General features: G+C 41.2%; 201 protein-coding genes, 18 pseudogenes and 4 CRISPR repeat arrays (2 of these 223 cut by a window edge). Of the genes and pseudogenes, 124 read left to right on the top strand and 95 right to left on the bottom strand.

Annotated features, from left to right (window positions below; all coding sequences use genetic code 11):
- The 4 genes and pseudogenes from WKK05_RS14185 to WKK05_RS14170 form a co-directional block, all read left to right on the top strand.
- On the top strand, nt 1-1,034 hold the 3' portion of the coding sequence (locus WKK05_RS14185) for an alpha/beta hydrolase (RefSeq protein WP_341530290.1). Its footprint begins 19 nt before the window's first position; 1,034 of the gene's 1,053 nt are visible here — the last part of the coding sequence; its start codon lies off the left edge, out of view; its stop codon occupies nt 1,032-1,034.
- A 32-nt stretch (nt 1,035-1,066) separates the two neighbouring features.
- Nucleotides 1,067-2,464 (top strand): epoxide hydrolase family protein, encoded by a 1,398-nt coding sequence (locus tag WKK05_RS14180; RefSeq protein WP_341530289.1) that lies wholly within the window; start codon nt 1,067-1,069, stop codon nt 2,462-2,464.
- Nucleotides 2,465-2,529: 65 nt separating this feature from the next.
- A complete protein-coding gene (locus WKK05_RS14175) occupies nt 2,530-2,760 on the top strand; it encodes an FAD-dependent oxidoreductase (RefSeq protein ID WP_341530288.1) in 231 nt (76 codons plus the stop codon).
- Nucleotides 2,761-2,788: 28 nt separating this feature from the next.
- Nucleotides 2,789-4,139 (top strand): annotated as a pseudogene (locus tag WKK05_RS14170) (IS1634 family transposase).
- A gap of 41 nt (nt 4,140-4,180) precedes the next feature.
- Here WKK05_RS14170 and WKK05_RS14165 read toward each other — a convergent pair.
- Nucleotides 4,181-4,798 (bottom strand): Uma2 family endonuclease, encoded by a 618-nt coding sequence (locus WKK05_RS14165; protein ID WP_341530287.1) that lies wholly within the window; start codon nt 4,796-4,798, stop codon nt 4,181-4,183.
- Between the two features lie 348 nt (nt 4,799-5,146).
- Between WKK05_RS14165 and WKK05_RS14160 the strand changes: the two genes are divergently transcribed.
- On the top strand, nt 5,147-5,344 hold the full coding sequence (locus WKK05_RS14160; RefSeq protein ID WP_341530286.1) for a hypothetical protein: 198 nt from the start codon (nt 5,147-5,149) through the stop codon (nt 5,342-5,344).
- Between the two features lie 166 nt (nt 5,345-5,510).
- Here WKK05_RS14160 and WKK05_RS14155 read toward each other — a convergent pair whose 3' ends face one another.
- A complete protein-coding gene (locus WKK05_RS14155; protein ID WP_341530285.1) occupies nt 5,511-5,834 on the bottom strand; it encodes a helix-turn-helix transcriptional regulator in 324 nt (107 codons plus the stop codon).
- Between the two features lie 207 nt (nt 5,835-6,041).
- Between WKK05_RS14155 and WKK05_RS14150 the strand changes: the two genes are divergently transcribed.
- The gene (locus tag WKK05_RS14150) at nt 6,042-7,388 is read left to right on the top strand and encodes an MATE family efflux transporter (RefSeq protein WP_341530284.1); all 1,347 of its coding nucleotides are present in this window, start codon (nt 6,042-6,044) and stop codon (nt 7,386-7,388) included.
- 303 nt (nt 7,389-7,691) lie between these two features.
- Here WKK05_RS14150 and WKK05_RS14145 read toward each other — a convergent pair whose 3' ends face one another.
- A complete protein-coding gene (locus WKK05_RS14145) occupies nt 7,692-8,579 on the bottom strand; it encodes a pirin family protein (RefSeq protein WP_341530283.1) in 888 nt (295 codons plus the stop codon).
- A gap of 134 nt (nt 8,580-8,713) precedes the next feature.
- A pseudogene (locus WKK05_RS14140) lies at nt 8,714-8,890 on the bottom strand (IS4 family transposase); the annotation flags it as partial.
- A 27-nt stretch (nt 8,891-8,917) separates the two neighbouring features.
- On the opposite strand from WKK05_RS14140, the gene WKK05_RS14135 reads away from it, so the two are divergent.
- Together WKK05_RS14135 and WKK05_RS14130 are read left to right on the top strand one after the other, a co-directional pair.
- Complete coding sequence (locus tag WKK05_RS14135; RefSeq protein ID WP_341530282.1) at nt 8,918-9,244, top strand: hypothetical protein; 327 nt, start codon at nt 8,918-8,920, stop codon at nt 9,242-9,244.
- 20 nt (nt 9,245-9,264) lie between these two features.
- Complete coding sequence (locus WKK05_RS14130; protein WP_341530281.1) at nt 9,265-9,591, top strand: hypothetical protein; 327 nt, start codon at nt 9,265-9,267, stop codon at nt 9,589-9,591.
- A 212-nt stretch (nt 9,592-9,803) separates the two neighbouring features.
- On the opposite strand, the gene WKK05_RS14125 is transcribed toward WKK05_RS14130, so the two are convergent.
- Nucleotides 9,804-10,697 (bottom strand): transposase family protein, encoded by an 894-nt coding sequence (locus WKK05_RS14125; protein WP_341525207.1) that lies wholly within the window; start codon nt 10,695-10,697, stop codon nt 9,804-9,806.
- 316 nt (nt 10,698-11,013) lie between these two features.
- Here WKK05_RS14125 and WKK05_RS14120 point away from each other — a divergent pair, with 316 nt between their 5' ends.
- Entirely contained in the window at nt 11,014-11,526 is a 513-nt protein-coding gene (locus WKK05_RS14120) for a hypothetical protein (protein WP_341530280.1), read from the top strand.
- Nucleotides 11,527-11,748: 222 nt separating this feature from the next.
- Here WKK05_RS14120 and WKK05_RS14115 read toward each other — a convergent pair.
- Nucleotides 11,749-12,532, bottom strand: a pseudogene (locus WKK05_RS14115) (ISKra4 family transposase); the annotation flags it as partial.
- Nucleotides 12,533-12,605: 73 nt separating this feature from the next.
- Here WKK05_RS14115 and WKK05_RS14110 point away from each other — a divergent pair.
- The 6 genes and pseudogenes from WKK05_RS14110 to WKK05_RS14085 form a co-directional block, all read left to right on the top strand.
- Nucleotides 12,606-12,872: pseudogene (locus WKK05_RS14110) on the top strand (transposase); the annotation flags it as partial.
- A 577-nt stretch (nt 12,873-13,449) separates the two neighbouring features.
- Entirely contained in the window at nt 13,450-13,704 is a 255-nt protein-coding gene (locus WKK05_RS14105) for a hypothetical protein (protein WP_341530279.1), read from the top strand.
- Between the two features lie 348 nt (nt 13,705-14,052).
- Entirely contained in the window at nt 14,053-14,946 is an 894-nt protein-coding gene (locus WKK05_RS14100) for a transposase family protein (RefSeq protein ID WP_341525207.1), read from the top strand.
- A gap of 500 nt (nt 14,947-15,446) precedes the next feature.
- The gene (locus WKK05_RS14095) at nt 15,447-15,950 is read left to right on the top strand and encodes a GNAT family N-acetyltransferase (protein WP_341530278.1); all 504 of its coding nucleotides are present in this window, start codon (nt 15,447-15,449) and stop codon (nt 15,948-15,950) included.
- Nucleotides 15,951-16,158: 208 nt separating this feature from the next.
- Nucleotides 16,159-16,578, top strand: a complete 420-nt coding sequence (locus WKK05_RS14090) for an HAD family phosphatase (protein WP_341530277.1) — start codon at nt 16,159-16,161, stop codon at nt 16,576-16,578.
- Nucleotides 16,572-16,745, top strand: coding sequence for an HAD-IA family hydrolase (locus WKK05_RS14085; RefSeq protein ID WP_341531088.1), 174 nt, complete (start codon nt 16,572-16,574; stop codon nt 16,743-16,745). The genes WKK05_RS14090 and WKK05_RS14085 overlap by 7 nt, the downstream gene beginning before the upstream one ends.
- Before the next feature lie 495 nt (nt 16,746-17,240).
- Here WKK05_RS14085 and WKK05_RS14080 read toward each other — a convergent pair whose 3' ends face one another.
- Entirely contained in the window at nt 17,241-18,617 is a 1,377-nt protein-coding gene (locus tag WKK05_RS14080) for a choice-of-anchor Q domain-containing protein (RefSeq protein WP_341530276.1), read from the bottom strand.
- An 814-nt stretch (nt 18,618-19,431) separates the two neighbouring features.
- Here WKK05_RS14080 and WKK05_RS14075 point away from each other — a divergent pair.
- The 6 genes and pseudogenes from WKK05_RS14075 (at nt 19,432) to WKK05_RS14050 (ending at nt 22,256) form a co-directional block, all read left to right on the top strand.
- Nucleotides 19,432-19,668, top strand: a complete 237-nt coding sequence (locus tag WKK05_RS14075) for a hypothetical protein (RefSeq protein ID WP_341530275.1) — start codon at nt 19,432-19,434, stop codon at nt 19,666-19,668.
- 415 nt (nt 19,669-20,083) lie between these two features.
- Nucleotides 20,084-20,395: a hypothetical protein gene (locus tag WKK05_RS14070; RefSeq protein ID WP_341530274.1), complete on the top strand. Its 312-nt coding sequence runs from the start codon at nt 20,084-20,086 to the stop codon at nt 20,393-20,395.
- A 164-nt stretch (nt 20,396-20,559) separates the two neighbouring features.
- Nucleotides 20,560-20,724, top strand: a pseudogene (locus WKK05_RS14065) (IS701 family transposase); the annotation flags it as partial.
- Nucleotides 20,725-20,767: 43 nt separating this feature from the next.
- Nucleotides 20,768-21,467: pseudogene (locus WKK05_RS14060) on the top strand (ATP-binding protein); the annotation flags it as partial.
- Between the two features lie 180 nt (nt 21,468-21,647).
- Nucleotides 21,648-21,944: a hypothetical protein gene (locus WKK05_RS14055; RefSeq protein WP_341530273.1), complete on the top strand. Its 297-nt coding sequence runs from the start codon at nt 21,648-21,650 to the stop codon at nt 21,942-21,944.
- A gap of 24 nt (nt 21,945-21,968) precedes the next feature.
- Complete coding sequence (locus tag WKK05_RS14050; RefSeq protein ID WP_341531087.1) at nt 21,969-22,256, top strand: transposase; 288 nt, start codon at nt 21,969-21,971, stop codon at nt 22,254-22,256.
- A gap of 363 nt (nt 22,257-22,619) precedes the next feature.
- On the opposite strand, the gene WKK05_RS14045 is transcribed toward WKK05_RS14050, so the two are convergent.
- The 3 genes from WKK05_RS14045 to galK all read right to left on the bottom strand — a co-directional run bounded on the left by WKK05_RS14045 (nt 22,620) and on the right by galK (nt 25,393).
- Nucleotides 22,620-23,429, bottom strand: a complete 810-nt coding sequence (locus WKK05_RS14045; protein WP_341530272.1) for a phytanoyl-CoA dioxygenase family protein — start codon at nt 23,427-23,429, stop codon at nt 22,620-22,622.
- Nucleotides 23,430-23,943: 514 nt separating this feature from the next.
- On the bottom strand, nt 23,944-24,321 hold the full coding sequence (locus tag WKK05_RS14040; RefSeq protein ID WP_341530271.1) for a signal peptidase I: 378 nt from the start codon (nt 24,319-24,321) through the stop codon (nt 23,944-23,946).
- The gene (galK, locus tag WKK05_RS14035) at nt 24,308-25,393 is read right to left on the bottom strand and encodes a galactokinase (protein WP_341530270.1); all 1,086 of its coding nucleotides are present in this window, start codon (nt 25,391-25,393) and stop codon (nt 24,308-24,310) included. The genes WKK05_RS14040 and galK overlap by 14 nt, the downstream gene beginning before the upstream one ends.
- A gap of 398 nt (nt 25,394-25,791) precedes the next feature.
- Here galK and WKK05_RS14030 point away from each other — a divergent pair, with 398 nt between their 5' ends.
- Nucleotides 25,792-26,061: a hypothetical protein gene (locus WKK05_RS14030; protein WP_341530269.1), complete on the top strand. Its 270-nt coding sequence runs from the start codon at nt 25,792-25,794 to the stop codon at nt 26,059-26,061.
- A gap of 475 nt (nt 26,062-26,536) precedes the next feature.
- Nucleotides 26,537-28,765 (top strand): photosystem I core protein PsaB, encoded by a 2,229-nt coding sequence (gene psaB, locus WKK05_RS14025; protein ID WP_341530268.1) that lies wholly within the window; start codon nt 26,537-26,539, stop codon nt 28,763-28,765.
- Nucleotides 28,766-28,989: 224 nt separating this feature from the next.
- Here psaB and WKK05_RS14020 read toward each other — a convergent pair whose 3' ends face one another.
- The 3 genes from WKK05_RS14020 to WKK05_RS14010 form a co-directional block, all read right to left on the bottom strand.
- A complete protein-coding gene (locus tag WKK05_RS14020) occupies nt 28,990-30,075 on the bottom strand; it encodes a M24 family metallopeptidase (protein ID WP_341530267.1) in 1,086 nt (361 codons plus the stop codon).
- Nucleotides 30,076-30,165: 90 nt separating this feature from the next.
- On the bottom strand, nt 30,166-31,266 hold the full coding sequence (gene galT, locus WKK05_RS14015) for a galactose-1-phosphate uridylyltransferase (RefSeq protein ID WP_341530266.1): 1,101 nt from the start codon (nt 31,264-31,266) through the stop codon (nt 30,166-30,168).
- Nucleotides 31,245-33,104 carry a glycoside hydrolase family 2 TIM barrel-domain containing protein gene (locus WKK05_RS14010; protein WP_341530265.1) on the bottom strand — a complete coding sequence of 620 codons (1,860 nt, stop codon included), beginning with the start codon at nt 33,102-33,104 and terminating at the stop codon, nt 31,245-31,247. The genes galT and WKK05_RS14010 overlap by 22 nt, the downstream gene beginning before the upstream one ends.
- Before the next feature lie 1,456 nt (nt 33,105-34,560).
- On the opposite strand from WKK05_RS14010, the gene glf reads away from it, so the two are divergent.
- Both glf and WKK05_RS14000 read left to right on the top strand, forming a co-directional pair.
- Nucleotides 34,561-37,002: a UDP-galactopyranose mutase gene (glf, locus tag WKK05_RS14005; protein WP_341530264.1), complete on the top strand. Its 2,442-nt coding sequence runs from the start codon at nt 34,561-34,563 to the stop codon at nt 37,000-37,002.
- A 306-nt stretch (nt 37,003-37,308) separates the two neighbouring features.
- Complete coding sequence (locus WKK05_RS14000) at nt 37,309-39,528, top strand: family 1 glycosylhydrolase (RefSeq protein ID WP_341530263.1); 2,220 nt, start codon at nt 37,309-37,311, stop codon at nt 39,526-39,528.
- On the opposite strand, the gene WKK05_RS13995 is transcribed toward WKK05_RS14000, so the two are convergent.
- Nucleotides 39,497-39,850, bottom strand: a complete 354-nt coding sequence (locus WKK05_RS13995; RefSeq protein ID WP_341530262.1) for a hypothetical protein — start codon at nt 39,848-39,850, stop codon at nt 39,497-39,499. The two genes, WKK05_RS14000 and WKK05_RS13995, sit on opposite strands and share 32 nt — an antisense overlap.
- A gap of 541 nt (nt 39,851-40,391) precedes the next feature.
- Here WKK05_RS13995 and WKK05_RS13990 point away from each other — a divergent pair.
- Nucleotides 40,392-41,318: an alpha/beta fold hydrolase gene (locus WKK05_RS13990; protein ID WP_341530261.1), complete on the top strand. Its 927-nt coding sequence runs from the start codon at nt 40,392-40,394 to the stop codon at nt 41,316-41,318.
- Nucleotides 41,319-42,135: 817 nt separating this feature from the next.
- Here the strand turns inward: WKK05_RS13990 and WKK05_RS13985 are convergent.
- From WKK05_RS13985 to WKK05_RS13940, 10 genes are all read right to left on the bottom strand, one after another.
- Nucleotides 42,136-42,354: a hypothetical protein gene (locus WKK05_RS13985; RefSeq protein ID WP_341530260.1), complete on the bottom strand. Its 219-nt coding sequence runs from the start codon at nt 42,352-42,354 to the stop codon at nt 42,136-42,138.
- A 570-nt stretch (nt 42,355-42,924) separates the two neighbouring features.
- Nucleotides 42,925-43,107 carry a hypothetical protein gene (locus WKK05_RS13980; RefSeq protein WP_341530259.1) on the bottom strand — a complete coding sequence of 61 codons (183 nt, stop codon included), beginning with the start codon at nt 43,105-43,107 and terminating at the stop codon, nt 42,925-42,927.
- A 398-nt stretch (nt 43,108-43,505) separates the two neighbouring features.
- On the bottom strand, nt 43,506-43,697 hold the full coding sequence (locus WKK05_RS13975) for a hypothetical protein (RefSeq protein WP_341530258.1): 192 nt from the start codon (nt 43,695-43,697) through the stop codon (nt 43,506-43,508).
- 547 nt (nt 43,698-44,244) lie between these two features.
- Complete coding sequence (locus tag WKK05_RS13970) at nt 44,245-44,409, bottom strand: hypothetical protein (RefSeq protein ID WP_341530257.1); 165 nt, start codon at nt 44,407-44,409, stop codon at nt 44,245-44,247.
- A 562-nt stretch (nt 44,410-44,971) separates the two neighbouring features.
- Nucleotides 44,972-45,181 carry a hypothetical protein gene (locus WKK05_RS13965; RefSeq protein WP_341530256.1) on the bottom strand — a complete coding sequence of 70 codons (210 nt, stop codon included), beginning with the start codon at nt 45,179-45,181 and terminating at the stop codon, nt 44,972-44,974.
- Nucleotides 45,182-45,641: 460 nt separating this feature from the next.
- Nucleotides 45,642-45,959 carry a hypothetical protein gene (locus WKK05_RS13960; protein ID WP_341530255.1) on the bottom strand — a complete coding sequence of 106 codons (318 nt, stop codon included), beginning with the start codon at nt 45,957-45,959 and terminating at the stop codon, nt 45,642-45,644.
- Nucleotides 45,960-45,975: 16 nt separating this feature from the next.
- Nucleotides 45,976-48,144, bottom strand: a complete 2,169-nt coding sequence (locus WKK05_RS13955; RefSeq protein WP_341530254.1) for a peptidase domain-containing ABC transporter — start codon at nt 48,142-48,144, stop codon at nt 45,976-45,978.
- Between the two features lie 150 nt (nt 48,145-48,294).
- Nucleotides 48,295-50,115: an HlyD family efflux transporter periplasmic adaptor subunit gene (locus tag WKK05_RS13950; RefSeq protein ID WP_341530253.1), complete on the bottom strand. Its 1,821-nt coding sequence runs from the start codon at nt 50,113-50,115 to the stop codon at nt 48,295-48,297.
- 603 nt (nt 50,116-50,718) lie between these two features.
- On the bottom strand, nt 50,719-51,033 hold the full coding sequence (locus tag WKK05_RS13945; protein ID WP_341530252.1) for a CTB family bacteriocin: 315 nt from the start codon (nt 51,031-51,033) through the stop codon (nt 50,719-50,721).
- Nucleotides 51,034-51,979: 946 nt separating this feature from the next.
- Nucleotides 51,980-52,279: a CTB family bacteriocin gene (locus WKK05_RS13940; RefSeq protein ID WP_341530251.1), complete on the bottom strand. Its 300-nt coding sequence runs from the start codon at nt 52,277-52,279 to the stop codon at nt 51,980-51,982.
- Between the two features lie 987 nt (nt 52,280-53,266).
- On the opposite strand from WKK05_RS13940, the gene WKK05_RS13935 reads away from it, so the two are divergent.
- Entirely contained in the window at nt 53,267-53,740 is a 474-nt protein-coding gene (locus WKK05_RS13935; protein WP_341530250.1) for a hypothetical protein, read from the top strand.
- A gap of 71 nt (nt 53,741-53,811) precedes the next feature.
- Here the strand turns inward: WKK05_RS13935 and WKK05_RS13930 are convergent, their stop codons facing one another.
- The gene (locus WKK05_RS13930; RefSeq protein ID WP_341530249.1) at nt 53,812-54,522 is read right to left on the bottom strand and encodes a diacylglycerol/polyprenol kinase family protein; all 711 of its coding nucleotides are present in this window, start codon (nt 54,520-54,522) and stop codon (nt 53,812-53,814) included.
- 58 nt (nt 54,523-54,580) lie between these two features.
- Between WKK05_RS13930 and yidD the strand changes: the two genes are divergently transcribed.
- The 3 genes from yidD to WKK05_RS13915 all read left to right on the top strand — a co-directional run bounded on the left by yidD (nt 54,581) and on the right by WKK05_RS13915 (nt 56,920).
- Nucleotides 54,581-54,817 carry a membrane protein insertion efficiency factor YidD gene (gene yidD, locus WKK05_RS13925; protein ID WP_341530248.1) on the top strand — a complete coding sequence of 79 codons (237 nt, stop codon included), beginning with the start codon at nt 54,581-54,583 and terminating at the stop codon, nt 54,815-54,817.
- Nucleotides 54,818-55,177: 360 nt separating this feature from the next.
- Nucleotides 55,178-56,125 carry a DUF1350 family protein gene (locus tag WKK05_RS13920; protein WP_341530247.1) on the top strand — a complete coding sequence of 316 codons (948 nt, stop codon included), beginning with the start codon at nt 55,178-55,180 and terminating at the stop codon, nt 56,123-56,125.
- Nucleotides 56,126-56,212: 87 nt separating this feature from the next.
- Complete coding sequence (locus tag WKK05_RS13915; RefSeq protein ID WP_341531086.1) at nt 56,213-56,920, top strand: M15 family metallopeptidase; 708 nt, start codon at nt 56,213-56,215, stop codon at nt 56,918-56,920.
- Nucleotides 56,921-57,050: 130 nt separating this feature from the next.
- Here the strand turns inward: WKK05_RS13915 and WKK05_RS13910 are convergent, their stop codons facing one another.
- The 5 genes from WKK05_RS13910 to WKK05_RS13890 form a co-directional block, all read right to left on the bottom strand.
- Nucleotides 57,051-57,524 carry a TspO/MBR family protein gene (locus WKK05_RS13910; protein WP_341530246.1) on the bottom strand — a complete coding sequence of 158 codons (474 nt, stop codon included), beginning with the start codon at nt 57,522-57,524 and terminating at the stop codon, nt 57,051-57,053.
- Nucleotides 57,525-57,613: 89 nt separating this feature from the next.
- On the bottom strand, nt 57,614-58,087 hold the full coding sequence (locus WKK05_RS13905; protein WP_341530245.1) for a TspO/MBR family protein: 474 nt from the start codon (nt 58,085-58,087) through the stop codon (nt 57,614-57,616).
- 360 nt (nt 58,088-58,447) lie between these two features.
- Nucleotides 58,448-59,470 (bottom strand): NADP-dependent oxidoreductase, encoded by a 1,023-nt coding sequence (locus tag WKK05_RS13900; RefSeq protein WP_341530244.1) that lies wholly within the window; start codon nt 59,468-59,470, stop codon nt 58,448-58,450.
- 112 nt (nt 59,471-59,582) lie between these two features.
- Complete coding sequence (locus tag WKK05_RS13895; protein WP_341530243.1) at nt 59,583-60,089, bottom strand: GNAT family protein; 507 nt, start codon at nt 60,087-60,089, stop codon at nt 59,583-59,585.
- 381 nt (nt 60,090-60,470) lie between these two features.
- A complete protein-coding gene (locus WKK05_RS13890; RefSeq protein ID WP_341530242.1) occupies nt 60,471-60,905 on the bottom strand; it encodes a VOC family protein in 435 nt (144 codons plus the stop codon).
- A gap of 237 nt (nt 60,906-61,142) precedes the next feature.
- On the opposite strand from WKK05_RS13890, the gene WKK05_RS13885 reads away from it, so the two are divergent.
- Nucleotides 61,143-61,898 carry a dienelactone hydrolase family protein gene (locus WKK05_RS13885; protein WP_341530241.1) on the top strand — a complete coding sequence of 252 codons (756 nt, stop codon included), beginning with the start codon at nt 61,143-61,145 and terminating at the stop codon, nt 61,896-61,898.
- 357 nt (nt 61,899-62,255) lie between these two features.
- Here WKK05_RS13885 and WKK05_RS13880 read toward each other — a convergent pair whose 3' ends face one another.
- Both WKK05_RS13880 and WKK05_RS13875 read right to left on the bottom strand, forming a co-directional pair.
- Nucleotides 62,256-62,519 (bottom strand): hypothetical protein, encoded by a 264-nt coding sequence (locus tag WKK05_RS13880; RefSeq protein WP_341530240.1) that lies wholly within the window; start codon nt 62,517-62,519, stop codon nt 62,256-62,258.
- A 4-nt stretch (nt 62,520-62,523) separates the two neighbouring features.
- Nucleotides 62,524-63,813 (bottom strand): RNA polymerase sigma factor, encoded by a 1,290-nt coding sequence (locus tag WKK05_RS13875; RefSeq protein WP_341530239.1) that lies wholly within the window; start codon nt 63,811-63,813, stop codon nt 62,524-62,526.
- A gap of 187 nt (nt 63,814-64,000) precedes the next feature.
- On the opposite strand from WKK05_RS13875, the gene WKK05_RS13870 reads away from it, so the two are divergent.
- From WKK05_RS13870 to WKK05_RS13855, 4 genes are all read left to right on the top strand, one after another.
- Nucleotides 64,001-64,357, top strand: a complete 357-nt coding sequence (locus tag WKK05_RS13870) for a YciI family protein (protein ID WP_341530238.1) — start codon at nt 64,001-64,003, stop codon at nt 64,355-64,357.
- A gap of 69 nt (nt 64,358-64,426) precedes the next feature.
- The gene (locus WKK05_RS13865; RefSeq protein WP_341530237.1) at nt 64,427-64,792 is read left to right on the top strand and encodes a nuclear transport factor 2 family protein; all 366 of its coding nucleotides are present in this window, start codon (nt 64,427-64,429) and stop codon (nt 64,790-64,792) included.
- A gap of 133 nt (nt 64,793-64,925) precedes the next feature.
- Nucleotides 64,926-65,336 (top strand): VOC family protein, encoded by a 411-nt coding sequence (locus WKK05_RS13860; RefSeq protein ID WP_341530236.1) that lies wholly within the window; start codon nt 64,926-64,928, stop codon nt 65,334-65,336.
- A 300-nt stretch (nt 65,337-65,636) separates the two neighbouring features.
- Nucleotides 65,637-66,152: a DUF1579 domain-containing protein gene (locus WKK05_RS13855; RefSeq protein ID WP_341530235.1), complete on the top strand. Its 516-nt coding sequence runs from the start codon at nt 65,637-65,639 to the stop codon at nt 66,150-66,152.
- A gap of 423 nt (nt 66,153-66,575) precedes the next feature.
- On the opposite strand, the gene WKK05_RS13850 is transcribed toward WKK05_RS13855, so the two are convergent.
- The 4 genes and pseudogenes from WKK05_RS13850 to WKK05_RS13835 all read right to left on the bottom strand — a co-directional run bounded on the left by WKK05_RS13850 (nt 66,576) and on the right by WKK05_RS13835 (nt 69,197).
- A complete protein-coding gene (locus tag WKK05_RS13850; RefSeq protein WP_341531303.1) occupies nt 66,576-66,734 on the bottom strand; it encodes a hypothetical protein in 159 nt (52 codons plus the stop codon).
- Nucleotides 66,735-66,755: 21 nt separating this feature from the next.
- A pseudogene (locus WKK05_RS13845) lies at nt 66,756-66,929 on the bottom strand (GFA family protein); the annotation flags it as partial.
- Between the two features lie 291 nt (nt 66,930-67,220).
- Complete coding sequence (locus tag WKK05_RS13840) at nt 67,221-68,123, bottom strand: aminoglycoside phosphotransferase family protein (protein ID WP_341530234.1); 903 nt, start codon at nt 68,121-68,123, stop codon at nt 67,221-67,223.
- A gap of 51 nt (nt 68,124-68,174) precedes the next feature.
- The gene (locus WKK05_RS13835) at nt 68,175-69,197 is read right to left on the bottom strand and encodes an alanine--tRNA ligase-related protein (protein ID WP_341531085.1); all 1,023 of its coding nucleotides are present in this window, start codon (nt 69,195-69,197) and stop codon (nt 68,175-68,177) included.
- A 195-nt stretch (nt 69,198-69,392) separates the two neighbouring features.
- On the opposite strand from WKK05_RS13835, the gene WKK05_RS13830 reads away from it, so the two are divergent.
- Nucleotides 69,393-69,950, top strand: coding sequence for a dihydrofolate reductase family protein (locus WKK05_RS13830; RefSeq protein ID WP_341530233.1), 558 nt, complete (start codon nt 69,393-69,395; stop codon nt 69,948-69,950).
- Nucleotides 69,951-70,377: 427 nt separating this feature from the next.
- Here WKK05_RS13830 and WKK05_RS13825 read toward each other — a convergent pair whose 3' ends face one another.
- From WKK05_RS13825 to WKK05_RS13810, 4 genes and pseudogenes are all read right to left on the bottom strand, one after another.
- Nucleotides 70,378-70,980 (bottom strand): hypothetical protein, encoded by a 603-nt coding sequence (locus tag WKK05_RS13825; RefSeq protein WP_341530232.1) that lies wholly within the window; start codon nt 70,978-70,980, stop codon nt 70,378-70,380.
- A gap of 258 nt (nt 70,981-71,238) precedes the next feature.
- Nucleotides 71,239-72,192: pseudogene (locus tag WKK05_RS13820) on the bottom strand (IS630 family transposase).
- A 99-nt stretch (nt 72,193-72,291) separates the two neighbouring features.
- Nucleotides 72,292-76,749: a caspase family protein gene (locus WKK05_RS13815; RefSeq protein WP_341530231.1), complete on the bottom strand. Its 4,458-nt coding sequence runs from the start codon at nt 76,747-76,749 to the stop codon at nt 72,292-72,294.
- Between the two features lie 28 nt (nt 76,750-76,777).
- A complete protein-coding gene (locus tag WKK05_RS13810) occupies nt 76,778-80,605 on the bottom strand; it encodes a caspase family protein (protein WP_341530230.1) in 3,828 nt (1,275 codons plus the stop codon).
- An 833-nt stretch (nt 80,606-81,438) separates the two neighbouring features.
- Here WKK05_RS13810 and WKK05_RS13805 point away from each other — a divergent pair.
- From WKK05_RS13805 to WKK05_RS13750, 12 genes are all read left to right on the top strand, one after another.
- The gene (locus tag WKK05_RS13805; RefSeq protein ID WP_341530229.1) at nt 81,439-83,454 is read left to right on the top strand and encodes an N-acyl-D-glucosamine 2-epimerase; all 2,016 of its coding nucleotides are present in this window, start codon (nt 81,439-81,441) and stop codon (nt 83,452-83,454) included.
- Between the two features lie 10 nt (nt 83,455-83,464).
- On the top strand, nt 83,465-84,130 hold the full coding sequence (locus WKK05_RS13800; RefSeq protein ID WP_341530228.1) for a DJ-1/PfpI family protein: 666 nt from the start codon (nt 83,465-83,467) through the stop codon (nt 84,128-84,130).
- A 21-nt stretch (nt 84,131-84,151) separates the two neighbouring features.
- Nucleotides 84,152-85,003, top strand: a complete 852-nt coding sequence (locus tag WKK05_RS13795; protein WP_341530227.1) for a type 1 glutamine amidotransferase domain-containing protein — start codon at nt 84,152-84,154, stop codon at nt 85,001-85,003.
- 75 nt (nt 85,004-85,078) lie between these two features.
- Nucleotides 85,079-86,785: a thiamine pyrophosphate-binding protein gene (locus WKK05_RS13790; protein ID WP_341530226.1), complete on the top strand. Its 1,707-nt coding sequence runs from the start codon at nt 85,079-85,081 to the stop codon at nt 86,783-86,785.
- A 49-nt stretch (nt 86,786-86,834) separates the two neighbouring features.
- Nucleotides 86,835-87,287: a hypothetical protein gene (locus WKK05_RS13785; protein ID WP_341530225.1), complete on the top strand. Its 453-nt coding sequence runs from the start codon at nt 86,835-86,837 to the stop codon at nt 87,285-87,287.
- A gap of 44 nt (nt 87,288-87,331) precedes the next feature.
- Nucleotides 87,332-88,228, top strand: a complete 897-nt coding sequence (locus tag WKK05_RS13780) for an ester cyclase (RefSeq protein ID WP_341530224.1) — start codon at nt 87,332-87,334, stop codon at nt 88,226-88,228.
- 48 nt (nt 88,229-88,276) lie between these two features.
- Nucleotides 88,277-89,560, top strand: coding sequence for an alpha/beta hydrolase (locus WKK05_RS13775; protein ID WP_341530223.1), 1,284 nt, complete (start codon nt 88,277-88,279; stop codon nt 89,558-89,560).
- 70 nt (nt 89,561-89,630) lie between these two features.
- Entirely contained in the window at nt 89,631-90,137 is a 507-nt protein-coding gene (locus WKK05_RS13770) for a cupin domain-containing protein (protein WP_341530222.1), read from the top strand.
- A gap of 310 nt (nt 90,138-90,447) precedes the next feature.
- A complete protein-coding gene (locus tag WKK05_RS13765) occupies nt 90,448-90,828 on the top strand; it encodes a nuclear transport factor 2 family protein (protein WP_341530221.1) in 381 nt (126 codons plus the stop codon).
- Nucleotides 90,829-90,855: 27 nt separating this feature from the next.
- Nucleotides 90,856-92,388, top strand: coding sequence for a GMC family oxidoreductase N-terminal domain-containing protein (locus WKK05_RS13760; protein ID WP_341530220.1), 1,533 nt, complete (start codon nt 90,856-90,858; stop codon nt 92,386-92,388).
- A gap of 86 nt (nt 92,389-92,474) precedes the next feature.
- On the top strand, nt 92,475-92,945 hold the full coding sequence (locus WKK05_RS13755) for a VOC family protein (protein WP_341530219.1): 471 nt from the start codon (nt 92,475-92,477) through the stop codon (nt 92,943-92,945).
- A 62-nt stretch (nt 92,946-93,007) separates the two neighbouring features.
- On the top strand, nt 93,008-95,527 hold the full coding sequence (locus tag WKK05_RS13750; RefSeq protein ID WP_341530218.1) for an alpha-amylase family glycosyl hydrolase: 2,520 nt from the start codon (nt 93,008-93,010) through the stop codon (nt 95,525-95,527).
- A 630-nt stretch (nt 95,528-96,157) separates the two neighbouring features.
- On the opposite strand, the gene WKK05_RS13745 is transcribed toward WKK05_RS13750, so the two are convergent.
- Nucleotides 96,158-96,796, bottom strand: coding sequence for a hypothetical protein (locus tag WKK05_RS13745; RefSeq protein ID WP_341530217.1), 639 nt, complete (start codon nt 96,794-96,796; stop codon nt 96,158-96,160).
- A 54-nt stretch (nt 96,797-96,850) separates the two neighbouring features.
- On the opposite strand from WKK05_RS13745, the gene WKK05_RS13740 reads away from it, so the two are divergent.
- The 4 genes and pseudogenes from WKK05_RS13740 to WKK05_RS13725 all read left to right on the top strand — a co-directional run bounded on the left by WKK05_RS13740 (nt 96,851) and on the right by WKK05_RS13725 (nt 100,853).
- Entirely contained in the window at nt 96,851-97,237 is a 387-nt protein-coding gene (locus WKK05_RS13740) for an IS630 transposase-related protein (protein ID WP_341530055.1), read from the top strand.
- 99 nt (nt 97,238-97,336) lie between these two features.
- A complete protein-coding gene (locus tag WKK05_RS13735; RefSeq protein ID WP_341530054.1) occupies nt 97,337-97,798 on the top strand; it encodes a transposase in 462 nt (153 codons plus the stop codon).
- Nucleotides 97,799-98,202: 404 nt separating this feature from the next.
- Nucleotides 98,203-99,603 carry an NAD(P)/FAD-dependent oxidoreductase gene (locus WKK05_RS13730; RefSeq protein WP_341530216.1) on the top strand — a complete coding sequence of 467 codons (1,401 nt, stop codon included), beginning with the start codon at nt 98,203-98,205 and terminating at the stop codon, nt 99,601-99,603.
- 217 nt (nt 99,604-99,820) lie between these two features.
- Nucleotides 99,821-100,853: pseudogene (locus tag WKK05_RS13725) on the top strand (transposase).
- A gap of 609 nt (nt 100,854-101,462) precedes the next feature.
- Here the strand turns inward: WKK05_RS13725 and WKK05_RS13720 are convergent.
- Nucleotides 101,463-102,320 (bottom strand): AraC family transcriptional regulator, encoded by an 858-nt coding sequence (locus tag WKK05_RS13720; RefSeq protein WP_341530215.1) that lies wholly within the window; start codon nt 102,318-102,320, stop codon nt 101,463-101,465.
- Between the two features lie 381 nt (nt 102,321-102,701).
- On the opposite strand from WKK05_RS13720, the gene WKK05_RS13715 reads away from it, so the two are divergent.
- The 3 genes from WKK05_RS13715 (at nt 102,702) to WKK05_RS13705 (ending at nt 104,590) form a co-directional block, all read left to right on the top strand.
- Nucleotides 102,702-103,532, top strand: a complete 831-nt coding sequence (locus WKK05_RS13715) for an oxidoreductase (protein ID WP_341530214.1) — start codon at nt 102,702-102,704, stop codon at nt 103,530-103,532.
- A gap of 56 nt (nt 103,533-103,588) precedes the next feature.
- Nucleotides 103,589-103,729: a hypothetical protein gene (locus WKK05_RS13710; protein WP_341530213.1), complete on the top strand. Its 141-nt coding sequence runs from the start codon at nt 103,589-103,591 to the stop codon at nt 103,727-103,729.
- Between the two features lie 618 nt (nt 103,730-104,347).
- Entirely contained in the window at nt 104,348-104,590 is a 243-nt protein-coding gene (locus tag WKK05_RS13705; RefSeq protein WP_341530212.1) for a hypothetical protein, read from the top strand.
- A 445-nt stretch (nt 104,591-105,035) separates the two neighbouring features.
- On the opposite strand, the gene WKK05_RS13700 is transcribed toward WKK05_RS13705, so the two are convergent.
- Together WKK05_RS13700 and WKK05_RS13695 are read right to left on the bottom strand one after the other, a co-directional pair.
- Entirely contained in the window at nt 105,036-106,160 is a 1,125-nt protein-coding gene (locus WKK05_RS13700) for a DUF3466 family protein (protein WP_341530211.1), read from the bottom strand.
- Between the two features lie 600 nt (nt 106,161-106,760).
- Nucleotides 106,761-107,594: pseudogene (locus WKK05_RS13695) on the bottom strand (AIPR family protein); the annotation flags it as partial.
- A 654-nt stretch (nt 107,595-108,248) separates the two neighbouring features.
- On the opposite strand from WKK05_RS13695, the gene WKK05_RS13690 reads away from it, so the two are divergent.
- Nucleotides 108,249-109,262, top strand: a complete 1,014-nt coding sequence (locus tag WKK05_RS13690) for an alpha/beta fold hydrolase (RefSeq protein ID WP_341530210.1) — start codon at nt 108,249-108,251, stop codon at nt 109,260-109,262.
- A 234-nt stretch (nt 109,263-109,496) separates the two neighbouring features.
- Nucleotides 109,497-110,021 carry an anthrone oxygenase family protein gene (locus tag WKK05_RS13685; RefSeq protein ID WP_341530209.1) on the top strand — a complete coding sequence of 175 codons (525 nt, stop codon included), beginning with the start codon at nt 109,497-109,499 and terminating at the stop codon, nt 110,019-110,021.
- Between the two features lie 146 nt (nt 110,022-110,167).
- Here the strand turns inward: WKK05_RS13685 and WKK05_RS13680 are convergent, their stop codons facing one another.
- Nucleotides 110,168-110,443 (bottom strand): HU family DNA-binding protein, encoded by a 276-nt coding sequence (locus WKK05_RS13680; RefSeq protein WP_341530208.1) that lies wholly within the window; start codon nt 110,441-110,443, stop codon nt 110,168-110,170.
- A gap of 552 nt (nt 110,444-110,995) precedes the next feature.
- Here WKK05_RS13680 and WKK05_RS13675 point away from each other — a divergent pair.
- Nucleotides 110,996-111,112, top strand: a pseudogene (locus tag WKK05_RS13675) (IS630 family transposase); the annotation flags it as partial.
- On the opposite strand, the gene WKK05_RS13670 reads toward WKK05_RS13675, so the two are convergent.
- The 15 genes from WKK05_RS13670 to WKK05_RS13600 form a co-directional block, all read right to left on the bottom strand.
- The gene (locus WKK05_RS13670) at nt 111,105-112,619 is read right to left on the bottom strand and encodes a GMC family oxidoreductase N-terminal domain-containing protein (protein WP_341530207.1); all 1,515 of its coding nucleotides are present in this window, start codon (nt 112,617-112,619) and stop codon (nt 111,105-111,107) included. The pseudogene WKK05_RS13675 and the gene WKK05_RS13670 sit on opposite strands and share 8 nt — an antisense overlap.
- Nucleotides 112,620-112,644: 25 nt before the next feature.
- Nucleotides 112,645-112,965 carry a cupin domain-containing protein gene (locus tag WKK05_RS13665; RefSeq protein WP_341530206.1) on the bottom strand — a complete coding sequence of 107 codons (321 nt, stop codon included), beginning with the start codon at nt 112,963-112,965 and terminating at the stop codon, nt 112,645-112,647.
- Between the two features lie 28 nt (nt 112,966-112,993).
- Nucleotides 112,994-113,773 (bottom strand): class I SAM-dependent methyltransferase, encoded by a 780-nt coding sequence (locus tag WKK05_RS13660; RefSeq protein WP_341530205.1) that lies wholly within the window; start codon nt 113,771-113,773, stop codon nt 112,994-112,996.
- A gap of 351 nt (nt 113,774-114,124) precedes the next feature.
- Entirely contained in the window at nt 114,125-114,607 is a 483-nt protein-coding gene (locus WKK05_RS13655) for a hypothetical protein (protein ID WP_341530204.1), read from the bottom strand.
- Between the two features lie 241 nt (nt 114,608-114,848).
- On the bottom strand, nt 114,849-115,538 hold the full coding sequence (locus tag WKK05_RS13650; RefSeq protein WP_341530203.1) for an alternative oxidase: 690 nt from the start codon (nt 115,536-115,538) through the stop codon (nt 114,849-114,851).
- Between the two features lie 91 nt (nt 115,539-115,629).
- A complete protein-coding gene (locus WKK05_RS13645; RefSeq protein ID WP_341530202.1) occupies nt 115,630-115,896 on the bottom strand; it encodes a hexameric tyrosine-coordinated heme protein in 267 nt (88 codons plus the stop codon).
- A 129-nt stretch (nt 115,897-116,025) separates the two neighbouring features.
- Entirely contained in the window at nt 116,026-116,553 is a 528-nt protein-coding gene (locus WKK05_RS13640) for a universal stress protein (RefSeq protein WP_341530201.1), read from the bottom strand.
- Between the two features lie 295 nt (nt 116,554-116,848).
- Nucleotides 116,849-117,496 carry a nitroreductase gene (locus WKK05_RS13635; RefSeq protein WP_341530200.1) on the bottom strand — a complete coding sequence of 216 codons (648 nt, stop codon included), beginning with the start codon at nt 117,494-117,496 and terminating at the stop codon, nt 116,849-116,851.
- A 77-nt stretch (nt 117,497-117,573) separates the two neighbouring features.
- Nucleotides 117,574-118,317 (bottom strand): SDR family oxidoreductase, encoded by a 744-nt coding sequence (locus tag WKK05_RS13630; protein WP_341530199.1) that lies wholly within the window; start codon nt 118,315-118,317, stop codon nt 117,574-117,576.
- 88 nt (nt 118,318-118,405) lie between these two features.
- A complete protein-coding gene (locus WKK05_RS13625) occupies nt 118,406-118,813 on the bottom strand; it encodes a hypothetical protein (protein WP_341530198.1) in 408 nt (135 codons plus the stop codon).
- A 21-nt stretch (nt 118,814-118,834) separates the two neighbouring features.
- The gene (locus tag WKK05_RS13620) at nt 118,835-119,773 is read right to left on the bottom strand and encodes an NAD(P)-dependent oxidoreductase (RefSeq protein ID WP_341530197.1); all 939 of its coding nucleotides are present in this window, start codon (nt 119,771-119,773) and stop codon (nt 118,835-118,837) included.
- A gap of 62 nt (nt 119,774-119,835) precedes the next feature.
- On the bottom strand, nt 119,836-120,222 hold the full coding sequence (locus WKK05_RS13615) for a nuclear transport factor 2 family protein (RefSeq protein WP_341530196.1): 387 nt from the start codon (nt 120,220-120,222) through the stop codon (nt 119,836-119,838).
- Between the two features lie 132 nt (nt 120,223-120,354).
- Complete coding sequence (locus tag WKK05_RS13610; RefSeq protein WP_341530195.1) at nt 120,355-120,903, bottom strand: DsbA family protein; 549 nt, start codon at nt 120,901-120,903, stop codon at nt 120,355-120,357.
- 207 nt (nt 120,904-121,110) lie between these two features.
- Nucleotides 121,111-121,761 (bottom strand): response regulator transcription factor, encoded by a 651-nt coding sequence (locus tag WKK05_RS13605; RefSeq protein ID WP_341530194.1) that lies wholly within the window; start codon nt 121,759-121,761, stop codon nt 121,111-121,113.
- Complete coding sequence (locus tag WKK05_RS13600) at nt 121,758-127,697, bottom strand: AAA family ATPase (protein WP_341530193.1); 5,940 nt, start codon at nt 127,695-127,697, stop codon at nt 121,758-121,760. The genes WKK05_RS13605 and WKK05_RS13600 overlap by 4 nt, the downstream gene beginning before the upstream one ends.
- Nucleotides 127,698-127,830: 133 nt before the next feature.
- Between WKK05_RS13600 and WKK05_RS13595 the strand changes: the two are divergent.
- Both WKK05_RS13595 and WKK05_RS13590 read left to right on the top strand, forming a co-directional pair.
- Nucleotides 127,831-127,998: pseudogene (locus WKK05_RS13595) on the top strand (IS4 family transposase); the annotation flags it as partial.
- Nucleotides 127,982-128,557 carry a hypothetical protein gene (locus WKK05_RS13590; protein WP_341530192.1) on the top strand — a complete coding sequence of 192 codons (576 nt, stop codon included), beginning with the start codon at nt 127,982-127,984 and terminating at the stop codon, nt 128,555-128,557. The pseudogene WKK05_RS13595 and the gene WKK05_RS13590, both read left to right, overlap by 17 nt.
- 18 nt (nt 128,558-128,575) lie before the next feature.
- Here WKK05_RS13590 and WKK05_RS13585 read toward each other — a convergent pair whose 3' ends face one another.
- The gene (locus WKK05_RS13585; protein ID WP_341530191.1) at nt 128,576-132,229 is read right to left on the bottom strand and encodes an NB-ARC domain-containing protein; all 3,654 of its coding nucleotides are present in this window, start codon (nt 132,227-132,229) and stop codon (nt 128,576-128,578) included.
- A gap of 265 nt (nt 132,230-132,494) precedes the next feature.
- Between WKK05_RS13585 and WKK05_RS13580 the strand changes: the two genes are divergently transcribed.
- From WKK05_RS13580 to WKK05_RS13565, 4 genes are all read left to right on the top strand, one after another.
- Nucleotides 132,495-132,674 carry a DUF2808 domain-containing protein gene (locus WKK05_RS13580; RefSeq protein WP_341531084.1) on the top strand — a complete coding sequence of 60 codons (180 nt, stop codon included), beginning with the start codon at nt 132,495-132,497 and terminating at the stop codon, nt 132,672-132,674.
- Nucleotides 132,675-132,777: 103 nt separating this feature from the next.
- Nucleotides 132,778-133,773 carry a hypothetical protein gene (locus WKK05_RS13575; RefSeq protein ID WP_341530190.1) on the top strand — a complete coding sequence of 332 codons (996 nt, stop codon included), beginning with the start codon at nt 132,778-132,780 and terminating at the stop codon, nt 133,771-133,773.
- A 177-nt stretch (nt 133,774-133,950) separates the two neighbouring features.
- A complete protein-coding gene (locus WKK05_RS13570) occupies nt 133,951-134,409 on the top strand; it encodes a hypothetical protein (RefSeq protein ID WP_341530189.1) in 459 nt (152 codons plus the stop codon).
- A gap of 76 nt (nt 134,410-134,485) precedes the next feature.
- A complete protein-coding gene (locus WKK05_RS13565) occupies nt 134,486-134,743 on the top strand; it encodes a hypothetical protein (protein WP_341530188.1) in 258 nt (85 codons plus the stop codon).
- A 652-nt stretch (nt 134,744-135,395) separates the two neighbouring features.
- On the opposite strand, the pseudogene WKK05_RS13560 reads toward WKK05_RS13565, so the two are convergent.
- Nucleotides 135,396-135,660: pseudogene (locus WKK05_RS13560) on the bottom strand (transposase); the annotation flags it as partial.
- A 1,083-nt stretch (nt 135,661-136,743) separates the two neighbouring features.
- Here WKK05_RS13560 and WKK05_RS13555 point away from each other — a divergent pair.
- From WKK05_RS13555 to WKK05_RS13490, 14 genes and pseudogenes are all read left to right on the top strand, one after another.
- Nucleotides 136,744-137,073 (top strand): annotated as a pseudogene (locus tag WKK05_RS13555) (ISKra4 family transposase); the annotation flags it as partial.
- A 260-nt stretch (nt 137,074-137,333) separates the two neighbouring features.
- Nucleotides 137,334-139,364, top strand: coding sequence for a nucleoside-diphosphate sugar epimerase/dehydratase (locus WKK05_RS13550; protein WP_341530187.1), 2,031 nt, complete (start codon nt 137,334-137,336; stop codon nt 139,362-139,364).
- A 164-nt stretch (nt 139,365-139,528) separates the two neighbouring features.
- The gene (locus WKK05_RS13545) at nt 139,529-140,770 is read left to right on the top strand and encodes an oligosaccharide flippase family protein (RefSeq protein ID WP_341530186.1); all 1,242 of its coding nucleotides are present in this window, start codon (nt 139,529-139,531) and stop codon (nt 140,768-140,770) included.
- Between the two features lie 4 nt (nt 140,771-140,774).
- A complete protein-coding gene (locus tag WKK05_RS13540; RefSeq protein ID WP_341530185.1) occupies nt 140,775-141,938 on the top strand; it encodes a glycosyltransferase family 1 protein in 1,164 nt (387 codons plus the stop codon).
- 46 nt (nt 141,939-141,984) lie between these two features.
- Complete coding sequence (locus WKK05_RS13535) at nt 141,985-143,370, top strand: O-antigen ligase family protein (RefSeq protein WP_341530184.1); 1,386 nt, start codon at nt 141,985-141,987, stop codon at nt 143,368-143,370.
- 128 nt (nt 143,371-143,498) lie between these two features.
- On the top strand, nt 143,499-144,686 hold the full coding sequence (locus WKK05_RS13530; protein WP_341530183.1) for a glycosyltransferase family 4 protein: 1,188 nt from the start codon (nt 143,499-143,501) through the stop codon (nt 144,684-144,686).
- A gap of 35 nt (nt 144,687-144,721) precedes the next feature.
- Complete coding sequence (asnB, locus tag WKK05_RS13525; protein WP_341530182.1) at nt 144,722-146,263, top strand: asparagine synthase (glutamine-hydrolyzing); 1,542 nt, start codon at nt 144,722-144,724, stop codon at nt 146,261-146,263.
- 77 nt (nt 146,264-146,340) lie between these two features.
- Nucleotides 146,341-147,351 carry an NAD-dependent epimerase gene (locus tag WKK05_RS13520; protein WP_341530181.1) on the top strand — a complete coding sequence of 337 codons (1,011 nt, stop codon included), beginning with the start codon at nt 146,341-146,343 and terminating at the stop codon, nt 147,349-147,351.
- Nucleotides 147,352-147,405: 54 nt separating this feature from the next.
- Entirely contained in the window at nt 147,406-148,566 is a 1,161-nt protein-coding gene (locus WKK05_RS13515; protein ID WP_341530180.1) for a glycosyltransferase family 4 protein, read from the top strand.
- 420 nt (nt 148,567-148,986) lie between these two features.
- Nucleotides 148,987-149,664, top strand: coding sequence for a sugar transferase (locus WKK05_RS13510; RefSeq protein WP_341530179.1), 678 nt, complete (start codon nt 148,987-148,989; stop codon nt 149,662-149,664).
- A gap of 22 nt (nt 149,665-149,686) precedes the next feature.
- Nucleotides 149,687-151,024 carry a hypothetical protein gene (locus WKK05_RS13505; protein WP_341530178.1) on the top strand — a complete coding sequence of 446 codons (1,338 nt, stop codon included), beginning with the start codon at nt 149,687-149,689 and terminating at the stop codon, nt 151,022-151,024.
- A gap of 79 nt (nt 151,025-151,103) precedes the next feature.
- Complete coding sequence (locus tag WKK05_RS13500; protein WP_341530177.1) at nt 151,104-152,117, top strand: ATP-grasp domain-containing protein; 1,014 nt, start codon at nt 151,104-151,106, stop codon at nt 152,115-152,117.
- 13 nt (nt 152,118-152,130) lie between these two features.
- Nucleotides 152,131-153,291, top strand: a complete 1,161-nt coding sequence (locus WKK05_RS13495; protein ID WP_341530176.1) for a DegT/DnrJ/EryC1/StrS family aminotransferase — start codon at nt 152,131-152,133, stop codon at nt 153,289-153,291.
- Between the two features lie 58 nt (nt 153,292-153,349).
- Nucleotides 153,350-155,545 carry a polysaccharide biosynthesis tyrosine autokinase gene (locus WKK05_RS13490; protein WP_341530175.1) on the top strand — a complete coding sequence of 732 codons (2,196 nt, stop codon included), beginning with the start codon at nt 153,350-153,352 and terminating at the stop codon, nt 155,543-155,545.
- A gap of 113 nt (nt 155,546-155,658) precedes the next feature.
- Here the strand turns inward: WKK05_RS13490 and WKK05_RS13485 are convergent.
- The 5 genes and pseudogenes from WKK05_RS13485 to WKK05_RS13465 all read right to left on the bottom strand — a co-directional run.
- Nucleotides 155,659-155,856, bottom strand: a pseudogene (locus WKK05_RS13485) (IS701 family transposase); the annotation flags it as partial.
- A gap of 390 nt (nt 155,857-156,246) precedes the next feature.
- Nucleotides 156,247-156,447 carry a hypothetical protein gene (locus WKK05_RS13480; protein WP_341530174.1) on the bottom strand — a complete coding sequence of 67 codons (201 nt, stop codon included), beginning with the start codon at nt 156,445-156,447 and terminating at the stop codon, nt 156,247-156,249.
- A 204-nt stretch (nt 156,448-156,651) separates the two neighbouring features.
- Nucleotides 156,652-157,392 carry a hypothetical protein gene (locus WKK05_RS13475; RefSeq protein ID WP_341530173.1) on the bottom strand — a complete coding sequence of 247 codons (741 nt, stop codon included), beginning with the start codon at nt 157,390-157,392 and terminating at the stop codon, nt 156,652-156,654.
- 728 nt (nt 157,393-158,120) lie between these two features.
- A complete protein-coding gene (locus WKK05_RS13470) occupies nt 158,121-158,798 on the bottom strand; it encodes a response regulator transcription factor (protein ID WP_341530172.1) in 678 nt (225 codons plus the stop codon).
- Nucleotides 158,795-159,865, bottom strand: coding sequence for a response regulator (locus WKK05_RS13465; protein WP_341531083.1), 1,071 nt, complete (start codon nt 159,863-159,865; stop codon nt 158,795-158,797). The genes WKK05_RS13470 and WKK05_RS13465 overlap by 4 nt, the downstream gene beginning before the upstream one ends.
- A 138-nt stretch (nt 159,866-160,003) precedes the next feature.
- On the opposite strand from WKK05_RS13465, the gene WKK05_RS13460 reads away from it, so the two are divergent.
- Both WKK05_RS13460 and WKK05_RS13455 read left to right on the top strand, forming a co-directional pair.
- Complete coding sequence (locus WKK05_RS13460) at nt 160,004-160,897, top strand: transposase family protein (protein ID WP_341525207.1); 894 nt, start codon at nt 160,004-160,006, stop codon at nt 160,895-160,897.
- Nucleotides 160,898-161,519: 622 nt separating this feature from the next.
- Nucleotides 161,520-161,897, top strand: a complete 378-nt coding sequence (locus WKK05_RS13455; protein WP_341530171.1) for a hypothetical protein — start codon at nt 161,520-161,522, stop codon at nt 161,895-161,897.
- Between the two features lie 86 nt (nt 161,898-161,983).
- Here WKK05_RS13455 and WKK05_RS13450 read toward each other — a convergent pair whose 3' ends face one another.
- A complete protein-coding gene (locus tag WKK05_RS13450) occupies nt 161,984-162,877 on the bottom strand; it encodes a transposase family protein (protein WP_341525207.1) in 894 nt (297 codons plus the stop codon).
- Between the two features lie 91 nt (nt 162,878-162,968).
- On the opposite strand from WKK05_RS13450, the gene WKK05_RS13445 reads away from it, so the two are divergent.
- The 4 genes from WKK05_RS13445 (at nt 162,969) to WKK05_RS13430 (ending at nt 169,545) form a co-directional block, all read left to right on the top strand.
- Nucleotides 162,969-166,709 carry a serine/threonine-protein kinase PknK gene (locus tag WKK05_RS13445; protein ID WP_341530170.1) on the top strand — a complete coding sequence of 1,247 codons (3,741 nt, stop codon included), beginning with the start codon at nt 162,969-162,971 and terminating at the stop codon, nt 166,707-166,709.
- 67 nt (nt 166,710-166,776) lie between these two features.
- Nucleotides 166,777-167,831 (top strand): IS630 family transposase gene (locus WKK05_RS13440; protein ID WP_341525019.1). Its coding sequence is split into 2 segments (ribosomal slippage): nt 166,777-167,169 and nt 167,172-167,831, totalling 1,053 coding nucleotides; the frame shifts between segments, so codons are not numbered across the junction.
- Nucleotides 167,832-167,858: 27 nt separating this feature from the next.
- Entirely contained in the window at nt 167,859-168,830 is a 972-nt protein-coding gene (locus WKK05_RS13435; RefSeq protein ID WP_341530169.1) for a response regulator, read from the top strand.
- 541 nt (nt 168,831-169,371) lie between these two features.
- Nucleotides 169,372-169,545, top strand: coding sequence for a hypothetical protein (locus tag WKK05_RS13430; RefSeq protein ID WP_341530168.1), 174 nt, complete (start codon nt 169,372-169,374; stop codon nt 169,543-169,545).
- A 240-nt stretch (nt 169,546-169,785) separates the two neighbouring features.
- On the opposite strand, the gene WKK05_RS13425 is transcribed toward WKK05_RS13430, so the two are convergent.
- Together WKK05_RS13425 and WKK05_RS13420 are read right to left on the bottom strand one after the other, a co-directional pair.
- Nucleotides 169,786-170,757, bottom strand: a complete 972-nt coding sequence (locus WKK05_RS13425) for a fatty acid desaturase (RefSeq protein ID WP_341530167.1) — start codon at nt 170,755-170,757, stop codon at nt 169,786-169,788.
- Nucleotides 170,758-170,764: 7 nt separating this feature from the next.
- The gene (locus WKK05_RS13420; RefSeq protein ID WP_341530166.1) at nt 170,765-171,541 is read right to left on the bottom strand and encodes a hypothetical protein; all 777 of its coding nucleotides are present in this window, start codon (nt 171,539-171,541) and stop codon (nt 170,765-170,767) included.
- Nucleotides 171,542-171,953: 412 nt separating this feature from the next.
- On the opposite strand from WKK05_RS13420, the gene WKK05_RS13415 reads away from it, so the two are divergent.
- The gene (locus tag WKK05_RS13415) at nt 171,954-172,205 is read left to right on the top strand and encodes a hypothetical protein (RefSeq protein ID WP_341530165.1); all 252 of its coding nucleotides are present in this window, start codon (nt 171,954-171,956) and stop codon (nt 172,203-172,205) included.
- A gap of 191 nt (nt 172,206-172,396) precedes the next feature.
- Here the strand turns inward: WKK05_RS13415 and WKK05_RS13410 are convergent, their stop codons facing one another.
- The 3 genes from WKK05_RS13410 to WKK05_RS13400 all read right to left on the bottom strand — a co-directional run bounded on the left by WKK05_RS13410 (nt 172,397) and on the right by WKK05_RS13400 (nt 174,178).
- A complete protein-coding gene (locus tag WKK05_RS13410; protein WP_341530164.1) occupies nt 172,397-172,621 on the bottom strand; it encodes a hypothetical protein in 225 nt (74 codons plus the stop codon).
- A gap of 436 nt (nt 172,622-173,057) precedes the next feature.
- Nucleotides 173,058-173,300, bottom strand: coding sequence for a hypothetical protein (locus WKK05_RS13405; protein ID WP_341530163.1), 243 nt, complete (start codon nt 173,298-173,300; stop codon nt 173,058-173,060).
- A complete protein-coding gene (locus WKK05_RS13400; protein WP_341530162.1) occupies nt 173,294-174,178 on the bottom strand; it encodes a hypothetical protein in 885 nt (294 codons plus the stop codon). Before WKK05_RS13400 ends, WKK05_RS13405 begins: the two co-directional genes overlap by 7 nt.
- A 287-nt stretch (nt 174,179-174,465) precedes the next feature.
- Between WKK05_RS13400 and WKK05_RS13395 the strand changes: the two genes are divergently transcribed.
- On the top strand, nt 174,466-174,684 hold the full coding sequence (locus WKK05_RS13395; RefSeq protein ID WP_341530161.1) for a hypothetical protein: 219 nt from the start codon (nt 174,466-174,468) through the stop codon (nt 174,682-174,684).
- A 100-nt stretch (nt 174,685-174,784) separates the two neighbouring features.
- Here the strand turns inward: WKK05_RS13395 and WKK05_RS13390 are convergent, their stop codons facing one another.
- From WKK05_RS13390 to WKK05_RS13325, 14 genes are all read right to left on the bottom strand, one after another.
- Complete coding sequence (locus WKK05_RS13390) at nt 174,785-176,788, bottom strand: plasmid replication protein, CyRepA1 family (RefSeq protein WP_341531082.1); 2,004 nt, start codon at nt 176,786-176,788, stop codon at nt 174,785-174,787.
- On the bottom strand, nt 176,679-178,295 hold the full coding sequence (locus WKK05_RS13385) for a DUF3854 domain-containing protein (RefSeq protein ID WP_341530160.1): 1,617 nt from the start codon (nt 178,293-178,295) through the stop codon (nt 176,679-176,681). The genes WKK05_RS13390 and WKK05_RS13385 overlap by 110 nt, the downstream gene beginning before the upstream one ends.
- A gap of 151 nt (nt 178,296-178,446) precedes the next feature.
- Nucleotides 178,447-178,965: a hypothetical protein gene (locus tag WKK05_RS13380; RefSeq protein WP_341530159.1), complete on the bottom strand. Its 519-nt coding sequence runs from the start codon at nt 178,963-178,965 to the stop codon at nt 178,447-178,449.
- A gap of 177 nt (nt 178,966-179,142) precedes the next feature.
- Nucleotides 179,143-179,739, bottom strand: a complete 597-nt coding sequence (locus tag WKK05_RS13375) for an alpha-ketoglutarate-dependent dioxygenase AlkB (RefSeq protein WP_341530158.1) — start codon at nt 179,737-179,739, stop codon at nt 179,143-179,145.
- Between the two features lie 145 nt (nt 179,740-179,884).
- Nucleotides 179,885-180,643, bottom strand: coding sequence for a hypothetical protein (locus WKK05_RS13370; RefSeq protein WP_341530157.1), 759 nt, complete (start codon nt 180,641-180,643; stop codon nt 179,885-179,887).
- A gap of 94 nt (nt 180,644-180,737) precedes the next feature.
- The gene (locus tag WKK05_RS13365) at nt 180,738-180,977 is read right to left on the bottom strand and encodes a hypothetical protein (RefSeq protein ID WP_341530156.1); all 240 of its coding nucleotides are present in this window, start codon (nt 180,975-180,977) and stop codon (nt 180,738-180,740) included.
- Between the two features lie 35 nt (nt 180,978-181,012).
- On the bottom strand, nt 181,013-181,471 hold the full coding sequence (locus WKK05_RS13360; protein ID WP_341530155.1) for a DUF1392 family protein: 459 nt from the start codon (nt 181,469-181,471) through the stop codon (nt 181,013-181,015).
- Nucleotides 181,468-181,866, bottom strand: coding sequence for a helix-turn-helix domain-containing protein (locus WKK05_RS13355; protein ID WP_341530154.1), 399 nt, complete (start codon nt 181,864-181,866; stop codon nt 181,468-181,470). Before WKK05_RS13355 ends, WKK05_RS13360 begins: the two co-directional genes overlap by 4 nt.
- A gap of 18 nt (nt 181,867-181,884) precedes the next feature.
- Nucleotides 181,885-182,100 carry a hypothetical protein gene (locus WKK05_RS13350; protein WP_341530153.1) on the bottom strand — a complete coding sequence of 72 codons (216 nt, stop codon included), beginning with the start codon at nt 182,098-182,100 and terminating at the stop codon, nt 181,885-181,887.
- An 83-nt stretch (nt 182,101-182,183) separates the two neighbouring features.
- Nucleotides 182,184-183,014, bottom strand: coding sequence for a hypothetical protein (locus WKK05_RS13345; RefSeq protein WP_341530152.1), 831 nt, complete (start codon nt 183,012-183,014; stop codon nt 182,184-182,186).
- A 96-nt stretch (nt 183,015-183,110) separates the two neighbouring features.
- Nucleotides 183,111-183,299 carry a hypothetical protein gene (locus tag WKK05_RS13340; protein ID WP_341530151.1) on the bottom strand — a complete coding sequence of 63 codons (189 nt, stop codon included), beginning with the start codon at nt 183,297-183,299 and terminating at the stop codon, nt 183,111-183,113.
- 30 nt (nt 183,300-183,329) lie between these two features.
- Entirely contained in the window at nt 183,330-183,527 is a 198-nt protein-coding gene (locus tag WKK05_RS13335) for a hypothetical protein (RefSeq protein ID WP_341530150.1), read from the bottom strand.
- On the bottom strand, nt 183,520-183,846 hold the full coding sequence (locus tag WKK05_RS13330; protein WP_341530149.1) for a hypothetical protein: 327 nt from the start codon (nt 183,844-183,846) through the stop codon (nt 183,520-183,522). Before WKK05_RS13330 ends, WKK05_RS13335 begins: the two co-directional genes overlap by 8 nt.
- 138 nt (nt 183,847-183,984) lie before the next feature.
- Nucleotides 183,985-185,154: a hypothetical protein gene (locus WKK05_RS13325; RefSeq protein ID WP_341530148.1), complete on the bottom strand. Its 1,170-nt coding sequence runs from the start codon at nt 185,152-185,154 to the stop codon at nt 183,985-183,987.
- Between the two features lie 165 nt (nt 185,155-185,319).
- Between WKK05_RS13325 and WKK05_RS13320 the strand changes: the two genes are divergently transcribed.
- The 5 genes and pseudogenes from WKK05_RS13320 to WKK05_RS13300 all read left to right on the top strand — a co-directional run bounded on the left by WKK05_RS13320 (nt 185,320) and on the right by WKK05_RS13300 (nt 189,634).
- Nucleotides 185,320-185,574 (top strand): helix-turn-helix transcriptional regulator, encoded by a 255-nt coding sequence (locus WKK05_RS13320; protein ID WP_341530147.1) that lies wholly within the window; start codon nt 185,320-185,322, stop codon nt 185,572-185,574.
- 146 nt (nt 185,575-185,720) lie between these two features.
- Entirely contained in the window at nt 185,721-186,623 is a 903-nt protein-coding gene (locus tag WKK05_RS13315; protein WP_341530146.1) for a hypothetical protein, read from the top strand.
- 266 nt (nt 186,624-186,889) lie between these two features.
- Nucleotides 186,890-187,593: a CRISPR direct-repeat array (repeat unit 37 nt; unit sequence GTTTCCACAGACCAAATCCCCTCACGGGGACTGAAAC).
- A gap of 132 nt (nt 187,594-187,725) precedes the next feature.
- Nucleotides 187,726-187,971 (top strand): annotated as a pseudogene (locus WKK05_RS13310) (EVE domain-containing protein); the annotation flags it as partial.
- A 73-nt stretch (nt 187,972-188,044) separates the two neighbouring features.
- Nucleotides 188,045-189,373 (top strand): IS701 family transposase, encoded by a 1,329-nt coding sequence (locus WKK05_RS13305; RefSeq protein WP_341530145.1) that lies wholly within the window; start codon nt 188,045-188,047, stop codon nt 189,371-189,373.
- Between the two features lie 33 nt (nt 189,374-189,406).
- Entirely contained in the window at nt 189,407-189,634 is a 228-nt protein-coding gene (locus WKK05_RS13300; protein ID WP_341530144.1) for an EVE domain-containing protein, read from the top strand.
- A 294-nt stretch (nt 189,635-189,928) separates the two neighbouring features.
- Nucleotides 189,929-192,191: direct repeats of the CRISPR family, unit length 37 nt; unit sequence GTTTCCACTAACCATTACCCCGTAAGGGGACTGAAAC.
- A gap of 61 nt (nt 192,192-192,252) precedes the next feature.
- Here WKK05_RS13300 and WKK05_RS13295 read toward each other — a convergent pair.
- The gene (locus WKK05_RS13295) at nt 192,253-192,825 is read right to left on the bottom strand and encodes an HD domain-containing protein (protein WP_341530143.1); all 573 of its coding nucleotides are present in this window, start codon (nt 192,823-192,825) and stop codon (nt 192,253-192,255) included.
- Nucleotides 192,826-192,833: 8 nt separating this feature from the next.
- Nucleotides 192,834-194,186, bottom strand: coding sequence for a TIGR03985 family CRISPR-associated protein (locus tag WKK05_RS13290; RefSeq protein ID WP_341530142.1), 1,353 nt, complete (start codon nt 194,184-194,186; stop codon nt 192,834-192,836).
- 94 nt (nt 194,187-194,280) lie between these two features.
- Between WKK05_RS13290 and WKK05_RS13285 the strand changes: the two genes are divergently transcribed.
- The 10 genes and pseudogenes from WKK05_RS13285 to WKK05_RS13240 all read left to right on the top strand — a co-directional run bounded on the left by WKK05_RS13285 (nt 194,281) and on the right by WKK05_RS13240 (nt 206,052).
- The gene (locus WKK05_RS13285) at nt 194,281-194,595 is read left to right on the top strand and encodes a CRISPR-associated protein Csx3 (RefSeq protein WP_341530141.1); all 315 of its coding nucleotides are present in this window, start codon (nt 194,281-194,283) and stop codon (nt 194,593-194,595) included.
- Nucleotides 194,595-195,566: a CRISPR-associated protein Csx3 gene (locus tag WKK05_RS13280; RefSeq protein ID WP_341530140.1), complete on the top strand. Its 972-nt coding sequence runs from the start codon at nt 194,595-194,597 to the stop codon at nt 195,564-195,566. Before WKK05_RS13285 ends, WKK05_RS13280 begins: the two co-directional genes overlap by 1 nt.
- 62 nt (nt 195,567-195,628) lie before the next feature.
- Nucleotides 195,629-197,368 (top strand): hypothetical protein, encoded by a 1,740-nt coding sequence (locus WKK05_RS13275; RefSeq protein WP_341530139.1) that lies wholly within the window; start codon nt 195,629-195,631, stop codon nt 197,366-197,368.
- Nucleotides 197,352-199,859, top strand: a complete 2,508-nt coding sequence (locus WKK05_RS13270; protein WP_341530138.1) for an RAMP superfamily CRISPR-associated protein — start codon at nt 197,352-197,354, stop codon at nt 199,857-199,859. The genes WKK05_RS13275 and WKK05_RS13270 overlap by 17 nt, the downstream gene beginning before the upstream one ends.
- On the top strand, nt 199,849-201,351 hold the full coding sequence (locus WKK05_RS13265) for an RAMP superfamily CRISPR-associated protein (RefSeq protein WP_341530137.1): 1,503 nt from the start codon (nt 199,849-199,851) through the stop codon (nt 201,349-201,351). Before WKK05_RS13270 ends, WKK05_RS13265 begins: the two co-directional genes overlap by 11 nt.
- The gene (gene csx19, locus WKK05_RS13260; protein ID WP_341530136.1) at nt 201,348-201,905 is read left to right on the top strand and encodes a CRISPR-associated protein Csx19; all 558 of its coding nucleotides are present in this window, start codon (nt 201,348-201,350) and stop codon (nt 201,903-201,905) included. Before WKK05_RS13265 ends, csx19 begins: the two co-directional genes overlap by 4 nt.
- Entirely contained in the window at nt 201,905-204,385 is a 2,481-nt protein-coding gene (locus WKK05_RS13255) for a TIGR03986 family CRISPR-associated RAMP protein (protein ID WP_341530135.1), read from the top strand. The genes csx19 and WKK05_RS13255 overlap by 1 nt, the downstream gene beginning before the upstream one ends.
- Nucleotides 204,386-204,635: 250 nt before the next feature.
- Nucleotides 204,636-204,917: pseudogene (locus tag WKK05_RS13250) on the top strand (TM1812 family CRISPR-associated protein); the annotation flags it as partial.
- 1 nt (nt 204,918) lies between these two features.
- Nucleotides 204,919-205,572, top strand: a complete 654-nt coding sequence (locus tag WKK05_RS13245) for a putative CRISPR-associated protein (RefSeq protein WP_341530134.1) — start codon at nt 204,919-204,921, stop codon at nt 205,570-205,572.
- Nucleotides 205,573-205,626: 54 nt separating this feature from the next.
- On the top strand, nt 205,627-206,052 hold the full coding sequence (locus tag WKK05_RS13240; RefSeq protein WP_341531081.1) for a hypothetical protein: 426 nt from the start codon (nt 205,627-205,629) through the stop codon (nt 206,050-206,052).
- An 18-nt stretch (nt 206,053-206,070) separates the two neighbouring features.
- Here the strand turns inward: WKK05_RS13240 and WKK05_RS13235 are convergent, their stop codons facing one another.
- On the bottom strand, nt 206,071-206,709 hold the full coding sequence (locus WKK05_RS13235; protein WP_341530133.1) for a Uma2 family endonuclease: 639 nt from the start codon (nt 206,707-206,709) through the stop codon (nt 206,071-206,073).
- 127 nt (nt 206,710-206,836) lie between these two features.
- Between WKK05_RS13235 and WKK05_RS13230 the strand changes: the two genes are divergently transcribed.
- The 3 genes from WKK05_RS13230 to WKK05_RS13220 all read left to right on the top strand — a co-directional run bounded on the left by WKK05_RS13230 (nt 206,837) and on the right by WKK05_RS13220 (nt 210,636).
- A complete protein-coding gene (locus tag WKK05_RS13230; RefSeq protein ID WP_341530132.1) occupies nt 206,837-207,445 on the top strand; it encodes a DEAD/DEAH box helicase family protein in 609 nt (202 codons plus the stop codon).
- A gap of 2 nt (nt 207,446-207,447) precedes the next feature.
- Complete coding sequence (gene cas3, locus WKK05_RS13225; protein WP_341530131.1) at nt 207,448-209,487, top strand: CRISPR-associated helicase Cas3'; 2,040 nt, start codon at nt 207,448-207,450, stop codon at nt 209,485-209,487.
- 108 nt (nt 209,488-209,595) lie between these two features.
- Nucleotides 209,596-210,636 (top strand): hypothetical protein, encoded by a 1,041-nt coding sequence (locus WKK05_RS13220; RefSeq protein WP_341530130.1) that lies wholly within the window; start codon nt 209,596-209,598, stop codon nt 210,634-210,636.
- Nucleotides 210,637-210,722: 86 nt separating this feature from the next.
- Here the strand turns inward: WKK05_RS13220 and WKK05_RS13215 are convergent, their stop codons facing one another.
- Complete coding sequence (locus WKK05_RS13215; protein WP_341525207.1) at nt 210,723-211,616, bottom strand: transposase family protein; 894 nt, start codon at nt 211,614-211,616, stop codon at nt 210,723-210,725.
- Nucleotides 211,617-211,815: 199 nt separating this feature from the next.
- Between WKK05_RS13215 and WKK05_RS13210 the strand changes: the two genes are divergently transcribed.
- From WKK05_RS13210 to WKK05_RS13165, 10 genes are all read left to right on the top strand, one after another.
- Entirely contained in the window at nt 211,816-212,778 is a 963-nt protein-coding gene (locus tag WKK05_RS13210; protein WP_341530129.1) for a DevR family CRISPR-associated autoregulator, read from the top strand.
- Nucleotides 212,759-213,517, top strand: a complete 759-nt coding sequence (locus tag WKK05_RS13205; RefSeq protein WP_341530128.1) for a hypothetical protein — start codon at nt 212,759-212,761, stop codon at nt 213,515-213,517. Before WKK05_RS13210 ends, WKK05_RS13205 begins: the two co-directional genes overlap by 20 nt.
- Nucleotides 213,495-214,544, top strand: a complete 1,050-nt coding sequence (gene cas6 / locus WKK05_RS13200; protein WP_341530127.1) for a CRISPR system precrRNA processing endoribonuclease RAMP protein Cas6 — start codon at nt 213,495-213,497, stop codon at nt 214,542-214,544. The genes WKK05_RS13205 and cas6 (WKK05_RS13200) overlap by 23 nt, the downstream gene beginning before the upstream one ends.
- Before the next feature lie 16 nt (nt 214,545-214,560).
- Nucleotides 214,561-215,160 carry a CRISPR-associated protein Cas4 gene (gene cas4 / locus WKK05_RS13195; RefSeq protein WP_341530126.1) on the top strand — a complete coding sequence of 200 codons (600 nt, stop codon included), beginning with the start codon at nt 214,561-214,563 and terminating at the stop codon, nt 215,158-215,160.
- 59 nt (nt 215,161-215,219) lie between these two features.
- On the top strand, nt 215,220-216,197 hold the full coding sequence (cas1d, locus tag WKK05_RS13190) for a type I-D CRISPR-associated endonuclease Cas1d (RefSeq protein ID WP_341530125.1): 978 nt from the start codon (nt 215,220-215,222) through the stop codon (nt 216,195-216,197).
- 25 nt (nt 216,198-216,222) lie between these two features.
- Nucleotides 216,223-216,516 (top strand): CRISPR-associated endonuclease Cas2, encoded by a 294-nt coding sequence (gene cas2 / locus WKK05_RS13185; protein ID WP_152592228.1) that lies wholly within the window; start codon nt 216,223-216,225, stop codon nt 216,514-216,516.
- A gap of 219 nt (nt 216,517-216,735) precedes the next feature.
- Nucleotides 216,736-218,321: a CRISPR direct-repeat array (repeat unit 36 nt; unit sequence GTTTCCAAAACCTATTACCCCGCAAGGGGACTGAAA).
- Nucleotides 218,322-218,427: 106 nt separating this feature from the next.
- Entirely contained in the window at nt 218,428-219,579 is a 1,152-nt protein-coding gene (gene cas6, locus WKK05_RS13180) for a CRISPR-associated endoribonuclease Cas6 (protein ID WP_341530124.1), read from the top strand.
- 261 nt (nt 219,580-219,840) lie between these two features.
- A CRISPR array of direct repeats spans nt 219,841-220,764; the repeat unit is 27 nt; unit sequence GTTTCCAAATTCAATTACCCCGCAAGG.
- A gap of 18 nt (nt 220,765-220,782) precedes the next feature.
- Nucleotides 220,783-220,938: a hypothetical protein gene (locus tag WKK05_RS13175; RefSeq protein ID WP_341530123.1), complete on the top strand. Its 156-nt coding sequence runs from the start codon at nt 220,783-220,785 to the stop codon at nt 220,936-220,938.
- Between the two features lie 42 nt (nt 220,939-220,980).
- On the top strand, nt 220,981-221,142 hold the full coding sequence (locus WKK05_RS13170; protein WP_341530122.1) for a hypothetical protein: 162 nt from the start codon (nt 220,981-220,983) through the stop codon (nt 221,140-221,142).
- Nucleotides 221,143-221,264: 122 nt separating this feature from the next.
- Nucleotides 221,265-221,540 (top strand): HU family DNA-binding protein, encoded by a 276-nt coding sequence (locus tag WKK05_RS13165; protein WP_341530121.1) that lies wholly within the window; start codon nt 221,265-221,267, stop codon nt 221,538-221,540.
- A gap of 29 nt (nt 221,541-221,569) precedes the next feature.
- Here WKK05_RS13165 and WKK05_RS13160 read toward each other — a convergent pair whose 3' ends face one another.
- Nucleotides 221,570-221,755, bottom strand: a complete 186-nt coding sequence (locus WKK05_RS13160; RefSeq protein WP_341530120.1) for a hypothetical protein — start codon at nt 221,753-221,755, stop codon at nt 221,570-221,572.
- Nucleotides 221,756-222,080: 325 nt separating this feature from the next.
- On the opposite strand from WKK05_RS13160, the gene WKK05_RS13155 reads away from it, so the two are divergent.
- Complete coding sequence (locus WKK05_RS13155) at nt 222,081-222,356, top strand: UBP-type zinc finger domain-containing protein (protein WP_341530119.1); 276 nt, start codon at nt 222,081-222,083, stop codon at nt 222,354-222,356.
- 81 nt (nt 222,357-222,437) lie between these two features.
- On the opposite strand, the gene ampC is transcribed toward WKK05_RS13155, so the two are convergent.
- Complete coding sequence (gene ampC, locus WKK05_RS13150) at nt 222,438-223,628, bottom strand: class C beta-lactamase (RefSeq protein WP_341530118.1); 1,191 nt, start codon at nt 223,626-223,628, stop codon at nt 222,438-222,440.
- 327 nt (nt 223,629-223,955) lie between these two features.
- On the opposite strand from ampC, the gene WKK05_RS13145 reads away from it, so the two are divergent.
- Nucleotides 223,956-224,231, top strand: coding sequence for an HU family DNA-binding protein (locus WKK05_RS13145; protein WP_341530117.1), 276 nt, complete (start codon nt 223,956-223,958; stop codon nt 224,229-224,231).
- 530 nt (nt 224,232-224,761) lie between these two features.
- On the opposite strand, the gene WKK05_RS13140 is transcribed toward WKK05_RS13145, so the two are convergent.
- Nucleotides 224,762-225,172, bottom strand: a complete 411-nt coding sequence (locus WKK05_RS13140; protein ID WP_341530116.1) for a hypothetical protein — start codon at nt 225,170-225,172, stop codon at nt 224,762-224,764.
- Between the two features lie 51 nt (nt 225,173-225,223).
- Between WKK05_RS13140 and WKK05_RS13135 the strand changes: the two genes are divergently transcribed.
- The 6 genes and pseudogenes from WKK05_RS13135 (at nt 225,224) to WKK05_RS13110 (ending at nt 229,171) form a co-directional block, all read left to right on the top strand.
- Nucleotides 225,224-226,087: a GNAT family N-acetyltransferase gene (locus WKK05_RS13135; protein WP_341530115.1), complete on the top strand. Its 864-nt coding sequence runs from the start codon at nt 225,224-225,226 to the stop codon at nt 226,085-226,087.
- A gap of 224 nt (nt 226,088-226,311) precedes the next feature.
- The gene (locus WKK05_RS13130) at nt 226,312-226,977 is read left to right on the top strand and encodes a glutathione S-transferase family protein (RefSeq protein ID WP_341530114.1); all 666 of its coding nucleotides are present in this window, start codon (nt 226,312-226,314) and stop codon (nt 226,975-226,977) included.
- A gap of 208 nt (nt 226,978-227,185) precedes the next feature.
- Nucleotides 227,186-227,339, top strand: a pseudogene (locus tag WKK05_RS13125) (HU family DNA-binding protein); the annotation flags it as partial.
- Between the two features lie 11 nt (nt 227,340-227,350).
- Nucleotides 227,351-227,548: a hypothetical protein gene (locus WKK05_RS13120; protein WP_341530113.1), complete on the top strand. Its 198-nt coding sequence runs from the start codon at nt 227,351-227,353 to the stop codon at nt 227,546-227,548.
- 62 nt (nt 227,549-227,610) lie between these two features.
- Nucleotides 227,611-228,180 (top strand): YbhN family protein, encoded by a 570-nt coding sequence (locus tag WKK05_RS13115; protein ID WP_341530112.1) that lies wholly within the window; start codon nt 227,611-227,613, stop codon nt 228,178-228,180.
- Nucleotides 228,181-228,280: 100 nt separating this feature from the next.
- Nucleotides 228,281-229,171: a transposase gene (locus WKK05_RS13110; RefSeq protein WP_341530111.1), complete on the top strand. Its 891-nt coding sequence runs from the start codon at nt 228,281-228,283 to the stop codon at nt 229,169-229,171.
- Between the two features lie 292 nt (nt 229,172-229,463).
- Here WKK05_RS13110 and WKK05_RS13105 read toward each other — a convergent pair whose 3' ends face one another.
- A complete protein-coding gene (locus WKK05_RS13105; protein ID WP_341530110.1) occupies nt 229,464-229,688 on the bottom strand; it encodes a hypothetical protein in 225 nt (74 codons plus the stop codon).
- Nucleotides 229,689-229,822: 134 nt separating this feature from the next.
- Here WKK05_RS13105 and WKK05_RS13100 point away from each other — a divergent pair, with 134 nt between their 5' ends.
- Together WKK05_RS13100 and WKK05_RS13095 are read left to right on the top strand one after the other, a co-directional pair.
- A complete protein-coding gene (locus tag WKK05_RS13100) occupies nt 229,823-230,437 on the top strand; it encodes a transposase (RefSeq protein WP_341530109.1) in 615 nt (204 codons plus the stop codon).
- An 87-nt stretch (nt 230,438-230,524) separates the two neighbouring features.
- A protein-coding gene (locus WKK05_RS13095) for a hypothetical protein (RefSeq protein ID WP_341530108.1) crosses the window boundary here: on the top strand, nt 230,525-230,686 show its 5' portion. Its footprint extends 51 nt past the window's final position; the window shows 162 of its 213 coding nt (coding positions 1-162); the start codon lies at nt 230,525-230,527; the stop codon falls past the right edge of the window.

Below are 230,686 nucleotides of genomic sequence, written 5' to 3'. Positions count from 1 at the left end.
ATCAGCGCCGCCGCTTTTTGGGCACTGCGGCTATGACCATTGCTACTACACAGCTAAGTATATTTGCTTCTGCGATCGCACAGTCGATCAAAATAAAACCAGCAGTTCTGGCCATGAATGAGCCGGGGACAAACACATCGTTTGGCTCACTCAAGCAGATCGATGCTGGTGTGCTGAATATCGGATACGCTGAAGCTGGTAGCGCGAATGGCCATCCAATAATGCTCCTGCACGGATGGCCCTACGACATTCATAGCTATGTCGATGTTGCTCCTTTGTTAGCATCGGCGGGGTACCGAGCGATCGTCCCATATCTGCGTGGCTTTGGCACGACGCGCTTTCTTTCGAGCGAGACGTTCCGCAATGGGCAACAGTCGGCGATCGCTGTCGATATTATCGCACTGATGGATGCGCTCAAGATTGAGAAGGCGATTCTCGCCGGTTTTGATTGGGGGGCGCGCACCGCCAACATTATCGCGGCGCTCTGGCCCGAACGCTGCAAGGCGCTCGTCTCCGTGAGTGGTTATTTGATCGGCAGCCCTGAAGCCAATAAGACACCGCTGCCGCCGCAGTCCGAACTCCAATGGTGGTATCAATTTTATTTTTCGACGGAGCGGGGCCGCGCCGGCTACGAAAAATATCGGCATGACTTTAACAAGCTCATCTGGCAGCTTGCTTCGCCGCAATGGCACTTCGATGACGCTACATTTGAACGTAGCGCCCCATCCTTTAACAATCCGGATCACGTCGGTATCGTCATCCATAACTACCGCTGGCGGCTCGGCCTAGCCAAAGGCGAGTCTAAGTATGACGAGATTGAGAAGCGGCTCGCCGCAGCCCCCGTGATCGCCGTACCCACCATCACTCTTGAAGGTGATGCCAACGGTGCACCGCACCCAGATGCCAGTACCTACGCAAGAAAATTCTCCGGCAAATACGCACACCGGATCGTCAAGGGCGGTGTCGGTCACAACCTGCCGCAAGAAGCACCGCGGGAGTTTGCCAAGGCCGTCGTCGAAGTTGACGGTTACTGATTGGGTTTAGCCCGAGCCGTGAAACGGACAATTTGCAGCAAAAAGAAAACACCATGACCAAACTAAAAAAAGTACATTACAAAACCAAAGCCCGCACCGCAGGTGCCTTCGTCCTGTCGCGACTCCTCGTCGCGCTCTTGGCGGCAACGGTGTTTCTGGCACCGCCCGCTCGCCTGCTAGCACAGCAATTCGCCCAGATCGGCGCACAAACCCAAGTCGCGGGCAAGGCGATCGCGACCGAAGACAACGCCATCCGTCCCTTCCGCGTCCACGTCCCGCAAGAGGCGATCGTCGATCTCCGCAGGCGTATTGCGGCGACTCGCTGGCCTGACAAGGAGACTGTCGCCGACCAGTCGCAGGGCGTGCAACTAGCGACAATGAAGGAACTCGTCCGTTACTGGGGAACAAAGTACGACTGGCGGAAAGCCGAGGCGAAGTTGAATGCCTTACCGCAGTTTGTAACGAACATCGACGGACTGGACATTCACTTTATCCACGTCCGCTCCAAAAATCCTCACGCTTTGCCGTTGATCGTCACGCACGGATGGCCCGGATCGGTATTTGAACAGCTAAAGATCATCGGCCCGCTGACCAACCCGACGGCCTACGGGGGGCGCCCGGAGGATGCCTTCGACCTGGTTATCCCGTCAATTCCCGGCTTCGGCTTCTCCGGCAAACCGACGGGTACGGGGTGGGGTTCCGACCGCATTGCGCGAGCCTGGGCGGAGCTGATGAAGCGCCTTGGGTACACCCGCTACGTTGCCCAGGGCGGCGACTGGGGGTCACCTATTTCCAGCGCGATGGCGCGCCAGGCACCAGCAGGATTACTCGGCATCCACATCAACTTGCCGGCGACGATCCCGCCAGAGGTGGCCGCGGTGCTCGCCGGCGGCGGACCCGCGCCAGCGGGACTCTCCGAGAAGGAACGCGCGGCTTTCGACTCACTCGACACCTTAAATAAGAAGAAACGGGCCTACGCCGTGGTGATGGGCACGCGGCCGCAGACGGTCGGGTATGGACTGACGGACTCGCCGACCGGACTCGCGGCGTGGATACTCGGGCATCCAGGCTTCGCGCAGTGGACAAGCAGCAGCAGCGATTCCGAAAAGTCCCCGACGAAAGACGAGGTGCTGGACAACATCACGCTGTACTGGCTGACGAACAGCGCGGTCTCGGCAGCTCGGCTGTACTGGGAGAACAACACCAGCATCTTGAACGCGGCCGCGCAGAAGACCGCCGAGATATCACTCCCGGTGGCCATCACGGTATTTCCGGAGGAGCAATATCGAGCTCCAGAGACGTGGGCCCGGCGCGCCTATCGCAACCTGAACTACTTCCATGAGGTCGACAAGGGCGGTCACTTCGCGGCGTGGGAGCAGCCACAGCTTTTTTCTGAGGAGATCCGTGCGGCGTTCGGGTCACTACGTTAGTTGAAGATCAATCGATTCACGCGACAAACAGCAGACAAAATGACCAACTATCAACAGAGATAACAATGGAAACAGCAGATGTAATTGTGATTGGAAGCGGTCAGGGCGGAGTTCCACTCGCAGCTGACTTTGGCAAAGCAGGTCGAAACGTCGTTCTATTTGAGCGCGATGAGTTGGGTGGCAGTTGCATCAACTATGGTTGCACACCTTCTAAAGCCTTTCTAGCCGCTGTTCATGCCGCAGGTCGCGCTCGGCAAGCCGCGAAGCTAGGCACACACCCCACATTCCGCAGGTAAGAGAGGAGATCAATGGTATTTTTGGTGAATGACACCATCAGCATCAGAAATAAGAGTACAAGATATTGACCACTGTGGGATAGTGGCAGGCATCATCGACCAAATGTGTAAGGCAAGAGCAAATCAACCAAATACTAGGAACACATCACCAAGAAATAGTCAGCGCAGGTCAAGCAGTCAAAGCAATGATTATCAATGGCTTGGGTTTAGTGAGTGCGCCATTGTACCTGTTTGAAAAGTTTTTGTCGGCAAAGCCACAGAACATCTATTAGGAGAGGGCATCAGCCCAGAACATCTCAATGATGACCGTTTGGGCAGAGTCTTGGACAAACTGTATGAGGCAGGGTTAACACAAGTATTTGTGAGTGTAGCATTGGCAGCAGCCAAGAAGTTTGGGGTGGAAAAGGACAGTTTACACTTGGACTCAAGTTCGTTTCATGTACACGGAGAATATGCCAACAACTCAACGGTTGTCGAGATTCCCAGCGACACTGACGACTGCCCAATTGCTATTGGAGAATATAAGTCAGGAAGCGTTCGTGGCTAGTGTAGTTGCAGGCTACCGAATAGCTGAGTGTTGCTGCGATTACGGTGGAGTGAAACAGCGTTGGCTAGTAGTGGAAAGTGAAGCTCGTACTGAATCGGATTTAAAGCAATTGGAAAAACGTCTGACCAAGCAACTCGAACAAGCACAATCTCAACTGCGACAGTTATCACAACAAGAATTTGCTTGTGCGGCAGATGCGATACAAGCAGCAAAATACTTTGAAACTCAGCAACGCTTTCATCAACTGGCTGAGTTGGAAGTTATGGAACACAAACGCCACACCAGATCAGGCAGACCACGTAAAGACGCTCAACCATAACCGTGTTACTATCAAGTTCGCGCCATTGTTGTACCTGACGAGGTAGCAATCGCTACCGAAAAACAACGGGCTGGACGGTTTATTTTGGCTACTAATGTCCTCGATGCTCACCAATTGAGCAATGATGATTTACTCAGAGAATACAAAGTCCAACAATCGACTGAGCGTGGTTTTCGTTTTCTCAAAGACCCTTTGTTTTTTACCAGTAGTGTTTTCCTTAACTCTCCAGAACGAGTTGCAGCCTTAGCAAGGGTTATGGGTCTGTGCTTGTTAGTTTACAGTTTGGGGCAAAGGGCTTTACGCCAAGCTCTTAATCAAGCAAAACAGACCATCAACAATCAGTTGGGTAAGCCTACTGCCTCTCCTACGATGCGGTGGGTGTTTCAATGTTTCATGTCAATTCATCTGGTAACGATCGCCGGCTTGAAGCACATTGCTAATCTTACTGATGAACGACGATTGATTCTACAGTTTCTTGGTGCGCCTTGCAGAAAATATTATCTTCTCAACTGATAGACCTGCGGAATGTGGGTTTTAAAAGTATGCATTTTTGATTAGGATTCTCCCAAAGCAGCTTGAAAAACTTGTTCAGCAGTCAAGTTTAATTCTGGAAAAGTTGCTGATTGAATGCGGTCATTTCCTCGAAACTGAGTTAGTTGATATTCACCTTCAACTATATTATAAACTGATATTGTCGGTTGTTTAGGATTTCCAATAAATCGCCTGCCACCCAAAGCAGCGTAATCAACAATCCAATATTCGGGAATACCAATTTCCTCATATTCACCAAATTTAAGGAAGTAATCATCTCTCCAGTTTGTACTGACAACTTCTGCTATTAATGGAATTGACTCTGCTTGAGTAACTATTGATGATTTTTTCCAAAGTGGTTCATTGACCAAGTTAGGGAGATTCAATATTAGTACATCTGAAATATAACCAGATTTCTTATCAATGGATTTCACTAATGCTTGACCAGGAATCGTATAAGCTAGATTATAAGAGCGAATTTCAAAATTAAGTTCTCTAATCAAAAATGCCCTGACTAGCTCATGTTCTCCTGTTGGCTGCATTTCTACTATTGCTCCTTTACGTAATTCATATCTACCATTTTCTGGTTTCCACTCTAGAAATTCTTCAAAAGTAACTGGTTCTGGTACAGCTTGAAACATCGTATTATCTCTTCAATCTTTGAACTAATACTGAGAGAATGTTTTACCATGCAAACATTTCAGAATTGCTTCTATCTTTACAACTAAATAAAGGATATCGGTTTTGAAATCTGAAAGTGGACAGTTTTTCTAATTTCTCCTAGCCACTGTTCAGCCTTCTTTAATTTTACGCCGCCAACTCCCGACTATCGAACGGCACAACCACAGCCCTCACACGTAAGAGCGCCTCAACAGCCTCCCTCACGCTCCAGTACTATCGCAGACTGTCCAAGGTGCGCGATTGCCTCTATTTTTGTGTCAGCTTGTTGTGCAAGCACAACACTCTCAATCTAGAATTGGCGAAGCCTCATGAGAATATTCCAGGGTGAAGCATATCAACTGATGTCAAAACACCAGACATCATTAAGCTGTAGAGAAGATATTGGGATGTTACCGTGTCCTCTGTGTGGCCATGTGGTATTCATTGAAAAGGCGATCGCTACTCCTCAGTCAGCGATCGCCTTCTGTAATCTTGATTTTTTTTTGACCAGTTTTCAGACTTGGTAGGTCATCGGAATCTCTCCGGTGACTTCAGCATTAGAAGTTTACTTCCGGCCACTCCGGATTAGCTCCGGCTACTTTCCCCGGCGGCACTTCAGTTTTAATTTAGTTGCTCTAGGATTTCGTGCTTGAGGAAAGCAGGTTGCTCTCTTTGAGCATTATTATGCAACCTTTAGTTGCAGTTGTCAATCCCTAATTGCACAATTTTGGTTGATTTCAAACATAGTAATTCGGCTAAAGTACAGCCAAATACTTTACACAAAGCAGTGATGAGTTCTGGAGAAGCGTTTTTGACATCTGTATTTGTCTCCATCCTGTTCAAGTACTGGCGGGAAATATCTACTTCAAATTCAGCAAGCCTTTTAGATAAAGCCATTAACGGTATATCGCCCCGCAGCTCACGCACTTTCTGCCCACGCGCAGTTGTCCATCTTATAGAACCTACTTCAGTTAGTGGTAACATTACAATCTCTTCTACTTCTTCTTGACTAGTCATATTATGCAACTTTTAGTTTACAGATATAAGCGATTATTGCAACTATTAGTAGCATAAATTGAGCCAAGGCGATTGCTTGCTATATAATCCATATTTCACTCTTTACGCACATGGCAGGTACAGCAAAGGCTTTAGTTCAAAAGAGCAACATTTCCCAAATCAGGATTACATTTTTCAAAAACCCTCTGTTCTCCCCATCGGGTTATTATGTTTTCTGAAATAAAGAAATGCCTCTTGTTAGCCATACCTCTCTCCTTGGCACAACTGGCTCAGGGAGCGACTGGTTTTGTGGATACGGTAATGATGGGTTGGCTAGGAAGTCAGACCATTGCATCTGGAGGTTTAGGAGCTAGTATCTTTGGCTTTTGTCTGCTGCTCTTTACTGGTATTGTTTCTGCTGTTAGTCCCTTAGCTGCCCAAGCATACGGAGCTGGAAATCAAGAGAAAGTCGGGACAATTGTACGGCTGGGACTAGAGATATCTCTGATACTAGCAATACCGATTACTTTACTGTTTTGCAATGGAGGTAGTTTACTTCTGCAACTAGGGCAGGATGCTAACACAGCAGCATTAGCACAGACTTATTTAAGAGCGATCGCACTGGGTTTCATTCCTGCTTTAGGCTTTGCGGTACTTAAAAGTTTTCTTTCTGCTCTGTTGCAACCGCAATTAGTGATGGTGACTGTAGTTTTGGGTACTTTGCTCAACATTGCTGCTAACTATGTGCTGATGTTTGGCAAGCTGGGTTTTCCAGCAATGGGTTTAGCTGGTATCGGTTTGGCAAGCACACTCTCACTTTGGAGTATGTTTGTTGCTTTGACAATTTATGTATGTAATCAACCTCAATTTGCAGTATATGGTATTTTTCAACCCTCATTTTACAAAGCTTTTACCTTAGAACATCGCCATATCATTGGCGAGATTTTTCAGGTTGGGCTGCCCATCGGCGGACTGATTGCAGTAGAAGTAGGACTGTTCACTGTCGTCACTTTCTTGATTGGGCAATTAGGAACAAATGCCCTTGCTGCTCATCAAATTGCTTTACAAACTATTTCTATGTCGTTCCAGATTGCGCTGGGCGTTTCTATTGCGACAACAATTCGTGTTGGGCAGTTAGCCGGACAAAATAACCTCGCTGGCACTCGTCTGGCTGGATATGTAGGCATTGCCATTGCAGCTTTATCTATGGCTGTAGCAGCCATTGCATTTTGGCTTGTGCCAAAGTCGATTATTTCTCTTTACATTGACATTAACAACCAGAACAATGCACAGGTGGTTGCCCTGGCAGTGAAATTGCTCGGAGTCGCGGCGATTTTTCAAATAGTTGACGGTGTGCAAGTTACTGCGGCAGGAGCATTACGTGGACTCAAAGACACTCGAATCCCTATGTTGATTGGAATTTTTGCTTATTGGTGTGTTGGCTTATTCACTGGTTATACTTTTGGAATCACGTCGGCCTATGGAGCTATTGGTCTTTGGTGGGGATTGGCTATTGGTTTAGCCCTCGCTGCAATAATCTTGACTTGGCGCTTTAGCACCAGAACAACTAATTAGTGAGAGACACAGATGAATTGTCTGTAGCTGTTGGTAAACTCACGGCTGCATATCACTTGTAAATTTGAACGACGTTGTGAGAGTGGCAAACTACTTTAATCGCATGATCATTTTGGTTCAGCCGAACAGCTACAAGATTGAAAAAGAATTCAGAATTTAGAACAAAAACGTGAGGAATTTAGGCCTGCTACTAGTACTCTGCTCTCGTAAACTTTGCATGGCGGTTAGCAGAGGGGCAGGCTTCTCCCCTGCTCCCCTGCTCCTTTGCCTGCCCTCACCTAACAATTTTGGGCTGGTGAACTACTAGGAGAAGGGATTAGCTTCTGTTACCACTTCTGGTAATGGAATAAACTCTGTTTCATCTGGTAAGCTTGCAAAGCGGCGATCGCGCCAATCAGCTTTAGCTTGCTCTATTCGCTCTGCTCGGCTAGAGACAAAATTCCACCATTTGTAACGTGTACCCAATGGCTCACCACCAATAATAATGCATCGAGCAGCAGCGACAGCAGAAACCTTTATCTCATTATCTGGCTCTAAAATGGCGAACCGATATGGCTCTAGCGGTTCATCATTAATGTTTAACCCTTCTGTGACACTGTATACTGCCCTCTCAGAATAACCATCGGGGACAGTGAAGTGAGCATTGGCAGACAGCACCACATCTAAATAAAGAATGGGTGAGAAAACTTTCACAGGTGAAGTATGGCCAAGTGTTTGTCCAACAATGAGTTTGATGATAGCGCCATTCTCTTCCCAGGTCGGAAGAGTTTCAGCAGGATAGTGAGTAAACTTTGGATCTGTTTCTTCATATTCTACAGGCAGGGCAACCCAGGTTTGAATTCCATGAATGCTGGCTTCGTTATGTCGGTCAGAATCGGGAGATCGTTCTGAATGTACAATCCCCTTCCCCGCCGTCATCCAGTTCACTGCACCCGGTTGGATTGACTGCACAGTACCCAAACTATCGCGGTGCATCAAAGCACCATCAAACAAATAAGTTACCGTTGCAAGATTGATATGAGGATGTGGTCGCACATCAATACCTCTGTTGGGGGGCAAAACGGACGGGCCAAGATGATCAAAAAAGATAAATGGCCCGACCATTTGGCGATTAAGATATGGCAAACTGCGGCGGGCAGTAAACCCACCTAAATCTTTAACTTCGGGTTCAATCAGTTGAAGTATTGCCATGACTGATAAATGCAGGTTATGAATGCTGCAATCATTATAAGTATATTCATTTGAAAAACAGCCTTAGTTATCTATTTGTCTTAAAGACTCACAGTATCCCAAGTCAAGTTCTCAAAGTGCAATTAAATCATAAGATTTTCCATAAAATTAACCCAGTTAGACCCATATAACCCAATATAAAAACTGCTATGACGACGAATTGTCCTTAAGAATTCTTTAATTCGCCCGACATATTTTTGAACACCCATACGTTTAATTTTTTGACCAGATATAGTTGCAGCGGTATAGGCAAGTGAGATTAATAATCCTAATATTTCACAACGAGACTTGTTAATAAAATGATGGCAAAAATTACGCCTTCTCTTCAATTTGCCGAGCTGGATAATTCCCCAGAGAAAATTCTTCTACCTCCTACAGATCCGAATGCAGAGATCATCCAAATTCTTGGCTACAGACTCGTTTACGTGAATGGAGCTTGCCCCAGGAATTACCGCGTATACAAAGCTCACTCCATGCTGGGTGTAATCTTTCAACACATTAGCCACTGGTCAAATGCTGTAGATCAGATTCGGTACACCAACCCGGAAGATGCAGCTATCGGATTGGATGACTTTATGAAAGTAGCCGGGAAATCCAGAGCAGCAGATAAACCTCTAGCAGCATAGTCAACTTCATGATTACAGACATGGAACCAACAATATCAATACCAAAGGGCTGGAAATACCCACACTTTACCTTGGGACAGCGTACAGACGAAGGACTGATCATTGGTATCAAATATTATCCTCAAGGTAGTCTTTTAGCCCATCAATACGGTGACGATTGGCGTTATGTAGTTATGCCTGGTAACAATTCCAAAAACGAACAATCCCACACAGAGAACGAACTTCAACTACTAACCCCACAGGAATTAAAAACGCTTCTAGAAGCAGAGATTAAGAAACGATTGTATCAAATTGAACTGCTGACCTACGAGTTAAAAGCAATTTATCCAAATATCGTCAACAGCTAACTCTACAACACAAACCCAACAATTCACGCAATCATGGAAACCATCAAAATAGACTTGTCCGAAAATTCCAAAGCCAGACTGTTCAAAGCTTTGGGGCAAAACTTTGATATCTTCGTAAATACGTAATTATAAGGCTTTGAGATAGTTAGTGATAATTTAGAGGCATAAAAATTAACTCCTAATTTCTAAAAATTTATGATTTTTGCTACTAGCTAAGTTGGCAGAACTAAGCTACCAATTCTTAACCTAACTAATCCGCAAACTGTTAAAATAATCTGCTCATACGTCTCAAGCTTTAAGCGAAATCTTTGTGAGGCTATGCGGAATATTTTAAGTAATCGAATCAAATGTTCAATGAATATCCGATTACTAGATAAAGCCTTATTTTCATCTTTTTGCTGTTGAGTTAATTCTCGTTTTGGTTTCTTTTTATGAGGAGTAGTGATATTCTCACCTCCTTGAAAGCCTTTATCACCTGAAAAGGGTTGAGATTTATCAAATTTATTTTGAGATTGACGAAACAATTTTATATCTGCTGTTGGCCCAGGAACACCTACTTCTACCTCTACAATATCTTTGCCTTCTGGTATGCCAATTATCAGACTTTTTAATGTATGTTGTCTCTTCTTTCCAGAAAAATATTTCTGTTGCTCTTTTTGGTCAGAATCCCTATATATTGGCTGTTCTAAGCTATCGACTAATAGCCTAAAATTTGTTAATACTTCTTGAACAAATAGTAAATCACTTTCATTATTTGATACTTGTTCTAATAAACTAGCAGGTAATATATCACGAAGAATTGGTATCCAGTCGTGAAATGTATCATTAGCTTCGGTTTTGGAAACACCAAATAGCATTCCTAATACTTGGAATGTTGGCATCTGTCTTAGATAAAATAGACATAAACATACTTGTTCTTCGGTTGATAACTTTTCGGGACGACCACCACCAGCCGCATTAATTCTAATTTTATGACTCTCTTGTTTAGCTTTGATGTATCGATTTCGTTTTAAGGCGCAATTTAGCAGTGATTGCAATTGTTCGTAACTAATCCCTAAAATCTGTTTTGTTCGTAGTGGATACTTTTGTATATAATCTAAAATCATAACTAATTGTGGAAAATGGTAGACGCCCAATCTAACGTTTTACCATTTTTCTTTTCCTAAGTTAATATTTCGGACAAGTTTAATTAACAACAGCATCTTTCTCATCCCTCCCAGCCAGCCAAAACTGCAAGCTAATTGTGCTCAAGAATACGGGCAATTCTTACTCGATTGTTCCCCGAAACTCACAATTCTACAGGCACAAGCAGGCGGTTATCTCAAAGGCAATAAAGCAGACTTCGCTATTGCAATCTCTCGTCCAGACCGTTTATTCACAATCAACGAAAACTTTACCAACGAGCCGTTTACTGAACTGTGGGTGATTCCGGTAGCGGGTGAACTCAAAGACCAGTTTAAGGGGCCAGTCTCAATGCTGCTTTGTTTTTTAATGCACCGTCGCAGTAAAGACTCATTCGCCGCACTGTACAATCACTTCGCCCATCGTGCCTTCCAAAAGTGGTGTGAAGAAGGGATGCCAGGAGATCCGAAGGAGTTTTGCTATGCGGCGATCGCATCTGTCCTCAAAAACTACATCTTCTGTGCCGAGTTCCAGAAAGTGGAAGGAGCGCTTGGAACGTACTGGTTCATTCAGTGGAGTTACCGCAACCCGGAATCTGATTTTGAAAGGGATGCATTAGAAGCAGCAGAGATGATTCGCAGTGGCGCTGAAGATGGGACAACTCTGCATTGGGTGACCAACGAAACTTACGAACGCTGGGCAGATAACGCAAACAAGACTGTACCAGCATTACCCGCAGTTTCGAAAGCAGAAGCGAGGGCATCTCTGCAACCACAGAATCAACAGGTATTGCCACAGGGCAAGAAGCGTTAACACAAGGTTGTCCAGCTAATGGGGCGGGTGTTGGACTGCAAAAGTAAAACCCCGTCCCAAGTGCAGGCGAGGTTAGATAATATCTCATTAATGCGACTCTACAGCAAACAACAGCTTAAGCTATGTCTCGCTGAATACAATGAGCACTTATTTTTCAGGTGCTAAATAATACTCATCAGCAATTAATCCACAGCATACAAACAAAAAATAGATTTAATTGCAAAGTAAGCCTTGTGCCTGTTTCAAGCGTTTTTGTGAACCTCCAATTTTGTAAAGGTTTTCTATTAAATAAAACCAATTCAGTACTTCTCGAGGTTGTACATCACGTGCTAATTGGTCAATAATATTCCAAATGCCGTCATGTCCATCACCAATACAAGTGACTGTACTATCCAGTTGTTGGCGATTAACCCAATCAATTACAACCTGATTATTTTGAAAAGACGTTCCCACGGTTTCATGGTGATGTAAGCTAATCGCTTTATAGCCCAGCCATGCGCTTATTTCACCTGATTGAGTGCGGACACAAATATTTCCACCATCAACGCTTAATTCTTCAACTTTGTCTTCTTGCTTCGGTAAATCGAAGTTTTGGCGGTGTACCAATCGCTGTTGACTGCTGTGAGAAACTCGCACACCTGTGAAATATTCAATATCTGATGCTGCATCTTCATAGCTGACATTGGCACTCACGCGTAGACAACAAATTTGCAGATACCGGCTCAGTTGATTGCTAGAAGGGACTTCCAATTTCTGCGCTTTTACTTGTGATTGACAATTCTCCCAAAATACTTTTCATTCGTCGTCGATACCCTGCACTTGTGCCTGTAACCGTTTCGATAAAAAAACCCCTACTTCTGGCATTACGTGATCAAAGCATTTGACTCCGCACTGCTTGTTCTATTCCTGCAAGACTGGTTAGCCTTTCTGGTGACGTGTCTTCGTACAATATTTTAGCGATCGCTTGAATATGTTCTTGGAGGGCTTGCTTTTGTTCTGGGGTCATCGGTAGGTAAATACACTCATCTTAATTATCCTGACTGATTTTCGCCCTCTTTGCAAAAAACTGGGATGCTCCCCATCATTTTTTAACTGAATCCCCGTGGGAGATTAAAGCCTTGAGGGAGAGGAGATTGTCTATAACATTATCAATGTTGAAAGGAGAATCATTTATTTTAGTAATAGATGAAACCGGAGACAAGAAAAAAGGACACAGTACAGATTACGTATCGAGACAATACATAGGAAATTTGGGTAAAGTAGAAAATGGTCTAGTATCAGTTAATGCTTATGGAGTATTAGAAACAATAGTTTTCCCGTTAACTTTTAAAATATTCAAGCCAAAGAGTGGCGATGATGTGAGGTGATACTGCGAAGATTTTGAGCCGGGAAATAAATTTATAGCACCATCGCACCGTCAATAATTCAAGGTGCAATTTTGTCTTCTGGTGGCGGGATTAGTTCTATTTTCTTACGAACTGGTTTTTCAATTTTTTTGAGGTGTCGGCGCATTTCTAGAGTATTCATTCGGGTTACACAGGGTAGGATATCCCACAATACAGTAAATTAGAACCAAATCCTCGCACATCTTGCCGTTTGTTGTATGGGTGCAGACTGCTTGGAGGAGAACGTATAAGCGTAGCCTGTTGTAGATATAGCTTTAACTATAGGTATGAAGTTGTCTATTCTTAAAGACAAAAATTCCGGTATTATGTCTAAAAAGATAGATTTGAACATTAATTTTAATTAATTATTCTTGATCTAATTTTAAAAATATTTTTTAATCCAAAAGTAATATATTTAAATATATTATTTCTGACTCAAGAATCATTAAATTTCTGAAAAATATATCTATAAATAAAAGCGTAGGTCTTACGTATTTGTACATTTGTACAACACTTATGTACAAAATTGAGGTAAACAATGATATCAGTTAAAGTGATCCAATCCGAATTCCTTATAGATTTATCTACTGAAGAACAGAAGCTTCAAACTGGCGGCGAATTTTTTAGTAGCTATAGCTTTGACTCTGGTAGTCTTGGTTTTGGTGGTGGCTACGATGGTGGTTATGGTAGCTTTGACTTTGGTAGCCTCAATTTTGGTGGTGGCTACGGTCGTGGCTATGGTAGCTTTGACTTTAGTAGCCTTAATTTGAGTGGGGGCTACAGCGGCTACTAAGTTGAACAAGCCCAGAAGCTTGATTATTCTGTGATTCTAGTGATTGCTGCTCTCTTTGCACTACGAACAGAGCAATTGCTTTTCAAAATAAAGATTGATTGTACTTATCAGTTCAGAGACGCTTTGTGTGAGTTGCTGACTACTTGTGCGCTCCTTCAGGTATGGAGCAATCACCTATGGTGGGCGGGTACGCCATCGCACTCGTCCCTGTATGGAGTTATTCGGGGTGATGATCTTATGCCGCTTCAGTGGCGAATGTAAACCATTAAACTTGTCCGAAATATTAACTTAGGAAAAGAAAAATGGTAAAACGTTAGATTGGGCGTCTACCATTTTCCACAATTAGTTATGATTTTAGATTATATACAAAAGTATCCACTACGAACAAAACAGATTTTAGGGATTAGTTACGAACAATTGCAATCACTGCTAAATTGCGCCTTAAAACGAAATCGATACATCAAAGCTAAACAAGAGAGTCATAAAATTAGAATTAATGCGGCTGGTGGTGGTCGTCCCGAAAAGTTATCAACCGAAGAACAAGTATGTTTATGTCTATTTTATCTAAGACAGATGCCAACATTCCAAGTATTAGGAATGCTATTTGGTGTTTCCAAAACCGAAGCTAATGATACATTTCACGACTGGATACCAATTCTTCGTGATATATTACCTGCTAGTTTATTAGAACAAGTATCAAATAATGAAAGTGATTTACTATTTGTTCAAGAAGTATTAACAAATTTTAGGCTATTAGTCGATAGCTTAGAACAGCCAATATATAGGGATTCTGACCAAAAAGAGCAACAGAAATATTTTTCTGGAAAGAAGAGACAACATACATTAAAAAGTCTGATAATTGGCATACCAGAAGGCAAAGATATTGTAGAGGTAGAAGTAGGTGTTCCTGGGCCAACAGCAGATATAAAATTGTTTCGTCAATCTCAAAATAAATTTGATAAATCTCAACCCTTTTCAGGTGATAAAGGCTTTCAAGGAGGTGAGAATATCACTACTCCTCATAAAAAGAAACCAAAACGAGAATTAACTCAACAGCAAAAAGATGAAAATAAGGCTTTATCTAGTAATCGGATATTCATTGAACATTTGATTCGATTACTTAAAATATTCCGCATAGCCTCACAAAGATTTCGCTTAAAGCTTGAGACGTATGAGCAGATTATTTTAACAGTTTGCGGATTAGTTAGGTTAAGAATTGGTAGCTTAGTTCTGCCAACTTAGCTAGTAGCAAAAATCATAAATTTTTAGAAATTAGGAGTTAATTTTTATGCCTCTAAATTATCACTAACTATCTCAAAGCCTTATAATTACGTATTTACGAAGATATCAAAGTTTTGCCCCAAAGCTTTGAACAGTCTGGCTTTGGAATTTTCGGACAAGTCTTAAGAAAAGGTAAATGGTCGAGGTACTTAGGGAGCAGGGGGAGATTGTCCAATTGTGCTGTGTTTGACTTGGAAAGAAAGTTGTAATATTCTTTGCTTGGTGTTTTGTAAGGAACGTGGGTATCAGTTAAGCCGTTACCCTTATTTTGTCCACAAATTGTGGGCATTTGATTAGCTGTTGCAACTTCCCCACCCCATATTTGAGGGAGCGATCGCTCGGATGACGTGCTATGTAATGAGGATATGGAGTAGTACGTTGATAAAATTCATTAGCTCCTTAACAACTGTTGTGATATTTTCTCCAGAGAGAACCTATTTTACACGCACACGGAGTTTGCGATGATTCGACCGACCATGCCCAATGATACGACCGCGCTGATTGCCTTAGCCGATGCAACAGGACTGTTCCAACCGAACCAACTTGAGGAGCTTGGCGAAATGCTGTCCGAGTACTTCAGTTGTAGCAGCGACAGCGATTCTCTACCAGACGACAAAACCGAACGCTTTTGGATTACCGACGATGACAACGGGGTGGTGGGGATCGCTTACTGTGAGATGGAACGGATGACTGATCAAACGTGGAATCTACAGTTGATTGCTATCCGACCCGACCGCCAAGGACAAGGACGTGGTACGACCCTGCTACGCTACGTTGAGCAAACATTGATGGCACGCGGCGGGCGTGTACTGCTGATAGAAACGTCGGGGACCCAGGACTTTGAGCGCACGCGAGCTTTCTACCGCAATTGCGGTTATGAGGAGGAAGCACGGATACGCGACTTCTATCAAGCGGGCGCTGACAAAATCGTTTATCGCAAGGCGCTGTCTGCTCAAGAGCAGTAAGCGCCCGCTTGATGCGGCTCAGGCTTTTGGCTTAGAACTCATCCCTATTTCTAACGCTACCGAATGTATTTCTTAAGAGCCTCCACCTAGCAACTTTTTCGATGACATTGCTTTCAAAAGTTGTGTTTCACGCAACGATTGTATCTGTGTTTAATCTACAGTAATCAAAGTAGACGTTAGCATTTAGGTGTATCTAAAGCATTGAATTATGGCTCCACACTTAATTGCACCAATTCCACCTTATAAAGCATTGATTTTTGATTGTGATGGTACTCTAGCAGATACTTTACCTGTTCACTTTCAAACATGGTCTGCATCATTACAAGCGGTTGGAGCTGATATTTATCAGGATTGGTATTATAAGTACTGTGGTACATCTGCACAGGAGATGCTGGAAATACTCAAAGCCAGTTTTGGCTATGAGTTTAATTCCGAATTAGTAATAGCTTCAAGGCAAAGGTATTACCAATCCTTAATCAATACAGTTAAGGAAATTCAAGCTGTTGCAGAAATTGTTCGCGAGCATTACGGTTTAATTCCAATGGCGGTTGCTTCAGGTGGAGAGAGGGTTGTACTTGAAGCAACACTCAGTAATATTAAACTACACGAGTTTTTTAATATATTGTAAGTATTGATGATGTAGAAAAAGGGAAACCAGAACCAAACATTTTCTTATTTGCATCTGAAAGATTAGGTGTTGCTCCTGAAGATTGTATTGTTTACGAAGATAGCGATGGTGGTTTAGAAGCAGCTCGTCGTGCTGGTATGTGTTTTATAGATGTACGTGTTCTGTAGTCAACGCAAACTTAAGAAAGCACAGCCGAATGGCACGCTTGAAAAGCGTAAATCCCTGGTATTCTTGGATAAAAGGGTGTGGGGTTGCAGGTTCGGGTGTAGGGAATTAAGAAGATGTTGAACTCCTTGACGCACTCGCATTCAATTATCTAGAACACTACACCCAACACCCAATACCTCTACACCCCCAGGGCAAACGTATCATGTCAACAAGATTCTTAAATTGTCAACAAAGCTGAAAAATATTTGCATTAATCGTTGCTGATTGACAGGAATTTAGGCGTAGGCGTAGCCCGTTGCAGACTTTAAAAAAAAACTCTACTAGTTCACCAACCCAAAATTGCTGTGTAGGGGGAGCAGGGGGAGAAGAATTAATGAACGGTAACTCTTTTTCCTCCGTTGCCTCCCCTACTTCCCTTGTTGACCACAACGCAAAGTTGTCTTGGCAGACTACTACCCAATATAGGGTAGAGTATTCTGTGTTCTGACTCCTTCTCATACAGTTTCAAACGCACCAATGTCTACTGTTCCATTAGAAATGCGGTTAAAGCTGAACCCACGCTCGTCAAAGGGTATGGTCTCAGTAGTATTGCCGTCATTATCTAAGTCTGTAAAATCAGTAAGCACATCTGCATTTAACCCAGTGTTGATAGCTTTACTCCCAGTAACAAGGGCATGAGTTTTCACGCTACCACCGTTAATTTGTAAGCTGGGATCTAGCACCTGTTTGATGTCAACGTTGAGTTGTTCGGTGGCATCAAAACCTCTAGTGCCATTTAAGTTGCCTATGAGGTTATAGTTATTGCTGCTGAAGCTACCTACTACGTCAGGGTTAGTAGTATTAGTTGAATCGTTGTCTGGTGTGTCAAAGTTTCCGGCAATTATGCTGTTTTTGACTACCGCAGTGCCATTTTCCGAATTATCAATCCCACCAGCGCTGCCACTGTCATAGTAGTTGTAAGCAGTATTGAGCGTGATAGTGCTGTTATTCAGTGCTAGTTTCCCTTGATTGTAGATTCCACCACCAGCTTCTGCCAAGTTACTGCTGATAGTACTATTGCCAACTGTGAGAGTGCCAGAGTTATAGATTCCACCACCACCGTTATTAACTGTGATTTGGTTGTCACTAATGGTAGTGTCAAGAACGCTAAAAATTCCAGAGTTGTATACCCCAGCACCGGAGTAAGATGAATGATTACCACTAATAGTGCTGTTAATTACTATTGCAGTGCCACCAGAATTTTCGATGCCACCTGCTTCCCCATTAACTACTACGTTGTCGCTGATAGTACTACCCTTGACTGTGAGAGTGCCGGAGTTATAGATGCCGCCAGCACTACCGTCAGATTGAGTGTAATTCTTGCTGACAGTACTGTCTTGGACTGTGAGAGTGCCGGAATTATAGACACCACTCCCTTTGTATCCCAAGTTCTCGTTGATACTACTATCCAATAGCGTCAGAGAACCAGAGTTATAAATCCCACTACCGAAATAACCAAAATTATTATTGATGGCACTATTTAATAACGTTAAAGTGCCATTATTAACGATGCCACCGCTGAGATTAGAACTATAGCCATTGGTAACAGTCAGCCCGGCAATTTCAACACTCAAGCCGTTACTGACTTCAAAAACACTACTTGTATGATCTCCGTTAATAGTTAGTAAGTCTGCGCCTGTGCCTTGAATACTCAGATCATCTGTGATTTGCAAACTACTACCAGAAAGGGTTATAGTATCAGCTATCTTGTCTGCGAACACTCCATCAAAGTTGATGATGTCAAGTCCAGTCGATGCATTAGCATCTGAGATTGCTTGCCGTAGAGAACCTGTACCACTATCTTTGGTATTAGTGACGCTAAATGCCAACATTGATGTGAGCCTCCTATTTCTTCAATAAGGATAAACATGACTGCTTAAAGCAGTGCAAACATATCGGGCCTAGTATTTCACCGCCTTTTCTAGTTAAGGTTGTATTTATTTTTAGATACAAACCAATTAAAGAGCGCTTTCGGCTCTTTACAGTACAAGTTAACAAGGTAAGATATTAGGTATACTAAACTACTCAACCCAAAGTAGTAAAAGCTCGTCTTCTTTTCCTATCTATAGGAGTAGATCGAACAATTTCCTGTCTTCAAAAAATAGCAATATTAGCGTTAAACGCCAGAATTCTCTTGCTTATATTGTCTGTGACTCATAGCAATGCGATTGACTCGGTTGTAGTAGAGGTGTAATATTTAACCAGTTGTATCAATATAGTTTAGGGTATCGGTTAATCCGTTACCCTTATTTATTTAGGCAATAATTAAGGGCTAAAACACATACTATGTGTGGGTTTGGGAAATGGCTACATCTTCAAATGTTATTCTTTTCCTTACACCCTAGAGAACAATCATACCAAGGTTTTGTAGTTCTCAAGCGTGCCATTGAGCTAGCCCCTTACTTGGCTAAAATGAAAAAGTTTAGTTATCCCAGAAATTTAAAATCATATTTAATTATTTCTTAATATTTTCCTGGGTTGATATTCTTAAACCTTTACAGTCCTCTTGCTGCTCTAACACAGATTAGATATTTACAGGCAACTATCTCCAGAGAGAAGTTATAAATTTATAAAAATCGTAGGATTTGAAACGGAAATTTATTTTCATTGATGTAGTTTCAAAATAAGTCTTACATACTTTGAGCAATGTCAAGTAATTACTCTACATCGATAGAAGAAAGAGAAAAAATATTTTGCACAGAACTGGTTAAGTACGGTGTTGAGTATCATAAAGCAGTTATAGCAGCCAAGATTATAGCGTCTGGACAAGGGGATGAGCTTTTAACTTCAGAAGAGATAAAAATCGTTCAAGATGCTTGCCAAAAGTGGTCACAAGAGAATCAGCGTTATAAACGATTAAAAGCTCTTATAAATGAGGTTTAGTTTAAAAAAGCATCTATTCAGCATTTGATAATTATTTATTGCTGTTAACTGATGGTTTTTAGATAGCAAAATGGTACTGTTCCTAATGCTAGTGCTTTCTCCTTCTTTATCTACCTTTTTACACTCGCAATTTCATTACCATGTTAATTGACAGTCATAGATACTAGTAATCTTAATTACGCTTGGTTTCTCTGTTTTCAAGCCATGTCTGAAATTGTTTAATAGGCTAGCCTTTTGCTTGTTCTTTAAGGGCTATATAACTACTTAAAATACTCCTCTAGATAGAAGACAGTATACTTTTGAGAGAGTGCTTGTCTTTAATGTTTCTCTCTTAAGAGATAATTATGGAATTTGTCTAAGTAAGATATTTTAATAAAAATTGATTTGGTCTATAGTTATTCATGTGTTTCCAAAAGTGACTCGGCTTACAGAATACATTTGTCAGAATGGCTGTAAGTGGGGGATAAGTGCGAAAAGTCGGGCCAGTCGCCTGGGCGGGTTTCCTGGCTTGGGCTTGACTGGTGTCGGTGCGCTGGGTAAAGGCGTTCTGAACTTTTCAAGACTTATACTACAACCTCTTCTGGTAAAGGTAGCAGTAGTGGTCTGGGCAAGGCGTTCGCCTGACATAGAAAAGAAGATTGCTTTCCTTTGTCGCTCACAAGGTACAAATACGGTGGTTTATAGCATGGCGCTTGCTCTGACCACTCGGCAGGATAATTTTCGTTAATTTATGAGTTTATTTATACTACTTTAGGCTACGTGCTGCTGTCTTAAGTTGAACTGACGCCAAACAACCGGATTTTGGAGCAGGCGATAAGCTCTCGCTTAAGCCTTCTCCTTCTCCCACTCGTGAGAGGCTACGTCAATGGAGACGAAGACAGCGAACGGCTATGGAAGAATACTTTAAATAATCTGCGTCTCATTATCCAACCACTTTTACTATTTTGGTTAATTTATCCCTGGTTAAGTATTTTCCCTAATTCACATTTGTTACTGGGATTCAATCATTTAATTGCCACAATGAATCAATTGAAACTCTGTTATGCTTCTAGATAATTTAGCTTCTTTACTACTTGCTTATTACGGAGAGTGACAGAAGAGGGGTATTATTGGCAAGCTGAAGTAGAAAATTACATTTTTCAAGGCGAACGAACCGACCTGCACCCTGTTTACTGGTCATATCGGGTGCGGGAAATCGACAGAATTGGTAAGGCTAGAGGTAGAACTCGAAGCGCTGGAATTCCATGTAGTGTATTTTGAATCCAGCGAAGACTTGGAAATGACTGATGTGGACATTGCAGATGTGCTACTCGCGATCGCCGAAGGCTTAAGCTTCGCTTATCGCCCATCGTGTAAGCCAAAGCTTGGAGAAAATCACGCTCTCTGAACCGAACAAATTCCATGAACTGCTGCAAGGGGCATTGAGGGTGCTCGACTCCGAGGTGACGGGGTTTAAAGTAAAAACACCAGTTGGTGATGTTGGTTTCTCTGGGGGGAAAGAAAAATTCTCCCTCGCTCTAGGTAACGGAGAAATCACGGCGAAGACGAAAAGCAACCCGATGCTGCGGGAGAAACTCAACCAGTACCTGGGGTCACAAAAAACCAGACTACTGGAAGCGATTAATCGAGAATTACTAGAACCAGCGATCGCCAAACTAAAGCAGCAAGGGAAAAAAGGACTGGTGGTGATAGTCGATAACCTCGACCGGATAGATAACCGAATTAAGCCTTGGGGTCGTCCACAACAGGAATATATGTTTGTGGATCAGGGGGAGTTTTTGACAAAGCTGAATTGCCACGGGAGCAACGCGATTTTCTAAAGTCGAACTAGTAATTCAATTACAAGCCGCTTTGTTACCCGTGGCATTAATTAATCCACGCCTTGGCAGAGATTTTGCTAAAGCGACAGGGAAGCTTGCCAAAACGGATGCTATTGATCACAAATTTTGGCACACTTTGGGGAAGCAATGAAACCCTAAGTGTTAGCAATTGAATCAGAAACAGCACGTCAACTGAGTGAATTAATTAGTCGTAGAAGACAATTAGTTGAAATGCAGACAGCAGAAAAAAATCGCCGCTCACGTTCTTGTGGTAAAGCATTGGCAGATATTGAGGCTGATATTGAATATCTTGAAGGTAGTCTCAAACAACTCAATCAAGAAATTCAGGAATTGACTCAAAACAATACTCAATGGATTGATCAAGTTAATTTACTCAAAACTACTCCTGGTATTGGTCAAGTTATTTCTACAACCCTAGTTTCTGACTTACCATAACTAGGGAAGCTAACCGCCAAACAAATCTCTCGTTTAGTTGGTGTCGCACCAATTAATCATGATAGCGGGCAACACAAAGGTAAGCGGATGATTAATGGTGTTCGCGCCACTCTTTATATGGGTGCTGTTGTTGCTATGCGTCATAATCCGGTTATCAAAGCTTTTTATGAGCGCCTTGTTGAGCGTGGTAAATCAAAAAAATTGGCTCTGACTGCTTACGTTCATAAAATGTTAATCATTTTAAATGCAATGGTTAGAGATAATCTACTTTGGTGCATTTCTAACTATAAACAACCAATTGTTAACGCTTAGTGACCTCATCATTTTTATACTTTTAATTAGTCTCACTCGTGAACGATCGCATTCCTTGGGTCAATTTATTCTGCTGTTTTACCTACACCAGAGATCCAGCAATTAAGGAAGATTCGGCGGCGCAGCGGATTGTCTGGTGCGGGCTTTGACTATTTAGACTACAAGCCACAAGTCTTATAGACCGTACCAAACACCGTCGAATCTAGCGCTGCGTTCCTCAGTTGCGTCAATCCTCCTACCCTCGCTTTTTTGTTAATGAGCGCTTGACAATCAAGACAGTCGCTACTGGCTACTGGCGTGACCGGATTAAAATAGTGGATTAATAAACCGCAGCGTTTTACTTTTTTTAAGTAATAACAAGTCCTAGTATTTGAAATTTACGTAAGTTTCAACTTTTTCTTTAGGCAAGCGCTCCACCACCTGACATCGGAGCATCTGCCTTAACTTCTCTGGCAGGCTCTCATAATAGTCTTGTTGGAGAGTCAAATCTACTTTTGGCGTGTGTAACCAATGCATAGCGTAGCCCATGACTACCATTGGCCTTGGCTGGTTTGTCCGATTTGGCGAACCCCGATGCAGTGCTAAAGGTGAGCGAATAATCGCATCACCTGGCTGCATATAGAAAGATTCTATGGGAATTTCACCAGTAGCAATCTTCCTTAGTCCCTCTTCACGCGGTAAAAGATGTGTACCACGCGCCATTTGAAACGGCCCGTTCTCTGAAGTTACTTCCACAAGGGGGAAGTTGACTGCTAGAGCGTAAAGTGGCGTTACAATCTGGTCGCTGAACAGTGGGCGAAAGTCCCGATGAGTTTCTTGATAATCGGAACCCTGTACCGGGAGATCAACTCCCAACTGCACCATCACGTATTCTTGGAAAAACACGCGCTCTATAACTGCCATAATCACTGGGTTAGCAAAAACCAACTCATTCGCAAACGGGGTAACCCAAGGTAACGTCAGATAATAGCGGGCAACTTCACGGGGAGCCAGTCCGCCGGGTTGATTTTGACGCTCTCGAAATAACTTTTCAAAAGCTTGCGCCCACTCGTCAATTAATTTTTGCTCAAAAAGTCCGCGAATTATACAAATTCCATCTCGCTTGAGTTCTTCTGCAAATCGATCTAGGTCGGTAGCTGAGTAGCTAGCTATACCGCCTATACTTTGAACCATTGTTGTTATCCTCTCCAATTTATGATTTCAGAGTCGAATTTCAATCAGACTCTAACAGCAAATTTTTGCGATCGCTTGTCGATAATAGCGCAGCATATTCAAAATTGGCTTGTCAATTTTTATAGCAAAATTGTTTGAGGAATCTAGTAAATACAGCAATGTCAAATAATTTTGTCAGATATGAATATTCATAATTATTAACCGGGCTATAACTAATAGAGCGGAAAACCACGGTAAGCGATCGCAAAACTTAAAACTTAAATTGGCTGACTTTTTATACTGAGTAAATCTAACATTTACTCGTACCCATAACTATAACTAGAAGCAACTATCAGTTTTATTTTTCAGTTAGGAAAAGATAAAAAGATAAAATCAGCGACATTTGCAGTTAGATGCCGTTAAAGCCCTAAAAGAAGAGAAATATAATAATCTACTAACTATTTGCGATGCCCGTACTCTGAAAATACAAAGTACAAACTATAAGTTTGTCAGAGTACAGATTTTGCTTACTATCTTACAATGGCAAAGCTACGCTATCGCTTGGCTTTGAGGGCCATCTAACAGTAAGAATAGTACAGTCGGACTCAGCCACCCAACAGTGTGGCTCACCTGGACACCAAAGAACGTAGTCACCCTCACGAGATAAAATAATCTCCCTATCCTCAAATTTAAGGCAAAATTTTCCACTGATCAGGATGGAAATGGTAGTAGCTTCGTTATTTACTGCCCATTCAGTTCTTTGATCTCCTGCTTTGTGGACACCCCATTTTACTTCTAGGACTGCCGTTGACCGCGGGTCGTCATCTGGACTGATAAAATGACCCATAAACCAACCCCAGCGATTGGCCCCTTCAACTGCGGCATTACCATAAATAACTTTAGGCTGCATCATTCAATCCCAAAGAAGGAACTAAAACGCGTCCGGTGTAACCTGATTGGCTGTATTGCTCAAGAACATGAGCTGCAAACCTCGCATCCACCTTACCTGATGCCACTAAAGCAACACAAGCCCCGCCAAAACCTGCACCTGTTAGCCTTGCGCCAAACACACCTGCTGTGTTCTGCAAAATTTCTACTAATGTATCTAGTGCTGGCACCGAAACTTCATAATCGTCTCGCAAACTTGCATGGGATGCATTCATTAACTGACCAAAACGCTCAGGTGTTACTCCCTGCAAAACTTCCAAGACGCGGTTATTTTCTGTAACCACATGGCGAGCGCGACGGTTTAGTGGTTCGGGTAATGTTTCTGTTAGCTTGACATCAGTTACATCTCGCAGTGCCTTGACTCCCAATAATCGTGCAGCCTCTTCACACTCAGCACGACGCTGGTTATAACCGCTACTTGCAAGGGTACGTGGCACACCGCTATCCATGACTATAATTTCTGCTCCAGTTGGTAAAGGCATTACACGCCGTTCTAGAGTACGGGTATCTAAAAATAGGATATGTTCGGTGTCAGCAAGGCTAGAAGCCATTTGATCCATGATGCCGCATTGTACGCCAGCATAGTGAATTTCTGCTTGCTGCGAAAGTTGGGCAATTTCAACATCATCAATAGGGAGATTGAGGAGTTGGCGAATTGCTCTAAGGCTTGCTACTTCTAAAGCTGCACTGCTAGATAAACCCGAACCCATAGGAACGGAAGAATTGACATATAAAGCAAGCGGTGGAATTGTGTATCCTGCTTTTTTCAAAACTTCAATACAGCCAAAAATATAACTTGCAAATCCAGAGGGTGGATGCTCAACGTCTAAAATGCTAATTTGCTCTTGGAGATTTTCCGAATAAATGTGATGCTTGTCATCACTGCTAAAACCTAGCTGTACTGTAGTGTTTTGAGGAATCGCTGTTGGGAGAACAAAGCCATCGTTGTAGTCGGTATGTTCACCAAGTAAATTTACTCTTCCTGGCGCACTAGCTTGAGTTTCAGGTGGTTTACCGAATATTTGTTGAAAAGTCATATATGCAGAACTTCTATTTAATTAAAAGGTTAAGCTGACTGAAAGCTTGCTGAATAAGATTTTGCCTCTCAATATTCCTAGCAAGATTAAGGCGGATTCCTAAACAATTCTATCTAAGTTGTGAAAATTATTCTTGGTTAATGGAGACGCGACGTCATCTTTCATCTGGGTTTCCAAATTTCCATTTGTAGGTTTATTTTAAGTAAGGAGTTTAAGCATAAAGTATAACTCTGTTAACTTTATATTAAAACTTAAAAATCAAAGTTGATGCCTTTGTCTAAAAAAAAGTATTTATCATTACAAATAAAATTCACATCAAATAAACCTTATAACAGGACTACTCGTACACTCAAGGTAATTCTCAAGAACGATGTAGTTATTTGCCAATATCTGGAAATATGACAGCATATGAGCCACAAAAACATATGCAATCACAAGAAAGTCAAACAAGGAACCCAGAAAATAATGTTCCATTGGGAAAAAACACACCTGAATATATGAATCCAAAAAAACCAAGTAAATCTGAGTCTAAGACTCAAGTACAAAAGGATAGTGTAATCACTAGTCAAGATTTACCTGACCCCCGTTTACGTTATGGCTTTACGCTGGTTATATTGACGATTTTCTTATTTATTATCGCTATCTACTACGGAATTATCAATCCTTAAGTCATTAGCCACAGCCAGTCCCATAAAAAATTTAAATTGTAGGCATCAGAACTTACCAACTTCTCTATAAAAAGCAGCTTAATCTTTGGTAAACATTTTTCAAAATATTTAAAATTGATATAGTCTTTGCTAAATATGAAGCTGTCTTGATCGCTAATTAGTTGACATAATCTGCGCCATTTAAAATGTGTTGAAGGCTACAAGCTCGTTTTATAGTTAAATCCGCCCTAAGTTAGATGGAAGTAATAGTAAGAAACTTGTTTATTACTTCAATAGGAATGAATTGCATCATACTGCCTAACCAAGGATGTAAGTCCAAGAATTAAGCGTGTTTTATCGTAATACTCGCCAGTTTTTGTTATTAGATTAACCTCCAATTTAAGGCTAAAAGGCAGTTGATTTAATTGCAAGAAATTGCTGGCTCAGTATGAGTAGCAATTTGCATAAGCGTTTAAGGAGGATGTGACTAAAATACATGGCCACAAAATATCCTAAATTTAACCAGGATCTTGCACAAGATCCGACTACACGTCGAATCTGGTACGCGATCGCTACGGGAAATGATTTTGAAAGCCATGATGGTATGACCGAAGAAAATCTTTACCAAAAGATTTTCGCTACCCACTTCGGTCACGTGGCAATTATTTTCCTGTGGGCATCTAGCCTATTGTTCCACGTAGCCTGGCAAGGTAACTTTGAACAGTGGATTAAAGATCCGCTGCATATTCGCCCAATTGCTCATGCAATTTGGGATCCTCACTTTGGTAAACCAGCAATAGAAGCGTTTACTCAAGGTGGTGCTAACAACCCGGTCAACATTGCTTACTCTGGTGTTTACCATTGGTGGTACACCATTGGGATGCGGACAAACACTGACCTCTATCAGGGTTCAGTATTCTTGTTGTTATTAGCTGCATTGTTTCTATTCGCTGGTTGGCTGCATTTGCAACCTAAGTACCGTCCTAGCTTGGCTTGGTTTAAGAGTGCTGAACCCCGTCTGAATCACCATTTGGCAGGTTTGTTTGGTGTCAGCGCATTGGCTTGGACTGGTCACTTGATTCATGTTGCTATCCCTGAATCTCGTGGAATTCATGTTCGTTGGAATAATTTCCTCACCACCTTACCTCACCCAGAAGGGTTGACACCCTTCTTTACAGGGAACTGGGGTGTCTATGCCCAAGATCCAGATACGGCTGGTCATGTGTTTGGAACATCCCAAGGTGCAGGGACGGCAATTCTGACTTTTCTGGGTGGCTTCCATCCGCAAACAGAATCGCTGTGGCTGACGGATATGGCGCATCACCATTTGGCGATCGCAGTCATCTTCATCATCGCCGGTCATATGTACCGCACTAACTTCGGTATTGGTCATAGCATCAAAGAGATGCTCAACGCCAGGAATTTCTTTGGTATCCAAACCGAAGGTCAGTTCAACCTACCGCACCAAGGACTGTACGACACCTATAACAACTCGCTGCATTTCCAGTTGTCCATACACTTGGCAGCACTGGGTACTGCACTGTCGTTGGTGGCGCAGCATATGTATTCGCTGCCTCCTTACGCTTTCATAGCTAAGGACTACACAACCCAAGCGGCGTTGTACACCCATCACCAGTATATTGCTGGTTTCTTGATGATTGGTGCATTCGCCCATGCTGGCATTTTTTGGGTACGAGACTATGACCCAGAGCAAAACAAAGGTAACGTCCTCGAACGCGTACTCAAGCACAAAGAAGCGATTATTTCCCACCTGAGCTGGGTGTCGCTATTCTTGGGCTTCCATACCCTTGGGCTATACGTCCATAACGATGTTGTAGTTGCCTTTGGTACTCCTGAGAAGCAAATTTTGATTGAGCCAGTGTTTGCTCAATTTATCCAATCTGCTCATGGGAAATTGCTGTATGGCATGGATACCTTACTATCTAATCCAGATAGTATTGCCTACACAGCTTGGCCAAACTACGGCAACGTCTGGTTACCAAACTGGGTGGATGCGATTAACTCTGGGACTAACTCCCTATTCTTAACGATTGGGCCAGGCGATTTCTTGGTTCATCATGCGATCGCTCTGGGTTTGCACACAACTACCCTGATTTGCGTCAAAGGTGCGTTGGATGCCCGTGGTACTAAACTGATGCCCGATAAGAAGGACTTCGGCTACACCTTCCCCTGCGATGGGCCTGGTCGTGGTGGTACTTGCCAAACTTCCTCTTGGGAACAGTCTTTCTTCCTCGCTATGTTCTGGATGCTGAATCTCCTTGGTTGGGTAACCTTTTATTGGCATTGGAAGCATCTAGGTATTTGGCAAGGTAACGTAGCTCAGTTCAACGAAAACTCTACATACCTCATGGGTTGGTTCCGTGACTACCTCTGGGCTAATTCCGCTCAGTTAATTAACGGTTACAACCCCTACGGCACAAGTAATCTATCTGTCTGGGCTTGGATGTTCCTCTTTGGACACCTAGTTTGGGCAACTGGTTTCATGTTCTTAATTAGCTGGCGTGGCTATTGGCAAGAGTTAATTGAAACTCTTGTCTGGGCGCACGAACGCACTCCGTTAGCTAACTTAGTTCGTTGGAAAGATAAGCCTGTTGCTCTGTCTATTGTCCAAGGTTGGTTAGTTGGTGTTGCTCATTTCACCGTTGGCTACATCCTTACGTATGCAGCATTCCTCATAGCTTCAACCGCTGGTAAATTTGGTTGAAATCTATAAAAATCCTCTGGCCTTAGCCATCATTCCTCCCTATCCCATGAGGTTAGAGGGGAATTTCTCTATGTTCAAAGCCCTCGATACTGCAAAGACTCATTTAATCTCGACCGTTTCCTAATTTGCAGATGGAAATATCCTAGTATTCTGTCAAGTTTGATTTTATAGGTTCGTAGTTGCGCTGTCTTCAAAGACAGCGCAACTACAGACAGAGTAGTAGATTAAATTTCTAAAGGTACTGCACGCAATCTTCCTTCTACCTCAACGCTAGGAAAGTTAGGATCATAAGTTAGGTTTTCCAGCTTTCCATCCTTGAGGATGACAAAAGTATCTTCAATCTTTGCACCTACTAAACTTGGATTCCAAGCCATAGCCATGTTTTCTGCCAAAGTATCTGTTGTGTGTGGATTTGCCACAACTTCTCGCGCTAGATATCCAGTAGTTCCTCCCTGGTGATGTTCGCGGATAGCATTAGCAAAACCGTGCTGTTCATAAGTTTGAGCTAGTCCATGATAAATAGCATTCAGAGGAGTTCCAGGTTTACACAAAGATAGGGCTTGGGCTTCTATTTCCCGGACATGACGATGCAATTGCGCGGATTCTTCTGGGAGTGCGCCAAAACAAACAAATCGAGTCAGGTTCGCAAACAAACCATATCCTCTAGCGCAAAATACCAGCATCGCTTGCCGTCCAAGTTGTTCTCCTGTTGCGGTAGCATGACGATACAGCGGTAAGCGTCTCTCGCCAGCCACTAGTGTTAGCGCTGGATGCAAACCTCTTGTCCACAATGCTTCTGCACCTGCACCCGCTAACTGATATTCTGTCCAAGTAGGTTTGGCGGCTTGTAGTACCTCTGTCATGGCTGTGCTAGCTTTTTGCCCTACTTGGCGATATCGTTCTAGCTCGCTTGACATTAAGACTCGTTTATGGGCTTGTAAAGATGATGGTAGTGGCTGCTCTAGATCAGAAGTAGGGCGATCGCTTAAAACTTCTCTTCCAGCAGTAGCATCACGAACAAAATCTTCGCGGACAGCATCTGCCCAAGGGTTGATATATAGCTGAAAATTACTTGGCAGTTCTTCATCTTTGAGGCGTTGGGCTTCAATTTCATCCGTTAATACCCACGCATCTTTGGCAGTTACTAATACTTCTGCTACACCAGTTTCAGTAGTCAGCAGCACAGTATTAGAAGCACCAGCAGTCGCCCAAGCAAACCAGTCTGTACCACGTAGGCGTAAACCCTCTGCTTTTGTTTCAGATAGGGTTTGCCTGATTAACTCCAGTTTCTTGGAGACTTCTTCGCTCATAGTTTATGAGAAAAAATAAACACAGATCATTATCAAATTGATCTGCGTTCATTTGCGTCCATCTGCGGTTCTACATTCAAAATTAGGTTTTCATACTGAAATCGGCATTTCAATATTTACACTTACCGCTTGTAATTCCTTTGCTTTCTCCTCCGGTAAAGCATCATTGGCAAACATCCCTGCTGCCAATTCTGTTCCTGCTAAATACTTCAGCCTTTCACTTGTGCGATATGGTGGATAAAACTCGGCGTGTAAATGTGCTTCGGGATGTGCTTGTCCGTCAGTTGGTGCGCCAAACCAAGCCATTAAATAAGGAAACGGGCGATTCCACAAGCCGTCATATTTGAGAGTGACAGTTTTTAATGCCTTAGCAAGTCCCCTACGCTGTTCTGGGCTAAGATCCGTAAAAGTGCCAACTGCTTTTATCGGAGCAATCCATACTTCGTAAGGGTAACGCGCCCACGCTGGAACGAAGGCGATCGCATACTCATCTTGATAAATAATCCGCTGATTGTCTGCAATCTCTTTTTGAATTAAATCTTCCAGTAACCCCCGCTGATGTTCTTGATAATACTGCTGCTGCATTTCTAACATCCGTGCAGGAACAGGTGGGATAAAGGGATAGGCGTAAATCTGCCCGTGGGGATGGTGCAAAGTTACACCTACTTCTATACCCTTGTTTTCAAACGGCAGCACGTATTGAATTTGCGGATTATCTCCCAGTTCGCGGGTGCGATCGCCCCATACCGACAACAGCAAATCGAGATGTTCTACTTCTAGGGAACTGAGAGAAGCACGTGCATCTTGCGTAAAAACCACTACTTCACACGCTCCATTAGCAGGTAACGTTTCCACGATGCTATCAGGTGGGTTGTTTGCCGTAAGAGCCATCGAAGGAAAGCGGTTATCGAACACCGCTACGTCATACTTACCTTGAGGTAGTTCTGTAGGAAACTCCGGGTTGCTGGTAGGTGCGAGGGGGTTATATTCTGGGGGCGGCATGAATGTCCGCCCTTGCCGATGACTAGCGTAAGCTACCCATTCGCCGCGCAGGGGATGCCAGCGCAGGTGCGGGTTTGCTTGCACTGGCTCGTTACTAGGGCTAGTAGCTTGTAGCTGACTAGAAATTGGGTAGCGACTATATAATGTCAGCTTGCGTCCATCGGGCTTTAACAGCTTGTGGGAGTACATAATCCTTGTCCTGAAAGGGTTGCAGCCCGAATTGCCTCAATGGGAAATTTGGGTGTGCGATCGGCGTATAATAAACCGTTAGCTTCTTGAAAGGTATCTGTAAGCTGGGTGTAACAAAATCCGCTAAACAGCTCGGTATTATTGATGGTTTCGAGTAGCTGGGCGTATTTCATTTCTAGTTCGGAGATATTGAAGCAACGCTCATATCCCCAAGCTTTATCAGCATCTGGTGTATCAGTAGGGGCATAGGCAATACCGCCAAACTCAGTCAGCATCACTGGTTGCCCTTGATGTGGATAGTTATCGAGGGTGAGAATGCGTCCTCCAGGACGGCTACGTGACAATAAATCCGATAGCTGGACATCAGCTCTATAGCGATGTGCTAATCGTTGCGGATTAGTTTCATAGTCGTGGATAGCAAGAATATCTGTATCTATACTTTCCCAACCATCATTACCAATGACTGGACGAGTCGGATCTAGTGTTTTGGTCAAGTGATACATTGCCAATACGTAGTTACGATGAGCTGCCGTCTCAACTAAATTTGGCACTCCCCAAGATTCATTGAACGGAACCCATGCCACAATACATGGATGGCTGGAATCACGTTTGATCACCTCAGTCCACTCATGTGCCATGCGTTCTACCGCTTTCGGTGTGAAGCGATAGGCACTGGGCATCTCTTCCCATACTAACAGCCCTAAAACATCTGCCCAATATAAAAAGCGAGGATCTTCAATTTTTTGGTGTTTGCGGACTCCGTTAAAACCCATTGCTTTAACTAGTTCTACATCGCGTCGCAATGCCTCGTCGCTGGGTGCTGTCATCAATGTATCTGGCCAGTAGCCTTGGTCTAGCACTAGCCGCAAATAGTAAGGGCGACCATTGAGCATAAAGCGATCGCGCTGTATAGTAACGGTTCGCATCGCTGTATAAGATTTTACTTCATCCAGTAGTTGGTCTTTGCACCACAACTGAATTTCAGCATCAATTAACGTCGGTTTTTCTGGACTCCAGAGTAATTCATTACGACAGTCATCAATTCCCGGATCGCTGAGGGAAATGCGGCGACCAATTTCCCCATTGAACACTTCATAGGTATCGTTTACCAACACCTTATGGCCAACGCTCAGTTTCACTTTGATTTGTAAGCCAGAAGCAGGTACATCCCCAGCAAGTGCAGCGTAACAACCAATTTCCCACCGTTCAAAGTCAGGTGTCCACTGAATATGATCTATATAAGTCGCACCTACACGCTCCAGCCAAACAGTTTGCCAAATGCCGCTGGTACGAGGATACCAAATACTGTGTGCCTCCAACTGCCAATCTTGCTTGCCACGAGGTTTAGCGAGGTCTTGCGGATCGTCTTGCGCCCACACTGTGACTTTTGTTATGCCACTGTCATTCAAGGCATGAGTAATATCGAAGCAAAAAGAGGTATGTCCACCTTCATGCTCACCTATGTATTCACCGTTAACCCACACACGAGCGCGATAATCTACAGCACCGAAATGCAACAGTAATTTACCTTTTCCTGGATCTGTCTGAAATTCTCGCTCGTACCAGCAGTTTGGGTGAAATCCAGTATCACCAATACCACTTTTGGTAGATTCGGGAGCATAGGGAATTTCTATATGATTAAACCACTGCTTAAAATCACCGGGTCTAAAGCACTTTCCCTGGTCGTCAAACGCGAACTTCCACTGACCATTTAAGCTTTGCCAGTGCGATCGCTGTAATAAAGGACGCGGATGTGCTGTTGTTTTTGAATCCAAAACTTTATTAGCAGGACTTGAGGCTAGTTCAACCTCAGCATTTTCCAAATTCAATAATCTCATTAACATTCCTCCCTAGCTGCAACTCAACAATTGTGTCTATAGGTTATGTCAACATACCAAGAATTTTTCTCGGCAAACTCTACTGTCGAGTCAAGCTAGTGCCGCGACTGACAATAAAAATAGATTTTTTCGTAGCAACATTCATACCTCTCTCACCTTAAGCGTTGAGGAGGTATGAAAATAATTATTACTCCTGGCTCGTGACATTATGGCACATACACCCCCATTTTTTGCCAGGTCATTTAAAAAAATGCCTTGAATTATAGTTGGTAATAATTAGCCTAAGCTTACCCTTCTATCTATTATATAAAGTCTTTATAGAGAAAGTTTATTTGTAAATTATTTAACTAAATCAATTTTTAAAATTGAGTAAAACGCAATAAAAACTAGCAAGATTCATAAAACTGACGAAAAATGGTTTTTATTCCAGGTAATACAAGGTTAATGCATTTTTAGACGAAATTGATGCATTTATCCTTAGTTGCTTAATTATCATTGGCTACTGATGCAATTATTACCCTGATTTATGTAACAATTAGGACGATAATACTGACGGTAACCACTATGCTCGCTGCATACAGCAGAAGTCAAAAGCCAAAAGCAAAAATCGGGAATTAAAACAGTTTTTATGCTTGGTTTTGAGACCTAATTTTTATACTTCATCAGCTTGAAATACGCTGTGGTATTAATTTGTTTCCTTGGTTTGTAACTCTTTATAGAATTTTAAGTATATCTGATTATTTTTTAACGAGCTTCAATTGCCCACTAATTTAGATTTTGAATTCTGATTTCTAACTGCTTCAAGGCTGACGCTAAATTATGAAAAAACGAACTACAAAGGATACATAGACACGTTTTTGCAGCGTCAGCTATAAGCTTAGTCACTTCTTATTAGCCGTTAAGAGTTCTCAAAGGGTAGGTTAAAAATCAGAGATCCAAAGATTCTTGTATAAGTCCTATTCTTGCTTAGTTAAGTTTTAGCTGCTATGTACGAAAAAGAACAGACTAAATGACTCCTTTGTGCATATTTCATATTGAAAATCTTATATATTTTAATACCATTTATTAAAGCATTAATTGTGGTATACTCGTTATTTATAGTATCTAAATATTATAAATTTCTAAAAGTCAGATTAAGACATATAGTCTGTCTATCTATTTTAGATGAGTTAAAAATCAAATTTTTATTTAACAATTTATCTTAAGACTGATATTATCAACTGAATTTTGTATTCTTGTTGGTAGATGAAAAAATTTAAATAAACAAGTATTTATAAAAATGGGTTTAGAAAATGAAAATATTGGTTTTACCAATTCGATATGAAGATTTACCAAACGATAGTTCGTATATCCATGTGGGCAGAGAACTATCTCGTGTCATAGAGTTTGGTACAAGCTTATAAAGAAAAGGTATTAACAATTGTTTAATCAAAAATACTAGAGATCGAGAGCATATATGACAAGTGAGAAAGCGAAAATAAAAAGCAACAGTGTTAGCAATATAGTTTCGTCTAAGCAGCGTAAAACAAAGCGATCGCAGCTAGTAGACGAAACGCAAGCATCAGGTAAATCACTGTTGAATTTAAATTCGTCAAATAAAAATGTTCAACCAACAGAAACCTTTAATGATACGCCTGATGTAGTTTGCTTATCTCATTTGCGTTGGAATTTTGTCTACCAAAGACCACAACATTTATTAAGTCGCTGCGCTCAAGGAAAGCGGGTATTCTTTATTGAAGAGCCAATTTTTACCCAAGAACCATTAGGACGATTAGATGTTAGTCAAGATGAAAGTGGGGTAGTGGTTGTTGTACCACATTTACCACAAGGTTTGAATGAGGAAGCGATCAATGCAGACTTGCAAATGCTAATTGATGTTTTATTTGCAGAGCAAAGCATCAATAAGTATATCTGTTGGTATTACACACCAATGGCGATCGCTTTTACCCAGCACTTAAAACCAGAAGCAATTATCTACGATTGCATGGATGAATTATCTGCATTCAAAGGAGCATCACCCACTTTAAAGAAATACGAGGCTGAACTATTCCGCCGTGCAGACTTGGTATTTACAGGAGGACAAAGCCTTTACGAAAGTAAAGTCAACCAACACCCCAACGTCTATGGATTTCCCAGCAGCGTAGATGTAGCCCACTTTGCCCAAGCAAGAAATCTTGAAGAAGCAGCAGATCAAGCAAATATTCCTCATCCTCGCCTGGGATTCTTTGGCGTCATTGATGAACGCATGGATATAGAACTGCTTGCTGGTATAGCCGAGGCACGTCCGGATTGGCATTTAGTGATGATTGGGCCAGTTGTGAAAATTGATCTGGCAACTCTACCACAGCATGAGAATATTCATTATCTCGGTGGAAAAGACTATAAACAACTACCCACTTACTTGGCTGGGTGGGACTTGGCGATGCTGCCGTTTGCGCGTAATGAGTCAACACGCTTTATTAGTCCTACTAAAACTCCAGAGTATCTTGCCGCAGGTAGACCTGTGGTTTCTACTAGCATTCGAGATGTAGTGCGGCCTTATGGAGATTTAAAACTGGTACGAATTGCAGACACAGTTTCTGAATTCGTCGCCGCCGCCGAACAAGCAATGCAAGAAGACATAAGAACATCAGAATGGTTGAATCGGGTAGATACCTTTTTAGAAAAGATTTCTTGGGATCGGACTTGGGCATCGATGATGAAGCTTATAGACTCTGCCATTGCTGCCCGCGATAATGAAGACAAAGTTAACTCCACAGGTGCGACTGGTAAACAAGCACCAAATATTATTACCAGAAAATTTGTCTTTGATTACTTGGTTGTCGGCGCGGGTTTTTCTGGTAGCGTGATTGCTGAACGTTTAGCAACTCAGTCTGGTAAAAAAGTGCTGGTTGTAGACAAGCGCAATCACATTGGTGGCAATGCTTACGATCATTACGACGATCATGGCATTCTTGTACACAAATACGGCCCACACATCTTTCACACCAACTCCCGCGAAGTCTTTGAATACCTCTCACGCTTTACTCAGTGGCGGTCTTACGAACATCGTGTCCTTGCTAGTGTAGATGGGCAACTTGTTCCTATTCCGATCAACCTCGATACCATCAACAAGCTGTATGGCATGAATCTCAATTCATTTGAGGTCGAGGAGTTTTACAAATCACTTGCTGAACCCGTAGAATATATCCGCACTAGTGAAGATGTGGTAGTCAGCAAAGTTGGTCGAGTACTGTATGAAAAGTTTTTCCGGAATTATACGCGTAAGCAATGGGGACTCGACCCATCGGAACTGGACAAATCAGTAATTGCCAGAATTCCGACTCGTACTAATCGTGACGATCGCTATTTTACCGATAGCTACCAAGCGATGCCACTGCACGGCTTTACCAGGATGTTCGACAATATGCTAAATCATCCGAACATCAAGGTAATGTTAAATACTGATTATCAGGAAATCCAGAAGGCGATACCTTGCCGCGAGATGGTTTACACTGGCCCAGTTGACGAATTCTTTGATTATCGCTACGGAAAACTACCGTATCGCTCACTTGAGTTCAAGCATGAAACGCATAACACCTCAGTGTTTCAATCAGCGCCAGTAATTAACTATCCCAATGAACAGCTTTATACTCGTGTAACTGAGTTTAAATACCTGACTGGTCAAGAACATTCGAAAACTAGCATTGTTTACGAGTTTCCTCAAGCTGAGGGAGACCCTTATTATCCTGTACCGCGCCCAGAAAATAACGAAATGTACAAGCAGTACAAGGCGCTGTCTGATACAACACCAGGAGTATATTTTGTCGGACGACTAGCGACATACAAGTACTACAACATGGATCAATGTGTTGCTCAAGCCCTTTCTGTATACAACCAAATCGCGGTTAAGGCTTAAGTAATTCGTAATACTCGCCAAAAGCGAGAAGCAAGCTACGTAATTCGTAATTCGTAATTAGAAGTACTAACTACGAATTATGAATTATCAATTGCGAACTACTAAGTTAAAACAAGAAAACTAAACTATCTATGAATTAGCAATGTAGGGTGCGTTGTCGCCAAGCGCCGCACCATCAACAATTTAAGGTGCGTTAGCCTACGGCATAACACGCCACTACTGGCATGGCACAGATTTTCAACTTCTCTGAACTTTATTGCATTTAGTTTAACTTTTTTAATTACGAATTACGAATTGGTGTAATTTATGGCTTTTGCTTTCAACTCGACACTCAACACACCTAAATCAAAACTTCCTTTAGAAGTTTGGGCTGGTGTAGAGTGTACGGTTAATCGTGTGGGTGAAGAGTATTTTGACCAGTTAGAACGCAATGGTCATGCAACACGCTTGGATGACCTAGACTTATTTGCCCAACTAGGTATAGATGCGATTCGCTATCCCATCCTTTGGGAGAAGATAGCGCCCAATGGTTTGGAGAATGCTGACTGGTTGTGGGCAGATGAGCGACTGGAACGGTTGCGCGAACTCGGCATTCGTCCGATTGTGGGATTAGTGCATCATGGTAGTGGCCCGCGTGATACCAGCTTGGTAGATCCAGAATTTCCCGAAAAACTAGCGGTATTTGCCCGTGCGGTTGCCGAACGCTATCCTTGGGTAACGCATTACACACCAGTAAATGAACCACTGACAACAGCGCGATTCAGTGGGATGTACGGTCACTGGTATCCTCACGGTCGGGATGATTTAACTTTTGCTCGTGCTTTGTTGGGAGAGTGTCGAGCGATCGCCCTTTCGATGCAAGCAATCCGCCAAGTCAACCCTAATGCTCAACTAGTGCAAACTGAAGATTTAGGGAAGATTTACAGTACATCAAAGCTGGCATATCAAGCAGAATTTGAAAACGAGCGCCGCTGGTTGAGTTTTGATTTATTGTGCGGTCGAATCAGCCCAACTCATCCAATGTGGGGTTACCTTCAAGACTGCGGTATTAGTGGTGCTGAACTTGAGGGATTTTTGCAAAATACTTGTCCACCTGACATCATCGGTATTAATCATTACCTGACAAGCGAACGCTTTTTGGATGAAAATCTAGAAAACTATCCAGTTGGGACGCATGGAGGTAATGGACGAGACAAGTATGCAGATGTAGAAGCGGTGAGAGTTTGTGCTGAGGGTTTGGCAGGGCCGCGAACTTTACTCAAAGAAACATGGGAACGCTATAATCTGCCACTTGCGGTTACGGAAGCTCATATCAGCTGCACCCGCGAGGAACAACTACGCTGGTTATATGAAGTGTGGAATGCCGCACAGGAATTACAAGGTGAGGGGGTGGATATCCGCGCTGTCACTGCTTGGGCGCTCCTTGGTAGCTACGATTGGAATAGTTTAGTCACAAAATCTCACGGCTACTACGAGTCAGGCGTGTTTGATTTGCGGTCGCCACATCCTCGACCAACAGCGATCGCAAAAATGGTGCAGGATTTAGCAAATGGGCATAAACCAGATCATCCGCTACTTGAGACCCCTGGCTGGTGGCATCGGCAAGAGCGCCTGTTATACCCTGCACTAAGTTGCAGTGCAGTGATCGGGGAAACCTCTGTGATTAATCGCGCTTCTACTCCTACCTCCCCGCGTCCCTTGGCGATCATCGGAGCCACAGGAACTTTAGGGAAGGCTTTTGCTCGCTTGTGTGAAATACGCGGGATCACATATCACCTGCTAACACGCCAAGAGATGGACATTACTAATCCCGCCTCTGTGAATGCAGTGCTTACCCAGTTGAAACCGTGGGCAGTTGTAAACGCTGCGGGCTATGTGCGGGTGGACGATGCAGAACGCGAACCCCATATTTGCCTGCAAGTCAATGCTGAAGGCCCAGCGATTTTAGCTGCTGCTTGCGCTCAACATCATGTGGCGCTGTTAACTTTCTCATCAGATTTAGTATTTGACGGTGCTGAGTCTAATCCTTATGTGGAAAGTGATACGGTTGGGCCTCTCAATGTATATGGGTGTAGTAAAGTTTTAGCAGAAAAGCTGGTATTGCAGGCTTATCCCACATCGTTAGTGATTCGCACCAGTGCATTTTTTGGCCCTTGGGATGAATACAACTTCGTCACAATCGCCCTGCGGCAATTATCTGCTGGTAATACTTTCGTTGCTGCCAAAGATGCGATCGTCTCGCCAACTTATGTACCTGATCTTGTTCATGCCAGCCTTGATTTGCTGATTGATGGTGAGAACGGTTTGTGGCATTTGGCTAACAAGGGTGCTGTCGCATGGTCTGATTTGGCACTGTTAGCAGCTAAAAAGGCTGGCGTAAGTGCCAGTAGTTTAATTTCTCTGCCTACGCAAGAATTGGGTTTCATCGCTCCTCGCCCAGCTTACAGCGTTCTCGGTAGCAGTCGAGGTGAATTAATGCCACACCTTGATAATGCTATTTCTCGCTACTTAGAAGAAATAGGCTAGGAGAAGAGGCAGGGAGTGGGGAGTAGGGATTTTGTACCTCGTTAAATACACCTTCAACACGCTCGCGTAGGCTATTTAATAAACCCTCAAAAGCTTTTGGCTGTGGTTGAAGTTGGTTGGCTCGTTTGGGAGTGAAAATTTGATTGCCTGTGGTTTGGGAAATACCTTTTCGCCATTCGCCGCCAATAAATCCTTTATCGACCAAGATGCGACAGCCACGAACGCATTCTAAAACAGATTCTGCCGCTAGACGTTCATCAGTACTAGCTGGCACTAATACTAATTCACGAAAATCTTGATAATAAATTTCTCGTAGGGACACGGCAATGCCGTGTCCCTACCAAAGTATTTGTATCATTTTTAAAATGAAATGGTATAAGGAGTAAACTAGGGGTATACCGTTGAGGGTACTGATGAGTACCAATTTGTAGCTAAAGTAATTCATTTTCCGACTAGCACACCAACCATAATCAGCACTTCCAGTAAAATCAATGAAGGCGTTTGTCACGTTTGTAGCCAACTACTGACACTTGTTTTGTATATAACAGTAAGGTGCGCTCAAAGATTGCCCCCAACTCAAGAACCCAGAAACGTCTTAATTCTTCCAGCATTCCCTCCAAGCGTCTAGCACGCCGATTGAACTGGCTTTGAGCTAACAGTTTTGGAAACAGGCTTGAGTAGTTTGCCCTGACAAACTCATATAAGCCGTTATATAGCCTTAATAATATTTTTTTGTCTTCTCAGTATTAATACTGTATTTTTAAGTTGTAAAAAGCACAAAATAGTCCCTATGAATTAACTTGTATACTGTTTCTTGGGTGTCTTTACTTTATGTTCATAAGATTATATTTACAAAATTTACCATGACAAACTCTAGTTCAAAAACAACACTTACCCCCACAAAAACCTGGATTTGGCAAGATTATCCTATCTGCTATCAAGCCGAAGGAGATACTGGGCCGGCTGTTGTTTTAGTGCATGGTTTTGGGGCTTCTTGGTGGCACTGGCGGAAAAATATCCCTGCATTAGCAGAAAATTGCCGTGTTTATACTATAGATTTGATTGGTTTTGGGGCTTCAGCGAAACCTCAACCAGGTGAACAAATGCACTACACATTGGAAACTTGGGGACAGCAAGTAGCAGATTTTTGCCGGGAAGTGGTTGGTGAACCAGCTTTTTTAGTGGGAAATTCTATTGGCTGTATTGTCGTCATGCAAGCAGCGGTAAGCAACCCGGATATTGCTTTAGGAGTTGCCTTGCTTAATTGTTCACTCCGACTATTACACGATCGCAAACGTGCAACTTTACCTTGGACTCGTCGTGTCGGAGCGCCTGTGTTACAACGCCTGCTATCTATTAAACCGCTCGGCCAGTTCTTTTTCAATCAAGTTGCTAAACCAAAAACAGTGCGGAAGATTTTGCTGCAAGCTTATGCGAATGCTGAGGTGGTGACAGATGAGTTAGTAGATATTCTGACTGCGCCCGCAAGTGATCCAGGTGCTGTAGCCGTATTTCTGGCTTTTACTAGTTATTCTACAGGGCCTCTACCTGAAGACCTTTTACCACAATTGCCCTGCCCTGCAATTATTTTGTGGGGAACGGCTGATCCCTGGGAACCAATTGAATTGGGGAGAGAATTAGGCAACTTCCCCCAAGTACTAAAGTTTATTCCTTTGGAAGGGGTGGGGCATTGTCCTCAAGATGAAGCTCCTGAGTTAGTAAATCCGATTTTACAAGACTGGATTTCGGAGCGATCGATAGTAATAAACTCGGCAAAATTGGAGGCGTAATTTACACTAAGTAACTATCTTGAATTTGGTAAGACAAAAAGAAAAAGGCAGGCGTTATTCTTAGCACCTACCTTTCTCATCTCTAGCCTGTCGATTGAATGCTTTGAGAAAATAAACAAGAGTGTACTAAATTTTCTCAAAACTGATTTATATCAATCGAGTTATGCTGATTCATCTGTTAGTGGACTTTGCCGATTAGCTTACCAGCCGCCTCGTCTCCAGCCGCCGCCCCAGTGGCCTCGTCTCCAGCCGCCGCCCCAGTGGCCTCGTCTCCAGCCGCCGCCCCAGCGGCCTCCAGATAGAAGTTGCTGTTCTTCGTTGGGTAATTCCACAAGTAAATCAGATTGATTCTCTTGATTTGCCATAATTATTTACCTCACTTTTTTAAAGAGGTATTACACACATATGTACAAAAAATATTTGTGTAATACCTATATTTTTATTTCTAAATATATTTTACAAAGATTAAATTATCCTAAAGTTAGAAATAAAAATACTAATTTTATTCCTTTTAGCTCATGAAAAGTTTATTGGAGAATAGATTCATGATTTTTAGGATAGCCAGCAAAAAATTTCACCCATATTAATTGGATAATGTTAAATTTTTTTGTTTTTTAATTTTAGCGATCGCTTTCTTTAATATTTATAATTATGCATGCTCACTTAATTTGGTATTAGGTTGCGAGGAAAGAAAAGACTACTTAAACTCTCAGAAAGCTTGTTTGATTTATCTAAAGCGAGTTATATAAATCTTTTCTCTCCCCAGTAATTGTAACCTTTGACCTAGCTAATTACTGAGCCAATAGACTTTATAAACTTAGTAGAAGCCAGGACCATAAAAGCCGCGACCGTAGCCACCACCATAGAAACCACGGCCGTAGCCACCACCATAAAAACCACGGCCGTAGCCACCACCATAGAAACCATCGCCGTAGCCGCCATAGGGGTAACAACCGCCATAGCCGCCAGCTTGTAGCTCCTGTTCTTTGGCTGATAATTCTACAAGTAAATCAGAATGGTTGTCTTGATTTGACATAATTGGTTACCTCAATTTTGTATAGACGTGTTACACACATATTTGCAAAAAATAAATGTGTGTAATACTTTTCTTTTTATTTCTATACAGATTTTACAAAGATTAAATTATCCTAAAGTTAGAAATAAAAGTAATAAACTTATTACTATTGAAATAGACTAAGCTTAGTAACTGTAAATAAAATAAAAGCTTTATTAAATACAAAGCTCGGACTAATTAAAGTTATTTAAATAAAGTCAGACATTTTTAACTTTTTATATTAAATATCACTTTAAACTTTAAAAAATTTTATTGTTAATTTAAGATAAATTCAGATAAGTATGTAGTTTGATGTTTAATGTAATTAATTCATTAAAGAATAATAATTTTTACATTGTACAAAGATAGTTGCTATTAATAGCAACTATCTTTTTGTTTTGAGTTTGTTGATTATATGCCTGAAGAGAAGAGAATAGACTGCTCATATTCTTGCAAAGTTTAATTAATATTAAGCAAATTATGTCAGTTTTTTTCTCCTCTTATTGGCAAAGTTCCAACTACGAAACTACTAAGCTTGCGTGGTTTCACAACTTAGTATTCACAGACACGCTTGCATCGTGTATAACATCTTTTACCTCTGCCATGATCGTGATCGTGATCGTGGTCGTAGTCGTCGTAATCATCATCGTAGTCACGTCGTCCACCAGCTAAGAGCTGCTGGTCTTCAGTAGATAACTCTACAAACAAATCAGATGTCTTAATTGAATCAGACATAATTCATTACCTCCATTTACTAATAGGTGTTACACACATCTGTATAAGATATATAAGGCATAACACCTATACTTTTATTTCTAAACATATTTTTTAGAGATTAAATTACCCTAAAGTTAGAAATAAAAAAGCTTAAAATATTGCTTTTGGATTAGGTAATGTTTTACCTAGTATTCTTATTTGAATTAAACTTTTTTGCCAAATTTAATAAAGGGGGTGATTAGAAAAGATATAGCTATTTCTAGTATATACTTTTCTTGCCTCTAGCAATTGTTTTAATATCTTTAGAGAACATTTGAGACTGCTTAAACTCGTTCAAAATCAGATTTATTTTGAGCGGCTTATATGAGTCTTCTCACCCCATGAATGTTTAACCTAGTGAATTGGCTAGATAAGGATTACTGATCGAGCCTAAAACCTAAAATTCGAATAGGAAATTGATCGCCTTGAGAAGTGGTAAGATTACCCGTGACTATAATATCGGGATTATTTTGTGGTCGTCGTGGAAAAAACTGTCCACCAGACAACAGTTGTTGCTGATCTGTGGATAAATCCACCAATAAGTCAGATTCTATGATTTGAACTGTCATAATGAATTGCCTCACTTACTTACATAGGTATCTAATACCTATATTCTTATTTATAGCTCTGTTTTTTATAATTAAACTATCCAAAAGTAATAAATAAAAAAAATAAATTTCTAATCTTTGTTTAACGGTGAGTTTAGTATCTATTTTAACAATGATTACCATAGAGTTTTAAACTTTTATGTTGCGATCGCTTCCCATTTTATTAATCAATCAATTATATTTGATTGATATATTCATCTGGCTCTAATAGATTTTTTAATGTTCAGAAGTAGGTAATCTTCCTACTCTTGATCAGAAAATATCTTAATGATTAAACTTGTAATATTAAAGCTAAACGCTTTAATATCAAAAAAATTGCCCCATCATCAAAACTACTTATATTCATAACAATTCTAAAATAGAAAGGTAAGGGCTATTGATAGTACATACCTTTCTATATATCTTTATTTAAGAATTTTGCAGGTATAAACTACCCAAGTTCATCTCAATATTTGATTGAAATTGAGCTAATTACCTGAGTTGGTTTACCTTGTTAGTTATTTGCTTTTTAGGTAAATTTTAAACGTATTTTAATGGTAGCAGGATAAACTGCACCCCTATATATAAAATTACCAATTGCATTAATCTTGCCTTTTTCGCCTCTAGTTAGAAGCTGTTGTTCATCTATAGATAGCTCGATAAGTAGATTAGATGAAATGGTTTTGTTTGACATAATCCTTTGCCTCACTTACTTGTATAGATATTACATATATATGTACTAAGAGCATAAACCTATAATATCTATACTTCTATTTATAGAAGTCTGTACTAGGCGTTAACCTATCTAGAGTTAGATATTATTATAATTATGTCTGATATGTAAAAAATATATTACAAATAATTTAATTTTTATTAATTGTGTTAAATTGTTGCATTTTTGAGATAAAGTATATTGTCCCGAGTGCTTATTAATTTATCTATTTTAGATTGAGAAAATAACAATGCTTATAAATAAGCAAGCACCCATAATGGATTCATACCTAAATGGGTGCAAAATGACGGCTATAAAATTTGAGTTTCAACGTCAAATAATATAAGCGTCAACTATTTAAAACTATTTGCATTTAGTACCAGGGGCGTAGAAATTGAACTACTCAAGTTAGCACTTGATATTTGTGCTTTGAGCAGCTAAATTCGTACTTTGACAAACAGAGTATACTGTCAAAACTCGCTCTAAAACTTGTTGCTTCAGAGTGAATTGTATGAGTCTTATCTTCCCCTGGCAATTGCAAAATTTAACTTATTCTACGGACGGTAACGAGGCTGGAACTGTTAATTCTGTAACGGCGTGGGCGACCGATACCCTTATCTGTAGATACAGATTCTTCTGTGCCAGAACCTGTTTCATCAGAATCATCCTCGGATTGTTGTCCTCCAGCTAGAAGCTGTTGTTGTTCTGTAGATAGCTCTACAAGCAGATCAGACATGATGAATTGAGTTGACATAAATTCTTTACCTCACTTACTTAATGTAGGTGTTATTTACCTACCTTTTTATTATTAATAATTAGCTGAAATTTTGAACTATTCTAAAGTTAGATATTAATAGATATAGTCTATTACTTTTGATTTAGTCTAAGCTACAAATCACTGGTTTCCTGTTTGCAACTTAGGTTAAATAATGTAAATTTATTAATCAAATAATATTATTTTTAATATTATATTTTTTACCAAACTAATAGTTTCAAAAATTACTTTTCTTTCAGTATACTATTGCAATTTTTATAAATAGACAATACCCTATACAAGTTAAAAATCTGATTTCTGCACTTTAGATATTACCCATACTATAGTTTTTAAAAATAGTGCAAAATACGAGAATATTAGTATTTATGAAAAATTATGGAGACAGAATTAATCATGCCTCCATAACTAGTAATTTTTGCTAAAAAAGCTAAAGCAAGGTTTATGAAACTAAGCCATTTAATAATTTGCCAATAAAACTGCTTGCACTATTTTCAACTAGCTTAAAATCTGGTAATCCAAATTTAATGGAGGCACCTAATGTAATCTGGGATAAGGTGTATTTGGTTTTTTGTAAAGAAATATCACCATTTTTGAGATTTAATATGTTCTCTGCCTGGGTTTCTAAGTTAGTTTTTTGTAAGAATAAGTTACCCTTATTTTCTAGATTTGAGCTTTGACCAGCAGCTAAAATTTCCTGTTCTTGCTCAGACATATCTCTGAGCAATTCTAAGTTTTGGAGTTTGCTATTGTCATACATAACTATTTCCTTACTTTTATAGTGATAGAAACTTTAAATGCTCTCCTTGCTGAGAGAGAAAAGTATCCAGCGTACCTTGTAGCTGTACTTGACCTTTATCTAGTAATACGATCCAATCAGCGCGATTGATTACACTGGGGCGGTGAGTAATCAAAATTGTGGTTCTGCCTTTTCGGTATTCCAACAGCCGATTTAATACATGAGATTCGCTGATTGGATCAAGTCCAGCGGTTGCTTCATCTAAAACCAGTACAGGTGGATTGGTGAGGATACCTCTGGCGATCGCTAATCGCTGTCTCTGTCCACCAGAGAGATTTGCCCCAAATTCTCCTAAAACAGTTTGATATTTGTTAGGAAGCTGGCTGATAAAGCCTTCTGCATCAGCAATTTCGCAAGCTTTGACAACTTCCTCAAAAGAAATGTATGGCGTTCCCAACCGGAAATTATCTAAAATCGAGCGACTCCAGAAATGCGGCTCTTGCGGTACATAAACTACTTGTTGTCGTAGACACTCAAGGGAAAGGTCTTGAATGTTATAAAAACCAATTCTGATATTGCCAGAGTTTGGCTCATATAAACCTGCCATCAGTTTGGCTAAAGTACTTTTGCCACAGCCTGACTGACCAATTAAAGCAATTACTTTCCCTCCAGGTAGCTTCAGAGAAAAATCTTCTAATAAGTCAACTCTGCCAGCGTGGTGAAATTGAATATGGGAAAAACGAATGTCTGCATCCTCAGAAATTTTTGCAACTGGTTTTGGGCTACCTCCAATTACTTCTGGTGTCGCATCGATAACTTCTAAAAGACGAGAAATTGCTGTTTGAGAGCGAACATAGTCATCTGCTAAACTAACTAACGAATCAATAAAATTCAAAACATTGACCTGTAAGGTATTAAAAGCGAGCATTTGACCTATGGTTATTTCTCCTTGAATCACCAAAACACTGCCCAATCCAAGTAGAATTACGCCGCCAAGGGTAGCTAAGAGTTTGGCAATAGTACCATTGATAATTCCGATTTGAATGGTGCTGAAAGTTAAATTTGCGAAGCGACCAAATCGACTTTGGAATTCATCCCAAAATTGTGGAGCGGCATTTGTGGTTTTGATTACCTGTGCGCCTTTAAACGTTTCTACTAAAACGCCTTGATTTTCCGACCCCAATACCAACAGACTACGAGTCTTTTGTTGAAGAATGGGTAAAAAAGGTAGGGTAGATAGGGTCATCAAAACAGCAAACAGAATGACTGCTAATGTTAGTTTCCAGCTATAAAACAGCATCAAGCAGAAAGAAACTACCGCAATAAAAAACTGACTGGGTAAAAGAACTACAATCTGCGATACTAACTGGTTAATTTCATTAATATCTCTCAACCGGCTAGTAATTTCGCCACTACGCCGAGCTTCGTAGTAACTTAAGGGCAGTTGAAGAATTTTTCGCCCAAATTCTAAGACTAGCCCCAATTGCAACCGTTGACCAAAATGAGCAATCATGATGGCTTGCAATACTTGCAGACTACTGCTGAACAAACTCATCACAATAACAGCTGTAATCACAACTGTAAGTAGCTGAGTATCTCCACGTACCAAGACATCATCTGTGAGCAGTTGTATCAATACGGGAGTGCCTAGAGCGAGTAGACCCAAGACAACATTGATCATCAAAACCTGAGTTAGTAGTCCACGATAGGGCAAGATACGGGCTAAAAAACGCCCTAAGCCACCTTTAGCTTGTTCTTCGGGCTGGTTAGTAAAGCGTTCTGTATCTGGCTCTAGTAAGAGCATTACCCCATTCCAAGCCGTTGTTAACTCTTCTCGGCTGACATAGCGGATACCTACAGATGGGTCGGCAATTACGTACTTACTGCCACGCTTGTCGTATAAAACAACCCAGTGGTAGCCATGCCAATGAATAATCGCAGGTAAGGTTATTTCTTTAATTCTGTCTATGATCGCTGGTGCAGCTTTGACTGCTCTAGCATTAAAACCTAGCGTCTCACATCCACGTTTGAGACCTAGTAAAGTTGTTCCTAGTTGCCCAGTACCTACTGCTTCTCGGCTTTTAGTGATGCTTAAAAAACGTCCGTAATACTTGGAAATCGAAGCTAGACAAGCTGCCCCGCAGTCTTCCTCACTTAACTGCGAAACACACTGATAATTCTTTCGGGGTTTGAATACATCAAACATGGTTGATAAACCTATTCTGGGTACTAGGGACTGGGGATTGGGTATGAGGGAGAAAAATACTAATTCCTAACTCTTGTACAGACGCGTAGACGCTCGAAGAGCGGCTTCTCGCAAGAGTATAATCGCGTCTCTACTCTATGCCCCAACTAATTAAGAATCCGCAATTAATCTGGCTTTTCTGAGAATGAACTGAAGTACGGTTTCTCGACGGGAAATAATATCAGCTCTACCCTCCATGCCAGATTGAAGATGACACTGGCGATCGCCTCTACCCACATACGAAGTTTGCGGCTCAATAATTACCCCATAGGCTGCTACTTGTGGAACACTTTGAGCTTGGGTATTTTTTTCAACTGGTACGGCATCTGGTGAAACTGTTTTGACAGTGCCGTGAAGTGTGCCAAAGTCTGGATAGGGGCAAGCAGAAACCTGCATCTGCACTTGTTGACCGGATTTTACCTTATCAATGTCTTTAGCTGGCACTTGCGCTTTAATCACAACTGGGGCGTTGAGGGGAGCAATTTGAGCAATAGCTTCCCCAGGTTGCACTACCTGTCCAGGATTACGAAGATTCAGTTGCAGTAAAGTACCTGCGATTGGCGATCGCATCACACTTTGATTCAGGTCACTTTCTACTTGTTGTAGTTCTTTACGAGTGTGATCGAGTTGCTTTTGAAATTCTAAGCGTTGCTGGAGCAGAGTCTCTCTTTCTTTTTTCAAAGCAGCTAAGGTAGCTTCACCTTGTGCTTGTTCTTGCTTAATCTTTTCTAAAGCTACAGTCACAGGAGCATTACTAGGATTAATAGCGGTTTTTGCCTTTTCTAGGTTAGTTTCTGCAACTGTCAGGGCTTGGTTTTTCTCATCCTGAAGATTTTTAGCGTTGGCTTTGGCTTCTTCTAGTTTCGCCTCAGCAGCTTTCACCGCTTGTTCTTTTTCCTCTTGGAGATTTTTAGCATTGGCTTTAGCTTGTTCTAGCTTGGCTTCAGCAGCTTTCACCGCTTGTTCTTTTTCCTCCTGGAGATTTTTAGCGTTGGCTTTCGCTTCTTCTAACCTTGCTTCAGCAGATTTTACTGCTTGTTCTTTTTCCTCAAAGAAATTTTGAGAAATTGCTCCCATTGCCACTATGGGCTGCAATCTGTCTCGCTGCACCTTGGCTAAAGTCAAGGCTGCTGCTGCTTCTTGGACACCTGCTGTTAAGACTTTTTCTCGCTGCAATCTGTCTCGTTGCACCCTGGCTAACGCCAAAGCTGCTTCTGCTTCTTGTAAAGTTGTTGTTAATAATTTTTCGCGTTGTAATCTGTCTCGTTGCACCCTGGCTAACGCCAAAGCTGCTTCTGTTTCCTCTACAGTTGCTTTTAATAGTTTTTCACGCTGTAATCTGTCTCGTTGCACCTTAGCTAAAGTCAAAGCTGCTTGTGCTTGCATCATATCAGCCGTAGCTTTAATTTGCTGATCTTGATAGTTGCGTTGGCTACCACCTAACTCCGCTTGTGCAGCTACGATTGTGCGTTGAATTAAGTTCGTCTGAGCTGCGATTTGGGTATCTATTTCACCAAGCTGGGCTTGAATTGGACTGAGTTGTAATTGACTCTGGCGAATAGTATTTTCTAGTTGACTCTTTTGTGTTTTGAGACGGGAATCATCAACCTGAGCAATTGGTTGTCCCTGCGTTACTAACTGATTTTCCTGAACATCAATCCTTTGTACACTTCCGCTCATTGCAGATTGAACAAGCCGTAGTTCTCCTACAGGTCGGATAGTTGCAGGCACTTTAACAGTAACGTTGTACTTAAGAACAGATGTCAGAGTCAATCCTGCCACAAAGATAGTAATTAGAACTCCCCCGCCGATGCTAGTCCATTTACTGATATGGGGGAGAAACTCATTAGCTTCAACTAAATGGAGCTGCTCTGGATTTGGTTCATTAGACCTATTCCAAAAATGATTTTCTTCTCTGTGTAGGGAGTCCACGGTATTCTACCTTCTGTTTTTAATTGATACATCAACAATCTTAGGGTTATGCGATTAAAGAGGAGAAAAGAATTAGGGACTTCCAGAAAATAAATTATTCAATGGGTGGGAGCAAATATCATTTTAGATTCTTCCCCTGCCTTCCCTACTCACCAAAGCGATTGTATATTTTTTTAGTTGGAAGTCCCTTATTATGCTCGTCCCCACTCTTCCACTCCTCTACTCCTCCACTCCGCCACTTCACTACTAAAAAGCAAAACGGTAACATACGCTGCTAACAGTGGCATACATAGGCTTTATAATTAGCTATAATCAGTCAAGGGGGAAGAAAAAGGTATGCGCGATCGCGCTGGAATTACCTTTTTCATCTAGATAACGTGGGCAACGCGTTAGAAAAACAGAGGAGAACGCTCAAACTCCCTCAAAGTCCTCACTTACGTTGAGCGAGTCATAACTATCTCCTCTCCCCCTTTTTGTCTTCAGAAAAGAACTTTATAAGTTGACTCGCAGGCTAGATTTTATCAGAAACACTCAGCTAGATGATTATGAGTGCAAAGATAAATATGTAAGGAAAGTTCTGGAATTAGCAATGATTGTGCTGGCTTACCCTCGGTTGGTATTATTGATGAATGAGGTAACTGGGGTGTCAATGGCTCTAGAAGCTAAACCTGTGACACCTAAAGGAAATACTCTAGTTGGGCTTAAAAAATCTTGTGCAGAGCTACTGATGTCATTTTGCTGGAAAGTAGAGCTACTACTATCTCCTTGGGGACTAGAACTGCTGCTTTTGCGTACATTAGCAGTCTCTTGAACAAACTCGGTATTACTCAAATCAAAGTCTGCACCACCAGCTAAAAGCTCCTGTTGTTGATCAGATAAGTCTACAAAAAATTCAGATGTAATCATTTGACCATACATAATTGTTAGCCTCGCTTACGTAAGCCTATACGAGAAATCAGGATTCCAGAGACTGATACCAATTCACGAAAAACTTGATACATATAGATTTCTCGTAGGGACGCGGCAATGCCGTGTCCCTACCAAAGTATTTGTATCATTCTTAAAGTGAAATGGTGTGACTTGCAATTGCAGTTTTGCCTGACGTATTTAGCTAAAAGACAGAAAATTACTAGAATGTGCGATTGGCTTTGCCACTGCGTGCAGTGCAATCACCACAAGCGTTACTAAGGTTCGCCCAATCGCTCCTACACACCAAATGAGAAGAAACTTTGAGCGTTTACAACATTGCAGATATTGGGTTGAGAAAGAAGGAAGAATAAGCCTCATCTAACAGTTTATTTTGATTGTTGATGCTTAACTGTTTAAAAACCTCTAGTTGCCATCCATTCCTTACTTTAATATGCGAGACATTTTTTAAGAGATACTCATTGCACATTAGCTGTAATAAAGGCTAAAAAATAGGCTTGGTGGGTAAAATTATTATGTTTGCTCATTGTTGCTTTAGAAATAACTCGTTGATGCAGTTTTTCTTCAAGCATTGAGTCAGATGGTCAGGTTATACAAAAGAGAAAATAACAAAAAAGCTGTAAAATTTGTGGCTTGTTCAGGCACTCAAGAAAGGAAACCTTGAGTGCCTAGATTTTTCAGCGTCACCACTTCAATGGTGTTTAAGGTATCGGATTGAGAAACTCAATAGATGACCCTTGCAATATTAGCTATTCAATTCAAAGTCGCAAATTATCGGTAGGGGGAATGGACTAGGATGGTGAGAAGGAAAAACAGCTTATTCCTCATTATGTACTGTTTGTTAACCCCCACTAACCATATCCCTACTTAAATATGCGAAGCGCTCTATTGTGACAGCTAATGTTTCCGGGTCACCTATGGGATATGGTTAATCTTCTTACTCAGTTTCTGTAGCCGTTCCAGGAGCCATTCTAGGGCGACCTGGAGTAGATACACGACCAGGGGTATTTATACCCAAGCCTAATAAATCTTTTGCCGAAGTCCTTAAGGTAGTACTATTTCCTTGAGAGTTAGCGGAGCTACCTTGTGGGCCAGAAAAGGTTGTGCCTTGTAAAAATATCTGTTTCTGCTTGAATTTGGTATTACTTAGCTCAACATCGGTTCCACCAGCTAAAAGCTCCTGTTGCTCATCAGATAACTCAACAAACAACTTGGATGCAATGATTGGATGTGACATGATTGTTAGCCTCACTTACGTAATCGGGTGGTTGTCCACCTAAATAACCAACTATAAGCATTGTTTGTCAGGATTGCATAAATCCAAAGATAGAAATCAAGCTTATATTTTTACTTCTAAAAGTAGAGATAAAATCTTTCATTTTCTTTAGATATCCCCCTATCCCAAGAGTAGGAATTGCCAATATTCGATGTTTTTAAAAGTATTTAAACTATTTCAACAGATATCCACAGATTTTAGAGATATAAAACCACAACTTTTACTGATTGCACGATTGTACTATTCATCACTCGTAATACTAATTTATTCTTATATAGTGTTAACGATAACCTAATTCATACATAGTCACAGCGAAACTCAGCTAACATTAATAAGCAGAAAAACATCAAAAAATCAGTGATGAGAAACTGCCAATTATTAATATAAGGCAAGATAAAAATACTTAGTATGATAAGTATAGTTGTAAAAATGAACGTGCGCGATCGCTTCCGGCAGGATCTTACGGTATCGTATTTTCAAATCAGTACATAGATAGCTAGCTGTATTTAATCCTAACAACAATGTCCACAGATGTATTAATATTTAACTTTGACCAAAAAAAGTACTTAAATCGGTTAATACCTATACAACAACTTTAATCAATATTTAAGTTTTAAATTGTCAATTACTATTTAAGTATTATTAAAATTATGCCACCGTTTAACTAGCTCTATCTTGATTGATGAATTAAACAAAGTTTATATCTCAATTTGTAAACATATAGTAATAAAAAGTTAAGTTTTACAGAGAATTCGATGAGCGATCGCCAATAAGTCTCTTTACCATCTTCCGTATGGTAAATAATATATATAGGCTCTACTATGCCTTGAGTAAAATCATTGTCAATTTTGTTTGTTTCACTGCGTAAATCCTATTTCAGCCCAAGTTCAATTCAAATTAGGCATTCTTTAGCTTTGCTAGAGAACGAGAAATTAGGAGAGTGAAGCAATGTTTTGGAAATTTGTAATCAGTGTTTTATTATTGCCTAGTTGCCTTGGACTTGAGATAGCCACAGCATCCCCAACAAATGAATCTCAGATGCTACTCAAGTCTGAAGAATTGTCATCAGTTGGCCAGACACAGGCAAATCAGGATGTGGTCAAGTCATTACCGCTTATAGTTGCAGAATCAAACCCAACTCAGGAGGATTTGGAAACTGAGAGAGAAAAATTAAAAAATAAACAATACCGCCACTATTACAAAAACCACCGTCGTTACTATCGTTGTCATCGGTCGCATCATCGAAGATACAGGTATTACCATCACAGAGGTTACTATCCCCGATATCATCATCGAAGACGGTATTATCATCGATCCAGATATTACCAGCAAGGGATTTACGATCCTCTATACATTCATTACCGTAGGTACTATCAAAATCGTTACAGATATGACCGTCACCACCGCTATTACGACTATTAAGTAGAGGATATGCGTGTAGAGATGTTGCAATGCAACGTCTCTACTAAACGTATTGTCGTTCAGACAAGCGATTAAAACGTATTAATCATTAGCTTAACTAATGCAAAAGCCAGTGCAGCACTGCCTACAGGAACTGTAAAATTATCAATACCTAGAGATGAAAAAGCTTCTAAACCAGTAGCAATAAATGCCACCACCATTGATATTACCCAAGTTTGCCAAATGTTGCCTTGCGTTGCCAGTAAAATCAAACTACTGACGACAAAACTAGCAAGCATCATAGTTAGAGAACCTTCCCAACTTTTTTGCGTATCAAAAACTTTATACTTATGTTTACCAAAGCGCTGTCCAATCAAAGCTGCTAGTCCATCACCCCAAGTCATTACTAAAATTCCTAATGCTGCGTACTGGGGTTGTTGCAAGTACCAGAACCAGGCGACTAAAATACCGAAACTGACAGAGTAAAAAAATGTTCCCAAACTTTGGCGTCCGACGCTATTAATACCAGGAAGCAGGGGAAATCGGTAGGATAATAAAGTGATTACACTCGCTAAAATTGAAGCTGTAATCCCCAGACTTGCAGGAGTATCTAACCACCAAGCAAGCAAAATCACATTGCCAGTGCCAATATGAACTATCTTCCTAACGATTTCTGAATCGCCATTGGTGAAGCGGTCTACACCCCATGCGATTAGGAGTATGAGTAAAACCCAAACTGCAATAATGGCAATTTGTAGCCATAAGGGGGGAATTAATTCTAAACCGGGAAATATACTCAACAAAGATGCTACTGAGAAATTTTGACCTTTGTTACTACTTTATTAGATTTTTGTTACTGCAATGAAAGTATTATTTATTTGGTTGATTCGGGGCTACCGAATGTTTATTTCACCGTTGTATCCTCCAACTTGCCGCTTTCAACCAACTTGTTCGATGTATGCAATTCAAGCAATTGAAAGATTTGGAGTCTGGCGTGGCGGATGGATGGGAATTCGACGTATTTTCCGTTGTCATCCTTTTCATCCAGGTGGTTATGACCCAGTACCAGAGGTGGTAGAAAAAATAACAAAGCAGTAATGTAATACAAATCAGTTCCTTTCAACAAGGAGACAGATAAGTAATCTTTACAGCAATTTTTTTTGATTTATGGAAATCGAAAGGCTTAGATTCCCGACTTGTTAAATAAGTCGGGAATTTTGTTCTTACCGAAGAATTTAGAATTGCGATGCCAAACTCTAATAAATTAAAGATTTAAAAAAATATCTCTTGGTGTTATCCGGAATGTTGCGATTTGATTTTGTAGCTTCCGTTATTCAACAAAAGTAAAATTTACCCGAGCCAACGTTCTCTAAGATATACAAATGCTGTATACCTGTGAACGTGAGTATGAGGTAATTCTAAACTATAAATATTTATTGAACGCCGAGGAACATTTATATGAATGCAGAATTTAGATTTCGACCCGTTTCCTTCAGTTGGGTTACTATTCATCCCAACCCAAAGGGCGTAGTACAGTTTATTGGAGGCGCTTTCTTTGGTAGTTTCCCAACTTTATTTTATCGGTATTTTTTCAGACAAATATTTGAGCAAGGTTATACAATAGTTGCTCTACCATTCAGGTTTAGTTTTCGTCACTGGCCTATTGCTATTAGTTTATTTCAAGAGCAGAATATCATAGCAGAGGAGCTTACTAAAATAGCTAAACAATTAAATTATAAATCAGATATATATCAGGATAAAAATAAATATTTATGGATTGGTCACAGTTTAGGTTGTAAATATATTACTCTATTAGAATTTTTAAGCGGAGAAGACAGCAAAAATATTTTAGACGAGTGTACTAAAAACAGTGAGATTCAGTTAAAAAGTATAGAAGATAGTCTCCAAAAAATTCAGCATGAAAAGTTATCTATTAAAGGTCAAGGGTCTTTATTGATAGCACCAGATATTAGTGATACCCAAAGTGCTATACCTAAACCTCTAGCTTTTGTAGCGCACTTCCTTGACAGAGTAGGACTTGGAGTACTGCCTACTAGAAAACAGACTCAGTGCTTTATCAAAAACAGTGATTTATTTAATTTAACAGCGCTCATCTCATTTAATAAGGATACAATCGCTGGTAGTGAAAAAGATATATACAAAGATGAAAAAACAAGAGAAAATAGCGATGTAGCCTGGCTAATTACTCATTTAAATAATAAAAAATTCGGGCTGATTCACAAAGAAATTCCAGGAAAACATTTAGAACCGCTTGGAATTCAAATAGGTAATTATATAGTTGATTTAAATCCTTTAGATAAATTTATAGAACCTATTGCATCTAGAAAGCTAGAAGACTTGACAATTAGCTTTTTATCTGAATTAGAAAATAGGCGGGAACAGTAAAGCAGCATAGTCTTAAAGTAGAGTCTGATGATACATACAAAATCGTGTGTTTTCGTTAAAATGCGTGAGTCCTCTGCTGCTGAGAAGATGAGACCCTATCATCAGATACCAATATTTGAGTGTGGTGAACCGTTGATGGAGATTCCTTTAGAATTGTTTGCAGTGGAATCTCCCCATCCTTATAAAAAATTAGGTGCGCCTTATGGAGAACATTCTCCCTATTATCTTCGCCAGAGTGTTATTAAAAATTTGATTCAAGCGCAGAATTATCTCAATTTTCTGCATCCTAACTGGCGTATCCAAATTTTTGATGGTTATCGCCCAGTAGGTGTACAGCAGTTCATGGTGGATTATAGCTTTGCCCAAGCAGTGCAGGAAAGAGGACTGAGTGAGGCGGTGTTATCACCAAATCAACGCCAAGCAATTTGGGAAGCGGTTTACGAAATTTGGGCTGTACCAAGTTTGGATAAAAAAACTCCTCCTCCCCATAGTACGGGTGCAGCAGTGGATGTGACGCTGGTAGATGATGTAGGGCAAATCGTGAATATGGGTGCACCGATTGATGAAATGTCAGAGCGATCGCATCCCGATTACTATGCCAATAGTAACCACACTAATGCACAACACTATCATCTTCACCGTCAGTTACTCCGAGATGTGATGTTAAAAGCTGGGTTTCAGCGCAATCCTAAAGAATGGTGGCATTTTTCCCTTGGAGATCAAATGTGGGCTTGGCTAAATAATCAATCCAATCCAGCCAATATTGTCACAGCACGCTATGGGCGTTTTGTTTAGGTGCGTTGCAGGGAGGAACTGAGGGAGATGAGAGAAAAATAACTAACTCTTGTAGAGACGCGTAGACGCAGGGAGTGCGGCTTCTCGTAAGAGTATAATCGCGTCTCTACTCCCCATGCCCCATGCTCTACTATGCATCTTGAGGATTTAAGTCTTTTAATTCGTCGGTGGTGTAAGTACCAATTGGACTCCAAACTAGATAAGGAATGAGTAACCCCGTCGCCAGTGGAGAAATTGGTAATACGGAGATTGCCAGGACAATGCCTAAAATTAGACCTACTAGCCCGATAATTTCTCCAGTTTTGAGACTGCGAAACCTCAGCATTAGAGGTATGTAGGCAATGGTGATAATTTCCAATAGAAGGTACAAACCCATTAGTAGCCAAGTAATTATGCTGCCTGGATTTTTTTGCCAGACAATATTAGCTGAAGCTGCACCGCAAATAAAAATCACAGTCCAAATGAGTGGAATCAGCGGCTCAAAAACAAGCCAGCGAGGACGACTTAACTGTGCAAACCATTTGACATCGCGTGGTGTGATAAAGAAACTACCAAGTGCGACTACGAAAGTTACAGCTCCAATAACCATCCAAGATTTAATCATCTTTACCCTATGCCTGTATGTTTTTTCGACTCATATTTTGCAAGTCTGACAATTTAGAGCAAGAGTTAAATCATTCGTTGGTTTGAATATCAAGCATCTTGAGGATTGAGGCTTATCATCTGCCAAGTGGTATAAGTACCAATAGGACTCCACAGTAAATAGGGAACTAATAATAGTGCTGCCCAACCAGAAATAGGCAAAACAGCAAGTGTTAATAAAAGACCGATTACAAAACCTGTGCCACCAAGAATTGTACCTACCTTAAGACTCCGGAGCCTGAACATTACAGGTGTATAGGCAATGGTGACAATTTCCAGTAGTAGATATAAACCCATCATTAACCAGGTTGTATTGCTTCCTGGGTCATTTTCCCAAACAATGTAAGCTGACCAAGCACCGCAAATAAATATTACAGTCCAAATAATTGGAATTGCTGCCTCAAAAGTTAGCCATCTAGGTCGCTGCAAGCGTTTGAACCATTGGCGATCGCTTGGCGTAATGAAGTTAGCCGCTAGAGCAACTACAAAAGCGACGGCCCCAATCACCATCCAAGATTTAATCATGCCCCTTATCCTTTGCGATAATCGCTGCCTATCGCTTAAATATCACTCTTTATAGAGTAATTTTGTCAATTTAAATGCTAAAAGCTCATCATCCCAGAGTTTGATAACTTAGCATCGTTTGGCAGGATTATTAGGAGGCAGGGGAGCAAGGGGGGGGACAAGGGGGACAAATAGGATAAATACTAATTCTTGACTCTTGTAGAGACGCGATTAATCGCGTCTCTACTTTCAATGCCCCATGCTGCCTAATAATTGAGATTTTATTTCTCAGGGTGTTGGGGTGTTTCTGTCTGGAGTTAGCTACAGTTTTCAGAGGAACTAACCTTTTGAATTTACTCCCCAGCCCCCAGTCCCTAGTCCCTAGTCCCCATTCTCTTCTGTACTCACCTTAACAATCAGCTTGCCAAAGTTCTCGCCTCGCAGCAAACCGATAAAAGCACGCGGTGCATTCTCCAAACTAAGAACCACATCTTCTTTATACTTAATTTCACCTGAGTGCAGCCATCCAGAAACATCACGCAAAAAATCATCAAAGCGATGTTGGTAATCGCTAACTAGAAACCCTTTAATTAAAGCCCGCTTGATTAGCAAAGGCATTAAGTTTGGCCCTGGAGGAGAAGATGTAGCATTGTATTGCGAAATCAAACCTACTAATGGAATTCTTGCCCCAAGGTTGATCTGCTGCAATACCGTTTCTAAAATCACCCCTGCGGTATTGTCGAAGTAAACATCAATGCCATTAGGAGCAGCTTCTTTGAGTGCTGGATAAAGTTCTTGAGTTTTGCGGTTAATACCAGCATTAAAACCTAATTCCTTAACTATATAGTCCCGCTTCTCGTCGCTCCCAACAATTCCTACTACTCTTGCACCTTTAATTTTGGCAATTTGACCTGCTACTGCGCCAACAGCACCTGAAGCTGCTGAAACCACAACAGTTTCACCTTCTTTAGGTTGACCTACATCCAAAAGAGCAGCATAAGCAGTGAAACCAGGCATACCCAGTACACCTAGACTATAAGATAAAGGAGCCTGACTTGGATCAATTTTACGCAGCGTTTCGCCCTTGGAGACACCATAAGTTTGCCAACCATTACTGTTAAGAACAAAATCTCCTACTTGAAACTGAGGATGATTTGATTTAATTACTTGGCTAACTGTTCCACCTACAATAACTGAGTTCAACTCGACTGATGCAGCATAAGACTCACCTGCACTGATGCGACCACGCATATAAGGGTCGAGAGATAAATAAACAGTACGGCTCAGTATTTCGCCTTCACTCGGTTCTGGAGTTGGCGTTTCTACTAATACGAAATCACTCTCTTTTGGCTCACCAACTGGGCGGGTTTTAAGTAAAATTTGTTTATTAATTAAATCTGCCATAACTTAATTTACCTCTATATCAGCCTAATTTTTGTAAACAATTTATAGATAGATTTTACTACTTAATAAATTTTACAACTAATTTAGAATTACTCTGTTTAATGTTAATATTTTAAGTAAATTTATTATTAAAAAATTTCCTATTTTCCCACTCGCTACGTAAAATGCTGTAAATATAATCATCCCATAACTTTCCGTTTAACTCGTGATGCTCTCTCAAAATTCCGTCTCTACAAAAACACAACTTTTCGAGTAGCCTAACTGAGGCAATGTTGAAAGCAGCAGTCTGACAATATAATTTATTGATTTCTGTTGTTGAAAATATTTGATTTATAGCAGTAATCAACATCTTCGTCCCCATACCCTGCTTTCTATATATTGGGTTGACTGTATATCCGAATTCTGCCGAACGATTACGGGGATTAATATCAAAATATCTGAATCTACCCACAGGTTCTTCTAATCCATCAGCTAAAAATGCAAAAACTATTGCTTCATGACTTGCGGGAATTCTTTTACCGTCAATAATAGGACGACAGGTTTTTATTTCGAGGCGATCGCATTTACCCCATTCGTCAAAGGCTCTCTGATGTTCCGCAGATGCAGCTTCAATCCACATAATTTTGGTATTAATTAAAGTCCACGCACATAGCAAACTGCAAAATGCGTAGATTGTTCATATGTCTACAGCGTATTTCAAAGAAGTGAAGTACATAATATATGTCTTATGGTTACTGAGCATACTTGTACTGAGCGCAGCCGAAGTAGTCGAAGTAAAGTTAGGTAAAAAGCCTGTTTTACTTCTGAATTCTGTAGAGACGCGTAGACGCTCGAAGAGCGGCTTGTCGTAAGAGTATAATCGCGTCTCTACTCTTGAATTCTGACTCCTGACTCACCTCGGCTACTTTGGCTATGCTCAGCACAAGTGCGCTCGGTGGTCGCCGAGCGCAGGTGCGACCACCTGAATTCTACTGGACATTGTTTAATCGGAAAGTTTCATTTAACTTACTACTACTGATGGTTTGTCAAATGACAACTCATCTGCTATTAGTTTTACAGTTGAACCTTTGATTAACTCTGCAATCTCTATACGATTACCACCAGGATCGCGCAGGAAAAACCGAATGTATCCTGGAAGTGGCCGTTGATCTGGAATAATTTCTACTCCATGTGCTTTTAGGTGTTCTTTAAAAGTATTCAAGTTATCGACTTGGAAACAAAAATGTCGTCTAGATGTTTGGTTATTGGTGTTTTTCTCTGTACTAACGTGTATTTCTATGTCTCCCAGTAAGTACCACGCTCCTGATTCATTTTTGATTACATCCGGTCTAGGAATTTCAGTTAATCCTAACACTTTGCTGTAAAAAAACAGCATTGCATTCTCCACCTCAAGAGGGTATGTCACTTGTACATGATGAACTGCCTTCAGCGCCATTTTCATTCTCCCATTGATATAGATCAGAATTTAGGGGACAGGCCACAGAGAACAGAAAAAAGAACTATCCCATATAACCTGTAACCTGTTCCCTTCTTAAATAAGGACTTGCCTTTGCACATTGTTTGTGAAATACTACTCCTTAAACTACGGTATATCGGTAAGGTTTAAGTAGTTTTTACAAAACTTACCATACAAAATCCAGTTTTCAAAGCAATTGCGAGCTAATTCCTAACAATGACAAACACAGAAATTCGCACTAGTCAAGTTAAAGTTCCTAACGGTGATTTGCAAATTGACGCTTACTTAGCTGAACCTGCAAAAGAGGGAAAGTTTCCTGCTGTGATTGTGATTCAGGAAATTTTTGGGGTAAATATTCACATTCGGGAAGTCGCTGAAAAGTTTGCCAAAGATGGATATGTGGCGATCGCACCGACTCTCTTTCAACGCATTGCTCCTGGTTTCGAGGCTGGATATAATCCTGAAGATATTCAAAAAGGCAGAGGATATAAGGAGCAGACGAAAGCAGATGAAATATTAAGTGATATTAAGGCAGCGATCGCCTATCTCAGAACTTTACCAAATGTGCAACCAGATGCGATCGGCTCCATTGGTTTCTGCTTCGGTGGTCATGTTGTTTACCTTGCTGCTACTTTATCAGATATCAAAGTTACAGCTTCCTTCTATGGTGGCGGCATTACTAACTCAACTCCTGGCGGTGGAGAACCTACCATCACTCGCACTCCAGAGATTAAAAATCCGATTTACGCCTTCTTTGGTCTTGATGACCAAGGAATTCCCTTAGAACATACAGAGCAGATTGAAGCTGAATTAAAGAAATATCAAATTCCTCATGCTATCTTCCGCTATCCCGGAGCAGGGCATGGGTTTTTCTGCAACCACCGTGCTAGTTACAATGCCGAAGCTGCTGCTGATGCTTGGAAAAACGTTCAAGAAATATTCAAAAATAACCTTCAACTTCAGAAAGTCTAAAACTCATTATTACAAGATGAAATAGCCATATAAAATTGTGGTTTTAAATCTTCGTGCCTTAGTGCCTTTGTGGTTAAACGAATATTTTGGAACCACAAAGGCACAAAGATAATTGTGCCGTCAAAATTGAAATAAGATATTAGCAGCATTATTGCTTCGCTTAGACAACCGAAACTAAACCTATTTCAGCGTTTTTCGTTATTAGGGACTTCAAGTTTAAAAAACATCCTATCGTAGGGGCGCAAGGCCTTGCGCCCCTACTACAAATGTACAAATAATTTTGGATAATTTATTTTTTGGAAGTCCCTTATTAGTACCAGTGCCTAATTGTTTTACTATAAATAGCTACATCCTTCATTATGTAGTCATTTTAGGATATCCTGTCTCCTGGCAAGGTTTTTGTGCTGACCTTGCAGGTGAAATCGTCAATTGAAATTGCAGACTGAAGTAATAAGTGTGTGGTTCTTCAGTAATAACCTTATCACCCTTGTGTTGTTCGAGTTTCTGCATCACCAAGTCGTAGAATGTCTCTCCAAAAATCAGATACTGAGAGAGATAAATGTGGTCGATTCTTTTTAGAATTGTGTGGGGTAGTTTACTCCATGCCTGCACAAGATCCACATAGTCAATAATTTGTACCTGTGTCCGGCGATGCTGGACATTGGAACTGAACTTCGCGCAGCCGACGCTCCAAAAAGCGACGTTCGCTGTTATTCGTGACCAGCGCGAGGGCTAGCGTGTAGCTCTGTGCGGCTTCTTGGTAGGCTCCAATACGGCGTAGTAGCTCGGCACGCGCAGCGTAAAATAAATGGTAGCCATCAAGCTGGGAGGCAAGCCCATCGATGAGTCCAAGCGCCGTCTGAGGACTGTCTACCATTGAGATTGCCACCGCGCGGTTGAGCGATATGATTGGTGAGGGCTGTAAGCGTTCGAGCAAATCGTAGAGGCGGACAATCTGCAACCAGTCTGTTTCTTGTGCCCGTGTTGCCTGACAATGTAGTGCTACGATCGCCGCTTGCACTGCAAATGGGCCAGTTCCGCCCCGCAGTGCCTCCTCGACCATTGGTAGTGCCTCAGAAATTTGCTCTTGGTTCCAGCGACTACGATCTTGATCTTCGAGCAAGACAAGATCGCCAGCTTCATCAAGACGGGCATCGCGCCGCGAGTCGTGCAGTAACATCAGCGCAAGAAGTGCAGTTACTTCTGCTGGCGGCTGCGGTGCCATCAATATGCTTACGAGGCGACCTAGGCGAATAGCTTCTGTACAAAGGTCATCTCTCACCATTATCTCGCCTCTTGTTGCTGCGTAGCCTTCGTTGAAAATAAGATAGATCACCGTCAGCACTGCGTCTACCCGTGCAGACAGCTCGGCCATGTCTGGCACTTTATAGGGAATACCTGCATCACGGATCTTGCGCTTGGCACGCACCAGCCGTTGCGCCATCGTTGCCGTGGGTACGAGAAACGCTCGTGCAATTTCATCCGTCTCAAGTCCGCCTAACATTCGCAGTGTCAGAGCAACCTGAGCATCGAGCGCCAGCGCTGGGTGGCAGCAAGTGAAGATCAACCGCAGTCGATCATCTGGAATTTCATCGGTGTCGTAGGTTGGCTCCTCGCTTGTCGGGATTAACCCAGATGCAGTGTACCATTCTAATTTTTCTGTTAGCCGCGTCCGGCGTCGGAGACGATCAATGGCTTTGTATCGAGCTGCTTTAATAATCCACGCACAGGGGAGATCGGGAATACCTGTAGACTGCCACTGATTCACCGCAGCACTAAAAGCTTCTTGTGCCGCCTCTTCAGCCACATCGAAATCCCCAACCAGCCCCATGAGCGTGGCAACAATCCGACCCCACTCGGCGCGATAAATGGAGGTGATCGCGATTGTTACATCTGATTGTGCGTTTGAGGTCATAGCTGACGCCGGAAAAAATTTTACCAGAGGTGTCGATTTCAGCAATTGCCGTTCGACTTACTCACAAAAGGAAAGAACACAGATAAAGCTCGATTGTATCTAACTGATCAAAAAATTTTAAGAGAGGTGTCGATTTGAGCAATTGTCGTTCGACTTAATTACAAAGGCAAACAACGGAGGCAATTCAATGAAATATGTACTGCTGATTTACCTGGAAGAAAATGCCCTGAGCCAAACCGAGCGGGAGGACTGTTATGTGAAATCCGCGCAGCTCGCACAGCAACTCAATTCAAAAGGGCAATATCTAGCCACTGCCCCGCTTCACTCTGTAGCGACTGCAACCAGCATCCGAGTGCGCGATGGCAAACCGCTAGTAACCGACGGGCCGTTTGCAGAAACACGCGAACAATTGGGCGGATTCTTTCTAATCGATGCCCAGGATCTTGACGAAGCGATCGCGATCGCCGCCCAGATTCCAGCAGCGCAAGTCGGCACTGTCGAAATCCGCCCTGTGATTGAAGTCGCAGGCTTGCCTGAAAATTAGTATCTGCCACGTGCGGAAGCAATTACAAAGGGAAAGATACCAACTGATGAATTTTCAAAAAGAGAAAATATGATTACCAAAATGACACAGGAAACCACCAATACACAAGACGAAGCTCAGATTCGACAACTAATCACCGAGCAACAAAGTGCCATTTGTGCCAAAGATGTAGACCGAATAATGGCTTACTACAGTACAGATGTCATTTTCTTCGATTGTAAACCGCCATTCCAAACCCGAAGTGCAAATGACTTCCGCCGCATTTGGGAGGAGTGTTTGCCTTACTTTCCAAGCTCCTTCGGGATACAGACGCGGGATCTCAACATCTTTGTAAGCGGCGACCTGGCTTTTGCCCACTGGCTCTTACGCTTCACAGACATGGCTTCGGATCATCCGGCGATGCAGACTTGGCTGCGGTTCACTGCTGGCTACTAACGCAATCAAGGTGAATGGCAGATTGTGCATGAGCATTGTTCCGTCCCTTTCGAGCCACAGACTTCTCAAGCCGTCCTCACGCTTAACCCATAGTTAGGTTAACTCAATCATCAACCAATTCAAACAATACATCATGAAAATCAATTCTTATCTCAACTTTAACGGCAACTGTGAAACGGCATTCAAGTTCTACGAACAATGTCTAGGCGGCAAAATCGTGATGATGCTCACTCATGGGGATGCTCCTACAGCAGAACATATACCTGCCGATTGGCATGACAAAATCATGCACGTCTGCCTTGATCTGGGCGATCGCCTCTTGATGGGGTCTGACAGCCCGCCTGGGTATTTTGAAACACCCCAGGGCTTCTATGTACAAATCAGCGTTGACGACCCAGCAGAAGCAGAACGTGTCTTCCATGTCCTGGCAGAAAAAGGAAAAGTGAAGATGCCGATTGCTCAAACCTTCTGGTCTGTCCGCTTTGGGATGTTGGTTGATCAATTTGGTATTCCCTGGATGATCAACTGCCAGGAGACTGGCTGACTTGTTATTCGTAGGAAATATCTACAAGTATCTCCCATCATTTCCATCACCAGCGGCTTCTCGCTAATTCTTCGCTCTGCAATCAACTTCAAAAGAAGAAATCATGGATACCAAAGTTTTTGTCCCCCCGTAAGTCAACAATCTCAATCAGCCGTTCCAGGATGATAGTGCTGATGTACTAATTAAGTCTTGAATTTCTATTATTTAACGCGGTTCTAGCCCTTTAGAGTGCCTTCGCCTACGAAGTTGGGCTTCGCACTAATCACATCCCTCAATGATTCATCAAAAGGAGCTAAAGCAATGAAGACAAGCAAAACACAACAGGAGCCGACAATGAATACTAAGCCACAAAAAGAACATCAGTGGTTACATAAACTTGTTGGTGAGTGGACTTATGAAACAGAGGCAATGATGAGTCCAGAGCAGCCGCCTGAAAGAGCAACAGGAACGGAAAGCGTGCGAACGCTCGGTGAGGTCTGGGTTCTAGCTGAAGCACAGGGGGAAATGCCCGGTTGTGGTGCAGTAACAATGGTAATAACCCTCGGATATGACCCGCACAAACAACGCTATGTCGGTACCTGGATTGGGTCAATGATGACTTATCTGTGGTTTTACGAGGGTGAATTGGACGCAGATGAAAACATACTAAGGCTTAATTCTCAAGGCCCCGCGATGACGGGCGATGACAAGATAGCAAACTACAGAGATGTAATTGAGTTCAAGAGTGATAATCATCGGGTGATGACATCTCATGTGCTGGGCGATGACGGGCAATGGCATCAGTTTATGACTGTAAACTATCAACGGAAGCAGTAGCTCAATCCCAAGCGATGACGCATGAGCCAGGATGTAGAATAATTGCCCCAGTCGGTGCAGATTCTTAGTAGCTCTCTTTCCCCCTTATCCGAATGTCACGCTTGAAAACGTGAAACCTCGCGCTTGGCTATCTTGTTGGGAGTAGGGTTGCTCCCTTCGTGTTTAAGACAATTAAACTTTAGTTGCGTCAAGGAGTTCAACATTTTCTTGATTTCCCACACCCTCTCATCCAGTTATATAAAGGGTTTACGCTTAACAAGCGTACCATTCCCCCCTTATCCCGTTCTACAGCAAGATTTGGCGGTAGAACTTCCCTGCCGCCCAAGCGTTAGCAAAGGGTGGAAATAGGACATTCGCACGCTATCGCAACAGAACTTGGTGCCAAGAACGGAGTCGAAGATTGGGGAAGCTTTCAAGTTAGAGTCATGGTGCAGGTTTCGACGCTTGCTTGGCGTATTCTTCTATCAGGGGAGCATAATCTTCTTCTCTGGGCAGGGTCTCGAAGCTATGAACCGCAGAAGTTATGGCCCATGTCAGCTTTTCCCTTGTCCAAGTTTCGATGAAAGGCGTGAACCATGACACATCATCCAGCATTGTCGCACGAAGGTTAACGAACTCGTCCATTCCTTCTGGGCGAGTAAATATCCAACTCATGCAGTGTGGGCAGAAGTAATGGCGAGTCGCGCCATGCAAACCGCCGACGGTCGGCTGACCTTTGAGTATTGAGAACCCAGCGCTTGGAATCGCAACGCTTAAAGAAAAAGCGCTGGCAGTCATTCGCTGGCAACCTGTGCAGTGGCAAGCCATCGTCAGCAGAGGCGGGGCATTCACCTGAAACTGTATCTGTCCGCAACGGCAGGAGCCTGACCAAGGCAAATTCCAGTCGTTCATGACGTGCTGCTCCGTTCTTTATTCATCTTCATTCTTAACTAACAATAATATTTTATGAATTATCTGCAAATACAAAAAAAGAAAGAGAAAGCAACAGAAATCGAATACTTGATCGCAAATCCTGTCCAAAATTGGGGAGTATTTTCCAGCAAACCGAGGGGCAATTTTTGGTGCTTGTTAGGCAACTCCACAGGCAGAAAACAAGGCTTGACGGTGCTGTTCCTCTTGAATCCTGATCAGGTGTAATTGGGCGATCGCCGCCGCAAATTCGTCATTACTACGTAAGAGTGAACCAACTGCCCAATCAATCGCCGCAATTAAATAGTGTTGATAGACGCGGTGTAATAATGAAATTAGCTCTTGTCTGGGATATCCGTTTAGCAGACGCGACAGAAAATCTAAGCCATAGTCCTCGTAGATGAAGACAAGATCCCATGCCGGATCACCAATCATCATATCTCCAAAATCAATGATGGCGGTCACTGACTTTGACCCCTGATCAAAAAGGACGTGATCAGGACTGAGATCGCCGTGCAGCAATACTGGATGAAACGCCTGTGTGTTAGCAGATTCCAAATATTTGCTGATCGCTTGCTCAATAAAATGTCTCTCTGGTTTATTAAGGATTGGATACAACTCTGCCCGTGATCGTGATAACAGGTCAGAATACTGCTCGGCATAGTTCTGAACGGGTATACTACAGGTGTTTGCGGTCAACAGATTACTGGCGTGAAGTTGGGTCAGGAACGTCGCAACCTGTTGGGCGCAGTGTGTACGACTGGTTGCATCGAGGCTAAGGTATCGTTCTTGTGATAATGAGACACCTGGCACAAAAGGGTAGACGGTGAATCGCAGTTCCCCCTGATCATCCATGCCTGCAATCTGTGGTGACGGAATTTTGAGCGTAAATTGACCTGCCAGACTAGGGAGTAGACAGTATTCACGACGGAGGCTTTGACGCGCAGCATCATGTTTCGCTAAGCGGCAGACCCACCCATCATTGATAAGATATGCCCAACAGAAGTCTCCTTCATCAAGATAGCGGATTGATTTAACTTTCCATTTTGGACAAGCGAGCAAAATAGCCTTCACTACTTCTTTTTGATTCATTGACCCTGCTGTATAGGATTTTTAAATTATCTTTTTGTTATTAATAATCTGTTGACTAATTTCAATAGGTATACCAAAAGTTTGGTAAAGAATTAATAAATCACTTTCGCTGGGGTTAGCAATTTTGCTTAACTTTTGCTTACCAAGCGATAAGACTTTTTGGTATTTTTCATATTCTTCTATGAAAATCAAATTATCATTTGGCTTATATCCAAGATGAAACATTCTTCTCATTAATTTGCGGAGGATATAACCATGCTTAGAATTGCTAGGCGTTATACCTTCACTCATAATCCAACTACAGGTTCGGTAGTGGTCTGTTAAAATAGGATTATCAAAAGTTTGGCAGAAGCAATCTATCTCATAAATACTTTTTTTCTTGCTTAATACATAAGTTAAGCGTTCTAATCCTAAACCAGAGTCAATACATCTAATAGGGGTGGGAGCTATATTGCCATTAATGTCAACTTGAGAATCAACAAAAACAATATTGTAAAACTCCAAAAATCGGTCTGAATCTAGGTCAATGCTATCTAGTTTTTTGTGCGGTTCAAAATCGTAAAAGAACTCTGTACACTGTCCTAAAATTCCAGGTTGTCCTGAACTCCAAATGTTTTCATAAGTTAAGACAATACGCTCTTGCGGCAAATATTTAGACCAGATTTCTTGAGTTTCTTGATCATCTGGGTGAACTGTAATAATCAAATTATTGGAATTGATACCATAAATTTTAGTTACTAATTTATAACCTAAACAAATGCTTTCCTGTTTGAAGTAATCTCCAAAACTAAAATGTCCTAACATTGTAAATCCCGTTAGGTGTCTTTTAGACTTACCTACCGAGTCAATGTCATTGGTACGAATACATTTTTGAGATGTTACAACTCGTTTATGTATAGGCTGTTGATGCCCTTCAAACATGGGCTTAAATGGTATCATCCCAGCAATTGTGTAGAGTAAATCCTTATCTTGCGAGATTAAGGAATGTTCTGGTAAATGATAATGCCCGTGTTCTTTATAAAATTTAATAAATTGTTGTTCGATTTGGCGACTTAATTTAAAGCCGCCGTTTATGCGTCCTGCATTTTCATTTTTTGCCTCTGGTATTTATGTATATCGCCTATTGTAACACATATAATACAAATGAGATATATTAACCTGAGATAACACTGTGCGATTTGTCTCTTGCACTTATCAGCACTGTATTTAGTTTAATGTTGGTCGAGTTGGAATTTTGTCATGAAAACTCAGTATTACACTGCCAGCAGCTTAGATGGCTTCATTGCTGATGAAGAAAATTCTCTCTCTTGGCTATTGCAATTTGGCGAACTTGAAGATAGCAGCTATTCTGGCTTCATCAGCTCTGTTGGGGCAATAGCAATGGGTTCGACAACCTATGAATGGATTCTCACTCATCAGATCAATGAACAAGCACAGCATCAGCAACGATGGGTTTATGAGCAACCAACTTGGGTATTTACTACTCGCGTTTTGCCTACTGTGGAAGGAGCGGATATTAGATTTGTTAAAGGGGATGTCCGGAGTGTTCATCAAGAGATGATTGAGGTGGTAGGCAATAAGAATATCTGGTTGATGGGCGGTGGAGACTTAGTTGGTCAATTTCATGATCATGGGTTACTTGATGAGGTAATTGTTCAGATTGCGTCAGTCACACTGGGGAGTGGAGCATCATTGCTACCACGTAAAATTGTTACACCTCCGTTAAAACTTTTATCTGCAAAGGTATATGGCAATGCCTTTGCGGAACTTCATTATGAAGTTTCCCGCTCACGCTGATTACGTAATCGTCAAATCTGTTGTTACAAATTAATCAGAATGAGCTTTGTGAAGGCATGGTCTAAACCACCGCCAACCAATCGCAAACAACAGATTTACACCTGTCCCCAAAGTTAACAGCCACTTGCCACTGCCCCAAATATCCATTCGGTGAACAGCTCACTATCAGCAGTCCCAACAGCCTTACCGAATGAGGAAACAAACTCTAATGTAGAACTGACCAGCTCGCATCTTGCCCCTGCGCCGAATCTCCGGCTTGTTAAGCCTAAAGGTAGACAGCGTAAGGCTTGCAGAGGGACTTTTGAGGCAGGGGGACAAGGGAGAAAGAAGAATTATTGCTCAATAACTCTTTCTCTTGCAACTTCTTCACCCTCCTTGCTCAAGAAAGCCCTCCAAGTACCTCGACCATTTACCTTTTCAACTGATTTTAAAAATCATTATCAGTAAAAGGAACTAGGGACGGTAAAAACCTTTTCACAGATGGGTGAAATTCTAACCTTGCTGGATAATCATCTGTTTGTGAAACTTCTAATTCAATTGTTTCCTGATTTTTTTCATCAAAAAGCAACTGAATTTGATAATCTGAAAAGAATTGTTCACCAAGCTCATCTTCTAAATCGAAAAGCTGTTCTTCATCACCCCAGATATCAGACCAAAGGACTATCCGATGAGCGCGAAAATGATTTTGACCTTTGACATCTCCAATTACAAAATATACTTCGACATTTAAATTTAAGCCAAATTCATCAACCTCTGCCTCTTTTATCCCACAGTTAACTACAATTAGACTATCAGGGTTAAGGTTGACTAGCTGCTGTTGACGCTGCAATAGTTCTTGAAGGACATAATCAGGTACTAACTTTGAAGTCCCTTCGAGTACAAGTTTTTGAGTTTCTGGTGAGTAACGAGTTTTTAATTCTTGGGTTATTAGATTTAAGATATCACCTGTAGCTAAATTGACGACTATCTTTTTATTCGTGGAATTGAGTAAACAACCGTGATTAAGTAAATTATGTTTTTTGCTTGCCATAATTTTATCAAACTTTTATTTGTTCAATAGATATTTTAACTTACTAAATAACAGTTAGTTAAATAATATTAAAAGCTTATTTTAATAATAATTTAAAAGTTAATAAGAATACTGCTAAATAATTGTATATGGTTATCAATATTTAATAATTATATTATAAATTCACAGAGGATAACTAACGGGAAAGAAATATTTTCTCATTATGTGTTAAGAACTGGTGTTGTTATATATTATTAGTGTCTAACACTATAGCATTTCTTAGTCTAGTGAAGTACAGTAGCAACAATGGGTAAACCAATTATAAATATCATTTAATGTGACTTGACTAAAAGCAGTTTCAATCGCTTTTGCTAAATCTGGATAACTCTTAGAACCAATAGAACGTAATAGATTTTTAATTTTTGACCAACAATTTTCAATAGGGGAAAAATCAGGAGAATATGGTGGTGAATAAATCAACTTAGCTCCAGCAGACTGGATTATCTTTTCAATCTCTGCACCTTTATGAATTGAACAATTGTCGATGATTACATAAGCACCTTCCCAAAGTTTTGGAACTAATTTTTGAGAGATATAAGCCTCAAATGTGAGTCCATCAGTTGCACCTAAAATGCTATATTGGCTAATCACCCCTTTCAGAGCGATGGCACCAATTATAGAGACATTTTTACAACGTTTTTGAGGTCGTGAACCATGCGCCATGAGTACCTTTTTTAGAGCGAGCCGAGTGTCTTATTAAAGATAGATTAGCTCCTGCTTCGTCAATAAATATGAGGTTTTTAGCTGGTATACCCTGAAGTTGGAGCCAGATTGTACTCTTAATGATTGAACTCTTTCAGTTTCTTTTTACGAGGCGTGTAATGTTTTTTTAAGGCTGATTTCCATCTTCTGTAACATTCTATCTACTGTAGAAATACCAATTATGACTCCTGTTTTTTCTGCCAAAATTGAGCGAATTTCTGATAAAGTAGCATCATTATTGGCTTCTACTATTTCTTTGAGAATATTAAATTGTTCAGAGTTGAGTTTTGGTGGTGTTTGTTCCGTCCTGACTTTAGGTGCGATACTACCTGTTTCTCTATACTGTTTTAGTAATTTCTCGATAAAACTTAAAGTTACACAAAATCTTTTGGCTAATTGACGTTGTGATATTCCCCCTTGTAAATATGTATCAAGAATTTTTTGGCGTAAATCGAGGGAATATGCTTTCATTTTTACCTTTCACTAGGATACGCACCTTTATTTGATTAAGTGTACTTCATTAGATAGATAAACGCTATATTAGTAAAGCCTACTACTGAAAGATTTAGGTTATATGTGGCACAGATGATGATCACTTTCTGGCAACTGAGAGTGATTCTGCAAATAGTCTTGGACTTCATTGCAAGTCTGCTTCATCAACTCATCGTATGATTGAATCGGCCACAACTTGGCAATGCTATCATCTCCGGCGCTAGCCAGCATCTTACCGTCTTTGCTAAAACTGACATTTCTGACCTCGCCTTGATGTGCTTTCCAGGCAGCAAACTGCTCCCTATTCTGCCAATCCCACAACTGCACATTGCCTTTTTGATCCCCACTGGCAATCATCTTGCCATCAGAGCTGAATGCTACAGAATTTACTGCCGCACCAAAATTTACTGCTGCCACAAATTCCTGGAATGGTTTATTACCCTGCAAGTTCCATAAGCGAATAGTGCCATCATCTCCAGCGCTAACTAGTCGCTGGCTATCGGGACTGAATGCCACACTAGAGACAGGGCCTAGATGACCCGAAACGTTTGTGATCAATTGCTGTTTGTGCCAGTTCCACACACGAGTAATGCCGTCATTTCCGGTGCTAGCCAGCAGCTTGCCATCTGGGCTAAAACTGACTTTGCAAAAGTGCTTTTCACGGGGGAATTTTACCATAGAGAACTTTGCTAACTGCCACCGCTTTTGCCAGTCCCACACAATAACAATACCGTTCTCTCCCACACTAGCTACTAGTTTACTATCCGGGCTAAAACTGACATCGCATATATGCTTTGGATAACTGAGGGATTCTGCCATTAATAAGGCTGTCAACTGTTGACCATGCAAGTTCCATAGGCGGACAGTACTATCATCTCCGGCACTACCCATCAACTGACCATCCGGGCTAAAACTGATACTGTGGATTCGTTTACCTTGATGTGCTGTCCATCCTAGCAACTGTTGACCCTGTAAGTTCCAAACGCGAATGATGCCATCATCTCCCCCTGTCGTGACTCGTTGACCATCCGAGCTAAAATTAATGCTGAGAACTCGTTTTTGATGACCTGATAATTCTGTTACTTGCTGACTATGCAAGTTCCACACACGGACAGTTTTATCATCTCCGCCGCTAGTTAGTAGTTGACCATCTGGGCTAAACCTGACACTTCTAACTGGGCCTTGATGCCCAGCAAATCTCTGCAACTCCTGACCCTGCAAGTTCCACAGGCGAACAGTGCCATCTCCGGCTGCACTAACTACTTGTTGACCATCTGGACTCCACATTGCACACCAGATTCGGCCTTGATGCCCTGTAAAAGCTTTCCCCAACTGCTGACCCTGCAAGTTCCACAGGCGAATAGTTTTGTCCTGTCCACCACTGACCAGTAACTGACCATCTGGGCTAAAACTGATACTACTGACAGGCTGTTGATGTCCTGTAAAAGGTTTCCCTAATAGCTTACCCTGCAAGTTCCACAGGCTGATAGTACTGTTTTTTCCGGCTGTAGCCAGTAGCTGTCCATTGGGGCTAAAACTGACGCTATTGACCGAGTTTTGATTTGCTTTCCATCCTCGCAACTGCTGACCTTGTAAGTTCCAAATGCGGATTGTATCGTCATCGCTGCCGCTAGCAATTAGCTGGCCATTGGGGCTAAAACGGATGCTCCTTACCCGACTTTGATGCCCTTTCAATTCTGCTAATAGTTGACCCTGTAAGTTCCATAAGCGACCAATGCCGTCCTCTGTGCCTGTAACGAGTAGCTGCCCATCCGGGCTAAAATCGACGTATCTGACCAGATTTGTCTTCCATACAACCTGCGCCTGACCTTGTAAGTTCCACAACCGAACAATGCCGTCCTCTCCAGCGCTTGCTATTAACTGCCCATCTGGGCTAAAACTGCTTCTGACCGTGCCTTGATGACCTTCCAAGCGGTTGCGTTCTTTGACTGTATAAACTGCTTTTTGCAGTGTTCCTTGCACTTGATTTTGTAGCTTTTCTGGCTTAAATAACTGCACTAGAGGTTGATTGAGCATTGTTCCGGCTCGTAAACTTGCGATCGCCCCATCTAAGGCTGGCGTTCCCAAGTCTACTTCTGCATTTTCTCTAAAAGCACTAGCTTGACCTATTTGTGCGTTTCTTAAATTAAATAGAGCGTAAAGAGTTAATCCACTTAACCCCAGGATGACAGCGATCGCAATACGCGATCGCCAAGCAATATTCTTGCGTTTCTGCACAACGCTACGCTGTACAAACTCCGCTTCTAACTGGTTGAACCAATTTTCATTGGACTTAAGTTTTTCATTCAAGACATCGAGATAAGGATTAGCATTCCAAAGAAACTGTACCTGTTTTTCTCGGTGTTGCTGTTGCTGACTTTGTGTTCGTCGCCACAGGCGCAACAGTTGAGCGTTGATTTTGTCAAATGAGTTTTCCACAACATAGCAACTGCTATCCAACCAATCCAAAACAGGTTCTACCTTGGCTTGCCAACCTGATGGTATTTCCCTACTTTTAACGCTTTGCCACTCAAAAGCAGCTGGTGTAAGTTGTCGTTGTAAAATTAAACTTTCTGCCTCATCTTGTTGCCACGCCAGCAGCTTTGGCCATCCCCGCACTAAGGCATCATGGGCAGGCTCTACATAAGCTTGACCCTCAGTATCTTGTCCTTGAACTAGCAGACGTGCTGCCGAAAAGCGCCGAATTACCTCTTTTACGCGCCCGTTTTCTGGTTCTGGGTACTCCATCTCAAATAAAGGTACTCGTCTACGCGCCAACTCTCCTCCACCCACAGCCACCATTCTCAGCATGACATGACGAATAGTTTGCTCGTAGGCTTGATTGTCGTTGACTAACTCCTCATATTCAGAGTTGGCTCTTTGGGTAAGACTTTGGATCACTCCACCCAGTTGTTCATAATCTGCTTGCGTAATCGCTCGGTTATTCCTTTTACCCTGACGGACAGCCTTTAAATACTTGAGGTAAAGTTCACTTAAGGTAAAGGAAAGTAGCGGTAACGCTCCTGGCATTTGTGCTACTTCATCTATTAACGTATCTACCAGATTGTGCGGCTCAAAATATATCACCCTTTTGGATGCTGGTTCTTCAATGCAGGCGCGTAATTCCTCCCGCGTCATTGCCGGTACGATAAACCGCGCACTTTGCCAATATGGTTCTAAGGCGGAATTTCGCAACTGAGGTTCAAAATCCGAGCGTAAAGTTAGTACGAGGCGAAAATTATCTGAATATTTAACTACTGCTTGCGCCAATAAATTTAAAAATTTCTGCCGTTCTTGCTCGTCTTGGCAGAGGGTGATAAGTTCTTCTATCTGGTCAATTACTAATAGCAACTTTGACTGAGGATAAACCTGACTCCAAGTTGCTAAACTGGCGCTCAGACTTTCCCGCAATAGTATGTTATTTAAAGCCTTCACCGGAGATTCCCCAGGACGTATAGTTCCTAGAATTTGCCACTGAGGCTGACTTCGCAAGTATGGGATCAATCCTGCTTTTACCAAGCTCGATTTCCCGGTTCCAGAAGCCCCAAGTACTACAGTTAACGGCTGACTACTGACAAATTCATGTAACTTTTCAGTCAAACCTTGTCTACCAAAAAACAGTTGGCTATGTTCTTCTTCAAAGGATTCTAAGCCGCGATAAGGGTTTTTTGATTCATCGAGTGGTGGTGCTGGAGGTAAATTTAATACATGTCCAGGAGTCAGAAAGATATACTCACCCTTGTCGTGCTTCTTCAGCGGCCAAATACCAGGGGTTTGCCGATGATGATCTTTGACAGTGGAAGGCTCAATGCGATCGCGCAAATTAAGGTAAAGTTTAGTAGCAGTAATTACTCCATCTCCTGAAGGCTGACCATAAGCAGCAGGATATAAATCAACTCCATTTGTCAGTGCTTCCAAGAGGGCGCTAGCAAAGGGTGAATGATCCCCAATTTGACCACGGTAATCTGCATCGAGTGCATTAGCATCTAAAGCTTTTTGGTCATAGGCAGCAGAGGTAATCACCTGCCATGCTGGATCAGAGATAAAGCGATCGTAGCGTTCTTGGTGAATCACTTCTGGCACAGTTAACAATTCTCTGGTGCTAGACCAGCGAAAGGCTCCGGCAAAACAGCAATCAAGGAATCCCAGAAAATGACGGCAAGGCAATTTCTCCAAAGCTTCCTGCAACTGAGTCATCGGTAAGTAGGTTTGAACCTCTCCAAGGATGGCATCTTGGGGAATTAAATAACCCTTTGGCCCATCATCAGCATTCAGAGCAATTCCATGACCTGCAAAGTAAAACAGCAAACGATCATCTGAATGTACTTGTTCTGGCAGAGTTTTCCAAAGTAGTTCATTCAGATTGGAGAGATTTGCCACTTCATCCAAACACAACCACACCTGATATCCGTGCTGTTTGCGCAAAACCTGCACTAATTGTTTAGCATCATTAACAGCATTTTGGAGTGGGGAAATTCCTTTGCCGTAATTGTTAATTCCAATCACAAGTGCCAGGTTGTGCGAAAACTCGGACATGGTATTAATCCTTTTTTGTCCTAATCAATCACATTTGTAGAGACTGATTAAATTGACTTTGATTTTTGGGTTCTGTGTATTTGAATTGTTGATATTGCCATAATGCCATCATCGCTATTGCTGCTAATACAGCAATCAATACACTAATTAACTGTTGATGTCTTCTGCTCTGGATTGAATCATGGTTAGTAGTGGTATGAAAAGCGCTGACAGTAGAAGGATTATCGGCTTTTTGTGGAAGTAAACTCACTGTCTGATTAGGAAGTAAATTGTCTATAACAGCCATGTCAACCGAGGAGGGTAGAGGTGTGTGAGAAAGCTCTTCTCGATCCGGGTGAGTAGTTAAATAATTCTTTGAATTGAAAGAATTACTCATCGCCGCCTCTAAATGATGGCGCTGAACGTACAACATACAAGTATTTGCTAATGCTGCTAACCCTTCAGGATAAGTGAAATAAACAAAATGATCACAGTCAATTTCTTTAACTTGAGGTGGAGGCTGACGTTCTTGACTGACACTTTTGATGCTGTGTACAGTTGCAGCAAGGTCGTTTGGTTGATCAAAAAACGCTAATGCTGCTGTCTTATAAAACAGCTTTTGCATTAGTCGCTCTAAAGGACTGGACTGCTGATTAGCTTCTGGTTGGAGAGCGGCGGGAATAATTGATGTATTACCAGCAATGATTGTGTAAGGAATCCCAGGATCAGGACTGGCTGCCAATTTTTGCAAAAATTGAGAGCCAGGACGCATTTCATCTAAGGAAACATCGATAGTTTTAATTACCTCGACAGATTTGTTCATTGCCTTAAGCAACATTCCCAAAACTGGTACAGGCCAAGTAATTGTTGACAGACCATTTAGCCCAATACTCAAGGTAGTTAGCGCCCAATCTTCGATAGTAGACCAAGGAGAGCCAGCATTTGGTGTACCCAGCATAATTAAGTTCTGCACGACGCGATCGCCTGCTTCTGTTTCAATAAACCAACGAGAAACCAGGCCTCCCATTGAATGAGCGACAATGTGCAAGGCTTTACCGTGATTTTCTCCTAAACCAACTGCTGCGAGTTTTTGCTTCAGGAGTTTGGCATTATCTTCAATGGAAGTGTTGAGGCTTTCATAGTCAAAGCTGAGAACTAGATCATATAAGTCAGTAAGTTTTGCCCTTTGTATACTCCCAACCATGTTTTGACTATCGCCAATGATACCGTGGATGAAAAGAACAATTCGCTTGGCTTGGGCAACTCTTTGCTTAACTTGCTCGATGGCACCAATGTAATTAACTACACCATCTGGACTAACATCTGCTACCGCTAAAATTGGGTAATCAAACTGCCATCCTAAATTTTGAGACATTATTTTTTGGAACAAAATCCGAATAGAACCCCCAAGGCTGCGTTTTCCTTCACTCACAGGTTCGGTTAAACGCTCCAAGACAATTTCTGTTGTACCATCCACAGTACTGTGAGCGCGTCCTAAAGGTATGAAAAACTCGCCATCATAACTGATTGGTAAGAGATACTCGTCTGGTTCTAAGGAGGAATCAACAACTAGCTTTAAAGGATGATCTGGCGTGACAACAGATGAGTCTTCTACCTGATTAAATTCCAATACACTCAACCCTGGATCAGTTCCACGACTGGTAGTGAATTGAAAGGGTCGAATTCCCGAATGATCTGCCCGCAAAAGAGGCGGTAGTAAATGATTACCTAAATCCCTGGAAGATTGGGAGACTGTTGTCAGCCGAACATTAGCTTTTAAACTGGGATGCGATCGCAATTTCACACCAGATCCCAGAGAAACACTTTCTTGTCCTCTAGGAATCGATGTGGTGTTTTGTGGATGAATAGTTGTAATGATGATTTGACTAGTTACCCAGTCGTCGCACATTTCTTCTTCTGGTTTAGCTCTAAGGTCGCGCGATGGAATCCTGTTCATCAAACGGTTCAGTGTCCCTTGACCTCGACGAGGTGTTGGTGTGGAACGAGAAGGTAAATCAAGCTCATCTTGTGTGAGCAAGGTTGCGTCAAATTCCGCAGTGCTGACAATTAATTTGAGAATATCTTTAACTTCAGTAATTCCCTGTCCCTGCCATAGTTTTTCGGGAACTTGGGCATAAATTGAATTACCGCCTAAAGCCCAAGCTTCATCTCCTACTTGTCCACTTGGGCGCAGCCAAATTCCTCCTGTTTCAAACAAATCAGCACTAACTGCAAAACGATCTGTTAGATTCAGGAGGGCGCAATATACTGGTTCATTACTCGTATTTTTTAACTTAATTTTGAAATTAGGTTGCTTCCATTTACCATTTTCTTGTTGATACTCCAGGCGCATTTGGATATCTTGCCGCTCTTGTCCATCTTGATAGATAAGTATTTGTACTGCGTCTGGTGGAATTCTGGTACTGGTAGGGCTAGAAAGTTCGTAAATATTTGTCCAACGGGCAATATGTTCTAATCGTTGTATTGCCTGCGAGGCAGTCGCCTGTGTATAACCTTGAATTTGAGCGACTAAAGGACGGTCATCGGCGGGTCGTGTAATCAAATATTCATCATTACGAGCCAGCAATTTAAACTCAGCAGTTTCAGGTGTAGTTACTTCTCGCAGGTATAAGGATTGTTGATTCTGTGGCCCAGATGTCAGCAGTGTAGTACGTGCTAATTTTACTCCCACATCCTCACCAGTAATCAATACTCCTTTAGGTGGTAAAGGTAGACTAGTGACAACTGCCTTAAAAATCATCTCAGTATTTAAGTCTCTGATACCGCTAATTTGAATTTTGCTCAACTGCGGCATGACTTCAAGCACTTGAGCTTCACCTATTGCCCTTGATAATTGATGTAGCTGTTCAGAGGGGGTATCAAAAGGAAATAATGCCAGTAAAGTTGTTTCATCACCAGAAGGTTCAGGAATTCCATGAACAGCACCACCATCAATTACCCATGTATGGTTTTTGTGATAACTAACTGTAAAGTAGGGAGTGTGTGAAGCGATCGCTCCTCCTAAAAATAGTTGGTTTAAATCACCCTGAACTGTGGCTTCTATTTGAGGAGACTGAGCCGCAACTTTACTACAAACTAGAGCATTAGTGCGTTTGAATAAATCTCTATAAGTGAGGCTACCATTGGCTTTTATTAAGGTATCAAGTAAAAAGTAAGAGAATGCCCCTCGGATTTGCCCATCTGCCATGTACTCTTTAGCTTCCTCGTAATCTTGGCAAGCCGCAAAAAATATATGTTTTCCTTGAGGTAAAGTCCAACCAGCAGCATTTTTGGCCAAACTGCGGGAATTTGAGAGTTGTTTGGCTTCTACTAAAGAGAAAATGAAGCTGTCTAAAGGTCGCTGACGGTGATCAATGGGTGCTTTACGAACAGCAGTTTCTAGTTCTAAATCGCCGCGAATGCCTGAACCTGAATGGCAACAGTCCATTATAATCACGATATGAGGGTTTTTCTCGGCTACCTCAGCAATTAGCTTCCCTAATTCTTTATCTGTTAAATCCCAACACCCAGGATTCCGACTGTCATAACAAACGAGAGTTTCATCTAGCCGATCTGGCTCTAAAGTCCAAAACTCTTCAGGTGTTGCTTGTTGGCTACCATGACCTGAATAGTAAAAAAAGACAATATCTTCATTACTAGCTTGACATAAATGTTGTCGAAAACCATTAATTATTGCCTGACGAGTGGCATCTTGGTTTAAAAGTATGTGTAAATTTAGCTTATGTTGATTGGGAGAAACCCGCCCTAACAAATACTCTTTTACAGCCAAAATATCGTTTATGCAGCCCTTGAGAGGAGGGACAGAATTAAGGTAATTATCAATACCAACCAGCAATGCATAGATATTACGAGTCATTCTGAATCTCTCTTATTAAATTTGATAAAGTGTGGCGATTTTTAACAAGTTAAGCAATTTTAAATTTAGTTAAGTTTGCAATTACAAGTCCCAAGTCAAGTTTTTAAGTTTTGTAAAAACATTAGCAACATCTTCTTGCTTAACAAAACGATGATATTGCTTTATTTACATATTTCTTTATTAAGCAACAAACCTAATAGTGGGAGCTATTCCTAAAGTTAGATTGTTATTATTTATTTGGGTAGATAATAACAATATGTCTTTTATAAACCTAAATTTAATTACTTTTTTGCTCACCATTTTTGTGAGTAAGTCTTAAAAAGCTTGAGTAACAAAGCTCATCTCATACTTTCGCTCTTGAGCTTGTCTCTATTTCTCAAGATAAGTGAAATACTCTATTCTTTTTCACTCTTGCTATATAAGCTTTGTATAAAGTGTTGCTTCAAATAAGGTTATTTATATCTTATATCTAACGATTCATCTTTCTCTAACCATAGATAGAGAATTAGTGCCAATTGACTCAACTATAGTCGGAGCAAATCAAGGTAAATTTTAACAGGATTGTTTTTAAAAACTTTTTGATTTTCACTCCAAAAACAAGTATAGCAATCCTCTATGAGTTGTAAAAATTAATGAACTGGCTTCTAATGTTTTACAAAGCTCTCTTTAATTAATCATTGACGAGGCTTTTTTCAAATACCTGATTGCAAGTTTATGATAATTCTTAAAAATAAGATTTTTCTTTAGATATATCGTTACGAATAGTTAGCTGCGATATTTCTATGCAGTAATAAGAAGTATTTGGTTGAGATAAGAATGAAAGGATAATAAACATGAAGAAATTCACTGTGAACACAACCATAATGGGCAAAGTTACAGATATTGCAGAGGAGCAAGGAAAATTTAGTATTAAATGCCGTAGTGGAGATGAATTCCAGGTTGCAGTTGGTAGGGAAACACGATTTCAATTTCTACAAAATTTGGATGGTGTAAACCGCGATCGCGTCCCAACTCCTGAAAATTTTCATCAGTCATCGCCAGCAGATTCAGTGAGAAAATACATCCAGTCTGATAGCTTAGTAGTTTTACAAGGGGTGTATATAGAAAATAATGGTAACTGCCAATATAACGCTCGCATTATTAGCTTACTAAATTCATATAAAGGACAAGGTGAATATCTTTTTGAGCAAACTCACTGGTGGCTGACGCAAATTGCTCGTTTAGCAGATAGTTGGTTAGGCAATTTATTTCCAAATAAACAAACCTATGAAATTGATGATTTTGCTCTTTACCGAACTAACTTGAACATCATCGGTTTACCAACAGATGATGATATCCAGGAATGTGCAACTCTTTCCAGGCTGATCTATGGTCTTTCCTCTGCTTACTTGCTAACTGGAGGCGAACGCTACCTTTCAGCTGCTCGTGCTGGAGTTCAATACCAACGAGAAACTTTTCGCACTTTAACATCTGATGGCAAACATTGTTTTTGGGCTTTTGGCAAGCGCAAGACGAAGTACAGTTATGAGTTGTATTTACGCTCTCTCAACGAGGATGATAGAGATACAATCCCACTTTACGAACAAATTTATGCCTTAGCTGGATTAGCTCAGTACTATCGAATCACTCTAGATTGGGAAGTACTTGATGATATCAAGCGGACTGTTCGTGTCTTTAATGATTTCTTCGCCGATCCTGAATCAGAGTACGGCAAACATGCTTATGGTGATTATTTTTCACACCTTGATTATGTGACGTTAAATTGGGATAGTCCGGCTCTTGGTGATAACCAAGCTAGAAAAAATTGGAATTCAATTGGGGATCATATACCGGCTTATTTAATTAACGTGATTTTGGCATTAGAACCTTTGCCATTAACTGATCATGGTTACGAAGAAATCGGGAAATTTTTAGACACTTGCAAGAAGATTCTCAAAACAACTTCCACAATCATTGTCGATAGATTTCCTGATCCCGATCCCAACGTTCCATTTGTGAATGAGCGATTTTTGCGAGATTGGAAACCAGACCATAATTGGCGGTGGCAACAAAATCGTGCCGTTGTGGGACACAATTTGAAGATAGCCTGGAACCTGACTCGTGTGGCTAACTATCATTACTCCTTAGCTGCTCAATCTGCTGTTGATAACGCGCAAGAAGCCGAAGAATCACAACGTTTAGCCGATAAGTTGATGAAGCTAGCAGATAATTTAGGCATGAAGATGGCAGAGATTGGCGTAGACCTATTTAGGGGTGGAATCTTTGATACTTTAGAACGTAATCCGCAAAATGGAACGCCATTAGAATTTCCTTGGTTCAACACTAAAGACTTCTGGCAACAAGAACAATCCCTATTAGCCTACTTAATTCTTCATGGTTGCAGTAATGAAAATCATGACCAAAAACAAGAGTATTTACGGTTAGCACGAGAAACAGCCGCATTTTGGAATCTATTCTTTCTTGATCAAGACAATAAAGGTATTTTCTTTCGAGTCAGTGAGAGTGGTGATGCAATTACTTCAGGACAGTATGCACAAAAAGGTGGCCATGCAATTTCTGGATACCATGCCTTTGAGCTAAATTATTTGGCTCATATTTATATCAGTAGCTATGTGACAAAAGAACCCTTCTGTTTGTATTTCAAACCTAATCTTGATTGTCGCCAGCGCTCTATCAATGTTTTACCTGATTTTGTTAGACCCAATACTCTGGAAATCAGCAGAGTCAGCATTGATGGTAGCGATCGCACCTCAATCGATCCTGATAATTTTCAAATTGAACTGGGAGAGAAAGAATTTCAACTTGGTTCAGAAGCAGAAATCATTGTGGAATTTACCCCCAAGACTTAGGAGAGAAGTTATGACTACCCGAATGCTAGAAGGAAAGAAAATTGCCATTCTCGTAGAAACAGAGTTCATTCCTGAGGAAATTGCAGCTTATCGGCAACACTTTCAGGAACTTGGAGCAACTGTGCATTTCATGTCTCGGCTTTGGGGAAATGAAAGTGTCCGATTTGTCAGTGATGTAGATGAAGTTGGTAAATCTCTGCAATATCTAGATGTCAACATTGACTTTCAGAAAGTAAATATCAATGAATACGCGGCTGTAATTATGGCAGCTAATTACACCAGTGTACGTCTGCGCTACTTTGAACCACCACCAGGACAGCAAATTAGGCCAGAACTGACACGTACTGCACCAGCAGTTCAGTTTTTTGCTCAAGCAATGGCAAATCGTCGAATTATCAAAGGCTTACTCTGTCATGGATTGTGGTTACTGACCCCAATGCCAGAAATACTCCGAGGACGAAGGGTAATCTGTCATGAAGTAGTGCTGGCAGATATTACTAATGCTGGTGCTGTTTACGTACCGCCACCTGTAAATTCTCAACCAAATGATCCGGGAAATATTGTGGTTGATAGAGACCTAGTAACAGGACGAGCCGGACATGATGTGTATGCCTTTATTGATGCGATCGCTCAGCAAATTGTATCTCAAAGTCAAGAGTTAGCAGGAGTTACTTAAAAACACACAGGAGATCATGCGATGACAAAGATTTTGATTGTGCTATCCGAGTGGGGTTACTGGGGAGAAGAACTAGTAGGCCCCCTAGAAACCTTTGATGCAGCTAGATATCAAGTTGACTTCGCCACCCCAAATGGTAAAAGACCCGTAGCACTAGGGGTAAGCATGGATCCAACTTTTGTTGACCCACCATTAGGCAGACCAGTCACTACCCAAGATATGTCCGATAAGGTCAGACAGCTAGATAATACAAACAATCCACGGTTAAACAACCCGAAAAATCTTAGAGAGTGGCTACCAGAAAGACCTTACTGGAGTTCACCAAAATTCTTACGGGAAATGGAGGAATATTACAGAAAGCTAGAGGAAGTGCAACAAAGAGATTTGCAAACATACGATGCCATTCTCATTGTCGGTGGTAGTGGCCCGATGGTTGATTTAGCTGACAACCAGAGGGTACACGATCTCATCCTGAGCTTTTACCAAATGGGTAAGCCAGTGGCCGCAGAATGTTACGGCGTTGCATGTCTGGCATTTGCCCGTGATATTGGCGATCGCAAAAGCATTATTTGGGGTAAGCACGTCACAGGGCATTGCCTGGAATATGACTATAAAGATGGTACTGGATTTAACGGTACTAACATCGACCCATGTCTGAACAATATTAACTTTGGCACGCCATTCTATCCTCTAGAATACATACTCCGTGATGCCACAGGCCCAGATGGACAGTACCACGGCAATGTCGGTAGATCAACATCAGTGATTGTTGACTATCCGTTTATTACGGGGCGCTCTACACCAGACTCTTATTTGACTGGTCAGAAGGTGGTGGAAGTCCTCGAAAAAGGACTGAAGCGCTATGGCTGGTAAAGCTGGATTTTAAATCTCCGGATGGTACTGCACGATAACGCTGTATGCAATTGATGATTGCAGAAGGTAGAATCCATGACTAACAAAACAGGCCGCTTTGCCATTCTGGAACAATTTTTGGCAGATGGCATCCATTATATGTTCGGTAATCCCGGCACATCAGAAGAAGGATTCTTGGATGCTATTCGGGAATATCCAGACCTGAAATACATCTTGACATTGCAAGAATCCGTTGCTGTGATGGCAGCAGATGGTTACGCTAGAGCAACGAAAAAGCCTGCTCTGGTACAAATTCATAGTACTCCAGGTTTAGGAAATGCGATCGGCGCACTTTATCAGGCATACCGAGGTCACTCACCACTGGTAGTCATCGGTGGTGATGCAGGTATTAAATACCAAGCAATGGACGCTCAAATGGCAGGCGATTTAGTGGCTTTTGCTCAACCCGTTACCAAGTGGTCAACAATGGTAATAGAGCCATCTTCATTGCTGCGAGTTTTGCGTCGAGCAATTAAAATTGCTGCCACCCCGCCAATGGGGCCTGTCTATGTTTGTCTACCAGTAGATATTTTGGATGCTCCCGTAGTTGAAGAAGTCAGACCAACTTCTATCCCATCCACCAAAGTTTTGCCAGATGAAGCGTTGCTCAAAACAGCCGCAACCATGTTGGCATCTGCTCACAAGCCAATGATTTTTGTCGGCGATGGAGTTGCTTATTCTGGCGCACAAGATGAATTGACCCGTGTTGCTGAACTCTTGGGTGCAGAAGTCTGGGAAACTGATGCTGGTGAATTGAACATGAGTCACGCTCATCCTCTGTATCAAGGTATGACGGGGCATATGTTTGGCTATCAAAGCCGACCCATCACCTCTAGAGGCGATGTCAACTTAGTTTGTGGCACATACCTTTTGCCGGAGGTGTTCCCGGAACTGGGCAATATCTTTGCACCAGGAGCTAAGGTTATTCATATTGATTTAAATGCATATGAGATTGCGAAAAATCACTCAGTTGATTTAGGACTAGTTAGCGATCCAAAACTAACGCTTGCTCATCTGGCAAAAATTTTGTCAGCAATTATGACACCAGAGCAGAAAAAAACTGCTAAGGTGCGAACTGCTGATATTGCTCAAGCTAAAGAAGAGAACCATAAACGTGAGTTGCAAGCTGATCGAGAAAATTGGGATTCTGTCCCCTTGCACTTTTCTCGCTTTGCAGCAGAATTAGCAGATCAATTACCAGAAGATGTAATTATCTTCGATGAAGCTCTCACGAGTTCTCCCGATCTGACACGTTATTTAATCCCTACCAAACCAGGGCATTATTTTCTTTCTCGTGGTGGTTCTCTAGGGGTGGGAATTCCAGGAACGATTGGAGCTAAACTTGCTAATCCTGACAAAACGGTAATTGGGTTTACTGGTGATGGCGCTGCTATGTACACAATTCAGGCACTTTGGTCAGCTGCTCGTCACAATATAGATGCCAAGTTTGTTATCTGTAATAATCGCTCCTACAGATTGCTACAAGTGAATATTCAAGCTTACTGGCAAGAACGGGGTATATCACAGCATGACTATCCCCTGAGTTTTGATTTATCTAAGCCAGAGATTAATTTTGTCGAAATGGCGCGTTCGATGGGAGTTGAGGGTGTGCGCATCGAGAAGCCGCAAGAGATAGCCCCAGCTCTTGAACAGGCATTAGCCCACAAGGGCCCATTTCTTATCGATGTGGTTTTGGAAGCAAATGTTCACCCGGAAATGATAGACATTAGCTGCGGACAGTAGTTTAAGGAAATTTCAGTAACATCTTCACTGATTCCCTGGTCGAAAAATAATGGTAGTAAATAATCTAGCACCCCTAACGGATTTGGAAATTCAGCAACTGGCAACGAATTGGTATATGAAACTCGACGCTCACGTTCCAGTTGAAGAATATGTTCCCTTGCTAGCTGAAGAAGATTTAGAAATGCGCTTTCCTGAGGGCACAGTCTATGGCTTTGATGGCTTTAAGGGTTGGTATGAGCGTGTAACTGGTATTTTCTTTGATGAAGTACACACTCTCAAAAAAGTAGCGTCTACATCGACTGGCAATGACCATACAGAAGTTAAAGTTATTGTCAACTGGCAAGCCAGCACTTGGGAGCCACCAACAGCTAAAAGTCAACGAATTGTTGCCGATGCGAATCAGACCTGGATGGTGAAGCGATCGCCAAAAACCCAAAAGCCAGTGATTTCACTTTACATTGTGGACTTACTAGATTATGCCGAAGGCTCTGCCAGACTTTGAGATTTCCCAGAATTGAATCAACTTTACTCAACGGAGTATCACCTATGTCTACAGATGCAAACAAGGCGATCGTCCGCCGTTATTTCTATGAAGTCTTCAATGAAGGGAACATAACCACCCTAGAGGAGATTTGTGGACCTGATTTTATTTTTACACTTCCCACTCACGCCGAACCATTTCGCGGTGTTGAAGGATACAAGGGTCTGGTTAATATGCTCATCGGCTCTTTTCCTGGTATTCATTTTGCTATGGAAGATGTGTTGGCTGAAGGAGATATGGTCTTGACTCGTTGGACAGCAAGGGGGAATCATACTGGTAAGCCATTTCCTACAGCCATAGGGGACATTCCTGCCCAGGGCAAATCATTCCTACTCGAGGGCATGAGTTGGCATCGCATCGTTAATGGCAAAATTGCCGAAGTCATAGCTAATGAGGACTCTTTGGGGCTGCTCCAACAGATCGGTCAAGGTATTTTCCCAAGACAAACAGCCCCAACACCACCAGAACAAACCTCACCAGAAGTCAACAAAGAAACTGTTAGTCGTTACTTTGATGAGGTGATGAATCAAGGAAAACTGGAGGCCATAGATGAAATTATGGCTGCCAACTTCGCTTTTAGAATTCCTACCTTACCAGACCCAGTTCGTGGACATAACGGGATGAAGCAATTTGTCACTGGACTGCGTAACGCTTTCCCTGATGTCCAATTCACAGTTGAGCGTCAGATTGTTGAGGGCCAAAAGATAGGATGTCGTTACTGGCTGACCGGCACTCATAAAGGGGAGTTTCTCGGTATTGCCCCGACTGGCAAATCGGTGAAAGATGTAGGGAATGACCTTTTCCATCTTACTGGTGGTCAAATTGAAGAAATATGGGTCAGCGAGGATTCCTTAGGTTTGATACAACAGCTTGGTGCGATCGCTGCTTCAGCTACTGCTTAAGATGGGTTGGACGCAAAAAGGTCCACATTTAATGCACAGGAGATCATCATGCCAGTAATGTCAAATAAAGTGGAAAACCGGATAAAGCGTTTCCAAGAACAACGCTGGATTCTAGATAATATCATCAGAACTGTAGGCGTGACTTGGGATCAGGGGGATATTGATTTTGCCCTATTTCCATGTGGAATCGGAGCACTTGGCGATTTTATCCGGGTTGAACAGAATGTCAAAAAGTACAACGACATCGCCCGTGAGTACGGTGCTGCTGCTGTTCATCGGCAAACACAGGCCGAGAAACTAGAGAAGTTGGAACATACAGTTGCAGCGCGGGAAAATTACTTTATTGCCGCGATTTTGTATGGACAGGCCCAGTGGCCGATTTTTGAACCAACAAAACAAAATCTTGAGTACGAGAAGCGTAAAAACTACTGCTATGCCAAATATGCTGATTATGCTGATCATGTAGTGCGTAAGGCGGAAATTCCCTACGAAGGCAAGTCGATACCAGGCTGGCTACACTTACCACCCAACTATCAACTGGGTGACCGCGTGCCATATGTGATTACAGTTGGTGGAATGGACAGCACAAAAGAAATTTCCGTTGCACTCTATGGCGATCAATTTCTCAGTCGCGGCATCGCAGTCTTCATGTTTGATGGACCAGGGCAATTTAGCAGCGCCCTCCGCGAAATTTTTGTCACAGAAACGGGATTCTACGAGGCAGGGAAAGCAGTGCTGGTTTGGTTGCGTCAGCAAAATGAGCTAGACCACGACCGGATTGCAGTGCGAGGCGTAAGTATGGGCTCGATTTGGGGAACGCAAATTGCCGTGAGTGACCCCGCCATTAAAGCTTGTGCTGTTGCTTACCCCAGCTACGAAAGGGGCGAAAAAACAGCCTTCAATATGTATTCACCCTCATTCAAGCTTCGTTTTATGTATATGTCAGGTTATACGGATGAAGAAAAGTTTGACAAATTTATCCAGGATATCAATGCTGAAGGATTGGGAGCAAAAGTGAAGTGCCCCTATCTCGTTATCGCAGGGGAGGATGATGATTTTGCCGCGATCGAATCTGTTTTTGATGTCTTAAACGAAATTACTACACCGAAGGAGTTGCTGCTCTACAAAGGTGAGGGACATACGCTTCACAGTAGACCTTCAAGCGCCCTAGGCCCAAGCGAATGGGCTTATATTGCAGATTGGATTGCTGATCGTTTCCAAGGCAAGCCCATCGAGTCAACGTTCTCAGTAGTCAATTCGCAAGGTCTCATTCATCGTGAAACCTGGGGCGAACACCGATTTTATGATTATGGACTTCCTGATATTCCGTAAGTCAGGAAGAGGAATTTAAGGATTTGGGTATTTAGAAAAAGTTTAGTAATGCCTTAAGAGGAAAATCACAATGACGCTTAATCAAGCCACTTTATGGTTGCAAGATGGTCAAGGTCAAGATCCAAAGTACTGGGTGTTTTTTGGTGATTTGTGTACCATAAAGGCAGTAGGTAAAGATACTGGGGAAACCTATGCGCTCGTAGAGTTCGTGGTTAGACCACAAAACGGGCCGCCTCCCCACAGACATACTCACGAAAACGAATCATTTTTTGTTAGAGATGGAGAAGTTGAGTTCCATCTTGACGACGAGAACATTGTTGCCACTGCTGGAACATTCATCCACTCTCCCAAAGGTCAGCGTCACAGTTTTATCAACCGAGGCTCTACGCCAGCAAGAATGCTTGTTTGGGTGACACCAGCAGGGTTAGAAAAATTTTTTGCAGAAGCGGGTGTCCCAGCAGAAGGTGAGTTTACTCTCTCTCCTCCTGTCAGACCCGACGAGCTGGAACAAATTTTAGCGATCTCTCCAAAGTACGGAGTAGAAATCATTCCTCCATCTTCGCAAGCTTCTAATTAGAGTAAATGTTTAGCTGTTTTCTAGCCTAAACTCAAGTTTCCCTAGATTAAGTGTACTTAGAGCCTTCAAAAAATCTTTGAAATCCTTTACATAACACCAATTCAGTAATTTTAATTGTGGGGAAAACCCCCAGTTTTTATTTCTGGAAAGACCTCAATTTCCTCAGCTTAACTTGAATAAGCCTAGTTTTTAGTATTAGTGAATCGGTATTTTAGGTTAAGCATGAACGTTTTTTATCTATATCAACTTCAGGCTAAATAATACCTAATTTAATGAACTAAAACACGAAGAAAGCTCAAGAAGAAAATAAATGAACACTAGAGACATCATTAACAAATACTACGAAGTTGTCAATGCTGGTGATTGGGATACTTGGCTAACGCTGTTTGATGACAATGTGGTTGTAGATGAACAGCTAGCAGGTCATATTGAGGGGGTCGGTGTTTTACAGGGTGCTGTCGGCGGTATAAAGAAGGGTTATTCCAAATTCCAAAACCTGCCAAAACAAATAGTCATTAATGGCCACGAGGCTTGCGTCGTCTCTCACATTTCAGCCGCCAACGCTACTGGTGTACTAATTGAGGCAAACGTCGCCAACTATTTTCGTCTTAAGAACGGCAAAATTACTTACATGGCTAACTTCCATGATACCAGACCATTTGACCCTTTTGTTAATCAAAGGTTGAACTAAAACCCTATCAGTTTGAGAAGGGGCTATATGAGTGAATTTGATTTCATTGTTGTCGGGGCTGGTTCAGCAGGATCAGTTCTTGCCAATCGTCTCAGCGAAAATCCAGCAGTTAAGGTGCTGGTTTTAGAAGCTGGCGGGGCCAATATTCCCCCAACTGTCGATAACCCCTCAATATGGCCTACGTTGCTTGGCTCAGAAATAGACTGGGATTATACCAGTGTTCCACAACCCAGTTTGGAGGGGCGTATCACCCATGAACCAAGGGGTAAGATACCAGGCGGCAGCAGTAATTTATATATTATGATGCATATCCGGGGGCATACATCCGATTACGATAATTGGGCTTACAATGGCTGTCCCGGTTGGGCCTATCAGGATGTTTTGCCCTACTTCCAGAAGTTGGAAAACCAAGAAGACGACTCTAGTCCGTGGGCTGGTAAAGGTGGCCCACTTAATGTCATCAATGCTAAACTGCACAACCCGAATCCAACCTCTGAAGTATTTATTAATGCTTGTTTGGAGTTAGGCTACCCCTATACACCAGATTTTAACGGCCCCAAGATGGAAGGGGTAGGCTGGCATCATATCAACATCAAGGACGGTAAGCGTCATAGTATGGCAGATGCCTATCTCAATCCGGTTTTGAAGCGACCTAATCTCACTCTCAGTACGGACTCCCAAGCTACCAGGTTGCTGTTTGTAGGTAAGCGCTGTAACGGCGTGGAGTACACACAGAATGATGAAATTAAAACTGCCTATGCCAATTATGAGGTGATTGTCTGCGCTGGTGCGATTGAGTCTCCTAAACTTTTGTTACTTTCTGGTATCGGTAATCCTAGTCAGTTGCAGGAGTTCGGTATTGCTGTCATAGCCGATGTACCTGGTGTAGGCGAAAACTTTCATAATCATGTCCTGACTGGTGTGATTTATGAAACAACAAAAGCCATACCACCACCGAACTTGAATCTGTCAGAAAGTGCTTTATTTTGTCAATCAGAACCAGGTTGGATTGGCCCAGATTTGCAACTGGGTTTTGTTCACGTCCCTTTTGACATTATTATTGGTCAAAATTATCCTAATGCTGTCAGTATCTTACCTGGTGTTGTTCGCCCAACGTCGCGCGGTTGGATTAGGTTGGCTAGTAGTAACCCGCTAGATAAGCCGCTTGTTAACCCCAATTATCTTAGTACTCAAGCTGACCTTGAGCGCTTAATCCAAAGTGTGAAAATAGCCCGGGACATATTTGCTACAAAAGCTTTCTCTAGTTGGGTGAAACAAGAAGTGATGCCAGGGCCAGATGTGCAGAATCACGAACAACTACGAGCATTTGTCAAACAAAGAGCAGACTCTTATCATCATCAAGTTGGGTCATGCAAAATGGGTCTAGATAATATGGCAGTAGTAGATCCTCATTTGCACGTCTATGATGTGGAGGGACTTAGGGTAGCTGATGCTAGTGTGATGCCTGTAGTACCTTCGGGAAACTGCCATACAGGTATTGTGATGATTGCTGAGAAAGTTTCTGACCTCATCAAAGATGAGTATAGTTTACACGTTTGATAACTAGATGGAGGCAGAGAAATGATATCTACCTACTTACTGGGAGTCTTTAATGCGTAAATCCAAATTATATCGGGGGAGCGGTAATGGGTTTTTTAGTCTTTTCTCATATGGCAATCAGCTGTCAAGACCCGATCGCAACAGAAAAGTTTTACACTAAATATTTCGGCTTTGTGCGCGCACGGGTTGTATCACTTGGCGACCAGCAAATAGTATTTATTAAATTGGGTGAAATGTACCTAGAAATTTTCCAAGCACAAGGAGAATCTCCTGTTTTACCCACTGATAGAGATGGGCCACAATATCCCGCATGGCGACATTTTGCTTTTCAAGTTGATGATATTTCCGCTAAGTTGGCAGAGATGGGCAATGATGCAAAAATCACCCTGGGGCCGCTTAACTTTGATGATTATATCCCAGGATGGCGATCGGTTTGGATTGCTGACCCAGACGGCAGAATTGTGGAGATTAGCCAAGGCTTTATTGATCAAGATAATCCACCGCTTTTAGAGACAGATTTAACAGGTGGGAAAACTCAGCCTGCACATATTGCGTAACTTGCAAAAAGTGGTGGTGATCAAGCAGAAAACTATAATCTAATTACCTGAAGGATGCCATCATGGCTAAAATTCCTGTTCAGTTTACCTATTTCACAGGTTTTAAAAGAGCAATTTTTAACAATCCCCGTTTAATTGGGAGTTGGGATGAAAACGGTCGCTATTCTCAACAATGGCGATCGCAACAAATGCAGCAAATGATTGGAGAAGATGGCTGTCCCTGCTTCCAGACTACGGTTGAACTTGATGATTCCCAAATTGGCTGGTTATTTCGCTGGGGTGTAATGGTAGATAGTCCAGCAGGTAATAATCTTTGGGGAATCCCAACTGAGATTAACGATAGTAATTCTAGCGATCGCTATCGTAGTTTTACCTTACAATCTCCTGACAACAGTCAGTCTCTACAACAAATATATTATCTAGTTCACAGCCGCAGAGTAGGGGCGCAACCATATTATATTCCTGGTCAATCTCAACCTGCGCTGCGGTTTGCTGTCTGGTCGCCAAATGCCCGTAATGTAGAAGTTGTGTTTGGTAACCGTAGTAGTGGCTATATTGCAGATGATGTTTTTCGCAATGATCCTGATTTTGGCATGAATCCCAACCTGGGGCCATTTCCTCTGTTGCGGACAGATGAGGGTATTTGGCAAACAGATGTCACAGTATCACCAGAACTTGCTGATTTCTCCCGCTTTGACCATATTCCTTATATGTTTAGAATTGTCAATGAAGGGGGACGGGTAGTTTATCGCACTGATTTATATTCTCGCTGCCAAATTGGGAAAGGCAACATCAATCCTGACGGTAAACCTTTTTCTAATCGATATAGAGATACAGAGGACAGACCTTTTTCGGGAAATTATCAAGATTTGGATGGTACTAAAAGCTGCTCTGTAATTGTAAATCCTGATACAGTGACTAGAAATTTTCAAGAACCAGTCTGGCCAGAACTGGAATTTATCCCAGAGGAGGAGTTCTGGAGTAATGAGTTTTCACTGGAACGTCCTGTTCCCCAGCGTGTCGAGGATCTAGTAATTTACGAACTCCACGTAGGGGCTTTAGGGTATGGCCAAAACAGACCAGGAGATTTTCAGGATGCAATAAATTTACTACCCTACTTAGTAGAATTGGGAGTTAACGCTGTTGAACTCTTACCGATGTCAGAATTTCGAGACGAAGTTAATTGGGGCTATGAAACATCTCACTATTTTGCTCTCGAATACAGTGCTGGTGGTAGAGACCAACTGAAACATTTTGTTAGAGAATGCCATCGTTATGGAATTGCGGTGATTTTAGATGTGGTGTACAACCACTTCAATCCTGATGGAGAACGGGCAGAATGGGCATACGACTCGGATATTCCCGAACACAATAGCTATTACTGGTATGAGGGTAACTCTAGCGATTATTTCTACCCAGACGGCAGAAGTTTCCCCGAAGGTGGCTATCTTGATAACTTGTCTACAGGTTTTGCACCTCGGTTTTATGAAGAGATAGTGCGGAAAATGTTCATCAGTAGTGCAGTAACTTTAATGGAGGAATTTCATGTAGATGGGTTCCGGGTTGATCAAACGACTTCGATGCATTCATACAACCAATTGCACGCTGATGGTAGACCTGTAAGTAATGCCAATATTTTTGGTGCTAAATTCCTCAGAGAATGGACAAGGACAATGAAGTTAATCCAATCGAATGCTCTTCTCATAGCAGAGGATCATTCTGATTGGGAGCCAGTTACTGAATCACCTGATGTTGGCGGGTTGGGCTTTGATGCAGCTTGGTATGCCAACTTCTATCACCATCTAATTGGTGATGCTAGACAAGGAACGGAATATGCCAAATTAATTCCTACGGCTGGATACGGTACAAATGAACCCCTAGCTCTGGATAGATTTGCAGGGGCGTTGGGATGGTCTGGCCATAGAAAGGTTGTCTATCATGAATCTCATGATGAAGCAGGCAACTCATATTATGAACAAGGAGGCCTTAGAGTTGAGTCTCGGCGCACAATTGTTTCGGCTGCAAACTCAGCTCCACTGATTGGAGAAACCCGACGTTATGCTGAAGCACGTTGTCACTTTGCTGTGGGAATGTCAATTTTGTCGGCTGGGACTCCGATGTTTTTAATGGGTGAGGAGATTGGCGCACAAAAACCCTACAGATACAGCGACTTCATGGCTAACCGAGAGGATTTGCTAGGCGATCGCCAAACTATTGGTCAGAGATTGTTCCGATTTTACCAAGACCTGATTCAGTTGCGCCGCAACCATTCAGGAATGCGATCGCATTTGATTGATATTCTCTATGTCCACAATGCCAATCGAGTTATTGCTTTCAGACGTTGGGATATCAGTGAAGAATTTTTAGTGGTTGCTAGTTTAAATAATCAACCCTTCTCTTCAGGGTACACCATTAATAATTCTCGAATTGGAGATGGTCAGTGGCACGAGATATTTAATAGTGATGCTGCACTCTATGGAGGAAATAGTATAGGCAACTTTGGCGCTGATATCTCTGCAACTAACGGATATATTCATCCCATAGTTCCAGCCAATGGATTTGTTGTGTTCCAGCGCCATTAGATTGATCTATGGATTAATCCAAAATGACTTTCAGCCAAAGAAAAGACGTAAGGATTCAGGTCTAATATTGCGGAAGCAAAGAAGGACGAGACAAATAATTATTAGAGTCAGCCAGTAAAGCTTGTGCAAAAAAATCAATTACCGACCTTGACGGCGACAAGTCTGCTCAACCTCCATACCATCAGCGATCGCTACCTTTCTCTATTTCTTAGTATATTTATACTATATTTTAGAACACCTAACACAAAAGTTAGGCTTAGCTGCATAGTATCAATTTTAGGAAGATTTCGTCATTCAATAATTTAGAGAGCCAAGAGCATTTACTCTTTATTATGTCCTTCTTCTATTAGGCATCGTAGGTGAACGGTATCTTCTCCAAAAACGCCTCCAAATTAACAACAGTAAAATAGCAATAATAAATCCGCCTAGAGTATATATCCCTTTAGTAGCTGGCATTAACCACCAGGGTTCTTGTGTAGTTGTTGGTGGTAGCGTATCCAGTTTCAAGTTAGATAACTTGATCAGGATAGACCTAACGGGGTTATCGTTCTTTTCGGCTAATCCTGGTAGTGCTGCAACAAACGAGCCAAAAGCCCATCCTCCCGCTAGGAGAGTAACGAAATTTTGAAATTAGCGATCTCGTTCGGCTTTTTCTACTTCCACTCGACTACAAACAGCGTTAATAGTATCTGATTGGAATTTTAAAAATCGCTCTGAAATTTCTGAATCTTTCGTTATTTTTAAGCGATATTTATCCTTCACTAATCTACTAAATTCTGTAAAAAATTTTAAATCTGTTATTGAATTTTCTTGAATGCGGGTAGTTTTTTGTTTGATTATTCCTAAACGTTTTTCATAGTTACTTAAATTAATATCAATCGTAGCAATTTGTAAATCAAAAAGAGTTAACTGTTTTGTATACTCATTGAGTGTATTTTGAATATTTACTAACATTTGGTTTAGAGTGTTTAACTCACTGTATTTATTTCTTGTTTGCTCAATATAATCATTGCCAACTTTAATTGTACGAAAATAAGTTTGCAAAGAAAGTTTTACTTGACGACTTTGATTATAAGCCCAAAGTATCTTGTGACGATAGTAAAATAACCGCATCCAATCAGCATAAAATTTCCCAGATAGATTTAAGGTGTTTTCGTCAGGATATATGATAATAATAAAGTGTTGATGAGCTTGGATCAACTCAAAAATATTCGCTCCCAAAAAATACCCTTGTCCTTCTAAATACTCTTCCCAATCTAAACCATGCATACAGCACTTGCGTCTATTATGAGGTACACTAGATAAAAATATAAATACTTTTAAATGAAGTCCTACTCTGTCGATCTACGAGAAAAAATAGTTGCAGCACATCTTGAGAAAAACATTTCAATCAGGAAAGTGGCTGACATTTTTTCAGTCTCAAAGAGTTTAGTACAAAAGCTTGTAAAACAACAAAAACTTGAAGGAAATTTGCAATCCAAGCCGCGAGGAAAGCCCCAATTTAGTCATTTAACAAATGCTGACACAGAGTTGAGAGAATTAGTTGAATCATATCCAGATGCAACATTGATAGAGTTGTGTGAATTATTTGCAGACAAGACTGGTAATTGGGTAGGTCAAAGTGCAATGTGTCGTGCGTTACAGAAATTAGGATTAAATCGGAAAAAAAAACAAAGCGGAGTACCCAAGCAGGGACGGAGAGAGTCCTAAATTTAAGACTAAATTTTTGGGATAAGGTCAAACATATAGAGCCAGAAAACTTAGTATTTTTGGATGAAACTGGTGCTCTACTTGGGTTAACTAGGACTCATGCGCGTTCACAAATGGGAACAAGAGCTTACTCTATTAACCCCTTCTACAGAGGCTCACTCATTTACGATAATTGGAGCAATTAGTATTAAAGAAGTAGTTGCATTAATGACAATAAATGGTTCAATGGATGGCATTGCATTTGAATTATTTATTGAAAAGTTTTTAGTGCCAAATTTATGGTCAGGAGCAGTGGTAGTAAGGGATAATTTATCCGCGCATAAACTAGATTCAATTGTGCCAATGATTGAAGCTGTCGGTGCAAAAGTTATATGTTTATCACCATACTCCCCCGATTTTAATCCAATTGAATTATGGTGGTCACAACTTAAATCTTTTTTACGTACTTTTGCTCCAACTACAACAGAAATGGTTGATCAACTAATCTCAGTTGCACTCGATTTAATAAATCCTCAACATTTAAGAAACTGGTTTGCTAGTTGCTGCTACTGTACCTCATAACAGCCGTAAATGCTGTAAACAACTTCAGTTAAGGGGAAATTTATTTCTAGCCAGCTTTTGATAATTGGAAACCAAATTTCTTCAACATTGATGTAATTTAAAGATAAAAACCGCTGAATTTTCTTCCTTCTACTTTCAAACAGTATTAGGTATTGGTAAGGCAGTAGCTAAGGGAGCATCCCAGTTTTTTGCAAAGAGGGCGAAAATCAGTCAGAATAATTAAGATGAGTGTATTTACCTACCGATGACCCCAGAACAAAAGCAAGCCCTCCAAGAACATATTCAAGCGATCGCTAATGTTTATTAACATAGACGACTATGTTAATAGTATTTTTATACTAGCTTCATCATAAACCGTCTTAAGTTTCCTGTTAATCAAGTATTCCTACTTTGATGTGTCTTTTATGAAAATATTTGATGTTGTGATAATTGGTGCTGGGCCCATTGGTTTAGCAACTGCTCTTGGCTTAAATAAGCGTGGTATTACAAATGTTCTTGTCCTGGATCAGACTCGTGCTTTTCGTCAAGTGGGACAAATTGTGGACATTTTACCAAATGGCTTGAAAGTTCTCAAGTCATTAGTACCTGATGCTTACGATGAAGTAAAGGCAATAGGTTTGAAATCAGTCAATCCTAATTTATCTCCTAAATGGGTTTATAGAGATTTACAAGGAGAGTTAATCCGCTCGATTCCTCTTGAATTTGAAGTGTGGTCTAAAGCTTACGGAGAGGGACGAGTAGCAATAACTTGGTACGAACTACAAACAACTTTTAGAAATTTACTTCCCCAAGAGCAGGTAAAAGCTAATCATCGTTGTGTAAATGTTGTTGAAGAACCATTTGATGGGTGTGTGCGAGTAGATTGCATATCTCAGGAAGAGAATAATCCTTATGCATATTGGGAGCAAAAACCTTATGAGCCACAAATTCAGATTTTGGATGCTACCTATACACAATCAGAAATTAAATCGTTTCGAGCCAAGCTAGTTGTTGCCGCAGATGGGATTAATTCTACAATTCGCAAGGTACTTTATAAAGATAGTCCTTATTATAATTTTTCTACTCCTCGATACTCAGGATTTGCGGGAATACTTTGCACAAAAACAGAGGTAGGAGACAAACTGAAAACAGAGATTGAAGAAAAATTTCTTCAGAACTCACTAATTGTAACAGTTAGTAATAATAATTCTGCCACAGGCATCAGGTTTATCTTGTTTCATAATCAAAACAGTTATAGATACATGATACAAATGCCTTTGCATTATAATTCTCTAGAAAATAAGACTGGAAGTGCTTTAATTGATTTAGCAGAACAAGAGTTAGAAAAAGCTGATTTTCCGTCTTATTTAAAGCAATTAGTACATTTATCTTCTCCGACTGAAATTCAACAGCGCCTTTATCATATTCATCACGCTGCGATTACAGAACAGATTTCTATTTCTAACGGAAGTAACTCGAATACTGAAGGTCATACTGGAGAAATTCAACCGTTTTGGAGTAAAGGGCGAGTTGTATTAGTTGGAGATGCAGCACATGGGATGCCTCCTTTCATGGGTCAAGGAGTAAATCAAGGACTTGAAGATGCACTTTCTATTACAACACTTATCGCTCAAATTGCACAAGAAAATAACTGGGATAACGAGCAAGTTATAAATGCAGCTTTTGAAAAATATCAAAACTTCCGTCGTCCATTAATTAAATATATTCAAAAAGCTACTTTAACAAGGTTTCCATTTTATTCAGAAAAGAATTTTCAAGATTACACCGAGCAAGTTTATTGCCGTAATTTCGAACAAGTATTATAAATTTAAACAGTTCTTCCAGTACTTTTATGGTGATTACTAAATTTTAGTAAATTTTAGTAACTACATTTTAATGATGCTCATCCTTAAAATATTAGAATTTACGCATTGACAATAAAGCCAAGAAATGCGTAAAAAAAGACAGAACAAACAAGCGAACGCTTGTTACCAGAGGCGTGAAAAATAGATAATTTACCTATCTGTATTTAGGGTTCGGACGATTAGAGCGATTACAAAACCATCAACTGCTAAATGTGACTTGGATACTTATACGTTGTTTCTGCTGGCAGAATCGAAATATCCAGGCTGCACCCGTTTGGCAGAAATCATGAAAAATTTTTCGCATTATAGTGTCAATAGATTTTTGTTACGTGAGCGGTATGAACCCTCTTGTTTTATTTGAACAAATAAAGCCAAACATCAATCTAATGGGAGGCACTTTAAGTGGAGATGATACAGTAATTGACAAGCCTCATAGCGACCCAAAAATAACAGAGCTAATCGGCTATTACTATTCAGGTAGACATCATCGTGCCGTCAAGTGAATTCAGTTAATCACCTTGTATTACACGGATTTGTCAGGTAAATCTGTGTCTGTAAATTACCGCATTTATAACAAACAAGACTAGAAGACTAAAAATGATTATTTACGAGAAATGATTACTGAAGTAATGGATTGGGGTTTAAAGCCTAAAAGAGTGACTACTGACGCTTGGTATTCCAGCAAAGAAAACCTGAAGTTACTGAAAAACAAGGGATTAGGGTTTTTAACTGGTGTGGCTAAAAATCGCTCATGCTCGGTTGGTGGTAAAAATTTTACCCAAGTTCAAAATTTATAAATCCCCGAATCTGGTTTAATAGTGTATCTCAAAAATTTTGGTCAGGTAAAGGTATTTCGGAGAAGTTTCAAAAACGAAACTTACAGATATTACATTATGTATACCCCTGAAAAAGATGCACTCTCTTCAATTTCTAGAGTAGAATTAAAAGAATTACATTCAATACATTGGGGAATTGAGTGTTACCACAGAGCGATTAAAAAAGTCTGTGGTATTGCTCAATTTATGGTTAGAACAACTGAGGCAATCAGAACTCATTTTTCTAGCGCTATTCGAGCTTTTACACAATTAGAATTAATACGGGCAGAAGAGTTAATTGAAAACTGGTATGAACTCCAAAGAAATTTATCTCTTCAAGTAGCTCGTGACTTTATTTTAGAACAACTAACACAGAAGCTATGCTTGGTTGCATAGTCTTAATTTTCTGTCAATGCGTAAGTTCTAAATATATCAAATGTAGTGAGCGCTTGCTTTAAACTGACAATTGCATCAACGTGCTACTGTTGCTCTAGCTGTAGCTGGGATAACTTTTCTAGTTCGTAGCTTTTGCGTTTAAGAGTCTTTAAGTCATTAGGGCTAAATTCGAGTGCAATGTTATACTTAGGGATCTCTTGAATGTAAGCCTCTATTGTTTCTTGTTGCTGCTCCCATCAGACTGTTCTGTTTTCTGGTGTTGAAGTTTAACCTTTATCCTTTGAGCGTTAACTCTTGTCGCTTACTGGCGTTGACCATCTAACCAAGTGTTGATTAAGATAACTTTGCGCCGAGACGTAGAGGTTCTCCTAAACTTCATGATTGCGGCTGATTTTCGCCCCGACGGTATTACCTGCTATTTTCTCTGCGATTAAATACTTGCGAACTCTGACCAAAGCGCCAACTTGTGAACAATAGACTGATAACTCGATTAAACTGTTACATTGTGCACTCGCTCAACTGACAAATTCAAGTTTAGGTTCTTGACGCACCTATTCCACGTATTAGCCCAGAAGTGTAATGTCTGCTATTTATAGTGAACTGCAATGTTCAGGCGATTCGTAAACGTTCAATATCCTTCATGGGTGGGGTACCAAATAAGCGGGAATATTCACGACTGAACTGTGAAGGACTCTCATAACCAACCTGATAAGCCGCCTGGGTTGCATCAGCGTTTTCAGCCAGCATCAGACGACGTGCTTCCAATAATCTCAACTGTTTTTGATATTGCAATGGACTCATTGAGGTGACTGCCTTAAAATGGCGATGGAATGATGCAGGAGACATACTCGCTTGCTGAGCCAAATCATCAACGCGCAATGATTTTTTAAAATCAGCTTTGATCCGTTTAATTACCTCTGCCACGCGCTGCATATTGCTACCGGATGTCGCAATCTGGCGAACTGCTTCGTCTTGTTCGCCAATTAAAAGGCGGTAATAGATTTCGCGAATAATCATCGGTGCCAAGAATGGAATATCCTGGGGCGTATCCAGAAGCTGTGTTAGTCTGGTGGCACAATTAATCAACGATGCATTAGCATCACTGACGAACAAGCCTCTAACCGAAGTTTCTTTTTTATCTGGGCTGCGCTGAATTTGGTCAATAATATTCCAAAGTTGAGTTGCGTCCAGGCTCAGCTTAAATCCTAGATACGGTTTGTCTGCTGTCGCTTCGACAATGTTTCCACTGAGCGGTAAATCCACTGTGACAACGATATATTGAGCCGCACCATACTGATAGGTTTCCTTTCCCAGTAAAGTTTCTTTTTTGCCTTGAAGAATAATGCAAAGAGTCGGTTCATATACAGCACAGAGTGCTGTCGGAGCAGCAGATTCCCGCATAAATTCTAACTGATTGATTGCGGTTGAATGGATACCATTACCCAAGTCATTCGTATGGCGGGTCACTAATTCTACCAGTTCTTGACAAGCATGAATCGCCATCTCGCGTTTCAAGGGTTCAATTGCCATAGCAGTTTCTCGATCACTCCGATCATTTTGCTGCGCTTATTATAGAGGATTCTTTTGAGTACTATTTGAATGCTTGAGAGGATCAGGCAATAATCTGCGAGGTTTATGTATTTATAACCCTTCTGCTTAAGCTTATGATAATCCTATCCCAGAAAGGCAATGAAAGAATAAGGCAATAAAACAGGGTACAACAAGCAAATCCAAATCGCTTTGATTACAAAATCGAGGTGAGAACGGAGCAAGAATACCGCTTTTACAACTGCCCAAAAAGGACAAGAATCTAGCTGTGTTACTAACTTAATCTAAGGAGATTTACAGATGACTCAGAGAACATGGTTTATTACAGGTGCTTCCCGTGGAATTGGAGCCGAAATCGCGAAAGCAGTTTTGGCAGCAGATAACCAATTAATTGCAACCGCCCGCGACAAAGCTGATTTGCATCAGTTTGAGTCCAGTCAAAATGTGTTGACGCTCAGCCTAGATATTACTGACGAGGCTCAAGTGAAAGCAGCAGTTGCAGCAGGACTGGAACGCTTTGGGCAGATCGATGTGTTAGTCAACAATGCGGGATTCGGTTTGCTCGGAGGCATTGAAGAAACCAGTGCTCAAGAGGTTGAGCGAGTATACCGCACGAACGTCTTCGGGCTGTTGAATGTGATCCGTGCCGTGTTGCCCAGTATGCGTCAGCGCCGCTTTGGACACATCATTAACCTATCGTCGCTCGGTGGCTATCGTTCCTCTTCAGGGTGGGGCATCTATTGCTCAACCAAATTTGCTGTTGAAGGCATTACTGAAGCGCTGCACGATGAGCTAGCTCCTTTGGGAATCCATGCTACCGTTGTCGAACCGGGATACTTTCGTACCAATTTTCTCGATGGCAGTTCGCTTCAAAAAACTGTAACGCAAATTCCTGATTATGACCAGACCGTCGGTAAAACCCGTAACCTCGCATCTGAACATAACTATCAACAACTGGGAGATCCCACTAAACTTGCCCAGGCGATCCTTGAGATCGCCAACGCAGATACCCCACCTCTGCGGTTGCCTCTAGGGACAGACACCCTTCAGGTAATTGCTGAGAAAAACGCTTACGTCGAGCAAGAAACGGCAAAATGGCGAACTCTGGCTGAATCCACTGATTACAGATAAGGAGTTGGAAGACTCAGCCATGAAAAGGCAGCCTGATCTCTGGTGTTTTTGATTGCATGAGAAATACTAATAGATGGGGTGAAATGAGCATCCGTTCCGAAACTTACGCTAAGGACTTGATGAGCTACTTTCAATACTGCGATGGCGTATCCGCCCGCCGTAGGCGATCGCCAGGATTAAAAGGCGTTGCTGAGTGAGAATATGAATTTGTTTCACGCAGAGATGCAGATAGCAAGAATTGAGAGTACCCGATTTTTGCATTTCATATCTAAATTCAGCAACGCCGATTAAAACTTTACCAATTGAAGTCTCTGAAATTTAGGAGCTTCAAACCCAAGATGAGCCGTATTAAATTGTTGCACCAAATAATCTATAGGTTGATTGGTAAATTGAGAATTGCCAAAAATATCGATTGTTAGAATGCTTATACATCAAGGGTTACAGCCGAATGGCAATAAGAAAAGGTAAAACCTCGTCAGGGCAGGGTGTTGGGGGTAGGGTGCAGGGTGTAGTGTTTAAGACAATTAAACTTTAGTTGCGTCAAGGAGTTCAACATTTTCTTGATTCCCCAATACCTGCAACCCCACACGCCACACCCTCTCATCCAGTTATATCAAGGGTTTACGCTTAACTTAGTGCCATTCGGTTACAGCCTTAGCGCAACTATCTGTACCGTTGCTCATTTACCCCCAGATTGTACAATCTAATGAGAGCCAGAATAAAGAGATAGTACGCGAAGGCTTTGCCAAATAGGCAAATGGCACTGGTCGTTTCTTCGATCTGTAGAGGAAGCGATCGCGCCAATTAACGAGCGATTGAGCGTAAGAATAGTACCTAGTATCCGGAGTATTTATGCCGAGGGCGACACAGTAATTGCCTTATGGGATAGAACAGCAAAAGCCAAAGACGGCAAACCATACACCAACACCTATTCCTGGTATATGACTATGAAAAATGGGCGTATTGTCAAGGTAGTGGCGTTTTTCGATACTATTGAACTTATCGACCTGTGGAAACGTATTTCTGTGAGTGGAAACAATAAGCAGTGGATAAACTGAATAAATTGCCCTTTGAACTCCTGAGAAATATTAACAGGAATGGGCTGGCATTTAATAATGATTCGTAAGGAAATCTTGCCGCCCAGGTCGTGAAGTCAATATTACCCCAGCCTAAAAGAATTGCACCATCGGGGGTATCCGGGAATGAGATTCTTGTAAAAGAGCGGCTCAAGCAGCAAGAGATACTCTCTCAAAAGCAACAGGGGGCGGTTTTAGCCCGTGACTAAGGTGTTGAGCCTTTTTGCCAAGAACAGGATTTAAAATTGCGAACTAAATATCTCATTTGTAGTTGAGATGTAGTGCAACGGTAGTAAAAGTTGATTACTGTTAAAGATTTGTATAAATAAAACTGTGGTTTCAATATATCTCATTTGTAGTTGAGATGTAGTGCAACGGTAGTAAAAGTTGATTACTGTTAAAGATTTGTATAAATAAAACTGTGGTTTCAATTCTGTCTTGATTGTAGTTTTAAGTGTTTATGTTTACAGTGCGCTACACCTAAAGCAGCAAACGCTAGTGTACCCAGCACAGAATTACTTTCAGGGATAGGTTTTGAATTGGGAATAGGTGACAAAAGAACTGCACGCACTTTCCCATCCAGAGAACCAGTTCCCACTATCTGACCGACATTATTAATTCCTCTAGCTTCAAATACAGTCCAGCCAGAATCAGGAGAAAGCAAATTGTTTAGATCAAACATTGTACCCTTTTCCCATACAAAGGCGTGCTGTGTTGCACCAGCATTACTGATGTTGAATATAGAATTACCAACCACCTGACCTGCGTTGTTAATGGCATAAGAATAGCTATAGCTGTTGTCAGCGCCAAGTGTGCCAAGATTAATCATGCCTGTACTTTCGCTCCAAAGGAAGGCGCGAGTTGGAACATCAGTAGAATCTGAATCACCAACTACCTGACCGACATCGTTGATGCCAGTAGCGAAGCTGTAGTAACCGAGAGTGCCAAGGTTTTTCAGCCCTTTACTTTCAGTCCAAAGAAAGGCGCGAGTTTGCTCATTAGCAGTGTTCGCAAAACCAACCACCTGTCCAGCGTTGTTAATATCAAAAGCAGCACTGCGGATGTTGCCGCCCAAAGTGCCAAGGTTTTGTGTTCCTCCGCTCTCAGTCCAGAGGAAAGCACGACTTTGCCCATTAGTGGGATCAAATAAGTCACCAACTACTTGACCAGCATCGTTAATGCCCCAAGCTTCACTGCCGATACTTGGAGTGCCAAGGTCACGTATCGGTGTACTCTCAGTCCAAAGGAAGGCACGGCTTACCCCACTATTAATGTATGAAGAACCAACTACCTGGCCGATATTATTAATGTTTAAGGCAGCACAGTTATATCCATTATCGAGAACACCAAGGTTTCGCATACCTATACCTTCGCTCCAAACAAAAGCGCGAGGTTCTCCATTAGTAATACTGGATTGACCAACCACTTGACCTTTATCATTAATTCCGTAAGCACCACTAACTTCTCCGCCAAGAGTGCCAAGGTTGGTGATGGAATATAACGTTACAGCTGCTGCTGACTGATAGGTTGCAAGTCCAACTCCAGCTGTCATTATCAGTGTAAGACTGATTTTGCGGGTACTGCGTAACTTCACGCTCACTTCCTTTTAGAAAACTAAAAACAATAACTTACGTATTTACAACATTATTTGCTATTTTTCCTACACCTTAAGGTAGATACCTAAGCAGCAGGTTACTGCATGATTTTCTCCATCTGCTGTGAGGAGATGAGCGCCTCCATTACTGCGTAGAGTATGCAATCATGTCAAACCTTACCACTGTCTCAAAGTCATATAGTTAAAAAATAAGTATAAATAAGAACTAAATAAGCAGGTTACAGTTTAGTTGACCCCGTGTGTATAAAACCCTTGTTCTACAAGGGCTAAATCAGGTTACACTTTCTGCAAAATATACGGTTAAAACGACAGTAACACGTGCTATAACGTAGTCACTAAGAGATGCCAGAATAGTTTGGCGCTCTGAGATTCAAGAAATCTCAAAATCAAGAATTTTACATATATCGCCACAATAAATTGAAGTAATCTTGTATCCGGCTATATTCAGAGACTACTATCGCTCCTTCTGTTCTGTTGGTAACTCTAGCTGGCAACCATCTAATGTCTAGCAATAGCTCAACCTACCTCTAACCATTTTTAGTTAGGAGTGAGCGTTAATTCTTCACGCTTGCTAGAGTTAACAATTTTGACCAAACGCCCATTAAGATAACTTTGGGCCGAGACGTAGAGGTTCTCCCAAACCTCATGATTACGGCAGATTTTCGCCCCCACGGTATTACTTGCTATTTTTTCTGAAATTAAATACTTGCGGAAGTAATTTCTCCACAGATGTTGAAAAAAATCTTCTGCGAATTCATCAAATGGTAAAATCCAGTTGTAATCTTTGTCTAGGAACACTCTATACGCTACAACTATCGGCAACGCTAGTTCTGCTGGCACTCCAAAACCAAATGAGTACTTAGTGTCTGGTAACAGGGTAGTTTTCCTGGTATCAATTGAAGCTAAATCATTGACACCTTTTCTTCTTGGGCTAGTGATGTGTTCGTGGATAATTTCGTACAGCCTCTGCTCTATCCATAGCCCTTGGGAAAGGAGTGGCAGTAAAGTTGTGAACCTTTCTCGCTCCTTGTCTGTAATCACAGAAGGGGTGTTGCTGACTGGCGGGTGTTTGGTTCTTGTTCTACCATCCGGGTTGTATTTGTTTCTATCCAAGCAGTTGAGCAGTTTAAATAAATGGGTAACATTACACTGACCATTTTTGGGAGCGCCGCTTTGGTTCTGGTAATAGGTGATGCGGAATTTTCTATGTTGCTCCCGCTCCAAATGAGCTAAGTACTGCTTGATAAATTTGTAATCACCTAGAGCGTTGACTTTGGAATGTGAATCAACTGGAAAAGTCGTGTTTGATGCCAGCGCTATGTCTTTGGCTTCTTCTTCGCCTAGCCCTATATGAATCGTAACTTTTACTCTCGTTATTGATGAATACGAAATACTTGATAAAAACGGTAATTTTTTGTATTTAACGTTGTTAGAAACACGAGACTATCTTCAGAATTTAGTTGCAGATTCAATTTAAGTAAGTTGTCAACAGAAACATCCTCTCTAAGCTACACCTAATTCTTCATCTACTGGCTGTTGTTGCTTCTTTACAGCACCCAGTTCTTTAATAAAAGCGTCGATTGCCTTGGCTGCTGACTGCCTACCTGTTTCCAATTTTCCAAGGACTTTTTCGCGGATTGCTGAATAATCTGGTAGGATTTGCTGCTCAACAGAACTGTCTTCTTGTATAGGTAGGGCAACTCCATCCGAAGTATAAACAACTGATCAACGACCCAATTATTAAACTTTGCCCTGTGGGCAACTTTTACCCTTGATTCTTTAATCTAGCTTCAAATCAATCAAGTTGCCATTACTTCAATTGTAACGCACACTTACCTGATATCCATATTAAAAATGAGGGCAGATGTCCCCTATTTAAACTTTTGACTTTTAAATGTTGTCCTACCTCCAATACCTCGGAGTTTCACATTCAATAGGCTAAATAATAATATATCCTCTGTTAGATACTGAAAAAATGTTAATTTAATAAAATACGCTAATGTGCGTAAATCCGACGATTAATCAATGAAAGTTGGCATTCAAAAAACAGCAGAAATCCTGGAGCAAGTTCACCACCTAGAATCCACCTTGGGTCTCAAGAATGAAGCCTGTCGCTCTAAATTTTTGATTCACCCTGACTTGAGAGCAAAAGTTTTTTTGTTTTTGCATGGTTTTACAGCAGGCCCTTACCAGTTTGAGCCACTTGGTAAAGCCTTATTTAATAAGGGATATAATGTCTTGATACCTTTACAGCCTGGTCATGGACGCTCAGGCAACTGGAACCGTCAAAATCCACCACCACTACCTACAGATATTCAGATATATCAACAATTTCTGCTCAAATGGTTGCAGATTGCCAAAACGCTAGGTCAACAAGTTGTAATTGGTGGATTGTCAACAGGTGGAACTTTGGCTGCTTGGTTAGCTTTAGAACATCCACAGGAGATTGACCGCGCTTTATTGTTCACTCCTTACTTGGCTAGCCGTTACTTGCTATTAGATCAACTTATCAAAATCCTACCAATTTACTTTGAATGGTTCAACAAAGATGGATCTGGGAATTTTGGTTATAAAGGTTTTTGTCTCAAGGCATTACGTATATTTCTTCAATTGGCAGAGGAGGTTTTAGAAAAGGCTCATGGCTGTATTTCTGCTCCTATTTTAATGGTATGTAGTGAAGGAGATCATGCTGTTAACCGATTCAAACAACAAGATTTTTTCCGAATGGTAGTCAAGCAGCAACTGAAATCCTGGTATTACTGTTTCGATGATTCGCTTCACATTGAACACCGGATGATGACAAAACTGGAAGACAATGATTATGAAGAACTAGTAATTACCCTTGCTAAAGCATTTGTTGAGAGTGATTTGACTTGGATAGAGTTTGAGCAAATGGCAAACCTGATAGCCCAGGGACAAGCCTATGACCAAATCATGCTCAAATTCAACCTTGATGGTCAAGTTTCTCAGCAGCTATTTGCAATGATGACTCAAGGTTTTGGCTGTGAGCATCTCAAGTGCATCAATCCATACGGCTAATGCATAATGGTCTTTGATTACTCTAAATAAACGAAATTTATAGTATCCAGTGCAGACTTTAACACTAATATATCCACTATCAATCGTAGCCCCTCTGGTGGAATATGAAAAAGTGTGCGCCCTAAAATGTTTAAGCTTTTATGCAAGGCGTTAAACTTGTTCATCTACGCAGCAACAGCAATATGGTAACCTAACCATAAAAAATTTGTGAGTATTTGGACTTGAAAGGATGCCATGCAATTGTATCAACAATATTTTGCATTGAAGCTTTTCTCAGCACTGGGCTGTGGGTTAATCGCTGGAGTCTTCTTCGCCTTCTCGACTTTTGTGATGAGCGCCCTTGCTCGACTTCAGCCAGCACAGGGCATTGCTGCTATGCAATCCATCAATATCACGGTGATCAATCCATTGTTTATGGCAGCGTTTTTGGGAACGGCTGCGGCTTGCATCTTTTTGGTTATCTCCTCGCTATTAAAGTGGCATCAACCCGGTGCGCCCTTCTTACTCCTTGGCAGCTTGCTCTACCTTGTTGGTACATTAGGTGTAACAATTGTGTTCAATGTCCCGCTCAACGAAGCACTGGCGAAAGTCGAGCGGGACAGTGCCATCGGTGCAAGCCTATGGTCTAGCTACCTCGCTAACTGGACACTATGGAATCACATTCGGACGGCAGCAGCTTTAGCAGCAGCGGCATCACTTACCATTGCACTTTGTTTGGGTTCAAGAATTGCAGAGCGGCTCAGTAACACGATTAACTAAAAAAATAGATTTGTGATGAGCCATCGCTTGTATAACATCTGCAACCCAACACTCACGTTCCCCCTGCCGTTGCCCCACGCTGCCTTGAGAACAGCGATCGCTACAGCTTTGCAGCGGATTAGGTTGCTAACGGTAAAGCAATGCATCTATAGTGCTACTTTTTCTTTGAACAGCTTCCCAGGAGAAAACGCAGGTACTCTAGTAGCTGGGATAGTCATTGTCTCTTGGGTTTTGGGATTACGTCCTTCGCGCTCGGAACGTTCCCGTCGCTCAAATGAGCCAAACCCTACCAGCGTTATCTTCTCCCCATTCGCTACAACCTCGGTCACAACTGACAAAAAAGCACTGATGATTTCATCAGCCTGCTTTTTTGTGACGTTGGCTTTGGCTGCTACAGCATCCACTAGTTCACCTTTGTTCATAAATTACCCTGAAGTATTGCAAGTAAAGGAAATTTACTTTACCATGACTAACTTCTGTGAGGATAGGGGGAAAAGAACTAACAATCAAGCAATAGATGAAAATTAATAATGCACGGTTACTGCTGTGGCGACTTTGAATTAAGGGGTACAGCCAGTTGAGTTTCAGGAGAGCATTTACTGTAGTCAAATAGGCAATCTACAGCTTGCACTTTTTTCATACGATTTCTGCGGCTTTCCACAAGGTTTACTACGGGAACGACCAATAGCAATCCCAAAGTCCACATCAGCAGCCCTGTTGATATTCCTCGGTGCGATGGGTTGGGCGATTAGCTGCGGGATTGGGGTAAAGTGCAATCATTGCTCCCTTGCAGTGTTGAAAGCGATCGCGCTAGTGAACAATAGATATATGCACTCTTATCAGGCAACTATTTCAGCTTTTCGTAGTGCCATTCGTTTTCTACTCCTGAGTACCAACTATTACTCTGTAAAGTTGAGGGATAAAATCAGGGAAAATAATCTAAAAGCAATAGCCTCAGAAGACACTAAGCACTGATGCCGAAGAAAAAGTACATTGTCACCTTGACAGCCAAAGAGAGATCACAACTAGAGGAGTTGGCTAAAAAGGGAAAAGCTGCCGCCTACAAAGTGAACCATGCAAGGATTAGGCTCTAATTAAGTCGGCTGCCTTTTCACCAATCATGATCGTAGATGCGTTCGTATTTCCAGATGGAATGGTTGGCATTACAGAAGCATCGACAACGCGCAATCCTTCAATTCCGTAAACTCGGAGTTGAGCATCAACTACCGCCAGTACATCATTGCCCATTTTACACGTACCCACAGGATGCCAGTAGGTATTAGCCGTTTGTTGAATGTAAGCAGTGATGGCTTCATCACTGGTTATATCTTTACTGGGAGCTACTTCCTCTCCCAATACTTCATCAAAGGCAGCAGAATGAGCAAGTTGACGGGCAATTTTAATGCCTTCTACCAGCACTTGTAAATCAGTCTCACACTGAAGATAGTTCGCTTGAATAACAGCTGGATCGAGCGGATTTGTTGAACGCAACGTCACAGTACCATGACTCTGAGGTTTGATTAGGCAAGCAACCAATGTGGCTCCCGAAACGTCATGGCTAAGGGTTGGAGACAACAGAGCCGGGCTAAAGAGAAACTGTAAGTCTGGTGCAACTTCGTTACTTTTACCGCTATGCAGAAATAGCCCAGCTTCGACTATATTACTGGTAGGTGCGATCGGGGGTTGTGCTTGAATCGACTGGTAGCCAACAACAGCCAGCAGATGATCGTGCAGGTTTTTACCCACCCCAGGTAAATCAACAATCACTGGAATATCGAAGGCGTGCAGATGTTCCGCTGAACCAATTCCAGAGAGCATCAACAGCTTGGCAGAATCGAACACACCTGCTGATAGAATCACTTCCTGATTGACATAAACTTGGTGCAGTGTTCCTTGGTGTAAATATTCTACCCCAACCGTGCGAGTTCCCTTAAACAACAGTCGAGTGACTAATGCACCAGTTTGAACAGTTAAATTAGGACGAGTAAGAATTGGCACAAGAAATGCGGCGGCGGCACTGTGTCGCTTACCATTTTTGATATTTAATTGATACAATCCCGCACCTTCTTGTTGTGCGCCATTGAAATCGGGATTGCGGCCGTAGCCAAGTTGCTCTGCTGCTTCGATAAATTGCTCTGACATGACAGCAGGCGCGAGCGGATTAGTAACACTCAAGGCTCCATCAACACCGTGAAATTCGGATGCGCCTCGCTGCTGGTTTTCTGATTTTTTGAAGTAAGGCAATACCTCTTTGTAACTCCAGCCGGGATTGCCGAATTCTTGCCAACGGTCGAAATCGTGGCAATTGCCTCGAATGTATATCATGGCGTTGAGTGAACTAGAGCCGCCAGTAACTTTGCCACGCGAACACAAAATTTTCCGCCCATTGAGGTGTTCTTCTGGTTCACTCCAGTAAGCCCAATCAACCTGTGTTCCTAGCAAGGTTGGCCAAGCTACAGGAATTTGGATCTCAGGTTTAGTCGCTGGATTGCCTGCTTCGAGTAACAACACGGTTGTTTCACCGTCTTCTGTCAAACGATTGGCAACAACACAGCCTGCTGAACCAGCACCGATCACCACATAATCGTATTGAGTCATGAGATTCTCACTTGTATATTCAACTTCATGTGTGCAGAAATGCAAGATTTTCCAATGCATGGAGTGCATGGGGGGTGTTTGCAGGCAAATAAACAAATACTCCCGGTTGCAAAGTAATTTCACGTCCTTGCAGAGTGAGTACTCCGCGTCCTTCGATTACAGTCACCGAAATATGCCGAGGAGCAGTATGCTCAGGCATTTTTGTTCCGGCAGTGAGACAGAGTAAAGAGAAACTGTTTTGTTCATCTTGTACTAACGCTTTGCGAGTCACTCCGGGTTTCGTGTAATCTACCAATTCCCGCAGATTAGCTGTCATTTCAGTATTATTTGTTGAAGGGTACACCATGATTTATCTCCTGTCATTTCCAGGTTTATTACAATTCTCTAACAGCACACAAAGCGATGTAGCCCAATTCTTGTTGGTGTTGAGTGAAGACTCGTCGCATCATTAGAATGCGATCGCGAATCACAGGCTGAGTCAAAATATTCCAGGCAATCTGAACCGTGTGAATTACTCCTTCATCTCTTAGTACCTGAACCGGATCAAGCAGTCTCATCGCACCAATTTGCCTCTGTGTTACTGTTAGCCCTACCTGAGCGAAGGTGTTGATCCAGTCTCGTTCTGGTAGTGGTGTAGCATTCACACGAGTAACTTGTGTCAGGTCTTGGTGAAGCGATTCTAAATGGTCACGCGCTAGCAGTTCATGGCTGAGAAATTTGCCGCCGACTTTAAGCCGATCGCGCACACCTGTCAGAATTTTGGCTTTGCCAGCAGATGTTTGCATGGTCAAAATGGCTTCTGCTAACACATAGTCAAATGATCCAGAAATGGTTTCTAGCTGAAAAATATTGCCTTGAATAAACTGAACCCGATGATCTAAGCCAGCCGATCGCGCTTTGATTTGGGCGATCGCAACTCGATCCGGATCTCTTTCAATACCAACAATCTGGACATTGTAGCGTTTTGCTAGAGCGATCGCGCTATTTCCTAACCCAGAAGCGAGTTCCAGAACGGTTTCATCCCTTTTGAAATTTGCCCATTGCAAGAGTTGTTCCGTGGCGGCGCGTCCACCCGGACGGAGAACCGTTTTACCCGCAGCCGCCAGGACAACATGACTTGGTGCTGTTGTCAGATCGAGAGTAGTTTTTGTCATCGTTCGGTTAATATTTCAGAAAAGACAGGTACTGTTGTCCAACAGTGGGGACAAAACCAGCAAATTTCATGGTGCTGGATTTGCCGGAGTAATGGGTAAGAACAAGAATGGCACTAAGTTAAGCACAAACCCTTGATATAACTGGCTTTTGGGTGTGGGGTGTAGGGTGTAGGGTGTGGGGAATTAAGAAGATGTTGAACTTCGTGGCGCAGCTAAAATTTAATTGTCTTAAAAACTACACCCTACACCCTACCCCCAACACCCTGCCCTGACGAGGTTTTACCTTTTCTTAGTGCCATTCGGTAAGAACAATACGAACAGTTATTCACGATCGTTCTCCTGTGTCATTGCTCATAGAAAAACAATTTTAGGACTAGCTGCATATCCTAAATAAAGATTGGCAGCAGATCGCAGTACAATTTCGGAGTAGAGAATCTTTTGGATATCTAAAGAAGGCGCACGTTTTGCAGTGAATTTGTAAGTCGCGATTTCCCCCTTCAAACTGAAGTCGCTATCCGTCAAGTAGTGGTCATAATCGTGCATTCCCTGAAAAATAAATCCATAGATTGGATTGGAATAAACGGAAGAATCGTAACTATCAGCGGATACCCAAAGTTGCTGAAGTTTAATATCGGCAAACATCTCAAGAGCGTTGTGGTAACGCATATAATCTGAAAATTGCAGATTTAAAGGTAATTGGTGGAATTCACCCATGAGCCAGTCACAGAGTTGGGTGATGGTTTCGTCAGAAATTTCGGCTGGTTTGCCTTCCAGGTAGAGTTTAGCAAGAGTTTCCACAAGGGATATATTTGTGTTTACTTTTGTAAGAGTCATATTGCTATCCTCATAGCCTTGAACTACCTTTACTCTGACAATTTTTCTCAATAATTTCTTTGAGCTAGCTCATAGTTAAAACAGAAAAAATTAGAGCTAGCTTGATCGGGGTTTTAATGAAGAGGCAGAAAGCAGAGGGAAATGACCCCATCGAGAACTGCTCCATTGCCTCTTTTTTAACGTGTATGACAAGCTTCTAAGCAGCTTAGTTATTCAAAAATCAAATAGGAGTTTTATAGAATCAATCCTGTTGCTCGACGCTGGTCGGCACCAATTCAAAAACCGTATGGGGACTTTTAAAAGTTTGCCGTGCTTCTGGTAGCTGGAGCGCCTCCATTGTCTTGACGTGTTCGCATTCGTCATCCCGAATATTCACGAATACGTCGTAGAGATTATCCACTTTCGGGCGGCGAAATTGATGATCTGATGTAAACTGGGTTTCTTCAAACATATAGAGATCGCCATCGCGGTAGTAGTTAATTGCGACTTTGGGCGCTCTTTGAGCTTTCAGTTCTGTTTCATGGGCTTTCAAATAGTCGTCATAGGTATGGTAGGCATGATTTTCAATCAGTTCCATTAGGTAATAGGCATACTTGGGAAACAGCATATAAATTAGGACAACCACCCAGTAGTATGCCACTGCAATGTGTTGAGCGACGAAGCGATCAATCCAGTAGCGATCGCCACCCATTGATTCCATAATTAACAGATGATGTAATTCGTTCCAGGTTTCGGCGAAATGAACTTTTAATAAGTCAGCTTTGCGCCAGTAACCCAGCGTCTCGTAAAGATGCAGCACCGAGAGATAGGAAAAATAAGGAACGCGAGCGATGGTTTCCAGCACATAAAATCGAGGGTAAGAACGATTTCCGTAGACGAAATCGACAATAAATACAAAAAAACTGACGATCGCTTGAATCAAAACTTTCATGGTGAATTCCTCTAGAATCAGAACAAATCCCTGATTTGACGATTTTGAGATATTACTTCCGCCAGTAGTTATTAGCAGCTGCGATTCTCTTTCAGAGACACTTCGTGAACGTGGCAAACTCTGTTGCAACCGTCTGTCCAACTGCAATCAGCATCATGGCATCATTGCCATATACATCTCGCAGTTGGTTGCGTTTTTCTTCATCCGGCTGAGTCAATTTAATAATTAACCGTGACATTTTGACTGCTAGTTGTCTTCCTTCTTCTGGTGTCTCAGTCAATAGTGAGTTATTAGGAACCAATGTTACTTCGGGTGGCCTTACAACAGGTGAATTGGTCGGAGCTATTACATTATCCATGTCAAAATTTCCTAAATTAATGTTTACTTGAGAACAATTTCGATTCCACGGCAACAACTAAGGCAAAAGCTTGAAGTTTATGAATCTAACTTTTGCATTACCACCAACAAAGATATTCATAGCCTATTCTTAATGAACTACTTGAGCTTGATTGGCTAGAATTGCTTCAGGTTTAAGAGGAACTGGAGTATAAACAATATGCACGGAACAAGGAGCATGGTGAAACACATAATTACTCACGCTGCCTAATATCAACTCATTCAAACCAGAATGTCCTTGACGACCGATCACAATTAAGTCAGCGCCCCAAGTTCGAGCAACTTCACAGATATTCCGGCTGGGATTGCCAGAATTTTGGGTGAATTCAGTACTCACCCCGGCATTGGTTGCTGATTCTGTATACGATCGCAATAACTTAAAACCCTCTTCTTCGTAAGTTTGCCACTGCTTCCAATAATCCTCTATAAGTTCTCCATTCAATGGGTGATATTCGAGAGTAAGCAGTGTAGGTGTTTGGGGGCTATCCTTTTCTTCACTAGATAGGATATGCAACAGCATGAGGCTTCCTTTAGTTGCCTTTGCTAGAGTAAGCGCTTCATCAAAAACAGCATTACCATTTGAAGAACGGTCAATTGCAGCTAGAATCTTGCTAAACATAAAATCTCCTGAATCAAACAAATCAAAGAATTTTTAAACCATATTGAGCAATCTTCATCTTTAATTTCTTCTAAATAAAAAACTCCAACAGAAATCATTTATTGATGACACTAGGAATGCAAATACTCTTTTGGACTTGCGTTTAGCGTCTAGTAGTCTGTCCCATTAATTCTGATAGGTGAATCAAATTTAAATTTCTTTCTTTCTTCGCGCTCTTTGCGTCCTTTGCGGTTCGTTCTCTTATCCCTCAAATTTAATGGGACAGATCACTAGTAGAAAAAAATCCAGCCTTTTGTCAATCGTCGAGGAACGAGACGTTTTTCTCAACGGCCTCACGGCTTATATGCAGATGATTAGCGGGAAAATCAGGATCGGAATAGCCAACGGCTAAACCACAAATGATCAATAATTCCGGTGGAATGTTCAACTCGTTGCGGATGATTTCGGGATAATCCGCTAGCGAAACCTCTACGCAAGTGCCAATGCCACGAGCGGTTAGGCTTAACACCAGCGTTTGTAAATACATCCCCACGCTTAAAGCATCGGCAACGCCCAAATCTTGGTGCATACAGACGATCCCAACAACTGGTGCGCCAAAAAATTCGTAATTACGCAGAACGGCCAACTGTCTATTCGCTTTATCGTCACGAGTAATCCCCATCGCCCCGTAGACTTGCGCTCCCAGTTCCTGGCGGTAATGCTGGAAGGCAGAAGGCAGAGGAGAGACGTTGGGCTGCTGCTTGGCTTGGTTTAGCAAAGCCTCTTGCAAGCGATCGCGGCATCCGCCTTGGGCAAACACCAACCGCCACGGCTGGATATTTGAATTCGACGGCGCCAGCTGCGCTAGAGTGAGGGCTTCCTCGAGCAAAGCCCGTGGCACTGGTTGAGATAAGAATTTGCGTGTTGAGTGTCGGTCTTTAATAGTTTGGTCAAGATCAAACATATCTTATCAACCTCTATGAAAAATAAATGCGATCGCTTCCAGCGGGCGCTCCGCGCCATCGCTCAATCGGGCAGCAGTTATGCGCTAAACCCTCCGTCAATCATCAGGTTTGCGCCGGTGATGTAACCGGACTCAGGGCCAGCCAGATAAGCAACCAATCCCGCAACCTCTTCAACGGTGCCGTAGCGGACTACCGCAATGTGCTTTTTAAGCATTTCGGCAAACTCACCCTCCGAGGGATTCATCTCTGTAGCGATCGGCCCGGGCTGCACGTTATTGATCGTAATCCCGCGCAGGCCGAGATCACGTGACAAGCCTTGCACGAGCCCTTGGAGAGCAGATTTGCTCATGGCATAAACGCCGCCACCAGGAAATGGCATCCGTTCAGCATTGGTGCTACCGATGTTGATAATGCGTCCGCCCTCTTTCATGTGCTTGACTGCGGCTTGCGTCGCCACAAATACGGCACGCACGTTAACGGCAAAGGTTCGATCGAAGTCCGCTAGCGTAAAATCGTCGATCGCCCCGATCACCAGCACGCCTGCATTGTTGACGAGAATATCAATGCCGCCCAATTTATTTACAGTGTCCTCAACAGCGGCAACCACTGCACTCACTTCGGCACTGTCAGCTTGGATGGCAAGAGCTTGGACACCTAATGCTTGCGCTGCCTGGACGATTTCGTTAGCGCGATCGGGTGAGCTGGCATAGGTAAAGGCGACATCAGCACCTTCACTTGCTAAACGCTTGACGATCGCTGCCCCGATACCGCGACTGCCTCCGGTAATGAGTGCGCGTTTATTCTTGAGTGTGTGGTTCATGTTCGATACCGTGCGATGAGAAATTGGATAATTCGCTGTGTCTAATGAAAAGAAACTGCTCTAAATTGGCAGCAAGCAGGTGAACAATTTATATAACCTTTTCTAGTTCCTGAATCGTTTTCAATGCCCAGATACCAATCCAACAGCCGAATCCATCCACAATTAATGTCAGGATGGCTGTGATTTGGAATAGCAATCCCCAACCTGCAAAGGAAACTTGAGACACATGATCCGAACTAATTACGATCAAATGATTGTAGATTCCAAAAAGGACTGATGCTACCATTGAAAAGAGCAAGAGCCAGCTACCAATGCGGTAAAAATGTGTCCAGAGTAAAACGACTGCAATGATGGGAATCGCATAAATCACAATACCCACAAATAAACTCTGAAGTATTGAGAGGGGAACTGGAATTTCCACATGTGCTAAACCATGCAGTCCATGTATGATCGCATGGATGACCACGATCGCTGTTCCATATTGAGCAATCTTCATCTTTACTTTTCCCTCAAATTTTTAACTGGCATGAGCCACGACGGTGTTAACCATCCATTCCAAGGGTCGCGGCTGAAAATTTAATTCGCGTTTTGCTTTAGCATTCGATGCGCCTCGCATCTGAGTACCATAATAGACAGCATCTGCACCACTAATTCGCAGAGCATCCTCAACCGATACCTGTGGAGGTGGTGGAGCATTGAGCCATTGAGCATAAGCAGAAAGCCACTCGCGCACCGCTAAGGGTTGATCGTCCGTAATCAGGTAAATGCCAGGATTGCCTCGCTCTGCTGCTGCAACTGTAGCGATCGCCGCATCTTCAATGTGTAACCACGACCAGACGCCTTCCCCATTCCCAATAATCGGGAACTGTTGCTGTAGCACCTGTTGGGCAACATCGCCATCAGGGGCAAACCAGGTACCGGGCCCGTAAAGGAAGCCATAACGCAGAGCAATTCCTTCTAGGTTGGGGTTCCCTAGTAAGTCACGCTCGATCTCAGTGACTATGTGAGCATCTGCTGCAACCGCAGGCGAGGCATCAAAAGCTAATGGCGTTTCTTCATCTGCCAAGCCTGCACCAGGAATCGCCCAGAATGCGATCGACTGCCTCAGATAACGGCGCACGCCAGCCGCTTGGGCTGCTGCCAGCACATTAGCACCCCCTTCTCGACGGATGCGGGTGTTCAGGGCTGATGCTGCACTCATCGACTCGCTAGTATAGGTTTTGGGGAGGGAAGTGAGTTGTTCAATCACCACTTCCGGCTGAGTGCGGGTGATGGCAGCTTTAACAGCATCTGCATCGAACACATCTGCAATCGCTAATTCCACGCCTTGTTCAGCTAAAGTTTGTGCTTTTTCTAAAGAACGTGTCAATGCAACTACTTCATGTCCTTGCGCTAGCAGTTGCGCGATTAAGGGACGACCGATCGCTCCCGTTGCGCCTGCGACAAAAATCTTCATCTGTGAACCTCCTGTTAAAACCTGTGAAGCATTTTATAAATAAGACGAATTAAACCAACTTGTTAGGCTGATGTCAGTGCAGTTTTCATTGCATCAGTGTCGATGTAAACCTCTAATCGAACAATTTTTTCTTCTTTGACTGTCCAAATGTGAGCCAAGTTACAACTGAACTTTTTTCCAGTTAGCTTTGCTAGACCAATAGTGTTACCGATCGCAACTATTTGCTCACCAGCTTGGATGTAGTGAGATATTTCGACGGTCGAATCAATTAGTGGAGAAAACTTCGAGAAAAAAACCTTGCTTTCATCAAAGCCACGATAGTGACCGCCCCAAGGGAGTTCTTCTGTTTGATAGAACTCGACATTAAAAGACATTAGAGAAAAATAATGAGGAATATCTTTTTCGTTTAGGTAAATGTAAGCCTGCTTGACAATTTCTAGAGCGTTCATTGGCATCTTTTCCTCATTGAGTAAGCCTGGTTAAGCAGATGCACGTTTATCACAACTGTAAAGCCGGACATGATATTACTGCTTCAGCCCCAATGGCGAGGGATTACCCCATTTCCCAAGATATCTCACGCATCACATGGATTGAGAATTTCTAGCTTGGGCGATGGCTGTGATTAGTCTCTCTATATCCCAGGCATCCCTGTAGCGAATTTCGTTGACGAATAAAGCTGGTGTACTACTGAGACCACTTTGTATACCACTTTGAATGTTTTGAGTAACTCGTTCAGTATGAACATGGTTTGTCATATCTCGAAGGAATAGATCAAGGTCAAGGTGTATCTGATTGGCATATTCTAGAAGGTAGCCATTATTAAGTGCGGATTGATTCGCAAATAAGAGATTGTGCATTTGCCAAAACTTATTTTGCGCGGCTGCTGCTTCTGCTGCTTCTGCTGCCTTTTGTGCTTGGGGATGAAGGTGGGTACGGGGGAAATGGCGAAAAACAAAGCAAAATTGGCTCTGTTGCTGAATCTCTTGAATCATCCTGTTAACCTCACCACAGGAAAGACATTGATAATCACCGTATTCCACTAAAATGACTGACGCATCCATTCCTCCTTGGGTATGATCGTGTTCTGAAATTGGCGTGAGCAGCCTGTCACCATCATTTGTCTGACTCATCGTTAGCATCTTGGTGATGAAAATGCTGGAAAGAACAGTAAGAAATTGAATATCGTTTATTGATTCTGAGAATATGGAAATTGCTCCTACTTTGTCACATCCCCTGCGAGAAGTTTTTACGCTAGCAATAGGGATAGCGATCGCCTGACTTTTAGGACGAGAAATAACCTATCCTCAAGAGCAGGTGATAACTTTAGAGCTAAATTTTTAAAGCGTAATAATGCCGCGCTTGAGAGCAACAATCATCGCTTGAGTGCGATCGCTCACTGCCAGCTTGCTGAGAATATTTTTAACATGAAATTTGACCGTTCCCTCAGCGATCCCCAAGGCAATGCTAATCTCTAAGTTGCTCTTACCCGTTGCCATCAGGCGCAGCACTTCCAACTCGCGATCGCTTAATTCTGGGCTCTGTAGCCGTTCTGCTAGTTTTGCGCCCACTGCTGGAGGGATATACTGTTTACCGTTATGAACTGCCCGAATTGCTGTCAGTAGTTCGTCTGGTTCTGCATCTTTTAGGACATAGCCCTTTGCACCTGCCCGCAATCCCCGATAGATGTCTTCGTCGCTGTCGTAGGTTGTCAGGACGATGATTCGAGCATTGTCAAACTCAGCGCAGATAGTAGCGATCGCTTTAACGCCGTCCATCTCAGGCATCCGCAAATCCATCAATGTAACATCGGGTTGATGTTGGCGGAATAATTCTACTGCTTCGTAACCGTTGCAGGCTTGCCCAACTACGGTCATATCCGGTTTATAATCGAGTACGGCTGCTAGACCCTCTCGCATAAATGGATGGTCATCGCCAATCAAGATGCGGATCGCAGAGGAGTCAGGTGTAGCGGTTAAGCGGTGCGTCATAGCGTTTGTACTCTCACTACAATTTCTGTACCTTGTCCAAGGTGACTCACAATCGTCAATTCTGCTCCAATGCGTTGGGCGCGTTCAGTCATTCCGAGTAACCCAAAGCCCCGACCGATAGACAGGCTGCTGCTTTCAAACCCTTGACCATTGTCTTCGATCTGCAAGACGAACTGCGATGGTTCATACCGCAACTCAACGCAGATTTCGCTCGCATTTGCATACTTAAAAGCATTGGTTAACGCCTCTTGCCCGATGCGAAGCAGATTCACTTCGACTTCATTCGGTAAAGGATATGGTTCGCCGATGGTAGTACAAACTACCTGTACAGATGTCAGGTAAAACATCTGAGTCATGAATCGTTCCAGAGCGCTATACAAATCCCCTTCTTCCAATATCTGCGGACGGAGTGCTTCTACCGAGCGACGAGCATCGGCAAGCCCAGAACGCGCCAAAACGCGCCCTGTTTTCAGGTGTGACTGGGCGGCATCTGGATCGAGCTTGAGGCGCTGGGAGGCGGCATCTAAGTGAACAATGATACTAGTAAAAGTTTGGGCTAGTGTATCGTGTATTTCTCGCGCCATACGGTTGCGTTCTTCTAGAATTGATGATTCTTCGGCGCGTTTCCTATCGCTGATATCTGTAATCAAACCATAGTATCCTCTCACCTGAGCATTGAGATCGAAATCGGGGATGGAGGTAACAGCAACATACTTTTTGCCCAACGGCAAAGGGACTTCTGCCTCATAGGTTATAATCTCCCCTGCTAGCGCTCGATTCATGTACGGTTCAATAATTTGATAAGCTGCCTTGCTCATGACTTCACGAACCTGCTTACCCACAATATCATCTCGACTACAGCCATACCATTCCTCATAAGTTCGGTTGGCAAATCGATAGCGCCGATCTGTATCTATATAACAGATACAAGCAGGGAGAGCGTCGGTAATCAATCTTAGTTCCTGTTCTCGCTCGCGCAGTTCTGCCTCGCTTTTCTGTAAAGCGGCTGTTCGTTGAGCTACCTGTTGTTCTAAGGTACGATTATAATTTGCTAGCAATTGTTCTGCTTGTTTGCGTTCGGTGATGTCTTGAAAAGCTGAGATCGCATAAATCACCTTGCCCTGTTCGTCGAATACTGGAGTTCCCCACCCTTCAACCGGGATGGTTGAATTGTTTTGGCGAATTTCTAAATCGTCAATTCTGGTGCGATCGCCTTTCAACGCCCGCATCACTGGTAAGTTCTCAATGGGATATGGTTGCTCTGTTCCCGCTAGATAAAGTTGATAAATTTCTGCAAGTTGCTCTGGTGTCGCACCAGGAATAATCCCTTTGCCCAATAGCTGAATTGCCTGTTGATTGGCGTAGCAAGGGCGACCCAGTGTATCCACGACTCCAATTCCTATCGGTACAGCTTCCAGGAATTGCGCCATCTGACTTTCGCTCTTCTGTAGTTTTGAGTAGAGTTTAGCGTTTTCAATGGCGATCGCTGCCTGAGTTGATAATAGATTCAAAACTTGCGATTGCTCCTGTGTAAATGCCCTAGCCGCTAATCGATTTTCTAGATACAATACCCCCACGAGCTTGCCTTGATTCAGCATCGATAAACATAAAATGGATTGGGGTTGATTGTGCTGAATATATGGCTCATTAATAAAAATACCTTCATGAGCCGCATTATTTAAAATTACAGATTCATGAGTACGGATAACATAATTAATAATTGATTGAGGTAGGTAATTTACATTTGGAATAGATTGCAGCACTTGTGTATCATAAATGTTTTCACTATCATTTAGTTCACTAGAAGCTTCAATTACCCATTCTCCTGAGTTTTCCAAAAGCAAAAATCCCGTTTGTGCGCCAGCATTCTCGATTAATATATTCATTAAGGAACGAAGCAGTTGCTCCAGTTCAATTTCACTAGAAATCGCAAGGGAAGCTTTCATTACCGCCGCTAAATCGAAATCGATGTTGGAGTTATTAGAGGTGGTAACAGAAGTTTTTGGTATTGGCGTATGAGCCATGCCCAGCGACTGAGGCAATAGCTGTGGATAGTGAGTTTCTAAATCTTTGACTTTTGCAGTCGCTCCCCAACGTCCATAACAGTAGTGAGCTTCTTTCATATAGGTTTGAGCAATTTTCTCTCTACTACGAGATAGGTAAAATTTGGCTGCTAATTCATAAGCTAATGCTTCTTCTTGAAGATAATAATTCTCTCTAGCACCTTGAATTGCTTGTTCGTAAAACTCTTCTGCCTCAAGCAACTGACCTAAAACTCGTGCAATCTCTGCTTGCACCAAATGATATTTATGCAAATGATTTATTGGCGCATAGCGTGCCAATTCTTTCATTTTTTCCTGGCTAACACTAACGTTTTTAAGGATTTCCGACTGCACTTGAGCGCTGCTTCCGGGATATGTTGCGAGTCTTGCCAGAGAGTCATAGAGGTAATACAAAGGAACAAGAGCTGTCCCTCTTGCTTTGAGCAAATGTTTTTCCGCTTTGGCTGAGTTTTCAACTGCCTGAGAATATTCAGAAAATAGATAGCATAGGAAAAGTTTGTTGAAATGTACTAGAAAAATTACGGCTCCATCTGTTTCATCGTGTGGCAGTCTATTCTCCTCATTGTAAGCTTCGCCAATTAGACGAGTTAGACTGACCGAGCGTCCCATCAAATTTAAGACAGACTGGTGAAATATTTGATTCCAAGCGAGTGGCGTTTCCTGTTTGATTTGATGGATTGCTTCACCGTATGTTCTCAACTCGTGTTCAAGTTCCACAAGTTCCTTTCCGGCGATAAAGGATTGGAGGCAGTAAGTGTGAGCGCAATAGGCAGCAAACTCTAAATCTCCAGTTTCTAGCCCACTTTGATAACCTTCTGGTAATCGCTTCGATGTTTTTCTAATATGTTCTTTGGAGTGGATAATGAAGACATATACAATGAAAAATGTCTTAGCTGTGAGTACATGGGTCTTAGACTGCGACAATAACCTCAGAGCAAGCTGTCCAAATTGGTAGCCAGATTCGATATTTCCGACCATTCCACAAAGAATTAGCCCAAAGTTGGCGTATGCAAAAGCAGAAGTAAAGGCATTGCCATACTTGATTGACAAGTTAACTTGTTTCGATGCTAGTAGCGGCATCAAATCAGGAGCAGCTATTTGGGCAGCAATCATGATACTTGATAAAATTCGCATTGCTGCTAACTTGTCCGGGTCGGTCATTTCTGGTAAATGGCTCAAGTCTCCAATTGGCTTTTCACCAAGAAGTGACGTAATTGTATCTATCTCAAGCTGAATATATGACTTACTTGGCTCTTTGGGAAAAGTGATCCCTAGTTGCTGCAAAACTTGCAATGCAGTATCGATCGCTTTCAATGGCTGGCTCTGCGCCATGTCGGTTTGAATTTTGACTTCGTAAACTTTTACGATATCGAGAACTGTTGTGGCTGATTGCACAACGATCGCAACCCAGTATTCTACCTGCTCAAAATCGCCACATAAATACGCAACTTCTGTTGTTTCTATATATAAATCTAATGTCAGGTCATAGTTTGCTTGCCAGCTAGAAGCCGCCAGCCAAACTCTTCCTGTAGCTAAATATTTTTTCGCCATACTATAGGCGATCGCAGCTTTTGCTTTTTGACCTGCGATTAAATTTAATCGAGCAATTTCATTTCTTTCTGGTTGATATGTGACAAGCTCAATTCCATGATTCAAATGATCGACAATTTCAAACAGCTGCTCTGATAGCCGTTCTGGCAAAGTTTTTTCAAGGAGATTGCGGCCGATTTGGAGATGAACAACTTGTTTATGTGCCTCATCAATTGAAGCGTAAGCTGCTTGCTGCACGCGATCGTGCAAAAACTTATATTCTTGAACTAACAATTCCCGATCTAATTCAGAGAGAGGTTGAATTAATTCATCTTGTATAGCTACCACTAATTCCAAGAAAACCGTTTTCGCAGTTTTCTCACAAACAATTGATAAAGTATCTAAATTAAATTCAGCCCCGACACAAGCGGCTAAACGGAGAATTTGCTGTGTGACTTCTGGTAATTTCTTTAACTTGTGAAGCATCAGCTCCACAACATTCTCGGTGATGTCTTGGGCTTGAATCTGAGCAATGTCCCACTGCCAGCTTAAGTGTTGTGCATCAAAGCTCAATAAATTTTCGCTATACAGCATTTTCAAAAATTCGTTGACAAAAAAGGGATTACCCTCAGTTTTACGCAACACTAACTCAGCCAAGGGACGAACAATGTCTGCATTTCGATGTAGCGTCTCGGCAATCAACTGACTCAACGGTTCAAGCGTTAATGGTGTCAGGATCATCTCCTGAAGCACTGCCCCTTTTTTTCGTAGTCTCTCTAGCATTAATGCTAATGGATGCGTTGGATTTACTTCATTATCTCGATAGGCTCCAATTAAAAATAGGGATTGGGTTTGCTCATCCAACAGCAACGGCTCGATTAACTTAATCGTTGCCGAGTCTATCCACTGCAAATCATCTAAGAAGATCGTAAGGGGATGTGACTCTGAACAAAACACCCGCACAAACTGCCCAAAGATTCTATGAAAGCGATTTTGAGCTTCAGTTGCTCCTACTTCTGATACAGGCAGCTGCTTGCCGATAATTAATTCAACTTCCGGGATGATATCAATAATGATTTGTCCGTTGGTTCCTAAAGCTGTTAACAGTTGCGATCGCCACTGTTGCACTAGATCATCTGGTTCACCCAGCAGTTGCTGCACCAATTTTTGCAGAGCATGGGCGATCGCACTGTAGGGAATATTGCGCTGGAATTGATCAAATTTACCAGAGACAAAATAACCGCGCTTTGCAGTAATGGGTTTGTAAAGTTCCTGCACTAATGCTGATTTGCCAACCCCAGCGTAGCCAGATACCAACATCATCTCGACTTGGAATTCAGAATTTTCTTCATTCTTCAGTCTCAATTGTTCATTCCCCGTTGCTACTACTCTGTCAAACGCTGCTAATAATGCTTCAATCTCTCCTTCGCGCCCATACAATTTTTGGGGAATTTGAAACTGATCGCAAACGTCTTGAATACCCAGTTGAATAGTGTCAATTTGACCTGTTTCTGCGAACTGGCAAAAACCTGTTTCTAAATCTGCTTTGATACCCCAAGCACTCTGATAACGATCCTCTGCGTTTTTCGCCATCAATTTCAAAACGATATCTGAAACTGCTTTAGGTACCGCTGCATTCAGTTCGTGAGGTGGAACAGGCTGTTTAGCAATATGACAATGGACTAGCTCAAGGATGTCCGTTGTGGGAAACGGCAACTGTCCAGTGAGCAGTTCGTAGAACGTCACACCAAGGGAGTAGAAATCGGTGCGGTAATCGAGCAAACGATTCATCCGCCCGGTTTGTTCTGGAGATAAGTATGCGAGTGTCCCTTCTAAAACATGAGGGTTCTTAAAAGTCGGATTTGTGCGGTTAAATTCAGTAGCAATCCCAAAGTCAATAATTTTGACAACGCCAGTTTCCAGATTAAGGACGATGTTTCCAGGGTTGATATCCTTGTGAATGACATTGGCTGCATGAATTCTGCCCAAAATGTCGCAACTAGCGATCGCAAGACGGAGAAACGTGGATAAGGGCATAGGGCAGAAGCCTGGGCGCTTGTGCATCCATTGCTCTAGGGATTCTCCTCCAAAATCTTCTAACAGAATCACCAGAGTGCGTTGATAATCCTGTTGGCTGTAAGCCTTGACAACTCCTTCCAGATTCAGGGAACGGGTAATTTTATATTCCTGTCTGTAGCGGGTTAGTTCTTGAGGTGAGGGATAATCAAGCTTTAGCATTTTTACGATGAGCGCTGCTCCATCGTCTCTGATGCCTCTATATACTAGAGAATTAGAACTTTCGTATATTTTGCTTTGGATAGCAATACCAGGTAGAGCAATCATAAAGTAACTCTTGAGAGTATATCTGGTACACCTCAAACTATACAGTAATCCAGTTATCTTTCATTTTCTGTGGTTCTATTTGGTTTTGTTCATTTCTAGCCAGTTGCAGAGTGATGGCGTTCACTTACGAGCGCCCAAAGTATTAACAGTTAGTTGGGCGGTTGTTGCTGTCGCTCGTCTTGGCGGCTACCTAGAACATCGAAGTAAAACACCTATTGGCATCCAGGTACTGTGATTACACGACCTCTGTGTTCGCGTAGCGTCTCGTAGAGAAGGTTGGCAGCTTGCAAAAGAGACTTAACGGGAAAAGTCAGGTATACAACCAGGTCTTTGACCGTTATCTCAGAGGATTAGAGAAGCAGATTCAGCTAGGAAAGTCCGTGAGTAACGGTAACGGCGTTTGCTTTGTCAGTTTTGCCATTGATCGGTTGGATGCGGCGATTAATCCAATCATTGCTTACTCAGAGACATCTTTTGGCATGATGCAATCCAGGCTGCTCTATGAACACTATCTGCTCTGTCAAAGTGAACGCTGGCGATCGCTCCCTAAAGGGGCAAAGCTACTGCGGTTGGTGTGGGATTGCACAGATATTTCGCCTGAATCTGCATGGCAATATTTTCAGATAGCAACTTCTGAAACCGTGATGATGCTGGAACCGTCAACGCTAGAAAGGTATCGTAAGGTTTCTCTGCTGCCTACAAGGCTGATTGACGATGAAAGCGATGAACAGATTCTAACAAGCGAAACGGAAACACTTTCGGATGAACAGATTGACCAACTCGTGAACGAGAAAATGGCGCGATCGCTCAACGCCTTTCAACAATTGCTAGACACCATTGAACACAAGCGAAGGCGCTGAATCTGGCTGCCTATTGCCTCAATGGTCAATTGCCCCTAACGCTTTCAGGGTAGTTTTTTGAGCTACTGTCAACCCGGTTGCCCCTTGAATATTCATACCTTCATACAGGCGATTGACCGTCAACGTTTCAATACAGCATCCTGTTTGCACATTCCAAACCTTGATAGTGCGATCGTCGCTACCACTGAATAGGATTTGACCGTTAGAGCTAAAGATCGCTGACTGAACCCAACCGCTATGTTCATCCAGGATGTGGAGGCAATGCCCCTTTTGCAGATCCCACAGTCGAATAGTTTGATCGACACCGCCACTTGCCAGGGTATTACCTTGAGGACTTATGGCAAGCGTCCAGACGGCTCCTGTATGCCCCTGCAATACCTTCACACATTCTCCGGTTTGCACATCCCATAATCGAATGGTTTGGTCATGACTACCGCTTACCAGTCGATGACCACTCTTGTCAAATGCCAGTGCAAAAACGGCTCCCGTATGTCCTTGCAATACCCTTGAACATTCTCCAGTTTGCACATCCCATAATCGAATAGTGAAATCAAAACTGCCACTTGCCAACCATTGACCGCTTGGGTCAAACGCGATCGCGCGAATAGCACTCTGGTGTCCGTGTAACACATATAAACAGTGATGCGTTTGCACATCCCAAAGTCGCACGGTGCAATCATAACTACTGCTTGCCACAATTTGTCCCGTTGGGCTAAACAAAACTGTCCAGATGGATGCATTGTGCCCTGACCAGCGATCGAGATGCCCAGTTTGGATATTCCATAAAGCAATCGATTCATCATGTCGATTGATCGCCAGCGTTTGACCGTCAGGACTAAAGCTGACGTTGCTGAATGATGAAATCCGACTGGTTGGGCTGGAAAATGTTTCGTAGGGGTGATAGGATGACAGATTGCCATCTGGTTGTAAATGCCACACCTGAATCGTTTCATTCTGACCACTACTAGCAAGCAGTTGACCATCTGCACTGAGACTCAGGGAGTGAACCCCACCAGTGTATCCACGCAACGTTTTCAGGTTTCGTCCACTCTGTAAATGCCACAGCCGCACCGTCTGGTCTTCTCCTGTGCTGATCAACAATTGATTGTCGGCACTGATAGCAAGCCCATAAACATCGTGGGTATGACCCTCAAGTACATAAATGGATTGCCCGTCTTGTACATTCCACAGGCGCAGAGTCCCATCGCGACCACCGCTCACTAAGAGACGACCATCCGGGCTAAAGGCGATGTTCCAAACAAAATCGGCATGTCCATGCAGCAACTTGGCACTAGAATTTATGGCATGGGAGTTTGGATATTGATCGTGGGACAGATAATTGCTCCACAACTGAATCGACCCATCCCGGCATCCGCTGGCGAGCAGTTGACCATCTGGGCTGTATCGCACACACCGAACCCCGCTGGTATGCCCCTGTAAGATACTCAGGCACTTCCCATTGCTCACATCCCAGATCCGAATCGTTGTATCACTACTGCTACTGGCTAAGGTTTGTTCATCTGGAGCGAAGTGGACAGAATAAACACTCTGGGTGTGTCCTTTCAAAACACGGAGACACTGCCCTTGCAAATTCCATAAGCGCACCGTTTTGTCATCGCTGCAACTCGCTAATTGCTGACCATCGGCACTAAAACTCACTGACCAAACACAACCTTTATGTTCTGTTAGCACCTGCAAGCAGCTTCCACTCTGGATATCCCACAAGCGCACCGAACTATCACTACTGCTGCTGGCTAACGTTCTGCCATCGGGACTAAAGGCAACCGACCAAACCCAGCCTTTGTGTCCTGAAAAAATGCCCAGAAGTTGGGCTGTGCTAATGTTCCAGAGATAGATGTTGCCATTGGCATCGCCAACGGCAATGGTCTGTCCATCTGGACTCAGGTCGACCGACCTCGCAACATTGAGGGTTTCTGAAAAGATAGATTTCACTAAGTCAGCATTCTGAAAATTAGCTCCGGCTAAATCGACCTGTCGTAAGTCGGCTTGCTGCACCACAAGACCGGAAAAATCCCAGCCGCGTAAGTCCACTTGAAACTGCACCAGCAGGTTAATCAGGTTGCCTGCTACATATCCTGGTTTCTTCCCCTGTTGCGTTAATAAGTGCCTTGCTTGCGCCTCGATCGCTGCCACACTGCCAAAGCGAGACAGCAACCGTTCCATTACAGGTTGCACAATTAAGCGCGACTGAATCTCTCGAATGTAATCTTTTGCTTGTACTCGCACTAAGGGATGCGTTTGCCAAACGTTAAGCTTCTGCGTCTCAAATTCGATGCAAATTTGCTGTACAAAGCGTTCTGTAACATATTCCATCACCACAGGTTGCAAGAAGAATAACCCATCGGTTTTTTCAATTAGCGTAGGCTTTGCCTTCTCGATTAGAGATCGCCTCAGTAGTGAGTTGACTAAATTAGGTACACTTTGTTGAGCAGCAGGATCAACCACATTCTCTCGAATATCTGCGATCGAGACTGGCTCCCGATGAATTGCAAACCAGAACAGTGTTTTCTGTTCGGCTTCAGATAGGCGAGCAAACTGACGGTCTAGCAAATCGCGGATGTCTTCAAAAACTGCCAATCCTTGACTGAGATAAGGCAACACCTCGGTAATGCTGCCGTTAAATAAATCCCCAATTGCGGCTGCCAACAGTTTCAATGCCAGAGGATTGCCGCCATAGTGATGGATCAAAGTCTGCCATTCGGCTTCTGAACCTGTAAATGCTCCTTTTTGCCGAAAGATAGCGCGTCCATCATCAGGTGTTAGTCCACTCAAGACCAGCGATCGCACTAACGCCTGTGCGCCTTCCATCAGTGCTATTTCGCGTGGCTTTTCTCGACTAGTGAGCAACAAACAGCTTTGGTGGGATGCTTCGCCAATGGCTCTAAGCAACTGCCCGTAACCTTCGTAGCCCGAGAGCCATTGTCCCACCGGCTCACGCTGCAAAATGGTCTCAGCATTATCCAGAATTAATAAACACCGACGCGATCGCAGATATTGCATCAGTTTAGATATCTGTTGATCGAGCGTGGTGGGAATGATGGGATCTTCTCCATAGAGCGGCATGAGAAACTTCAGCAGGCTCGACAGGAGTTCATCCAGCGGTGGTGCATTAGCCAGGGAGCGCCATACGACAACCTCAAATTCTGTTTGCATTTGAAGCGCAGCTTTGACGGTGATCGTACTTTTGCCAATGCCGCCAATGCCCAATAGCCCGACTATGCGGCAGCGCTCAAATACAATCCACTGCCACAGTTGTGTCAGTTCTACCTCACGCCCATAAAACGCTGAGGCATCGACTGCCGTATCCCAGTCCTGTTGGGGATTTGTCCATCGGCTCAGAGTCTCTTGGGATGAGGCAGGGGATGTCAGGTCTGCCTGCGTCAATTCCAGCCCAAATGCTCGGAAGAGATACTCTAATGACTGGCGATCAACCCCCAGTTCGCGCTTGAAAATGCGAGCGAGGGTATTTAAGGAGAGTCCGGTGCGATCGCTCATATCTTCCTGGCTGAAGCGCTTACCCCAGGTTTCGTCGGATTCCGCCTGCTGTTTTGCCGTCTGAAACTTTTGCCACCCTTGAGGCGATAGGATGGCTCCTCGCACTCGAGAAGAAGTGGAGCGACCTCGTCTAGTTTTTGATGAGTTGGAATCCATAGATCAGCCGATGGTGCAAAGGAATTAGCGAATCTTTTCTTAAGATATTAGGCGTTTCTTTAATCAAGGGCTGACGGGGAGTTTCAGCAACACAGATTGACAGGCAAATGATTCCATTTTGGTTAGAGTATACCAGATTTAATTGCTCCTAGCTTATTTTCTGCGGTCTTCTTCAACCACAGAACAATTAAATCGCGTTTTAACTCAAAGAACTTGAGTGGTTTGTATTGGGTGATCGCTCAATACTAACGTCGGTGAAGCAACGATCGTGTTTGAACAACCTGTTTCGCCTGGTAACACTGTGACGATAGTACTTGCAGTTCGAAGAAATCCAATTGGGAGTGGTATTTATCAGTTTGGTGTTACCGCTTATCCAGATGGGGAGAAAAGCCTAGGGCAGTTCTTAGGCTATGGACGCATCAACTTCTACGGCAACTCAAACTAAGTAGATTTCCACTAGCTGATTCCATGAATGAATTGGACATCGAATGGATTAGAGGTATCAGTTCAATTCATCCCACCCCTTGGTAAACCAATGCTAAATTCAGTTGAATGCTGAAAATAACTTAAGTGCTGATTCTAGACAGCCCGTAATTGTAGTCATTCCTAGCGATCGCCCCTTGAAGGATTACTGCGAAAGCGAGTTGACCAAACACGGTGGATATCGCAGGGTCAAGGATTTATTTGCGGCCAAGCGAGTAATTGATATTCTGCCCGACGAGTTGAAAGATAAGATCACCAAACCTTCCCAGACTCGCCCCTTACTCCGACTGGTCAAAACACCCGACAAGCTTCAACAAGCCGTAGCGATCGCAGTCCAAGAAAAGCCCTTTCCTAAAGCTGCCGATTTCGCCAAAGCAGTACAACAGGTTGCACCAACGGCTAAACGCTCCACAAAAAAAGAAAAAAGTCAAACGCAATTGTGTAATTCGGTCACAGTTTCATCACAATCACATCCTCGTTTTGGGGAATCAGGAGTGATTGAAGCAGATGCACCAAACGTTTGGCAGCAGATTGTCACCTTTGCTGATGGCGAAAAGCTACTGATCAACAATACATATCTAGATGCCTCCAGCGTTCCATTCCCCAGAGAGCGAACTTACCCCGCAGAATATGCAGAAGCGATCGCTGCTATTGAAGAACGCCATAAACAAGAACTAGAGCGACTTTCTCAGGAATTGAGGATTGGTTTGCAAACAGAAGCGACTGCCAAAGCTGAGGAACAAGTACAAGAGCAATTGACTGCTTTACAACACCTGTTTCAGCAACAGAAAGAAGAAAACATCCAGTTACAGCAACGGCTTTTCGAGTTGGAAGGATTGAGGCAGCTAGAACTTGAGAACCAACGATTACAACGGCGTATTCAAGATTTAGAACACGCTGTACAAGAACACCCTGCCAATGGGATTGTTGGCAAGAACGCTCAAAGAAGACTGACAGGTATTCCGGAGAGGAGTTGCGTTTCTGGGAAGGCGAATAACCAGGAGTGCCTGGAGTCTTACAAAGAGCGATTGCTTAGTCCAAACTCTGCAACCACCCTTTGAAATGTGTCTCCGCCGCAAACGGTAGACAACAGGCAGATTCTAGCAAAACTCCTAGCTTTAGTTCCAAACATACTGATGGTTTTTTAGACACTACTTTATAAATATATAGGCAATACCAAACCCCGCGATCTCAGTGGGGGAAATTTCCGTGCGTCAACATAGACAGGAGAGTGAATTATGACGAATTATAAAGGTATTCCACCAGAAGATTTAATTTGGGCAGTCAAGCATTTTTCATATTGCGCTCTCAAACTCTACAGCTATGCTTGGGCTGTACATCCTTCTCAAAACCAGTCAGAGCAAGCGCTTCAGGAACCCTCACGAACTCCTCAGAAATTTCTCACAATCTCTTTTGAAGAGATTGTGAGAAGTAATTCTTCCACGCAAAACGAAAATACGCAAGGTGAGGAGACGGCGATTGCGCCTTTTGGGGGCGCACCGCCTCAGGCTCTCGAAAGCATGGAAGAGAATAAAGAAGAGTTACCTGTGGTAACGGACTGTACTTCGCTAGCGCTCGTAGATGCTGTACAGGGTCAATCTGCTTTGTTGCTGGGAGAAAACCAAGATTGTGGTGTTGAACCAAAAGACTGTCATGAAGGCACATTTTCCGCCGCGCCCGTTGCTCCCAATTTTTAAGAACAAGCCCAACCCCGTCTTTCCACTTCGCTGATAGGTGAAAACCAGATTTCGGGCAATAAGGACAAAACTCTTCATGTTGACCAAGGTTCCGCTGCGGCTGCCCCCAGATAAATGGTCGAGTGAGGCATTGTTTACTGCCGAAGCGATCGCAGCACGGTCTAAGGCTCGACCAGGGCGGATGCAGAAACTTAAACTGGCGGAGGTGTTGAGGGAAAATCCAGGATTTGAGTTTCTTCATGAGTGCTGGAATGATGATCCAGCTTTGCAGATTGCGATCAGGAAATTGCTGGCGAAGTTTTTGCAGTGGAACTTTGATTTGATAACGCTTTAAGCTTTTATCTTCTAACAGTAACTAAAACTTATAGCTAAAAACTGAAAAGTAAAGCTCCGAAAGGCTTTCAGAGATTGGCTTCTCCCATATTTACAAAACAGGGTTATGAAAATGGTTGTTTCATAATTGATGCATACAAGTATCTGGTTTGATAGCCATTTGCTACTATTTACAGTATCAAGCTGATCGCTTATTGAGAAGACGAAATTATTGTTGCACTAAAATTGCATTTAGCTAGCAATTATCTTGAAGCTAGCATAAAGTAGCTATTAATCAAATGATTCATGTCATGAGACTTGATGATTTGGGAATTTTAGTAATGCATTCGAAACAGTTTCTAAAAGCAAGGATGTAAGCAATGTCTTCTGATAAGCAGATTCATCTAAAATTTTTGTGTTTGATAGTTATGTAGAGCTTAATAGCATATCTAAACTTTTTTGGCATAGACAAAGCTTGTGATACCAATTTAAAATTGGCAGGACTAAGAGACTTGCAAGAAAATAAGATATCAATCAAATTGGGACAATCGTGATATCCCATTTAGGTAATGTTTCAGAACGCTGCCAAAAAGGTTGGTATTACTCTGTAAAATTTGAATTGAAGGGTAAAGCCGCTTAAATTTTATGCAAGCATCCTCTGTAGTAAATCGTCAATTTATGATGTGGGCTTCTCGATTTCTAACTTCTTCCCAAGCGGCGATCTTTTGTTTTAAAGTTTCTTTGTCAGCAATTCTGCGCTCAAGACATTGGCAAGTTAAAACACTTAGTTCAATTTCAGCCATATTTAAACAGCTGTATGTTTACGGGTGTAGTGAAGCTCTAATTTTCTACAATCCGTTTAGCCTCAGTTGGCTCAAAAGCTTTGTAGAGACATGCTTTTGCATGAGTGTTAAGTTGATCATGCACCACAGTAATCTTAACGTTCCTTATTGGGCGAAATCATCCCATGATTCAGCAACGCCCTGTAAACAAGCGCTACCTTAGCAAACACAAAATTCATTTTTTAAGTCAGTTTACATCTGCTGATACTAGTTACTAGGCAGGAGTTGGCTTCGATGGTCTTTTTATCTCAGCCTCTTTAACCTAACCTTCCTTGTTTTATATTTAATGATATGGGAGGTGAAATTGCAGAGAAGGTGTGATCGAAATCGCAAACGTTCAAAACGACGAGCTATCTACTGTCCACTTCATCGCTGTTATTTAGATAGCGTAAGTCAAAAATGTCAACTGTATGCCGATCAAGCTGGTCAGTTACAACAACGGGGTATGAGTCGGCGAAATGCATTGATGCTATTAACTACTAAAACCGCAGTTACTATAGACGGTGAGTGGTTAGAAGCTTTTTGGTGTAAGGATTGTCAGCAAACAAAATGGTATCATGTCCGTCAATCTGATGAGCGCATCTTTGAGCTTTCACTAGCACCAAAAGAATTATGGCAACAGGCAACAGGGGTCCTTGATCCTCATGGGAACTCTTCTGTGGGTGAATACACTCGCAGACATGCAAGGCGGGTTAGCCATAACTGTATCAAAGATTTTAAATGAATGGCATATTTGTCAATATTGAGAGAGCTTATCAAGGAACGTAAAAAAGATGAATCAATATCAGCCTTATCAGTACCTGTTTACAGTTTTTACTGCAACTCATAACCGAGCCCACACACTCCATCGTGTTTATAATAGTCTAAAAGTACAAACTTATCGTGACTTTGAGTGATTGTAGATAATGGCTAAACTGACAATACCTACGAGTTAATAGAGCAATGGCAAGCAGAGAACCAATTTTCTATTCGCTATATTTACCAAGAAGATGTTGGTAGACATATTGCTTTTAATCGGGGAGTCAAAGAAGCTAAAGGCGAGCTATTTCTGGCTCTTGATTCTGATGATGCTTACGTGCTAAACGCTTTAGAGAGATTTAAATATCATTGGAATAAAATTCTATCAGACGAAAAAGAGCAATTTTCGGCAGTGACTTGTTTATGTCAAGACGAAAAAGGGCAATTAGTCGGTAGTCCTTTAAAAACTGCTGAAGCTCTTTTGTGGCAAGGACAGATAGAACCAATTCAGGCTTTATTTAATAATTGTCGAGGCAAACAAGTTAAGAAGTTTATAGCTTATCTCGAAAAACATCACTCTTGCATTATTAACTACAGCTATTACCAAGCTGAACAACTGTGTTCTATTGGATAGGAGTGCCGTCGAGTCTGCTATTAAAAAAATTAATTGGCGCAAGAATTAAAATTTCCGGCGCACAGTGGAATATAGAAAGTGTCAACCAGATCCTTTCTAAACGCTTATGCTTATCTTAATGGGTTGCTTGCAATTTGAGTCTTTCTGCCAAAAATGGATACTCGTTATTGATTCCTAGCCATCCATCCGTTACACATACTACTGCACAGATGGCAATTGCCATAGTATTGATTAATTTGTGTAGCTTAGTGAAATTTATTTATGGATATTGTCTCAGATTAATTCATCTGTGTTACTTTCTTTATTGAAAATAACTAGCAATATTTATCATGCTATAAATTAGCTATTTCTATACAACTGTAATGATTGTTTAGATTATCCTAGAGGTTTTGACAAGCATGAATCTATTATTAAACATTACTATTAAAAGGGTAAAAAACATGATACATAGCTTATTAAGCAACCTGTTGAAGTTAGGAAATAAACATTTGTTCATTTTTGATCTGATTGTTTTTTCAATCACACCATTGCTAGCTTTATTCTTACGATTAGATGGCGATCTATATCTACCAGTCTATATATTGGAACTAGGAATTATCACCACATTATTTCTAGTAGTTAAACTAACTGTATTTTGGCTCTGTGGTTTTTATAGGCGTTACTGGCGCTATGCCAGTGTTGATGAGCTAATATATATAGCTACATTAATGTTGGGTGCAGTAATTATCCAAACTATACTCTTTAATGTCGTAGACAGAAATTTGTATCAATTAGTGCTTACAATTCCGCGCTCACTACCATTTATTGACGGTTTACTTTCGTGTCTTTTTATTGGCGGATTACGTTTTAGCTTCCGAATTGTAGAAAAAGTCAGACAGCGCCAAGCAGCATCCTTTTCACAGGAACAGGTATTGATTGTTGGTGCTGGTAGCGCTGGAGTTTCTCTAGTGCAAGATATGCAAAGTAATCCTCAAATGGGATTTGATCCTGTAGCCTTTATTGATGACGATCCGCAAAAATTAAACGCATACATTCGCGGCATTCCAGTATTAGGCGATCGCCACCAAATTCCCGATATTGTGGAATCTCTACAAATCAAAAAAGCCATCATTGCCATGCCGACAGTTGCCGGGCAAACTATTCGGGAAATTGTAGATATCTGCAAAGCAACCGGGATAAAAACCCGCACATTACCGGGAATACATGAAATTCTGAGCGATCGCGTGCGTGTAGATAACATCCGGGATGTCAGAATTGAGGATTTACTCAGACGAGAACCTGTACAAACAGATATTGAGCGAGTATCTAAATTTATCCAAGGTAAGACAGTACTAATTACAGGTGCAGGTGGATCAATTGGTAGTGAACTTTGCCGTCAGATTTTCAAATGTCAGCCTGCTGAAATCATATTGATTGGACATGGGGAAAATTCTGTATTTAACATTCAACAAGAACTAGAACAAATTATCCAAGTATTCAAAAGCACTAACAAATTATCAACAAACACACCTCTGATCTCTAGCTTTATTGCAGATATCCGGTTTCGGTCTCGTTTAGAAAATGCTTTTGAACGATTCCAACCTGATGTTGTATTTCATGCTGCGGCACATAAGCATGTTCCTTTAATGGAATTAAATCCATCAGAAGCAATCACTAACAACGTCAGAGGCACAAAAAATTTACTAGATTTAGCCCTGCAATATGACGTGAAACACTTTGTGATGATTTCTACAGATAAAGCTGTGAATCCCACTAATGTTATGGGGGCTAGTAAAAGAGTTGCAGAAATGCTAGTGCTACAAGCCGCTAAAACAAGTGGTAAACCTTATGTGGTTGTGCGTTTTGGTAACGTTTTAGGCAGTCGAGGTAGTGTAGTTCCCACTTTTAAAAAACAAATTGCCGCAGGTGGCCCAGTAACTGTTACTCATCCCGATATCTGTCGTTACTTCATGACTATACCTGAAGCAGTGCAACTTGTTTTACAAGCAGCGGTACTTGGTCTCAGCGGTGAAGTGTTAATGCTAAATATGGGTGAACCTGTCAAAATTGTGGATTTAGCCAAAGAGTTAATTCGTCTTTCTGGACATGAACTTAGCAAAGATATTGACATTGTATTTACAGGTTTAAGACCGGGAGAAAAGCTATTTGAAGAATTGTTTATTGAAGGAGAAGAGTATGAGAAAACTGAACATCAAAAGCTGTTGGTTGTCAGAAATGCCAGTCGAATTATTCCAGAAAATATGGATGTGTTTATAGATTTTTTATGTGAAGTAGCAGCTAAAAATGACGCTACTTCTATCATATTCTTACTAGAACAACTAGTCTTAGGATATAAACCAAAATACTTGAAAAATAATCTGTCTAGAGATAACCTTACGAATGGTGTTGTTACCACTATTCCCAGTGATAATGTTTTATCCAATATCTAGCTACAAGAAGTATGATTTCTTTGAAACACAACAAACATTTTATTCATTCTTAACAAATTTATCTACCTTTAGCACTACATACAAGACAGAGATCATTGGATAAATGCCGAGTTTTTACTAAGCCTTTAAGAGATTTGGAGATAAATTAAAACTAACAGAAGTATATGCAAAAAAATAAGCCCCTAACACTACGTCATAATTTTTCTTGGACATTTATTGGTAATGCTATTTATGCAGGTTGCCAATGGGGAATGCTCGTGGTGTTAGCTAAACTTGGTAGTCCAGAGATGGTAGGCCAGTTTACCTTGGGGCTTGCTGTTACCGCACCAATAATAATGTTTACAAATCTTCAGTTGCGGGGAGTTCAAGCAACTGATGCTAAACAACAGTTTTTGTTCAGTGATTACTTGGGACTGAGGCTAATATCAACAGGGTTGGCATTTCTAATTATTACAGTCATTAGCTGCTCAGGTGCATATCAGATAGAAACATCTTTAGTTATATTTTTAATCGGAGTAGCAAAGTCAATTGAGTCTATTAGTGATGTATTTTATGGGCTAATTCAGCAGCATGAACGAATGGATCGGATTGCGATATCATTGATGATTAAAGGACTTCTATCATTACTACTACTAAGTGTTGGAGTATATCTATCTGGAAAGGTTTTGTTGGGAGTTGTGGGGTTAGTATTTGCTTGGGTTGTGGTGTTATTTGGCTATGACATTCGTAGTGGGATGTTGGTACTAAATCACAAATCACAATTACAACCACATTGGTATTGGAAAACCCTAATAAAGCTTGTATGGCTTTCTTTACCTCTGGGGTTTGTGATGATGCTAATTTCATTCAATACCAACATTCCCCGTTATTTTATTGAGCGATATTTAGGTGAGCGAGAATTGGGCATCTTCGCCGCTTTAGCCTACCTGATGGTGGCTGGTGGTATGGTAGTAGGCGCCCTGGGACAGTCGGCCAGTCCTAGACTCGCCAAATATTATGCAGAGGGCGATCACATCGCTTTCCGTACCCTTTTACTGAAGCTAGTAGGAATTGCGGCTGTACTGGGTGGAATAGGTGTCCTTGTAGCTGTTATTGGTGGACGGCAAATATTAACTCTGATTTATCGACCTGAATATAGTGAACAGACAACCTTATTTATTTGGCTGATGGTTGTTGCGGGAATTAGCTATATATCCTCGTTCCTGGGTTATGGAATGACAGCAGCCCGCTACTTTCGTATTCAAATGCCTTTATTTATTGCTGTGGCTAGTATCTCTGCGATCGCTTGTTTGTTGTTATTACCAAGACTGGGATTGTTAGGAGCTGTGATCGCTTTATTAATTGGAGCTATAGTGCAAGTTTTGATTAGTTCAGGAGTGATTATTTATGTATTACACAAAGGATAAATTTATGGCTAATGGAAATCAACATCCTATCCGGATACTTCATGTAGTTGGAGGGATGAATCGGGGTGGTATTGAAACCTGGTTGATGCACGTTTTGCGACATATTGACCGCGATCGCTTTCAGATGGACTTTCTGGTTCACACCGATAAACCTTGTGCTTACGATGATGAAATTCGCGCCCTTGGTAGCAGGATTATTCCTTGCTTACAGCCTTCAAAACCTTGGTTATATGCTCGCAATTTCCAACGTATATTACACGAGTATGGTCTCTATGATATTGTTCACAGTCATGTTCATCACTTTAGTGGTTATATCCTCCTTCTCGCAAACCAAGCTGGTGTGTCTATCCGTATTGCACATAGCCACCTAGACTCTTCCTCATTAGAGGCAAAGGCCATATGGAAACGAAGTCTATATCTAGCAGTAATGAAACGATGGATTAACTTATATGCAACGACAGGTCTAGCGTGTAGTCGTAAAGCAACAAGTTTATTCGGTCTACCTTGGGAAAAAGATCCACGTTGGCAGCTACTTTACTGTGGGATTGACTTGAAAGCTTTCCAAACGGTTCTTGACCCGATGAGTGTAAGGGCAGAATTTGGTATACCTGAAGATGCTTTTGTGATCGGTCATGTGGGCAGATTTGAACAGCAAAAAAATCATCATTTTCTGTTAGAAATAATCACTGAGGTTGTCAAACGTGAATCAAATATCCGTCTCTTATTAGTCGGTGATGGGTCATTACACCCAGATATTGAGCAAAAAGTTCTGCAAATGGGCTTAACTGACTATGTAATTTTTGCAGGATCTCGTCATGATGTACCTCGACTGATGCGCGGTGCTATGAATGTATTTTTATTTCCCTCCCTTTTTGAAGGATTAGGCTTAGTGTTAATTGAAGCCCAAGCAGCAGGATTACCCTGTATTTTATCGGATGTGATACCAGAGGAAGTAGATGTAATTAAACCACTAATGCATCGCCTATCTATATCTCAACCAGCATCTATTTGGGCTGAAGTGATCTTAAAGAGCAAGAATAATCAATTAAAAATCACTCCGACAGAAACTTTAAAACTTGTTGATGAGAGTGTGTTGAATATTCAGGCTAGTACTAAAAAATTGGAAAATATATATTTATTAGAATCCTCTAAACTAGTTAATAAATAGAAAAATTTAGCTTGTATTTTGTTCATCAAACTGGCAACATAAATTATTGCTTAAAGATATGATAAATATATTGGCAAGTTTAGATAATTCAAAATTAGCGAAAGTAAATTTTCTACAAAAACAAAGCAAAGAGTTTATTTTGAACCGCCAAATCCAAAGCACGAAATGGTTATTTTTTGCTTTGTGCTTTTACTTACTTTCTCAGAGCTTTACAATTCCTATAATACCCATTGGTCATTGGGTAACTTGGATAAATTTTTCTGACTTAGCTACATATTTACTACTCTTGACCTATTTAATAAATTTTACTCAAGTAAAATTCACCCTCTCAAAGGCTAATAAACATATCTTTATTTTGCTAATTATTACCTTATTAGCAAGTATTATTTCATATTGTGGGTATCTTAGTAACTTGATTGACCAAAATGCACCTGGTACTAGATTAGGTATATATCAACTTTATCGTTTAGTTCAATTTGTCTGTATATTTAGGATAACCGCACAGATTCCCTTGACACAAAAAAGACTAGATATTTTATCAAAAATTACAAATGCTGTTTTAATATTTGTTTGTTTGTCAATTATACTGACTTTCACTGGAATTCTGCCCCTAGCACTAATGACAGCACATTTGCCACAAGATCCTGGTACTGCTGGACCTTGGGCTTTCTTTGCATCTCCAACATATATAGGCTCAGGCTGGGGAAGTATAGGTTATAACCATGCTTATGTAGCAGCGCAAGTGACTATGCTTGTAAGTTTAAGAATGCACTTAGGAATTGGTAAACAGGTGGTATTAGACTTTTGCCTATTATTTCTATCTACATTCTCTTGTTTTCTTAGCGGTTCACGTTCTGGATTTTTTTCATTGATATTTTTTGCAGGGATATATGTATTGAAAAAACCAGCTTATCTAGGGACAGTAATTACAATGACTACGATATTATTTCTCAGCACAGGTTTCATCTTCACTTCACAAACGATTGATTTTGAAAATCCAAATACTTCTATTATTGAACGCCAAGCTACTTTACTGGATTCTAGTAACTCTGAAAATTTAAGTGGTAGAGATATGATCTGGTTAGAAAATATAGAATTTTTAAATAAAAATCCCATAGTATGGATACTAGGAAAAGGTTTTGGAGGAGCATGGGATGATGGAGGATCAGGAGGAAACGCTCATATGCTCCTACTAAATGTAATTATAGAAAATGGCATCATTGGTTTATTAATATTTTTATTTTTATTTTATAAAATCCTGTGTTTGCTGTATCAACATGAACAAAAAGACAAGGCAATCTTTTGGGTGTCAATTTCGTTATTAATTGGCTCATTCAGCCAAGAAACATTCTATCCCGTTCCTGCTTTAGGACATTTTCTTGGTTTATATTTATGTTCTGTTGCAATTGCTTTAAGGTCTGATATTGATTAACTTATGACTATAAAGAATCACATTGTTCCTCTGAATTTATCAATTTCAAAACATTGTGAATCTTATAGTATTTGTATTTATCCCAGTAACATTACTAGGAATTAAATAAATAGAGAGGCTATTAATTTATGAATGTTGTTATTGCACTCGAACATCGTTTTGACCGCACACCAGACGGAGTGGTATGGACACAAACACAGTTCCCATATTCATTTTGGAAGCGGTATCTAGAGGTTTTTGATCATGTGCGGGTGGTTGCCCGTGTTCGTGATATATCAACATTACCGCCTGATTTCAAAGAGGCTAATGGTGATCGCGTTTCTTTTATTGCTATTCCCTACTACATTGGACCAGTACAGTATTTATTGCGATCGCTTCAGGTCAAACGTGTTGCCCAACAAGCCGTGAGAACTGAAGATGCAGTGATTTTGAGAGTAGGTTCGAGAATTGCTTCGTGTATTGAACCAAAACTCCGTGCTACCAATCATCCTTATGCTGTAGAGGTGGTTAGTGACCCCTATGATGTCTTTGCACCTGGTTCGATTAGGCATCCTTTGCGTCCGTTTTTACGTTGGTGGTCTCCTCAGGGATTACGACGAAAATGTGTTGGAGCTTGTGCAGCTGCCTATGTCACTAAACAAGCTTTACAAGCTAGATACCCTTGCCCCAACTATTCAGTCGGTATATCAGACGTAGACATTTCAGAAGAGTCTTTGGTTTTCACTCCCCGTCAATTTCACAAGGTAAATACATTAAATCTGATCTTTGTCGGTACTTTAGCTCAACTTTATAAAGCTCCTAACATACTGCTCAATGCTGTGGCTATCTGTGTACAGGAAGGAATAGACCTGAAATTGACCATGCTTGGCGATGGTAAGCACAAAACTGAACTAGAGGCACAAGCAGCAGCATTGGGTTTAAAAGAACGAGTCTGTTTTCGTGGTCAGTTGGCAGCGGGAAAAGCTGTTATCACTGAGTTGGATCAAGCCGATTTATTTGTTTTACCTTCTTACCAAGAAGGTCTACCTAGAGCAATGGTAGAAGCAATGGCACGGGCATTACCATGTATCGGTTCTACAGTAGGTGGTATTCCTGAACTTTTACCACCAGAAGATATGGTTCCCCCTGGTGATGCGGCAGCCCTAGCAGCAAAAATTCGGGAGGTTGTGACTAACCCAGAACGTATGACTCGAATGTCAGCCCGTAACCTAGAGAAAGCTAAAGAGTATAAAGATGAAGTTCTGCGCGAGCAAAGAATTGCATTTTACAGTTATGTACGGAAAAGCACGGAAATATGGCTGAAGACACAAAAATAAGTGAAAAAATATATTTGACGGAGTAAAGCAGTATTATGTGTGGAATAACTGGTTTTTTAGGACGCGATCGCATCGGTGAAAAGCCGCTATATTATGGCTGGTGCGGTAAAACTTTGATATTTGCCTCAGAATTAAAAGCTTTCAAAGTCCATCCCGATTTTCAGCCAGAAATCAACCGCGATGCTTTGGCTTCATTCCTACGTTTTTCTTATATTCCCGCACCTTATTCAATCTATCAAGGCATCCATAAATTACCGCCTGCAACTCTCCTCAGTTGGAATGGGAAAACAATTTATCCCCAACCAATAGCCTATTGGTCTGCAAAAATAACCGTAGAATCAGGTGTTGCTTATCCCTTCACAGGCTCAGAAAATGAAGCTATATTAAATTTAGAGGCACTACTTAAGGATGCAGTAAAGATGCGAATGATTGCAGATGTGCCTTTAGGTGCATTTCTGTCTGGAGGAATTGACTCCTCTACAGTAGTAGCTCTAATGCAGGCTCAAAGCAGTCAACCAGTGAAAACCTTTACTATTGGTTTTTATGAACATGCCTACAACGAAGCCCAGTATGCAAAGGCTGTAGCACAGCACTTGGGTACAGACCATACAGAACTTTATGTCATACCAGAAGACGCACAAGCAGTTATACCTAAACTAGCAAGTTTATATGACGAGCCGTTTTCTGATTGTTCCCAAATTCCAACATTTTTAGTATCTCAACTTGCCAGAAATCATGTCACCGTCAGTCTTTCAGGTGATGCGGGTGATGAATTATTTGCTGGATATAATCGCTATTTTTGGGGACGCAGTATTTGGCAGAAGATAGGCTGGATACCAAGAGCGGTTCGTCATTCCACAGCAAAGGCTTTAACAAGTGTTTCCCCCCAGAGTTGGAATCAATATTTTGCGGCTATAGATGCAATGTTACCCGTAAAATTCAAAATAGCATCTTCGGGTAATCAGTTACATAAGTTAGCAAGCATCTTAGCAGTTCCTAACCCCGATATTATGTATGCAGATTTGGTATCCCATTGGCAAGAACCAGAGAAAGTTGTCATTGGTAGTTCTGAACTCAGAACAGTTCTGAGCGATCGCAATTTGTGTGCAAGTTTACCAGATTTTACAGAACGCATGATGTACTTGGATTTGATGAGCTACTTACCAGATGACATCTTGGTAAAAGTAGATCGTGCCAGTATGGGTGTGAGTCTCGAAAGTCGTATACCTTTTCTAGACCATCGTGTTGTGGAATTTGCTTGGCAAATCCCCTTATCAATGAAAATACGTGGTAATCAAGGCAAGTGGTTGTTACGACAAGTCTTGTACAAGTACGTACCTAAAGAATTAATCGAGCGTCCAAAAAAAGGCTTCGGTATTCCGATTGATAGCTGGTTACGTGGACCTTTACGAGAATGGGCAGAAGATTTACTAGATGAGTCTCGATTGCAACGAGAAGGGTTTTTTAATCCTCAACCAATTCGGCAAAAGTGGGACGAACACCAAAGTGGCAATCGCAATTGGCAATATTATCTTTGGGATGTGTTGATGTTTCAGGCGTGGTTAGCTGAAAACTAAGCAGGAAATTAGAAATAGGTAAATAATTTAGCCAACAATCATTAATTAATACTTGCAAGGAAATAGAAACTGAAATTATGACAAAAATTTTAGTTACTGGTGCGGCTGGTTTTATTGGTTTTCACCTCAGCAAATACTTACTAGAAAGAGGTGATGAGGTTGTTGGTTTGGATAATCTCAATGATTACTACGATGTGACTTTAAAAAAAGATAGGTTAGAGCAACTTTTAGAAAAGCCAGGTTTTAGCTTTCATCTATTAGATTTAGCAGATCGAGAAGGCATCTCAAAATTATTCGCTCAATTGAGCTTTAATAAAGTCGTAAATTTGGCTGCACAAGCAGGAGTTCGCTATTCGTTAAAAAATCCCCATGCTTATGTAGATAGCAACTTGGTGGGATTCGTAAATATTCTGGAAGGTTGTCGTCATACGAATGTAGAACATTTAGTATTTGCTTCTTCGAGTTCAGTTTATGGTGCAAATACAAAAATTCCCTTCTCAGTTCACGACAATGTAGACCATCCGGTTAGTTTGTATGCTGCCACTAAAAAAGCCAATGAATTAATGGCACATACTTACAGTAGTTTGTATGGCTTACCAACTTCAGGATTACGTTTCTTTACTGTGTACGGACCTTGGGGTCGTCCAGACATGGCATTATTTATCTTTACTAAAGCAATTTTGGCAGGACAACCCATTGATGTCTTCAATTACGGCAAGATGAGGCGTGATTTTACTTATATTGATGACATTGTTGAAGGTGTAATTCACGTTGTTGATCAAGTTGCTGAACCTAATCCAAACTGGTCAGGATATTCTCCTGACCCTGCTACAAGTTATGCACCATACAAAAATTACAATATCGGTAACAATCAGCCCGTTGAATTAATGCATTTTATCGAAATTCTGGAAAATTACTTGGGTATGAAAGCAAATAAAAGTTTACTACCAATGCAACCTGGTGATGTCCCTACAACTTATGCCGATATTGATGCCTTAGTAGAAGATGTTGGTTTTAAACCAAATACCAAGATTGAGGTGGGTATTGAGCATTTTGTTAAATGGTATCGGTCATATTACCAAGTTTAAAACAATCCATAATTTCTATAAATTTTAAAAATAGCAAACATCACAAATAAAATCATGAAACTATTGCATATTTGTGCCATTGCTGGTACAGCAAATGCACTTTTACTCCCTCAAATAAACTACTTTTTATCGCAAAATTTAGAGGTTAGTATAGCCTGTTCTCCAGGAAAGAAATTAGAAGAATTACAAAAGAAGGGTTACAAGATACATCCTGTTAATATTGAGCGCAACATATCATTAACTTCCAATCTCAAAAGTATTTATCACCTGACAAAAATCATTCGGGAAAATCAATATGATCTAGTTCATGTACATACACCAATTGCTGCTATTTTAGGGCGAATTGCAGCTAAAATTGCTGGGGCTAAGCGTATTGTTTACACTTCTCATGGGCTTCCCTTTCATGATTTATCAACTCCTAGACAGTATCGCTTCTACTTTATAGTTGAGAAGCTTGCTGCTTTAATCACCGATTTAATTCTCAGCCAAAATTATGAAGATATTGCCACTGCTAAAAAACTCGGACTTTGTCTACCTGAGAAACTGGGTTATTTAGGTAACGGTATAGATATTGATCGCTTTGATCGTGATCGCCTCAATCCCATTCATCAGAGTGAATTACGCAAATCTTTAGGTATTCCAGAAACTGCTAATTTAATTATTGGCACAATTGGGCGTTTAACTAAGAAAAAAGGTAGTGGGTACCTAATAGAAGCTGCTGCTAAATTATTACATCAGTTTCCTAATTTACATATTCTGGTAATTGGTGGTCAACTTGATACAGATCCTGAACCTTTCCAAACAGAACTGATAGAAAAAATTCACAATTTGGGAATTGAGAAATACGTTACACTCACAGGCAGTCGCAAAGATATACCAGAAATTTTAGGTCTTTTGGATGTCTTTACTTTACCTAGTTTTACTCATGAAGGATTGCCCCGCTCTATTTTAGAAGCTATGGCAATGAGTTTACCAGTTGTTACTACAGATATTCGGGGTTCTCGAGAAGCAGTCTTACCAGGAAAAACAGGCTTAATTGTACCACCTCAAGATAGTGAAAATTTAGCCGAGGCCTTAACAATTATGCTGTCTAATTCCGAATTGCGGCAAGCTTACGGAGAAGCAGGACGTAAGCGGGTTATAACCGAATATAATGAAGAATTAGTATTTGCAAGGCTGACAAAATACTATCATGAATTAGGCCTTAATTGGTAAGTAAATATAAGTAGTTATACACAATTTATGACATAGAATAACACATAAATTGTGTTCAAGCTTTCTAAAAACTTTGCTTAGTAAATAATCAATTTGTAATTAATTTTATAAAATTAGTTACTAAGAATAGCTAGAAGTTTTGTTATTACTTAATTTAGACTGTAAAACAGAGCTAATAATATTGTAATAAAGGGAGAATCGAAATGAATACATGACTTCTACAAACTTAGCAATTATTGTTCAGAATTAGTGATTAAAAATAAATTATTAGAAAAATAAAAGTTATTGCTAATCTAATAATTTTTAATAAATGTACTAATATTAAACAATATTTTTAAGTTAATTTTGTTTTTGACAATCTTCCTGTATTAGCTACGGTTTTTGATCATTTTCTAATGGATTTGAATCAGAGGTTTATCTATGATAAATAAAAATTGTCAGAGTAATAGCCTAAAAAAGATTAGCAAATTTATCAAATCAATATTAGATAGATTTGTCGCAGCGATCGCATTAATTATTCTTTCTCCTGTGCTACTGAGTGTTGCGATCGCTGTCTACATAAATATGGGTAGCCCAATTTTATTTACCCAAAAGCGTCCCGGTAAAGATACTCGCATTTTTACCTGCTATAAGTTCCGTACGATGACAGATTTACGTGGGACTAATGGCAAGTTATTGCCTGATACTGAACGACTGACAAATTTAGGTAAGTTTTTGCGTAAAACTAGCCTTGACGAACTTCCACAACTCTGGAGTGTATTGAAAGGAGATATGTCTTTTATCGGACCTCGTCCCTTGCTTATTGAATATCTACCTTATTATTCAGAACGCGAGCGTAAACGCCATTCAGTTCTTCCTGGAATCACTGGATTAGCTCAAATTAATGGGCGTAATAGGTTGTTATGGGAAGACAGACTAGAATTTGATATCCAGTATGTTGAGAAGCAGTCCTTAGCATTAGATTTTTACATCTTGTTCATGACTGTTTGGAAAGTAATTGCTCGTAGCGATATTGATATTCATAATCTAGAAGGTAATTTTGCTAAGTCCCGTCAACAGCAGTTAGGACTGCCTATAGATTCGGAAGTAAAACCCTAAACAATCAAAAAATCAGAACTGTATGATCACTACAACTACACGCAAAGCTTTGTTTTGGGGACTAGATTATCTACGGGGTGCGCCTATCCATACCCATCTTCGCAATATTCAACAGGTGACAGCAGATGGATCTCTTCTGGCTGAACATCAAGCCTGGCAGCTACAATTACTCTTAAACCATGCAGTTCAGACAACAGATTATTATAAAAACTATGATGCTTATAGTCAGCTTGAAGACTTTCCTGTAGTTAATAAGAATATCATTAGGGAATCATTTGAACGGTTTGAGTCAACAGTCTTCAAGGACAAAAAACTGAACGTAATGGAGACTAGCGGTTCGACGGGAACTCCTTTTCGAGTCGTTCAGAATTCAAGTAAGCGCCAACGAGTATTGGCAGAACTGATATACTTTAATTCTCTTGTTGGATATAGTGTTGGATGTCGACACGGCTTTTTCCGAACTATACCAAAAAGCTCAGTCAAACTCTTCATGCAAAACGAGGTCAAGTTTGATGTTCGCATTCAAGACGTTGCTTCTTTCGAGCAACAACGCCTTACACTTCTAAAAGACAAGCGGATCGAGATACTTCTTGGATACTCCTCCGTCATTTATGACCTTGCTCGCTATGCTATTTCCCAAGGAAATACTCCGGAAGATTTTGGAGTGAAGGGAGTTCTGTGTCTTTCAGAGCCGCTTTATCCAAATATGCGAGATACCATCCGCAAGGCTTTCGACTGTCGCATTTTATCAAGATACTCCAACCAAGAGTGTGGTGTACTCGCGCACGAATGTTCTACCTGTGGCCGATTTCATCTCAACACTGCTAGCTATCTTTTTGAAATACTTGCTTTGGATCGGGATGAACCAGTATCTCCGGGTACACTGGGGCGTATTGTCGTTACCGATCTCTACAACTATGCGCTACCGATGATCCGCTACGATACTGGTGACATAGGCTCGATTATTCCCAATGACTGCTCTCAGTTTATGACTCCGATTCTTCAGTCTTTAGAAGGTCGTCGCACTGATACGCTGTATGACACTATGGGGCGACGGCTTGTGCCTTTTATATTGCGTTCCATATTCTCTGAGAAATTAAATGTTTCACCTTCATGTATATTGAAGCAGTATCAGTTGATTCAAGAGGATAGAACCCACTATCGTCTCCGTCTTTGTGTTAACGAAACATTCTCAGAAGCAGAATCTATGATTGAGATACTGAAGCATTTATTAGGAGACGATGCTCAAATTGAGGTTGATTATGTTGACGAAATTCCAGTTTTGAATTCTGGTAAGCGAAAATACATCGTTAGCTTATACGATCCCTCAAAAGAGGTATTGACCTCATCTAATCTCTAAGATAGAGGTTGGTGGTTTTTTTTAGTTTCATAATCAGCAGTTTTACAGAAATACCATCAGCTACAGAGGGTTGATATTTATGAATGTCATGTTGACTTGTGTGGGAAGACGGAATTACCTTGTAAAATTCTTTCAAGAAGCTTTAGAAAATCGAGGTCTGGTGCTTGTTGGGGATGCTAGTCTAGAAGCTCCAGCATTACAGGAAGCAGATAAAAGTTTTTTGTTACCACCTGTAAATCATGAAGACTACTTTGACAAACTACTTTATATCTGTGAACAACACCAGGTTCGTTTGTTGATACCACTAAATGATTTAGAATTACCCCTGTTAGCAAAACAACGCGATCGCTTTCTCAAGATAGGGACTATCCCAGTAATTTCGTCTTCAGAAGTAATTGATATTTGTTTTGACAAATTAGCTAGTTTTAAATTTTTAACTAATTTGGGTATTTCTGTTCCTAAAACTTATCTTTCTATTAAAGAGGTGAGAGAAGCCATAAATCATCAAGAAATATCTTTTCCTTTAGTTGTTAAACCTAGATGGGGAAGTGCATCGATTGGGATTGAATATCCTGAAGATGATGAAGAATTGAAATTTGCATATCGTCGTGTAAAAAAAACGATATGTAAATCATTTTTAGCAGATGTAAGCTCTACAGATTCTGATGAGTATATCCTGATTCAAGAAAAGATATTGGGACAAGAATATGGTTTAGATATTATTAATAATTTAGATGGAAATTACATCACTACTTTTGTTAAACACAAGTTAGGTATGCGAGCCGGAGAAACAGATCGAGCATTAACTGTTGAGCATGAAGCTCTTAGAGAGCTAGGTGAAAAAATAGGTAAAAACATCGGACATATTGGCAATCTAGACTGTGATGTAATTGTGGGACAAAAAAGTGCGTGTGTGTTGGAAATGAACCCACGTTTTGGTGGTGGATATCCATTTTCTCATGTAGCAGGAGCAAATATTCCAGCAGCCTTGATCGCTTGGGCAAATGGGGAAAATTCTAACGAGCAATGGCTGAAGGTTCAAACTAATACAATGAGTGCAAAATGTGATCGCCTTGTCACTGTTCGTAGGTAAAAAATAAAAAATTATGAATAAACCAATCCTCCTGTCAACTCCCCATATAAGTGATCGCGAGTTAGAATTCGTCCATGAAGCATTTGACACTAATTGGATTGCTCCGGTTGGCCCGCATGTAGATGCTTTCGAGCAAGAATTTTGTCAATTAACTGGCGCTGGTTATGCTGCTGCTTTGAGTTCTGGTACAGCATCTCTGCATTTGGCTTTACAGCTAGTGGGCGTTAAGTCTGGAGATGAGGTTTTCTGCTCTACGTTGACGTTTGTAGCTACTGCTAACCCTATTACCTATTTAGGCGCAAAACCAGTATTTATTGATAGTGATCGCATTTCTTGGAACATGAATCCTGACTTGTTGCAAGAAGCCCTAGAATACCGCGCCCGTATTGGCAAATTACCTAAAGCGGTTGTGGTTGTCCATTTATATGGTCAAAGTGCAGATATTGATCCGATTTTAAAAGCTTGCGATCGCTATGGAATCCCTTTAATTGAAGATGCAGCCGAATCTTTAGGAGCCACCTATAAAGGACGTTCTTCAGGAACCTTTGGCAACATTGGCATTTACTCCTTCAACGGTAATAAAATTATTACCACCTCTGGCGGTGGGATGTTAGTTTCCAACAACGAACAACTGGTAAATAAAGCCCGTTTTTTAGCAACCCAAGCACGCGATCCTGCTCCCCATTATCAACACTCAGAAATTGGCTACAATTACCGCCTGAGTAACGTTTCGGCTGGCATTGGCCGCGGTCAGTTACGTGTTTTGAATGAGCGAGTGGCAGCAAGACGACGCAACTTTATGATTTACACCTCTACTTTGAGGAATCTGCCAGGAATAGAATTTATGCCAGAAGCTGATTATGGAAGTGCTACTCATTGGTTAACCTCCTTGACAATAAATCCTAAAGCTTTTGGTGCAGACCGAGAACAAGTCCGCCTCGCACTTGCTGCACAACAAATTGAATCCCGTCCAGTCTGGAAACCTTTACACCTCCAACCTGTTTTTGCTGAATGTGAATGTATTGGTGGTGCAGTGGCAGAAGATTTATTTACGCATGGTCTTTGCTTGCCTTCTGGTTCTAATCTCACGGATGCAGATTTGGAGCGAGTGATTAATGGAATCACAGCAGTTCATGATGGTTCTGAGAAAAAAGAACAAGTATTAATCTTTTGAGTATTAAACCTTAATAATCAAATCCCAACTTATTCATCCACACAAGAGGCATATTGATATGGAAACTCAAGAAACTTCCTTGTCATTAGCAAAATATTTTCAAATTTTACAGCATCGCTGGATACCTGCTTTAAATGCATTCTTAGCTGTTTTTATAATTTCAGTCATAGCTTTATCTGTTTTGAAAAAGCCTGTATATTTAGCAGAAGGAAAGCTGCGCTTGCAAAGAACAAATTCTACATCTAGTCTCACAGGATTAGGAACACAAATTGGTACATTAGATTCAGTTGGGCGTGATGCTCAAGATAATCCTTTGAAAACAGAATCAGAAGTTATAACTTCTCTACCAATCATTAAAAAAACTATCATAGAAATTAATATGCAAAATGATCGAGGAGAACCTATAAAAATCAAGGAATTTATAAAGAAGTTGACAGTCAAAGAAGTCAAGGGAGCTGATGTCATACAAATTTCTTACCAGGATATCAATCCAGAGATAGCTGCGAAGGTTGTTAATAATCTGATGGACAATTATTTAGAGGAAAATATCTTTTCCCTGAGATCTGAAGTAGTATCAGCTCGGAAATTTATAGAAAAACAAGTACCATCAGCAGAATTAGTTGTTCGCCAAGCAGAAGCAGAATTAGCAAAATTTAAAGAAGATTACAATGTTGTTTCTTTGCAAGAAGAGGCAACTAGGGCAGTGGGAATTCTTGCAGAATTACAACAGGAAATTAACTCGGTTCAATCTCAATTTGCCAATACTGAAGCACAATCTCGAGAAATCCGTCAACAATTGGATATGAACCCCCAAGAAGCATTGGTGATGGCTTCTGTTAGTCAAAATACAGGGGTGCAAGATATGTTCAAAGAAGTTCAACTGTTAGAGTCACAACTCGCAAATAGACGTACTGTTTTGCAAGATACTCATCCAGAAATTATTGATTTAAAGGACAAATTAAAGTCATTATATGAACTAAGGCAACAACGTATCCAACAGGTTGGAGGAACATCTCAACCACAAATAAATAAAAACTTTCAACTAGGAGCATTACAACAAGAACTATCTGGAAAGCTCGTAGAATTAGAGTCAACTCGTTTGGGTTTGGCAAAGCAAGCTGCTACTTTATCTAGCCTACAATCTACTTATAAGCAACGTTTGCACAATTTGCCGAGATTAGAACAACAGCATCGCCAGTTAGAACGTAAAGTACAAGGCGCTCAATCTACTTACTTACTTCTGCTTCAAAAGCTGCAAGAAAGCCGCATCGCTGAAAACCAGAAGATAGGTAATGCTAGCATTATATCTAAAGCTGATGTTCCAGATGAACCCAGTTCTTCTTCTACAACTGCTTATTTGAGTGCAGGTTTATTAGCTATCTTGGCAGCTTTAACGACTATATATGTTTTAGAAATAAAAGATAAATCTATCAAGACTATTGATGAGGCAAAGAAATTGTTGGGCTTGACTGTATTAGGCATGATTCCTTCTTGGCAAAAAGCTAAAAAATCTTTTCTTAGTCCTAGTCAAAAAGAACCAGAGGCTTATGATCAAAGGCTTGTAGTTCGGGATGCGCCCCGTTCTGCTATTAGTGAAGCTTACCGAATGCTGCGGGCTAATCTCAGGTTTATGAGCGCTGATAAAGAACTAAAAGTTACAGTTATTACTAGTTCTGTACCTTCTGAAGGTAAGTCAACTGTTGCTGCTAATTTAGCTGTAGCTGTTGCCCAAATGGAAAAGAAAGTCTTACTTATAGATGGAGACTTACATCGTCCAGTACAACATAAAATTTGGAATTTAACTAATAATCAAGGTTTGAGTAATTTACTTGTCGGGCAGTCAGAATTTAGCATAGCTATCAAAAAAGTGATGGATAATTTGGATGTCCTCACTTCGGGAATCGTACCTCCTAGCCCAGCATCTTTGTTGGACTCGAAACGAATGGCGAAGTTAATCGACAATCTTGCCCCTAATTATGATTTAGTCATTATTGATACTCCATCACTAAATACTGCTGCTGATGCTGCGACTTTAGGCCAAATGGCTGACGGAGTTTTTTTGGTAGTTCGTCCCGGAGTAGTTAATTCAGGAGATGCAACTTTTGCTAAAGAAGTTTTGGAAAAATCGGGGCAAAACATCTTAGGACAGATAGTTAACGGTGTGATTCCTCAAAATGAGACTCACAAGTATTACTATTGTGCGGAAGAAGAACACCCAAAAGCAGGTCTTGTTGCAGAAAGTTATTTTTCATAGCCGAATGAGTATCGGCAATTTTGAAACTCAATACTTTCTTTATCTGTTAAAGAAACTCCAAAAAATAAATTATTCCACTTAAAGTCGTTAACTGTTAACCCTCATTTGTCACTCTAGGCAGAGGAAAAGTAGAAATCAGGGTGAATCAGGAAAATAAAAATTGAACTGATGAGGTTATAAATAATAGATTGAAGTTTAGAAAAACCCAAAGACAATTGGGGAATAGGAAAAACTGTTAACCAGGGGTATATCAAGTTAAATAGGATAAAAGGTTGGGCAGTTAAACGGAGATTGTTCAGAAGATTCTTCCAGTCACTATGAATTGATGCCTACATACTCTTTGTGCTTGATAGTTCCCTACTTGCCCAAGAAAATCTTCAATTCCTTTTGCTGTTCTTCCTTCTAAACGTAATTCATCAAAACAATCTAATATAAATAAATATCGAGTATTGTGATCGCTTAACCAATCATCTCGGTTAGTAAAATTTTCTCTAACAGCCGTTGAGCAGTGGAATTTGTATAAAGAACTTTTAGGCTGTTGTCCCTAGCTTTACATATAAAATATTCAGTCTGTAATGATAGACAGCAAGACTTCTACACTTTCCGGACAAAAAGCAAAAAACTTTTATTTCTGTGATTTCATAGGGCGATCGTTTATTGTCCTCAATAAGAATTTGCCAATCGAAGGTTAGTCAAAATTCTTAGGTAAAGATAATCCCAAGATGACGGTGAAATGCTTCAACTGCATTTGCCACGCTATCTTCACGCTTAATCTTCTTCCCTAACTCTTGGGCTTTCTTCTGCATTACCTCATCACCCAGTACTACTTTAATTGCTTGTGCTAAGGTTTTTTCTGATATTTTCTTGTACGGAATTGGCGCAGGGCTTACTCCTAGTCGCATGAGCTTTTCACCCCAAATCGGCAAAATGGCAAGGGGGCAATTTCAAAGTCTGAGTTCTGAAGTGATTGAGCAGTTTTCCAGCTCAACGTCCTTAAATTCCAACATTACACCCCAACATTGAAAATCTGCACAACTAGTTATTCTGGCACCAGGTGCGGAGTATTTCTGGTTCCGAAGAGTGAATTCTGACGAATATATTCTTTTTTAATGTATTTTTACGGCAATTGTATAACTAGGTAGCTGTGAAGCATCTGTTTGTGTTTTCACTAGCCGCCAGTCACTATCGATATATAAATGCTCAAATATTTGAGAACTGGTTAAGTAGGTTTTTTCAGGTTGATGAGCATGATATTCTTCTAAGTTTTGTAACTTGATATCTGGATGTAAAATTGCTTCTGATATGTTCGGTTTGGTTTGAGTATTAACTACATTAATAAACCAGTTAGAAACTGATTCTACAGTCAAAGGAATTTCTCGATTTTTAAAGGCTTGAAATTTTTCCATGTCTTGAAGATACCATTTACCATTTTTAACTTCATATTTTTGGATAACCATGAAGTCGTAAGCTAGTAATTTTGATGTAGGATCTCCACAAACTGAGGGCTCTTTTCCCAAAATATAACGAGCTGCACTAGCACAACAACCATTCTGCTGAAAAATTTGAAAAGACTGCTCTTGTATTCTTTTAGGTAAACTTTGATGAAAGGAGACGGTAGACCAGATTGGTGTCCAAACACCAACTAAAAGACGTAATTGTTCTGTAACACTGAAAACAGGATTGTGTTGACTCAATTTAATAAAATATGGAAGTAATTCAGTTTTATAAAAGTTGATTTCTGCATTTAAAGGTTCTGCTTTTCTATTTTTTATTCTGGTCAAAATCTCATTTTTAAAATTTTGCTTTCTGGGAGCGCTTAATTGGTTTTTTAGTAAAAGTTCAAGCATTACTATTGACCTTTTTCTGATTTTCAGATGGCTAAGTAAAATTAAAATCTATTAACTTTAGTATCTATAAGCTTATGTACTAGTTTATACATTCCAATGAAAACTCTATTTATTTTTTTAATAGATATTAGCTATATAGTAACTTGATAATAGCTATCTTGATCTGATAAGTGGTGTGATCTTAATCACAAGAAATAGCTTTTAAGAAACGTTCAGTTAAACTACATTGCAAGTAACTAATTGCACACAACCAATCTATAGCCATCCTCAAAATTAATAGCAACCTGCGGCTGCCTTTCTTACCTATCCTAATGTGGCTCACCATTAGCTACGTCGATAGGCTCGCCCGGCTGGGAAACAGCTTTTGATAGAATGAGAGCAGTGTTTTTTGCTCCTTGCTGTAACTTCAATTCATGAAGCTTCGGATATTGCAGGACTGTCCACCCACACTAAAATGATATTTGAATTAATAGTCACTGGTCTGTAGCAAAGGAAAATCAAGCCATCCATTCAGTCCACTGCGGGGCATCTACAAGCAACTGAGTAAATTTCTCTGGGCTGACCTCCTCGAACTCCAGCATCACGCCCCAGCGCTCATCACTCGTGAGCGTACTGAGTAATTCTTTCACCGAATCTATGCCGTGTTCTACCCGTTTAATCACCTGTTGAGCGTAATACCGAATCTATGCCGTGTTCTACCCGTTTAATCACCTGTTGAGCGTAATATTTTACTCTGTATTCTCCAGATAAGAAAGATATGCATTGGCAACGATCGCAGCTTGAGTACGATCGCGCAAATTTAGGCGAGTGAGAATGTGGGAAATATGGTTTCTGACTGTTCCTTGAGAAAGAAAGAAAGCTTGGGCAATTTCTTGATTACTAGAACCGATTGCAATCATTTTGAGAACTTGCCGTTCTCTGGGTGTGAGTTGTGCAAAACCTGGTGGGGGTTGTTGAGGTTGATTTTGCTCATTGGAGGGTGTGGTAGCAGCAATTTTTTCTAAAATACCAGGGCCAAACTGAGTGTAGCCTCTATGGATGCAGCGGATGGCTTCCGCCAGTTCCTCCGAAGGGGTATCTTTTAACAAATATCCCTTTGCTCCAAAGCGAATGGCTTCTGCGACGTACTTGGCATCGTCAAAAGTGGTAAGGACTAAAATTTTGCTAGCCGGAAATAGTTGGCACAGTTGTTGAGTAGCAGTAACACCATCCATGACTGGCATCCGAATATCCATGAGAATAATATCTGGTGGCTGAGATTTGGTGTGTAGTATTTTAACTAAGTCAATGGCTTGTTGACCGTTACTAGCTTCTGCAACTACTTGAAAGTCGGGTTTAATTTCTAGAAGCGTTTTTAAACCGCGGCGGACAATCTCTTGATCTTCGACTAGTAAAACCTGAATCATAGTGTTATTTTAGGGAATTTGGCTGTAATTTTACAACCATTGCCAAGCTCGCTAGTAACTTCCAGTTGTCCAGCTAGTGCCAGGGCTCGTTCGCGCATCCCCTGTAGCCCAAAGCCAGTATGGTTTCCATTAAGACAGAAACCCCTACCGTTATCTTGTAGTATGAGTAAAAGTTCAGTAGGTGTAGTTTGAATCTGTAAGCCAACTGTTGTAGCTTCAGCGTACTTACAAATATTTGTCAAACCCTCTTGTATGATGCGATACACAGCGGTATTGACTGAGTTAGAGAAAGGCACAGATAGATTAATCTGACATTCGGGTGCAATTCCTGTGGTATGGTGAAATTCCTGGGTAAGAGAGGCGATCGCTACCTCCAACAACTGGCCTTGTAAAGGATCTGCCCGCATATCGGCAACAGATTTGCGAACAGTATTCAAAGCCTGAGAACCTAATTGTTTGGCTTCAGCAAGAAATTCATAAGCCTTTTGTGGAGCATCTTTCCAAAGGTTAAGCGCCGTTTCCATTTGAATGTTCAGCGCCACTAAGGAGTGTCCCAAGGAATCATGAATATCGCGAGCGATGCGATTGCGCTCTTCTAATGCCGCCATTTCTTCAATGCGCCCGTTCAGTTCCTGTTCTTGGATTAGTAGTCTTTGAAGCTCTGCTTGTGTTTGTTGTAAATGGTGATTTTGTGCTTTTAATATCCTTTGCATCTGGCGAAGAGAGAGTTGAGTTTGAATGCGAGCGAAGACTTCCTCTTCTTGAAACGGTTTTGTGATGTAATCAATACCTCCAACTTCAAAAGCTTTGACTTTATCCAAAACTTCGTTGAGCGCACTGATGAAGATCACAGGAATATCTTGAGTCAGGGGATTGGCTTTGAGATGTTGACAGACGTCGTAGCCATCCATCCCAGGCATATTAATATCTAAGAGAATTAAATCTGGTGGTTGTGCTTGAGCTCCCATAAGAGCAGCTGAACCACTCATGACTGCCCGTACATCACAGCCGCGATCGCTCAACAAGCCGGATAATAACCGAAGGTTGTCCGGCTTGTCATCAACGATGAGAATGTCTCCTTTGAATTGAGTAGAATTGATGTCGAGTTCAGAGGAATATACAGTAAACTTGTCCGAAATATTAACTTAGGAAAAGAAAAATGGTAAAACGTTAGATTGGGCGTCTACCATTTTCCACAATTAGTTATGATTTTAGATTATATACAAAAGTATCCACTACGAACAAAACAGATTTTAGGGATTAGTTACGAACAATTGCAATCACTGCTAAATTGCGCCTTAAAACGAAATCGATACATCAAAGCTAAACAAGAGAGTCATAAAATTAGAATTAATGCGGCTGGTGGTGGTCGTCCCGAAAAGTTATCAACCGAAGAACAAGTATGTTTATGTCTATTTTATCTAAGACAGATGCCAACATTCCAAGTATTAGGAATGCTATTTGGTGTTTCCAAAACCGAAGCTAATGATACATTTCACGACTGGATACCAATTCTTCGTGATATATTACCTGCTAGTTTATTAGAACAAGTATCAAATAATGAAAGTGATTTACTATTTGTTCAAGAAGTATTAACAAATTTTAGGCTATTAGTCGATAGCTTAGAACAGCCAATATATAGGGATTCTGACCAAAAAGAGCAACAGAAATATTTTTCTGGAAAGAAGAGACAACATACATTAAAAAGTCTGATAATTGGCATACCAGAAGGCAAAGATATTGTAGAGGTAGAAGTAGGTGTTCCTGGGCCAACAGCAGATATAAAATTGTTTCGTCAATCTCAAAATAAATTTGATAAATCTCAACCCTTTTCAGGTGATAAAGGCTTTCAAGGAGGTGAGAATATCACTACTCCTCATAAAAAGAAACCAAAACGAGAATTAACTCAACAGCAAAAAGATGAAAATAAGGCTTTATCTAGTAATCGGATATTCATTGAACATTTGATTCGATTACTTAAAATATTCCGCATAGCCTCACAAAGATTTCGCTTAAAGCTTGAGACGTATGAGCAGATTATTTTAACAGTTTGCGGATTAGTTAGGTTAAGAATTGGTAGCTTAGTTCTGCCAACTTAGCTAGTAGCAAAAATCATAAATTTTTAGAAATTAGGAGTTAATTTTTATGCCTCTAAATTATCACTAACTATCTCAAAGCCTTATAATTACGTATTTACGAAGATATCAAAGTTTTGCCCCAAAGCTTTGAACAGTCTGGCTTTGGAATTTTCGGACAAGTCTAGTGTTGTTCATAAGTAATTATAAATCATGAGGTAAAATTGCAAAGCTGAGCTTATTGACTGAACTGGTTTTTTGACGGGAAATAGCAGGATTAGTTGATAAATATATAGGGTATACAAGTTGTATCAATTCCGAGATAACAGCAATCATATTTAACCCACAAGCCTAATGTATCCTTGCAGGTTAAAACTCATGAAAGTTTATTGCAGAAGTTTTGTGGTAAGGTGGTTTGGATTTGATTTCTCCGGGGAATCGATAACTCTAAATTAGCCAAAATAAATATCTGCTGACATCGAATAAATGTCACGTCGAGAGCATTACATTTGTCACTTGCGAGTTGATTAACTTTTTGTTGAAACCGACCGTGTGCAAATTGACTTTTACTAAGGAAGGTTGAAGAATAATCCTTAAGTCTTGTTGGTTTTGAGTCTTGTGTGGAATTGAACCGAGGATACTAGTAATGATTACTCTCCCGAACATTGAGGTTCACTCCCAAATATACTTAAGCGCGAATTCAGTTGTCTACCGAGGGGTAAGCAAGGAAGAGAATACACCAATCATTCTCAAAGTCCTCAAACAGGACTATCCCACCCCTGGGGAACTTACACGTTACAAACAGGAATATGAAATCACTCGTTCTTTAAATGTAGAAGGAGTGATAAAGGTTTATAGCATCCAAGAATATCAACGAACACTCGTGATGCTGTTGGAGGATTTTGGCGGAGAGTCATTAGCAAAATTGCGTTCTGAATTCCTGGCATTAGACTTGTCCGAAAATTCCAAAGCCAGACTGTTCAAAGCTTTGGGGCAAAACTTTGATATCTTCGTAAATACGTAATTATAAGGCTTTGAGATAGTTAGTGATAATTTAGAGGCATAAAAATTAACTCCTAATTTCTAAAAATTTATGATTTTTGCTACTAGCTAAGTTGGCAGAACTAAGCTACCAATTCTTAACCTAACTAATCCGCAAACTGTTAAAATAATCTGCTCATACGTCTCAAGCTTTAAGCGAAATCTTTGTGAGGCTATGCGGAATATTTTAAGTAATCGAATCAAATGTTCAATGAATATCCGATTACTAGATAAAGCCTTATTTTCATCTTTTTGCTGTTGAGTTAATTCTCGTTTTGGTTTCTTTTTATGAGGAGTAGTGATATTCTCACCTCCTTGAAAGCCTTTATCACCTGAAAAGGGTTGAGATTTATCAAATTTATTTTGAGATTGACGAAACAATTTTATATCTGCTGTTGGCCCAGGAACACCTACTTCTACCTCTACAATATCTTTGCCTTCTGGTATGCCAATTATCAGACTTTTTAATGTATGTTGTCTCTTCTTTCCAGAAAAATATTTCTGTTGCTCTTTTTGGTCAGAATCCCTATATATTGGCTGTTCTAAGCTATCGACTAATAGCCTAAAATTTGTTAATACTTCTTGAACAAATAGTAAATCACTTTCATTATTTGATACTTGTTCTAATAAACTAGCAGGTAATATATCACGAAGAATTGGTATCCAGTCGTGAAATGTATCATTAGCTTCGGTTTTGGAAACACCAAATAGCATTCCTAATACTTGGAATGTTGGCATCTGTCTTAGATAAAATAGACATAAACATACTTGTTCTTCGGTTGATAACTTTTCGGGACGACCACCACCAGCCGCATTAATTCTAATTTTATGACTCTCTTGTTTAGCTTTGATGTATCGATTTCGTTTTAAGGCGCAATTTAGCAGTGATTGCAATTGTTCGTAACTAATCCCTAAAATCTGTTTTGTTCGTAGTGGATACTTTTGTATATAATCTAAAATCATAACTAATTGTGGAAAATGGTAGACGCCCAATCTAACGTTTTACCATTTTTCTTTTCCTAAGTTAATATTTCGGACAAGTTTATTTAACCCGATGCCCTTGGCTGATTTCTTGCGTTTGGCGATTCAGATTGCAGAGATATTGGGTAAGATTCACAGCAGTAATGTCATCCATAAGGACATTAACCCCAGTAATATCGTTCTCAACAGAGCTACTGGGATAGTGAAAATTATCGATTTTGGGATTGCGACGCGATTTGCGCGCACAAATCCGAGTTTTAAAAACCCTAATGTCCTAGAAGGCACCGTCGCTTATATCTCGCCGGAGCAAACCGGGAGAATGAACCGGATGTTAGATTACCGCACGGATTTTTACTCATTAGGAGTCACCTTCTACGAACTGCTAGTTGGGCAATTGCCGTTTGTCGCAACAGATGTACTGGAATTGGTGCATTGTCATATTGCTCTTGAGCCTGTTCCACCTCATCAGGTGAATGCAGAAATTCCTAAAGTTGTCTCCGGCATCATTATGAAATTAATGGCGAAAAATGCCGAGGAGCGGTATCAAAGTGCTTGGGGAATCAAGGCAGATTTAGAAGAATGTCTCCACCAGCTAGAAGACACAGGTGGAATGGAAGCGTTTCAATTAGGTAGTCACGATATTTATGATAAGTTTCAGATTCCGCAGAAACTCTATGGACGCAAAACCCAAGTTGAGACGTTATTGACTTGTTTTGAGCGAATCAGTACAGGGTCAAATTCAGTAGTAGATGCGTCTGCAAAGGGCAAGCCTGAAAGTGAGATGATGCTTATCACAGGCTATTCTGGTATCGGCAAATCAGCCCTAGTGCAAGAAATTTATAAACCGATTACCCAAAAGCGCGGTTATTTCATTACAGGTAAATTTGACCAGTTTGGACGGAATATTCCTTACTCTGCAATTGTGAGTGCCTTTGAGTCCTTGATTGGGCAATTGCTCAGTGAACCAGAGACTTCTTTGCAACAATGGCGGGAAAAAATTCAAGCAGCTTTGGGTGCCAATGGGCAAATCATTGTTGATGTGATTCCTAATTTAGAACTAATAATTGGTAAACAGGCATCAGTCCCTCTAGTTGGAGCGACTGAAGCTCAAAATCGCTTTAATTTAGTGTTTCAAAAGTTTATCCGAGTATTTTGTGCAAAAGAACATCCTTTAGTTATCTTTCTGGATGATTTGCAGTGGGTAGACTCGGCAACACTCAAATTAATCGAGTTGATGATGAGCGATCGCTCTTCACAATATTTGTTTGTCATTGCAGCGTATCGAGACTCGGAAGTGAACTCAACTCATGGGTTAATAATGACTCTTGAGGATTTGAGAAAAGCGGGAACAACAATTAATCAGATTACTTTAGAGCCTTTGGGGTTGGAGGCTGTAGCTCAATTAATTGCCGATACATTACATAGTGATACCGCTTGGATTCAACCTTTAGCAGAGTTAGTCATAAATAAAACTGATGGGAATCCCTTCTTTGTGAATGAGTTTCTCAAAACTCTGTACGCTGAAAATCTGCTGAGTTTTGATTTTGCGAGTCGCATCTGGCAGTGGAATATCGCTCAAATTCATGCCAGAGATATAACTGACAATGTGGTGGAGTTGATGATTGGTAAGCTCAAGCAACTGCCACAATCAACGCAGAACCTCTTAAGTTTGGCAGCTTGCGTTGATGCTAATTTTAGTTTAAATATACTCGCTATTATCTGTGAAAAATCACCAGATGAACTTTACCCTGCGTTAGTTGAAGCAGTTCACGCAGGAGTTATCCTACCCATATCCGAATTAGATGCTCAACTATTAATTCAGGATTATAAATTCTTGCATGACCGCATTCAACAAGCAGCGTATGCTCTGATTGAGGAAAATCAAAAACAAATCCTTCACTTACAAATCGGTCGCAATTTGTTGCAGAAGGCTACAGACTCGACACTATCAGATCAAGTCTTTGAGATAGTGGATCATCTAAATATTGGCGTTGAACTTGTCAGTGAGCAATCAGAACGTTCGCAAATTGTCAAACTAAATTTGCTGGCAGCGAAGAAAGCAAGAGCAGCATCAGCTTATAGTGCGGCATTGAAATATTTAATTAGGGGGATAGAGTTGCTAACCGATGATAGTTGGCAACAGCAATACGATCTCAGCTTAGTTTTGCATGAGGAAGCGGCAGAAGCAGCATACCTTTGCAGGGACTTTGATGGAATGGAGAGATGGGGAAAGATTGTTTTAAAAGAAGCCAAAACCTCTCTAGAGCGACTAAAAACTTATGAGGTTAAAATTGCAACTTGTGTGGTGCAAACAAAACTAGTCGAAGCTGTCAAAATAGGGATACAAGCGTTAGAGCTAATGGGGATAAGTTTACCAGAGTTGCCAACAGCGTTGGATGTTCAGCAGAAACTAGAGGAAGCAAAGACTGCTTTGACTCGGGGGAGCATAGAGGAGCTAACAAAGCTGCCTAGCATGACAGAAGCAGGCAAGTTGGCAACCATGCGTATCTTATCGAATATGATTTGTCCTGCCTATCAAGCTGTACCTACATTATTGCCGCTGATTGTGTGCGAACAGTTGAATTTATCTATCAAACATGGAAATTCGCCTTTTTCTGCCTTTGCTTATGCTAATTATGGAATGATTTTAAACGGGGTAGCTAACGATATTGAGGGAGCAGATCAATTTAGTCAATTGGCTTTAAGTCTAGTTGAAAAGTTTAATATTAGAGACATCAAATGTAAAATATTCCTGATAATTGCACTGTGCATAATTCACGGAAAAAATCATCTTATAGACACCATTACAGTTTTACAAGAAGCGTACTCTAGTGGCATAGAAAATGGAGATTTTGAATATGCTAGCTATGCTGCAATGATTAAATGCCTTAACTTATATTTTAGTGGTCTAGAATTGACAGAGCTCGAACGGGAGATGGACTTGTGGTGCCATGCAATCGCTCAACTGGAGCAAGAAAATAACTTAGGTCAAAACCAAATGCACCGCCAGGTAGTCCTTAACTTGCTTGGAGAAGTTGAAAATCCATGTCGTTTAGTTGGTGTTGTCTACAACGAAGAAGAATCACTACCACTTTATTTGGCTGTTAATGGCAAAACTGCACTTCATTTCCTTTATCTTCACAAACTAATTCTTTGTTATCTGTTTGAGGAATTTACTGAAGCCGTAAAAAATGCAAACTTTACTGAACAGTATTTAGAAGGCGCGACAGGAATGATAACTGTTCCTCTATTCTATTTATACGATTCTCTGTCGCAAATAGCAACATATCCATTCACTTCCAGTTTAGAACGAGAACATCTGCTCCTCAAGGTGACAAGCAACCAAGAGAAGATGCAAAATTGGGCGCAATATGCGCCGATGAATTTTCAGCATAAATACGACTTGGTAGAAGCAGAGAAAGCCAGAGTATTAGGTAATATCCTTGAGGCTGAAGAATTCTATGAAAGAGCAATTATTGGCGCAACTGAAAACGAATATATCCAAGAAGAAGCATTAGCTTATGAGTTAGCAGCCAAATTTTATGAATCGCGTGGCTTGTCAAAATTTGCCTCTACTTATATGAAAGAGGCACACTATTGCTACAAGCGCTGGGGAGCAAAAGCCAAAGTTAAAGATTTGTCAGCTAAATACCCACATCTGCTGGCGACTTCACCACAAAAAAGAAGCACTACTATACACATAGATACCGCAACTCCTGTTACGACGACAACCAGCACTAGCTCAAACAAAGATTTGGATTTAGCTACAGTTATCAAAGCATCGCAAGCAATTTCTGGTGAAATAAGTAGGTAGGTGCCAAAAAAGTCAGCTATGTTAAGATATGTAAAGACTGATAATGCATCTACAAGGTAGTTGGTGTATGGGTGCGCGTTTAAGGGTATTTCTGACTCCTGAGCAAGACCAAACTTTACTAAATCTGAGAAAACAGGATGTACCACAGAAAGTCAAAGACAGGGCGGAAATAATCAGGCTAAATGCACATGGTTGGTATGTAGAGAAGATAGCAGATCACTTTGATTGTCACAAAAAAACAGTCACAAAAGTTTTGCATCAATGGCAAAAACTGGGCACAGAAGGGCTTTGGGAATCTCCTGGGCGAGGGGGGAAACCAAAGTGGCTTGAGGATGACATGATATTTTTAGAAGAATGCCTCAGAAACGAGCCACGCACATACAATAGTTCTCAGTTAGCTTTGAAGTTGAAAACAGAACGCAACGTTGAGATGAGTGCCGACAGATTAAGACGGGTACTCAAAAAAAGGGGGTCGATTGGAAACGGACAAGGAAAAGCCATAAAGGAAAACAAGACCCAGTAGCACGAGCAAACAAGCAAGCAGACCTAGACATGTTGGAATTAGCTGCTGCCACTGGTGAAATAGACCTGAAATACCTAGACGAGTCAGGGTTCTGTATGTGGAGCGAACCTAGTTATACATATTACTTTAGAGGTGAGCAAAAACGGTTAGAACAGACTAAACGCCGTGGTCGCAGATTAAGTATTATCGGGCTTCTCCAACCTTTAATCAGTTTTGTTTACGGTTTAGTTATCGGTGGTGTTGACCGTAAATCTTATATAGAAATGATGGAGAAAGAAGCCAAACAAGCCCAAGAAACTGGACGTATCAGCGTGATTGTGCAAGATAACGGGCCAATACATCGCTGCCAAGAAGTTCAACAATTGTGGAAAAAATGGGAAAGTCAGGGTTTGTACATCTTTTTTCTCCCGAAATATTGCTCAGAAATGAATCCAATTGAATTGGAATGGCAACATCTCAAGAAAGATGAGTTATCCGGGCAAGCATTTGATGATGAGCTAGATCTCGCTTACGCCGTCATCAATGGTGTTCAAGCTAGAGGAAAAAAAAACAATCACAACACACATCGTGTAAAATTTAGCTCTAGATTATCAACTTAAGATTTTGTTACATAGTAGAAAATTTCGGTGCCTACCTACTTAGATGAATTATTAGCAGTAGAAGATAACGGACAACAGAAAATCCACTTTGAAGTTGAAGATACTGGTGTTGGTATTAACCCTCATGAGTTAGAGCAGCTATTTGAAGCCTTTGTACAAACTCAAACTGGTATTCAATCGCAACAAAGGACTGGTTTAGGATTGGCGATCGCTCGCTCATTTGTACAATTGATGGGAGGTGACATTACTGTTAGTTCTTCTGTGGGATATGGCAGTATCTTCAAGTTTGATATTTGTGTATCTTCAGTTGAAACTCCCCAAAGCCAAGCACCACAATCAACTCGTCGCGTTTTGGCTCTACAACCAAATCAGCCTCACTATCGGCTTTTAATTGTGGATGACCTGCCTGAAGGTCGCCAACTACTGATGAAATTGCTTTCTGGTTTTGGTTTTGAACTGCAACAAGCAACTGATGGTCAACAAGCAATTGAAGTTTGGCAAAAATTCTCGCCGCACTTAATATTTATGGATATGCGGCTACCAGTACTGAATGGGCTGGAAGCTACAAAACGTATTAAATGCACTACCGCTGGTATTGCTACAAAAATTGTAGCTGTGACTGCCTCGTCTTTAGAGTCAGAGCGGGCTGCAATCCTAGCTGCTGGTTGTGATGACTATATCCGTAAGCCATTCCAAGAGGCTGATATTTTTGATACTATATCTCAGCATCTTGGTGTGCGCTATATCTATAATGAAGCAGTTAACACACCACCTGCGGATCAAAATAAGCCATATATCTTAACTCCTACTGCTCTAAGTGTCCTGGGGGCTGATTTAGTTGAACAGTTGCATTCTTCTGCTATCCGGGTAGATGGCAAGCAAATTCTGAAAATCATCGAGCAAATTTCCCATAATCATGCTGACATCGCCTCAAGCCTTACTGATCTGGTTGATAACTTTTGTTTTGAAGAAATTGTCACTTTAACTCGACTAGACTAGAGCAATCCTCTCCAGCATTAAGAATGCCCAGTCCGGATTTGTGATCAGCTAAATTTTGTGCTTGCTTGCGCTCGCCACCTATCTGCAATCTCTATAGGCACAAACCCGTAATCAAACTTGGCTTTTCACGGTATGCCACCTTCCCACGCTTGGGGGGTAGAGCATTTTATGACTTGTTAGTGCTTTGTTAAACCACACTGTGCTTTTTTAATGAACTGATGACAGATGTAATGGTCTTTCCATGACATCTATAAGATGTGCATAGATACCTGTTTTCTGTAAATTAAGTCTATCGAGCTAAAGGACACATTAACTTCAAATTTAAATCAAAAGCCGAAAAATTAACTTATAGCAAGTCATGAAAACAACCTTGACTTTTTGAAATAAGAATGATTTCTGAGTAAGCTTTTTAAATAGGAAATTGTAAAAGTTGTTTTTTGACAGACACTTAAATTGCTGAAGTAATTTCATCTAAAACCTTTGGAACAGTTTGCCACGACTGCCTCTTTAGATACTTTCAATTGATTTTAGGAGGGGAAACATGGCTCAAGTATTATGCCTTTTAGAAAAGTATTTTCGGAACAACGTTGTCATCTATATTGCTCTGTGCTTACTATTATTTATGCCCTCAATGGCTCTAGCCCAAGATGACAATAATCTTAACGATCCTCCACCGCAGACTTCAGGTATTTCGGGCGGTTCTAGACTGAAGTAGCTTAGAAAAGGAGTCAGAATACAGAATTAGATTCATATAATGAATACACTTTATTTAAAGTTGATAGTAATGTAGATGGCGAGCCAACTCATTTATTAAAAATGGATTGCCCTAGCACCGAAATAATTCATATATTGCGAATTCATATATTGCGAGTACCACTCTTAGTGCCATTCGTTTCTTAACCTTCGTTGTGTTCAAGAGTAATTTAGATGCGTTTGTCCTGGGTTTAACCCATGATCATTTTCTAATGTAGGCTTGAAAGACATCTCTAAAAGAAACCGCTCGACGCTTGATTAGCCAGGAAAATTCGTTGACATTTTCTTCACCCAATTCAGGTGCATATTTCTGCATTTGTTTTTGAACTTCAGGTAACTCATACCAGGGAATCCAGGGAAAGAAATGATGAGCAGTGTGCAAATTGAAGTTTAACAAGACACAACTAGACCAGAAAGTGATTGAACGGCATGAATGGGTGATGGAATCTTGCTCCCACAGAGGACGAGGTTGGGGCGTATCATAAAGCTCCGTATCTGCGTGGTGAGGCAAATTAGCCATATCTTCTACAAAAAGAAGCATAATCCAGGCAGGGAAAAACCAACTGATAAAAAATGCGAGAAAGCCAAATAAGCCCAAAACTACAAAAAACAAAAAGTAAAATGCCAAGTAGTAAACTTGATAAACAATCTCTTTTTTATGGGCTTTTGTGCGCTCACCTCTAAACCATTGTACAAAGGGCTTAATCCAAAGTGCAATGCGTTCATTGACAGTTAATACAGGAATACAAAGCTTCCACAAGAAATTTATTATTTCCAGTGTTGAATTAGAAGCATTGGATAAGCGATTGATCAGACGCTGATTAGGAGGATCATTGATATTACCTGCCCAAATATGGTGATGTAGATGAGACTGGCGACGAGGCAAAAAAGGGAGTGCAATGATTAAACTAAGAATATGTCCTAGTATTTCATTATGTGTACGGTCTTTAAAAACAGCATTATGAACTGTTTCATGGTGGATGATGTAAAAATGAGTCAAAACGATGACCATGATAATTTGGCTAAACGCCCAGGTAAGCAATGTAGACACTTGTGCTAAATACCCAGAAGTTATGATTAATAGTCCATCCAGCGATAAGATAACTAAAGTAGGACAAGCAGGGTAGGGCTTGTTTATCTCCAAACGAATTTGTTTCCAAGTTGTTTTAAGCATGATTGATTTAATACTGTTGTGAGTTGTTAATTTGTGTGAAATAGGACATATTTAAATCTTCAGCAAGAACTTTATAAAAACCAGGACTGCTACGCAACCAATACTTGTTATATGTATTAACAAGAGCCGCGCAGTTTTCATAATTTATTGTTACTTCTGGACATGGGATAACAGTGATACCTAAAGCTTCGCTAATTTTGACAATGTATCGAGGTAGTATTGCCCATGTTTGAGAGCGATAATATTTTTCTCTAGCAATTTGGATGGCATCTCGCGTTAATTGATTGAGAATAAGACTGGATAATTGAATTTTTTTAGATATTCCATTTTTCGAAAATGGAGTAACTGCAAATCTCGTTAATTCAGCCGTTTCTTTAATGTTAAATCCGGCAAAATTGTAGTTTGCCCAACCATTTATAGGCGAGAATAAACTCATAGCTTCTATAGGCATTAATCTTAGTGATTGAGCTTGCTCTGAAGCGAGAACAAGCCTTACTGTTCCTAATGGTTCTACTCTTCCTGTATCTGGGTTATATCCAGACAAAAGTAATATTTTTGATAAACCATGAGTATAATATTCATCCTGACATAGTTCTTGGTAAATATGCTCAAAGTTCATGTCTTGGGAAGAAAGTCTTGCATAACCTTTTGCAACCATAAGGAAAGCAAGATGTAGTTTGTCTTGGTTATCTGTAATGTCTTCAGTATAAAAAGATTCGAGAACTTCTCTCTCTAAACTATACCAGCTACTTTTTGTTTCTTTAATGCTGATTATCGCGACCATTTCTTGATTTCTCCTATTAATTACATTGAAGATAAATTTGAGTTTCTAAGTTAATATTTTTTGACCATGACATTTATCATTTCACAGTCTTGATTTGCGACAATGGATAGTAGAATATACTCTCCTTTTGAAATTCCAGCATATTAAATTCCCGAGCATTTGCTCTATTAAATACGAGGGAGTTTTTTCTGAAAGGGTAGATATAAGTTTATTGGGACATTCTGTTGATAATTTAAAATACGTTGTCTTGCTCTGGTTTAAACTTCAATATCAGTAAAATACTTTTAATCAAACTAGAATTTCTACATCATTTGAGGAAAAGTGCTTTCCAAGTTAGGAAAATATTTGGTTAAACACCTGTTCAGGAATCATGTGACTATCTGAATAACTCAATAGTCAAATTTCAACTTTGATGAGCAATGCTATAAATGCGACGGATAAGAGTCGCTTGCGCTTACAATTGGTGAAGAGATTTGAGCATATCCTTTCATTGATACAGGTTTTGTTCACCCCTTTTAGTATTCAAGGAGTGATTGGACTGGATCAAAAAAATGTTAAACCAAGTACTTCGTTGCCCCAGAGAATTAAGACGCAAGAAGTGGTTGAATATCTGCCAAAGCCAGTCTCCAAGCTAGATTTATCGCCTTTTCTTCTACCTTCTTGACAGAAATGCAATTACCTTAGCCTCTCACTGATGATTACAGTCTGATGGGAGAAGCTCCTCTCATGACTAAGCCATGCTAATGAAAACAGAAATGTTAAGCGATACTCCCTAAGATATTGAGGGCGTATACAAAGTCAAACATCATTTTCTTTCTCGTGACAATAAACTGGTTTATCCTAACCTTGGCAAGTTCACCCCATCCATTGCACCCAATCGGGGGCATCTACAAGCAACTGAGCAAATCTGTCTGGACTGACCTCCTCGAACTCCAGCATCACGCCCCAACGTTGATCCGAAGTGAGCGTACTGAGCAGTTCTTTTACTGAATCTATGCCGTGTTCTACCCGTGCAATTGCCAGTCGAGCATAGTACCCTATCCGACCACTGATTACTGAGATTTGCTTGTCCGTCCACACCCTCCCCAATTATTACTTTCATCTTTAACAGCCAAGAAACCTCTTCGCCCAACAGTTACACTCAATCTGTTACCCGTGAAGTTTTAGCGAGTGGTTATCCGACTGAAGATCAAAAGCAGATTCTTGAGCTTGTACGTTATACCATCGCACCAAGAGCGAAACGACCTACTCATACTCATCCGGGAATGCGGATTGAACGAGTAGAAGCGGGAACTTTTACTTATACTTTTGTGGCAACACTTTTTGGTTAAGGGGAAAATTTTCTGAAACCTAGATCAATTGGTCAACAGGTTCAACATGAATTAGCTCAATTATCTTCTCCGGTAATCTCCCCTTTGACAAGTTATGATTTCATCCTTGAAGCTTTCTTCCACCAAGCTTTATTCTATGCAGATTTATAGAGAATTGGTATTAGCTTTAATCTAAAATAGCCAAGCTAATTATTGTTTTGACAATTCTCTAATGAATCCCACCTGCCTATGCCATTGTAACTCGAAGTCGGCTGTATACCCATTTTCTGAGCAGCTTTAGCTAGTTCGATTGTCCCTTCTTCTTGCGCTTCTGGTAGAGTTCTCCACGAAACATCAATAACATTATGAGCTTGATTAAGTAATTCCAACCCACGACAATAAGGAACAGCGGTGTTTTGTTGTGCATATTTTTCTTGCTTACTTACCAACGCGATGCCTTGAGTAGAATATCAAGTCCATCATTAAAATTTTGAGCAGGAATTTGTTTTGCTCCTTTGAAATCTTCCAAGCGAGAAATACTAAATTGAGCAGAAGAATCTTTACTATTCCAAGTTTCGTAAACAAATAGTTTGCCTACGTAAACATTTACTTTCAGCCCATTGGAGCCAGTAACATCCTTGTGCTTTAGGAACTTAGATTGTATGAAATCATTTTTAATTTGCTCACCATAGATTGTTTGGATCAGTTGTAGTCCTTGCGAATGGCTTGGTGTAAAGGCAAGCGGGCGACGAATACTGCTATAGTCTCTGTAGTCAATTGTTTGGCTAGTAACAATTCCATTGGAGTCAGTAAAGACCTCGAAGGCGATGTATGAAGCAGACAAGCCTGCTTTTTGACCGAGATTGATAACGCTTTTGTAATTGGGATATCCCTGCTCAAGCTTTTCTACTGATTGCAAAGGAAGCAAAAAACTGTGCTTGCTAGCCCATTGTCGCACTTGCTCAATGGTCTGGCCTGGTAGACCGGATAAGGTCTTGTTTGGAGATTGTTGGAGTTGCTTGACTTCACGAACATACGCTTGACGAGTGCGACGATTAAATAAGCAAAGAAATTGCCCAACTTGATTGTTCATATCTGGCTGTGAATAGTTGCCACGAATAAGCAGAGCATCATAGCCAACTTCATCACCAAATCGGAAAATACTACCAACGGGTTGGGCATTCTGTAAATTACTGGCATTTAGACAACTAGTATTTACTTGTTGGTAGTGTTTTTCCAAAGCATCTGGGGAAGAAGCTTCTGCTGTTGTTGCTGTTGCTAACAGCCCTCCAAGCATGAGAGTAAATAATACTTTGGTTTGATTCATATTAACCTCCAATTTTATTGAGAGTGGATCAGTCAAAACTTTAAAATATAAGCATTAGCAACAAATCTGTGCAAATAATATCAACTGATTTCTTACTACCTTTTGTCTGCCATACTTCTTGCTTACCTGACAATTCAAATAATAATTTGAACTCAGTTTTATAACATCGTTATAAATGGAAGTTACATTTCCAATTTTGGAAATAGAAGTGGAAGAAAGCTTTTTAACCATTGTTGGACATGGATAATAGTTAAACCATGTTTTTTTCAAGGGCAAGGTGATAGAGATTGTTTGCCCCAAACTCAGAACTTGCACAATCACCGGCTCACAGTAATGGTTTTGATGGAACAGTGAACTACTCGCTCCCTACACCGCCACTTTCCCGGGAGCACACCACACACAGACCCATACCCGCCTCCAAAATTACCACTGCCCCAGAGACTCATTCCGGTAAGGCTTACCGTCAGGAATTGGCAGCAGAATTTGTCAACGCTCGTCAGCGGTGATAAGAAGTTTGACTTGTAATGAGGGTGTAGCTATATCGTTGGTGGCAGACACACCTCGCAAGCAATAGTTTATTGCTCTAGTACTAAACTTGGGTGTAAATTAAACCATCCACTCCACCCACTGCGGGGCATCTACAAGCAACTGAGTAAATTTCTCTGGGCTGACCTCCTCGAACTCCAGCATCACGCCCCAACGCTGATCACTCGTGAGCGTACTGAGCAGTTCTTTTACCGAATCTATGCCGTGTTCTACACGTTCAACTGCCAGCCGAGCATAGTATTTTACTCTATCCCACCACTGATTACTGAGATTTTGCTGTCCGTCCATACCCCCCCAATTATTACTTCCATCTTTATTAGCGGGGGGTATGGACGAGAGATTAGATGACGGTCTATCTACTTCAATACCATACTGAGCCTGCATCGTAGCAGCATAAGCAGCGTGACGCTCTTGCTCCTCTTGCCGTTTGATTTCCCTCTCCTCCCGCTGCTTTTGGCGGTACTGCAACACCTGTTGAGCAAACACCACATCCTCAGTATTAAGGCTGTAATACCTAACCCGTTTTCCATCTTTCACAGGCCGCCGCGATTCGGTAGATAGTCCCAGTTGCTCTAAATACTGCCCCAAAATCCACATCGGTGACTCGTCAAGCGGTATGGTGAGATTTAAGATACCCTTGATGTGCGATGCATTGCGTTTCGAGAAATCCGCGATCGCTTGAAGAACTGGCTCAGTCCCCGTCACCTCAATCCCGGCGAACAAATCCATCAACACTGGCCTCAACCCCAGTCGGTGACGCATGAGCCAGGATGTAGAATAATTGCCCCAGTCCGTGCAGATGGCAAGGCGAGCGCGTTCTGCTCTATCCCTATCGGCCACAACATTGGGCGGTGAAACAAACTCTCTTTCCTGGTCATCAGTGAAAATTCCCCCTAGCTGTGCAAGTAAGCCTTCGAGTGCGATAATCTTCTTTATCAACCGCCCTCCATCATCTTTCTCCACCAGCTCAGGAGTAACAGTCATCCCGTAGGTGTCCTGAATACGAAACTTCTCACATTCTAAAACTTCCTCCGGCTTGAGGTAATCTTGATTTTGTCTGCTGTCATAAGTCCTTCTATCAATATCTTTGGCGCTGGCAACTTTAGTACAATGCTCCCAAGAGAGGACATCGCCAGCTGCCTTGATCCAACGAGCAGCCCCATCATCGCTACCGTCTCCAGCAGGAATAATAGTATTGCCCATTTCCTCCAGGAGCGATCGCAGATCAGCTCGTAAATTATTGATAGACCAATTGCGCTGTGCTTCAATTTGACAGCTGGTATCCAACATCCAGTCTTTCTCTGCCCCACGCTTACCTGTTTCTTTGTCGATGCGAATCAGAAAAGCAGTCATCTCGTTTTTCTGAAGGATTTTCTCCTTGATGCGTTGGGGGTTAGTTTCAGCATAACCAAAGGGAGGACGAGGGGCCACCCAAACATACATCGGCACATTGGGACGAACTCGCCATAATTGCTGGGCGCATTCAGTTGCAGATTGGGAAACAGCGTGAAACACACCAAAAATAGCATCAAAATGCTCAGTCGAGATATCTACACCTGTGCCGAGACTGGGAGTAACAAGCAGTGCGTCGATATCCTTAATTGCAGTGTTAATCTCGCGAATGAAGACGATATTCTCATCACTGCCACTATTTTCCGAATGGATAGTCCAGACTCTGAGCTTTCGGTCTTCTTCTGGTTCCGGTGTGTCATCATTGTGTATTGTTGTCTTACCGTTTAAGGCACGTTCTAGTTTCTTGATGAAGCGCTTACTATCACTGACTATCATCAACTTCTTGCCCAATATGAGTTGGACGTGTAATTCTGCAACCAATGCACTGCTGTTGTGACCTTCATACCAGTAAACCTGACGACCACCCGAACGATACTCATTTTTGATGATGTATGGTTTTTCTCCCGCTGGTCGCATTTTCATAAAAAACTCGATGGTAATATCATCGAGGTGAGCATCTGCTAAGACTACCAGCTTGGCGTTGTAGACGAGATACTCCAACACCTCCAGGATAGCCCCGCGGTGTTCCTTGCAAGTTTTGGACTTGAGCAAGTGGACAAGATACTGGCAGGCTTCGTCTATGAAGTAAGATGTCATAAGCCTGTAAATTATTCGCCATTTTATACAACGAGTCTACAGTAATACTCAGTGCTTTAGCTTTTGCCCAGTCCTTGGAAGACATCGCCGAATACATGGCAGTTTGCAGGCGATCGCTCAAATTTTTGAGCAGGTTAACGCGATGCCCATTGTTCAAAAAGCTCAAGTCTGGATTATCTCTTCTCATCTGAGACATGATTTCGGTCTTGCCAGTACCCATATCGGAAACTAGACAAACAACTCCAGATTCGGGCAGAGAACGAACTACCTCTGAAAGATAGCGGCTATTAACTACGATGTTGGGCTTATATTTGTTAAGTCCCCGGAAGCGATGGGTGAAGAATGTTTTCTGGTACTCGTTAATGGAGAGAGCATCATCAATCATCGCGGTGACGGCTTTTTCGGCTTTTTTCCCCAGAGCCACTACCCAATCGTCAATCCCCTTCTCTGGCCCTGGCAGTACTGCGACTGAACATTGGCAAGAAAGATGTAGGATAACTCTAGCAGTCCGACGTGTGGCTTGGAAAATTTGCTGTTTGGTTTTGGGTTTGGTTTCGTAGTCAAAGAGAATGACGAACTTACGGTCTTGTTGCGCCATTGGCACTAAATCAGGATGGAGTCGTTCTAAGTCTTCTTTGCCGACTCGCCCGTTCCAAATTCCAGGGAGTGCGATGGCAGCAAATCCCAAAGTCAGCAAACAGCCACTTTTCTTTTCGCCCTCCGTAAGAATTACAGGGATTTCGGGATGTGCCATCACCCAAGCCCAGAATCCTAATGCTTCACCTTCTTGTGTGACAGTGATGTGTTCTGGCATTGGTACGTCATACCTCAACGAGACCAATTTCCAAATGTGTAAGGGTACTCTCAGATATGTGACACGGGTTGGGGTTTTGGGGGGCGATTCATATTTAACTGATTTTTGAGTATAGCTTTGAGTTTCACTATCCCATTCAAGCCGGGGATTGTCGGGTTTGATACGTCCCCACTCCATTGGTTTCCAGTTGTTATGAGGATCTAGTCCACCTACTCGCCATGCACTGTTGATGTGAGCGTATCGTCTCAAGTAGCCATCACGCAGTCGTCCGTCATTGCGTCGGGCGCTTTGGGGTAAGGCATACATTAGGTATTCGTATATTTCATCTCCCTCTATAGAATGGACATTGAGCGCGGTAATTGTGGGGTCAACGGCGGAGCCGATAACCCATTCATGCCAATGCTTTGGTGATAACTGACAATTGGGATATTGGTCTATGTCGATAATGTTTGTTTGATGACGAGTTCTATTGTGCTTAGGTAGTGGAGGTAAGCTGAGATGGTTTGTGAATTGGCGGTAGTGTACTGATAGAATCTCTTTTTCAAGATGTTCTATGATTTTTTCATTTGTGTTTGTATCGGGACTATCAGAGATTTTAGGTTTGCCGTAGTTGGGGTCTAACTGACGGCGACGTTTACTTTCTCCCATGATTTTTGACTCCTTTAAAGCGAGTGAAAATGGAGCGGATTAGCCTGGGGCAGGAGTATAAAAAGGTTTAGTTAGAAAAAACACGGAGTTGCAGAGGTTTGGAAGAGTAAAAAACTCCATACATATCCAAACCTCTGCTGCTTGTTCTGACCTAAATGCAATACAACCAGGACGAGTCGTTGTTACTATTGCTGATTGCAATAACTGGAATCAATTGATTTGATGGCTCAAAACTCCACGATTCGAGGGCATACTTAATCACACCACTGACCACCAAGCCTAAATCATCAGAGAAAACCCCACTTTGCAGTTGTTTTAAAGACAAAGTGGTAGCAGGAATATATCCCCAGTCGGTACAGTTTTCTCGACAGTTGTGTCTGTGAACAATCCATCCTTTACCATGTTCTTGTATTAAAGAAGTCATCGGATGCATGATTTGCTGTTGATGTTTGAGCAACTCTTGACGAGCATCATTTTGCTCTGATGGTGTGGGTAAAATTAGATGACGCTTTGTAAGTTCACGACCAGAATTTTTAGAATCGTAAACAGGCATAATCTCTAAGTCAGTTTGTTTGTTGAGAAACTCTCTTGTCATTCCTTTAAGACAATCAGGCATTTGAAGTTTGCCGAAGTTTGCATCTAACTGACGACGGCGTTTAGCTTCTCCCATATCTGACTCCTTTTCAATGAATACGATTGGTGGATGATGCAATGGTGAAACGCTATACCAAATCTCAGGAGGGCTAACGTTTCATGTGTAAGAACTTTCTTGTTCTAAATCCTGACTGATTCTTAGTAGTACAAATGAACTAAGTGAGGTCATTATACATGATTGGGAGAATCACAATTATTTACTCCCGATGTGCGGACGGAAGGTAAGATTAATCCGAGTGCCGACTACTTTGTTCGTCTTGGGAACCTGATGCAGATGCGTAGACTGACAGCCTGGATGCATCACAAGTAGACTCCCGTGTTCTAACCAGAAGTCCGTTGCTCTGCCTCCGATTGGTTTGATTTGGAATTTGCGACACGACCCCAGGCTGATTGATGCGATTGCCGGCTCCAATCCCATTGATGCTTCATTGTCAGCGTGCCACCCTATGGAATCCGCCCCCAAACGGTATTGGTTGCCGATAACAATGCGGAAGTTGTAGCCTGTAAGGGCAGTGATAGAGTCCCGTAACTCTTGCAGTTTTTCTGTCCAAGGGAGTGGTCGTAAAAACACACTGTTGGAGTAAAGATAGTTGCAGCCCTTATCGCCGTAAATACATTCGAGGCGTGGGACGGGCATAGTTTTACCGACCATCCTGATGTAATTCTGCTGCCACTCCAGTTTCAAACAGTGTTGGTAAAGTTCCGAGGCTTGCTGCCTTTCTAGGAAATCGGGATAGTAGGTGACGGGTAATACTGGGGCTGATTGTGGAAATAAATCAAGTTGTTGCATGGTAGTTTCCTCAAATTCATGCTTTTGGCGATGTATGGTTTTTAACCTTCTACTGTTAGACTGGTAAGAACGACTTATGACATAAAATTGCAACGCTCTTTAGGAGCTGCTTGGTAAGCCACTGTTCTGTATCGAGCGTTCGCTTTTATTTTTGTTCGGCTTTGAAAACTTCGACCAGAATACTTTCTGGATACAAACCGACTTGTCCAAAGCGTGGGTCACGAATGTGTTCTACCTTTATTCCTTTCTTGCGGCACAATGCGCTGGCTTTTTTACCTTTGCCACCCGCTTCTGCTAGAGATATTTCTAATCCCTGAAGTTTGGCGAAACCAACAATGCTGTACTTGTGACCACATGGACTGTTGAAACGGTCTTGTTCAACTTCAACCGCAGCAATTCTCACCAAGATTTCCGTCTGCTGCTGCTCTTGTTCCAGCAAACGCTGTTCTTGCAATGCCATCTGTTGTGCGATCGCAGCGAGTAATTGTATTTGGGTCATTGCCGGTTCGGTAGGTGCGGCGGGTTTGATCCAACCCAATTTGTCTTGAATCCATGCTCGAATACCGATGGTGTTAAATGAACGGCATATCAATCGGGCTTGTTTGGTGGAATATCTACCAGCATCGTAGGCGTAATATTCTAGGATAATTGCGATCGCCACGTCAGGGATGCCAAGGTTTCTCCACATAGTTAGTTCACCAGCCTCAAATCCTTGTGAGATAATGGTTTGGGCTAATTTAGTCGGTTTTAGTTCACCACCTTGGAGATGATTAATGATTGCAGTGTGGTCAACTCCAGCCAGTCTTGCAGTTGCTCGAACACTGGCTTTAGCTTGACCGAATTCATCAACTTCAATTTCTGACTTGATTTGTTCTATGATTTGTGCAATTTCGATTTGAGACATAATTTCTACTTGTGTGATTGGAGAGACTGGGGAGTAATTGTTCAAGGGAAGGAGAGATATAGTGCGAAATCTCTCCCTTGTGTATGCGGTCGTTTTACTTTTTGACCATTAGCCGTGGCTTTTTACCGACAAATTGGCTTGCGTGTTGCCGATTATGTTCAGCTAAGAGATTGGCGGCACAGGAGAGAAAATGCTGTTCGAGTTCACGGTTGAGTTTGCCTCCTGTAAGTTCAGCTAAGGTCTTCATTGCCTCCACCAAAGTATGCAGTCGTTCTTCAACAGGAGGTAAAGCCGGGGTAGTAATTGAAACGCTTTGGTTGAATGAGTAATTCATGTAGCAGTCCTAATAATTTCAAAACGGCGATCGCGCTAAAAAAGCATCCGTGCCAAATCCTTCTCTTGAACAAGAGCCAATCGATCATCGAGAGTGTTGACTTCTTCCAGCGCAGGGGGCATCCACTCGACGTAATAAAACCAAGACCTGTTAAGCAGTTGAATCCCCAGAATTAGCCGCTGCTTTGTCCGCTGATCATCAGAACGGAGTATTACGCGATCGCCGAGAACGAAAGCGGGTTTTTCAAGTGCAGCCAGTTGCATCTCCCCAGTGCCGATGATTTCGTGTTCTGTGGTGTAGATGATGTCGTCGTTGCAAACAATCGCATAAATCCATCTGTCGTGTTTCCACTTCACCCCACAGCAGTAGCCGAATGTCCTTGTAGTTCCGATGTAGACTCGTTCCAGTAAATTGACTTCAACTGGTGGAATGTAATAACCCCAAGGTGGTGAGATGTACCAGCAAAGAAAAGCCGTGTTAATGTGGTCAATCATGCTAATTCCCCTACCAAATACTCGATAGCATCTTTATCGATGGCAGCAATGCGATTCTTGATTCGTTGGGGTGGGTTTTGAAGAAATCGCTTCAAGTCTTTACTTTTGATTTGATAATATCTACCAGAGCGTCGAGTTGTACGAATCCAGCCCTTGTTGACCCAACTCCAAACAGTAGCGGAATTAAGTTGTAGAACTCTGGCTATTTCACAGCAATTGTAGTTATCAAGCACTGGACGTGCAGAGTATCCCAAGGAACGCAATTTATTTTGAATAGCTGATGTTGAGCGTTTGTATCCTCTCCTTTTGAGCCGATATGCGATTTGTTTTACACTGTAGAGACACGCCATTTCTTCTAAAGTTTCAAGTTCTTTATCTGTCCATTGGTTATTCATCTGTAAACCTCTAAAACTTTATAGAGATAATGAATTTGTAGAAAGCTGTGGCTTCAAAACTTGAGCGCTGATTGATTCAAAATTGACTTGGGATATATTCAAATCAGTCAGCATTTCCCCACTGTTGTATAAGTCGGTGATGTATTCTTTGATAGCAGGTTCATCAAGCCCATCAGGAATATCAATGTGTGCTTCACTACTAATCTTTTCAACAACTGTAACGACGACTTTCATCTAAATAATTCCTACGTGGTTAATGGATATTTGCAGAAGTCAGTGATTATAGTTATTGCTGACTTCTGCATTGATAAAATGTCTTACATCACACCAGCTTTTACTGTTTGCAAGTGTTGCATCCATGTTTTGACTGCTGTTAACTCATCAGCACTATTAGCCACAGCATCAATCACCTGCTTTTGATAAGAAGATTCCGCATAATTAGGATGCTCACACTTGTCCGATGCCCAAGCTAAGCACATCATTTTTATTAGCTCATCAATCTTTTCTTCAGGTAATGAGCTAGGAAGCTCAACGTCTTGAAATCGTAACCACTCTTTGACCAAATCCAACGGATAATCAAGTAAAGTGCGAATGTTTTTTACTCGTAAATCCTGTGGGTGGATTGGTTGAGGAACTACACTAAGTTTCGGCGTTGGTGGAATAGTTGAGGATGTGCCACCTAAAATAAATTGGATATCATGAATGATGTTTGCCCAATCGATATCTTTGCTCCACTCTCTCTTGATCCTGGTTTTAGTTGCTGCATCATAAAGATTGCAGAAAACTGTATTCTTTTCTCCAGCAGTAGCAGCAATAATTAGTGGTTTATCAAAATTTTGAATACATGATGCAGCCAGAAGAAAGCTTTTGGCAAAGTTGGTCTCTACCGAAGTTCTGATAACATAAAGTTCATCGGCGCTGACAACAATCTCAAGTTTGATATTATCCTTGCCTTGGAATTCTTTAGTTATCAATCGCAACTCTGACAAATACCCAGCCAATGCACGTTGAGTCACTGGTATTTTCTTATCTTGATTAATATCAAACTTGTACCAAACGTAAGATTCCCCATTTACTTCTCCCTGATTGACATACAAGTAAACTGGTTCAGGTGGATTGCAAAGACCTAGTTGAATTTCAGTGTTCATATTTTCTGAAGTGTTTAGTTGGTTGAGAAGGAAGTATTAACTTTCTATATGTAGCAATCACTCAAACAAGTAATGATTTGAGCGATCGCTTTTGTTCTAATCCGAGATATTGTTATATCTGCAATTCTCTTCTAGCTCGTGCTTGAGATAAGACAGTGCTGTTTGAGCATCCCCTATAGTTAGATCAGGATGATAGTCGAGAGCTTGGAAATCAGGGTGTACTGCAATCTCGTTCAGAATAAACTTTGCAGCATCGACTAATATATGTAGAGGAGGATGAGGCATTTTCAATTGCTCCTAAATCTTGTGTTCTACTCAAAACTCTTCAGGAATCTGCAATAAAAAACCGTGTCCTGTGTTCTGTACTTGCACCAGTTTTTTATCCAGAAGATACTGAATAATTGAATTAGTGAATTGAACACGGTGCAGAGGTGCTTTACCCCCACTTTTTTGCAGAGAACGCAATAGTCTGGCTGAAGTTCGCTCAACGTAGTTATCAACAGTTTTAGCCATTGGTAAAACCTCCAGTTAATATTGATAACTGTTGTTGCAGAATGGATATCTGACGATGGTAGAAGTCAATCTCTGCTGTGATTTGTATGAATAATTCTTGTGGAGATAGCTGTTGAATTTGATTCTCTTGTAAGTACGATATCTCGTCAGGATTTTTGTTAGGCATCATGGCATAACGCCAACCATCACCAAATTGTTCAGCCAGTTCTGTACCAGATGGATAGTAATAAAGTCCTAGAATCGTGCCTTGTTCTGTACGCTGTTCCAAAGCAAAGCGAGGGTAGCCCCAGTGTCGGGGAATGGATATTGTGGGTTGCATTATTGTGGTTGGTGAATGAAGGGACGAATTAGGCAAAGGAGCAATACCAATTCGCAATTTCCAATTCGCAAGTCGCAATTAAACTGCGAATTGCGTTAGCGTAGCGGGGCGCAGCCCATTGCGAGTTGCGAATTGCAATTACGCTGCTACAGGTTCATACTCCCGCAACCGTTGCCAGTCATGGGCGGTTAACTGCTCAAAGGGGAGGTCTAGCAATTGCTCACAGTTAGCCACTTCTGCATCGGTTAAGTCCTCCACCATCGACAGCCACCACACGGCATCCAATGCTGAGTCACAGGGAATGCGCTGCTGTGTTTCGTCTGTGGCGCGTGTGAACCACCACCTATCGTTAGTCTGCCCGACTTCGCCCAGCTTCACGTCGTTGTGGTATATGCCGTCATCCAAAATTTCAAAGCCGAATTTTTCACACTCGGTGAAAATCTGGGACATGATTTCGTTACCTGTGGTGTAAACTTCTTCTGGTAACTGCTCTTGTACTGGTAACGTGCCTTGCTGATACTGTTGCTTGATGTATTCGTAGCAAAGCGCGGGTGTAACGTCTCGGAAAATCTCTTGCCCGTTAATCATCACCCGCCAGTATAAATCTTCGTAGTTATCGTGGTCGAAGCTAATACTGGCTACCAAATAACTATCAGTATGATAATCACCAATATGTACTTCTTGGTCGTAGTACGAGATTTCTAAAAATGTCAGTTCTTGTACTTGTGGGATTGGTGGCGTATGGAGTGTGCCTTGCTGGTGCAATTCGCAATTCGCAGTTCGCAATTCGCAATTGTGAATTGAATCATTACAGGTGTAAGGTTTCTTACTTTTAGGTATGGCATTTAATTGCGAATTGCGACTTGGCAATTGCGAATTGTTTAGGTGCCAAGTTATGAAGCGATGGCATCTTGCCCAAGTGTTAGCACGGAATTTCTCTATACCATTTACCATGACTACCCAGCGTTGTGTTAAGTGGTCATCGTCATGGGTGATGCTGGCTATCAGTTGATTACCAGCGTAATATTCGTGATGGTCAAAAGAGATTTCTACAGGGGTGAGTGCTTCGGGTGCAACGGCTTGGGCTTGTCCTGCGATGTAGTCGTCGAGTTCGGCTTGAGCTAGGGCTTGTTCATTAGCGACTTTGTGAGTCTGAGCGGATTGATAATCAATAATGGCAGTAATCCAAGAATCTTTGCAGCGTTTGTCGCTAACCTCCACTGTGCAGCCGATTTCGCTGTAGATTTGCTTGAGACGGGCGATGGATTTCAGTTGCAGCTGTTGTTGGCTGTAGATTTGGTATGTCATGATGAGTAAAGTTCTTAACGGGACGGAAAGCGCTTCAGATTGGTCGTCGGGGCGCTTTCTTTATTTCTCAATTATAACGCTTCACGTTATACGTTGTCAACTATTCACGTGAAGCGTTATGATTTGCATATCAAGTTTCACGTGGTGCTTTAATAAGGAAGTGTTATGATTTCATCTCTAATGAAGGTTACGAAAACGATATCAATTGATGTCCCTGGACTAGGTGCAAAAATCAAGGAGGCTAGAGAAGCTGATTCGCGCTCACTTAAGGCAATTTGTGAGGCTGTCGGGATGTCTCAAATGAATTGGTATCGAATTGAAGAAGAAAAGCAATCTCTTCCTATAGAAACACTTTACAAAATTGAAGACGTTTTGGGTGTTAACTTTGGCGTCAACTTGGAAGGAGAGGGTAATGCGTAATTTTGTCACAGCCAATCCTCTTTCCCTTTACCTGTGTTTCATTAATGAGGCAATTGCAGTTAAGCACTCTACTCAAAACCTATTTGTAACCAAGTCTGTTTGTAATCGAGATTGAGAAAATGCTGCGGAACTAAAGAGATGGAATCATGACCAAACCATCCTCAAAGCGCAAAAAAGTTGTCTCTACTTCATCCAGTAACAGCACACCACCAGATAACCAAGACCTTAAAGAAGACCCAGCTACAGCAATAATCACTGTTACCGCAGTTGAAGTTCCAGAACTAACCGAGCAGGAGCAGAGTGATCGCCTTCATTTAGAGCGTAAAGTAGAAAGAGCAGTCTTTGAGGCGGGAAAGGCTTTGATGGAACTCCGCGATCGCAGACTGTACCGTTCCACGCACAAAACTTTTGAAGACTATTGTCGCGAGAGATTCGGTTATACCCGCCGCCAACCCTACCTTTTAATGGAAGCGGCTGTTGTTTTTGATAACTTGATAGAAAAATGTGATCGGAACGATCACATTTTGCCGACGAATGAGTGGCAAGTTAGACCGTTGACCAAGCTAGACCCAGACATTCAGCCCGAAGCATGGCAACAAGCGGTAGAATCTGCCAACGGGAAAGTACCATCTCATCGCATTGTCAAAGATGCGGTGCAGCGAATAATGGAACGTACTCAAGTACCCAACACCTACCAACTGGGGGAAGTTTGCCAAATTTTAGCCAAAGATAATCCAGAACTCAGGGGTAAGGGTGGCTGTTGGGGTATCGTAAGTCAAGTGAATGATTTTAGCTGCACTGTCAAAACCTGGGATGGGGAGTACACCGTTGGTTTGCCGCACCTAAAGTCCTTCAACTACTTACCCCAGGAATGTCAGCAGATGCAGCTAATCAGCGATCGCATTAATCGACTACAGGAAAGCGAAAATTTAGAAGAAACTGCTCGTGCTGTGTTGAAATATCTGGGGGAGTTGAAGCGACCGTATTTGACTGCGGTGGAAGAAAAGCTGTTGAGTTTGATTGAGCAAGAATCTGGGATTAGGGATTGAGGCGACCCGTGAAAAAACTCGACAATAACAAATACTCATCTTATGATTAATTAATCAGCTTGATGTTTGGCAAGTCGAAGCGAGGTCAAAAACACTGGAGACTCGCCAAAATCGCCAGAACCTTGACAATATAATAGTTTCAAAGTTTCAGTGCTAAGAGAAGTTGCAAATTACTTGCAATAAGAGCGGCTGAAAATGACCAAAATTCTCGATCCGTCAAAACACTTCCCAGGAAGCCTGCTCTGTAACAGTTTCAGCACCGAGCAGTTTCCACAGACCAAATCCCCTCACGGGGACTGAAACTAACATTAAATTTCTTGTATTTCAATCTATTGCAGAGGTTTCCACAGACCAAATCCCCTCACGGGGACTGAAACTTTTGAGCGGCCAGCCCACGATTACCCCACAGTATCCGCTGGTTTCCACAGACCAAATCCCCTCACGGGGACTGAAACACAAAGACGAGAAACAGAAAATGCATAGATTCTGGTTTCCACAGACCAAATCCCCTCACGGGGACTGAAACTACCCAACTTGGGCGATCAGCTGAGCGAGCCGACAAGTTTCCACAGACCAAATCCCCTCACGGGGACTGAAACTTTTCTATGATGACTCAACCTGAGACAAAAACTGACGTTTCCACAGACCAAATCCCCTCACGGGGACTGAAACGTATCTTATTAGACCCAGGAGCTATCTATAGAGTTGTTTCCACAGACCAAATCCCCTCACGGGGACTGAAACGAAACAAGTTAGCTTCAGTATTAGACCGGACTGTAAGGTTTCCACAGACCAAATCCCCTCACGGGGACTGAAACATCAAATAATTACGCCGACTCCCGTCGGTTTTTTCGGGTTTCCACAGACCAAATCCCCTCACGGGGACTGAAAGGTTTGTAAAGGCTAGCAAGTATATTGATATTCCTCATCCAGGTTTCCACAGACAAAAGGCGAACTCTCCAACTTCATCTAGCGATCGCTGGTGGTGTGTATGAACCATTACTCCACAATAGGTCAAAGGATTTTGCGAAAATACTGCTGAAATATTGCCAAAACAGACTCAAATGGTAAATTAAAAAGCCTGTATATCTATGTTTTCTCAATGAATTATTGGCTGATGAAATCAGAACCAGAAGTCTACAGTATCTCTGACCTTCAACAGCAGGGTGAAACTGTCTGGGATGGTGTACGCAATTACCAAGCTCGCAATTATCTACGTCAAATGCTGCTTGGTGACTTAGTTTTTTTCTATCACTCCAACACTCCTTGTCCTGGTATTGCTGGGTTAATGCGTGTAACCAAAACAGATATTGCTGACCCGGCACAATTTGAGCTAGATAGTAAATATCCCTCTTCTGTCACTTTCCGGATATAATGAATAGAATAAAGGAAAGATAAAACTCTACAAGGTAAGTAGAGCAATGGATGTAGAATTACAAATCCTGAAACATTTGCCAAGGGATGCCCAGCCAACAGTTGCGATCATAGATGAATATTGTGCAGAGTACAAAGACCTGTTTAAAGAAGTAAGAAATTATGAGTGCTTTAAATATTTACATTTAGGGATAACTTCACCAATAAAAAGAAAATCATTACCAGAAATAGCCAAAGTAGTAAGTATAAACTCGGCACAGTCATTACATCATTTTATAGCCAATTCAGATTGGTTAGTAGAGAAATTAAAGAGCCGAAGGTTAGATAAATTAAAGAAAGCATTAAAGGGTCATGCGATAACCGTAGTAATAGATGAAACGGGAGACAGGAAAAAAGGTAAAAAGACAGATTATGTAGCAAGACAATATCTAGGGAGCGTAGGAAAAATAGATAATGGAATAGTGTCAGTCAACGCTTATGGAGTTTATGACAATATAACATTTCCATTAAGTTTCAAAGTATTTAAACCGAAGGGGACGCTCAAATCAGGAGATAAATATAAAACCAAAATAGAGTTAGCATCAGAAATTATTATAGAATTAATAAATGAAGGCTTTAATATTGAACTAGTACTAGCAGATAGTTTATATGGTGAAAGTAGCGAATTCATTAAAAAACTGAATGAATATGAATTAGCTTATGTCGTAGCAATTAGAAGTAATCATGGAGTCTGGCTACCTTCAGGGCAAAGCGTTAGGGCAAATAAGTGGTGTAAGTTTGAGAGAACATTTAGCAATCAAAAATCAGAAACCAGATATATACGAGAAATAATTTATGGTAAAAAAAGAGCCATAACTTACTGGGAAATAACTACTGACCCAGAAACCATGCCGGAAAATTCTACCTCTTTCGTGATGACGAATCTGCAAGGTAATCTCAAGAAAATTTTAGGTGACTTATATGGATTAAGAACCTGGGTAGAATATGGATTTCGACAGTGTAAACAAGAGCTAGGCTGGACAGATTACCGTTTCACCAATTTCCAACATATTGAGAGGTGGTGGGAGATTATTTTTTGTGTTTACACGATGATTAGTTTAAATTCTCCTGTCTTCTTAGGCTTAGATCAATCTCGTCAACTTGAGACTGAGGCACAAGATAATAGTGATGTTGATTTTTCTAACCATCCGCAATGGAACCATGAATCTGGATGGAAGAATGCTTTAAATAATCTGCGTCTCATTATCCAACCACTTTTACTATTTTGGTTAATTTATCCCTGGTTAAGTATTTTCCCTAATTCACATTTGTTACTGGGATTCAATCATTTAATTGCAGCAATGAATCAATTTAAACCCTATTATGCTTCTGGATGATTTAGCTCCTGAACTATTTGCTTATTCCGGAAAGTGACAGAAGAGGGATACTATGATTCAAAATCAACTCCTGAATCACCACGTTGGCAGACAATTGTAGTAGAGTTCGTTGAAGCGTTTAACCAGCCCATCTTATTGTCAGCACTCAGGGAGAAATTTAGCCCTGAAGAATTAATACTGGTCAGAACAGGAAATCGATTATCAGTGATGCCCATCAGTGAAGCAGTAGCTCAGAAAATTTTAGCGATGAAAATGGTTTAAACTCCGAGTGCCAATATCCAAGAATCAGTTATAGTCAGGAAAATACTCGACAAACCTAAGTAATCGCCATATGATGTCTGTATCAGCCTCATATTTGGCAAGTCGAAGCGAGGTCAAAAACGCCGGAGACTCGTCAAAATCGCCAGAACCTTGACAATACAATAGTTTCAAAGTTTCAGTGCTAAGGGAAGTTGCAAATTAGTTGCAATAAGAGCGGCTGAAAATGACCTTTTTTTTCGATCCGTCAAAACACTTCCCAGGAAGCTTGCTCTGTAACAGTTTCAGCACCGAGCAGTTTCCACTAACCATTACCCCGTAAGGGGACTGAAACAAATTGATGCGCGAGCGGCTGTATTAAAGGCGCTAGAAGTTTCCACTAACCATTACCCCGTAAGGGGACTGAAACTATACCCAGACATATAGCCATCAAACAGCATGGTAGTTTCCACTAACCATTACCCCGTAAGGGGACTGAAACACATCATCAACGCCACCGATAGAAACGGACTTAGCGTTTCCACTAACCATTACCCCGTAAGGGGACTGAAACACATCATCAACGCCACCGATAGAAACGGACTTAGCGTTTCCACTAACCATTACCCCGTAAGGGGACTGAAACAGGTGTGGACACTCAGCAAGGACAAGAGCGAAGCAGGTTTCCACTAACCATTACCCCGTAAGGGGACTGAAACTAGAGATGTTAGACGTCAAAGCAAACCTGCTGGGAATGTTTCCACTAACCATTACCCCGTAAGGGGACTGAAACACAAAAAGGGAATTTTGAATTATGCCACAAGCGAAAGTTTCCACTAACCATTACCCCGTAAGGGGACTGAAACCTTTTAAAAGTGCTGTTCCCGCTTACTGATTCAATGTGTTTCCACTAACCATTACCCCGTAAGGGGACTGAAACCATTTTCTAAACTAACAAATAGTTTGTTTTGAAAATGTTTCCACTAACCATTACCCCGTAAGGGGACTGAAACATACTCCTGGAAAGGCTGATCCGTCAGATCCATCAGGTTTCCACTAACCATTACCCCGTAAGGGGACTGAAACAACAGTTCTTCATAGCCACCGGGCTGAAGGACACTAAGTTTCCACTAACCATTACCCCGTAAGGGGACTGAAACAACCAATAACCAGCAACCAATGGCTAATGATTATGGTTTCCACTAACCATTACCCCGTAAGGGGACTGAAACTTTAAAAATTCACTTTCACTTAATAAAGATCCACTGGTTTCCACTAACCATTACCCCGTAAGGGGACTGAAACTTAAATCCCTCCGAATTATCACGGTTGATGATGGAGGTTTCCACTAACCATTACCCCGTAAGGGGACTGAAACAATTTTTCGGGCGAAAAGAAGGGATTAAGTTTAAAGGTTTCCACTAACCATTACCCCGTAAGGGGACTGAAACAAGTCTTCCCGAAATTCTGAACGAATCAATCTATAAGTTTCCACTAACCATTACCCCGTAAGGGGACTGAAACTTGTGAGAGGGGTTGTCACCCCCCAACAGATTACTGTTTCCACTAACCATTACCCCGTAAGGGGACTGAAACTACAATGGCAAAGCGGGTGGATGACTACTGCGGCGGATGTTTCCACTAACCATTACCCCGTAAGGGGACTGAAACGAGTTAAGCGATCGCGCGATCGCAAGGATTGCGGGAGGAGGTTTCCACTAACCATTACCCCGTAAGGGGACTGAAACATACTTTTGATTAAATTTGTCAATAATAAAATATCTAATGAGTAGTTTCCACTAACCATTACCCCGTAAGGGGACTGAAACATCGATGGCAAGCAAGTAATGATAATCGGGGAAATGGGGACGGTTTCCACTAACCATTACCCCGTAAGGGGACTGAAACGATCAATGTCATCTTGTGGAGTCCAGATAATGCCAGTGTTTCCACTAACCATTACCCCGTAAGGGGACTGAAACTTCCTAAAGTGGGAAGAATATCCTACAGAAAAAGGTTTCCACTAACCATTACCCCGTAAGGGGACTGAAACGTTTTTTAGGAGTTCACACTAATCAGCATAAGCCCGATGTTTCCACTAACCATTACCCCGTAAGGGGACTGAAACCAGATAACTTGCAAAGTCATGCTTGGCTAATTTATATCGTTTCCACTAACCATTACCCCGTAAGGGGACTGAAACTTGCTGTTGGGCTTGTTGTTTAGCGGCGTCCGCGTCGTTTCCACTAACCATTACCCCGTAAGGGGACTGAAACTTCTGATCATAGGCGATCGCCCCGCCTACGGCAAATGTTGGTTTCCACTAACCATTACCCCGTAAGGGGACTGAAACGTATGTTCTCCTCTTGATATTCGCCAAGCCTCTAATGAAGTTTCCACTAACCATTACCCCGTAAGGGGACTGAAACAATTGCCCCGAATCATTTCTACTCAAATCTCCTACCCAAAGGTTTCCACGAACCATTACCCCGTAAGGGGACTGAAACTCTGCAATCAGCGATGGAAACGACAAAAGCCTTTCTTGTTTCCACGAACCATTACCCCGCAAGAGGACTGAAATCTTTATAAGTAAGTTTCCACAAACATTGCCCTGTAAGGGAATTAAAAATTGAATCGAATTCTTAGCTTTCGTTGCAAAGCTCTTGAATCACCCGTGATAACTCTTGAGCCAGAAAATCTGAACCAGTAGCACTATAAACTTGCTGTAACTGTTGGTAAAACCATAAAGTTCCTTCCCTACCAGTTTTAAACTCTTTCCAAATGCTGCTGCCGTGTTGTCGGAGGTCTGACAATAATGACCTTGCATTGTGCAGTTTATCTGCCAATGAGACTAACCTGACAGAAGGTGAAGCATGACGCAGGTTTTCTAAATATTGCTGCTTACGTTCTTGCCAAGGTGGTTTAGGATATGTGTCACATTCGGTACAGCCATCAACTATCGTAACAACTGTCTCACCGAAACGCTGGCGGATTTCTTCACGTGTAGATTTGCCGCCTTGGTCTTCTATTGCATCGTGCAATAGGCCAGCGATCGCTTCTTCTTCGGTTCCGCCAGCTTCTAGTACAAGTGCTGTCACACTCAGCAAATGAGCTATGTAAGGAACGCCGCTAATTTTGCGAGTTTGGTTAGCATGAAGACGAGTTGCATAGACCAATGCTTCTTCAAATTTTGGTGTTAAGTGTAATGTATTCATAAGAAAATTCAATTCTGGTGGTAAAGCTGAAATTCTTTGGCGACATCAGCAGCAATACTTTGCCTTAATTCGTAAGGAAAGAGAACTTCGCATTTAGGCCGCCATGCCCGGAGACGCATTACAATGCCATTATCTTGCTTGCGGTAACACACTTGGTAATAAGCATCTTTTGGTGAACGATTTTTCAAAATTTCTAGTAAAGCCTGTTGTTCTGGTTGTTTCATTTTTTGTTTAATTAAGTTTTGTGCTTGCTGGTAAGAAATTTCTTCAAAAGTTTCATGTCGTTCAGTACCAGTAACATAGCGATCACTAAAATCTTTATCAAACCTGATTAACATTAATTGTGATGGCAAATAAAAATCAAAACCCCAAGCTTTAGACATCTCTACAGCAATGTCATCCGGACTAGGTAGAGTCTGTTTATGATAATGTTTGCGTAAGTTTAGTGGTAGTTGAGAATTTTCCCAATCCAAAGGAATCATTTTTTGAATCCGGTCAAGGCGAAAGTTATACCATTCAGTTTTCTGATCAGGACTTTCGCCATAAGCACATAAATAAACGGCTCTTTGAAAATAGTAAATACAGACTGGAAAAACTAGGCAATGAACCTGACTTCCGAGTTTGGCACTTGCATAAGTCAGTTTGATTGGTGGTACTGGAGTTTCTGCCCAAAGTTGACGTAACTGGTATTGCCATTCACCAACTAAGTCAATATTTATACGGGGAATTACATAATCAACCTTCAAAAAAAAGCGTTGTATACCATTAATTTCGTGAGAGTGATTTTCGACAATTTCTACTAAATCTTCGTGCAGAAAGTTCAGTTCATAAACACCCAGTTTGTTAGATTCAGCTTCATCTTTTGGCGTAAGTGGACGTTGTGGAAGCTCGCTGACACGGTAATACTTTTCGTTTTTATAAATCAACCAACCTAAGTCTGCTAGAACTTCTAAATCACCTTGCAAGGAACGACGAGTTATACCAAACAATCTTCGCTTTAATACTTTTCTAGAATCTGTTATCCCAGTGTGAGCCATCAACGATGCTTGCCATTGGTGAGCAACAACACCCGTTTTTTCGTTAAATAACCACTCTTGAGTTGTTTTAGCACAAGGGCAATCAGGATCGTGCAAGCTTGGAACTTCTTCGCCTTTAGTGTGAGTGAAACTAAAAAATGCGTCTCGCCATTCTGCGTAAGTAAACGAATCATTTAAAGCTAAACGCTCTTGACGGTCGCCATAGAGAGATCGTAACCACACCCATAATCGAATTGTCCGCAACAGTTTTTGCTTTAGTGAACCGCGTGCTAACCATTGCAATAATTCAACTTGAGCAACGTCTTGAAATACTAATTCAGACACAGCCGAATCTCGATAAATAACTTTCTTTAAGATACATCCTTTTGGAAGACATCTTTTCCAAGTGCGTGTATGATGTACCCAGCAAATCAAAGCAATGGTAATGTCTACTTACAAAATTGAGATTAAAGACAACCTATTACGAGTAAGTTTTGGCGAAACTGCCCAAAATGACCAGATTGTACGTGATGCCGCAGCCCGGCTAGAAGAAATGGCAGCATCAGGTGAATTAGCAGGAGGGCCACTTATAAAAATTAATGGGCCTATTTCTATCCCTGTTGCATTTGTTTTAGCACACAAGCTAGCTCATATATATGGGGCAGTTGCTTTTTACGATCCTAAGTTAGGTAAATATGTGATTTCTATCACACACAATCCAGCGTATAAACTGGGAGACTTGATTGATATTTGATGAGCCAAGCAACCATAGGATTAAATTGGTTTGATAAACCTGCAAGAATCATGACGACTTACTATATAGAGTTACAGGGTGACATCCTTAAAGTAGGATTTGGCAATACACAAGCTACAGGCGATCGCATTGTCTGCGATGTGGCAACAAAATTAGATGAAATGATTATTACAGGAGATATACCTGGAGGTTCCCTGATTAAAATCAACGGGCGGGTATCTGTATTAGTTAGCCAGGTCTTAGGAGATAAGTTAGGGAAAGTATATGATGCGATCGCCATCTTCGATCCGAAAATCGGAGATAAAGGGCTTGATAGATATGTAGTTACCATTAGCAGACATCCAGACTATCGAGTAGGGGATACCTTAGATGTGGTGCGAGACTCACAGCCGCAAAACAACCTGAAAGTTGTGTTGTGTGGCTTTGCGAATACAGGAAAGACTTGCTTTCGGGATGGATTAAAACAAGCACTATTGCAAATTCCTAAAGCACCAGAATCATACTTTATTTCCGGATGTCCCGATGGCGATGGTTCTTGGTACAGCGAAACCGCCTGGCGCGATCCTGATCTAGCTGCCCAGTTGAAAGCACAATACAAAGCAGGATTTACTAAAGAGTTCGCCAAACTGAAGGCGCAGGAAGTCAGAGGTATCAATACCCCGATATTCGTCTTTGATATTGGAGGGAAAATATCAGACGAGAACCGCTTGATTATGGCGGAAGCTACCCATGCAGTAATTTTAGTGAAAGATGAGTCAGAAATTGAGCCTTGGGCAAAGTTGTGTGCTGAGTTGACATTGCAAGTTGTAGCAATTATTTTCAGCGACTTTGACGGAAACAATGATGTTGTTGAATCCGAATCACTGATTTTACGCAGTAGGGTTCATAGATTAAAGCGAGGTGAGGATGTATCACAACGTTTAACCGTGCAGGCTTTGGCGCGGTTGCTGGTGGGGTTGAGTGGGGAATAAACACATAAATGATTTATGTTCAAGAATTAAATCCTATGTCCAAATTTACAAAAGGATAGATTATGTATTTGGTACTTATTGAAACATCTGGAAATCAAAACTACATCTTTTCCACTAACAAACTGAAAGAAAACATTGGTGCTTCTGAATTAACCTATCGTGCAGGTACAAAATGGGTTTTAGAAGCTGTAGAAAAAGCAAGTAAATCTAATCGGTGTTTGAGTCTATTTAAAAATGGGCAACAACTCAGGGATAATCTTTTAAATGAAAAATTAAATCCGCCAATCGCTCCAAATAATAATGTTGAAGTTGAGGCAATTGTCTCTACTTCAGGAAAAGCATTATTACTAGCAAAAGAAGAAAAAACTGCTAAAGAAATTATACAGTATGTTACTCTTAAAGCTCTGAAGGAAGCACCAGGATTAGATATTTGTGGTGTAACTCATAAATTTGATTGGAATAAAGAGAGTTTAGGAAAAATTAATAAAGCAATACATCAAAAATTTGAAACTGTCCGCTCTCAAAGACCTGCTAATGATTTAAGATTTTTGCGCTTACCAATAATAGATGAATGTTCTACAAGTGGTTTACCTGCTTCTCTAATAGACAACTCTGGAGAAAAACCTATTTCTATAATTAGTTATAGTAAAAGAAATTATAGTGATAAAGGTTTAGAAAGAATTATAGAATTAATAAAGCAGAAGAAAAATGACCTTAATTTTCCTAAGACTACAAGAGAATTGATTAACTATTTTGAAAGTGAAAGTGAAAGTGAAAGTGAAGGTAAATGGTTATCTGTTATTCATGCAGATGGTAATGGTTTAGGAGAGATTTTTTTAAAACTTGAAGACCATATCAAGAATGACAATAAAAGTTGTTCAGAATCCAACAGAAACTATATAGACAAATTAAAGTATTTTTCTATTAATCTAGATATTTGTACAGAAACAGCTTTTAATACCGCTATTGATGTTTTTGAATTTTCTAATCAAAAACTAGTTACAGTTATACCATTAGTTTTAGGAGGAGATGATTTAACTGTAGTTTGTGATGGTAAAAGTGCTATTAAATTTACTAAAATTTTTCTCAATAGTTTTGAGCAAGAAACATCGAATAATAAAATAGTTGCAGAAATTGCAGCAAAAGCATTAAAAGTTTCTCGCCTTTCTGCTTGTGCTGGAATAGCTATTATTAAACCAAAATTTCCTTTTTCAGTTGCGTATGAATTAGCAGAAAAACTTATGCAATCTGCTAAGGAAGTCAAGAAAAAAGTAACTTATCCAGAAACAAATAAGCCCTATCCTTGTTCGGCTTTTGATTTTCATATACTTTATGATTCTAGCAATATTGATTTAAAAAGTATTCGGAGCAAGCTAGAAACTAAATCAGGGAGTACAGTGACTCAAAAGCTATATAACCGTCCTTATGTAGTAACTGATGACAAAGAACTTCAAATAGCAAAAGGTTTAGAGTGGGCTAAATTTCATCAATTTTCTAAGTTGGAAGCAAAAGTAAAAGCCCTCACTGCTCAAGATGAGAATGATGATAATAGGCGATTATTACCTAATAGCCAGATCCATGAACTGAAAGCTGGATTATTTTTAGGTAAAAGTGTGGCTGATGCAAGGTATCTATTGATTCGTGATCGCTATCCAGAAGAATTAACTATTTTAGCAGGTAGTGAAAAGTCACTATTTCAAAAAGAATCCGATTTAGAAATTGATATTACTGGATTATTAGATGCGATAGATGCAGCAGAATTTATAAATTTAGAGGATAAAAATAGTGAGCAGAAGGCATAAACAAAAACAAACTCAGGAAAAACAACCTCAAACATCAGTCAATAACAGAGCGAACAACTTGAATACTAAATCTACAAAAATAGATAAGTGGACTATCCAAATTAAATTTACCAGTGATTGGCACATTGGTTGTGGTGCAGGCATACCCGGAGATATTGATAGTTTAGTACAAAAAGATAAAGATGGAATACCTTATATACCAGCTAAAACTATTACAGGTATTTGGCGGGATGCTTGCGAATTATTAGCTTTTGGTCTAGATAATGGTGAAGAAAATGGCACTTGGCAAAACTGGGTAGATTATTTATTTGGTGAACAACCTGCTTTAGCAAAAGAAGCAATAGAAACATCTCCTATTCCTGCGGCTTTATCAATACGTCCAGCATATTTCTCTGAACCTTTACGGGAAATTCTCAAGAGCAAACCTAATGTCAATAATGCTCTAACTTTTATAAAGCCGGGAATTAGTATAGATGTTCAATCTGGTTGTACTAAAGAGGAATTTCTCAGATTTGAGGAAGTAGTTAGAAGTGGGGCTGTACTAGAAGCAGAATGTGAACTAATTTTACCAGTAAATAAAGATCAAAAAGAGGCTGCTCATGCTTTGTTAATTGCTGGAACTAAATTTGTAGAACGTCTTGGTGGTAAACGTCGTAGAGGAACAGGAAAGTGTCAATTAGTAATTAAGAATGAGGATATAAAATACCGCATTGATTGGATTTCAAAAAATTTTCCACTAGATCCACCATTAAAAAATGATTCATACGATAAAGAAGATACAAAAAATCTAGGATATGTAACTAAAGCTGAAGACAAAGAATGGGTAGAAATTAGTTTAGGAATTACTACCAAATCTCCCCTGATTATTTTTAAACGAAGTGTTAGTAACGTAGTTGAGACACTTGATTATATTCCTGGAACTCATTTACTAAAGTTAATTACCAAAAAATTAAGTGGACTAGGTGTAGATTTAGGTAGTGCGATCGCCAATAGCGATATCATCATTACTAACGCTACATTAGAAGTCAATAAACAGCAAGGTAGACCTGTACCTTTAGCACTATTTTATGAAAAACTTGGAGGTGGTCTAGATAAAGGAGGTAAGGTTTATAATCGCTTTATAGAACCTGAACAAGATGGTCAATTAAAAGGCTATCGAACAGGATATATAGATTCTACAGATGGAACAACTTTACCTCATTATGAAACAATAAAAATGAGTGTAGGGACTCATAACACTATTGAAGATCAAGCTCAACGTCCTACCAAAGATTCAGGAGGAGGTATTTATAGTTATGAAGCTATTCAAGCAGGAACTAAATTACAAGCGAAATTAAAACTAAGGCAATCCATAGCACATATTTTAGACAAGAATAGTAAAAGTTGGCGTGAATTCTTAAAAGGAGATTATCGTATTGGGCAATCAAAAAAAGATGATTATGGTGACATAAGTTTAGAAATTTTAAGTAATTCAGACTCTAAGTATTGCAATCCGAAAATTAACAATAATAAATTAATTGTTTGGTTGCTTTCTGATGTATTACTCAGAGATGAAAGATTACGCCCGACAACTGATATTAAATATTTCAAAGCAGAGCTAGAAAAATATTTGAAGGTGGAGCTTGAAATTAAATTTGGTGCAGATACCAAACTGACATTCATAGCAAAAACACATCGAATAGATTCTTGGCAAGTACGCTGGGGATTACCTCGCCCTTCATTAGTGGGATTAGCAGCAGGAACTTGTATTGTTTTTGAAGTTAAAGAAACACCTGAACAAGAATTAGTAACGGAAATTGAATTAAGTGGTATTGGTAAACGTCGAGCCGAAGGGTATGGTCAGATTTGTTTCAATGACCCAATTTTAATAAGCCCTATGTCAACAGTAAAAGAACAGGTAAAAGCAAACAAACAAGAAAATTCTGCTGTCAATTCCAATTTATACCTTGAAGATAATCAAGATACGATTAATTATGCTTATATATTGGAAAAAGCGGCATGGAAAGAAATTATTCATCGAGCATCTTTGCTTTTGGCTTCTGACTGTACTTCTCGCACTCAAATTTTAGACATAAAAATCGAGAGCAAACAAAGTCAACCTCCTATGAGCCAATTAGGAAGCTTACGTTCAGTCCTGACACGCTTGGAATTACCAGACAATGAAGGGATAGAAAAATGGATTCAGCATTTACAACAAACTAAAAATCGTGCTGAGAAATGGCCAAATGGGAGTTTAGATAAACTTCGTCAACTAATTACCAGTCCTACAGAAATTTGGGAATATTTATCATCTGCTTTAAGCAAATTAGGACATAAACAAGGATTTGCTGAATTTACTTTGACTGCAACAGGAGAGGAAAGACTAAAAAAAGAATTATGGACAGAAGCAGTACAAATTCTTATAGATGCTTGTATCCGCGCTCATAAACGTGAGCTTGAAAGTCAACAAAATAATACTCAAAACGAGGAATTAAAGTCAGATGGCACGTAGAATAGCTTGTCGTATTAAAGTCGGTGGTATCTTGATTGCCCAAAGTCCTATTCATGTAGGTGGTCATGGAGGAAATCCTCAAATAGATTTAGCTTTAGCTGTCAATGGTGAAGGTCAATATTATATTCCAGGAACAAGTTTAGCAGGAGCTTTCAGTAGTTGGATAGAAAAAGACCGACAAGCAAATAGTGTTTGGGGTTATCAGCAACCAAAAGATGCTGATGGTCACGCTAGTTTTATTATTGTGGAAGATGCTCTTATTCAGGGTGTAAATACTGAAATTAGAGATGGTGTAGGTATTAATAGAGAATTGGCTACAGCCTCAGTAAAAGCTAAATATGATCGGGCGATATTACCCAGAGGTTGTAAAATTCCATTAAATATGACACTAGATATACCTTTAAAATCAGAAGAAGAAGCAACAGATTATAAAAATACTTTCTCCTCTTTGATTAAATCTTTAGAGTATGGGGAAATTCGATTAGGTGCAGCAAAAACAAGAGGATTGGGAAAAGTAAAGTTATCTAATTTAAATGTTCGTCAAGTTAATCTGAATGAACGTGATGGTATATTAAAAGCTTTACGGGATAATTATGAAATTGTTACTAAAGACTTTTTAGAAACTTATAGCATTTCTGCTCAAAACCAAAAATGTAAATTGACTTTTGAAATTTATTGGCAACCACAAAGTCCTTTAATGGTAAAAGCTGAAGGAAATGGTATTGCTGTAGATATTCTTCCTTTAGTTAGTGCTATTGAAAATAGCCTTACCTTTGTTTTACCAGGTAGTTCAATTAAAGGAGCTTTACGATTTCAAGCTGAACGCATTATTAGAACTGTTTGTCCTTCAATAGTAAAAGCATCTTCTAATTTTATGGAGCAAATTGAACTTCCATTAGTTGATGAATTATTTGGAACAAGAGCAAAAGCTAATAATAGCACTCATAAGGGCATTGGTTCATTATTTATTGATGATTGTTACGCCAATGTCCCTATTACTCCTTCAGCTTGGGAAGATATACAAGCTGCTACTGATGAAAAAAATCTGAGAGACGCATTAAATAATGCTAATCTCCAAAATATTCAACAAGCTTTTCATGTAGCAGTAGATAGATGGACTGGAGGTGCTGCTGATGGTATGTTGTATAGCAATTTAGATTTGATGAAGATAAGCTGGAAACCCATATCTTTGATTTTAGATATTACTCACCTTACTAAAGATAACTTTTCTCCTATTTCCCTACTTTTATTATGTTTGCGTGATTTCGTAGATGGTCGTATTCCTTTAGGATATGGGACAAATAGAGGTATGGGTTCAATTAGAGTTAATAAAATTACAATCAATGGCGATAATCTTCCAGACAAGTTAACTAAATTCACTCATGTAACTTTACTAAATGGAAGTTTAACAGATTTAGATTCTGAACTTTTAAAATATTTAAATAATACTTGGACAACTTGGATAAATAAAAATAAGGTGGTTAATTCATGATAACTTTATATGGAAGAATTTCAAAAAATCATATTAGTCTCAAATCAGCTTTGGAAAAATGTGCTTCTGTACTTTCTGAAGCAGTAGCGATTATTTATTCTCCTTTTTCCTGCCAATTGGCTAAAGTTGAATCAAATGGAGATTTAAAAGACGCGAATAATCAAACCTTACCTCTTGATAAAGTTTTTGAATTGAGAGCATTTAATCAAAATATTGAATTACGTTGGTTGAATCAATTGAATGGTGAAGGTAAAGCCGTTTTAATTTCAGAACAAAGTATTTCCGATTATTTAGATAATGATATTCCTGCAATTCCTGCATTAGATACAATTTCTCAACAATATATTCTATGGGGTAAAGGAATTAAAACTGTATCACCTTCAGGATGGGGAAAACTTGCTACTGCTCGTATCGGTTCTATAAATATTCCATTGAAAGGAATAACGACTGATAAACGAGTTTATTTGAATGCTGTTGAATATCTCAAAGAAACTGATGATAATGGTAATGTTTCAGTAGTAGAAGAAAGATTAGCAGGATTAGTGGTTAAATAATGTTAACAGGAAAATTAAGTGTTTCTAAAAATGGAAAAATTCAATTACAATTTACTAACAGTAAAGGTTCATTTAGTAGTTGTATAATTCCAGATTCAGCGTTATCAGCAGATTTATTAGAAATCAAAAAAACTGTGATCGCACGACTTAATGGTTTAGACGTTGAATTAGAAGAAGTAGGTGGACAGCCAAAACATATCCGCGAAAAAGGAAAGCCTTTTGTATCCACTCAACCTATTACTCCTACACCTAAAAAAGAAGTAACAACACCACCGCAACCAGTTCGTTCATTTCATAGTTCACCTAGAAACAATACACCAGGAGATTTTCACAACCCATATAACTTTGTTCCAGCACTTCCACGTAATATAGATGGGGAATTAGGCGATCGCACTCCTTGCGGACATGGTTCTTATCTAGATAATCATTGGAGTGGCAGAATTTCCGTTACCTTAACCACCATTACACCTTTATTGATTCCTGATGCAGCCAAAGCAGAAGGAACAAATCATAAAATTTATCCACTTCGATTAGATGCAGATGGTAAACCTTATTTACCACCAACTTCAATTAAGGGAATGTTGCGATCAGCTTATGAAGCAGTGACTAATTCTCGATTGTCAATATTTGTTAAACACGAAGAACGTTTAGCTTTTAGAATGTCTACCAATATTGGTATACAAATGATTCCGTGTCGTATTGAACAAGACGAAAATGGTAATGAAAATGGTAATAGATTAATTCGTTTGTTACCGGGTACATCAAATATTCGAGATGATGGAACTCCTAGCCCTAACTTAATGTATGCAGCTTGGCTACCTCGTTATAGAAGTGGTGAAATTTCTAGAAATGCTGTTAGATACCCAAATGGTAACTTACCTGAACATCAGCAAGAAGTAGAAGCCTGGGTTGAAAAATTTCAGCATTCGAGATGGGATAACAAAAACAAGCAACATAAAAATGATTTTCAGTATTGGCGTGTACGTAAAATTGTTCCTTTAGGAGAAACACTAGGAGATGAACCAGATCCAACCACTATGACTAATACGGTAAATAGGCAATCTCATCAATCTTTAGGGGTAATAAAAAAGATTCGTGGTTTTGTTTGTATTACAAATCAAAATACTGATAAAAAACATGATGAACGAGTATTTTTTAATAGTGAAAATCCAATTATTCAAGTTTTATTTACAGATATTGCACAAAAGTTAGAAAAGCAATGGCAGAATTTAATTAATAACTATCAAGAAATACATGAAGATGAAATTTATAAAAAACATAAAGATAGCCCACCTGCTTTAAATAATTCTGTATGGTCACGTCATATCAAGGGAGTAGGTTATAGTCTAGCAACTCATGAACGCAACTTAGAACCAGGCACTCTCTGTTATGCAAGGGTAAGGAAGGATAATAATGGGTATGAAATACTGGGATTATATCCAGTGATTATTGCTAGAGAATTATTTGCAATAGATCCTCTAAGTTTATTACCACAAGAACTTAGACCAGCTATTCAAATAGATCAACTTTCTTCAGCAGACAGAGTATTTGGTTGGGTAAACCAAAATAGTCAAGGTTCTTATAAAGGTAATTTACGAATTAATTCAGTAGAGTGTAATTCAAATGATTCTGTAGAATCATTTGGAGATGATGGTTTTCCTTTAGCTATTCTTGGACAACCTAAACCACAACAAGCAAGATTTTATATTGCTCAAGATAAACAAGGAACACCACTTGATAAAGGAATAGCAAAAGAAAATACTTATCAAAGTAATAATGGGTTAAGAGGACGCAAAGTCTATCCTCACCATAATAATTTACCTGCACAATACTGGAATAATCCAACACAAATAGAACAAGAAGGATATTTCCAAGAATATCGTAGACCTAAAAATAATAATATAGAACGAGATGATCAAAATCGTTCTATTACAGCTTGGGTAAAACCTAATACTACCTTTAGTTTTAAAATTGACATAACTAACCTTTCAGATGTTGAACTAGGTGGATTACTTTTCCTTTTATCTTTGCCTGAAAATCATTATCACCGTTTAGGAGGTGGTAAACCGCTAGGTTTTGGCAGCGTAAGGTTAACTATTAATTGGGATAAAACTGACCTTCGTAAAGGAGAAGCTTGGCGCGAGTTTTATTCTTCTTTATACTCAACTTTTAATTCATCGCCTGGACAAGCAGAAGCATCAATAGCAATTTTTAAAAATGCGGTAACTGAAGCTTATGGTAACGGTAAATCTTTTGAAGAAGTTCGCTTTATCCAAGCTTTTTGTTGTGGATGCCAAGGTTTTAATGATAATAAACCTGTTCATTATCCCAGAAAACGGCAACAACAAGGACAAAATCCTGTACCTCCAAATCCAGAGGGTAAGGCTTTTGAGTGGTTTATTGAGAATGAACGCACTAGTAGTCCTAAAGTTTCATTACCTGCGCTTTGGGATGAAACAGGTTTACCACTATTACCGTAGTCGAAATTGAAAGAATCAAAAATCATGAGCCATATTAATATCATCACATTTTTAGGCAATCGCGGCGCATTACAAACCTGACTTTTCACGGCATCTGGAAAACGCCATTTTGAGCTTTTCCAACCCCTGATCTTTAGGTTAGACATTTTCATTAATTTAAAGCTATTGAGAATTAGTCTGTGGAAAAAGCCACGTTGTTTCGAGGTTTGAGGACTTCCCGTGAAAAGTCAGATTACAAACTACCTACACTCATAACGGCAAAGAATATGTTGGTGGTGTTTTTGCAGAGGCTTTACGACAATTTTGTGAATACGACAAAATGTTAGTATGTTTGAGAGAAAGAGCTAGAGAAAATACTTGGCCTGTTCTAGAGGCTTTGGTAGATTCGCGTATTAAACCAGTTGATATTCCAACTGGCAGAAGCACTCAAGAAATGTGGCAAACATTTAAGATAATTGCAGAACAAGTTAATCAAAATAATCACGTTATTTTTGATATAACTCATGGACTGCGTTTTTTACCTTGGTTTTAAAATGATAAAAACCGTTATCTGTTCTGTGGGGACAAGTGCTGCAAAAGCATTGGGAGTTCACCCAAAAAAATTAATGGATTGGGTGCAGCAACAAAAAAGCGTGGAAGATGCTGCTGAACAAGTGTTCTCTACTTTTCGTGAAATTGTCCCTGAAGGAGAAAACTTAAAAAATAAGTTATCTGCTGAAATTCACTCACTTTTTAGAATTGGTATTACAAATCAAGACAGAGTAATTTTGCTGTCATCAAATACAGATGATGGATACTGTTGCGCTCTTGCTGTTGAAAAATATCTCAAGTATCACAGGAATAGCATATATGCAAAAGCCGAGCGAATTACAGGACTTCAAGTTGTAGATGCTGAAACTTTCAAAAGAGAAGGGGTTGTTAACTTTGTCAAACGTATTCTTCAAGAAGTTGATAGTTACGATCCCAGTAATATTATTCTCAATCCCACAGGAGGATATAAAGCTCTAGTTCCTTACACCGTTTTATTGGGTATGTTAAAGGGAATTAAGTGTGATTACATATTTGAGCAGTCAACTACATTACTAGAATTGCCACCGCTTCCTGTAGAGTTTAAGCGATCGCAATTTGATATATATAAAGATTTATTTGAAAAAATAGAGCGTGAGACAGAAATATCCCAAGCATAATGGGAAGAAAGAGTTCCTTATATAGAAAAAAAACTTTTAGAACCTTTGGTTGAAGTGTCTAATAAACAAGTAACTATTTCTGCGATAGGTTTCTTATTCCTTGAGGAAATGCGTAAGCCTTCAGCTTTAGTTCCTTTTCTTTCTCAAAAAGCTATTAAAGATTGCTTTGATAACATAGTAAAATTAGATAACTGCGATCCATTTCGGTATCTATCAAAAGTTTCTGCTTCTACAGCAGCTTTTGAATCTGACAAACATATTAATGTAGGCAATGGACTATATTGGCTCAAGCCTGGTAGAACAACAGATCGTTATTTAGTATCTGTAGAAGGTTGGCGTATGTTGGTATGGAGAGCAATTCGTGAAGATCAGGAAGGTTTTGACTACCCAACTAAAGTTAAAGTTAATCCTGATAGTGAACGTCGAGCATATTCTCCATTCATGCGTGTAGATTCTGATAGCTACTACGAGTTAAAGTAAAGATAAATGGCCATCGCCTTACCCTTCTTCATCCATCTGTCCCTTTACCCACTCCCTAATCGCTTGTCGGAAAACTCGTCTTCCCACCATACGGCATCTTTCAATTAGTGAGGGAATTTCTTGAATATTCAGATTAGGAAATACTAAACTTGTTTCTCTTTCAAGATATTCCTCACCTTGCAACTGGTAAATTTTGATTTCTCCAGAGTCATAAGACCAAATTTCAGGTACACCTAACCGTACATATATAGGAAAGCGATCTAAAGATTTACTGGTAACATCAATTTCTAAAGCTAAATCTGGAGGTGGGTCTTGATTTAAATCAAACTTGAGTTTACCTCGAATTAAAGCTTCATTTTGAAAATAAAAACAATTATCAGATTCTACCCCAGCCTTTTTTAGTTCTCGTTTCCAAGTAGCTGAACCGTAACACTCATAATCTAGCTCTAAAACTTCAGCCGTATCTTTGATAATGTCACCAATTATTTCTTTGTAATATTCATGTTCTGGTAGTGGTGTCATAATCTCTAACGTACCATCATCATAAGCTACCCTAGCTGCACGACTTTCACCTAAGTCTACTAATAAATTCTCAAATTTTTGCCAACTGATATTGTAGAGAACCACTCGATCAGCGCGACGTTCAGTTAGCAGCATAATTCCTCGCACAATCAGTAAGCAATCAATAATAGTCAGTAATCAGTGAGGACTGTAGTATAAATTTGAAAATTTATAACTAATTACTGACCAATCTCAAAAATTATCCTAATTCATTTTATCAATTATGATTGATAAATATTTCCAAACCCTGACTACATTTCCCCCGCGCAACTTTCAACGAGAAGCGATCGCTAAACTCCTCAATCACCAAGATATCCTGCTCCGCGCACCAACAGGTTCAGGAAAAACGGAAACAGCGATCGCACCCTTCCTCTTCGCCAAAGCCCTCAATATAGACTTCCCCAACAAACTCATCTACGTTGTACCTCTGCGAACATTGGCCAACAGTCTCCGCCAACGGACTGAAATATTAGTTGTGAACTGGGAAAAGGCTTATCCATCATCCCGTTCCCCCGTAGTAACTCTGCAAACAGGAGAAAACCCAGAAGACCCTCGTTTTGAAGGTGATATAGTCTTCTGCACAATTGACCAAATGTTAAGCAGTTTCCTCAATATTCCCTATTCAGTCGGTCGTGGTTCTGCTAATGTGAACTCAGGAGCGATTTTCGCTTCCTACTTAGTATTTGATGAATTACATCTGCTTGACCCAGACCGTTCTTTCGCTACTGTGCTGAAAGTTTTGCAACAGGTCAAAGGTATCGCACCATTCTTACTGATGACCGCCACACTTACAAATGAACTTGCCATCCAAATCAAAGACTTGATTGATTAATCATGGAAATTATTCAAATTGAAGACGCAGATTTACAGGTGATAGAAGGTGATCGCTGCCGTACCTTCCAAGCTGTATCCCGTCCGCTCAACGCTTCGATTATCCTAAATGATATTCAAGTTTACGGGCGTAAACGAGTGATAGTCATCTGTAACACTGTTTCTCAGGCTCAGGGATTATTTAGGGATTTAGAAGAACTAAACCATAATGAAAGATTGCACGTTACACTGCTGCATTCTAGATTCTTACCAGAACACCGCGCCCAAAAAGAAACCGACCTCAAAACTATATTTGCTCAAGACTGGAAAGACGATGGCAATTGCTACGTTCTAATTTCTACGCAAGTAATTGAAGCAGGAATCAATATTACTTGCCAAGTCATGCACACTCAACTTTGTCCTATGAACTCACTGTTGCAACGGGCTGGACGTTGCGCTCGGTTTTTGGGTGAGCGAGGAGAAGTTTTTATTTATCCTACTGTTGAAGTGAATCCAGCTTCGACTGTCATAGCGATCGCAGATTTAGAAGAAGATGAATCTGACCCCAAAAAGCAAAGTTTTCTACCTTATCCCAAAGAAACGTGCGAACTAACATGGCAAGTTTTAGAAGTACACACTCAGTCTGCACAAGCCAACAAAAATGTTGGATTTCGGACTGAAGAAGCTTGGATTAATCAAGTTCATACGGCAGAAGACTTATTACAGCAGCGTAAACAAAACAACCAGATGCAGTTTGAACAGCATTTTGAAGCTGCATATTTTAGAGGGGATCAATCTGCTGCTGGCGAGTTAATTCGCTCCGTAGATAACCGCAGCTTGTTTGTCTGGGAACAAACGCCAATGATTGACATTGAAGAAAAAACCATCGATCCTCGAAATCTGCTGGCTTTTTCAGTGCCGATATCTACTCTGTGCAAAGCTTGGAGAGAATTTCAAAGTTCAGGTTTTGGAGGAGACTGGATTTTTAAGCGAATTGAACTTCCGAAGAAAAAATCTGAAACCTACAGCCAACCTGTTTGTACTGCTATTACCTCCCGTGCGGCATTGGTTAGCAGTATTCAGATTTTGGTCAATCCACGCTATCTCTACTATGACGAACACATTGGTTTACTTATTGGGATCAATGAGTTTGGGAATGGTTTTGCATCACCGCCAAAACCACAACGTTTCATCAAAAATGAGTACTGCTACCACATGGATACTTATGTTGGTCACTTGGGCTGTATGTGGACTTGTTGGCGCAACTCCTTTGAAACTACTCGTCTGAAAAATGGTGAATCTGCGGATACTGCTTATAGCAGTGTCCGAGATGAACTTTTAACAGCAGGTGGACAATTAATCAAAAGCAAAATCTTTCCTCACATCCAACAGCAGCAAGCAGAAGCTTTATTTGAGTTGCTGGTATTGTTGGCTATTTTCACCCATGATTTAGGCAAACTCCAAGTAAAATGGCAAGAAGTTATGCGGGGATGGCAAGCGATCGCTCACACATCATTCCAAGCTAAAAATCCCAAAGCATACTTATTGGCACATACTGACTACAATCCCGAATCCCAGGAGCAAAAAACTGCACTCAAAGCCCACGAGAAAAAACATCAGCGCCCCAACCATGCTATCGAGAGTGCATACTTAGCTCAAGATATTTTGAATCAATGCTTAGTGCCTTTACTAGAGGATTATTTTTCTGCTGATAAGGAACAGATTCAATACATACGGCACACAGTGATACTAGCAGTAGGCCGTCATCACTCAGCTTGGACTGGAGGATGGCAAGAAGCAGACTTAACCCGAATTAAAACTATACAGCTACACCCTCAAGCACAACAAGTGATCGCTCAAAGTTGGAAAACCATGCTGCGGTATTTGCCCTCTACCTTAACTCTACCACCAGCCAATCTCAGCAAGAATATCTATCCTCTCAAACGAGAATTTGATTTGAATCGATTTACTAATGACCAAATTGAGTATTTACAACTTTATCTATTAGTGGTCAGAGGTTTAAGATTGTGCGATCAGCGTTCAGTACAACTTCATAATATCTAGCAACTTACTGCGAACTCATAAACGAAGCTTTGAGGTATTGGAATACCCCTCTTCCAACGGGGTATAGAATCTTATTCAGTTCGCAACTTTCATAGGTGATACGCCTAAATGATAGAGAATTTATTTGTCACCAAAAAATACGGAAATTATGCTGATACGTTTCTTCTACTGGGTTTGGTGCAACTTGTTGAGTATGCCTTAAGGAAAACAAATCAAAAAAGCGATGTTGGGCTTGTAGATGAAGGTACACGCTACCGCATCAGTTTAAAACAGGCTGTAAATCTGGAGGCGATCGCAAAGCTTGATTACACTAATCCATTTCCACCAGTAAAAGGTCAAAAAACGGACACAAGCAAAATTCCCCAAGAGACAGACTTTTTTGACACAGCAAAGGAGAGCGAAAAACGGAAACTATATAAAGATTACGTATTCCAGCAAAGGGGTAAGCCTCAATGGAATGAAGATGCACCAAAACCACCCCATGCCAGTACGCAAAATGGCGTGATTCTGACTTCCATGCGTCACGATCGTAATCATAACGAACTGTGGCAGTTAGGCTGGCAACTAAAAGACCATTATGGTGCTTTACTGGTTGCGCTATTCCAAGCATTTAGTGAAGAGATTAACTTTGAACTAAACACGGAAACTAACCGTTGCCAGGAATTATTTACCCAAGCCACTAACCGTAAATTGCCAGAGGTAGCTAGTGCAGTAAAAATTTACCTACCTACTTCTGTACAAGGCGTTAACCGAGTTAAGGCAGATACTAATAAAGTTGACTCTCAAAAGGCAGATTGGTTGAGCTTATGGCTGATTGCTGGGGGTTTATTTAGCTTTGGGATTGCTGAACGCATAAAAATAGCTGATCGTGTTTTTGACTGGCGAGTAGTTGTTCTAGAACCTCAAGATATCCAATTGAGTAAATACAAAGAAGTACTAGATCAACTTCGTAAGTACAACCCTCCGTCTGGTGGGCATGGGGTGGCTCGATTTGACGCAGAGTTGATTTTGCGATTTTGCCAAGAACTCCTGAATAATCACGTTTCTCAAGCTGATGCAGAATCTGATGAATTAGACTTGTCCGAAAATTCCAAAGCCAGACTGTTCAAAGCTTTGGGGCAAAACTTTGATATCTTCGTAAATACGTAGTTATAAGGCTTTGAGATAGTTAGTGATAATTTAGAGGCATAAAAATTAACTCCTAATTTCTAAAAATTTATGATTTTTGCTACTAGCTAAGTTGGCAGAACTAAGCTACCAATTCTTAACCTAACTAATCCGCAAACTGTTAAAATAATCTGCTCATACGTCTCAAGCTTTAAGCGAAATCTTTGTGAGGCTATGCGGAATATTTTAAGTAATCGAATCAAATGTTCAATGAATATCCGATTACTAGATAAAGCCTTATTTTCATCTTTTTGCTGTTGAGTTAATTCTCGTTTTGGTTTCTTTTTATGAGGAGTAGTGATATTCTCACCTCCTTGAAAGCCTTTATCACCTGAAAAGGGTTGAGATTTATCAAATTTATTTTGAGATTGACGAAACAATTTTATATCTGCTGTTGGCCCAGGAACACCTACTTCTACCTCTACAATATCTTTGCCTTCTGGTATGCCAATTATCAGACTTTTTAATGTATGTTGTCTCTTCTTTCCAGAAAAATATTTCTGTTGCTCTTTTTGGTCAGAATCCCTATATATTGGCTGTTCTAAGCTATCGACTAATAGCCTAAAATTTGTTAATACTTCTTGAACAAATAGTAAATCACTTTCATTATTTGATACTTGTTCTAATAAACTAGCAGGTAATATATCACGAAGAATTGGTATCCAGTCGTGAAATGTATCATTAGCTTCGGTTTTGGAAACACCAAATAGCATTCCTAATACTTGGAATGTTGGCATCTGTCTTAGATAAAATAGACATAAACATACTTGTTCTTCGGTTGATAACTTTTCGGGACGACCACCACCAGCCGCATTAATTCTAATTTTATGACTCTCTTGTTTAGCTTTGATGTATCGATTTCGTTTTAAGGCGCAATTTAGCAGTGATTGCAATTGTTCGTAACTAATCCCTAAAATCTGTTTTGTTCGTAGTGGATACTTTTGTATATAATCTAAAATCATAACTAATTGTGGAAAATGGTAGACGCCCAATCTAACGTTTTACCATTTTTCTTTTCCTAAGTTAATATTTCGGACAAGTTTAATCTTTTAATTGCTTATGGATATGCTCGTTGGAATAAGCCCAAAGAAAACGATTTAGAAACTGACGACGAACAAGACATTAATTTAGACGATACTGCAATTTCCGGAGAATCAAGCGATGACTAATACACAATTCCCAGCTTACTCAATCTCTATTAGTGGTTCTTTGTCTTGGCAACTTCACGCCTTGAACAATGAAGGTAACGAAGGCAATCAAAGTTTAACCCGTCGTTATTACATTATTCAAAAAGGAATGAATGAGCCTGAGTCGGTCAATGGTGTTTCTGGTGATATGCTCAAACATATTCAAGCAGAGCATTTGCATCGTATTGCTATTGAATCAGGTCTAAATTTATCAGAAGGCGGTAAGCAATTTAACCCTGACCGTATTGGTTATGACATTGATAAAAATATCGGTATCTTCACTGAAAAAGATACCGATTTAACCACAAAAACTGCCAAAGTTATTCAACGTTGCAGCATCAGTGACTTAGAAGGGTTTATGGTAACTGAGAAAAAAGGACAAACCCTTAAACGCGAGTCTGTGATAGAATTTGGTGCGGTGGTAGGTTTACCAACTTTAGTAAAAACTCAAAGTTACTTCCATGCCAAGTACGGTACAGATAACCCAACCCCCTACAATGTACAAGTCAGTTCTGGTTTGTATGCAACTGTCTTAAACATTGAAGCTTTTCGTATTGGCTACAATCCCCATAATTTCAACTACAGCATCGATACTGTTGAACGCAAAAAACGTTTAGATGCTTTACTTAAAAGTGTTTTGTACACTTACCTCCAACCCAACGGGGCAAAACGCAACACTAACTTACCTCACCCCGACCATTTTGAAGGTGTAGTTACTGTTAGTACCCGCCGTTGTCCTGCACCGATGATTAGTGCTTTAGAAGCAAGCTACAACCGCCAGATTCATAGTTTGGCTAATACCTTAAATAACCTCAACGGTGCAGATACAATACTCTGCTTTGATTTCGAGAATATTGCTGAGTTTGCTGCACAAATCGAAACTCTAATTGAAAGAGCGCAACCTTGGGAGAGCGACAATGCCGAAGCGGTTGAATAAGTCAAACACTACTCAACAGGAATTACCAGTAAATGCCAAGCAATGGCTGACTGTCACTTATCAACCAGTTAGCCTCTTCTCTCTCAAGCGTTCCGATGCTACTAGCATGGCTGCTCGGTCTAACCTTGTGCCTACTCCTTATGCTATTAAAATGGCATTGTTAAAAGTGCTGTTAGAAAGTCAAGGAGGACAGCACCAAAGTGACCTTGACCAATGGATTAAAAGCCAATTTATTTGGATTCGAGACTTAAGTATTCATATTTGGCCACCTGAAAAGTTGGTGGTTAATCGCAACGGCTACAAACTCCGTTATTACGACCAAACTGCTGATAAAGCCGACAAAAGCCGCTCCACTTTGCCAATGCAAGATGGTTTTGTGTTTCGAGAATGGGTGTATATGCAAGGTCATCTGCAAATTTGTTGTGGCCCTAGCGATCGCTTAACTCAGTTAGAACAACTATTCTCTCTAATTAACTACTTCGGTAAACGGGGCTGCTTTTTTCAATACCTGCCACAATACAGCCAACAAACTCTTGATCTGCTGTTTCAACACAATTCTACCTTTGGCTTTACAGTACAGCCAATGGATGATTTGGGTGAGAAAACTACCTTTAATCGCATTAATCCCTATTCCACAGATAAAGCACAACTAGATAAAGACCGAGTAATCAAACCTGGATTTCTTCCTGTGCAACTTACAAGTAGCAGCGCCCGTTATGACATTTACCAAAGATACTGAAGCTGTTTTAACCCGATTAAATTTAGTTCTCAAGCGCACACAAACAGTAACTAACCTAACACCATTAATCTCTTGGTTGCCAGAAATAGAGCTTGCACCAGCCTGGATTCCCCTAAAAACTCATGCTGGTGTCTCCAAAATTATGCCTGTAATGCCAGATTTGAGTTTGTACCCGAAACTCATGGAACTCATCTGCGGGCGTATAGCTCAGGGCAGTTACGTAGAATGGCAACAACAACCCTATGAAATGACAGGAGTTGAAACCGATACTAATACTCTGCACGTAATTCAAATTTCTCTTGTCGCTACTGCACCATTGCCATCAACGTTAGGACGAGCAATTCATGCTCAATGTTTTCAATGGTTTGCTAATGCTGATGCTGCTTTAGCTCAACATCTGCATCAGCAAGAGAGTGTACCCTTTACCCTGGGAGTAGAATATTTTTCTTCAAAAAAGATACAGCTAAGAGTTACCCTGTTGAAAAAGGAACTTTTAGCGCCGCTGCTTTGGGGATTACATAGCAACTTGGGGGGTGAAATAACTTTAGCAGGTGTTCCTTGCCGATTAAACGAATGGATTGATATTTCGCAAACTAGTAATTTTACAAAATTGGTACAAATTCCAGCCCAAAACACTATCAAACTACAATTCGTGTCTCCTACTAGCTTTAAGCAGAGTGGTGCAATACAGCCTTTTCCATTACCAGAGTTAGTTTTTAATGGACTACAGCGGCGTTGGAATCACTTTGCTCCAGCAGAATTAAAATTTCCCGAAATTAAGTGGAATAGTTTCGTCTCTGCTTTCCAACTAAAAACCCAGGCTTTAAAGCTAGAAGGCGGTGCAGAAATTGGAAGCCAAGGCTGGATAATATACCGTTTTCTTGACTCTGAGCCTGCAAAAATTGCTACAGTTCTAGCTCATTTCGCCCATTTTGCTGGAGTAGGACGGAAAACAGCTATGGGAATGGGACAGACTCGTGTGATTGAAAAAATGGAAATTGGTAAGGGCGAAAAACTTAATAACTAAAGTTGACTAACAACTTATGACTGAAGATTATTTACCTCTGGCGTATCTCAACGCTTGGGAATACTGCCCACGCAGATTCTATTTAGAGTATGTGTTGGGTGAGATGTCAGATAACGAACATATTATCTTAGGCCGTCACATACACCGCAATATTAACGAAGAAACAACATTTCAAGAAGGCGAAACGCTAATTCATCAACAGCAATGGGTGTGGAGTGATCGCTTAAAGGTCGCAGGTATCATTGATGCAGTTGAAGAATCCAATGGTCAGCTTGTCCCTGTGGAATATAAAAAAGGGAAGATGGCACAACATCTTAATGACCATTTTCAACTTTGTGCAGCTGCTTTGTGTATAGAAGAACGTACCGGACGCAGCCTTGCTTACGGTGAGATTTTTTATCACACTAACCGCAGAAGACAGACAGTAGCATTAACACCGCAGCTACGGCAAATGACTGAGCAAGCGATCGCTTTTGCTCAACTTGCTGCCCAAAGAACTATGCCTGCGCCAATTGACAACACTAAAAAGTGTCTTTCATGCAGTTTAAAAGAGATTTGTCTACCTTTTGAAGTTAAACAGTTACGAAGTTCAATGAATCCTGAAACCGATGATTAATTTCATTAGGAGAAATTGATTAATCATTTTTATCCACCACTCATTACCAGCGCTTTAAAATGTCAGTACTTTACGTAACTCAAGCTGATGCCGTTTTGAGCAAGAATTATGAGGCTTTTAATGTTGCTCTCAAACAATCAGATGGTTCTTGGAAAAAACAGACTGTTGCAGCCCAAACTGTTGAACAAGTTGTCTTGATGGGCAACCCTCAAGTCACAGGAGATGCTCTAGTGTATGCTTTGGAACTGGGTATGCCTGTTCACTATCTTTCTAGCTTTGGTAAATATCTGGGTTCTGCGCTTCCTGGTTATTCGCGCAACGGTCAATTGCGATTAGCACAATATAAACTATATAGCGATCCCGTCGGACGTTTAGAATTAGTCAAAGCAATTGTGACAGCCAAAATTCATAACCAATATCAAGTTTTATATCGTCATAATGAACGAAATAATCCTCTTAAAGAACGTAAAAGTCTTGTTAAAAGCCAAAAAACTATAGATCAGGTCAGAGGAATTGAAGGTTTAGCTGCACGAGAGTATTTTGCTTGTTGGCCACGGATGGTTGGAAAACAATGGACATTTACTGGTCGAAATCGCCGTCCGCCTACTGACCCAGTGAACTCGTTGCTCAGTTTTGCTTATGGTTTGTTGCGAGTTCAAGTAACAGCTGCGGTTCATGTTGCTGGGTTAGATCCTTATATTGGTTATTTACATGAAGTCCATCATGGTCAGCCCGCAATAGTGTTGGATCTCATGGAAGAGTTTCGCTCATTGATCGCTGACAATGTAGTGTTAGCTGTATTGCATAAACATGAAATTCAACCTGACGATTTTAATGAAAGTTTAGGCGCATATCGCCTCAAGGATACTGCGAGAAAAACTTTCTTACAGGCATTCGAGCGCAAAATGAATGATGAATTTAAACATCCAGTTTTTGAGTACAGATGCACTTATCGACGAGCTATTGAATTACAAGCTCGATTACTGTCTCGGCATTTACAGGAAGGGATTCCATATAAGGCTTTAGCTTTGCGTTAATCATCATTTATCGAAAAATCTGACAATGACTACTCTGTTTTATTTAATAATTTATGACCTGCCTGATAACAAAGCTGCAAATAAACGTCGCACTCGTTTACATAAAATGTTGTCTGGCTATGGTAAATGGACACAGTACAGCGTTTTTGAGTGTTTTTTAACAGCGATACAATTTGCGACACTCCAGACCAAAATAGAAAAACTGGTTAAGCCTGAAGAGGATTCGGTACGATTGTATGTACTTGATGCGGGCGCAATCAAGCGAACAATTACATACGGTTCTGAAATTCCTCGACAAGAGCAAACAATAGTTTTATGATTATGTAATCAGCTTGATGTTTGGCAAGTCGAAGCGGGGGCTAAAACCCTGGGGATCTGCCAAAATCGCCAGAACCTTGACAAGTGAATAATTACAGCGTTTCAGTAATCGGGAAAGTTGCAAATTACTTGCAATAAGAGCGGCCGAAAATGACCTTATTTTTCGATCCGTCAAAAACCTTTCCAGGAAGCCTGCTCTGTAACAGTTTCAGACCGAGCCGTTTCCAAAACCTATTACCCCGCAAGGGGACTGAAACAATTCAAAGTCAACCTAACCAATGAGCCGGATAGTTTCCAAAACCTATTACCCCGCAAGGGGACTGAAACTCCTAGCCTTAAGAAGCCTGGGATAGGCAGATTTACCCAACAGCTGGGTTTCCAAAACCTATTACCCCGCAAGGGGACTGAAACATCTGCTTATTAATTCTTCTATTGCTACTTTTAATGTTTCCAAAACCTATTACCCCGCAAGGGGACTGAAACATAACACAAGCGAATCCTTCATAAAAAATTTCCATAAAGTTTCCAAAACCTATTACCCCGCAAGGGGACTGAAACCCAAAAAACACGACTATCCTATTAGCTTCAGATGGGTTTCCAAAACCTATTACCCCGCAAGGGGACTGAAACATTTAGCAAGCTTTGGATTAATTCCAGAAGTCAAGGTTTCCAAAACCTATTACCCCGCAAGGGGACTGAAACATTCTAATTAACTCTGCTCTTGTTGGAGTTGTTAATAGTTTCCAAAACCTATTACCCCGCAAGGGGACTGAAACATGCTTTAATTGCGTTCCGGCGGGTGCATCTGGCGTGGGTTTCCAAAACCTATTACCCCGCAAGGGGACTGAAACATTGAGTTGATATCCTGTAATGCGTTTATTCCAAAGTTTCCAAAACCTATTACCCCGCAAGGGGACTGAAACGAAGAGTTCTAACCTCTAACACCGCGCGTAAATCCCTAAGTTTCCAAAACCTATTACCCCGCAAGGGGACTGAAACGTCAATTTACTGGATTTAGGAAATATCCGGCCACGTTTCCAAAACCTATTACCCCGCAAGGGGACTGAAACAAAAGACAAATCGCAAATAATGCCGCGTCTACTGGGTTTCCAAAACCTATTACCCCGCAAGGGGACTGAAACACACGTGACCCAAGCAACTTAATGCCCGCCTCAGTCCGTTTCCAAAACCTATTACCCCGCAAGGGGACTGAAACAACATAAGCCATAGTTGAAAACCTTTTAGTTGACTGAATAGTTTCCAAAACCTATTACCCCGCAAGGGGACTGAAACCACCTGGGGGTTAGCTGCAATAATCTCATCAGCTGGTTTCCAAAACCTATTACCCCGCAAGGGGACTGAAACATTGACATTCAGCAGGAGAAAGCAACACTACGTCAGGCAGTTTCCAAAACCTATTACCCCGCAAGGGGACTGAAACAGGAACCCTCAACAGGTTTAGGACTAAGCATAATTCGTTTCCAAAACCTATTACCCCGCAAGGGGACTGAAACTAATCCTCTGGCAGTGAAATAATTTTTCTACACCCTGGAGTTTCCAAAACCTATTACCCTGCAAGGGGACTGAAACGAGTTCCGCGATCGCCTCATCAAATTCTATCCCCACTGTTTCCAAAACCTATTACCCCGCAAGGGGACTGAAACCTTTAAATCTTTAGCTTGTGCTTCGCCGTCAGGAGGTTTCCAAAACCTATTACCCCGCAAGGGGACTGAAACACGAGCGATCGCACTTTCTTGATTGTGGCGGAAAGTTTCCAAAACCTATTACCCCGCAAGGGGACTGAAATAGGTGAACACTCCCACATTAGCACCACCAGCCTGTAATCAATTTTTCCCATAAGAGGATAGAAATCGCCTAAAATATTGAACACGATTTGAGCCAGTAGTAAGCGATGCCAAGAGCAGTCACAAGCACCAGCCGCAAACCTAAAACTAAATCAGTGCCGACTTCTTCAGTTCCTACATGGGCAGATAAGACTGAATTAGTAGGCTTGGTGTTTGATTTAGAACCAACTGTCTCAGTTTCCCTCTACTCGCAATACAGTATTGCACTCCACGCTTGGTTTTTAAAGCAAGTACAGCAAATCGACCCAAAGCTATCAGCTTATCTCCATGATGGAGAATCAGAAAAACCTTTTAATATCTCAGCGCTGTCAGGTCAATTGGTTGCTAGTGGCAAACAACTAAAATTGGAAGTTAATCAGACTTACTACTGGCACTTAAATGCTCTATCTCAACGGGTGGTGCAATTTCTAAAACTTTGGTTAACGAACTTACCCAAAATTATTGAGTTGAATGGAGTATCGTTGCAAATAAAACAGGTGAGTATCGCTCATGCTCCAACCACTTATTCACAATTGCTGCAATCACCAAGGCAGCAGTCTATAGTTGATCTCAGTTTTATTTCACCAACAAGTTTTCGTCGCAAAGGTAATCATTTCCCTCTGCCAGTCCCAGAAAATCTGTTCCACAGCTACCTACGACGCTGGAATGATTTTTCACAGATGCCAGTAGAACAAGAGACTTTTCTCAAATGGGTAGATGAAGGAGTAATTATTCATCAGCATCGTTTGGAATCGATGAAAGTGGCAGCAGGAAAACGTGGGTCAGTCACAGGTTTTACTGGAGCAATATCTTTGGGCTTAAGCAAGGTAGCTTTAGCAAATACTGAGTTTACTCAGTTGTTTTATGCTTTGGTTAGGCTTGCCCCATACTGCGGCACAGGACATAAAACTACTTTTGGTTTGGGACAAACACGCTCTGGTTGGTTAGCAGAACAAAAGTCAGCTATAGCTGAGCAGTTGATTCCCGATATGCTAGCTCAACGCATTGAAGAACTAACCGAGATATTCACTGCCCAACGCAAACGCAAGGGCGGCGAACGTACAGATAGAATTGCCAGCACTTGGGCAACGATATTAGCCCGTAAAGAAACGGGTGAATCAGTCAAGGCGATCGCCTCTGATTTGCAAATGCCAGATGAAACGGTGAAAACTTATGTCAAATTAGCTCGTAAAGCGCTCAAACAGGAAAATAACAGTTAATACACTTTGTTTCTCGACAATAGTAAATAGTAGTCTTATGATTAAGAAATCAGCTTGATGTTTGGCAAGTCGAAGCGAGGTCAAAAACACCGGAGACTCGTCAAAATCGCCAGAACCTTGACAATATAATAGTTTCAAAGTTTCAGTGCTAGGGGAAGTTGCAAATGAGTTGCAATAAGAGGGGCTGAAAATGACCTAAATTTTCGATCCGTCAAAAACCTTCCCAGGAAGCTTGCTCTGTATCAGTTTCAGCACCGAGCGGTTTCCAAATTCAATTACCCCGCAAGGAATATACTCATTATTAATTCTTACCCTTAAATAAGTTGTACCGTAAGGTTTCCAAATTCAATTACCCCGCAAGGAATATACTCAATGTGTGACTTCATTGTTGGGTTGCACGGAGCGATCGCGGTTTCCAAATTCAATTACCCCGCAAGGAATATACTCACGTAATCTCCATTTCATCACTTTGGAGAGATAAAAGTTTCCAAATTCAATTACCCCGCAAGGAATATACTCTGATATAAGACGAGCCAAAGAACTGACCGAGGCTTTAGAAGTTTCCAAATTCAATTACCCCGCAAGGAATATACTCTGTGTAAGCCTCGCTGCTGATCATGCCAAATACTTAAGTTTCCAAATTCAATTACCCCGCAAGGAATATACTCTTTTAATAGCGCTAGTTGTGCGGCGTTTGCACCAACATTTAGGTTTCCAAATTCAATTACCCCGCAAGGAATATACTCTAAAAGAAAAAAATAACCCACTGCGAGAAGTTTCCAAATTCAATTACCCCGCAAGGGGACTGAAACATATTAGTTTTAGTCACAGTTTTAGATCATGGATGAGTTTCCAAATTCAATTACCCCGCAAGGGGACTGAAACAAAGATGTTTAATATGAAAATCGCTTGTCTGCTTTTCAGTTTCCAAATTCAATTACCCCGCAAGGGGACTGAAACGTATTCGTTGTTAAGTGACTCTGGGTCGATACTGTAATGTTTCCAAATTCAATTACCCCGCAAGGGGACTGAAACGTTGGACAATTGATATAAATAAATTGGATCTTCAGGTTTCCAAATTCAATTACCCCGCAAGGGGACTGAAACGCCCAACTCCAGGCTGTGATGAAACCCGTAGCTAGGTCTCCACTAGTTTCCAAATTACAATTACCCCGCAAGGGGACTGAAACCCCAGAAGAATCTATGCATTTCAGTTATCGCCCATCCGTTTGTGGAGATTTGAGGATAGCGTTTCTTAAAGTCCCCGTAGTCGTCAGTTTCCATAGACCAGAATACGGCTTTGTTTACTCGTGCGATCGCTTTCAAGATTGCAAACGAGCGCATCGCACCTTACTCTAATTCCGCAGCCAATCACCTCCAAAGCTATGGAAAGCCCTGCTGATGCGAACTTTGGGATTGCTACTGGTCGCTCCCGTAGCCAACCTTGTGCAAATCCGCAGGAATCGCATGAAAAAAGCGCAAACTGTAGATTGGCCGTTTGACTACAGCAGATGCTCTCCTGAAACTCAACTGGCTTTACCCATTAATTCAAAGTTGCCATAGCAGTAGGTGTGCATTGTTAACTTTGGTATGCCGCGTGATTGTTAGTGCTTTTCCCCCTAGCCTCACAGAAGTTACTCATGGTAAAGTAAATTTCCGTTATTTGCAATACTTCAGAGTGATTTATGAACAAAGGCGAACTAGTGGATGCTGTAGCAGCAAAAGCCAACGTCACAAAAAAGCAGGCTGATGAAATCATCAGTGCTTTTTTAGAAGTCGTGACTGAGGCTGTAGCCAATGGGGAGAAGATAACGCTGGTAGGCTTTGGCTCATTTGAGCGGCGTGAGCGTGCTGAGCGAGAAGGGCGTAATCCCAAAACGAATGAGCCAATGACTATTCCGGCTACTAGAGTGCCTGGGTTTTCTCCTGGGAAGCTGTTTAAAGAAAAAGTAGCGCCATAGATACATTGGGTTTACTGCTAGCAATCGAATCACTGCTCCTGTTGTAGCGCTCGCGTTCTCAAGACACCAGGGGGCAACGGCAGGGGGGACGTGGGTGTGGAATTGCAGATGTTGCAGAGGCGATCGCTGCGCCAATGCCAAAAGCGAATGCGCTTCACTGACAAGATAATGTGATTGTCTTTTGAACTAATACCACAGCTAATTACTTCCTCCATCGGATCTTCCAACAATGGCGAACTACAGAATATGCTTGCTGATGAGCGGTTGCTGATGAAAAGAAACTTGGGGATAGATTAAGGTGTGTAGATGTAGCCCCTAAAAGTGGACATCGCTCTATTAGGCAATGCATAGGCTAGCGCCTCCCCAATCGCTTCTCCCAAGAATGGCGAAAGCCTTGCTGATGTAGGCTATAGGATTAATACTAAGTCTGCAAAACCTTGGCTGCATCGGGTGAGTGGGAATGTTAGTGCTTAACTAACAAATTTAGCTGTGTTACCCCACACCAATCTATACTCTGATTAACGTGTCACTCAAATCTCTATGAGCTGCAAACATTTAGATAATCTGACTGTGGACACTCTGATTTCTAAAGCAAACTATCCAGTATTCCGCTGTGAAGAGTGTATCCGGATCAACAGTCGCTGGGTGCATCTTCGCATTTGTCAAAGTTGCGGCAAGATGCTGTGCTGTGATTCTTCTGAACATCAACACGCACGGCAGCATTATGAAGAAACTGGACATTCAGTGATTAGCTCGGCGGAGTTAGGAGAACAGTGGTTATGGTGTTTTTTGGATGAACAGGTAAAGAACTATTAAACTAAGGCGATTGCGCCTTCCCTGTGTTCGTTCGTTTTTGAGAAGGTGGCAAGTCAAAACTTGATTTAAAGAGGAGCTTCTTCAACGAGTGTTTGTCAATCCGAGCTTGCTGTCTAGCGCCATCAATATCTGGTAGGCGGCCTTCACACGAGCCGGGATAGGATAGTTCTTGTTCGCCATCATCACAATGCCGATGCCCTTGACTGGAACAAAGGCAACATAGGCACTGAACCCATTCGTCGAGCCGGTTTTGTTGATCAGCACCTTATCGTGCGGTGGTAGCGGCGGAGCAAGTCTGATCACCTCGTTGGCCTTAAGGCTCACTTGCGGCGAGTTCCCCGCAAGCAGTCGGTTGAGATTTATTGGATAAGTATACATCTCCCATCCTAGTCCCTGCGTCATGTCGCCGACCTTGAAGTATCCGGTGTGCGTTCCGGCAATCGCGCGTTGGAGAGTTTTGTCCAACTCCGTGCCGTTCATATTCGCCTCGACGAACTGGATCATGTCGGACGCAGTTGTCTTCACGCCATAGGCTTCCGAATCCAGAACGCCAGGACTCACTCGGATCGGCTTGTTATCTTTCGAGTAGCCATAAGCGTATTTACCCATCTGGTCTTGCGGAACCCTAATATAAGTACGCGTCAAGCCAAGTCTCGGGAAAAGCTTCTTCTCCATTAGCTCATCGAAAGGCTTGCCCATGCTTCTGGCGGTCAGATAACCAAACAAGCCGATGCTCGGGTTTGAATAGAGCCGATGGGTACCAGCCGCATAGCTCGGGCGCCAGCCTTTATAATAGGCGATCATATCCTGCTGATCATTGACATCATCCGGGAACTGTAGGGGTAGACCGCCCGCTGTATAGGTGCCAAGATTGAGAAGGCTGATTTTGTTGAAACTGCTGCCAGCGAGCGCGGGCAGATATTTACTTGCGTTATCGACAAGAGACAGAGTTCCACTTATTTGCGCGTAGGACGCGAGGGTTGCTGTGAATGTTTTGCTAACCGAGCCGATCTCGAAAATCGTATCCTTAGTGACCTTTTGTCCGCTCTCAAGAGAGGCGACACCGTAATTAAAGAAATATCGCTTTCCCTGAACCGTGACCGCCACAGCCATCCCCGGAACATTGTTCTCGTCCATAATGGGTCGAATCGCTTCGCTCACGATTCGCTCAAATTGGCTTTGGTCTTTGCTATCGGCAGTTTGGGCGCATCCGCCCAAGAAAAAGCAAGTAGCAGCAATAATTCCAACCTTCAGAACGAAAATCTTCCTCATAACAGATACAGTGACTCTATTAGGTTTGCCCTCATCTCAAAGTTCCCAATTTATTTAGTAATTCTAATCTTACGGGGCTACAACTTGGGCTAGGATGCAGATAAAATAAGCCTCATCGCCCTCTCTCCTTGCTGATAGTACTTACGCTTGTTATGACTTAATGTCAATAGAGTATTTCATAATAACTCGATATTTCTCCCAAACTTTTAACCAACAATTTTAGGGATGTAATTTTCATGTGTTGCTAGAAATTTATTCATTTTCCCCTTTGCTAATAAGAGCTAGTAATGCTAGATTTCCTTTATTTGCAACATTCCAGGGTGATTTATGAACAAAGGCGAACTAGTGGATGCTGTAGCGGCAAAGGCCAACGTCACAAAAAAGCAGGCTGATGAAATCATTAGTGCTTTTTTAGAAGTCGTGACTGAGGCTGTAGCTAATGGGGAAAAGATAACGCTGGTAGGGTTTGGGTCATTCGAGCGACGCGAACGTGCCGAGCGTGAGGGGCGTAATCCCAAAACCCAAGAGACAATGACTATCCCAGCAACTAGAGTGCCTGGGTTTTCTCCTGGGAAGCTGTTCAAAGAAAAAGTAGCACCATAGATGCATTGCTTTACCACCAGCAATCTAATCGCTGCAAAGGCGTAGCGATCGCTGTTTTCAAGGCAGCGTAGGGCAACGGCGGGGGAACGTGAGTGTGGAATTGCAGATGTTGCACAAGTGCGATCGCTGGGTCAACGCCTGGCTTCTTGATGCCTGTTTTCGGAGGATCTTCTGTCTTGAGAAGAGCTGTAGTAGGGCGATCGCGCTTCCCTATGTTCGTTCATTTTTGAGACGGTGGCAAGCCACGACTTGATTTAAAGAGGAGCTTCCTCAACGAGTACTCGTTAATCCGAGCTTGCTATCTAGCGCCATCAATATCTGGTAGGCGGCTTTGACGCGAGCCAGGATGGGATAGTTCTTGTTCGCCATCATCATGATGCCGATGCCCTTGACTGGAACAGAGGCAACATAGTAAAAACTGCTATAACGGCGAACAGCCCGCTACTTACCTACCACAATTTCATCTACTGTTAGAGATTGAAACGGAGTCGCAGATTACTGACCTTGTGTCTTTACAAGTTCAGAGTTAATCAATTCCCGAAACCTTTAGCAGATTTTTTCTTTTTTGTCGGCTCTATTGTCATTAACTCTGCTGTAAAACCTCTAGAATTTTGCAACATTAATTTATGAATTCGCTGATGTTGGTAAGCCTGAACTTCAGAAGCTAAGGGATGATTATGGTCAATTTTTAGATGAGTAATAGAAGAAACGTATTTTTCTTGATTTTCGGGACTGTTTGGCTCTTTTAGCCCGCACATAATCCCACCTTCATCTCCTGAATAACCCACGAAATCAATTTCAAATTCCCTGTCTGGATTGGCGGGTTCTCCTTTTTGTTTTAACGTTTTGAGAAACTGTTTGCCAGCCTTGACTTTAATTGGTAAGCTTTGTTTTAATTTTTCAGTCAGCGCTTTTGCTGCATTATAATCATCAATCCTCATCTGTCTTTCTCCTCGGGCGATTGCACAATAAGATAAAAGTAGAAAAATGTTATGACCGCGATAACACCAATGACAATGGACAATTTTACCATTCGAGCAATGAGGAGGTCAGAATTAGATTTGATAATTGATTGGGCAGCAGTTGAAGGCTGGAATCCAGGAATTTATGATGCTGAATGTTTTTACCAAGCTGATCAATGCGGTTTTTTCGTGGGGGAATTGAACAATGAACTTGTAGCAAGTATTTCTGCTGTTGCTTACTCTAAACACTTTGCCGTTATTGGCTTTTATATTGTCAAAGAGCAGTTTCGTGGGCAAGGTTTTGGCATGAAGATGTGGAAGGCAGCAATGGCATACCTTGGTAGTGAGCGTAACATTAGCTTAGATGGAGAGATTGCTCAACAGGAGAATTACCAAAAATCAGGTTTTCAAATCGCCTACAGTCATATTCGTTATCAGGCTGTAGGCTCAGGCATTGTGCCGGACGGCATTGTAGAGCTTAAAAATGTGCCTTTTGATCAGTTAATTGCTTACGGGCAAAAGCTTTTTCCGGCAAAGCGTGAGCAGTTCCTACGACTTTGGATAAAGCAACCAAACAGTGCTGCATATGGAGTTGTAAGAGATGGGCATCTTGTTGGTTATGGAGTCATCCGCCAAAGTCACACAGGTTTCCGGATTGGGCCGTTGAATGCTGAGGATGAACAAATTGCCGAGCAACTCTTACTCGCCTTGCTTGCTTTTAGTTCTGATGCTCCGGTGTTTCTTGATGTACCAGATGCTAATTCCGAAGCGATAAAACTGGCTCAACGTTACTCTATGAAGCCAGTCTCCCAAGTCGCTCGGATGTACAATAAAGAAATTCCTAACTTGCCTATAAATCGTGTATTTGCTGTAACTAGCCTAGAAGTTGGTTAGCTAAGTATTATTTCACCAATCCACGTTACATTGCCGTGCAGCGCCAGCATTGGCAAGCCCTGTAAAATGTATGTAACACTATTACCAATAGTGTTGCATTTGTCTTTTTGCGATAGTTCCGCTGATGCTTTTAATGCCAGCTTTGATGCTGATATCTAGAGTTGCTGTTCTTGCCGGACAGAACACACCCAGAGCAGAAAATTGGACTGAAAGGAGAAATCACTATGACCCTGACAATGGCACCCACCATTACCGCTTTTGAACGGTCGCCTGATCGCGGCAAGGGACTGGCGCGTGATATGCGCGTTCGCTGGGCGCTCGAAGAAGTGGGCCAACCTTATAACGTTCGTCTTGTTTCGTTCAGTGAAATGAAGCAACCCGCGCACCGTGCGCTTCATCCTTTTGGGCAAATTCCAACCTACGAGTCAGGTGATCTCGCCCTGTTCGAGTCGGGGGCGATCGTGTTCCATATTGCCGAGCGCCATACAGGGCTGTTGCCAGACGATGCCAATAGTCGAGCGCGAGCGATCATATGGATGTTTGCCGCACTTAACACGATGGAGCCGCCAATCGTTGATCGGGAAATCGCCGCGTACTTAGAGCGTGATGAGGTCTGGTACGAGCAGCGCCTGCGTGTCGTCGAAGGTCGCATCCGTAAACGGCTCTTAGAACTTTCCAGTCACCTTGGAGATGCCGACTGGCTCGATGGCGCATTCAGCGCAGGTGACCTTATGATGGTGGAAGTGCTGCTCAGGTTGAAAGACTCGGGTATGCTCTCCGACTATCCAAATCTCTCTACCTATGTCGCCCGTGGCGAAGCGCGACCCGCCTTCAAGCGTGCTTTCGCCGCTCAATTAGCGGTTTTCACGCGTCAGCAACCGACTGGCTGACCTGACTTTTTACGGCATCTGGAAAACGCCATTTTCAGCTTTTCTCAAACCTGGATTTTTACGTTAGCCATTTTGATCAATTTAGAGCTATTGAGAATCAGCCTGTGGAAAAAGTCATGTTGTTTCGCGGCTTGAAGACTTCCCGTGAAAAGTTAGATTAGTACACAGGTGCTACAACGAGAGTGATAAGCGCACTAGCGAATGGAGAAAGATAACGCTCTTTGGCTTTGGGTCATTTGAACGGCGGGAACGTTCCCAGCGCGAGGGGCGTAATCCTAAAACAATGAGCCAATGACTATCCAGCTACTAGAGTGCCTGCGTTTTCTGCTGGGAAGCTGTTCAAAGAAAAAGTAGCACCATAGATGAATTGCTAGTGGTCAAGCAATCTCATCACTGCTTCCTCTGTAGCGATCGCAGTTCTCAAGGCAGCGTGGGGCAACGGCGGGGGAACGTGAGTGTTGAGTTACAGATGTTAGACAAGTGCGATCGCCGTCAACAAATAGTTCCCAAATCCTTGCTACTACTAAGGTTCAGTAGTGTATTTGCCGTTTCCCACCGTAGCACAAAGTAATCTAGATTTCATAATGGACTAATCCGAGTAAGCTACTAAATACTGTTGTAATCATCAACTGTATGAGTAAGCAAAAGCGTAGAATCAATTTGATTTTTTCGTTATTGAGTCTCCTACTATTTATTTGTGCTGTAGTTGCAATTAGTCAGCAACTCAAAAAGTATAGCTATTGGGAACTAGTTAATAGTATCAAAGCAACTGCAAGTATTCATCTATTATTAGTATTGGGACTGACAACTGTCAGTTATTTAGTACTTACAGTCTATGATATTTTAGCTTGCTACCAGATTAGTCAAAGACTGCCTTATTTAAAAATTATTCTTGCAGATTTTTTGGGTCATGCTATTAGTAATAGTGTAGGCTTTGCGGTATTAACAGGTAGTGCTGTTCGCTATCGGCTTTATTATAACTGGGGATTATCAGTTGTTGAGATTGCACAAATAATTGCTTTTAGTAATCTCAGCTTCTGGCTAGGCTTGTTTGCTATCGGCGGAATTGGATTTATTCTTGAACCACTTACTATTCCGAAATTACTGCATTTGCCTTTCACTTCTGCTCATCCTTTGGGGTGGATTTTTCTGGCTATAGTAGTCTGCTATATATTAGGCAGCTTTCGACTAACTGGACTTTAGACTAAATGGGGAATGACCAAGAAAAAAAAGGGAGTGTGATTGAACACAGCCCCCTTTTGGCAGAAGCTGAGAAAAGAACTACCCTTACTCGCCTGCCAACATGAAACTTGCCAGACTTGAAGAATTTCGTCAAGTAGCTTATGAATATTTAGGTAGAGCTAAAGACGCGACTTTTGAATTAACAGATGCTATATTGCTGACCCGTAATGTTTACTCCTTAGCAGATTTATCCTTATCGCCAGTATTTAGGCGCAAGTGGCCAAGTATCTATGAAGCATTACAGGATAGCAGACCACAGCGGCAGAAATTGATGCAACTATATATCAAACAAATACCAACACAGGAGGAGCGTCCATTATTGGCAGGCGACCATACTAACTGGTCACGCCCAGAGGCAGTGACGTTGCAAGAGAGAACATTTGAGCATAGTGGTACATCCATAGCGGGAAATAAACCGATTACCATTGGTCAGGGGTATAGTACAATTGCCTGGATACCTGAAAAATCAGGCAGTTGGGCATTACCCCTTAGACATGAACGGATTACAAGTGGCGAAAGTCCAATTACAAAAGCGATTTGGCAGCTAAGACAGGTGTGTAAGCATTTACCCATTAGACCGATTTCTGTTTGGGACAGCGAGTATGGCTGTGCGCCTTTTGTCTTAAAGACTACTAGTATTGCAGCAGACATTCTAATAAGATTACGTTCAAATCTTTGTTTATGGGGTGAGCCTGAAGCTTATTCTGGGAAGGGACGACCCAAGAAACACGGGTCTAAATTCAAACTCAATGAACCCACAACATGGAGTGAGGCTGCATCTGTCTTCGAGGTAGATGATCCGAAACTACATCGGGTAAGAGCTAGCTTATGGAAAAATCTACATTTCCGTAAAGCGGCGGCACGCCCGATGTCACTGATCAGAGTTGAACGTCTTGATCAACAAGGTAATCAACGAATATCAAAACCTTTGTGGTTAGCTTCTGGAGTTTAGACTAGGCAATACAAAACTACCCAGTAGGGCTGAGTTAATCAGAGACTTACCAAAAGTATGAATAATCTTTGATATTAAACAGCTACAGATGGTTCTTTGCGGGGTGGTGTTGCTGTCTTTTTAACTATTGGAAATCGGTTTTTACGTAGACGGGTTTTTCCTGGCGTCCAGCCTGGAGACTTTCCACGAGGTTTGGGTGATAGGGCCGGAGTACCAATTGCGGCGAAAACTCCGCCTATAGCTTGAGCAACTCTTCCAGGGGTTAATTTTTCGAGAGACTTCTGCCTTGGCGCTAGCCTCTCCCTTTGGGAGAAGGTAGAGGGTTGTCAGTAACAATATCACGCGCTAACCACAACTCCCAAGTCATCAGAGGCATTAAATCACTCCAGCGCTCACATTGCTTAGGGGTACTTAGTTTTGGTACAGTCCAATGTAAGCGTTGCTTTAAAAAGCGATACCAGTGGTCAACCGTAAAGCGACGCAAGTAAAGTCGCCAAACTTCTTCTAAAGGAGGCATTTCTTCTCCTACCCAAGCTACTGGAGTTTAGACTAAATAGCCCGTGCCTCAAGAAAAAAATAAGGGGTGTGCTTGAACACAGGCCCCCTATTAGCAGAACCTGAGAGAAGAACCACCAACTCTCGTCTGCCAATATGAAAAGTGACAAATTAAAAGAATTTCGTCAAGCAGCGTACAAGTATTTAGGTCGAGCGCATGACGCAACTTTTGAACTGACAGATGCAATATTGCTGACTCGGAATGCTTACAGTTTGGCAGATTTATCGCTATCGCCAGTATTTAGGCGTAAATGGCCAAGTATCTACGAAGTATTACAAGATTGCAGACCACAGCGACAGAAATTGATGCAGTTATACATCAAGCAGATGCCAAAACAGGATCGTCCGTTGTTAGCAGGCGACTACACAGCCTGGTCACGTCCAGATGCTGTAACTCTTATTGAGAGGACAATTGAACACAGTATTGTCTCAATGGGGGGAGACAAACCAATTACCGTTGGTCAAGGGTATAGTACCATTGCATGGATACCGGAAGATTCGGGCAGTTGGGTATTACCCTTGCGACATGAGCGAATTACCAGTTGGGAAAACCCGATACAGAAGGCGGTTTGGCAACTACAACAAGTGTGTGAACATTTACCCACTAGACCGATTTCGGTTTGGGATAGTGAGTATGGGTGCGCCCCTTTCATTTTGAAGACTAGCAACATCAAAGCAGATATTTTAGTACGTTTGCGTTCTGTGACTTGAAGAAGATTTTGGACAAGTTTCGGAAGGAGAAGTTGGACAAGTTGCAAGCTGAAATACCTATAACTTCGTTAAGGTATTAATCAAGCGATGCCTTCGGCGGCAAGCTACGCAAGTTTGGAAAAAGAAAATGGACATAGTAACAGAAATGGAACAAGAACATGGACGCAAATTCAGATAAATAGTACTCAAATGCCAACTTTTTACCTAACTCGTAAATTTATCACAAACTTTGCGATCGCTTGCTGCCAT

Origin of the sequence: Nostoc sp. UHCC 0302 (assembly GCF_038096175.1) — a bacterium.
Classification (GTDB): Bacteria; Cyanobacteriota; Cyanobacteriia; order Cyanobacteriales; family Nostocaceae; genus UHCC-0302.
Note: the sequence above shows the minus strand (reverse complement) of the source record. Positions and strands in the feature narration are given on the sequence as shown.

Excerpts from the sequence above, each read along its gene's own strand:
- WKK05_RS14125 (WP_341525207.1), bottom strand. The coding sequence starts at position 10,697 with ATGATTTTAGATTATATACAAAAGTATCCACTACGAACAAAACAGATT.
- WKK05_RS13145 (WP_341530117.1), top strand. The coding sequence starts at position 223,956 with ATGAACAAAGGCGAACTAGTGGATGCTGTAGCGGCAAAGGCCAACGTC.
- WKK05_RS14095 (WP_341530278.1), top strand. The coding sequence starts at position 15,447 with ATGATTCGACCGACCATGCCCAATGATACGACCGCGCTGATTGCCTTA.
- WKK05_RS13955 (WP_341530254.1), bottom strand. The coding sequence starts at position 48,144 with ATGTTTGATGTATTCAAACCCCGAAAGAATTATCAGTGTGTTTCGCAG.
- WKK05_RS13665 (WP_341530206.1), bottom strand. The coding sequence starts at position 112,965 with ATGGTGTACCCTTCAACAAATAATACTGAAATGACAGCTAATCTGCGG.
- WKK05_RS13980 (WP_341530259.1), bottom strand. The coding sequence starts at position 43,107 with ATGTCTGATTCAATTAAGACATCTGATTTGTTTGTAGAGTTATCTACT.
- WKK05_RS14040 (WP_341530271.1), bottom strand. The coding sequence starts at position 24,321 with ATGATGCAGCCTAAAGTTATTTATGGTAATGCCGCAGTTGAAGGGGCC.
- WKK05_RS13805 (WP_341530229.1), top strand. The coding sequence starts at position 81,439 with ATGAAGAAATTCACTGTGAACACAACCATAATGGGCAAAGTTACAGAT.
- glf (WP_341530264.1), top strand. The coding sequence starts at position 34,561 with ATGACAAGTGAGAAAGCGAAAATAAAAAGCAACAGTGTTAGCAATATA.
- cas4 (WP_341530126.1), top strand. The coding sequence starts at position 214,561 with ATGACTGAAGATTATTTACCTCTGGCGTATCTCAACGCTTGGGAATAC.
- WKK05_RS13965 (WP_341530256.1), bottom strand. The coding sequence starts at position 45,181 with ATGTCAACTCAATTCATCATGTCTGATCTGCTTGTAGAGCTATCTACA.
- WKK05_RS13585 (WP_341530191.1), bottom strand. The coding sequence starts at position 132,229 with ATGGATTCCAACTCATCAAAAACTAGACGAGGTCGCTCCACTTCTTCT.
- psaB (WP_341530268.1), top strand. The coding sequence starts at position 26,537 with ATGGCCACAAAATATCCTAAATTTAACCAGGATCTTGCACAAGATCCG.
- WKK05_RS13750 (WP_341530218.1), top strand. The coding sequence starts at position 93,008 with ATGGCTAAAATTCCTGTTCAGTTTACCTATTTCACAGGTTTTAAAAGA.
- WKK05_RS13610 (WP_341530195.1), bottom strand. The coding sequence starts at position 120,903 with ATGAGTCAGACAAATGATGGTGACAGGCTGCTCACGCCAATTTCAGAA.
- WKK05_RS13660 (WP_341530205.1), bottom strand. The coding sequence starts at position 113,773 with ATGACAAAAACTACTCTCGATCTGACAACAGCACCAAGTCATGTTGTC.
- WKK05_RS14175 (WP_341530288.1), top strand. The coding sequence starts at position 2,530 with ATGGAAACAGCAGATGTAATTGTGATTGGAAGCGGTCAGGGCGGAGTT.
- WKK05_RS13745 (WP_341530217.1), bottom strand. The coding sequence starts at position 96,796 with ATGCATGGTTTAGATTGGGAAGAGTATTTAGAAGGACAAGGGTATTTT.
- WKK05_RS13645 (WP_341530202.1), bottom strand. The coding sequence starts at position 115,896 with ATGGATAATGTAATAGCTCCGACCAATTCACCTGTTGTAAGGCCACCC.
- cas3 (WP_341530131.1), top strand. The coding sequence starts at position 207,448 with ATGGAAATTATTCAAATTGAAGACGCAGATTTACAGGTGATAGAAGGT.
- galK (WP_341530270.1), bottom strand. The coding sequence starts at position 25,393 with ATGACTTTTCAACAAATATTCGGTAAACCACCTGAAACTCAAGCTAGT.
- WKK05_RS13325 (WP_341530148.1), bottom strand. The coding sequence starts at position 185,154 with ATGACATACCAAATCTACAGCCAACAACAGCTGCAACTGAAATCCATC.
- ampC (WP_341530118.1), bottom strand. The coding sequence starts at position 223,628 with ATGAGGAAGATTTTCGTTCTGAAGGTTGGAATTATTGCTGCTACTTGC.
- WKK05_RS13640 (WP_341530201.1), bottom strand. The coding sequence starts at position 116,553 with ATGTTTAGCAAGATTCTAGCTGCAATTGACCGTTCTTCAAATGGTAAT.
- WKK05_RS13335 (WP_341530150.1), bottom strand. The coding sequence starts at position 183,527 with ATGGCTAAAACTGTTGATAACTACGTTGAGCGAACTTCAGCCAGACTA.
- WKK05_RS13540 (WP_341530185.1), top strand. The coding sequence starts at position 140,775 with ATGGCTAATGGAAATCAACATCCTATCCGGATACTTCATGTAGTTGGA.
- WKK05_RS13295 (WP_341530143.1), bottom strand. The coding sequence starts at position 192,825 with ATGAATACATTACACTTAACACCAAAATTTGAAGAAGCATTGGTCTAT.
- WKK05_RS13670 (WP_341530207.1), bottom strand. The coding sequence starts at position 112,619 with ATGACTCAATACGATTATGTGGTGATCGGTGCTGGTTCAGCAGGCTGT.
- WKK05_RS13770 (WP_341530222.1), top strand. The coding sequence starts at position 89,631 with ATGACGCTTAATCAAGCCACTTTATGGTTGCAAGATGGTCAAGGTCAA.
- WKK05_RS13650 (WP_341530203.1), bottom strand. The coding sequence starts at position 115,538 with ATGAAAGTTTTGATTCAAGCGATCGTCAGTTTTTTTGTATTTATTGTC.
- WKK05_RS13475 (WP_341530173.1), bottom strand. The coding sequence starts at position 157,392 with ATGCTTGAACTTTTACTAAAAAACCAATTAAGCGCTCCCAGAAAGCAA.
- WKK05_RS13420 (WP_341530166.1), bottom strand. The coding sequence starts at position 171,541 with ATGGTCGCGATAATCAGCATTAAAGAAACAAAAAGTAGCTGGTATAGT.
- WKK05_RS13875 (WP_341530239.1), bottom strand. The coding sequence starts at position 63,813 with ATGACCTCAAACGCACAATCAGATGTAACAATCGCGATCACCTCCATT.
- WKK05_RS13170 (WP_341530122.1), top strand. The coding sequence starts at position 220,981 with ATGCGAACTTTGGGATTGCTACTGGTCGCTCCCGTAGCCAACCTTGTG.
- cas2 (WP_152592228.1), top strand. The coding sequence starts at position 216,223 with ATGACTACTCTGTTTTATTTAATAATTTATGACCTGCCTGATAACAAA.
- WKK05_RS13550 (WP_341530187.1), top strand. The coding sequence starts at position 137,334 with ATGAATCTATTATTAAACATTACTATTAAAAGGGTAAAAAACATGATA.
- WKK05_RS13285 (WP_341530141.1), top strand. The coding sequence starts at position 194,281 with ATGGTAATGTCTACTTACAAAATTGAGATTAAAGACAACCTATTACGA.
- WKK05_RS13220 (WP_341530130.1), top strand. The coding sequence starts at position 209,596 with ATGATAGAGAATTTATTTGTCACCAAAAAATACGGAAATTATGCTGAT.
- WKK05_RS13365 (WP_341530156.1), bottom strand. The coding sequence starts at position 180,977 with ATGAATTACTCATTCAACCAAAGCGTTTCAATTACTACCCCGGCTTTA.
- WKK05_RS13520 (WP_341530181.1), top strand. The coding sequence starts at position 146,341 with ATGACAAAAATTTTAGTTACTGGTGCGGCTGGTTTTATTGGTTTTCAC.
- WKK05_RS13890 (WP_341530242.1), bottom strand. The coding sequence starts at position 60,905 with ATGGCGCTGAAGGCAGTTCATCATGTACAAGTGACATACCCTCTTGAG.
- WKK05_RS13755 (WP_341530219.1), top strand. The coding sequence starts at position 92,475 with ATGGGTTTTTTAGTCTTTTCTCATATGGCAATCAGCTGTCAAGACCCG.
- WKK05_RS13375 (WP_341530158.1), bottom strand. The coding sequence starts at position 179,739 with ATGCAACAACTTGATTTATTTCCACAATCAGCCCCAGTATTACCCGTC.
- WKK05_RS14075 (WP_341530275.1), top strand. The coding sequence starts at position 19,432 with ATGTCAAGTAATTACTCTACATCGATAGAAGAAAGAGAAAAAATATTT.
- WKK05_RS13910 (WP_341530246.1), bottom strand. The coding sequence starts at position 57,524 with ATGATTAAATCTTGGATGGTTATTGGAGCTGTAACTTTCGTAGTCGCA.
- WKK05_RS13460 (WP_341525207.1), top strand. The coding sequence starts at position 160,004 with ATGATTTTAGATTATATACAAAAGTATCCACTACGAACAAAACAGATT.
- WKK05_RS13625 (WP_341530198.1), bottom strand. The coding sequence starts at position 118,813 with ATGAAGATTGCTCAATATGGAACAGCGATCGTGGTCATCCATGCGATC.
- WKK05_RS13990 (WP_341530261.1), top strand. The coding sequence starts at position 40,392 with ATGACAAACTCTAGTTCAAAAACAACACTTACCCCCACAAAAACCTGG.
- WKK05_RS13210 (WP_341530129.1), top strand. The coding sequence starts at position 211,816 with ATGACTAATACACAATTCCCAGCTTACTCAATCTCTATTAGTGGTTCT.
- WKK05_RS14155 (WP_341530285.1), bottom strand. The coding sequence starts at position 5,834 with ATGACTAGTCAAGAAGAAGTAGAAGAGATTGTAATGTTACCACTAACT.
- WKK05_RS13790 (WP_341530226.1), top strand. The coding sequence starts at position 85,079 with ATGACTAACAAAACAGGCCGCTTTGCCATTCTGGAACAATTTTTGGCA.
- WKK05_RS13810 (WP_341530230.1), bottom strand. The coding sequence starts at position 80,605 with ATGACTCGTAATATCTATGCATTGCTGGTTGGTATTGATAATTACCTT.
- asnB (WP_341530182.1), top strand. The coding sequence starts at position 144,722 with ATGTGTGGAATAACTGGTTTTTTAGGACGCGATCGCATCGGTGAAAAG.
- WKK05_RS13315 (WP_341530146.1), top strand. The coding sequence starts at position 185,721 with ATGACCAAACCATCCTCAAAGCGCAAAAAAGTTGTCTCTACTTCATCC.
- WKK05_RS13230 (WP_341530132.1), top strand. The coding sequence starts at position 206,837 with ATGATTGATAAATATTTCCAAACCCTGACTACATTTCCCCCGCGCAAC.
- WKK05_RS14030 (WP_341530269.1), top strand. The coding sequence starts at position 25,792 with ATGACAGCATATGAGCCACAAAAACATATGCAATCACAAGAAAGTCAA.
- WKK05_RS13780 (WP_341530224.1), top strand. The coding sequence starts at position 87,332 with ATGTCTACAGATGCAAACAAGGCGATCGTCCGCCGTTATTTCTATGAA.
- WKK05_RS13630 (WP_341530199.1), bottom strand. The coding sequence starts at position 118,317 with ATGAACCACACACTCAAGAATAAACGCGCACTCATTACCGGAGGCAGT.
- WKK05_RS13515 (WP_341530180.1), top strand. The coding sequence starts at position 147,406 with ATGAAACTATTGCATATTTGTGCCATTGCTGGTACAGCAAATGCACTT.
- WKK05_RS14130 (WP_341530281.1), top strand. The coding sequence starts at position 9,265 with ATGGAACCAACAATATCAATACCAAAGGGCTGGAAATACCCACACTTT.
- WKK05_RS13280 (WP_341530140.1), top strand. The coding sequence starts at position 194,595 with ATGAGCCAAGCAACCATAGGATTAAATTGGTTTGATAAACCTGCAAGA.
- WKK05_RS13305 (WP_341530145.1), top strand. The coding sequence starts at position 188,045 with ATGGATGTAGAATTACAAATCCTGAAACATTTGCCAAGGGATGCCCAG.
- WKK05_RS13605 (WP_341530194.1), bottom strand. The coding sequence starts at position 121,761 with ATGACGCACCGCTTAACCGCTACACCTGACTCCTCTGCGATCCGCATC.
- WKK05_RS13700 (WP_341530211.1), bottom strand. The coding sequence starts at position 106,160 with ATGACAGCTGGAGTTGGACTTGCAACCTATCAGTCAGCAGCAGCTGTA.
- WKK05_RS13690 (WP_341530210.1), top strand. The coding sequence starts at position 108,249 with ATGAAAGTTGGCATTCAAAAAACAGCAGAAATCCTGGAGCAAGTTCAC.
- WKK05_RS14135 (WP_341530282.1), top strand. The coding sequence starts at position 8,918 with ATGATGGCAAAAATTACGCCTTCTCTTCAATTTGCCGAGCTGGATAAT.
- WKK05_RS13265 (WP_341530137.1), top strand. The coding sequence starts at position 199,849 with ATGGCACGTAGAATAGCTTGTCGTATTAAAGTCGGTGGTATCTTGATT.
- WKK05_RS13905 (WP_341530245.1), bottom strand. The coding sequence starts at position 58,087 with ATGATTAAATCTTGGATGGTGATTGGGGCCGTCGCTTTTGTAGTTGCT.
- WKK05_RS13795 (WP_341530227.1), top strand. The coding sequence starts at position 84,152 with ATGACAAAGATTTTGATTGTGCTATCCGAGTGGGGTTACTGGGGAGAA.
- WKK05_RS13345 (WP_341530152.1), bottom strand. The coding sequence starts at position 183,014 with ATGAACACTGAAATTCAACTAGGTCTTTGCAATCCACCTGAACCAGTT.
- WKK05_RS14090 (WP_341530277.1), top strand. The coding sequence starts at position 16,159 with ATGGCTCCACACTTAATTGCACCAATTCCACCTTATAAAGCATTGATT.
- WKK05_RS13110 (WP_341530111.1), top strand. The coding sequence starts at position 228,281 with ATGAAACTTGCCAGACTTGAAGAATTTCGTCAAGTAGCTTATGAATAT.
- WKK05_RS13530 (WP_341530183.1), top strand. The coding sequence starts at position 143,499 with ATGAATGTTGTTATTGCACTCGAACATCGTTTTGACCGCACACCAGAC.
- WKK05_RS13165 (WP_341530121.1), top strand. The coding sequence starts at position 221,265 with ATGAACAAAGGCGAACTAGTGGATGCTGTAGCAGCAAAAGCCAACGTC.
- WKK05_RS13455 (WP_341530171.1), top strand. The coding sequence starts at position 161,520 with ATGATTACTCTCCCGAACATTGAGGTTCACTCCCAAATATACTTAAGC.
- WKK05_RS13245 (WP_341530134.1), top strand. The coding sequence starts at position 204,919 with ATGATAAAAACCGTTATCTGTTCTGTGGGGACAAGTGCTGCAAAAGCA.
- WKK05_RS13135 (WP_341530115.1), top strand. The coding sequence starts at position 225,224 with ATGACCGCGATAACACCAATGACAATGGACAATTTTACCATTCGAGCA.
- WKK05_RS14145 (WP_341530283.1), bottom strand. The coding sequence starts at position 8,579 with ATGGCAATACTTCAACTGATTGAACCCGAAGTTAAAGATTTAGGTGGG.
- cas1d (WP_341530125.1), top strand. The coding sequence starts at position 215,220 with ATGTCAGTACTTTACGTAACTCAAGCTGATGCCGTTTTGAGCAAGAAT.
- WKK05_RS13385 (WP_341530160.1), bottom strand. The coding sequence starts at position 178,295 with ATGGGAGAAAGTAAACGTCGCCGTCAGTTAGACCCCAACTACGGCAAA.
- WKK05_RS14020 (WP_341530267.1), bottom strand. The coding sequence starts at position 30,075 with ATGAGCGAAGAAGTCTCCAAGAAACTGGAGTTAATCAGGCAAACCCTA.
- cas6 (WP_341530127.1), top strand. The coding sequence starts at position 213,495 with ATGACATTTACCAAAGATACTGAAGCTGTTTTAACCCGATTAAATTTA.
- WKK05_RS13945 (WP_341530252.1), bottom strand. The coding sequence starts at position 51,033 with ATGTATGGTCAAATGATTACATCTGAATTTTTTGTAGACTTATCTGAT.
- WKK05_RS13970 (WP_341530257.1), bottom strand. The coding sequence starts at position 44,409 with ATGTCAAACAAAACCATTTCATCTAATCTACTTATCGAGCTATCTATA.
- WKK05_RS13740 (WP_341530055.1), top strand. The coding sequence starts at position 96,851 with ATGAAGTCCTACTCTGTCGATCTACGAGAAAAAATAGTTGCAGCACAT.
- WKK05_RS13570 (WP_341530189.1), top strand. The coding sequence starts at position 133,951 with ATGACGAATTATAAAGGTATTCCACCAGAAGATTTAATTTGGGCAGTC.
- WKK05_RS13915 (WP_341531086.1), top strand. The coding sequence starts at position 56,213 with ATGAGACCCTATCATCAGATACCAATATTTGAGTGTGGTGAACCGTTG.
- WKK05_RS13730 (WP_341530216.1), top strand. The coding sequence starts at position 98,203 with ATGAAAATATTTGATGTTGTGATAATTGGTGCTGGGCCCATTGGTTTA.
- WKK05_RS13490 (WP_341530175.1), top strand. The coding sequence starts at position 153,350 with ATGGAAACTCAAGAAACTTCCTTGTCATTAGCAAAATATTTTCAAATT.
- WKK05_RS13565 (WP_341530188.1), top strand. The coding sequence starts at position 134,486 with ATGTTGACCAAGGTTCCGCTGCGGCTGCCCCCAGATAAATGGTCGAGT.
- WKK05_RS13100 (WP_341530109.1), top strand. The coding sequence starts at position 229,823 with ATGAAAAGTGACAAATTAAAAGAATTTCGTCAAGCAGCGTACAAGTAT.
- WKK05_RS13155 (WP_341530119.1), top strand. The coding sequence starts at position 222,081 with ATGAGCTGCAAACATTTAGATAATCTGACTGTGGACACTCTGATTTCT.
- WKK05_RS13275 (WP_341530139.1), top strand. The coding sequence starts at position 195,629 with ATGTATTTGGTACTTATTGAAACATCTGGAAATCAAAACTACATCTTT.
- WKK05_RS13360 (WP_341530155.1), bottom strand. The coding sequence starts at position 181,471 with ATGATTGACCACATTAACACGGCTTTTCTTTGCTGGTACATCTCACCA.
- WKK05_RS13430 (WP_341530168.1), top strand. The coding sequence starts at position 169,372 with ATGGCTCAAGTATTATGCCTTTTAGAAAAGTATTTTCGGAACAACGTT.
- WKK05_RS13370 (WP_341530157.1), bottom strand. The coding sequence starts at position 180,643 with ATGTCTCAAATCGAAATTGCACAAATCATAGAACAAATCAAGTCAGAA.
- WKK05_RS14045 (WP_341530272.1), bottom strand. The coding sequence starts at position 23,429 with ATGGTTCAAAGTATAGGCGGTATAGCTAGCTACTCAGCTACCGACCTA.
- WKK05_RS13380 (WP_341530159.1), bottom strand. The coding sequence starts at position 178,965 with ATGGGAGAAGCTAAACGCCGTCGTCAGTTAGATGCAAACTTCGGCAAA.
- WKK05_RS13350 (WP_341530153.1), bottom strand. The coding sequence starts at position 182,100 with ATGAAAGTCGTCGTTACAGTTGTTGAAAAGATTAGTAGTGAAGCACAC.
- WKK05_RS13760 (WP_341530220.1), top strand. The coding sequence starts at position 90,856 with ATGAGTGAATTTGATTTCATTGTTGTCGGGGCTGGTTCAGCAGGATCA.
- WKK05_RS13175 (WP_341530123.1), top strand. The coding sequence starts at position 220,783 with ATGCATTTCAGTTATCGCCCATCCGTTTGTGGAGATTTGAGGATAGCG.
- WKK05_RS13115 (WP_341530112.1), top strand. The coding sequence starts at position 227,611 with ATGAGTAAGCAAAAGCGTAGAATCAATTTGATTTTTTCGTTATTGAGT.
- WKK05_RS13330 (WP_341530149.1), bottom strand. The coding sequence starts at position 183,846 with ATGCAACCCACAATATCCATTCCCCGACACTGGGGCTACCCTCGCTTT.
- WKK05_RS13215 (WP_341525207.1), bottom strand. The coding sequence starts at position 211,616 with ATGATTTTAGATTATATACAAAAGTATCCACTACGAACAAAACAGATT.
- WKK05_RS13885 (WP_341530241.1), top strand. The coding sequence starts at position 61,143 with ATGACAAACACAGAAATTCGCACTAGTCAAGTTAAAGTTCCTAACGGT.
- WKK05_RS13510 (WP_341530179.1), top strand. The coding sequence starts at position 148,987 with ATGATAAATAAAAATTGTCAGAGTAATAGCCTAAAAAAGATTAGCAAA.
- WKK05_RS13255 (WP_341530135.1), top strand. The coding sequence starts at position 201,905 with ATGTTAACAGGAAAATTAAGTGTTTCTAAAAATGGAAAAATTCAATTA.
- yidD (WP_341530248.1), top strand. The coding sequence starts at position 54,581 with ATGAAAGTATTATTTATTTGGTTGATTCGGGGCTACCGAATGTTTATT.
- WKK05_RS13235 (WP_341530133.1), bottom strand. The coding sequence starts at position 206,709 with ATGCTGCTAACTGAACGTCGCGCTGATCGAGTGGTTCTCTACAATATC.
- WKK05_RS13355 (WP_341530154.1), bottom strand. The coding sequence starts at position 181,866 with ATGAATAACCAATGGACAGATAAAGAACTTGAAACTTTAGAAGAAATG.
- WKK05_RS13495 (WP_341530176.1), top strand. The coding sequence starts at position 152,131 with ATGAATAAACCAATCCTCCTGTCAACTCCCCATATAAGTGATCGCGAG.
- WKK05_RS13615 (WP_341530196.1), bottom strand. The coding sequence starts at position 120,222 with ATGAACGCTCTAGAAATTGTCAAGCAGGCTTACATTTACCTAAACGAA.
- WKK05_RS13710 (WP_341530213.1), top strand. The coding sequence starts at position 103,589 with ATGAGAAATACTAATAGATGGGGTGAAATGAGCATCCGTTCCGAAACT.
- WKK05_RS14160 (WP_341530286.1), top strand. The coding sequence starts at position 5,147 with ATGAGAATATTCCAGGGTGAAGCATATCAACTGATGTCAAAACACCAG.
- WKK05_RS13865 (WP_341530237.1), top strand. The coding sequence starts at position 64,427 with ATGATTACCAAAATGACACAGGAAACCACCAATACACAAGACGAAGCT.
- WKK05_RS13855 (WP_341530235.1), top strand. The coding sequence starts at position 65,637 with ATGAAGACAAGCAAAACACAACAGGAGCCGACAATGAATACTAAGCCA.
- WKK05_RS13505 (WP_341530178.1), top strand. The coding sequence starts at position 149,687 with ATGATCACTACAACTACACGCAAAGCTTTGTTTTGGGGACTAGATTAT.
- WKK05_RS13415 (WP_341530165.1), top strand. The coding sequence starts at position 171,954 with ATGAGCAATGCTATAAATGCGACGGATAAGAGTCGCTTGCGCTTACAA.
- WKK05_RS14105 (WP_341530279.1), top strand. The coding sequence starts at position 13,450 with ATGATATCAGTTAAAGTGATCCAATCCGAATTCCTTATAGATTTATCT.
- WKK05_RS13975 (WP_341530258.1), bottom strand. The coding sequence starts at position 43,697 with ATGACAGTTCAAATCATAGAATCTGACTTATTGGTGGATTTATCCACA.
- WKK05_RS13895 (WP_341530243.1), bottom strand. The coding sequence starts at position 60,089 with ATGTGGATTGAAGCTGCATCTGCGGAACATCAGAGAGCCTTTGACGAA.
- csx19 (WP_341530136.1), top strand. The coding sequence starts at position 201,348 with ATGATAACTTTATATGGAAGAATTTCAAAAAATCATATTAGTCTCAAA.
- WKK05_RS13715 (WP_341530214.1), top strand. The coding sequence starts at position 102,702 with ATGACTCAGAGAACATGGTTTATTACAGGTGCTTCCCGTGGAATTGGA.
- WKK05_RS13450 (WP_341525207.1), bottom strand. The coding sequence starts at position 162,877 with ATGATTTTAGATTATATACAAAAGTATCCACTACGAACAAAACAGATT.
- WKK05_RS14000 (WP_341530263.1), top strand. The coding sequence starts at position 37,309 with ATGGCTTTTGCTTTCAACTCGACACTCAACACACCTAAATCAAAACTT.
- WKK05_RS13785 (WP_341530225.1), top strand. The coding sequence starts at position 86,835 with ATGGTAGTAAATAATCTAGCACCCCTAACGGATTTGGAAATTCAGCAA.
- WKK05_RS13655 (WP_341530204.1), bottom strand. The coding sequence starts at position 114,607 with ATGACTCTTACAAAAGTAAACACAAATATATCCCTTGTGGAAACTCTT.
- WKK05_RS13400 (WP_341530162.1), bottom strand. The coding sequence starts at position 174,178 with ATGAATCAAACCAAAGTATTATTTACTCTCATGCTTGGAGGGCTGTTA.
- WKK05_RS13620 (WP_341530197.1), bottom strand. The coding sequence starts at position 119,773 with ATGAAGATTTTTGTCGCAGGCGCAACGGGAGCGATCGGTCGTCCCTTA.
- WKK05_RS13600 (WP_341530193.1), bottom strand. The coding sequence starts at position 127,697 with ATGATTGCTCTACCTGGTATTGCTATCCAAAGCAAAATATACGAAAGT.
- WKK05_RS13635 (WP_341530200.1), bottom strand. The coding sequence starts at position 117,496 with ATGTTTGATCTTGACCAAACTATTAAAGACCGACACTCAACACGCAAA.
- WKK05_RS13815 (WP_341530231.1), bottom strand. The coding sequence starts at position 76,749 with ATGTCCGAGTTTTCGCACAACCTGGCACTTGTGATTGGAATTAACAAT.
- WKK05_RS13825 (WP_341530232.1), bottom strand. The coding sequence starts at position 70,980 with ATGGCAAGCAAAAAACATAATTTACTTAATCACGGTTGTTTACTCAAT.
- WKK05_RS14165 (WP_341530287.1), bottom strand. The coding sequence starts at position 4,798 with ATGTTTCAAGCTGTACCAGAACCAGTTACTTTTGAAGAATTTCTAGAG.
- WKK05_RS13830 (WP_341530233.1), top strand. The coding sequence starts at position 69,393 with ATGAAAACTCAGTATTACACTGCCAGCAGCTTAGATGGCTTCATTGCT.
- WKK05_RS13940 (WP_341530251.1), bottom strand. The coding sequence starts at position 52,279 with ATGTCACATCCAATCATTGCATCCAAGTTGTTTGTTGAGTTATCTGAT.
- WKK05_RS13480 (WP_341530174.1), bottom strand. The coding sequence starts at position 156,447 with ATGCGACTAGGAGTAAGCCCTGCGCCAATTCCGTACAAGAAAATATCA.
- WKK05_RS13445 (WP_341530170.1), top strand. The coding sequence starts at position 162,969 with ATGCCCTTGGCTGATTTCTTGCGTTTGGCGATTCAGATTGCAGAGATA.
- WKK05_RS13775 (WP_341530223.1), top strand. The coding sequence starts at position 88,277 with ATGCCAGTAATGTCAAATAAAGTGGAAAACCGGATAAAGCGTTTCCAA.
- galT (WP_341530266.1), bottom strand. The coding sequence starts at position 31,266 with ATGTACTCCCACAAGCTGTTAAAGCCCGATGGACGCAAGCTGACATTA.
- WKK05_RS13320 (WP_341530147.1), top strand. The coding sequence starts at position 185,320 with ATGATTTCATCTCTAATGAAGGTTACGAAAACGATATCAATTGATGTC.
- WKK05_RS13870 (WP_341530238.1), top strand. The coding sequence starts at position 64,001 with ATGAAATATGTACTGCTGATTTACCTGGAAGAAAATGCCCTGAGCCAA.
- WKK05_RS13680 (WP_341530208.1), bottom strand. The coding sequence starts at position 110,443 with ATGAACAAAGGTGAACTAGTGGATGCTGTAGCAGCCAAAGCCAACGTC.
- WKK05_RS13935 (WP_341530250.1), top strand. The coding sequence starts at position 53,267 with ATGTTTTGGAAATTTGTAATCAGTGTTTTATTATTGCCTAGTTGCCTT.
- WKK05_RS13130 (WP_341530114.1), top strand. The coding sequence starts at position 226,312 with ATGACCCTGACAATGGCACCCACCATTACCGCTTTTGAACGGTCGCCT.
- WKK05_RS13685 (WP_341530209.1), top strand. The coding sequence starts at position 109,497 with ATGCAATTGTATCAACAATATTTTGCATTGAAGCTTTTCTCAGCACTG.
- WKK05_RS14100 (WP_341525207.1), top strand. The coding sequence starts at position 14,053 with ATGATTTTAGATTATATACAAAAGTATCCACTACGAACAAAACAGATT.
- WKK05_RS14010 (WP_341530265.1), bottom strand. The coding sequence starts at position 33,104 with ATGAGATTATTGAATTTGGAAAATGCTGAGGTTGAACTAGCCTCAAGT.
- WKK05_RS13105 (WP_341530110.1), bottom strand. The coding sequence starts at position 229,688 with ATGCCTCCTTTAGAAGAAGTTTGGCGACTTTACTTGCGTCGCTTTACG.
- WKK05_RS13340 (WP_341530151.1), bottom strand. The coding sequence starts at position 183,299 with ATGCCTCATCCTCCTCTACATATATTAGTCGATGCTGCAAAGTTTATT.
- WKK05_RS13545 (WP_341530186.1), top strand. The coding sequence starts at position 139,529 with ATGCAAAAAAATAAGCCCCTAACACTACGTCATAATTTTTCTTGGACA.
- WKK05_RS13900 (WP_341530244.1), bottom strand. The coding sequence starts at position 59,470 with ATGGCAGATTTAATTAATAAACAAATTTTACTTAAAACCCGCCCAGTT.
- WKK05_RS13160 (WP_341530120.1), bottom strand. The coding sequence starts at position 221,755 with ATGGAGGAAGTAATTAGCTGTGGTATTAGTTCAAAAGACAATCACATT.
- WKK05_RS13860 (WP_341530236.1), top strand. The coding sequence starts at position 64,926 with ATGAAAATCAATTCTTATCTCAACTTTAACGGCAACTGTGAAACGGCA.
- WKK05_RS13800 (WP_341530228.1), top strand. The coding sequence starts at position 83,465 with ATGACTACCCGAATGCTAGAAGGAAAGAAAATTGCCATTCTCGTAGAA.
- WKK05_RS13425 (WP_341530167.1), bottom strand. The coding sequence starts at position 170,757 with ATGCTTAAAACAACTTGGAAACAAATTCGTTTGGAGATAAACAAGCCC.
- WKK05_RS13205 (WP_341530128.1), top strand. The coding sequence starts at position 212,759 with ATGCCGAAGCGGTTGAATAAGTCAAACACTACTCAACAGGAATTACCA.
- WKK05_RS14080 (WP_341530276.1), bottom strand. The coding sequence starts at position 18,617 with ATGTTGGCATTTAGCGTCACTAATACCAAAGATAGTGGTACAGGTTCT.
- WKK05_RS13470 (WP_341530172.1), bottom strand. The coding sequence starts at position 158,798 with ATGATTCAGGTTTTACTAGTCGAAGATCAAGAGATTGTCCGCCGCGGT.
- WKK05_RS13985 (WP_341530260.1), bottom strand. The coding sequence starts at position 42,354 with ATGTCAAATCAAGACAACCATTCTGATTTACTTGTAGAATTATCAGCC.
- WKK05_RS13140 (WP_341530116.1), bottom strand. The coding sequence starts at position 225,172 with ATGAGGATTGATGATTATAATGCAGCAAAAGCGCTGACTGAAAAATTA.
- WKK05_RS13500 (WP_341530177.1), top strand. The coding sequence starts at position 151,104 with ATGAATGTCATGTTGACTTGTGTGGGAAGACGGAATTACCTTGTAAAA.
- WKK05_RS13960 (WP_341530255.1), bottom strand. The coding sequence starts at position 45,959 with ATGTATGACAATAGCAAACTCCAAAACTTAGAATTGCTCAGAGATATG.
- cas6 (WP_341530124.1), top strand. The coding sequence starts at position 218,428 with ATGCCAAGAGCAGTCACAAGCACCAGCCGCAAACCTAAAACTAAATCA.
- WKK05_RS13735 (WP_341530054.1), top strand. The coding sequence starts at position 97,337 with ATGCGCGTTCACAAATGGGAACAAGAGCTTACTCTATTAACCCCTTCT.
- WKK05_RS13920 (WP_341530247.1), top strand. The coding sequence starts at position 55,178 with ATGAATGCAGAATTTAGATTTCGACCCGTTTCCTTCAGTTGGGTTACT.
- WKK05_RS13765 (WP_341530221.1), top strand. The coding sequence starts at position 90,448 with ATGAACACTAGAGACATCATTAACAAATACTACGAAGTTGTCAATGCT.
- WKK05_RS14150 (WP_341530284.1), top strand. The coding sequence starts at position 6,042 with ATGTTTTCTGAAATAAAGAAATGCCTCTTGTTAGCCATACCTCTCTCC.